This window comes from Streptomyces sp. NPDC002680, assembly GCF_042889145.1.
Taxonomy (GTDB): domain Bacteria; phylum Actinomycetota; class Actinomycetes; order Streptomycetales; family Streptomycetaceae; genus Streptomyces; species Streptomyces adonidis.
Genome location: NZ_JBIAQP010000013.1, coordinates 171,091 through 346,253, shown reverse-complemented (window position 1 = coordinate 346,253; position 175,163 = coordinate 171,091). Strand labels below are relative to the sequence as shown.

The 175,163-nt window shown below is 70.0% G+C and carries 148 protein-coding genes, 1 tRNA gene and 2 pseudogenes; 95 read left to right on the top strand and 56 right to left on the bottom strand.

Annotated elements, in window-relative coordinates:
- Positions 1-110: 110 nt before the first annotated feature.
- Together ACFYXF_RS32600 and ACFYXF_RS32595 are read right to left on the bottom strand one after the other, a co-directional pair.
- Positions 111-740: a DedA family protein gene (locus tag ACFYXF_RS32600; protein WP_389355085.1), complete on the bottom strand. Its 630-nt coding sequence runs from the start codon at positions 738-740 to the stop codon at positions 111-113.
- Entirely contained in the window at positions 737-1,513 is a 777-nt protein-coding gene (locus ACFYXF_RS32595; protein WP_389355084.1) for an MBL fold metallo-hydrolase, read from the bottom strand. The genes ACFYXF_RS32600 and ACFYXF_RS32595 overlap by 4 nt, the downstream gene beginning before the upstream one ends.
- Before the next feature lie 124 nt (positions 1,514-1,637).
- Between ACFYXF_RS32595 and ACFYXF_RS32590 the strand changes: the two genes are divergently transcribed.
- The 6 genes from ACFYXF_RS32590 to dnaK all read left to right on the top strand — a co-directional run bounded on the left by ACFYXF_RS32590 (position 1,638) and on the right by dnaK (position 9,714).
- Complete coding sequence (locus ACFYXF_RS32590) at positions 1,638-2,072, top strand: hypothetical protein (protein ID WP_235473856.1); 435 nt, start codon at positions 1,638-1,640, stop codon at positions 2,070-2,072.
- A gap of 94 nt (positions 2,073-2,166) precedes the next feature.
- Entirely contained in the window at positions 2,167-4,242 is a 2,076-nt protein-coding gene (locus ACFYXF_RS32585) for an alkaline phosphatase family protein (RefSeq protein ID WP_389355083.1), read from the top strand.
- 133 nt (positions 4,243-4,375) lie between these two features.
- Entirely contained in the window at positions 4,376-5,437 is a 1,062-nt protein-coding gene (locus ACFYXF_RS32580) for an ATP-binding protein (protein WP_389355081.1), read from the top strand.
- Complete coding sequence (locus tag ACFYXF_RS32575) at positions 5,434-7,236, top strand: hypothetical protein (RefSeq protein ID WP_389355080.1); 1,803 nt, start codon at positions 5,434-5,436, stop codon at positions 7,234-7,236. The genes ACFYXF_RS32580 and ACFYXF_RS32575 overlap by 4 nt, the downstream gene beginning before the upstream one ends.
- 77 nt (positions 7,237-7,313) lie before the next feature.
- A complete protein-coding gene (locus ACFYXF_RS32570; protein ID WP_369031282.1) occupies positions 7,314-7,742 on the top strand; it encodes an OsmC family protein in 429 nt (142 codons plus the stop codon).
- Between the two features lie 109 nt (positions 7,743-7,851).
- Entirely contained in the window at positions 7,852-9,714 is a 1,863-nt protein-coding gene (dnaK, locus tag ACFYXF_RS32565) for a molecular chaperone DnaK (protein WP_389355078.1), read from the top strand.
- A 71-nt stretch (positions 9,715-9,785) separates the two neighbouring features.
- Here dnaK and ACFYXF_RS32560 read toward each other — a convergent pair whose 3' ends face one another.
- Positions 9,786-10,601 carry an SAM-dependent methyltransferase gene (locus ACFYXF_RS32560; RefSeq protein ID WP_389355076.1) on the bottom strand — a complete coding sequence of 272 codons (816 nt, stop codon included), beginning with the start codon at positions 10,599-10,601 and terminating at the stop codon, positions 9,786-9,788.
- A gap of 95 nt (positions 10,602-10,696) precedes the next feature.
- A complete protein-coding gene (locus tag ACFYXF_RS32555; protein ID WP_389355075.1) occupies positions 10,697-11,560 on the bottom strand; it encodes a helix-turn-helix domain-containing protein in 864 nt (287 codons plus the stop codon).
- Between the two features lie 239 nt (positions 11,561-11,799).
- Between ACFYXF_RS32555 and ACFYXF_RS32550 the strand changes: the two genes are divergently transcribed.
- Positions 11,800-12,231, top strand: a complete 432-nt coding sequence (locus ACFYXF_RS32550) for a hypothetical protein (RefSeq protein WP_389355073.1) — start codon at positions 11,800-11,802, stop codon at positions 12,229-12,231.
- Between the two features lie 7 nt (positions 12,232-12,238).
- On the opposite strand, the gene ACFYXF_RS32545 is transcribed toward ACFYXF_RS32550, so the two are convergent.
- The gene (locus ACFYXF_RS32545) at positions 12,239-13,087 is read right to left on the bottom strand and encodes a helix-turn-helix domain-containing protein (protein ID WP_389355071.1); all 849 of its coding nucleotides are present in this window, start codon (positions 13,085-13,087) and stop codon (positions 12,239-12,241) included.
- 108 nt (positions 13,088-13,195) lie between these two features.
- Between ACFYXF_RS32545 and ACFYXF_RS32540 the strand changes: the two genes are divergently transcribed.
- Positions 13,196-13,501, top strand: a complete 306-nt coding sequence (locus tag ACFYXF_RS32540) for a 4a-hydroxytetrahydrobiopterin dehydratase (RefSeq protein WP_389355069.1) — start codon at positions 13,196-13,198, stop codon at positions 13,499-13,501.
- A gap of 21 nt (positions 13,502-13,522) precedes the next feature.
- Positions 13,523-14,272: a class I SAM-dependent methyltransferase gene (locus tag ACFYXF_RS32535; protein ID WP_389355067.1), complete on the top strand. Its 750-nt coding sequence runs from the start codon at positions 13,523-13,525 to the stop codon at positions 14,270-14,272.
- 33 nt (positions 14,273-14,305) lie between these two features.
- On the opposite strand, the gene ACFYXF_RS32530 is transcribed toward ACFYXF_RS32535, so the two are convergent.
- Positions 14,306-14,794, bottom strand: a complete 489-nt coding sequence (locus tag ACFYXF_RS32530; protein WP_389355065.1) for a hypothetical protein — start codon at positions 14,792-14,794, stop codon at positions 14,306-14,308.
- Between the two features lie 71 nt (positions 14,795-14,865).
- On the opposite strand from ACFYXF_RS32530, the gene ACFYXF_RS32525 reads away from it, so the two are divergent.
- Together ACFYXF_RS32525 and ACFYXF_RS32520 are read left to right on the top strand one after the other, a co-directional pair.
- Positions 14,866-15,873, top strand: coding sequence for a helix-turn-helix transcriptional regulator (locus tag ACFYXF_RS32525; RefSeq protein WP_389355063.1), 1,008 nt, complete (start codon positions 14,866-14,868; stop codon positions 15,871-15,873).
- 40 nt (positions 15,874-15,913) lie between these two features.
- Entirely contained in the window at positions 15,914-17,812 is a 1,899-nt protein-coding gene (locus ACFYXF_RS32520; protein WP_389355062.1) for a rhamnogalacturonan lyase, read from the top strand.
- Between the two features lie 42 nt (positions 17,813-17,854).
- Here the strand turns inward: ACFYXF_RS32520 and ACFYXF_RS32515 are convergent, their stop codons facing one another.
- Together ACFYXF_RS32515 and ACFYXF_RS32510 are read right to left on the bottom strand one after the other, a co-directional pair.
- Positions 17,855-20,518 (bottom strand): cellulose binding domain-containing protein, encoded by a 2,664-nt coding sequence (locus ACFYXF_RS32515; RefSeq protein ID WP_389355060.1) that lies wholly within the window; start codon positions 20,516-20,518, stop codon positions 17,855-17,857.
- A gap of 284 nt (positions 20,519-20,802) precedes the next feature.
- Positions 20,803-23,718: a glycoside hydrolase family 48 protein gene (locus tag ACFYXF_RS32510; RefSeq protein ID WP_389355058.1), complete on the bottom strand. Its 2,916-nt coding sequence runs from the start codon at positions 23,716-23,718 to the stop codon at positions 20,803-20,805.
- A 275-nt stretch (positions 23,719-23,993) separates the two neighbouring features.
- On the opposite strand from ACFYXF_RS32510, the gene ACFYXF_RS32505 reads away from it, so the two are divergent.
- Complete coding sequence (locus ACFYXF_RS32505; RefSeq protein ID WP_389355056.1) at positions 23,994-25,502, top strand: cellulase family glycosylhydrolase; 1,509 nt, start codon at positions 23,994-23,996, stop codon at positions 25,500-25,502.
- A 79-nt stretch (positions 25,503-25,581) separates the two neighbouring features.
- Complete coding sequence (locus ACFYXF_RS32500) at positions 25,582-27,288, top strand: glycoside hydrolase family 6 protein (protein WP_389355055.1); 1,707 nt, start codon at positions 25,582-25,584, stop codon at positions 27,286-27,288.
- 115 nt (positions 27,289-27,403) lie between these two features.
- Here ACFYXF_RS32500 and ACFYXF_RS32495 read toward each other — a convergent pair whose 3' ends face one another.
- A complete protein-coding gene (locus ACFYXF_RS32495) occupies positions 27,404-28,174 on the bottom strand; it encodes a phytanoyl-CoA dioxygenase family protein (protein ID WP_389355053.1) in 771 nt (256 codons plus the stop codon).
- A gap of 156 nt (positions 28,175-28,330) precedes the next feature.
- Here ACFYXF_RS32495 and ACFYXF_RS32490 point away from each other — a divergent pair, with 156 nt between their 5' ends.
- From ACFYXF_RS32490 to ACFYXF_RS32480, 3 genes are all read left to right on the top strand, one after another.
- Entirely contained in the window at positions 28,331-29,227 is an 897-nt protein-coding gene (locus ACFYXF_RS32490; RefSeq protein WP_389355052.1) for a class I SAM-dependent methyltransferase, read from the top strand.
- 101 nt (positions 29,228-29,328) lie between these two features.
- Complete coding sequence (locus ACFYXF_RS32485; RefSeq protein ID WP_389355050.1) at positions 29,329-30,030, top strand: SDR family oxidoreductase; 702 nt, start codon at positions 29,329-29,331, stop codon at positions 30,028-30,030.
- Positions 30,031-30,135: 105 nt separating this feature from the next.
- The gene (locus tag ACFYXF_RS32480) at positions 30,136-30,987 is read left to right on the top strand and encodes a VOC family protein (RefSeq protein WP_389355048.1); all 852 of its coding nucleotides are present in this window, start codon (positions 30,136-30,138) and stop codon (positions 30,985-30,987) included.
- Here the strand turns inward: ACFYXF_RS32480 and ACFYXF_RS32475 are convergent.
- A complete protein-coding gene (locus ACFYXF_RS32475; RefSeq protein WP_389355046.1) occupies positions 30,926-31,762 on the bottom strand; it encodes an aldo/keto reductase in 837 nt (278 codons plus the stop codon). The two genes, ACFYXF_RS32480 and ACFYXF_RS32475, sit on opposite strands and share 62 nt — an antisense overlap.
- Positions 31,763-32,134: 372 nt before the next feature.
- Between ACFYXF_RS32475 and ACFYXF_RS32470 the strand changes: the two genes are divergently transcribed.
- The 4 genes from ACFYXF_RS32470 to ACFYXF_RS32455 are packed head-to-tail and all read left to right on the top strand — an operon-like array spanning position 32,135 to position 36,228.
- Positions 32,135-33,019: a glycoside hydrolase family 105 protein gene (locus ACFYXF_RS32470; protein WP_389355044.1), complete on the top strand. Its 885-nt coding sequence runs from the start codon at positions 32,135-32,137 to the stop codon at positions 33,017-33,019.
- Positions 33,020-33,027: 8 nt separating this feature from the next.
- A complete protein-coding gene (locus ACFYXF_RS32465) occupies positions 33,028-33,819 on the top strand; it encodes a Tat pathway signal sequence domain protein (protein WP_389355042.1) in 792 nt (263 codons plus the stop codon).
- A gap of 11 nt (positions 33,820-33,830) precedes the next feature.
- Positions 33,831-35,783 carry a discoidin domain-containing protein gene (locus ACFYXF_RS32460; protein WP_389355040.1) on the top strand — a complete coding sequence of 651 codons (1,953 nt, stop codon included), beginning with the start codon at positions 33,831-33,833 and terminating at the stop codon, positions 35,781-35,783.
- Complete coding sequence (locus ACFYXF_RS32455) at positions 35,713-36,228, top strand: PQQ-dependent sugar dehydrogenase (protein ID WP_389355039.1); 516 nt, start codon at positions 35,713-35,715, stop codon at positions 36,226-36,228. Before ACFYXF_RS32460 ends, ACFYXF_RS32455 begins: the two co-directional genes overlap by 71 nt.
- On the opposite strand, the gene ACFYXF_RS32450 is transcribed toward ACFYXF_RS32455, so the two are convergent.
- Both ACFYXF_RS32450 and ACFYXF_RS32445 read right to left on the bottom strand, forming a co-directional pair.
- Positions 36,161-37,987 carry an AMP-dependent synthetase/ligase gene (locus ACFYXF_RS32450; protein WP_389355037.1) on the bottom strand — a complete coding sequence of 609 codons (1,827 nt, stop codon included), beginning with the start codon at positions 37,985-37,987 and terminating at the stop codon, positions 36,161-36,163. The genes ACFYXF_RS32455 and ACFYXF_RS32450 overlap by 68 nt on opposite strands.
- A gap of 334 nt (positions 37,988-38,321) precedes the next feature.
- Positions 38,322-39,185 carry a LysR substrate-binding domain-containing protein gene (locus ACFYXF_RS32445; protein WP_389355035.1) on the bottom strand — a complete coding sequence of 288 codons (864 nt, stop codon included), beginning with the start codon at positions 39,183-39,185 and terminating at the stop codon, positions 38,322-38,324.
- 170 nt (positions 39,186-39,355) lie between these two features.
- On the opposite strand from ACFYXF_RS32445, the gene ACFYXF_RS32440 reads away from it, so the two are divergent.
- On the top strand, positions 39,356-40,366 hold the full coding sequence (locus ACFYXF_RS32440; RefSeq protein ID WP_389355103.1) for a bile acid:sodium symporter family protein: 1,011 nt from the start codon (positions 39,356-39,358) through the stop codon (positions 40,364-40,366).
- Between the two features lie 78 nt (positions 40,367-40,444).
- Here ACFYXF_RS32440 and ACFYXF_RS32435 read toward each other — a convergent pair whose 3' ends face one another.
- Positions 40,445-42,346, bottom strand: a complete 1,902-nt coding sequence (locus tag ACFYXF_RS32435; RefSeq protein ID WP_389355034.1) for an exo-alpha-sialidase — start codon at positions 42,344-42,346, stop codon at positions 40,445-40,447.
- A gap of 347 nt (positions 42,347-42,693) precedes the next feature.
- On the opposite strand from ACFYXF_RS32435, the gene ACFYXF_RS32430 reads away from it, so the two are divergent.
- Positions 42,694-43,125 (top strand): MarR family winged helix-turn-helix transcriptional regulator, encoded by a 432-nt coding sequence (locus ACFYXF_RS32430; RefSeq protein WP_389355032.1) that lies wholly within the window; start codon positions 42,694-42,696, stop codon positions 43,123-43,125.
- A 107-nt stretch (positions 43,126-43,232) separates the two neighbouring features.
- On the opposite strand, the gene fdhD is transcribed toward ACFYXF_RS32430, so the two are convergent.
- Positions 43,233-44,090, bottom strand: coding sequence for a formate dehydrogenase accessory sulfurtransferase FdhD (gene fdhD / locus ACFYXF_RS32425; protein WP_389355031.1), 858 nt, complete (start codon positions 44,088-44,090; stop codon positions 43,233-43,235).
- A gap of 321 nt (positions 44,091-44,411) precedes the next feature.
- Between fdhD and ACFYXF_RS32420 the strand changes: the two genes are divergently transcribed.
- The 4 genes from ACFYXF_RS32420 to ACFYXF_RS32405 all read left to right on the top strand — a co-directional run bounded on the left by ACFYXF_RS32420 (position 44,412) and on the right by ACFYXF_RS32405 (position 47,753).
- Positions 44,412-45,746 (top strand): OFA family MFS transporter, encoded by a 1,335-nt coding sequence (locus tag ACFYXF_RS32420; RefSeq protein WP_389355029.1) that lies wholly within the window; start codon positions 44,412-44,414, stop codon positions 45,744-45,746.
- Complete coding sequence (locus ACFYXF_RS32415) at positions 45,721-45,867, top strand: hypothetical protein (protein ID WP_389355027.1); 147 nt, start codon at positions 45,721-45,723, stop codon at positions 45,865-45,867. The genes ACFYXF_RS32420 and ACFYXF_RS32415 overlap by 26 nt, the downstream gene beginning before the upstream one ends.
- Before the next feature lie 138 nt (positions 45,868-46,005).
- Positions 46,006-46,959 (top strand): beta-ketoacyl-ACP synthase III, encoded by a 954-nt coding sequence (locus tag ACFYXF_RS32410; protein ID WP_389355025.1) that lies wholly within the window; start codon positions 46,006-46,008, stop codon positions 46,957-46,959.
- Positions 46,960-47,072: 113 nt separating this feature from the next.
- Positions 47,073-47,753 carry a GntR family transcriptional regulator gene (locus tag ACFYXF_RS32405; protein WP_389355023.1) on the top strand — a complete coding sequence of 227 codons (681 nt, stop codon included), beginning with the start codon at positions 47,073-47,075 and terminating at the stop codon, positions 47,751-47,753.
- Positions 47,754-47,834: 81 nt separating this feature from the next.
- Here ACFYXF_RS32405 and ACFYXF_RS32400 read toward each other — a convergent pair whose 3' ends face one another.
- A complete protein-coding gene (locus tag ACFYXF_RS32400; RefSeq protein WP_389355021.1) occupies positions 47,835-48,263 on the bottom strand; it encodes a PaaI family thioesterase in 429 nt (142 codons plus the stop codon).
- Between the two features lie 265 nt (positions 48,264-48,528).
- On the opposite strand from ACFYXF_RS32400, the gene ACFYXF_RS32395 reads away from it, so the two are divergent.
- The 15 genes from ACFYXF_RS32395 (at position 48,529) to ACFYXF_RS32325 (ending at position 67,565) form a co-directional block, all read left to right on the top strand.
- The gene (locus ACFYXF_RS32395; RefSeq protein ID WP_389355019.1) at positions 48,529-49,710 is read left to right on the top strand and encodes an ROK family protein; all 1,182 of its coding nucleotides are present in this window, start codon (positions 48,529-48,531) and stop codon (positions 49,708-49,710) included.
- Between the two features lie 153 nt (positions 49,711-49,863).
- Positions 49,864-51,441 carry a sugar ABC transporter ATP-binding protein gene (locus ACFYXF_RS32390; RefSeq protein ID WP_389355018.1) on the top strand — a complete coding sequence of 526 codons (1,578 nt, stop codon included), beginning with the start codon at positions 49,864-49,866 and terminating at the stop codon, positions 51,439-51,441.
- Entirely contained in the window at positions 51,438-52,457 is a 1,020-nt protein-coding gene (locus tag ACFYXF_RS32385) for an ABC transporter permease (RefSeq protein WP_389355017.1), read from the top strand. Before ACFYXF_RS32390 ends, ACFYXF_RS32385 begins: the two co-directional genes overlap by 4 nt.
- Before the next feature lie 17 nt (positions 52,458-52,474).
- Positions 52,475-53,521, top strand: coding sequence for a substrate-binding domain-containing protein (locus ACFYXF_RS32380; protein WP_389355015.1), 1,047 nt, complete (start codon positions 52,475-52,477; stop codon positions 53,519-53,521).
- A gap of 149 nt (positions 53,522-53,670) precedes the next feature.
- On the top strand, positions 53,671-54,912 hold the full coding sequence (locus ACFYXF_RS32375; protein ID WP_389355013.1) for a Gfo/Idh/MocA family protein: 1,242 nt from the start codon (positions 53,671-53,673) through the stop codon (positions 54,910-54,912).
- A 15-nt stretch (positions 54,913-54,927) separates the two neighbouring features.
- The gene (locus tag ACFYXF_RS32370) at positions 54,928-55,932 is read left to right on the top strand and encodes a sugar phosphate isomerase/epimerase family protein (RefSeq protein ID WP_389355011.1); all 1,005 of its coding nucleotides are present in this window, start codon (positions 54,928-54,930) and stop codon (positions 55,930-55,932) included.
- Between the two features lie 116 nt (positions 55,933-56,048).
- Positions 56,049-58,562, top strand: coding sequence for a PQQ-dependent sugar dehydrogenase (locus tag ACFYXF_RS32365; RefSeq protein WP_389355009.1), 2,514 nt, complete (start codon positions 56,049-56,051; stop codon positions 58,560-58,562).
- 12 nt (positions 58,563-58,574) lie between these two features.
- A complete protein-coding gene (locus ACFYXF_RS32360; RefSeq protein ID WP_389355007.1) occupies positions 58,575-59,945 on the top strand; it encodes a ThuA domain-containing protein in 1,371 nt (456 codons plus the stop codon).
- Between the two features lie 97 nt (positions 59,946-60,042).
- Positions 60,043-61,275, top strand: a complete 1,233-nt coding sequence (locus tag ACFYXF_RS32355) for an inositol-3-phosphate synthase (RefSeq protein ID WP_389355101.1) — start codon at positions 60,043-60,045, stop codon at positions 61,273-61,275.
- Positions 61,272-62,399 (top strand): sugar phosphate isomerase/epimerase family protein, encoded by a 1,128-nt coding sequence (locus ACFYXF_RS32350; protein ID WP_389355005.1) that lies wholly within the window; start codon positions 61,272-61,274, stop codon positions 62,397-62,399. The genes ACFYXF_RS32355 and ACFYXF_RS32350 overlap by 4 nt, the downstream gene beginning before the upstream one ends.
- Complete coding sequence (locus ACFYXF_RS32345; RefSeq protein WP_389355003.1) at positions 62,396-63,034, top strand: EboA domain-containing protein; 639 nt, start codon at positions 62,396-62,398, stop codon at positions 63,032-63,034. Before ACFYXF_RS32350 ends, ACFYXF_RS32345 begins: the two co-directional genes overlap by 4 nt.
- Complete coding sequence (locus tag ACFYXF_RS32340; RefSeq protein WP_389355001.1) at positions 63,034-63,882, top strand: TatD family hydrolase; 849 nt, start codon at positions 63,034-63,036, stop codon at positions 63,880-63,882. Before ACFYXF_RS32345 ends, ACFYXF_RS32340 begins: the two co-directional genes overlap by 1 nt.
- A gap of 3 nt (positions 63,883-63,885) precedes the next feature.
- Positions 63,886-65,055 (top strand): metabolite traffic protein EboE, encoded by a 1,170-nt coding sequence (gene eboE, locus ACFYXF_RS32335; protein WP_389354999.1) that lies wholly within the window; start codon positions 63,886-63,888, stop codon positions 65,053-65,055.
- Positions 65,052-66,464 (top strand): alkaline phosphatase family protein, encoded by a 1,413-nt coding sequence (locus ACFYXF_RS32330; RefSeq protein WP_389354997.1) that lies wholly within the window; start codon positions 65,052-65,054, stop codon positions 66,462-66,464. The genes eboE and ACFYXF_RS32330 overlap by 4 nt, the downstream gene beginning before the upstream one ends.
- Positions 66,465-66,524: 60 nt before the next feature.
- The gene (locus ACFYXF_RS32325) at positions 66,525-67,565 is read left to right on the top strand and encodes a sugar phosphate isomerase/epimerase family protein (RefSeq protein WP_389354995.1); all 1,041 of its coding nucleotides are present in this window, start codon (positions 66,525-66,527) and stop codon (positions 67,563-67,565) included.
- Between the two features lie 80 nt (positions 67,566-67,645).
- Here the strand turns inward: ACFYXF_RS32325 and ACFYXF_RS32320 are convergent, their stop codons facing one another.
- From ACFYXF_RS32320 to frc (ACFYXF_RS32310), 3 genes are all read right to left on the bottom strand, one after another.
- Positions 67,646-69,049: an OFA family MFS transporter gene (locus ACFYXF_RS32320; RefSeq protein ID WP_389354993.1), complete on the bottom strand. Its 1,404-nt coding sequence runs from the start codon at positions 69,047-69,049 to the stop codon at positions 67,646-67,648.
- A gap of 44 nt (positions 69,050-69,093) precedes the next feature.
- Positions 69,094-70,485 (bottom strand): OFA family MFS transporter, encoded by a 1,392-nt coding sequence (locus tag ACFYXF_RS32315; protein ID WP_389354991.1) that lies wholly within the window; start codon positions 70,483-70,485, stop codon positions 69,094-69,096.
- A 194-nt stretch (positions 70,486-70,679) separates the two neighbouring features.
- Positions 70,680-71,912: a formyl-CoA transferase gene (gene frc, locus ACFYXF_RS32310; RefSeq protein WP_389355099.1), complete on the bottom strand. Its 1,233-nt coding sequence runs from the start codon at positions 71,910-71,912 to the stop codon at positions 70,680-70,682.
- A gap of 120 nt (positions 71,913-72,032) precedes the next feature.
- Between frc (ACFYXF_RS32310) and sucC the strand changes: the two genes are divergently transcribed.
- The 6 genes from sucC to ACFYXF_RS32280 all read left to right on the top strand — a co-directional run bounded on the left by sucC (position 72,033) and on the right by ACFYXF_RS32280 (position 78,456).
- Positions 72,033-73,163: an ADP-forming succinate--CoA ligase subunit beta gene (gene sucC / locus ACFYXF_RS32305; RefSeq protein ID WP_389354989.1), complete on the top strand. Its 1,131-nt coding sequence runs from the start codon at positions 72,033-72,035 to the stop codon at positions 73,161-73,163.
- Positions 73,164-73,174: 11 nt separating this feature from the next.
- Positions 73,175-74,074 (top strand): succinate--CoA ligase subunit alpha, encoded by a 900-nt coding sequence (gene sucD / locus ACFYXF_RS32300; protein WP_389354987.1) that lies wholly within the window; start codon positions 73,175-73,177, stop codon positions 74,072-74,074.
- A gap of 94 nt (positions 74,075-74,168) precedes the next feature.
- Positions 74,169-75,725 carry an aldehyde dehydrogenase family protein gene (locus ACFYXF_RS32295; protein WP_389354985.1) on the top strand — a complete coding sequence of 519 codons (1,557 nt, stop codon included), beginning with the start codon at positions 74,169-74,171 and terminating at the stop codon, positions 75,723-75,725.
- A 37-nt stretch (positions 75,726-75,762) separates the two neighbouring features.
- Entirely contained in the window at positions 75,763-76,992 is a 1,230-nt protein-coding gene (frc, locus tag ACFYXF_RS32290; protein ID WP_389354983.1) for a formyl-CoA transferase, read from the top strand.
- Between the two features lie 52 nt (positions 76,993-77,044).
- Positions 77,045-77,599, top strand: a complete 555-nt coding sequence (locus ACFYXF_RS32285) for a beta-class carbonic anhydrase (protein WP_389354981.1) — start codon at positions 77,045-77,047, stop codon at positions 77,597-77,599.
- Positions 77,600-77,652: 53 nt separating this feature from the next.
- Positions 77,653-78,456: an acyl-CoA dehydrogenase family protein gene (locus tag ACFYXF_RS32280; RefSeq protein WP_389354979.1), complete on the top strand. Its 804-nt coding sequence runs from the start codon at positions 77,653-77,655 to the stop codon at positions 78,454-78,456.
- A 48-nt stretch (positions 78,457-78,504) separates the two neighbouring features.
- Here ACFYXF_RS32280 and ACFYXF_RS32275 read toward each other — a convergent pair whose 3' ends face one another.
- Entirely contained in the window at positions 78,505-79,188 is a 684-nt protein-coding gene (locus ACFYXF_RS32275) for a GntR family transcriptional regulator (protein ID WP_389354978.1), read from the bottom strand.
- Between the two features lie 291 nt (positions 79,189-79,479).
- Between ACFYXF_RS32275 and ACFYXF_RS32270 the strand changes: the two genes are divergently transcribed.
- From ACFYXF_RS32270 to ACFYXF_RS32250, 5 genes are read left to right on the top strand one after another with little or no spacing between them, the layout of a single operon-like run.
- A complete protein-coding gene (locus ACFYXF_RS32270; protein WP_389354976.1) occupies positions 79,480-79,956 on the top strand; it encodes a formate dehydrogenase subunit gamma in 477 nt (158 codons plus the stop codon).
- Positions 79,956-81,575 carry a formate dehydrogenase beta subunit gene (locus ACFYXF_RS32265; protein ID WP_389354974.1) on the top strand — a complete coding sequence of 540 codons (1,620 nt, stop codon included), beginning with the start codon at positions 79,956-79,958 and terminating at the stop codon, positions 81,573-81,575. Before ACFYXF_RS32270 ends, ACFYXF_RS32265 begins: the two co-directional genes overlap by 1 nt.
- Positions 81,572-84,388, top strand: a complete 2,817-nt coding sequence (gene fdhF / locus ACFYXF_RS32260; RefSeq protein ID WP_389354972.1) for a formate dehydrogenase subunit alpha — start codon at positions 81,572-81,574, stop codon at positions 84,386-84,388. The genes ACFYXF_RS32265 and fdhF overlap by 4 nt, the downstream gene beginning before the upstream one ends.
- Position 84,389: 1 nt before the next feature.
- Positions 84,390-84,602, top strand: coding sequence for a formate dehydrogenase subunit delta (locus tag ACFYXF_RS32255; RefSeq protein ID WP_389354970.1), 213 nt, complete (start codon positions 84,390-84,392; stop codon positions 84,600-84,602).
- A gap of 40 nt (positions 84,603-84,642) precedes the next feature.
- Positions 84,643-85,587, top strand: a complete 945-nt coding sequence (locus ACFYXF_RS32250) for a LysR family transcriptional regulator (RefSeq protein ID WP_389354968.1) — start codon at positions 84,643-84,645, stop codon at positions 85,585-85,587.
- A 6-nt stretch (positions 85,588-85,593) separates the two neighbouring features.
- On the opposite strand, the gene ACFYXF_RS32245 is transcribed toward ACFYXF_RS32250, so the two are convergent.
- Complete coding sequence (locus ACFYXF_RS32245; RefSeq protein WP_389354966.1) at positions 85,594-87,171, bottom strand: FadD7 family fatty acid--CoA ligase; 1,578 nt, start codon at positions 87,169-87,171, stop codon at positions 85,594-85,596.
- 256 nt (positions 87,172-87,427) lie between these two features.
- Between ACFYXF_RS32245 and oxc the strand changes: the two genes are divergently transcribed.
- Both oxc and frc (ACFYXF_RS32235) read left to right on the top strand, forming a co-directional pair.
- Complete coding sequence (oxc, locus tag ACFYXF_RS32240; protein WP_389354964.1) at positions 87,428-89,188, top strand: oxalyl-CoA decarboxylase; 1,761 nt, start codon at positions 87,428-87,430, stop codon at positions 89,186-89,188.
- 29 nt (positions 89,189-89,217) lie between these two features.
- The gene (gene frc, locus ACFYXF_RS32235; protein ID WP_389354961.1) at positions 89,218-90,474 is read left to right on the top strand and encodes a formyl-CoA transferase; all 1,257 of its coding nucleotides are present in this window, start codon (positions 89,218-89,220) and stop codon (positions 90,472-90,474) included.
- Positions 90,475-90,544: 70 nt separating this feature from the next.
- On the opposite strand, the gene ACFYXF_RS32230 is transcribed toward frc (ACFYXF_RS32235), so the two are convergent.
- Positions 90,545-90,982 (bottom strand): PAS domain S-box protein, encoded by a 438-nt coding sequence (locus tag ACFYXF_RS32230; protein WP_389354960.1) that lies wholly within the window; start codon positions 90,980-90,982, stop codon positions 90,545-90,547.
- A 192-nt stretch (positions 90,983-91,174) separates the two neighbouring features.
- Positions 91,175-92,146, bottom strand: a complete 972-nt coding sequence (locus ACFYXF_RS32225) for a 2-dehydropantoate 2-reductase (protein WP_389354958.1) — start codon at positions 92,144-92,146, stop codon at positions 91,175-91,177.
- Positions 92,147-92,382: 236 nt separating this feature from the next.
- Between ACFYXF_RS32225 and ACFYXF_RS32220 the strand changes: the two genes are divergently transcribed.
- Together ACFYXF_RS32220 and ACFYXF_RS32215 are read left to right on the top strand one after the other, a co-directional pair.
- Positions 92,383-93,057: a GntR family transcriptional regulator gene (locus tag ACFYXF_RS32220; protein ID WP_389355097.1), complete on the top strand. Its 675-nt coding sequence runs from the start codon at positions 92,383-92,385 to the stop codon at positions 93,055-93,057.
- A 127-nt stretch (positions 93,058-93,184) separates the two neighbouring features.
- Positions 93,185-93,269: transfer RNA gene (locus tag ACFYXF_RS32215), tRNA-Leu, on the top strand.
- 56 nt (positions 93,270-93,325) lie between these two features.
- Here the strand turns inward: ACFYXF_RS32215 and ACFYXF_RS32210 are convergent.
- Positions 93,326-94,723, bottom strand: coding sequence for a recombinase family protein (locus ACFYXF_RS32210; protein ID WP_389354956.1), 1,398 nt, complete (start codon positions 94,721-94,723; stop codon positions 93,326-93,328).
- 334 nt (positions 94,724-95,057) lie between these two features.
- On the opposite strand from ACFYXF_RS32210, the gene ACFYXF_RS32205 reads away from it, so the two are divergent.
- Together ACFYXF_RS32205 and ACFYXF_RS32200 are read left to right on the top strand one after the other, a co-directional pair.
- The gene (locus ACFYXF_RS32205; RefSeq protein WP_389354955.1) at positions 95,058-95,459 is read left to right on the top strand and encodes a hypothetical protein; all 402 of its coding nucleotides are present in this window, start codon (positions 95,058-95,060) and stop codon (positions 95,457-95,459) included.
- Positions 95,460-95,500: 41 nt separating this feature from the next.
- Positions 95,501-98,143, top strand: a complete 2,643-nt coding sequence (locus ACFYXF_RS32200; RefSeq protein WP_389354953.1) for a DNA translocase FtsK — start codon at positions 95,501-95,503, stop codon at positions 98,141-98,143.
- 173 nt (positions 98,144-98,316) lie between these two features.
- Here the strand turns inward: ACFYXF_RS32200 and ACFYXF_RS32195 are convergent.
- The 4 genes and pseudogenes from ACFYXF_RS32195 to ACFYXF_RS32180 form a co-directional block, all read right to left on the bottom strand.
- A pseudogene (locus tag ACFYXF_RS32195) lies at positions 98,317-98,451 on the bottom strand (IS1380 family transposase); the annotation flags it as partial.
- 10 nt (positions 98,452-98,461) lie between these two features.
- Entirely contained in the window at positions 98,462-98,953 is a 492-nt protein-coding gene (locus ACFYXF_RS32190; protein WP_389354952.1) for a DUF4188 domain-containing protein, read from the bottom strand.
- Between the two features lie 14 nt (positions 98,954-98,967).
- The gene (locus ACFYXF_RS32185; RefSeq protein WP_389354950.1) at positions 98,968-99,177 is read right to left on the bottom strand and encodes a 2TM domain-containing protein; all 210 of its coding nucleotides are present in this window, start codon (positions 99,175-99,177) and stop codon (positions 98,968-98,970) included.
- Positions 99,177-99,896: an alpha/beta fold hydrolase gene (locus ACFYXF_RS32180; protein ID WP_389354948.1), complete on the bottom strand. Its 720-nt coding sequence runs from the start codon at positions 99,894-99,896 to the stop codon at positions 99,177-99,179. The genes ACFYXF_RS32185 and ACFYXF_RS32180 overlap by 1 nt, the downstream gene beginning before the upstream one ends.
- Positions 99,897-100,069: 173 nt before the next feature.
- Between ACFYXF_RS32180 and ACFYXF_RS32175 the strand changes: the two genes are divergently transcribed.
- The 7 genes from ACFYXF_RS32175 (at position 100,070) to ACFYXF_RS32145 (ending at position 113,148) form a co-directional block, all read left to right on the top strand.
- Entirely contained in the window at positions 100,070-102,667 is a 2,598-nt protein-coding gene (locus ACFYXF_RS32175) for an FAD-dependent oxidoreductase (protein WP_389354946.1), read from the top strand.
- Between the two features lie 390 nt (positions 102,668-103,057).
- The gene (locus tag ACFYXF_RS32170; protein ID WP_389354944.1) at positions 103,058-106,237 is read left to right on the top strand and encodes an ATP-binding protein; all 3,180 of its coding nucleotides are present in this window, start codon (positions 103,058-103,060) and stop codon (positions 106,235-106,237) included.
- Entirely contained in the window at positions 106,221-107,420 is a 1,200-nt protein-coding gene (locus ACFYXF_RS32165; protein ID WP_389354943.1) for a PLP-dependent aminotransferase family protein, read from the top strand. The genes ACFYXF_RS32170 and ACFYXF_RS32165 overlap by 17 nt, the downstream gene beginning before the upstream one ends.
- A 34-nt stretch (positions 107,421-107,454) precedes the next feature.
- The gene (locus ACFYXF_RS32160) at positions 107,455-108,795 is read left to right on the top strand and encodes an MFS transporter (protein WP_389354941.1); all 1,341 of its coding nucleotides are present in this window, start codon (positions 107,455-107,457) and stop codon (positions 108,793-108,795) included.
- A gap of 85 nt (positions 108,796-108,880) precedes the next feature.
- Entirely contained in the window at positions 108,881-109,666 is a 786-nt protein-coding gene (locus ACFYXF_RS32155; protein WP_389354939.1) for an alpha/beta fold hydrolase, read from the top strand.
- Positions 109,667-109,687: 21 nt separating this feature from the next.
- Positions 109,688-111,877, top strand: coding sequence for an MMPL family transporter (locus ACFYXF_RS32150; RefSeq protein ID WP_389354938.1), 2,190 nt, complete (start codon positions 109,688-109,690; stop codon positions 111,875-111,877).
- A gap of 29 nt (positions 111,878-111,906) precedes the next feature.
- On the top strand, positions 111,907-113,148 hold the full coding sequence (locus ACFYXF_RS32145; RefSeq protein WP_389354936.1) for an MFS transporter: 1,242 nt from the start codon (positions 111,907-111,909) through the stop codon (positions 113,146-113,148).
- Between the two features lie 60 nt (positions 113,149-113,208).
- Here the strand turns inward: ACFYXF_RS32145 and ACFYXF_RS32140 are convergent, their stop codons facing one another.
- Complete coding sequence (locus ACFYXF_RS32140) at positions 113,209-113,439, bottom strand: hypothetical protein (RefSeq protein WP_389354934.1); 231 nt, start codon at positions 113,437-113,439, stop codon at positions 113,209-113,211.
- Positions 113,440-113,598: 159 nt separating this feature from the next.
- On the opposite strand from ACFYXF_RS32140, the gene ACFYXF_RS32135 reads away from it, so the two are divergent.
- On the top strand, positions 113,599-113,721 hold the full coding sequence (locus ACFYXF_RS32135; RefSeq protein ID WP_389354932.1) for a hypothetical protein: 123 nt from the start codon (positions 113,599-113,601) through the stop codon (positions 113,719-113,721).
- Between the two features lie 183 nt (positions 113,722-113,904).
- Here ACFYXF_RS32135 and ACFYXF_RS32130 read toward each other — a convergent pair whose 3' ends face one another.
- The gene (locus ACFYXF_RS32130; RefSeq protein ID WP_389354930.1) at positions 113,905-114,681 is read right to left on the bottom strand and encodes a SpdA protein; all 777 of its coding nucleotides are present in this window, start codon (positions 114,679-114,681) and stop codon (positions 113,905-113,907) included.
- Positions 114,682-114,881: 200 nt separating this feature from the next.
- Complete coding sequence (locus ACFYXF_RS32125) at positions 114,882-116,102, bottom strand: metallophosphoesterase (protein WP_389354928.1); 1,221 nt, start codon at positions 116,100-116,102, stop codon at positions 114,882-114,884.
- 409 nt (positions 116,103-116,511) lie between these two features.
- On the opposite strand from ACFYXF_RS32125, the gene ACFYXF_RS32120 reads away from it, so the two are divergent.
- Together ACFYXF_RS32120 and ACFYXF_RS32115 are read left to right on the top strand one after the other, a co-directional pair.
- Positions 116,512-117,141: a hypothetical protein gene (locus ACFYXF_RS32120; RefSeq protein ID WP_389354926.1), complete on the top strand. Its 630-nt coding sequence runs from the start codon at positions 116,512-116,514 to the stop codon at positions 117,139-117,141.
- Positions 117,138-117,593 carry a DnaJ domain-containing protein gene (locus ACFYXF_RS32115; protein WP_389354924.1) on the top strand — a complete coding sequence of 152 codons (456 nt, stop codon included), beginning with the start codon at positions 117,138-117,140 and terminating at the stop codon, positions 117,591-117,593. The genes ACFYXF_RS32120 and ACFYXF_RS32115 overlap by 4 nt, the downstream gene beginning before the upstream one ends.
- Before the next feature lie 10 nt (positions 117,594-117,603).
- Here ACFYXF_RS32115 and ACFYXF_RS32110 read toward each other — a convergent pair whose 3' ends face one another.
- From ACFYXF_RS32110 to ACFYXF_RS32100, 3 genes are read right to left on the bottom strand one after another with little or no spacing between them, the layout of a single operon-like run.
- A complete protein-coding gene (locus tag ACFYXF_RS32110) occupies positions 117,604-119,655 on the bottom strand; it encodes a M48 family metalloprotease (protein WP_389354922.1) in 2,052 nt (683 codons plus the stop codon).
- A complete protein-coding gene (locus ACFYXF_RS32105) occupies positions 119,652-120,359 on the bottom strand; it encodes an RNA polymerase sigma factor (protein WP_389354920.1) in 708 nt (235 codons plus the stop codon). Before ACFYXF_RS32105 ends, ACFYXF_RS32110 begins: the two co-directional genes overlap by 4 nt.
- The gene (locus tag ACFYXF_RS32100; RefSeq protein WP_389354918.1) at positions 120,356-120,589 is read right to left on the bottom strand and encodes a hypothetical protein; all 234 of its coding nucleotides are present in this window, start codon (positions 120,587-120,589) and stop codon (positions 120,356-120,358) included. The genes ACFYXF_RS32105 and ACFYXF_RS32100 overlap by 4 nt, the downstream gene beginning before the upstream one ends.
- 187 nt (positions 120,590-120,776) lie before the next feature.
- Here ACFYXF_RS32100 and ACFYXF_RS32095 point away from each other — a divergent pair, with 187 nt between their 5' ends.
- Both ACFYXF_RS32095 and ACFYXF_RS32090 read left to right on the top strand, forming a co-directional pair.
- Positions 120,777-121,646, top strand: coding sequence for a Scr1 family TA system antitoxin-like transcriptional regulator (locus ACFYXF_RS32095; protein WP_389354916.1), 870 nt, complete (start codon positions 120,777-120,779; stop codon positions 121,644-121,646).
- Entirely contained in the window at positions 121,643-121,828 is a 186-nt protein-coding gene (locus ACFYXF_RS32090) for a DUF397 domain-containing protein (protein WP_389354914.1), read from the top strand. Before ACFYXF_RS32095 ends, ACFYXF_RS32090 begins: the two co-directional genes overlap by 4 nt.
- Before the next feature lie 32 nt (positions 121,829-121,860).
- Here ACFYXF_RS32090 and sthA read toward each other — a convergent pair whose 3' ends face one another.
- From sthA to ACFYXF_RS32075, 3 genes are all read right to left on the bottom strand, one after another.
- On the bottom strand, positions 121,861-123,264 hold the full coding sequence (sthA, locus tag ACFYXF_RS32085; protein ID WP_389354912.1) for a Si-specific NAD(P)(+) transhydrogenase: 1,404 nt from the start codon (positions 123,262-123,264) through the stop codon (positions 121,861-121,863).
- Between the two features lie 100 nt (positions 123,265-123,364).
- Positions 123,365-124,681: a YhgE/Pip domain-containing protein gene (locus tag ACFYXF_RS32080; RefSeq protein ID WP_389354911.1), complete on the bottom strand. Its 1,317-nt coding sequence runs from the start codon at positions 124,679-124,681 to the stop codon at positions 123,365-123,367.
- A 127-nt stretch (positions 124,682-124,808) separates the two neighbouring features.
- Positions 124,809-125,393 carry a TetR/AcrR family transcriptional regulator gene (locus ACFYXF_RS32075; protein ID WP_389354909.1) on the bottom strand — a complete coding sequence of 195 codons (585 nt, stop codon included), beginning with the start codon at positions 125,391-125,393 and terminating at the stop codon, positions 124,809-124,811.
- A gap of 248 nt (positions 125,394-125,641) precedes the next feature.
- On the opposite strand from ACFYXF_RS32075, the gene ACFYXF_RS32070 reads away from it, so the two are divergent.
- A complete protein-coding gene (locus tag ACFYXF_RS32070) occupies positions 125,642-127,087 on the top strand; it encodes an MFS transporter (protein WP_389354907.1) in 1,446 nt (481 codons plus the stop codon).
- 132 nt (positions 127,088-127,219) lie between these two features.
- Here the strand turns inward: ACFYXF_RS32070 and ACFYXF_RS32065 are convergent, their stop codons facing one another.
- On the bottom strand, positions 127,220-127,678 hold the full coding sequence (locus ACFYXF_RS32065) for a MarR family winged helix-turn-helix transcriptional regulator (protein WP_389354906.1): 459 nt from the start codon (positions 127,676-127,678) through the stop codon (positions 127,220-127,222).
- A 168-nt stretch (positions 127,679-127,846) separates the two neighbouring features.
- On the opposite strand from ACFYXF_RS32065, the gene ACFYXF_RS32060 reads away from it, so the two are divergent.
- Positions 127,847-128,809, top strand: a complete 963-nt coding sequence (locus ACFYXF_RS32060) for an alpha/beta hydrolase (RefSeq protein WP_389354904.1) — start codon at positions 127,847-127,849, stop codon at positions 128,807-128,809.
- Positions 128,810-128,812: 3 nt separating this feature from the next.
- Here ACFYXF_RS32060 and ACFYXF_RS32055 read toward each other — a convergent pair whose 3' ends face one another.
- From ACFYXF_RS32055 to ACFYXF_RS32040, 4 genes are all read right to left on the bottom strand, one after another.
- Positions 128,813-129,817, bottom strand: a complete 1,005-nt coding sequence (locus ACFYXF_RS32055) for an RNA polymerase sigma factor (protein WP_389354902.1) — start codon at positions 129,815-129,817, stop codon at positions 128,813-128,815.
- Positions 129,818-129,822: 5 nt separating this feature from the next.
- Positions 129,823-132,663: an excinuclease ABC subunit UvrA gene (uvrA, locus tag ACFYXF_RS32050; protein ID WP_389354900.1), complete on the bottom strand. Its 2,841-nt coding sequence runs from the start codon at positions 132,661-132,663 to the stop codon at positions 129,823-129,825.
- 84 nt (positions 132,664-132,747) lie between these two features.
- Positions 132,748-133,140, bottom strand: a complete 393-nt coding sequence (locus ACFYXF_RS32045; RefSeq protein WP_235473749.1) for an SCO5389 family protein — start codon at positions 133,138-133,140, stop codon at positions 132,748-132,750.
- Between the two features lie 60 nt (positions 133,141-133,200).
- Positions 133,201-134,151 (bottom strand): ATP-binding protein, encoded by a 951-nt coding sequence (locus ACFYXF_RS32040; RefSeq protein WP_389354898.1) that lies wholly within the window; start codon positions 134,149-134,151, stop codon positions 133,201-133,203.
- Positions 134,152-134,333: 182 nt separating this feature from the next.
- Here ACFYXF_RS32040 and ACFYXF_RS32035 point away from each other — a divergent pair, with 182 nt between their 5' ends.
- The 7 genes from ACFYXF_RS32035 (at position 134,334) to ACFYXF_RS32005 (ending at position 142,129) form a co-directional block, all read left to right on the top strand.
- The gene (locus ACFYXF_RS32035) at positions 134,334-134,870 is read left to right on the top strand and encodes a GNAT family N-acetyltransferase (protein ID WP_389354896.1); all 537 of its coding nucleotides are present in this window, start codon (positions 134,334-134,336) and stop codon (positions 134,868-134,870) included.
- 108 nt (positions 134,871-134,978) lie between these two features.
- Positions 134,979-136,484: an ABC transporter substrate-binding protein gene (locus tag ACFYXF_RS32030; RefSeq protein WP_389354894.1), complete on the top strand. Its 1,506-nt coding sequence runs from the start codon at positions 134,979-134,981 to the stop codon at positions 136,482-136,484.
- 3 nt (positions 136,485-136,487) lie between these two features.
- Positions 136,488-138,248 carry an ABC transporter permease subunit gene (locus ACFYXF_RS32025; protein ID WP_389354893.1) on the top strand — a complete coding sequence of 587 codons (1,761 nt, stop codon included), beginning with the start codon at positions 136,488-136,490 and terminating at the stop codon, positions 138,246-138,248.
- 29 nt (positions 138,249-138,277) lie between these two features.
- Positions 138,278-139,462, top strand: coding sequence for an MDR family MFS transporter (locus ACFYXF_RS32020; protein WP_389355095.1), 1,185 nt, complete (start codon positions 138,278-138,280; stop codon positions 139,460-139,462).
- 214 nt (positions 139,463-139,676) lie between these two features.
- Complete coding sequence (locus ACFYXF_RS32015) at positions 139,677-140,588, top strand: UTP--glucose-1-phosphate uridylyltransferase (protein WP_389354891.1); 912 nt, start codon at positions 139,677-139,679, stop codon at positions 140,586-140,588.
- A 211-nt stretch (positions 140,589-140,799) separates the two neighbouring features.
- Positions 140,800-141,369, top strand: a complete 570-nt coding sequence (locus ACFYXF_RS32010; protein ID WP_389354889.1) for a hypothetical protein — start codon at positions 140,800-140,802, stop codon at positions 141,367-141,369.
- 46 nt (positions 141,370-141,415) lie between these two features.
- Entirely contained in the window at positions 141,416-142,129 is a 714-nt protein-coding gene (locus tag ACFYXF_RS32005) for a YcnI family protein (protein ID WP_389354887.1), read from the top strand.
- Positions 142,130-142,256: 127 nt separating this feature from the next.
- On the opposite strand, the gene ACFYXF_RS32000 is transcribed toward ACFYXF_RS32005, so the two are convergent.
- Positions 142,257-143,051: a CDP-alcohol phosphatidyltransferase family protein gene (locus ACFYXF_RS32000; protein WP_389354885.1), complete on the bottom strand. Its 795-nt coding sequence runs from the start codon at positions 143,049-143,051 to the stop codon at positions 142,257-142,259.
- A 106-nt stretch (positions 143,052-143,157) separates the two neighbouring features.
- Here ACFYXF_RS32000 and ACFYXF_RS31995 point away from each other — a divergent pair, with 106 nt between their 5' ends.
- The 6 genes from ACFYXF_RS31995 to ACFYXF_RS31970 all read left to right on the top strand — a co-directional run bounded on the left by ACFYXF_RS31995 (position 143,158) and on the right by ACFYXF_RS31970 (position 148,847).
- Positions 143,158-144,135 (top strand): zinc-binding alcohol dehydrogenase, encoded by a 978-nt coding sequence (locus ACFYXF_RS31995; protein WP_389354883.1) that lies wholly within the window; start codon positions 143,158-143,160, stop codon positions 144,133-144,135.
- Positions 144,136-144,244: 109 nt separating this feature from the next.
- Positions 144,245-144,643 carry a 6-pyruvoyl tetrahydropterin synthase family protein gene (locus ACFYXF_RS31990; protein ID WP_389354881.1) on the top strand — a complete coding sequence of 133 codons (399 nt, stop codon included), beginning with the start codon at positions 144,245-144,247 and terminating at the stop codon, positions 144,641-144,643.
- Between the two features lie 83 nt (positions 144,644-144,726).
- Positions 144,727-145,890, top strand: coding sequence for a glycosyltransferase family 4 protein (locus ACFYXF_RS31985; RefSeq protein WP_389354880.1), 1,164 nt, complete (start codon positions 144,727-144,729; stop codon positions 145,888-145,890).
- On the top strand, positions 145,887-146,306 hold the full coding sequence (locus ACFYXF_RS31980) for a hypothetical protein (RefSeq protein ID WP_389355105.1): 420 nt from the start codon (positions 145,887-145,889) through the stop codon (positions 146,304-146,306). The genes ACFYXF_RS31985 and ACFYXF_RS31980 overlap by 4 nt, the downstream gene beginning before the upstream one ends.
- 172 nt (positions 146,307-146,478) lie before the next feature.
- The gene (locus tag ACFYXF_RS31975) at positions 146,479-147,513 is read left to right on the top strand and encodes a trans-aconitate methyltransferase (protein ID WP_389354878.1); all 1,035 of its coding nucleotides are present in this window, start codon (positions 146,479-146,481) and stop codon (positions 147,511-147,513) included.
- The gene (locus ACFYXF_RS31970) at positions 147,510-148,847 is read left to right on the top strand and encodes a lysylphosphatidylglycerol synthase transmembrane domain-containing protein (protein ID WP_389354876.1); all 1,338 of its coding nucleotides are present in this window, start codon (positions 147,510-147,512) and stop codon (positions 148,845-148,847) included. Before ACFYXF_RS31975 ends, ACFYXF_RS31970 begins: the two co-directional genes overlap by 4 nt.
- On the opposite strand, the pseudogene ACFYXF_RS31965 reads toward ACFYXF_RS31970, so the two are convergent.
- A pseudogene (locus ACFYXF_RS31965) lies at positions 148,736-149,461 on the bottom strand (creatininase family protein); the annotation flags it as partial. The gene ACFYXF_RS31970 and the pseudogene ACFYXF_RS31965 overlap by 112 nt on opposite strands.
- 38 nt (positions 149,462-149,499) lie before the next feature.
- Here ACFYXF_RS31965 and ribA point away from each other — a divergent pair.
- The 6 genes from ribA to ACFYXF_RS31935 all read left to right on the top strand — a co-directional run bounded on the left by ribA (position 149,500) and on the right by ACFYXF_RS31935 (position 155,067).
- Positions 149,500-150,156 (top strand): GTP cyclohydrolase II, encoded by a 657-nt coding sequence (gene ribA / locus ACFYXF_RS31960; RefSeq protein ID WP_235473729.1) that lies wholly within the window; start codon positions 149,500-149,502, stop codon positions 150,154-150,156.
- 105 nt (positions 150,157-150,261) lie between these two features.
- Positions 150,262-151,242, top strand: coding sequence for an ornithine cyclodeaminase family protein (locus tag ACFYXF_RS31955; protein ID WP_389354874.1), 981 nt, complete (start codon positions 150,262-150,264; stop codon positions 151,240-151,242).
- On the top strand, positions 151,239-151,508 hold the full coding sequence (locus ACFYXF_RS31950) for a hypothetical protein (RefSeq protein WP_389354873.1): 270 nt from the start codon (positions 151,239-151,241) through the stop codon (positions 151,506-151,508). The genes ACFYXF_RS31955 and ACFYXF_RS31950 overlap by 4 nt, the downstream gene beginning before the upstream one ends.
- 151 nt (positions 151,509-151,659) lie before the next feature.
- Positions 151,660-152,826, top strand: coding sequence for an NAD(P)/FAD-dependent oxidoreductase (locus ACFYXF_RS31945; protein ID WP_389354871.1), 1,167 nt, complete (start codon positions 151,660-151,662; stop codon positions 152,824-152,826).
- Complete coding sequence (locus tag ACFYXF_RS31940; protein ID WP_389354869.1) at positions 152,823-153,878, top strand: saccharopine dehydrogenase; 1,056 nt, start codon at positions 152,823-152,825, stop codon at positions 153,876-153,878. The genes ACFYXF_RS31945 and ACFYXF_RS31940 overlap by 4 nt, the downstream gene beginning before the upstream one ends.
- The gene (locus ACFYXF_RS31935; RefSeq protein ID WP_389354868.1) at positions 153,871-155,067 is read left to right on the top strand and encodes a saccharopine dehydrogenase family protein; all 1,197 of its coding nucleotides are present in this window, start codon (positions 153,871-153,873) and stop codon (positions 155,065-155,067) included. The genes ACFYXF_RS31940 and ACFYXF_RS31935 overlap by 8 nt, the downstream gene beginning before the upstream one ends.
- Positions 155,068-155,102: 35 nt before the next feature.
- Here the strand turns inward: ACFYXF_RS31935 and ACFYXF_RS31930 are convergent, their stop codons facing one another.
- From ACFYXF_RS31930 to ACFYXF_RS31920, 3 genes are read right to left on the bottom strand one after another with little or no spacing between them, the layout of a single operon-like run.
- Positions 155,103-156,326, bottom strand: coding sequence for a serine hydrolase domain-containing protein (locus tag ACFYXF_RS31930; RefSeq protein WP_389354866.1), 1,224 nt, complete (start codon positions 156,324-156,326; stop codon positions 155,103-155,105).
- Between the two features lie 54 nt (positions 156,327-156,380).
- Complete coding sequence (locus tag ACFYXF_RS31925) at positions 156,381-157,766, bottom strand: MFS transporter (protein ID WP_389354865.1); 1,386 nt, start codon at positions 157,764-157,766, stop codon at positions 156,381-156,383.
- Positions 157,763-158,350, bottom strand: a complete 588-nt coding sequence (locus tag ACFYXF_RS31920) for a TetR/AcrR family transcriptional regulator (RefSeq protein ID WP_389354863.1) — start codon at positions 158,348-158,350, stop codon at positions 157,763-157,765. Before ACFYXF_RS31920 ends, ACFYXF_RS31925 begins: the two co-directional genes overlap by 4 nt.
- Before the next feature lie 95 nt (positions 158,351-158,445).
- Here ACFYXF_RS31920 and ACFYXF_RS31915 point away from each other — a divergent pair, with 95 nt between their 5' ends.
- Both ACFYXF_RS31915 and ACFYXF_RS31910 read left to right on the top strand, forming a co-directional pair.
- Positions 158,446-158,883: a PPOX class F420-dependent oxidoreductase gene (locus tag ACFYXF_RS31915; protein ID WP_389354861.1), complete on the top strand. Its 438-nt coding sequence runs from the start codon at positions 158,446-158,448 to the stop codon at positions 158,881-158,883.
- A gap of 142 nt (positions 158,884-159,025) precedes the next feature.
- Positions 159,026-159,175, top strand: coding sequence for a hypothetical protein (locus ACFYXF_RS31910; protein WP_389354859.1), 150 nt, complete (start codon positions 159,026-159,028; stop codon positions 159,173-159,175).
- 362 nt (positions 159,176-159,537) lie between these two features.
- Here the strand turns inward: ACFYXF_RS31910 and ACFYXF_RS31905 are convergent, their stop codons facing one another.
- Together ACFYXF_RS31905 and ACFYXF_RS31900 are read right to left on the bottom strand one after the other, a co-directional pair.
- Positions 159,538-160,893 (bottom strand): MFS transporter, encoded by a 1,356-nt coding sequence (locus ACFYXF_RS31905; RefSeq protein ID WP_389354857.1) that lies wholly within the window; start codon positions 160,891-160,893, stop codon positions 159,538-159,540.
- A 209-nt stretch (positions 160,894-161,102) separates the two neighbouring features.
- Positions 161,103-161,765 carry a TetR family transcriptional regulator gene (locus tag ACFYXF_RS31900; RefSeq protein ID WP_389354856.1) on the bottom strand — a complete coding sequence of 221 codons (663 nt, stop codon included), beginning with the start codon at positions 161,763-161,765 and terminating at the stop codon, positions 161,103-161,105.
- Positions 161,766-161,885: 120 nt separating this feature from the next.
- On the opposite strand from ACFYXF_RS31900, the gene ACFYXF_RS31895 reads away from it, so the two are divergent.
- Both ACFYXF_RS31895 and ACFYXF_RS31890 read left to right on the top strand, forming a co-directional pair.
- Complete coding sequence (locus ACFYXF_RS31895) at positions 161,886-162,764, top strand: shikimate dehydrogenase (RefSeq protein WP_389354854.1); 879 nt, start codon at positions 161,886-161,888, stop codon at positions 162,762-162,764.
- Positions 162,765-162,864: 100 nt separating this feature from the next.
- Positions 162,865-164,649 carry a bifunctional sugar phosphate isomerase/epimerase/4-hydroxyphenylpyruvate dioxygenase family protein gene (locus tag ACFYXF_RS31890; RefSeq protein ID WP_389354853.1) on the top strand — a complete coding sequence of 595 codons (1,785 nt, stop codon included), beginning with the start codon at positions 162,865-162,867 and terminating at the stop codon, positions 164,647-164,649.
- Between the two features lie 21 nt (positions 164,650-164,670).
- Here ACFYXF_RS31890 and ACFYXF_RS31885 read toward each other — a convergent pair whose 3' ends face one another.
- From ACFYXF_RS31885 to tkt, 8 genes are all read right to left on the bottom strand, one after another.
- Positions 164,671-166,134, bottom strand: a complete 1,464-nt coding sequence (locus ACFYXF_RS31885) for a membrane-associated oxidoreductase (protein ID WP_389354851.1) — start codon at positions 166,132-166,134, stop codon at positions 164,671-164,673.
- Positions 166,135-166,235: 101 nt separating this feature from the next.
- Positions 166,236-166,835 carry a histidine phosphatase family protein gene (locus tag ACFYXF_RS31880; protein ID WP_389354849.1) on the bottom strand — a complete coding sequence of 200 codons (600 nt, stop codon included), beginning with the start codon at positions 166,833-166,835 and terminating at the stop codon, positions 166,236-166,238.
- A 5-nt stretch (positions 166,836-166,840) separates the two neighbouring features.
- The gene (gnd, locus tag ACFYXF_RS31875; protein ID WP_389354847.1) at positions 166,841-167,719 is read right to left on the bottom strand and encodes a phosphogluconate dehydrogenase (NAD(+)-dependent, decarboxylating); all 879 of its coding nucleotides are present in this window, start codon (positions 167,717-167,719) and stop codon (positions 166,841-166,843) included.
- Position 167,720: 1 nt separating this feature from the next.
- Positions 167,721-169,382, bottom strand: coding sequence for a glucose-6-phosphate isomerase (gene pgi / locus ACFYXF_RS31870; protein ID WP_389354846.1), 1,662 nt, complete (start codon positions 169,380-169,382; stop codon positions 167,721-167,723).
- A complete protein-coding gene (gene opcA, locus ACFYXF_RS31865; protein ID WP_389354844.1) occupies positions 169,375-170,310 on the bottom strand; it encodes a glucose-6-phosphate dehydrogenase assembly protein OpcA in 936 nt (311 codons plus the stop codon). Before opcA ends, pgi begins: the two co-directional genes overlap by 8 nt.
- Complete coding sequence (zwf, locus tag ACFYXF_RS31860) at positions 170,307-171,887, bottom strand: glucose-6-phosphate dehydrogenase (RefSeq protein ID WP_389354842.1); 1,581 nt, start codon at positions 171,885-171,887, stop codon at positions 170,307-170,309. The genes opcA and zwf overlap by 4 nt, the downstream gene beginning before the upstream one ends.
- Entirely contained in the window at positions 171,884-173,032 is a 1,149-nt protein-coding gene (tal, locus tag ACFYXF_RS31855; protein ID WP_389354840.1) for a transaldolase, read from the bottom strand. The genes zwf and tal overlap by 4 nt, the downstream gene beginning before the upstream one ends.
- 19 nt (positions 173,033-173,051) lie before the next feature.
- Positions 173,052-175,127 (bottom strand): transketolase, encoded by a 2,076-nt coding sequence (gene tkt / locus ACFYXF_RS31850; protein WP_389354838.1) that lies wholly within the window; start codon positions 175,125-175,127, stop codon positions 173,052-173,054.
- Positions 175,128-175,163 lie beyond the last annotated feature (36 nt).

Below are 175,163 nucleotides of genomic sequence, written 5' to 3'. Positions count from 1 at the left end.
GTCCGGCGTTTGAGGACGAGGCCGTTCAGGCCGACAGCGGGGGTCTGGGGGCGCAGCCCCCAGGGATGGGAACGGGTAGGGGCGGCGGGGGCGAGAAACGGGCCGTTCGCTCAGGTCGCCCCGCGGACCCCGCGTACCCGGCGCCACACGCCCGGCGCCGCGCTGATCGTCAGGGTCAGGGCGACCGCCGCCACCACGCCCTCCCAGGGCTCGTCGAACAAGGAACCACCCAGGACGCCGATCAGCTGGTACGTCGCCGCCCAGGCCAGGCAGGCCGGGACGTCGCCGTGCGCGAAGCGGCGTACCGGCCACTTCGCCATCAGGCAGGCCAGCATCACCGGGATGCGGCCCGCCGGCACCAGCCGGGACAGCACCAGGACCGTCACCCCGTGCTCGCTCAGCCTCTCCTGGGCCTGGGCAAGGCGGTCCTCCGGGGCCCTCGACTCGATCGCCGCCAACCAGCGCGAGCCGTTCTTCGAGCCCATCCCGCGCCGACCCAGCCAGTACAGCGCCACATCGCCGAGGAACGCGGCCAGCGCGGCCACCGCGAAGACCAGGGTCATGGCGAGCGGGGAGGTCTCGTGGAAGGCGACCACCGCCGCCGAACTCACCAGCGCCCCCGTCGGCACCACCGGCACCAGCGCGCCGATCAGCACCAGCAGGAACAGCGTCGGATAGCCGATCGCCTGCTGGGCCGACCCCTGCCCCGAGGTCGCCGCGGCGGCCAGGAGCACGTTCACGGCGCGACCTCCAGGCGCACGCTCTCCCCGTGCTCCAGCCGGTGCACCTCGACCGAGGGCGCCCGCTCCGCCGCGAGGCGTACGAACTCCTCACCCGGCGAATAGAACTCGTGGGGGCGTACGGCGTCCATCCCGATCGGCCAGTACGTGCCGTAGTGCACCGGCACGGCGGTGCGCGGCGCCAGTCGGGCCAGCGCCTCGGCCGCACGCTCCGCGTTCAGATGGCCCTCGCCCAGAAACGGTCCCCAGCCGCCCACCGGCAGCAGCGCCACGTCGACCGGCCCGACCTCCTCGGCCATCGACTCGAACAGGCCCGTGTCCCCGGCGAAGTACGTCCGCGCCTCGCCCTCGATCACATAGCCGAGCGCGGGAGCCCGCTGCGGTCCGAAGTTCAGCCGTCGCCCGTCGTGCCGCGCGGACACGGCCCGTACGACCAGGTCACCGACCTTGGTGTGGTCCCCGGGGGCCACCTCCGTGATCCGGAGATGCGCCAGGCGGCGCGTCAGGCCCGGCACCGCCTTCGGTGCGCCCCGGGGCACGATCAGGTGTGCGCCGGGCGCGAGGCGCGCGAGGGAGGGGACATGGAGGTGGTCGGAGTGAAGGTGGGAGACGAGCGCCGCCTGCGCGCTCCATGCGCCGGGCGGCGGCAACTCGCCCCGTCGACGGCGCAGATGGGCGAGCCGGCGCACGAACAGGGGGTCGGTAAGCAGACGTACGCCCGAGTCCTCGACCGTACAGGTGGCGTGCCCCCACCACGTGATGTCCACCGGCACCCCTTTGCCTCCTTCGCGCGACTCCCCGAAGACTACGGGCAGGAGTAGGGTCGGCGGGAAACCCGGGGCGAGTGGGGAAAACCCTGAGGTGAACGGGGAAGCCCGGAGCTTTGAGGGGGACGCCATGGGACACGCGCACGCCGCCTCCGGCCTGCCCGGCCAGCCGCCGCGGGTCACCGCGATCGCCAGCCTGACGCCGCTCGAAGAACTCGACGAGGAGCCGTTCCTCGTCGACTCCCGCAGCCAGCACGCGATGTGCGCCCGCTGGGCCGCCGAACATGGGTATGTCGTCACTCGTGAGTTGCTCGTCAACAGTCTGCGTCCCGACCACTCCGCCCTCTGGGACGGCGTCGAGCCGGGACTCGACCTCTTCGTGGCGCCCAGCCAGCGGGTCCTGGAACAGGCGCTGACCTCGGTCGACGAGTTCACCGCCGAGTGCGAGCGGCGCGGCGTGCGGGTGGAGACCGTGGGCCGTGCGGAACCGTCGTACGACGCCCAGATGAAGGCCCGGGTCCACCGCCGGCTGTCCATGCCCACCGCCGGGTACGACGGTCGCTGATCGCGCACAGGGCACGCCGGGCCGCGCCCGCCCGTTGTGACAGGGTGGGTGCAGGTCCGCCACGGGGACGGGCCGGGACGTGAGGTGTGCGGGCGTGGGTGCGGGGCGTTGGCGGCGGATCGTCAGCCAGATCGGGCGGAGCGTCGCGGTGTGGGCCGTGTCGACGCTCACGATGCTGGTGCTCGCGGGCATCCTGCCGGACTTCCAGATCCGTACCGGCGACGGCGACAGCGCCACCCGGATCGCGATCACCGCGGCCATCGGGGCCGGCGCCTTCGGTCTGCTGTCGGCGCTTGTCTGGCCGGTGCTGGTCCGGCTGCTGCTGCTCGTGCCCGCCCTCGTCCTCGGCCTGCTGGTCTTCTTCCTGAACGGCTTCCTGCTGCTCGTCGCCCTGCGGCTGACCCCGGCCGACCGCCCTGAGGCGGCCCCGGAGACCGCGGTGGTGGTCGCCGCGGTGATGTCCGCCGTGGCCTCCGCGACGGGCGCGGCCCTGGCCGTACGGGACGACGACGCCTACCGCAGACGGCTCTACCGGCTCGCCGACCGACGCGGCACCGCACGGCCGATGGAGGGTCCCACGACACCCGGCGTGGTGTTCCTCCAACTCGACGGCGTCGGCCACGACGTCCTGGTACGGGCCGTGGAGAAGGGGCTGATGCCGACCGTGGCGGGCCTGCTGGACGCCACCCACCGGCTCACTCCCTGGCGTACCGACTGGTCCAGCCAGACCGGCGCCAGCCAGCTCGGCATCCTGCACGGCACCAACCACGACATCCCCGCCTTCCGCTGGTACGAGAAGGACAAGGGCGAGGTCATGGTCTGCAACCGGCCCACCAGCGCCGCCGAACTCCAGCGCCGGGCCGTCGAACGCACCGGCGATGGCGGACTGCTCACCGTCGACGGCGCCAGCCGGGGCAACCTCTTCAGCGGCGGCGCCGACCAGCAGGCCCTCGTGCTGTCCATCGCGGTACGGCGGCGCGGCCGGGAGAACCGTTCCCGGGCGGGCTACTTCGCCTACTTCTCCGACCCCGCCAACGCCGTCCGTACCGCCCTGTCCTTCGTCGCCGAGGTCGGCCGCGAGATCGGCCAGTCGACCAGGGCCAGGATGCGGAAGAAGCGCCCGCGCGTGGCACGTGGTGGCCTCTACCCCCTCGTCCGCGCCTTCGCGACCGTCGTCGAGCGGGACGTGGTCGTCGCCGCCGTGATGGGCGACATGCTCGCCGGACGCACCGCCGTCTACGCCGATCTGGTCGCGTACGACGAGGTCGCCCACCACTCCGGACCGCACAGCCGCGACACGGAGAAAGTGCTCCAACGCCTCGACCGTTCCCTCGCGTTGATCGCGAACGTCGCCGAACACGCCCCGCGCCCCTACCGGATCGTCCTCCTCTCCGACCACGGCCAGAGCCCCGGCGAGACCTTCCGTGGACGGTACGGACTCACCCTCGGCGACCTGGTCCGGGCCGGCTGCGGGCTGCCCGTACCGCGCAAGGCGCAGCGCACCCACAGCGGCGCCGAGGCACGGGCCGCCGTACGCGCCGCGCTGCGCAGGCCCGTCGAGGAGAACGGCGGCCGGCACGTGCCCACGGGCCGCCACTCCGAGCCGCTGGTCCTCGCCTCCGGCAACCTCGGCCTGATCTCCTTCCCGGACGTGCATCACCGCATGACCAAGGAGGAGATCGACGCCCGCCATCCCGCGCTGCTCACCACCCTCGCCAACCATCCGGGCGTCGGCTTCCTCCTCGTCCGCAGCGAGGAGCACGGCGGGGTGGTGCTGGGCGCGCACGGCGCGGAGATCCCCGTGGACGCCCTCGACGACGAACACCCCGGTCCGCTGGCCGACTTCGGGCCCGGCGCGGCGAGCGCGGTCCGCCGTACGCACTCCTTCCCGCACACCGCCGACATCATGGTCAACTCCTGGTACGACCCGGCCGAGGGCGAGGTGCTCGCCTTCGAGGAACAGATCGGCTCCCACGGCGGACTCGGCGGGGCCCAGGGCAGACCCTTCCTGATGGCGCCGGTCGCCCTGTCGGTGGCGGTCGAGGACGGGGAGGAACTGGTCGGCGCCGAGCACATCCACCGCGTACTGCGCCGCTGGCTGCGCGAGTGCAACGGACCGCAGGTGCCGCTGGAGGCTCCCCGGGGTCCGGGGGACCGGCGCGCGGCTTGAGCCGTAGTGGGTGGGGCCGCCGGGGCGCCCGAATAATCGACTGCGCCCGGACGCCTCCGTACCCACACTGTTCGTACCGGACATCGCGCCCTCTGCGCACTCCGTCCTCTACGAACCCCCTGGAGTTTCCTGCATGCAGGCTGCCGTCACCGTCACTCCCGCCCGTATCCCGGAGCTGCTGCTCGGTCTCGCGACCGTGCGGCCGGTGTTCCTCTGGGGCGCTCCCGGCATCGGAAAGTCCTCCCTGGTAAGGGAGTTCGCGGAGTCGCTGGGACTGGAGTGCGTCAGCCTGCTCGGTACCCAGCTGGCGCCGGAGGACCTGATCGGCGTACCGCAGATCCGGGACGGGCGGTCCGTGTTCTGCCCGCCGGAGGCCATCGCCAGGGACGAGCCGTACTGCCTGTTCCTGGACGAGCTGAACGCGGCCACGCCCGACGTCCAGAAGGCGTTCTACTCGCTGATCCTGGACCGCCGTATCGGCAACTACGAGCTGCCGAAGGGCTCGATCGTGATCGGCGCCGGCAACCGCGCCACCGACAACGCCCTCGCCCGGCCGATCGCCTCAGCCCTCGTCAACCGCCTCGCACACGTCCACCTGGAGGCCTCGCCGAAGGACTGGCTGGTCTGGGCCGCGAACAACGACATCCACCCGTGGGTCGTGGACCACCTCACCGACCGCCCCGACCACCTCTGGTCCAAGCCGCCGAAGACCGAGGAGCCCTTCTCCACGCCCCGCTCCTGGCACATGCTCTCCGACGCCCTCCACTCCTTCGGGCCCGCGCTCGACGAGGAGACCCTGAAGGTGATCGCGCACGGCGCGCTGACCCCGGCGCACGCCACCGCGTTCTGCGGGTACGTCAAGATCGTGCGCAGCCGGTTCGGCATCGACGCGATCATCAAGGGCGACGCGCGCTGGCCGCACCGCGTCGAGGACCGCGACCTGCTCTACTACCTCGCCGAGTCGTTCCGCGGGCGGCTGGTCAAGGAACTCCCCGTCAGCAAGGGGCACATGTCGCCGAACGGCCGCGAGGCCGCGTACCGTGCCAAGTCGCTGCTCGTGCAGCTCGCCGAGATCTCGGTGGAGGTCGCGCAGAGCGTCATCGCCTCCGACGCCGACGGCAACCCCCTGCTGCCCGCCTGGTTCCTGGTCGAGGCGGCGCGGGACATGCCCCGGTTGGTGGAGGCGCGTCGTTGAGCCGGGCGCGCAAACAGGCGCAGAAGAAGAAGGACCTCGCGCGGGAGGCGTACGAGGCCGGGCTGGCCCTCGTACGCGCCAACCCGGCGCTCGGCTCGGTGCACGTCAGCACCTGCCGGAACGAGGCCTGTGTCCTCTCGCCCCGCGACGGACTGGTGTGCGTCGACTCGGACGGGGTGCTGCACGTCCACCCCACCCGGCGGGCCGAACCGGCCGAGTGGGCGTGGGCGGTCGCGCACGGTCTCATCCACCTCGGCTTCGGACACGTCCCGGCGGCCAAGGGCGACCGCGTCCAGCCCGACCGCTACGACCTCGCCGCCCGCTGCGTCGTCGTCAACCGCTTCCTGCTCGGCTTCCCGGTCGGCACCGCCCCCGAACTCCTGCCGAGCGCCTACCCGGACGGTGACGAGGAGCAACTCGCCGCCCGCTGGCGGCGCGTGGGCTCGATCCCGGCCGCGTTCGAGCGCTGCGGTACGGCGGGCAGCGAGCCCGACCAGTGGCTCGAACCGTACGACAAGTGGGCCCCGGCCGTCCCCGACTGGCAGCTCGCCTTCGCCTCCGCCCTGACCCGCACCATGGCGACGGCGATGGACGTGGCCGGCGGCCGACGCGAGTCCATGTCCGACGACGCTGCTCAACTACGGCCCTGGGAAAAGGCGTTGAGCTGGTTCGTCACCTCCTACCCGCTGCTCGGCGGGATCGCGGCCGGCATCAGGCTCGTCGCCGACCTCGAACTCGTGCACGCCCACGGCATCTCCGTCGCCGCCGTCAACGCGGAGGCGGGCGAGATCTACATCAACCCGCTGTGCCAACTGGACGACGAGGAATGGCGGTTCGTCCTCGCCCACGAGATGCTGCACGCCGCCCTGCGCCACGGCGACCGCTGCGGCACCCGCGACCCGTACCTCTTCAACGTCGCCTGCGACTACGTCATCAACGCCTGGCTGACGGAGATGGACGTCGGCACCGCGCCCCAAGGGCTGCTGTACGACGTCGAGTTGAAGGGCCTCTCGGCGGAGGAGGTGTACGACCGGATCGCGACCGACCTGCGCCGGATGCGCCGCCTGTCCACCCTGCGCGGGAAGGGCGCCTGCGATGTGCTGGGCAGCCCGCTCGGCTCACCGCGCGACTACGTCGACCTCGACGAGTTCTACCGGCGCGGTCTCGGTCAGGGGCTGAACCTGCACGAGCAGCAGGAACGCGGTTACCTGCCGGGCGGGTTGGTGGAGGAGATCCGCGCCCTCAACCATCCGCCGCTGCCCTGGGACGCCCAACTCGCCCGCTGGTTCGACGAGTTCGTGCCCCGCCCGGAGCCCGTACGGTCGTACGCCCGGCCTTCCCGACGCCAGTCCTCCACGCCCGACATCCCGCGCGCGGGGCGGTACTTCCCGCCCGAGGAGATCGCCCGCTGCACGTTCGGGGTGGTCCTCGACACCTCCGGTTCCATGGACCGGACGCTGCTCGGCAAGGCGCTGGGCGCGATCGCCTCGTACGCCGGCGCACGGGACGTACCGGCGGCGCGCGTCGTGTTCTGCGATGCCGCCGCCCACGACGCGGGCTATCTGGCGGTCAGCGAGATCGCCGGGCGGGTCCGGGTGCGCGGACGCGGCGGGACGGTGCTCCAGCCCGGCGTCGATCTGCTGCACCGGGCCGACGACTTCCCGCCGGGGGCGCCCGTACTGGTGATCACGGACGGCTGGTGCGACGTCCTGCGGGTGCGGCGCGAGCACGCCTATCTGATTCCGCAGGGCGCTCGTCTGCCGTTCACCGCACGGGGGCCGGTCTTTCGTGTGCAGTGAGCCGGAATCACGCCGGAGTGTGATCGGATGGGGGGTACGGAACCCCGGTATCGGGACCACACGCGAAAGGAAGAACCGTGGCTACCACGCGCTCTGCACACACCGTCTGGGAAGGCAACCTGCTGGAGGGCAGCGGCGTTGTCACCTTCGACTCCTCCGGAGCCATCGCCGAGCAGCCCGTGACGTGGGCGTCGCGCGCCCAGGACGCGAACGGCAAGACCAGCCCCGAGGAACTGATCGCCGCCGCCCACTCCAGCTGCTTCTCGATGGCGTTCTCGCACGCCCTCGCCGGCGCCGGAACCCCGGCCACCAAGCTGGTGACCTCGGCCGACGTCACCTTCCAGCCGGGTGAGGGCATCACCGGCATCCACCTCATCGTGGAGGGCACCGTACCGGGCCTCGCCGAGGACGCCTTCGTCGCCGCCGCCGAGGACGCCAAGGAGAACTGCCCGGTCAGCAAGGCCCTGACCGGCACGACGATCACCCTGTCGGCGAAGCTCGCCTGACGTTCGTCGGGAGTTTTTCACGCCCCTGCCGCGCCCCTCGATGTCCGAGGTGCGCGGCATCGTCGTTTCCGGGTACCTCATAGGAGGGATCCGGAGAAAGGGGACAGCTATGGCGCGTGCGGTCGGGATCGATCTCGGGACCACGAACTCTGTGGTGGCCGTGCTGGAGGGCGGTGAAGCCACCGTCGTCGCGAACGCCGAGGGAGCGAGGACCACACCGTCCGTCGTGGCCTTCGCGAAGAACGGCGAGGTGCTCGTCGGCGAGGTCGCCAAACGGCAGGCCGTGACGAACGTGGAGCGCACGGCCCGCTCCGTCAAGCGTCATATGGGCGACGGAGCTTGGCGGTTCCCGGAGCAGGGTTCCGTGGACGGCACCCGCTACCGCGCCCAGGAACTCTCCGCGCGCGTCCTGCAGAAACTGAAGCGGGACGCGGAGGCGTATCTCGGCGAGGACGTCTCGGACGCGGTGATCACCGTCCCCGCGTACTTCGACGACGCCCAGCGCCAGGCCACCAAGGAGGCCGGGGAGATCGCCGGTCTGAAGGTGCTGCGGATCATCAACGAGCCGACCGCCGCCGCCCTCGCCTACGGCCTCGACCGGGGCGAGGAGCAGACCGTCCTCGTCTTCGACCTCGGCGGTGGCACCTTCGACGTGTCGCTCCTGGAGATCGGCGACGGCGTCATCGAGGTCAAGGCGACCAACGGCGACACCCAACTCGGCGGCGACGACTGGGACCAGCGGATCGTCGACCATCTCGTCAAACGCTTCAAGGGGCAGCAGGGCATCGATCTCGGCAACGACAAGATGGCGTTGCAACGGCTGCGCGAGGGCGCCGAGAAGGCGAAGATCGAGCTGTCGAGTTCGTCCGAGACGACCGTCAATCTGCCCTACATCACCGCGTCCGCGGACGGGCCGCTGCACCTTGAGGAGAAGTTGACGAGGGCTCAGTTCCAGGAACTGACGGCTGATCTGCTCGACCGCTGCAAGACGCCCTTCGGCCAGGCCATCAAGGACGCGGGTGTGAAGCTCGCCGCGATCGACCATGTGATCCTGGTCGGCGGCTCGACCCGGATGCCCGCCGTCACCGAACTCGTCAAGGAACTCACCGGCAAGGAGCCCCACAAGGGCGTCAACCCGGACGAGGTCGTCGCGCTGGGCGCCACCCTTCAGGCGGGTGTCATCCGCGGTGATGTGAAGGACGTCCTGCTGCTCGATGTCACCCCGCTGTCCCTCGGTATCGAGACCAAGGGCGGCATCATGACCAAGCTGATCGAGCGCAACACGACCATTCCGACCCGGCGTTCGGAGATCTTCACGACGGCTGCCGACAATCAGCCCTCGGTCGGCATCCAGGTCTATCAGGGCGAGCGTGAAATCGCCGCGTACAACAAGAAGTTGGGCGTCTTCGACCTCACCGGGCTGCCGCCGGCCCCGCGTGGCGTGCCGCAGATCGAGGTCGCCTTCGACATCGACGCCAACGGGATCATGCATGTCTCGGCGAAGGATCTCGCGACCGGCCGGGAACAGAAGATGACCGTCACGGGCGGCTCGGCGCTGCCCAAGGACGACATCGACCGGATGATGCGGGAGGCGGAGCAGTATGCCGACGAGGACCGTCGGCGTCGGGAGTCGGCCGAGACGCGTAACCATGCGGAGCAACTCGTTTACCAGACCGAGAAGTTCGTTCGGGACAACGAGGAACGGGTTCCTGCGGAGGCGAAGGCGGAGGTTGGCTCGGCTGTTGCCGAGGTGAAGGGGTTGCTCTCGTCGGAGAGTGACATCAGTGCGCTTCGGGCTGGTGTCGAGAAGCTTGTAACTGTCAGTCAGCGGATGGGGCAGGCGATGTATGCGCAGGCTCCTCCTCAGGAGGAGGACGGGTCTTCTGCTGAGGAGGAGGGGGTTGTGGATGCGGAGATTGTTGATGACGAACGGGAAGCGGGCGGTGGTGACGGGAAGGGGGCGGGGGTGTAGGTGCGTTGCGGGGTGCGGGTTCGCTGTGGCTGGTTGCGCAGTTCCCCGCGCCCCTTAAAGGAACCCCCTGTTCAGAGTTTGCGGGCCACGCCCGCGTACACCGGGACGATTCCCTCTGCCTGGGCCGCTACGTCCTCCGGTTCCGGGCGCCAGCCGTAGACCGGGATGACGCCGGGGCCCAGTAGTTCCAGGCCGTCGAAGAAGCGGTGGAACTCGGTGAGGGGGCGGGGGAAGAACGGGGTGCCGCTGCGGCGGAAGTGTTCGGCTGCCTTGGCTATGGCCTCGGGGCTGAGGTCCGGGGTGACCTGGGAGAGGATCAGGTAGCTGCCGGGGGCGAGGGCGTCGACGTACGTCTTCAGCAGACCGTGTACGTCGTCGCCGTCGGGGTCGTCGCCCAGGTAGTGGGTGAGTGCCACCAGCGACAGCGCGATGGGCTGGGTGAAGTCCAGGGACTCGGCGGCCAGGCCCAGGATCTTCTCGGGGTCGCGGGCGTCGGCGTGCACGTAGTCGGTGGTGCCCTCGGGCGTGCCGTGCAGGAGGGCCTGCGCGTGCCGCAGGACGATCGGGTCGTTGTCCGCGTACACCACCTTGGACTCGGGGGCGACGCTCTGGGCCACCTGGTGCAGATTCGGCTCGGTGGGGATGCCCGTGCCGATGTCCAGGAACTGGCGGATCCCCGCCTCGGCGGCGGTCCGCGTCGCCCGCTGCATGAACCGGCGGTTGGCGCGCGCGCCGCGCAGCACCGTGCCGTCCACGGCGAGGATCCTGCGGGCCAGCTCCTCGTCCACCGGGTAGTTGTCCTTGCCGCCGAGCCACCAGTCGTAGACCCGGGCCGGGTGCGGTCTGCTGGTGTCGATACGGGAGGCTGCGCCCTCGGGTCCGGTCATGCCGTCTGTGCTCCTGAGTCCTGGGTCCTGTGTCATGGCTTGTTCGCGTGAGGGGGTGGGGTGGGGTGGGGGGACGTGGAGCAGGTGCTGTGGGGTCAGTAGCCGTCTCGGTACTCGGCGATGATCTCTTTCGTGCGCTGGGCCGATGCCGCGCCCGCCGTCATGTGGTCCAGCACCTCCAGGTGCGCGGCGACCTCGCGGCGGGAGTCCAGATAGAGCGCACCGGTCAGATACTCGGTGTAGACCATGTCGGGCAGTTCGGGCTCGGCGAAGCGGAACAGTTCGAAGGGCGCCGATGTGCCTGGATGCGGGCCGTCCCTGAACTCGGCGACCTGGATGGTGACATGGCCGCTCTCCGTCACGTCCAGGAGCCGGTCCAGCTGCTCGCGCATGACCTCGCCACGAATGCTCACGGGCCGGCGCAGTACCGTCTCGTCGACGATCACCCAGAGGTGGGGCGGGTGTTCGCGGGTCAGCAGCTTCTGCCGGGCCATCCGCAGCGACACATGCCGCTCGACCGCCTCGGGGCCCGTGTGCCCGATCGTCCCGGCCTCCATGACGGCACGCGCGTAGTCCGCGGTCTGCAACAGGCCGGGCACGAAGTGGGGTTCGTACGACCGGATGAGCCGGGCGGAGCCCTCCAGGCTCACATGCAGACTGAACCAGTCCGGCACGACATCGGCGAACCGCTGCCACCAGCCGGGCTCGTTCGCCTCCTCGGCCAGGTCGACGAAGACGGACGCCTCGTCCTCGGGTACGCCGTAGGCCGTCAACAGCGCGTGCACGTACGGGATTTTGAGGGCGACCTCGGCCATCTCCATCCGCCGTACGGTCGCCGAGGCCACCCGCAGAACCCGTGCGGCCTCTTCCCGCTTCAGCCCGGCCGCCTCGCGCAGCTCCTGGAGCCGTCTCCCGAGCACCACTTGGCCCACGGTGGGCGCAGCCCGCCGCTCACTCACGCCACGCCTCCCCTACGCGCCGAAGTACAGCGAGCAGTGTGTCACGTTCCGCTGCCGGTCTGACAGGTTCGAGCCACGGAGATCACGGAGATCAAGGAGATTACCCGGGAGGTCATCGACCCCCGGCGGTCCCGCGCGGAAGAGTGGCGGCAACGGGTTCCGGGGCGGCGCACTCCGGTCCGGAACCCGGGTGACCTCGAATCCGATCCCGACTGTGCCTCGACGGAGGGTGATCCGCCATGTCCGCATCCCAGTTCGCCGTACTCGCCGCCCGGACCGCCGAACCGACTGTCATGCTGCGCCGCTTCCTGGCGCTGGACGCGCTGGTGACCGGAGTGAACGCGCTCGCCTACCTGGTGGCGTCCGGGCCGCTCGCCCGCCTTCTCGGTGTCGGCTCGGGGCTGCTGCTCGAACTCGGCCTGGTTCTGGCCGTGTACGCCGGTGCTGTGGGATGGCTGACCTCGCGCGGACGGCCCGCCGTGTTGCCGGTGCGGGCCGTGATCGAGGTCAACCTCGCCTGGGCGGCGCTCAGTTGTGTCGCGTTGGCACTGTGGCTCTCGCCCAGTACGGCCGGGGCCGTGTGGACGGTGTCGCAGGCGGCGGTGGTGGCCGGGTTCGCGGCGCTGCAGTACGTGGCTCTGCGGGCCCTGTCGCTGAGGAGCACCTGCTGACAGTCCGTCAACTCATCATCGAGTGAAGGTATTTGACCGTCGCCGGGTCGGCCGGGAGGAGTGTCTCGATGGCGAGCTCGGCGACGGTGATGTCCATCGGGGTGTTGAAGGTGGAGATCGACGAGATGAAGGAGAGCAGCCGGCCCTCGTGCTCGATCCGCATCGGCAGCGCGAACTGGGGCACGGGGTCGGCCGTGTGGTCCGCCGGGCTCTCCTCCTGCTGCTCCGGTACCGGGTACGCGGCGACCTCGTCGTACAGCGCGCGCAGCGGAGCCGAGCGGTGCAGGGCGATCTCCCGTTCCATCTGGGCGAGCAGGTGCCCGCGCCATTCGCGGAGGTTGCGGATGCGCGGGGCCAGGCCCTCCGGGTGCAGGGTCAGGCGCATCGCGTTGACCGGCGGCGTGAGCAGGGACTCCGGGAGGCCGTCGAGGAGCATCAGGATGCCCCGGTTGGCGGCCACGACGTTGTACGTGGCGTCGACCACGAACGCCGGGTAGGGCTCGTACCCCTGGATCAGCCGCTCGACGCCGTCGCGCAGGGATTCCAGTGCCGGGTCGTCGAGCGGGGTCTCTCGGTAGCGCGGGGCGTAACCGGCGGACAGGAGAAGGGCGTTGCGTTCCCGGACCGGGACGTCCAGGTGCTTCGCGAGCCGCAGGAGCAGTTCCTCGCTCGGGCGGGAGCGGCCCGTCTCGACGAAGCTGATGTGGCGGGCCGACGAGTCGGCCCGCAGCGCCAGTTCGAGCTGACTGACGCGCCGCCGCTCCCGCCAGGCCCGCAGAAGCGGCCCGACCCCCTCGTACGGCGTGTCCGTGGGGCTGCTGGGGCCGGCGGCGCCGCCGGTGGGGACCGTGGTCATACGACGACGGTAGCCGAGAGGCCGGGCGGTACCCTCCTGACCTGGGCTGGAAGGCGTGGACTGTGGCACGCTGGGAGAGCACCCCACCATCGTGGAAGGAGCGTGGCCATGCCTGTCGAACCGCTGTCGCAGAAGGAGATCGAGGACCGGCTGGCGGAACTGCCGGGCTGGTCGCTCGACGGAGACCGGATCGCCCGCTCCTACCGCCTCGGCTCGCACTTCGCGGCGGCGGCGCTGGTCGTCCACATCGCCCAGGTCCAGGAGGAACTGGGCCACCACTCCGACCTCACCCTCGGCTACAACACCGTGTCACTCACCGTGAACACCCACAGCGCGGGCGGTGCCGTCACGGACCTCGACTTCGAGCTGGCCCGCAGAGTCGAGGACCTCGCACCGGGGCACGGGGCGAGCTGACCGGGCCATCGGATCACGATCGTGCTGGACTACAACCAGGAGGCCGAGCGGTACGACGCCCTGCGCGGCGGCGAACCCAGGGCCGCCGCAGCGGCGGACGCCGTGCTGAGCCTCGTACCCGAAGCGGCACGAAGCCTGCTCGACGTGGGATGCGGTACGGGCATCGTGACCCGGCGGCTCGCTGCGGCACGGCCCGGGATGCGGGTGGCGGGCGTCGATCTCACCGACGCGATGGCCAGGCGGGCCGCCGCCCGGCTGCCCGGTGCCGTCGTACTCGCCGACAGCCGTCAACTTCCCTTTGTGGACGGCCAGTTGGATGCCGTGACCAGTGTGTGGGTGCTGCATCTCGCCGGGCGGCCCGAGGACGTCGGGGCCATCGTCGGGGAGTGCGCGCGGGTGCTGCGGCCGGGCGGGGTGTACGTCACCACCGTCGACAAGGGCGCCGCGCACAACGTGGGCAGCGACATCGACGCCGTGCTCTCCTCGCGCCCGTGGCGCGCGGCACCCGACACGGCTGCTGTCGTCGAGGCGCATGCCGTCGGGCACGGGCTGGTGCCGGCCGGGGAGGCGCGGTTCCCGGGACGCGGGCAGGGGCGCAGCCCCCGGCGGGCCGTCGCCGACCTGCGGCGCGGCTGGTTCATGACGCTGCCGCCGGGCCACCCCCTGGCCGACGGCTTCGCCACCCGCCTGGAGGCCCTGCCCGACCAGGACCTGCCCCGCCCGGACCCGGTGTTCACGTTACGGGCGTTCCGGAAGCCGTGGCCCTCCTGAGGAGCGGCGTTCCGAGGAGGTCGGGCGGGGTGCTCATGAGCGGTCTCCGGTGGTCCCCTCGGGGAGGCTGTCGGCCAAGTAGGCGGCCAGGTCGGGGACTTGGGGCGCCAGCAAGTGCCGTACCCAGGCGTCGCGTTCGTGCAGGATCGGCGGCAGTTCCCAGACGCAGCCGATCCAGGGGAGGTCGGGTGCGACGAAGTGCGTGGGGTCCTGATCCGGGCAGCCCAGCACCGGCTGGCCCGCCGCCGCGCCCCGGAAGTGCAGGACGTTGTCCCACACCCAGCTGTACGCGTTGAGGTAGGCGCCGTCGTCGCCGCCCCGGTGCAGGACGACGAAGGTGGCGGGCGGGGTGCCGTCCGGTTCCGGGAGCAGCTTCGGCAGCATCGCGTACGCGGCCTCCTGGACCTCGGGTGCGATGCCTTCCGGGTCGGCCGTGACGTGGTAGCGCTTGATGTGCCGGCCGGCCACCTCGATGGGCGGGGGAACGGTCAGCAGTTTCTCGGTGAAGGCGGTGATGGGCATGAGGGGACGCTAGGTCCACTTCACTGTCATCCTGTGTCAGTGAAGCCGGCGAGGGTGTGGGTGAGGGTTCCGTGAGGGCCGGTCGGCTGCTGTCCGTTCTTCTGCTGCTCCAGACCCGGGGGCGGATGACCGCCGCCCAGCTCGCCGAGGAGCTGGAGGTCTCGGTGCGTACGGTCTACCGGGACATGGAGGCGCTGAGCGCGGCGGGCGTTCCGCTGTACGGCGACGCGGGCCACGCAGGTGGGTACCGGCTGCTCGACGGCTATCGCACCCGGCTGACCGGCCTGACCGCCGACGAGGCCGAGGCCCTGTTCCTGGCCGGCGCTCCGGGCCCGGCGGCCGAGCTGGGCCTCGGCCCCTTCCTCGCCGCCGCCCAGCTCAAGGTGCGTGCCGCGCTTCCGGCCGAGCTGCGGGCGCACGCCGACCGGGTCGCCGGGCGTTTCCACCTGGACGCGCCAGGCTGGTACGCGGACGCCGACGACACCCCGTATCTTCCGGCCGTCGCGGACGCGGTCTGGCGCGGGCGGGTGCTGCGGGTACGGTACCGGCGCTGGCGTGAGCCCACGGATGTGGAGCGGTGGCTCGAACCGTACGGGCTGGTGCTGAAGGCGGGGCGCTGGTACGTGGTGGCCGGGCCCGGACCGCGTACCTTCCGGGTCGACCAGATCCTTGAACTGGCGGCGTGTGACGAGGAGTTCGAGCGGCCCGAGGGGTTCGATCTGGCCGGGTACTGGACGGCGTACCAGCGGGACTTCCACGAGCGGCTCTATCGCGGCGAGGCGGTGGTGCGGCTGGCTCCCGGGGTGCGGTTGGCCGGGCATGCCGCACGTGCCGTCGAGGCCAACGGCCGTACGGATGCGGAGGGTTGGACCCTGGCGACGGTACCGATCGAGTCCGTCGAGCGTGCCCACGAGGAGTTTCTGCGCCTGGGGACAGGCGTCGAGGTGCTGGCACCGGCCGAGCTGCGGGAGCGGATCGCGCGGACGGTGACGGAACTGGCCGCCACATACGGCACTTGCGCCGGATACGGCAACTCGGCGCACCCGGGCGGCAACTCCCTTGCGGGCAGCGGCGACTGAGGGGTGGAACCCGTCCGTCCCCCCGCAGGAGGTAGGTACCGTGCAGCACCCGCAGCCGCACGCACAACCCCGTCCCCCCACCCCGATCCGCACGAGACGCCGGACTCTCCTGTCCGCCGTGACCGCCGGAGTCCTCGCAGCCGCAGGGCTGATGTCGCTCTCCGCCGCACCGGCCGAGGCCGCCACCGCCCGTCAGGTCGAGGCGCTCGACCGGGGCATCGTCAGCGTGCACACCGACAGCGGCAACCTGGTCAGCTGGCGCTGGCTCGGCACCGACCCGAACGACGTGTCCTTCAACGTCTACCGGGCCGGTACGAAGGTCAACTCGACGCCGATCACCGGCTCCACGAACTACTTCCACTCCGGCGCCCCGGCCCAGGCCGACTACACGGTCCGCGCGATCGTCGGCGGCGTCGAACAGGCCGACTCCGTCCACGCGATCCAGTTCCGCACCGGATACAAGGACGTCCCGATCACCCCGCCCGCCGGCGGCACGACCCCCGACGGGGTCGCCTACACCTACGAGGCGAACGACGCCTCGGTCGGCGACCTGGACGGTGACGGCGCCCTCGACTTCGTACTGAAGTGGCAGCCCACCAACGCCAAGGACAACTCCCAGTCCGGGTACACCGGCAACACGATCGTCGACGGCATCAAGCTCGACGGCACCCGGCTCTGGCGGATCGACCTGGGCCGCAACATCCGCTCGGGCGCGCACTACACGCAGTTCCAGGTGTACGACTACGACGGCGACCGCAAGGCCGAGGTCGCCATGAAGACGGCGGACGCGACGGTCGACGGGACGGGCGTCGTCATCGGCAACTCGTCGGCCGACTACCGGAATTCGAGCGGCTACGTCCTCTCCGGACCCGAGTACCTGACCATGTTCAACGGGCAGACCGGCAAGGCGATGGGAACGGTGGACTACGTCCCGGCGCGCGGCACGGTCTCCTCGTGGGGCGACTCCTACGGCAACCGGGTCGACCGATTCCTCGCCGGAACCGCCTACTTGGACGGCGTCCGCCCGTCCCTGATCATGGCGCGCGGCTACTACACCCGTACCGTGCTCGCGGCCTGGGACTGGCGGAACGGGGCGTTCACGCGCCGCTGGACCTTCGACTCCAGCTCATCCACCAACACCGGCAAGGGATTTGACGGTCAGGGCTCGCACAGCCTGTCCGTCGGGGACGTCGACGGTGACGGCAAGGACGAGATCGTCTACGGGGCGATGGCCGTCGACGACAACGGCAACGGCCTCTGGACGACGAAGACGGGCCACGGCGACGCCCAGCACCTCGGCGACCTGGACCCGGCGCATGCGGGCCTGGAGTACTTCAAGGTGTCCGAGTCGACCTCCCAGCCGGCCGAGCTGTACATCAACCCGGCCAACGGCACGGTCAATTGGAGCATCGCCGCCTGCTGCGACAACGGTCGCGGAGTCGCCGGGGACATCTGGGCGGGCAACGACGGGGCGGAGGTCTGGTCGGCCTCGGACTCGTCGATCCGTGACGAGGCCGGCGCGACGAAGGGCCGCGAACCCTCCTCCGTCAACTTCCTCTCCTGGTGGGACGGCGACCCGGTCCGCGAACTCCTCGACGGCACCCACATCGACAAGTACGGCACGTCTTCCGACACCCGCCTGCTGACCGGCGCGTCCGTCCACTCCAACAACAGCACGAAGGCCACCCCGGCCCTGTCCGGGGACCTCTTCGGCGACTGGCGCGAGGAGGTCGTCTGGGCGACGAGCGACAACACGGCCCTGCGCATCTACTCCACGCCGATCGAAACAACGACCAGGATCACGACCCTCCTGCACGACACGATGTACCGCACGGGCCTGGCCTGGCAGAACACGGCCTACAACCAGCCCCCACACCCCAGCTTCTTCATCGGCAACGGCATGCCTACGGCACCTAGGCCGACGGTGTACACCCCGTGATAGACGGTGGGTGCGTGTCCCGCCGGACACGCACCCACCGGTTCAGGCGACCGTGCAGCTCTGGTCGCCCAGCTTGAACGCGGTCGGTTTCCCGTTCGTCCCCGACCAGCTTCCCGTGAACCCGAAGCTCACCGACGAGCCCGGCGCCACGTTCGCGTTCCAGTTCACGTTCTTCGCCGTCACCGTCGCGCCCGACTGGGTGTACTCGGCGTTCCAGAGCTGGGAGACGGTCTGCCCGTTGGGGAAGGACCAGCCAAGTGACCAGCCCGTCCAGGCAGTTGACCCCGTGTTGCTGAGCTGTACGTCCGCCTGGAAACCGCCCGACCACTCGCTGGTCACCTTGTACGTGACCGCGCAGGCCCCTGTGGGAGTGGGGGTCGGATCCGTGCCGCCGCCTCCGCCGCCGGTCGAGTCCGACGACTCGCCGTAGACGACACCGCGCCCGTTCGTCGCCACGTACACGCGCCCGTACACCCTCGGGTCACCGGTGATCGCCGCGCCCGTCCAACCCCACTGGTGGGCATCGTCGTTGATGCGTGTCCAGGTCGCGCCCTTGTCCGTGGAGCGGAAGATGCCGCGAACGCCGGCGATCTTCGCGCTCGTGTAGAGGGTCTGGTACGTCGCTCCCGACGCCGCCTTGCCGAAGCCGATCGTGTCGGCCTGCTCGACGTTCGACAGCTTGGTGAAGGTCGTACCGCCGTCCGTGGAGTGCCACAGGCCGTACGCCCCGTCCGTCGCGCCGCCCGCCAGCCAGATGTCGCCCTTCGTGCCCGGCAGCGCCTTGAAGCGAACACTGTCGCCCGCCGGGAGGCCTGTGGCGGCCGATGCCGTGAACGTTGCTCCGCCGTCCGAACTCACGTAGAACTTGCCCGACTTGAAGCCGTAGAAGGTTCCTGGGGCCACCCGGTCCGACTCCACGATCGCGCCCGCCGGGATACCCGTCGACGCCGACCACGCATTGCCGAAGCCCGTCGCGTACTGCACGCCCGTGCCCGTCGGGCTCCACACGAACCGGCTGCCGTCCGACGCCGACGCGATCGTCCCGCCGCCCGAGACACCCGAAGGGTCCGTCCCCGCAAACCAGTTGGCGCCGTTGTCCGTCGAGAACGCGACATGCGGACCCGAGTCCAGGTTGCCGACACGGGCCACGATCCCCGGGTTCGACTCGGCGTAGTCCAGGCTCGTGGTGGTCGTGAAGTTCGGTGAAGTGAACATCATCGAGGGGACCTTGGTGAGATCCGTGTGCCGGAAGCCGCCGATGTCGCCGAGCGCGCTGAGCAGCACGGCCCCGCCTGACGGGGGAGCCGCCAGGTCGTTGACTGCCGTCTCCTCCAGGCCCTGGACCATCGGTCTGATGCTGAACTGGCTTCCGCTGTCCCAGTTCGTGAGGTTCTCCGTGCCGTAGATCGTCGCGCCCGTTCCGTACATCAGGCGGTTCGAGTTGAACGGGTCGATCTCCAGCGACTCCGTCATCCACCCCAGTTTCGGGCTCTGTTCGGGCGGCGACGGGTTCGCGCCGAAGGTCAGCCAGGGCGAGGACGAGACGTCCATCGTGAAGCGGTTCGAGCGGTTGGGGTACGAGGTGTAGTCCCAGGCCTTCGTCCAGGTGCCGCCGCTGTTCGTGGACCGGAAGAGCTGGGTGTCCGGCCACCACGAGCTGTACGCCGTCGCCATCACCGTACCCGGCCTCTGCCGGTCTATCGTCAGCCCGCTGAAGCCGTAGTAGGTGTCCGCCTCCGCGACCGGGCTGATGTTCGTCCACGTGCCGGTCGCCGTCGCGTACCGCCACAACTGGCCCTTGCCGCCGTCGTACGGGCCGCCCTTGTCGCTGTACGGCAGGTACAGGTAGCCGTTCGTGGCGTCCAGTACGCCCTTGTGGGCCAGGTAGCCGGTGGGCTGACCGGCCACACGGGACCAGGTCGCGCCCGCGTCCGTCGAGCGGTACACCGCATTGTCCTTGTCGGCGACCCCGACATAGATCGTGCGGGTCGCGCCGCCCGCCGTACCCGTCGACTCGTCGAAGGTGACCCAGACGATCCCCTGGTTGTCGCTGGCGTACCCGCTGGTGTCGGTCGGATCCTGGGCGTAGTTGCCGACGTTGGGGAAGTTCGCCACCTGCGACCAGCTCGCCCCCGAGTCCGTCGACCGCCACAGGCCCTTGCCGCTGGGCGCGCCCAGATACAGCACGCTGTTCCTGTTCGGGTCGATCGCGAGCCGCTCGCCCATGCCCCGGCCGGGCATGTTGCCGCCCAACTTGAAGGGCAGATCGGCCCGTTGCCAGCTCGCGCCCCGGTCACCCGACCGCAGCACGGCACCGTTCCCGGGATCCCAGCTGTTCGTGTACGTCCCGACAGCCGCGTACACCTTGTTCGGATCCACGGAGTCGGAGGCGAGGCTCACCACACCGGTGTGCCCCCAGCGGTCCCACCCGACCGAGTCGAGCAGCGGAGTCCAGGTCTTCGTCGACTCCTGCCAGCGATAGGCACCGCCGATGTCCGTACGGGCGTACGCCAGGTTCTTCTCGGCCCGGTTGAAGACGATCCCGGGGACGAAACCGCCCCCGTCGATCCGTGTGTTCTTCCAGGTGTACGTGTCGGCGGCGAGGGACACTTCAGCGGTGCTGGGGGCGGCGACCGCGAGCGGGCTGCCGGCCAACAGGCCTGCGGTCAGGGCCAGTACGGCCGTGAGGATACGGGTTCTTCGCATGGGGGTCCTTTCCGGGTGGGGGATTCAGGAAGCCACGGGTTGGGGGTAAGCGCTTTCCTCGCATCGCGAGAGGTGCCGGGCGGCCCCCAGTGCGGGAGGGGGCCGCCCGGCCAGGTGGCCTCGTCGTCAGGTGACGAGACCGCGTACGAGGAGCTTTCAAGCGGTTCCGCAGGCAGAATCAGCGGTGCCTGCCCCGCGCCCCAGAGGGGCGCGGGGAACTGCGCGACCAGCCACAACGGCCCCGCAGCCAAACACGGCCCAACCCGCGGAGCGCTCAGCGGGGGCTATTCGAGAAGCTCCGCGTACGAACCCATGGCGAGGGCGATGTCCGCCTGCGCCCAGAACCGGTGGTACGTGAACGAGGGCGCGGCGCCGCCCGCCAGGTACGCCTCGATCTTCGACCAGTTGGGGTCGTCCTCGTAGAAGGAGCGGATCGAGTCGAACGTCGACGACGAGTTGATCGCGTCGCCGTTCGGCATGGTGCCGGTCCAGCCCGACGGAACGTAGACACCGTCGTCGAAGCGGTTGTAGTCCGCGCGGGTCTCCGGGACGGCGATGCCCAGGGTGTCCTGGTGGTTGGCCCACATGCCGTCGAGGAGCGCCTTCGCCGTCGTCGCCGCCTCGGTGTCACCGGAGCGGTCGGCGTAGTACGTCAGCGTCTTCGCGTACGCCGCCGCCACCCCCACGTCGTTCGTGTAGTCGGCCACCGTGACGTGAAGTCCCGTGTTCGCGCCGGGAGTTGTGGCGTTCCAGGTGTCGGGGGCGCCCGACCACTGGAGCGTCGACGGTATGCGATACGTACCGTCAGGGTTGATGGTCGTCTTGGACAGCGCCCAGTCGACCCACTTGTCCAGGACGGTCTTCGCCGCCGCGTTGCCCGTCTGCTGGTAGTACTCGGCCACCCGCTCCATGGACCACGCCTGGAAGCCGAACCACTGGTTGGACGGCGGGTCGTGGTACACCGGCTGCTGGTCGTAGTACATGCCGTAGAAGGTCGGCGTACCGGCCGGGGGAGTGGCGTACCGCCCCGCCCAGCTGTTGGTGGCGCCGCCCGCGATCGCGCCCTCGTTCGACTGGAGCCAGCGGTAGAACTCGATCTGCCGGGTCAGGGAGGTCGCCCAATCCGCCTGCCCTGTCGCCGACTTGGGCTTCAGGTCGGCGTACGAGCTGAGCGCGTAGGCCGCCAGGGGGTTCTGATAGCCGCCGTGCGTGTGGCTGGAGCCGATGCGCCAGGCCCAGCCCGCCGCGCTGTCGGTGGCGCCGCCCCACGCGTAGTACCAGGACATCAGATAGTGCGAGGCGTCCTTGCCGGTACCGGCCGGGCAGGTCGTCGGGCCGACACAGTTCCCTATTTTCTTGAAGTACTTGTCGTACATCGCATACCGCAGATAGTCGCCCATCTTCGCGGCCTTGCCGACGGTCGCCGAGACGTCGGCGCCCTTGCCCTGCTGCTTGGCCCAGATGTCCGCCCAGTAGGCGGCCTGCACGGCGCGCGCGTCGGCGTCCGGGGCGTTGGTGAACTTCCACTGCTTGGCGTACGACGCGTCGCCGGTGAACAGGTCCAAGTACCCGTTCGTACCGCCGTACTTGAAGGCGTCGCAGGTCGGCTGCGGAACCGTCTCCCACACCGATTCCTGCGGCCCGCGCTGGAAGGTGTTGATGTAGGAGGGGCCGGTGTCCGCCGGACCCGCCTCGCACTTGCCGGGCGAGTTGCCGTAGCCGTAGACGTTGTCGACGTCCTGGAGCCAGTGCATACCGTAGACGTCGTCCGTGCCGTACGCGGTCTTCAGCTCGGCCGCGATCGGGTCCGTGCCGACCGAGACGCCGGTGTTGAGCGCGGCCGGGTACTGGCTCGGCAGGTCGTACTCGGGGGCGTACGTCGCCGGCTTCGACGCGTTGTAGAAGGAGTTGGTCGGCTGGTCGGCGTGGGTGGGGATCATGTACTGCTCCATGATCGACCAGGCGCCGTTGAACTTGCTCCAGTCGCCCGTCACCTTGCCGTACATGGCCTGGAGCCACAGGAGGTAGCTGTACGCCTCCGACGTGGTCTCGTGGCCGTGGTCCGGCGCCTCGACGATCAGTGTCTCCACCGAGTGGTAGGGGATGCCCTCGGGGGAGAAGTAGCCGCTCGCCGGGTTGGTGATCTTGCCGTAGAGGTTCAGGAAGCGGGCGTCGTACACCTTCGAGGCGGCCAGCTCGGTGACGGTGACCGTCGCCTTGGCGTGGCCGGTGGCCGTCGAGTCGAAGGCCGCTGTTCCGGTGCCCGTCGCGTTTGCGGTGATGGTCACCTTCTGGGCCGTGTTCCAGTTCGACGGGGTGAAGGTGAGCGAGGCTCCGCCCGTCACCGACAGGCCCGTGTTGCCGCTCGCCCGGGCCGTCGTCACGGTGACGTTGGCGCTCGGCTGCGTCGACAGCTTGACGTCGTACGTCGCCGACTGGCCCTGCTGCACGCCGAGTTGAGTCGGTACGGCGACCACGGCGGGACCCGAGGCGACCGTGATGCCGACCGGCGTGGACGGCGCCGAGGCACCCAGGCTGTCGTATGCCTTAGCCAGCAGCGAATGGGCGCCCACGGCAAGGCCGGTGGCCGAGTACGTGTACGGCGCTGTCGTGTCCGTGCCGAGCAGCGTGGTGTCGTCGTAGAACTCGACCTTGGTGATCGTCGCGTTGTCCGCAGCCGCCGCCGTGGCCGCCATAGGCACGGCGGTGCCCTGTGTGTAGACGGCGCCCGCGGCCGGGCTGGTCAGCACGGTCACCGGTGGCTGGTGGGCCCCGGCGCAGGTCGTGCCGTTGATCGCGAACGAGGTCGGCGCGGCGTTGGAGCCGCTGTACGTGAACTGCCCACCGGTGCTGACGGCCGCGCCGGCTGCGATCGTCGCGTTGTACGTCGCGTTCTGCACGGTGACCGTCTGGCCGGACTGGGACCAGGTGCCGTTCCAGCCATTGCTGAGCCTCTGGTTGCCCGCGTAGGCGTACGTCAGTGTCCAGCCGTTGATGACGTCCGTACCGCGGTTGGTGATCGTCAGATCCGCGGTGAAGCCGGACCCCCAGTCATTGGTTCTGTAATCGACGCTGCACTGAACTGCCGCCGCCTGCGCGGGAGTTGTGCCTGTTGCGAGCATGGTCAGGGGGAGGGCGAGGGCCGCCACGACAGCGGTCCAGAACCGCCGCGCGAGGCGGCGTCTGTGTCGGGGGTGCATGGTGCTGGTTCCTCCTAGCGGCTCGGAGGTGCTCATGGAGAAGTGGGGAGAGCAACAAGCCTTGAACCAGTGGGAGCGCTCCCATATTGAAGACGGGCGTGTCAAGGGTCAAGGTGTTTGAAGAGTCGAAAAGATTCGACGGCGACATCTGATGGAAACACGTCAACCCCCCTGTCCTTTACCGTCACTTGGCGCTAGCTTCATTGACACCAGTGGGAGCGGTTCCATCAGTCGACGCGTCCGTCACGACGCGCCCGATCTGCAAGGAGTCGCTCATGCGACACCCCCCGCGTTCAGGTCTTTTAGTCGTGCTCGGCGCTGCCGTCGCCCTTGTGGGCACCGCGGTCGCGCCGGTGCTCACGGCGTCGGGAGCCACCCCCGCGTGCACGGTGGAGTACTCGGTCACCAGTGAGTGGGACGCCGGCTTCCAGGGCTCCGTCAAGGTCACCAACAACCAGGCGGCGCTCAGCAGTTGGAGTCTCACCTTCGACTTCGGCGCAGGTCAGAAGGTCACTCAGGGCTGGAACGCCAAGTGGTCCCAGTCCGGTGTCACCGTCACCGCGGCCAACGAGAGCTACAACGGCTCGCTGGGCACGGGGGCGAGCGTCAGCGCGGGGTTCCTCGCCTCCCGGTCGGGGAGCAATCCCGTACCGGCGTCGTTCAAGCTCAACGGGACGACGTGCAACGTGGATTCGGCGCCCACGCCGACTCCCACCCCGACCTCCACCCCCACGCCGACTCCGTCGCCCTCCGATCCGCCGGTCCCCGAGGACGGACCGCCGGCCCTGCACGTATCAGGCAACAAGCTCGTCGACTCCGGCGGTGCCACCCGGCGGCTGCTCGGCGTCAACCGCTCCGGCGGCGAGTTCGCGTGCGTCCAGGGCAACGGCATCTGGGACGGACCCGTCGACGACGCCTCGGTGAAGGCGATCGCCGACTGGAACGTCAACACCGTACGCATTCCGCTCAACGAGGAGTGCTGGCTCGGGCTTTCCAACATCAGGCCCGAGTACGCGGGCGCCAACTACGTCGCCGCCGTCAAGGACCTGGTGGCGAAGGTGAAGGCGCACGGCATGACTCCGGTGGTCGAGCTGCACTGGACCTGGGGCCAGTACACGGGCAACTCGGCCGGCTGCTCCGACGTACACGCCAGCTGCCAGAAGCCGATGCCCGACATGCAGTACACGCCCGCCTTCTGGACCTCGGTCGCCAACACCTTCAAGGGTGACCCGACCGTCGTGTTCGACCTGTTCAACGAGCCCTACCCGGACCGCGCCACCTCCACGGCGGCCCAGGCCTGGACCTGCTGGCGGGACGGCGGCACCTGCCCCGGCATTGGGTACGAGGTCGCCGGTATGCAGGATCTGATCGACGCGATCCGGGCCACCGGCGCCAGGAACGTGATCCTCGCCGGAGGGCTCGCCTACTCGAACGACCTCAGCCAGTGGCTGACGTACAAGCCGACCGACCCGGCGGGCAATCTCGCCGCCGCCTGGCATGTCTACAACTTCAACTCCTGCTCCAGCGAAAGCTGTTGGGGCTCGACACTCGCGCCGGTCGCCGCCCAGGTCCCGCTGGTCGCGGGCGAGATCGGCGAGAACACCTGCGCGCACTCCTTCATCGACCGGGTCATGAAGTGGTTCGACGACCGTTCCCTGTCGTACCTCGGCTGGACCTGGAACACCTGGAACTGCGCCACCGGCCCGTCCCTGATCTCCGGTTACGACGGCACACCCACGGCCTTCGGCATCGGACTGCGCGACCACCTTCGCGCCATCGGCTAGTGCTTCAACTCCCCCTTATGGCAAGGCGCTTCTCACCCCACCCGGAAGACAACCGGAACACGAGAGGACACCCGCACTCATGAGCCGTACCAGAACAGCGATCCTCGCCGCCATGGCGCTGGTCGCCGGTGCCACCGGCGCCGCCGTCGCAGCCGCACCGGCCGACGTCGGCATCGCCGCGATCCCCTGCACCGTCGACTACAAGGTGCAGAGCCAGTGGAACACCGGCTTCACCGCCGCCGTGACGATCACCAACAACAGCGCGGCCAAGTCGAGTTGGGCCGTGAAGTGGTCGTACGCCGGCAACCAGCAGGTCACCAGCGGCTGGAACGCGAAGATCACCCAGAGCGGGACCGCCGTGACCGCCGTCAACGAGACCTACAACGGCACGCTGGGCACCGGGAGTTCGGTGAGCTTCGGCTTCAACGGCAGCTACAGCGGCACGAACGCGATCCCGACCTCCTTCACCCTCGACGGTGTCACCTGCAACGTCGACGACGGCGGCGGTACCGGCCCGGGTCCGGGTACGCCGTCCACCCGGGTCGACAACCCGTACGCGGGCGCCCGGGTGTACGTGAACCCGGAGTGGTCCGCGAAGGCCGCCGCCGAGACGGGCGGCAGCCGGATCTCCAGCCAGCCCACCGGCGTGTGGCTGGACCGGATCGCCGCGATCAACGGCGTCAACGGCGGGATGGGCCTGCGCGCCCATCTCGACGCGGCCCTCCAGCAGAAGGGCACCGGAGAACTCGTCGTCCAGCTGGTCATCTACAACCTGCCGGGACGCGACTGCGCCGCCCTCGCCTCCAACGGCGAACTCGGTCCGACGGAGATCGACCGCTACAAGACCGCCTACATCGACCCGATCGCGGCGATCCTCGCGGACACCAAGTACGCGGGTCTGCGCATCGTCACGACCGTCGAGATCGACTCGCTGCCCAACCTCGTCACCAACACCGGCAGTCGTCCGACGGCCACGGCCGCGTGCGATGTGATGAAGGCGAACGGCAACTACATCAAGGGCGTCGGCTACGCGCTCGGCAAGCTCGGTGACGTGCCGAACGTCTACAACTACGTCGACGCCGGCCACCACGGCTGGATCGGCTGGGACGACAACTTCGGTGCCTCCGCCGATGTGTTCAAGCAGGCGGCCACCGCGGAGGGCGCGACCGTCAACGACGTGCACGGGTTCATCACCAACACGGCGAACTACAGCGCCCTGAAGGAGAACAACTTCACCATCAACGACACCGTGGCCGGCAAGTCGGTCCGTGAGTCGAAGTGGGTGGACTGGAACCGGTACACCGACGAACTGTCCTTCGCGCAGGCGTTCCGGAACCAGTTGGTGACGGTCGGCTTCCCGTCGGGCATCGGCATGCTGATCGACACGTCGAGGAACGGGTGGGGTGGCAGTGCGCGGCCCGCCGGGCCCGGTGCGACGACGACTGTCGACACGTATGTCGACGGTGGGCGCTATGACCGGCGTATCCATGTCGGGAACTGGTGCAACCAGTCCGGCGCGGGGCTGGGTGAACGGCCTACGGCTGCGCCGGCTGCCGGGATCGACGCGTATGTCTGGATGAAGCCGCCGGGGGAGTCGGACGGGTCCAGTTCGGCGATTCCGAACGATGAGGGCAAGGGGTTCGACCGGATGTGCGACCCGACGTATACCGGTAATCCGCGGAACAACAACAACCTGTCGGGGGCGTTGGCGAACTCGCCGCTTTCGGGGCACTGGTTCTCGGCGCAGTTCCAGGAACTGATGCGGAACGCGTACCCGGCGCTTTAGCTCCGCTGGTTCGGCGGTTTGTCGTCCGCGGCCCGGTGGGGGCTGGTCGCGCAGTTCCCCGCGCCCCTGAAAGCAGGGCCCGGACAGGCAGGTAGGTGTGATCCGCCAGGGTGATTCAGTCGTTCTTCCCCAACCCCTGGCGGATCGCGAACTCGACCGCCGAGTAGTTCTCGTCCTTGCGGTTCAGGTCGTACTGCACCGTCGGGTGCAGTGGGGGTTGGGCCATGAAGCGGGGGCGGGTGCCGTGGTGGGGCTGGGCCGCGTGGATCAGGAAGGGGTGGCAGAGGTATACGTCGCCGGGGCTGCCGGTGGCGTGCGCGAGCGGGCGGTGTGCCGAGGCCGTGACCAGGTCCGGGGCCAGTTTCAGGCCCGAGACGCCTTCCTCGCCGTACGGCTCCAGGAGGGGTGGTACGTCCAGGTGGGAGCCGACCCGGATGCGTGTCGGGGCGTCCTCCTCGCCGACCTCGCTGAACAGGAACAGCATCAGCAGGGACCGGTCCCGGGAGCGGAGGTTCGTATACGGCCAGTCGGTGCCCTCGACGGCATAGCTCCCCTCGATGTGCCAGCCCGCGTCGTCCGGTTCCTCCTCGTGCGGGAAGCGCAGCGGGAAGCTGCCCAGGGAGTAGCGCGAAGCCCAGCGGCCCTCGCCGACCAGCGCGTCGAACGCCTCATGCAGCACAGGGGTGTTGGCCGCGGCGGCGAACGGGCCCTGCGCCATGTCCGACACCCAGTGCACCGGCTTCGTCCAGGTGCCGGGGTCGTCCGGGTCGCATCCCGTCTCCCGCCACAGCAGCCGTGCGCAGTGCTCGGCGACACGAGGCGGGAAGGCGCCCTCGATCTTCACGAACCCGTCTTCGAGGAAGCGCTCCACCAGATCGTCGTCCATACGGACATCGTGGGGGAGCGGGGTGGGCGCGCGCATCCGGTTTTTGCCGTGGGTGGTCGAGGAGGAGATTCTTGTTTGCCGTTACGGCAACAGAACTGGCCCGGTCGGCGAGGTCGGAGCAGGCTGGTGCCAACGACAACGGGAGGCCCGTAGACCATGGCCCATCAGCACCAGCACATTCATGAGCACGCCGATGCACACGACCGCGGCGACATCGACTTCGGCAAGATGATTCCCATGCTGGAGGGGCAGGCCCAGCTGTTCGCGCCGCTCTACGCCGACGCCCTGGCCTGGCTGTCCCAGCAGCAGCCCGAACCGGGTCTGATCGTCGACGCGGGCAGCGGCCCCGGCATCATCTCGGGCTTCTTCGCGGAGACGTTCCCCGAGGCACGCATCGTCGCGGCGGACAGCTCGCCGGCGCTCCTGGAGCGGGCCCGCGAGAACGCCGAACGGCTCGGCAACGCCGACCGCTTCAGCACCGTCGAGGCCGAACTCCCAGAGGGACTCGGCGAGTTGGAGTACCCCGCCGATCTGGTGTGGTCGAGCCGGGCCGTGCACCACGTCGGCGACCAGCGGGCCGCGCTCACCGCACTCGCGGCCGTACTCGCCCCGGGCGGCACACTCGCCGTCATGGAGGGCGGCCTTCCGGAGCGGAACCTGCCGCGCGACCTCGGCTTCGGGCGCCCCGGCCTGGAGACGCGGATGGACGCGATCGAGCAGTCCTGGTTCAGCGAGATGCGCACCACCCTGCCCGGCCACGTACGCGAGACCGAGGACTGGCCGGCCCTGCTCACCGCCGCCGGCCTGCGCCCCTCCGGCACCCGCTCCTTCCTCCTGGACCTCCCCGCCCCGCTCACGGACGAGGCCCGCGCCTATGTGATCGGCGTCTTCGACCGGCGCCGCACGATGTTCGCGGACGAGCTGGACGCCGACGACCGCGCCACCCTCGACCGCCTCCTCGACCCCGACGACAAGGCGGGCCTGCACCATCGCCCCGACATCTTCGTCCTGTCCGCGCTCACGCTGTACACGGGCACCAAGCCGGAGGACTAGGACAAGCCCTTCCCGCCCCGAACCTCCTTGACTTGGAGAGCGCTTCAAGTGATGGACTCTCCGCCGTTCGCGACTCACGCACGGCACTCACAGGGGGAACCATGTCCGAATCACCCGTCGCGCTCATCACCGGTGGCGGCAGCGGTATCGGCGCCGCAGTGGCGCGGCAGCTGCTCGGCGCCGGTCACCGGGTCGTCGTCACCGGCCGGGGCGAGGAGCGGTTGCGTGACTTCGCCGAGGAACTCGGGCGCCCGGAGGGGCTGTTGACGATCCAGGGCAACGCCGCCGAGTACGACCACGTACGCGGCGCCGTCGAGACGGCACTCAAGGAGTTCGGGCGGCTGGACACGGTCGTCGCCAACGCCGGGTTCGGCACCCACGACACCGTCGCCGAAGGTGACCCGGCCGGCTGGACCGAGATGGTGCTGACCAACGTGCTCGGGCCCGCGCTGCTCATCAGGGCCTCGATCGACGCGCTCAAGGAGACCCGGGGCCGGATCGTGCTGGTCGGCAGTGTCGCCGGGTTCATCCACGGGCCGGGCAACATCTACGGGGCGACCAAGTGGGCGGTGACCGGGCTGGCCGAGAACACCCGACGTCAGGTCACGGAGTTCGGCGTCGGTGTGACGCTGGTGGCCCCCGGGCGCGTCGAAACCCCGTTCTGGGACAGCTACGGCAGCCTCCCGCCGGGGCATCTGCTGACGGCCGACCAGCTGGCCGACTCGATCGTCTGGGCGATCCGGCAGCCGGAGGGAGTCGACGTCAACACCGTGGTCGTACGGCCGATCGGGCAGCCCGTCTGACCGCAGCCCGATCGGCCGGGAGCGGATCAACCTTCGTGCGGGGAAGGGTAATTGCCTGGGATGCTAAGAACGTCCAGGCAGTTCCTCGTGGCACGGAGGCCGCACATGCTCACGACCGACCGGGTACCGGGCGCGCCGAACTGGGTCGAGCTGCGTACGCCGGACGTGCGGGCGGCGAGCGGGTTCTACGCGGCCCTGTTCGGCTGGGAGCGGGACGCCGAGGTGTTCCGGCTCGGCGGGGTCGCGGTGGGCGGGGTGCACGAGGCCGATGCGGTGGCCGGCGGCTGGGTGCTCTCGTTCCACACCCGGGACGCGGAGGCGGCGGCCGGGGCCGTGGTGGCGGTCGGCGGTGAACAGGCGGAGGATGCCGGTGCCGATACCGGCATCCTGTACGTCACCGACCCCGTCGGCGTCCGTTTCGGCCTCCGCGAGCCCGGACCGGCCCCGGTTCTCGACCTCGTCGACGCCCCCGGCGCCCTGTGGTGGACGCAGTACTACACAACGGACGTACCGGGGGCGAAGGCCTTCTACCAGGCGGTGTTCGCGTGGGACGGCATGGATGTCGTCCTGGAACGCGGCGCCGCCTGCACCATTCTCTCGCCCACCGGCACGGGGCTGCCGGGAGCCCAGGGTGCCCTGATGACGACACCTGCCGAGGCCCTCGGGCACACACCGCCCGCGAGCTGGTTCGAGCCGGCGGCGCGTTGGCTGCCGTACTTCACGGTCCCCGACTGCGACACGACCGTCGACGCGGCGCTCGCCCGGGGCGCCACGCTCGTCTACCCGGCCGAGACCCAGCGGGCGATCGGCCGCCAGGCGACGCTCCTCGACCCGTGGGGCGCCGCGTTCGCGGTGAACGCGGGCGCCGCCCAGCCCACTGCGACTGTCCGAGAGATCAGCCGGATTCGAAGGTCGCCGGGTCCGGGCCCAGTCGCCGGTCCTCGTTCAGGGCGCTGATCGCCGCGAGATCCTCCGTGTCCAGGCTGAAGTCGAAGACCTCGATGTTCTCCTTGATCCGGGACGGCGTCACTGACTTGGGGATCACCACATTGCCCAGCTGGAGGTGCCAGCGCAGCACGATCTGGGCCGGCGTACGCCCGTGCTTCTGGGCGATGGCCACGATCGCGGGGACCTCCAGCAGGCCCTTGCCGGAGCCGAGCGGGGACCAGGCCTCCGTGGCGATGCCCTGCTCCGCGTGGTACTCGCGGGACGCGTGCTGCTGGAGATGCGGGTGCAGCTCGATCTGGTTGACGGCCGGGATGACCGACGTCTCGGCGAGGAGCCGGTCGAGGTGTTCCGGAAGGAAGTTGGAGACACCGATGGCCTTGGCGCGGCCGTCCGCGGCGAGCTTCTCGAACGCCTTGTAGGTGTCGACGAACCTGCCCTTGGCCGGCTGCGGCCAGTGGATCAGATACAGGTCGACGTACTCCAGGCCGAGCTTCTCCAGGGAGGTGTCGAAGGCGCGGAGCGTCGACTCGTACCCCTGGTCGCCGTTCCAGAGCTTGGTGGTGACGAAGAGGTCCTCGCGGGGGACACCGGACGTGGCGATGGCCTTGCCGGTGCCCTCTTCGTTGCCGTAGATCGCGGCTGTGTCGATGCTGCGGTACCCGGTCTCCAGCGCGGTGGCGACCGCTCGCTCCGCCTCGTCGTCCGGCACCTGCCAGACGCCGAAGCCCAGCTGGGGCATCTCGACGCCGTTGTTCAGGATGATCGGGGGGACCTTGCTGCTCACGAGCTCTCGATCCTTCAGTCGTCGGAGTGGTGCTCCCATCGTCAACGATCACGGGCCGTGGTGCATTCCTGTCCGGGGAATCCGTCGGAACTGACCGATGAGTCGGCGTCGGGGAGCGAGATTGGCCGGAAATCCCTCCGACGTCTTCGGTCCGGACCATTGACCCTGGAACGTCCTGCCGCGACGCTGGTTCGCGCCGACGGCTGAGTTAGTGAACTCCGTGCATGGATGTGAACGCTTGCGTCCGTCTGGGTGGCCACGACCCCCCACCCCTCGTCTTTCCGCGCCAGCCGAACCGTCGGAGCCAGGGAAGGCATCGGAAGGCATCGGAAGGCACCGGAAAACATCGGATGAAAAGGTGACCGCCTCACCATGAGACGACGTCTGCGGACGGCACTGACGACCCTCGCCCTCACCGCCGCCACCGACTGTCTGCGCACCCGCGGCGCCCGCGACGACCGCTACCGCACGGCCGCCCAGAAGATCCGCGACCGCCTGAACACCTACCCGCGCACGAGCGACGGCGGCTTCTGGCACGCGGACACCGCCGGTCGAACCAGCCAACTCTGGGCGGACGGCGTCTGCAGGGTGAACCCGGTCCTCGTCGAGTACGGCGAGGAGTTCGGCGACAGCGCGTACGCGAACGACGAGGCGGCGAAGCAGCTCTCCCTCTACGGCGGCCGTCTGCAGGTCGCGAACGAACTGCTCCGGCACGCCTACGACGAGTCGAAGAGCGTGAGTCGGGCCGATCCGGAGACCGGACTCGCCCCCGAGCACTGGTGCCGTGCGGTCGGCTGGTACTCCATGGCGATGGTCAACGTGCTCGACGCGATCCCCGCGAACCATCCGCGCCGCCCGCAACTCCTCGGCATCTTCCGCGAGTTGGCGGCGGGCCTGAAGAACTACCAGGACCCCGCGACCGGACGCTGGTTCCAGGTGATCGGCAAGGGTGGCCAGAGCGACAACTGGACCGAGACGTCCTGCTCCAGCATGTTCACCTACGCTCTCTCGCGCGGCGCCCAACAGCGGTATCTCGCCCCGCACTTCAAGGCCGTCGCCCAACGCGGCTACCAGGGCGTCCTGGCGAAGCTCTCGACCGGCGCGGACGGCCGGACCGAGCCGGCCGACATCTCCATCGGCACGAACGTCGGCGACTACGCGTACTACATCGCCCGCACCCGGGCCACCAACGACTTCCACGGCCTGGGCGCCTTCCTGATCATGAACGAACAACTGCGCCGGACAACTGAGAGGTGATGAGTGTCATGAGCACATCCAGAAGGACCCTGTTGGGTGCCGCCCTCGGCGGGGCCGCCGGAGCGGCCGTCGGTCTGCCGACCGCCACCACCGCCCACGCCGCCTCCTGGCAGCAGAAGTGGGCCCCCTCGGCGAGCGCGAACGGCCTCGGCGCCTTCGAGACCATCGAGGACGACCGCGCCGACTCCCACACCTCCGCGAGCCCGCACATCTACGCCACCGGCAACAACTGGCGCTTCAACATGCACACCGTCGACCGCGACACCTCGACCGACCGTCAGCGCCAGGAGGTCACGGGCCTGCGCAACGGGAGCGGCAGCAACTACCTGAAGTGGACCGAGGGGCAGACCTGGCGGGTCACCTACTCGATGTACATCCCCAGCTCGCTCAAGGCGACCACCACCTTCACCCACATCATGCAGATGAAGCAGCCGGGCAGCGGCACCTCGCCGCTCGTCGTGCAGTCGCTGCGCCGGGTGAACGGCGTGCAGACCATCGAACTCAAGCTGGCCATCGACGACATCCTGATCGGCCGTACGAACCTGGAGCCGCTGCACGACAAATGGACCGACGTCGACTTCCAGGTCAAGGTCGGCAACGGCTCGGCGGGCACGGTCCGCTGGATCCTCAAGTCCGGTGGCTCGACGGTGATCGACGCCTCGAAGACCGGTGTCGACACCTTCCTGGCCGACCGGCTGCGCCCGAAGTGGGGCATCTACCGCTCCCTCGGCGACACCTCCGGGTCCCTCCAGGACACCTACCTGCTGCTCACCAACCTCCGCGGCTACCAACTCGTCTGAGGAGCCGTCACATGTCACCACCCCCCACGCTCCGAATCCGTGGCGCGGCGACGATCGTCCTGCTCGTCCTCGCCGTCGTCCTGGGCCTGACCGGCCCCTCGACCGCTCTCACGGCCCCGCGACAGCCCGTTGCAACCTCCGCCGTCGACAATGCCGTTGCCGCCGGGCCACGCGAACTGGACAACCCTCGCCAGGAGTTCCTGCGCAACTCCGTCGGCGGCCTCTTCCTGCACTGGGGCCTGCGCACCGCGCCCGCCCACACCGACTGCACCGCCTGGGAGAACGACGTCACCAACGGCGGCTGGACGCCCGACTACTGGGTGCGGGAGGCGCAGAAGCTGCACACCCAGTACCTCGTCCTCGCCAGCTTCCACAGCCGCCTCGGCTACGCCCGCGCCTGGCCGTCGGACATCCCCGGATCCTGCTCCACCCAGCGGGACTTCCTCGGCGAACTGATCACCGCGGCCAAGTCCAAGGGCCTGAAGGTCATCCTCTACATGACCGACGACCCCCAGTGGCACGCCGAGGGCGGTCACGAGTGGCTCGACTCGGCCGCGTACTCCGCGTACAAGGGCACGAACGTCGACCTGACCACCCGCGAGGGCTTCGGGCAGTACAGCTACGACAACTTCTTCGAGGTCATGGACCGTTACCCCGACCTCGGCGGCTTCTGGATCGACAACGACAACACGTACTGGGAGAGCCACGACCTCTACGCACAGATCCAGCAGAGGCGCCCCGCCTACACGCTCAGCAACAACAACGAAGACACGCCGATCATGGACATGGTCAGCAACGAGCAGAAGACGGGCATGACCCCCGCCTGCGACTATCCGCAGGCTGTCTACACCGCCCAACCCCGCCTGACCGAGGCCGACTTCAAGCTGCCGTCCACCGGTGCCTGGTGGTACGACGGCTCCGACCCGGCCGTCGACAGAAGGCTCACCCTGGGCCGCCTGATCAGCAACGCGGGCTCCTCGGTGAAGGCCCTGATGGCCGAAACCGCCCAGGTCAACGGCAAGTTCCCGGCGAACCAGGCCGCCTTCAACGACTTCGCCGACTCCTACCTGGACCCCATCTGGCAGTCGCTGCACGGCACCGAGGGCGGCGGCTACATGTACGGCGGCCTCAAGCCCGGCTTCTGGAACGACGGCGCCCATGGCGTCACGACGATCAGCAAGGCCAACCCCGACCGGCAGTACGTCCACGTCCTGACCCCGCCCAGCACCGGCACCCTGCGTATCCGCGACAACGGCTACCGCGTCGCCTCGGTCACCAACCTCCGTACCGGAGCGGCCATTTCGTGGTCGCAGTCCGGCGGCGTGCTGACCCTGACCGGGCTCGGCGACTGGGATCCGTACGACACCGTCCTCAAGGTCACCACGGCCGGCCGCCAGGGCGTCCTGACCGGTGTCACGGCCACCGCGAGCGCCTCGACGAGCGGTCACGCCGGATCGGCCGCCGCCGACGGCGACCACCTCACCTACTGGGACAGCGACAAGACCCTGCCCGTCGACCTGACCTTCGACCTCGGCTCGGTGAAGCGGGTGCGGTACATCGGGCTCAACCAGCGCGAGGACTCCGTCGCCTACGCCCGTTCCGCCACCGAGCAGTCGGCGCGGATCAAGGACTACAAGGTCCATCTGAGCGACGACGGCTCGAACTGGGGGAGCGCGGTCAAGACCGGACAGCTCCCAAGTCACCGTGGAATCCAGGTCATCGACCTCACCGCGGCCAACGCCCGGTACGTCCGCCTGGAGATCGACTCCACCTGGGCCGCCGCGACCGACACCACCCGCCACCAGCGGCTGCGGATCGACGAGGCGTGGATCGGCAGGTCGTACGCGACGCCGGCGGCCCGGCGGCCTTACCACCACCGGGCCGACGACGGCGGTGTCCCGTCCTCCGTCTCCACACTGTCCACTGGATGCCCGACGGCGAGACCGCGCTGGTCACCGAATTAATCTGATCAAGCCGGGGGCCAACTACGGCCGGCCCATCCGCGAGGGCTCGTGCGGTGTCGCCGGGATGACCGACCCGAAGGCCACCTGGGGTGTCGCCGAGGCCTCGCCCAGCGGGATCGCCATCGTCCGCAACGTCGTCTACATGGCGTCGCTGCGCGGCCAGCGGTTGTGGCGCATCCCGATCGACGGCGACAGCGAGAACGTCGGCACGCCGACCGCGTACTACGTCTGGGCCTACGGCCGGCTGCGTACGGTCACCAAGGTGCCGGGCGCGGACCAGCTGTGGCTGTCCACCACCAACAGCGACAACAACGGAGGCGAACCGGACGGATCCGACAGGATCCTCCGGGTGGACATCGGCCAGGGACGGAAGGGGGTCAGGCCCGGTACAGGGCCTCGACCTCCTTCGCGTACGCGTTCTCGATCGCCTTGCGCTTCAGCTTGAGGGACGGCGTCAGCAGACCGTGTTCCTCGGTGAACGGCTGGGCCAGGATGCGGAAGGTGCGGATCGACTCGGCCTTGGAGACCAGGGTGTTCGCGGCCACCACCGCGCGCCGCACCTCCTTCTCCAGGTCCGGGTCGCGCACCAGTTCCGTCGGGGTCAGCTGGGGCTTGTCGCGCATCGTGAGCCAGTGCTCGACCGCCTCCTGGTCCAGGGTGACCAGGGCCGCGATGTACGGGCGGTCGTTGCCGACCAGGATGCACTGGGCGACGAGCGGGTGGTCCCGGACGCGTTCCTCCAGGGCCCCGGGGGAGACGCTCTTGCCGCCGGAGGTCACCAGGATCTCCTTCTTGCGGCCGGTGATCGTGAGGTAGCCGTCGTCGTCCAGGGAGCCCAGGTCGCCGGTGGCGAGCCAGCCGTCGTGCAGGGTCGCGTCCGTCGCCTTCTGGTTGTTCAGATAGCCCTGGAAGACGTTGTCGCCGCGCAGCCAGATCTCGCCGTCGTCCGCGATGTGCACGGTCATGCCCGGGATGGCCTGGCCGACCGTGCCGTACCGGGTGCGCTCGGGCGGGTTCGCGGTGGCCGCCGCCGTCGTCTCCGTGAGGCCGTAACCCTCGTAGATGTGGACGCCCGCGCCCGCGAAGAAGAGCCCGAGCCGCCGGTCCATCCCCGAACCGCCCGTCATGGCGTGCCGTACGCGCCCGCCCATCGCGGCCCGGATCTTGGAGTACACGAGCTTCTCGAAGAGCTGGTGCTGCATCCGCAGACCCGCCGACGGGCCGGGTCCGAGGTTCCAGGCCTTCTCCTCGACGGCCTCCGCGTAGCGCACCGCGCACTCGACGGCCTTCTCGAAGGGGCCGGACTTGCCCTCCCGCTCGGCCTTGCGGCGGGCCGCGTTGAAGACCTTCTCGAAGATGTACGGCACCCCGAGGAAGAAGGTGGGTCTGAAGGCGGCGAGGTCGGGCAGCAGGGCCGCCGCGTTGAGCTGCGGCTGATGGCCGAAACGCACCCCACCGCGGATCGCGGCGACCTGCACCATCCGGCCGAAGACATGCGCGAGCGGGAGAAAGAGGAGCGTCGCCGCCTCGTCGCCCTTCCTGGAGTGGAACACCGGTTCCCAGCGCTCGATGACGGTGTCCGCCTCGAACATGAAGTTGGCGTGGGTGATGACACAGCCCTTGGGGCGGCCGGTGGTGCCGGAGGTGTAGATGATCGTCGCCGTCGAATCGGGCGTGACAGCGAGCCGCTGCCGGTGCACGATCTCGTCGTCGAGGTGCGCGCCGGCTTCGTACAGCTCCTGCACGGCCCCCACGTCGAGCTGCCACAGCTGGCGCAGCTGGGGGAGCCGGTCGATGACCGTGGCGATGGTCATCGCGTGGTCCTCGTGCTCCACCATCGCCGCCGTCACCTCGGCGTCGTACAGCATCCAGAAGACCTGCTCGGCCGAGGACGTCGGATATACGGGCACCACCTGGGCGCCGATCGTCCAGAGCGCGTAGTCGAAGAGCGTCCACTCGTAGCGCGTACGGGACATGATCGCGACGCGGTCCCCGAACCGGATGCCCTGGGCGAGCAGGCCCTTGGCGAGGGCGAGGACCTCGTCGCGGAACTCGCCCGCGGTCACGTCCCGCCACTGGCCGGCCTCGTCCTTGCGGCCGAGCGCGACCCGGAGGGGGTCTTCCTGGGCATGCTCGTAGACCACGTCGGCCAGACCGCCCACGGGCGGCGCCAACGCCAACGGAGGGTTGGTGAATTCGCGCAAACCCGCTCCTAGTGACGCTCCGGCTCGGCGCGGTGAAAGCTACCCCACAGCTCTGTGGTGCGGGAGGGGGTGCCAAACCGAGCGGTGTTCAGCTTCGGCGCTGTCGCCGGGCGGAAAATACGTCTGTATGGGTAGGGGACGGACAGAATTTCTTACGTCGAAGTACGTTCCGGTTCCGCAATCTCCACCGAATCCGACCGACCCGATCACCGCCCGTACCAGGCCTCTTGGGACGCCCTTTAAGGTTTCAGAAGCACTTCGAGCGACCGCTTCGCTCTCTCGTCTCTGCGCCCCGGACGCCGTTTTTGTCACACCTGGATCGCAGGTGTCGACTTCACCGCCGGTGCAGCCGGTCCCCGCTCGTGAGGATCGCCGCCGCCAGCGCGTCCGCCGCGCTCTGGGCCGACGTACGGCGACGGCCGTGGACCAGGACGAAGTCGACCCGGCCGAGCTCCGGCAGCCCGAAGCGCTCGGGTACGCGGACCAGGCCGGGCGGGATCAGTCCGCGCGAGTGGGCCATCACCCCGAGGCCCGCCCGGGCCGCCGCGATCAGCCCGTTCAGGCTGCCGCTGGTGCAGGCGACGCGCCAGGCCCGGCCCTGCCGCTCCAGGGCCTCCATGGCGAGGGCGCGGGTGATGCCCGGCGGCGGGTACACGATCAGCGGCACCGGGCGGTCGGGGTCGAGCCGGAGCCGTTCCGCACCGATCCACACCAGCTCGTCGTGCCACACCGGCTCGCCGCGCGGATCCTCGGGGCGCCGCTTGGCCAGCACGAGATCCAGCTTCCCGGCGGCCAGCTGCTCGTGCAGGGTGCCCGACAGCTCCACCGTCAGCTCCAGATCGACCTCGGGATGGTCGTACCGGAAGCCCTCCAGGATCTCCGGCAGCCGGGTCAGTACGAAGTCCTCCGACGCCCCGAACCGCAGCCGGCCGCGCAGCCGCGTGCCCGTGAAGAACGCCGTCGCCTGCTCGTGCACGTCCAGGATGCGGCGGGCGAAGCCGAGCATCGCCTCGCCGTCCTCGGTCAGCTCCACGGAGTGCGTGTCCCGGGAGAACAACTGCCGTCCGGTCGCGTCCTCAAGCCGCCGCACATGCTGGCTGACCGTCGACTGACGCAGCCCGAGCCGCCGGGCGGCCTGCGTGAAACTGAGCGTCTGCGCCACGGTCAGAAAGGTCCGCAGATGAGAGGGGTCGTACACACCCTCCACGCTAGCGCGTTATCGCGAAACGTGATGACAGTCAGAGCGGTGTACGGGATTCCCGATCACGAACCGGAGGAGGACGATGGAAAGGGCACGACCGTCCCCGCGCCCGATGTCCCTGTACTGAGTAGTGGAGCACCGTGAAACGCCTGAAGTGGCCGAGCTGGATGCCGATCGACCCCTACATCCTGCTGTTGCTCGGGACGGTGGGCCTCGCGGCGCTCCTCCCCGCGCGCGGGACGGGCGCCGACATCGCATCCGGAGCCTCCACGGCCGCCATCGCCTTCCTCTTCTTCCTCTACGGCGCCCGCCTCTCCACCCGCGAAGCGCTGGACGGACTGAAACACTGGCGGCTGCACGCCACGGTCCTCGCCTGTACGTTCGTCGTCTTCCCGCTGCTCGGCCTGGCCGCCCGTGGACTCGAACCGGTGTTCCTGACCCACGACCTCTACACCGGCCTGCTCTTCCTCACCCTCGTCCCGTCCACGATCCAGTCGTCGATCGCCTTCACGTCGATGGCCCGGGGCAATGTGCCCGCGGCGATCTGCGCGGGCTCCTTCTCCTCCCTCGTCGGCATCGTCGTGACCCCGCTGCTCGCGGCCACCCTGCTCGGCAGCACCGGCGGCGGCTTCTCGCTCGACTCGCTCCTGGAGATCGTGCTCCAGCTGCTGGTCCCGTTCGTCGCCGGGCAGCTGCTCCGGCGGTGGATCGGTGCGTTCATCACCCGGCACAAGAAGGTGCTCGGGTTGGTCGACCGGGGCTCGATCCTCCTCGTCGTCTACACCGCGTTCAGCGAGGGCATGGTCGAGGGCATCTGGCACCAGGTCAGTCCGGCGCGGCTCGCCGGACTGCTGGTCGTCGAGGCCGTACTCCTCGCGGTGATGCTGACGCTCACCTGGTACGGCGGCAAGGCGCTCCGCTTCAACCGCGAGGACCGGATCGCCATCCAGTTCGCCGGCTCGAAGAAGTCCCTGGCGGCCGGACTCCCCATGGCAAGCGTCCTGTTCGGCCCCCAGGCCTCACTGGCCGTACTGCCCCTGATGCTCTTCCACCAGATGCAACTGATGGTCTGCGCGGTGATAGCCAAACGCCGCGCCCAGGACCCGATGGCCGCAGAGCCGGACCTGGCGGCACAGTCGCGCATACCGGCTGGGCCGCGGACCGGCGTGCCCCGATAGGGGCGCGGGGCTGTATCGATCTGCGGCTCCGCCGCGTGAGCGCGACAAGCCCCCACCGGCCCGCGGCCAACGAACCACCTACTTCACGGCGCGACTCGCAGTGACCTGATCCATGGGCAGCCAAAGCACCGTATTGCCAGTGGCCGCAGCCGGATCCACCGTCGCGGTCATGGCCGCAGCGGACAACTCCGCCGTGCCCAACGCCCGGTCCCACACCCGCACATCGTCGATCGCACCACTGAAGTGCTGCAGACTGTCCATCCGCTCCCCGACATGCACCCCGAACGCCGAGTTGCGACTGACGGACCCGGTAACGTCCGCGACACTCACCGCCGTACCGTCGACGAACAGCGTGAACTGTCCACCGCCACGACGCAGCGCGGCAAAGTGCCACTGCCCGTCGTTGTAGGTGCCCACGGAGGTCGCCGACGCGGTCCTGACCGCCGACGCGCCGTCCCGGACGGTCATCAGCCCCCGGACACGGTTGCTCGCGGGCTCGGCGCGGAGCCAGACCTGCGGCTGGGTCGAGCCGACCCCGCCCATCCACAGCAGCGGCCGGTCGCCCGTCGTGGCGGTGGTACGGAACCAGAGGGCCACCGTGAAGTCCTTTGTGCCGAGCGGCAGCCGGTCGCTGTACGGGAGGCGTACGGCGTCGTCCACGCCGTCGAACTCCAGTGCGCCGCCGCCGAACACGCCGGTGGTCTGCGCGGCGCCGCCGAGAACGGAGGCCGGGCGGGCGCCAGGGGCCAGGTCACGGGTGGTCGGGTCCGGGCCGCGGGCCGGTGTCAGCCAGTCCTCGGAGAAGCGGGCGAAGCGGATCTCGTCGCGTGCGTCGACGGTGCCGCCCTCGTACAGCAGCCCCGCCATCGTGCTGTCGATCTTCACCAGATCGGAGTAGCCCGACCAGTCCCGGGTGACGACCGTGCCCCGGTCCACGCTGTCCCAGGTGCGTCCGCCGTCGTACGAGGAGCGGATCATCATCGTCCGGCGCCGGTCGGGATCGCCCGGGCAGGCCAGCAGTACGCGGGCGCCGAAGTCGACGGTGGAGCACTGGACCTGGGGCGCGTAGAGGTCCGGGAGGGCGTGGAACGGGGTCTGGAAGCTGCTGCCGCCGTCGGCGCTGAAGGCCTGGGTGCGGTGTCCGAGATCCGTACCGTCCTGCTCACGCCCGCTGACCAGGATCACCCCGTCCGGGCGCTCGGAGAGCGTCACCTCGGAGGGTTTCTGCCGGAAGGTGCCGTCGGCCGCGATCGGCCAGGTGTCGGTCGCGCCGACCTTCCAGTGGTCGCCGCCGTCGTCGCTGATGATCAGCGCGGCGTGGTTGGCGCTGATCCGGCTGCCGTCCCACGTCTCGGTGTTGACGCCGAAGACGAGCCGGCCCGCGTACGCCCCCCGGGTGAGCTGGATGCCGTGCACGGGGCCCGTCGCGTACCAGGAGTTCCACTCGGCCGGCATGATCTCGGCGCTGAGGTCGCGCGGCGCGGACCAGGTCAGTCCGTCGTCGTCGCTGTACTGCAGATGGGGGCTGCGGTCGCAGGGCACCGGGCAGTTGCCGCCGCCCCGGCCCGTGTTCCAGGTCTCCGCGAGGAGGATGCGGCCGGTCTCCCGGTCCACGATCGGCGCCGGGTTGCCGTGGGTGTCGATCCCGCCGTCGTTCACGACCTGGAGCGGGCCCCAGGTCAGCCCGTCGTCGGTCGAACGCTTGACGACGATATCGATGTCACCGGCGTCCCCGCAGTTGTCCTTCCGCCCCTCGGAGAAGGCCAGCAGCGTGCCCTTCAGGGTCCGGACGACGGCCGGGATGCGGTAGCAGGCATACCCAGGGTCCTGGGAGGCCCGGAAGAGCACCTGCTGCTCGAACGTGGCCGTCGGTGTGGCCTGTTCGGCGCCCGCGGGGCTCGGCAGCGCGAACAGCAGAGCGGCCGTGGTGCACACGGCCGTGAGGGTGGATCTGAGACGTGCGCGAAGACTTGACGGCATGTGCGGCCCTGCCCTTCAACGTCTGGACTTCATGCGTCTGGACTTCAGAGTTCGGAACGTGAGTCGGTGATTTCAGAGGTCTGGACATCTGAACAACAGGGCATCCGGAAATCCGGACATCCCACGTCCAACTTGCGCGCACCAGACGGTAGTTGGCTGCTCAGCTGCCCCACAAGAACCGCGTGACGCGGTATCAGGACAACCTTGCTATTCGGCCGGGCAGGGCCACGCCGCCGACATCGACCACACCGCACCTCGACACCGCACCTCCGTGAGAACCGTTGGGAGTCCCAACGATAAACGTATAACCGTTGGGAGGTCCAATGATAATTGGCTAGGCTTTTCGTATGTCTGCCGAACTTCGTTCGATACGCGTCCTCCCCAGCTGGATCCTGGGGAGGGCAGCCGATCGCGGGCGGGCGCTGGTCGCCGCCGCGCTGGCCCGTGAAGGGCTGAAGATGTGGCACCACGTGGTGCTCTCCGCCGTGGCGGAGCTGGGCCCGGTCGCGCAGGCCGGACTGGTGCGCGGGGTGGGGCTCGACGCCAAGGACATGGTCGGCGTGCTCAACGACCTCCAGGACGCCGGACTGGTCGTACGCGCACCCGACCCGCACGACCGGCGCAAGAACGCGGTGACGGTCACCGCGGACGGACGGCGGCTGCTGGCCCGCTGCGAGCGGGCCGCACGCAAGGCCAACGACGAGCTGCTGGCGCCGCTCACCGTCGTGGAACGCGAACTGTTGACGTCCCTGCTCACCCGGGTCTCGGGCACCGGGTAGCGGAGGACCGGTGGTAGAGGCGGGGCCCCAGCGGCGCAGGGGGCGCTCCCCGCCGTTCGAGGCCCCGCCGCCGTGCCGCGGGGAAGCCGGTCAGCCCTGGCGGCCGGTCAGCCCTGGGAGGCCGCGGCCGTCAGGGCGATGCGGTCCTCGCCCGCGTACACGTTCATGTTGGAGCCCCTGAGGAACCCCACCAGTGTCAGCCCCGACTCGGCCGCCAGGTCGACGGCGAGCGACGAGGGCGCCGAGACGGCCGCCAGTACCGGGATCCCGGCCATGACCGCCTTCTGCGCCAGCTCGAACGAGGCCCGCCCCGAGACCAGCAGGATCGTTCGGGACAGCGGCAGCGCGCCGTTCTGCAGCGCCCGCCCGACCAGTTTGTCGACCGCGTTGTGCCGGCCGACGTCCTCACGGATGTCGAGCAGCTCGCCCTGCTCCGTGAACAGGGCCGCCGCATGCAGGCCCCCGGTCCGGTCGAACACCCGTTGGGACGCGCGGAGCCGGTCGGGGAGGCTCGCGAGCAGTTCGGGGGCCAGCCGGACCGGGGGAGCGCCGGCGCCGTCGTCGATCGGCCAGCGGGCCGTCGTACGGACGGCGTCCAGGCTCGCCTTGCCGCACAGCCCGCACGAGGAGGTCGTGTACACGTTCCGCTCCAGCGTGATGTCGGGCAGCACCACGTCCGGCGCCGTCCGCACATCGACCACGTTGTACGTGTTCGAGCCGTCCTCCGTGGCGCCCGCGCAGTACACGATGTTCTGGAGTTCGCGTCCCTCGGCGAGTACGCCCTCGCTCACCAGGAAGCCGGCGGCGAGCGCGAAGTCGTCGCCCGGTGTCCGCATGGTGATGGCGATCGGCTTGCCGTTCAGCCGGATCTCCATGGGTTCCTCGGCGACGAGGGTGTCCGGACGGGCGGAGACCGCGCCGTCCCGGATCCGGATCACCTTGCGTCGTTCCGTGACTCGTCCCATGTCCTTGATCAGCCCCGGTTCTGTACGTGCTGGTGGGTGGCCTTCACGGTCTCATTGTCCTGCACGGGCGAGGTGCGACGGCCGAGCGGCGGAACTGTCGCGCGAATATTGTCTACAGTATGGATACCGTGTCGGCAAGGGATGCGACGCGCGGCGAAGGATGAGCGTGGCTCGGAAGCGGCACTGCGCCCCATCCACGGATACCGTTCGTCCGGTCCGAACGACCGTTCGGCGCACCCCGGATACCGCTCACCGCATACGGTCGGCGAGTTCGACGGGCCGTCTTCCCAAGGGTGCGGCCGGTTCCTATCGTCCGGGATCATGAGTCCCCCCATCGCGCCACCCGGCTGGAGCCGCTGGCTCGTTCCTCCCGCCGCCCTCTCGGTCCATCTCTCCATCGGCCAGGCCTACGCCTGGAGCGTCTTCAAGCCGCCCCTGGAGTCCGCCCTCGGCCTCAGCGGCACGCAGAGCGCGCTGCCCTTCCAGCTCGGCATCGTCATGCTCGGCCTGTCCGCCGCGTTCGGCGGCACCCTCGTCGAGCGCAACGGCCCGCGCTGGGCCATGACCGTCGCCCTGGTCTGCTTCTCCTCCGGCTTCCTCATCGCCTCGCTCGGCGCCGCCACCGAGCAGTACTGGCTGATCGTCTTCGGCTACGGCTTCGTCGGCGGCATAGGCCTCGGCATCGGGTACATCTCGCCCGTCTCCACCCTGATCAAGTGGTTCCCCGACCGGCCCGGCATGGCCACCGGCATCGCCATCATGGGCTTCGGCGGCGGCGCGCTCATCGCCTCGCCCTGGTCGGCGCAGATGCTGGAGTCGTTCGGTTCCGACAGCTCCGGGATCGCGCTCGCCTTCCTGGTGCACGGACTGTCGTACGCCGTGTTCATGTCGCTCGGGGTGCTCCTCGTGAGGGTGCCGCGCACCGACAAGCCCGTCGGCGGCGGGGCGAGCGGGCCCAGTGCCCTCTCGGGCGTCCAGGTCTCCGCGCGCAGTGCCGTGCGGACCCCGCAGTTCTGGTGCCTGTGGGTCATCCTCTGCATGAACGTGACCGCGGGCATCGGCATCCTGGAGAAGGCCGCGCCGATGATCAAGGACTTCTTCGCGGACAGCTCCACACCGGTCTCGGTGTCGGCGGCGGCCGGCTTCGTCGCGCTGCTGTCGGCGGCCAACATGGCGGGCCGGATCGGCTGGTCTTCCACCTCCGACCTGATCGGCCGCAAGAACATCTACCGCGTCTACCTGGGCGTGGGCGCGCTGATGTACGCCTCGATCGCCTGGTTCGGGGACTCCTCCAAGCCGCTGTTCATCCTGTGCGCGCTGGTGATCCTCTCCTTCTACGGCGGCGGCTTCGCCACCATCCCCGCCTATCTGAAGGACCTCTTCGGGACCTACCAGGTCGGCGCGATCCACGGGCGGCTGCTCACCGCCTGGTCCACGGCAGGTGTCCTCGGCCCGCTGATCGTGAACTGGATAGCCGACCGGCAGGAGGAGGCAGGCAAGACCGGCTCCGCCCTGTACGGAATGTCGTTCTACATCATGATCGGACTGCTCGCCGTCGGCTTCGTCGCCAACGAACTCGTCCGCCCCGTCGACCCCCGCCACCACATCCCCGCACCGAAGGAGGCCGCCGATGTCCAGCGAGAGCAGTCCGTCTGAGAGCGCGGGGCCGCCCGACCGGCGGCCCCTGATCGTGTTCGCCTGGGTATGGGTGGGGGCCCCGCTCTGCTACGGGGTCTACGAACTGGTACAGAAGGCGACACAGCTGTTCACGGGGTAGGTGTTCGGTCACCGTGGGGTCTGATGGAAGCCGACAACCCTGCCGCGCGAATCCTGTGGCATCGCGTGCCGTCGTACTGGTGAGTCACTGATCAGACTGGTGGATCCCGCTACCGAAATGCAGTAAGGGGACCCACTCATGAACGGCTCGCGCATCGCCGCCGTCGGTCACTACCAGCCCGCCAAGGTGCTCACCAACGAGGATCTGGCGGGTCTGGTCGACACCAACGACGAGTGGATCAGAAGCCGGGTGGGCATCCGTACGCGCCACATCGCCGGCCCCGACGAGCCCGTCGACGAGCTCGCCGCGCACGCCGCCGCCAAGGCGCTCGCGGCGGCAGGCCTGGCCGCGAGCGACATCGACCTCGTCCTCGTCGCCACCTCCACGGCCGTCGACCGCTCGCCGAACATGGCCGCCCGGGTCGCGAACCGGATCGGCGTCCCGTCGGCGGCAACGATGGACCTCAACGTCGTGTGCGCCGGCTTCACCCACGCCCTGGCCACGGCCGACCACGCCGTACGGGCCGGAGGATCGACGCGAGCACTGGTCATCGGCGCCGACAAGATGTCCGCGGTGACGGACTGGACCGACCGCACGACCTGCGTACTCGTCGGGGACGGCGCGGGCGCGGCGGTCGTCGAGGCCTGTCCGGCACCCACCGAGGGGCTGGCCGGCATCGGGCCCGTGCTGTGGGGTTCCGTGCCCGAGATGGGGCACGCGGTACGGATCGAGGGCACCCCCTCGGTGTTCGCGCAGGAGGGGCAGAGCGTGTACCGCTGGGCCACCACCCAGCTCCCGCGCATCGCCCGCCAGGCCTGCGAGCGCGCGGGACTCGCCCCCGAGGACCTCGCCGCGGTCGTCCTCCACCAGGCCAACCTGCGCATCATCGAACCCCTGGCCGAGAAGATCGGCGCGGTGAACGCCGTCGTGGCCCGCGATGTCGTCGAGTCCGGCAACACCTCGGCCGCCAGCATCCCGCTCGCCTTCTCGAAACTGGTCGAGCGCGCGGAGATCAGCACCGGCGACCCGGTCCTCCTGTTCGGCTTCGGCGGGAATCTGTCGTACGCCGGACAGGTCGTCCGCTGTCCCTGAGTGCCCCGGTGTCCGTGCACCCTCCGGCTCCTGTGCACCGTGGACTGTAGACGAAAGACAATTCATACTGGCGTCCTGGCTGCTCTGCCCGGCGCTGACCCAGGGGGACCGCGATGTTCTCGACGACAGGACTGCCGCAGGGGGCGGTACCGAAGCTCGAACGTCCCGGTCCGCTGCGTGACCGGGTGTACGAGGCGCTGCTGGAACTGATCACGACCCGTGCCCTGCAACCCGGTCAGCATCTGGTGGAGAGCGAACTCGCCGGGCACCTCGGGGTCTCACGGCAGCCGGTGCGCGAGGCACTCCAACGGCTCAACACGGACGGGTGGGTCGATCTGCGGCCCGCCCAGGGTGCCTTCGTGCACGAGCCGACGGAGGAGGAGGCGGACCAACTCCTCACCGTCCGCACGCTGTTGGAGGCCGAGGCCGCCCGGCTCGCCGCCACGGGCGCCGGTCGTGCCGGCGTCGAGGTGCTGGAGCAGCTGTGCGCCGAGGGCGAGCGGGCGGTGGCCGAGGACGACGTGGACGGTGCGGTCGCCATGAACGCCCGCTTCCACGCGAAGGTCATGGAGCTGGCCGGGAACACGGTTCTGGCGGAGTTGGCCGCGCAGGTCGATCGGCGGGTGCGCTGGTACTACACGCCGGTGGCCCGGCAGCGCGGCCGGCAGTCGTGGATCGAGCACCGTGAGCTGATCGCGGCGATCGCGGAGGGGGACGGGCAGCGGGCGACGGAGGTCATGCGGGCCCATACTGAACACACGCGCAAGACGTATCACGAGCGTCCGCGCGACTGAGCACTCTGCCGGGCTTCTGGCATCTGGGGCATCTGCCGATCTGAGGGATCCGCGGTAGCAGCGAGTAGTGTGCCGCATGCCCTACTGGCCGCCCAGCACCGCCTGAGTCTGCGTCGTCTGGCCCACCCGCCTGCCCTCGTCGTCGTACAGATCCGTCTGTACGACGACGAAGGACCGGCCCACATGCAGCGGCTGTGCCTCGGCCCGGACCTTGCCCGAGCGGACGCCACGGAAGAAGTTGGTCTTCGACTCGACCGTCGAAGTCCCCGCGCCCGGCGGCAGGTTGAGGAACGCGCACACCGCGCCGACGGTGTCCGCGAAGGCCATCAGCGCGCCCCCGTGCAGGGTGCCGCCCACTGTGCACAGCCGCTCGGACCAGGCCAGCACGCCTGTGGTGCGCTCGGCCCCGGCCTCCTCCAGCTCGATGCCCAGCTCCCCCGCGAAGGGCAGCGCGGCGAGGATCGTGGCGGCGAGTTCGACGGGGAGGGGGGCTTCGGGCCGAGTGGTCATGGCTGTCCTCTCGCGGTGACGGGTGCGGGCTTCGCCAGTGTGGTGTCGCGGGCGGGGCGGGGTCGATGACCCGCGAGGTAATGCGCCCGGCACCGGTCTGCGACCCCGCCTTTGTCCTCTCAGAGGAAAAAGTCGAGGGCAATCTGTGCGCAACTTCTTCCCAGCCCCGGCAGCCGCTGCTACGTTCCACTCGAAAGCCCGGCGAAGTGGCCGGAAAGCATGGCCGGTTGGTGCCTGACTAGGCGGGGAGGGGCTTGTGAGACGTATGACCGCGCGACCCGCGAACGCCCATCAGGCCCGGCTGCTACGGCTGTTGCGTGACGGTGGGCCCAACTCCCGGGCCCAGCTGGGGGATCAGGTCGACCTGTCCCGGTCCAAGCTGGCGGTGGAGGTGGACCGGCTCCTGGAGACGGGCCTGGTCGTGGCCGACGGACTCGCCGCCTCGCGCGGTGGCCGCCGCTCCCACAACATCCGGCTCGCCCCCGCCCTGCGTTTCCTCGGCGTCGACATCGGCGCGACCTCGATCGACGTCGCGGTCACCAACGCCGAACTGGAAGTGCTGGGGCACGTCAACCAGCCCATGGACGTGCGCGAGGGCCCGGTCGCGGTCTTCGAGCAAGTCCTGTCCATGGCGGCCAAGTTGAGGGCCTCCGGGCTCGCGGAGGGGTTCGACGGCGCCGGTATCGGCGTCCCGGGCCCGGTCCGCTTCCCCGAGGGCGTACCGGTCGCCCCGCCGATCATGCCCGGCTGGGACGGTTTCCCCGTAAGGGAGGCGCTCAGCCAGGAACTGGGCTGCCCGGTCATGGTCGACAACGACGTGAACCTGATGGCGATGGGGGAGCAGCACGCGGGCGTCGCCCGCTCCGTGGGCGACTTCCTCTGCGTCAAGATCGGCACCGGAATCGGCTGCGGAATCGTCGTCGGCGGTGAGGTCCACCGTGGGGTGACGGGGAGTGCCGGCGACATCGGGCACATCCAGGCGGTGCCCGACGGCCGCCCGTGCGCCTGCGGCAACCGGGGCTGCCTGGAAGCCCACTTCAGCGGCGCCGCGCTCGCCCGCGACGCCAAAGAGGCGGCCCAGCAAGGACTTTCGGCGGAACTCGCGGCCCGACTGGAGGCGAGCGGCGCCCTGAGCGCCGTCGACGTCGCCGCCGCAGCTGCCGCCGGGGACGCCACCTCGCTCGACCTGATCCGCGAGGGCGGCAACCGCACCGGCCAGGTCATCGCCGGCCTGGTCAGCTTCTTCAACCCCGGCCTGGTGGTGATCGGCGGGGGGGTGACCGGCCTCGGCCACACCCTGCTCGCCGCGATCCGCACCCAGGTCTACCGCCAGTCACTGCCACTGGCGACCGGCAACCTGCCCATTGTCCTGGGGGAGTTGGGCCCCACCGCCGGAGTCATCGGCGCGGCCCGGCTCATCAGCGACCACCTGTTCTCACCCGCGTAGCCACTCCGTACCTACGGCTCATCAGTCCGTATCCACGGCTCACCAGTACAGCGCCCCGCTCTGCCCTGCTCTAAAACGCCTGCCCAGCAGGCGACTTGCCCACCTTGGGATCTGCCCTGCAACCGGCCCGCACGCCCGCCAAGGGGAACCGTCATGGCACCAGAACCACCGCTGCTCAGCATGTCCGGCATCACCAAGTCGTTCCCCGGAGTCCGGGCCCTCGACGGCGTCGACCTCGACGTCCAGGCCGGTGAAGTGCACTGTCTGCTCGGCCAGAACGGTGCCGGGAAGTCCACGCTCATCAAGGTCCTGGCCGGCGCCCACCAGCCCGACGACGGCACCATCACCTGGCGCGGCGAGCCGGTCACCCTGCGCTCGCCCATCGCCGCCATGCGCCTCGGCATCGCCACCATCTACCAGGAACTCGACCTGGTGGAGCACCTGTCGGTCGCCGAGAACGTCCACCTGGGCCATGAACCCACGGCCGCCGGATTCGTCGTACGGGGGAAGGCGGCGAAGTCGTCGACTGCCGCTCTCCTCAAGCGACTCGGCCACCCGGAGGTCGATCCCGGGCGGCTGGTCGGGGAGTTGTCGGCGGCGCAGCAGCAGATCGTGTCGATGGCGCGGGCGCTCTCCCACGACGTACGGCTGATCGTCATGGACGAGCCGTCCGCCGCGCTCGACCCGGAGGAGGTCGACAACCTCTTCCGGATCGTCGGCGACCTGACCGCCGACGGGGTCGCCGTCGTCTACATCTCGCACCGGCTGGAGGAGATCCGCCGCATCGGCGACCGCGTCACCGTCCTCAAGGACGGCCGGGCGGTGGCGGGCGGACTCCCCGCGAAGTCCACACCGACCCGCGAGGTCGTCGCCCTGATGACGGGCCGCAACGTCGAGTACGTCTTCCCGGAGCGGCCGGCGACACCGCGGGACACGGTCGGCGCACCGGTCCTCGAAGTCCAAGGGCTGGCCAGGGAGGGCGAGTTCGCGCCCGTCGACCTCACCGTGCGTCCCGGCGAGATCGTCGGTCTCGCCGGACTGGTCGGATCCGGGCGCTCCGAGATCCTGGAGACGATCTACGGCGCCCGCAAGCCGTCAGCAGGTCAAGTCCTCGTCGACGGCAAGGCGTTGCGGCCCGGCAGTGTACGGGCGGCGGTGCGCGCCGGACTCGGCCTCGCCCCCGAGGAACGCAAGGCGCAGGCCCTGCTGATGCTGGAGTCCGTCACCCGCAATGTGTCGGTCTCCTCCATGTCCCGCTTCGCACGCGGGGGTTGGATCGACCGGGGCGCCGAACTCGGCGCCGCCCGCGCCGCCACCCGCGAACTGTCGCTGCGGCCCGACAACCCCTCCGTGCCCGTCCGGACCCTCTCCGGCGGCAACCAGCAGAAGGCGGTCCTCGCCCGCTGGCTGCTGCGCGGCTGCCGGGTCCTGCTGCTCGACGAACCGACCCGGGGCGTCGACGTCGGTGCCCGCGCCGAGCTGTACGCGGTGATCCGGCGCCTCGCCGACGAGGGCCTCGCCGTCCTGCTGGTCTCCAGCGAAGTGCCCGAGGTGCTCGGCCTCGCCGACCGGGTGCTCGTACTGCGCGAGGGCCGCGTCGTGCACACGGCACCGGCCCGCGAACTCGACGAACACCGCGTACTCGACCTCGTGATGGAAGGAGCCCCTGTGGCCAGCGCAAGCTCCGTGGCCGGCAGCTCTGCGGACGGTGAAAGGGGACCGGCATCATGACGCAGCCCGTCTCCCCGCCGCGCGACACCACCGACAAGATCCCGTCGACCGGTCAACCCCCGGCCTGGCGAGGCCTGTTGGCCCGCGCCGACGTCCGTACCCTCTCCCTCCTCGGCGTGCTCGCCGCACTGATCGTCGTCGGCGGCATCACCAAGCCCGACGAGTTCCTCGACACCCGCAACCTCCAACTCGTCCTCACCCAGGGCTCGGTGATCGGTGTCGTCACCGTCGGGATGACCTTCGTCATCATGTCGGGCGGCATCGACCTCTCGGTCGGCGCGATCGTCGCCCTCGCCTCGGTCTGGGCGACCACCGTCGCCACCCAGGAGTACGGCTTCGCGGGCATCCTCTTCACCGCGGTGCTCGTCGGCGTGGGCTGCGGCCTGGTCAACGGGCTGCTCATCGCGTACGGCGGGATGGTCCCGTTCATCGCCACGCTCGCCATGCTGGCCTCGGCGCGCGGACTCGCCCTCCAGATCACGGACGGCAAGACCCAGATCGTCACGATCGACAGCGTCCTGGACCTCGGCGAGCGCGACGCGTACATCCTCGGTGTCCCGCCACTGGTGCTGGTCTTCGCGGTCGTGACGATCATCGGCTGGCTGATCCTGAACCGCACCACCTTCGGCCGCCGCACGGTCGCCGTCGGCGGCAACGCGGAGGCGGCCCGCCTGGCCGGCATCGACGTACGCCGCCAGCGCCTCTACCTCTATCTGCTCTCCGGACTGTGCTGCGGGATCGCCGCCTTCCTGCTGATCATCCTGTCCGGCTCCGGCCAGAACACCAACGGCAACCTGTACGAGCTGGACGCCATCGCCGCCGCGATCATCGGCGGCACCCTGCTCAGCGGGGGTCGCGGCACCATCGTCGGCTCCGTCCTGGGCGTCCTGATCTTCACCACGATCACCAACATCTTCGCCCTGAACAACCTGCAGAGCGACGTACAGCAGATCGCCAAGGGCGCGATCATCGTCGCCGCCGTGCTCGTCCAGCGCCGTACCGCAAGCACGACCTGAGGGAAGGGTTCACCGCCATGCCAGAGTCGACGCCTTTCACGAGCCGCAGAGGGCTGCTCTTCGGGACCGCCGCCGTCGGGGCGGGAGTCCTGCTCGCCGGTTGCACCAGCAACGAGTCCGACGACGAGCCCGCATCGAACGACCAGCCGGCCGCCGCCGACACTCCCGGCAAGGCCGTCACCATCGGCTTCGCCGGACCGCAGGCCGACCACGGCTGGCTCAACGCGATCAACGACAACGCGAAGAGCCGCGCCAAGAAGTACTCCGACGTGACCCTGGAGATCACCGAGGGCTCCAACGACACCGCCGCGCAGATCGGCCAGATCGAGACACTGATCAACAAGAAGGTCGACGTGCTGGTGATCCTGCCCGCCGACGGCAAGGCCCTCACCCAGGTCGGCCTGAAGGCGATGCGCGCCGGAATCCCGGTCGTCAACCTGGACCGGATCTTCAACACCCCGCAGGCGTACCGCTGTTGGATAGGCGGCGACAACTACGGCATGGGCCTCAACGCCGGTCACTACATCGGCGAGCAGCTCAAGGACGTGGACGACGCCAAGGTCATCGAACTCGCGGGCCTCGACAACCTGGAACTGACCCAGCAGCGCACCAAGGGCTTCGACGACGCCCTGAAGAACTACCCGAACGTCAAGAAGGTCGCCCGCCAGGCCGCCGAGTTCACGGTCGAGTCGGGCCAGGCCAAGATGGCCCAACTCCTCCAGGCCCAGCCCAAGTTCAACGCCCTGTGGAACCACGACGACGACCAGGGCGTGGGCGCGCTCCGCGCGATCGAACAGGCCGGCCGCGACGACTTCCTTATGGTCGGCGGCGCGGGCGCCCTCTCCGCCTTCCAGGCCATCAAGCAGGACAACGGCGTCCTGAAGGCGACGGTGCTCTACCCACCCACGATGGCCGCCTCGGCCATCGACCTGGCCCGAGCCCTGGGCCAGACCAAGGGGGTGAGCGGCCTCGCCGAATTCGAGATCCCGTCGTCGATCACGCTCTACTCGGCGGTCGTCGACAAGACCAACGTCGACCAGTACATGCCGACGGGCTTCAAGTAGAGGAACCGGGTCAGGGGGCTGGGGGCGACTTCCAGGGCTTGCGGTTCGGCCGCGCCCCCAAAGGGGCGCGGGGAACTGCGCGACCAGCCACAACGCACCCGCAGCCGACCTGCTGGACCAACCCCCCACCACCTGAGGAGGACATCCGCATGGCACAGCCGCAGGCAGACGCCGACAAGCCGGCACTGGGCATCGGCATGATCGGATACGCGTTCATGGGCGCAGCCCACTCCCAGGGCTGGCGCACCGTGGGCCGCGTCTTCGACCTGCCAACCCGCCCGGTGCTCGCCGCGATCTGCGGCCGTGACGCCGACGCCGTCAAAGCCGCGGCGGACCGCCACGGCTGGGCCGCGGCCGAGACCGACTGGCGCGCCCTGATCGCCCGGGACGACGTCGACGTCGTGGACATCTGCACCCCCGGCGACAGCCACGCGGAGATCGCCCTCGCCGCCCTCGCCGCAGGCAAACACGTCCTGTGCGAGAAGCCCCTCGCGAACTCGGTCGAGGAGGCCGAGGCGATGACGGCAGCGGCCGAAGAGGCCGAGGAGCGCGGCCAGTTGGCGATGGTCGGCTTCAACTACCGTCGCCTGCCCGCCACCGCGCTCGCCCGTTCCATGGTCGCCGAGGGCAGGCTCGGCAGCCTGCGGCACGTACGGGTGACGTACCTTCAGGACTGGCTGGTGGACCCGGAGTTCCCGCTCACCTGGCGGCTGCGCAAGGAGTCGGCGGGCTCGGGCGCCCTCGGCGACCTGGGCGCCCACATCGTCGACCTCGCCCAGTACCTCGCGGGCGAGGAGCTCGCCGGAGTCTCCGCCCTCACCGAAACCTTCGTACGGGAACGCCCGTTGCCCGGCGGCCCGACCAGCGGCCTCTCCGCCGCCGCGACCGCCGGCGTCGGGCAGGTCACCGTCGACGACGCGGCCGTGTTCACCGGCCGCTTCCCCTCGGGCGCCCTCGCCTCCTTCGAGGCCACCCGGTACGCGACGGGCCGCAAGAACGCCCTGCGCATCGAACTCAACGGCGAGCACGGCTCGTTGGCCTTCGACCTGGAGCGCCTGAACGAACTCGCCTACCACGACGGCACCGAACCCGGCACGCACGCGGGCTTCCGCCGCATCCTCGTCACCGAACCCGACCACCCCTACCTGGACGCCTGGTGGCCGCCGGGCCACGGCCTCGGCTACGAGCACAGCTTCGTCCACCAGGCCCGCGACCTCGTCCACGCCATCGCGACGGGCAGCCGGCCCCGGCCGTCCTTCGCGGACGGACTCCAGGTGCAACGCGTCCTCGCGGCGGTCGAGGAGAGCGCGGAGAAGAACTCCGTCTACACGCCCATCAAGGTCTCACCCACCATGGCCCCACCCACCACGGTCTCGCCCGTATCGGTCTGAGGAGGCTCGACGAGAATGCCGCGCGATTTCACTCTCTTCACCGGCCAGTGGGCCGACCTGCCCCTCGAAGAGGTCTGCCGCCTCGCCCGTGACTTCGGCTACGACGGACTCGAACTCGCCTGCTGGGGCGACCACTTCGAGGTCGACAAGGCCCTCGCGGACCCCTCCTACCTGGACGGCCGCCACCAACTCCTCGACAAGTACGGCCTCAAGTGCTGGGCGATCTCCAACCACCTGGTCGGCCAGGCCGTTTGCGACGCCATCATCGACGAACGCCACCAGGCGATCCTGCCCACGCGCATCTGGGGCGACGGCGAGGCGGAGGGCGTACGGCAGCGGGCGGCGGCCGAGATCGCCGACACCGCACGGGCCGCCGCCGCCTTCGGAGTCGACACCGTCATCGGGTTCACCGGCTCCGCGATCTGGCATCTGGTCGCGATGTTCCCGCCCGCCCCCGAGTCGATGATCGACCGCGGCTACCAGGACTTCGCCGACCGCTGGAACCCGATCCTGGACGTCTTCGACGCCCAGGGCGTGCGGTTCGCGCACGAGGTCCACCCGAGCGAGATCGCCTACGACTACTGGACAACCCAGCGCGCCCTGGAGGCGGTTGACCACCGGCCCGCGTTCGGCCTCAACTTCGACCCCTCGCACTTCGTGTGGCAGGACCTCGACCCGGTCGGCTTCCTCTGGGACTTCCGCGACCGGATCTACCACGTCGACTGCAAGGAGGCCCGCAAGCGGCTCGACGGCCGCAACGGCCGCCTCGGCTCCCACCTGCCCTGGGGCGACCCGCGCCGCGGCTGGGACTTCGTGTCGGCGGGCCACGGTGATGTCCCCTGGGAGGACGTCTTCCGGATGCTGCGTTCCATCGACTACCGGGGGCCCATCTCCGTGGAGTGGGAGGACGCCGGCATGGACCGGCTCCAGGGCGCCCCCGAGGCACTGGCGCACCTCAAGGCGTACGACTTCGAGCCGCCGTCGGCCTCGTTCGACGCGGCGTTCGGCAGCAACGACTGAGCCCTTCCTGAGTACTTCCCGAATGTTCCGGAGTACTTCCCGAATTGTTCCGGGGTGACGGCGCACCCCGGCGTATCGCACCCGCATGTACAACGAGCCCCATTCTGGAGGCATTCGTGCACGCGAAAGACGGCACCACCCGCACCGGCAGAACCGAGAGTCACAGACGACACCCCGGATTCCGCAGAGCGCTCGCCCTGTTCACGGGCGCCGTGCTCGCGGGAGCGTCACTGACACTGGCCGTCCCCCAGGCCGGCGCAGCCGTCGCCGACAAGGCGGCCCCTGTGGGAGCGGCCGCGGCCGAGGACTTCCAGCAGGTCACCCTCGCCAAGGGCGAACCGGAGGTCGGCGAGCCCATGTCGCTCGCCGTCCTCCCCGACCGCTCGGTCCTGCACACCTCGCGCGACGGCGAACTCCGTATCACCGACGCCGCCGGAAACACCCGGCTCGCAGGCAAGCTCGACGTCTACTCCCACGACGAGGAGGGCCTCCAAGGCATCGGCGTCGACCCGGAGTTCAGCACCAACCGCTTCATCTACCTGTACTACGCACCCCCGTTGAACACCCCGGCGGGCGACGCCCCCGAGACGGGCACCGCGGCCGACTTCGCGCCCTTCGACGGCGTCAACCGGCTCTCCCGGTTCGTCCTCAACGCCGACGGCACCCTGAACAACGCCAGCGAGACGAAGGTCCTCGACGTCCCGGCCTCACGCGGCCTGTGCTGCCATGTCGGCGGCGACATCGACTTCGACGCGGCGGGCAACCTGTATCTGTCGACGGGCGACGACACCAACCCCTTCCAGTCCGACGGGTTCACGCCCATCGACGAGCGCGCGGGCCGCAACCCGGCCTTCGACGCCCAGCGTTCGTCCGGCAACACCAACGACCTGCGCGGCAAGATCCTGCGCATCAAGGTCAACTCGGACGGCTCGTACGCCGTCCCGGCCGGCAACCTCTTCGCGCCCGGCACGGACAAGACGCGCCCCGAGATCTACGCGATGGGCTTCCGCAACCCCTTCCGCTTCAGCGTCGACAAGGCGACCGGCATCATCTACATCGGCGAGTACGGCCCCGACGCGGGCGCGGCCGACCCGAACCGAGGCCCCGCGGGCCAGGTCGAGTTCGCCCGCGTCACCGGCCCCGGCAACTTCGGCTGGCCGTACTGCACCGGCGCCAACGACGCCTACGTGGACTACGACTTCGCGACCGGCACCTCGGGCGCCAAGTTCGACTGCGCCGCCCCGAAGAACACCTCGCCCAACAACACCGGCCTCACCGACCTTCCCCCGGCGCAGGCCGCCTGGATCCCGTACAACGGCCCGTCCGTACCGGAGTTCGGCGACGGCTCCGAGTCCCCGATGGGCGGCCCGGTCTACCACTACGACGCCTCGCTCGACTCCCCGGTCAAGTTCCCGGAGGCCTACGACGGCGACTTCTTCGCCGGTGAGTTCGGCCGCCGCTGGATCAAGCGGATCAGCAGCGACGCCGACGGGACCGTCCAGTCCATCAACGACATTCCGTGGACCGGCACCCAGGTGATGGACATGGCCTTCGGTCCGGACGGCGCGCTGTACGTCCTCGACTACGGCATCTCGTGGTTCGGCGGCGACGAGCACTCCGCCCTGTACCGCATCGAGAACGCCACCGACGGCCACTCCCCGGTCGCGCAGGCCGCCGCCGACGTCACCTCCGGGCAGGCCCCGCTGAAGGTGAAGTTCTCCTCCGCCGGCTCCACCGACCAGGACGGCGACGCCCTCACGTACAGCTGGGACTTCGGCGACGGCGGTACGTCGACCTCGGCGAACCCCTCCCACAAGTACAAGAAGAACGGCACGTACACGGCGACGGTGACCGCCAAGGACACCACCGGCCGTACGGGCGGCGCGAGCGTCCAGGTCGTCGTCGGCAACACCGCGCCCAAGGTGGTCCTCCAACTCCCGCAGGACGGGCAGCTGTTCGCGTTCGGTGACGCGATCCCGTTCAAGGTGAAGGTCACCGACCGGGAGGACGGCCGGAGCATCGACTGCACCAAGGTCCAGGTCACCTTCATCCTCGGTCACGACAGCCACGGCCACCCGCAGACCTCGGCGAACGGCTGCTCCGGCACCATCCAGACCAGCGCCGACGGCGGCCACGACCCCAACGCCAACATCTTCGGGGTCTTCGACGCCCAGTACACCGACCTCGGAGGCGGCGGCCAGGCACCCCTGACCACCCACGACCAGAACGTCGTCCAGCCCACCCACCGCCAGGCCGAGCACTTCAACAACTCCTCGGGTACGGCGGTGAGTTCACGCGAGTCGGCCAACGGCGCCAAGACCGTCGGCGACATCGACAACGGCGACTGGATCGCCTTCACGCCGTACGTCCTGAGCAACGCCAAGTCGCTCACGGCACGCGTCGCCTCGGCGGGCGCGGGCGGCAAGCTGGAGATCCGCGCGGGTTCACCGACCGGCAAGGTGCTGGGCCGCACGACCGTACCGGCGACCGGCGGCTGGGACACCTACCAGGACGTCACCGCCACCCTGTCCCACGCCCCGCAGGGCACGACCACCTTCTACCTGGTCTTCAAGGGGGCGGCGAGCGGCGACCTGTACGAGGTGGACGACTTCCACTTCACCACTGGCTGAGGGGAGTGCGCCATGCGACCAACAGGCCGAATATCAACCGCTGTTGTGGGCACGGCACTGCTCCTCGGATGCGTGTCGACCCCGGCCGCCTCCACGTCCGCACCATCACGGCACGCCGACCGGGTGCTCGTCTTCTCCAAGACGGCCGCCTTCCGGCACGACTCCATCCCTGACGGCATCGCAGCGCTCAAGGAACTCGGCGCGAGTGCCGGCTTCCGGGTCGACGCGACGGAGGACGCGACCGCGTTCAACCCGGCGAACCTCCGCCGGTACGCGGCCGTCGTCTTCCTCTCGACGACCGGCGATGTCCTGACGGACCGTCAACAACGGTCCTTCGAAAGCTACATCCACCACGGCGGCGGCTATGTGGGCATCCACGCGGCGGCCGACACGGAGTACGACTGGCAGTTCTACGGTGGCCTCGTCGGCGCCTACTTCCAGGGGCACCCGGCGATCCAGCCGGCCCGAATGGAGGTCGAGGACCGCGCCCACCCGGCCACCTCGGCCCTGGGCGCGGACTGGAACCGTACCGACGAGTGGTACAACTACCGCTCCAATCCCCGCAGTTCGGTGCATGTCCTGGCCTCGCTCGACGAGTCCTCGTACACCGGCGGCACGATGAGCGGCGACCATCCGATCGCCTGGTGCCAGAACTACGCGGGCGGACGCTCCTTCTACACCGGCGTCGGCCACCTCCCGTCCGCGTACGCCGAACCCGCCCTCCGGCAGCACCTGTTGGGCGGACTGCGCTGGGCCACCGGCAAGGCCCAGGCGGACTGCCGCCCGGAGAACGGCTACCAGCCGCTCTTCGACGGCACCTCCCAGGCGGGATGGAGACAGGCGGGCCCGGGCACCTTCACCCTCTCCGACGACGGCACACTCACATCGTCGGGCGGCATGGGGATGCTCTGGTACGCCGACCGGAGCTTCGGCGCCTACTCGCTGAAGCTCGACTGGAAGGCCCACGGGGACGACAACTCCGGGGTGTTCGTGGGCTTCCCGCCCTCCGACGACCCCTGGTCGGCCGTTTCCCAGGGCTACGAGATCCAGATCGACGCCACCGACGCCCCCGACCGCACCACCGGGGCCGTGTACGGGTTCAAGTCCGCCGACGTGAGGAAGCGCGACCGTGCGCTGAACCCGCCGGGGGAGTGGAACACGTACGAGATCCGCGTGGAGGGCGAACGCCTCCGTGTCTGGCTCAACGGCGTGAAGATCAACGATTTCACCAACACCGATCCGGCCCGCAGCCTGCGGGACGGCCACATCGGCATCCAGAACCACGGAGCCGACGACCAGGTGTCCTTCCGTGACATCCGGATCAAGGAACTGCCCGTGATGCCCGTGAACACGCCGGCGACCCCGGCTTCCACGGACCACTGAGCGGCGGCGGGCGGGGGACGCCGGACTCCCGCCCGCCGTCTTCCACCCGGCCCGCCGCCGGGGCGCGTGAACGACAAGGAGGTCGCTGCCCATGTCCATGTCCACGTCGACGTCCCAACCTCGAACTCGTGTGGGGGTATGGCTGATCGGGGCCCGAGGCTCCGTCGCCACCACCGTCGTCGCGGGCTGCGCCGCCGTGACAGCAGGCCTGCACCGCCCCACGGGCATGGTCACCGAGACACCCCCGTTCACCGACTGCGGCCTCCCATCTCTGTCCGCCCTCGTCTTCGGCGGCCACGACACGGTGGACTGCCCACTCCCGAAACGCGCGGAGGCGCTGACGGCGGCAGGCGTCCTGCCGTACGGCCTCACCTCGGCCATCGCCGCCGAACTGGCCGCGGCGGACCGGGAGATCAGGCCCGGCGCCCCCACGCCGGGCGACCTGGACCGAACCCCTGACGACCTGGTGGCGGCCTTCGCCGCAGACATCCAGGACTTCGTACGACGCCACAACCTGACCCGCGCGGTGGTGGTGAACGTGGCCTCCACGGAGCCCACCCCGACCGGCACCGCACTCCCGCCCAGCTCGCTCTACGCGGCGGCGGCCCTGCGCGCGGGCTGCCCGTACGTCAACTTCACCCCGTCGACAGGCCTGCACCACCCGGAGCTGGCGAACGCGGCTGCGACCAGCGGCCTCCCCTACGCAGGCCGCGACGGCAAAACAGGCCAGACCCTGCTCAGGTCGGTCCTCGGCCCGATGTTCACGCAACGTGCCCTGGAGGTCCGCGCCTGGTCGGGCACCAACCTCCTCGGCGGCGGCGACGGGGCATCCCTCGCCGACCCCTCCGCGGCGGCGGCCAAGAACGCCGGCAAGGAACGCGTCCTCACCGACACCCTCGGCACGACACCGGAGGGCACGGTCCACATAGACGACGTCCCGTCCCTCGGCGACTGGAAAACCGCGTGGGACCACATAGCCTTCGACGGCTTCCTCGGCACCCGCATGATCCTCCAGACCACCTGGCAGGGCTGCGACTCGGCCCTGGCGGCCCCACTCGTCCTCGACTTGGCCCGCCTCACTGCCCGCGCCCACGAAACGGGCCTCTCCGGCCCCCTGAGCGAACTCGGCTTCTACTTCAAGGACCCGCTGGGCGACGGCCCGTCGGGGCTGGGGGAGCAGTACGCGGAGCTGGTGGGGTTCGCGGGGCGGTTGGGCGGTGGGGGAGGTGGGGCGGCGGTGCCGCCGGAGCTGGCGGGGCCGGCGGGGTCTGCTGAACCGGCCGAGCTGTCGGCATCAGCCGCGGCCGCCGGGGACGGGGAACGCCGGTGAACACGCGACCCGGCGGGACCCCCCGAGGCGGCGCCCAGGCCCGGGGCGCCCGGGCACGTGCCCGGGCCTACGCACCGTACGAGGCCTCCGACACCACCCCCCTCCGCTTCGGCTACGGAACCAACGGCCTCGCCGATCTCCGCCTCGACGACGCCCTCGGCCTCCTCGCCGACCTCGGCTACGACGGCGTCGGGCTGACCCTCGACCACATGCACCTCGACCCACTCGCCCCCGACCTCCCCGCCCGCACCCGCCGACTCGCCCGCCGCCTGAACACCCTCGGCCTGGGCGTCACCGTGGAGACCGGCGCCCGCTATGTACTCGACCCACGCCGCAAACACGGCCCCTCCCTCCTCGACCCCGACCCGGACGACCGCCGGCGACGCGTCGACCTCCTGCTCCGGGCCGTACGAGTCGCCGCGGACCTCGGCGCCCACGCCGTGCACTGCTTCAGTGGCATCACCCCCGCAGGCACGGACCAGGACACCGCCTGGCAGCGACTGACCGACGCCCTCGCCCCCGTCCTGGACGCGGCCACCGCAGCAGGCATCCCGCTCGCCGTCGAACCCGAACCCGGCCAACTCCTCGCCACCATCGCCGACTTCCACCACCTCCGCCACGCACTCGACGACCCCGAGGCCCTCGGCCTCACCCTCGACATCGGCCACTGCCAGTGCCTCGAACCACTCCCTCCCGCCGACTGCGTCCGCGCCGCCGCCCCCTGGCTGCGCCACGTCCAGATCGAGGACATGCGCCGCGGAGTCCACGAACACCTGCCCTTCGGTGACGGAGAGATCGACTTCCCGCCCGTACTGGCCGCACTGTCCGCCACCGGCTACCAGGGCCTGACCGTCGTGGAACTCCCCCGCCACTCCCACGCGGGCCCCCACTACGCCGAACACTCCCTCCGCTTCCTCCGCCGAACGGCGCTGAGCGCCCCGCCCCTGTCCGCCTCCTCCGCAGCCTCTGCTGAAGCCGCAGCGCCGACCACCACTGCGCCCCGGCCCGCTCAAGCCCGGCAGGCGGCCCGTCCACAGGCCGCCGTACTCCCACCAGCCGGTGCCGCCGCCCCTTTCGCCACTCCGGCCAAGCCCGCCGTCACCGCCGAAGGGAGCACCCCATGACCCAGCCCCACACCGGCCCTGGCACCTCCCTCGACGACCTCCACACCCACCTCACCGCCCACCTCCCCGAACCCGCCCGCGCCTGGCTCGCCCGTGCCCTGGACGAGGCAGCCGCCCGCTCCGGCACCCAAGGCCCCGTTTCCGCCTGGGAGTTGCGCCTCGCCGAAGCCGGTCGCCGCTGCGGCACCGACCACGTGGACGCCGTACGTGTCCTGATCCTGCACGCCGCCCAAGCAGGACCGGACGCCCTCACCCGCGTCTACCGGCAGGGCACCGCCGCCGAACGCCGAGCCGTCCTGCACGCCCTGCCCCACCTGGTCCCCGGCCCCGACGCCCTCCCTCTCGTCGAGGACGCCCTGCGCACCAACGACACCCGCCTGGTCGCCGCAGCCGTCGGCCCGTACGCCGCCCGGCACCTCGACACCCACAACTGGCGCCACGCCGTACTGAAGTGCCTGTTCACCGGCGTACCCGTCGACACCGTGGCCGACCTCCACCACCGGGCCCGTGCCGACACCGAACTCGCCCGCATGCTCGACGACTACGCCGCCGAACGCACCGCCGCCGGCCGCCCCGTCCCCGAGGACCTGCACCGAGTCCTGGCCCTGACGGCGGCCGAAGCCAAGGAGTCCTGATGCGCATCTTCGACCCCCACATCCACATGACGTCACGGACCACCGACGACTACCAGGCCATGCACACCGCAGGTGTCCGCGCCGTCGTCGAACCCTCCTTCTGGCTCGGCCAGCCCCGCACCTCGCCCGCCTCCTTCCTCGACTACTTCGACTCCCTCCTCGGCTGGGAACCCTTCCGCGCCGCCCAGTACGGCATCGCCCACCACTGCACGATCGCCCTCAACCCCAAGGAGGCGAACGACCCGCGCTGCGCCCCCGTCCTCGACGAATTGCCCCGCTATCTCGTCAAGGACCGCGTCGTCGCCGTCGGCGAGATCGGCTACGACTCGATGACCCCCGCCGAGGACACCGCCCTCACCGCCCAGCTCCAGCTCGCCGCCGACCACGAGCTGCCCGCGCTCGTCCACACCCCGCACCGCGACAAGCTCGCCGGTCTGCGCCGCACCCTCGACGCCGTACGGGAGTCCGCCCTGCCCCCGGAGCACGTCCTGCTCGACCATCTCAACGAGACCACCGTCAAGGAGGCCAAGGACGCCGGCTGCTGGCTCGGCTTCTCGGTCTATCCGGAGACCAAGATGGACGAGGAACGGATGGTCGCGATCCTCCGCGCCTACGGGCCCGAGCAGGTGCTGGTCAACTCCGCGGCCGACTGGGGCAGAAGCGACCCCCTCAAGACCCGCAAGGTCGGCGACCTGATGCTGGCGGAGGGCTTCACCGAGGACGACGTCGACCTCGTCCTGTGGCGCAACCCGGTCGCCTTCTACGGGCTCAGCGGCCGGCTGGACCTCGACGTCGACACGACCGACGCCACCCACGAGGGCAACTCCATCCTGCGCGGCGGGGAGTGACCGATGCGCTTCCGCCACCCCGACGGCTCCACCGTCCACCTCGCCTACTGCACCAACGTCCACCCCGCCGAAGCCCTCGACGGCGTCCTCACCCAGCTCCGCGACCACTGCGAACCCGTACGCCGCCGCCTCGGCCGCGACCGCCTCGGCATCGGACTCTGGCTTGCCAAGGACGCCGCCCACGCCCTGGTCACCGACCCCTCCACCCTGCGCGGCCTGCGCACCGAACTCGACCGGCGCGGCCTCGAAGTCGTCACCCTCAACGGCTTCCCGTACGAGGGCTTCGGCGCCGAGGAGGTCAAGTACCGTGTCTACAAGCCGGACTGGGCCGACCCCGAGCGGCTCGCCCACACCACCGACCTGGCCCGGGTCCTCGCCGGTCTCCTCCCCGACGACGTCACCGAGGGCAGCGTCTCCACCCTGCCGCTCGCCTGGCGCACCGCATACGACGGCGAGCGCGCGGCCACGGCCATGACCGCCCTGGGCACCCTCGCGGAACGCCTCGACGCCCTCGCCGAACTCACCGGCCGCTCCATCCGCGTCGGACTGGAACCGGAACCCGGCTGCACCGTCGAGACCACCGCCGACGCAATCGCCCCGCTCACCGCGATCGGCCACGACCGCATCGGCATCTGCGTCGACACCTGCCACCTCGCCACCTCCTTCGAGGATCCGCACACCGCCCTGGACGCGCTCACCGAAGCTCGCGTCCCCGTCGTCAAGTCCCAGCTCTCAGCCGCCCTGCACGCCGAACACCCCCATCTCCCCGAAGTCCGCGAGGCCCTCGCCGCCTTCGACGAACCCCGCTTCCTGCACCAGACCCGCACGGCCACCGCCGCCGGACTGCGCGGCACGGACGACCTGGGCGAGGCCCTCAAGGGCGACACCCTGCCCGACGCCTCCCCGTGGCGCGCCCACTTCCACGTCCCGCTCCACGCGGCCCCCGCCGCACCCCTCACCTCCACGCTCCCCGTCCTCAAGTCCGCCCTGACCCGGCTCGTCGGCGGCCCACACCCCCTCACCCGCCATCTGGAGGTCGAGACCTACACCTGGCAGGCCCTCCCGCCCGAACTACGGCCCCGCGCCCGCGCCCAGCTCGCCGACGGCATAGCCGCCGAACTCACCCTCGCCCGCGACCTGCTGACCGACCTGGGCCTGAAGGAGCTGCCATGAGCCCCGGCCCCGCCGGCGAAGACCCTGCCCGCACCGACCCCATCCCCCTCCTCGTCCTGGACGTCGTAGGCCTCACCCCCCGTCTCCTCGACCACATGCCCCGGCTCAAAGCCCTCGGCCAGTCCGGCTCCCGCGCCCCGCTGGGCACCGTCCTGCCCGCCGTCACCTGCGCCGCCCAGTCCACCTTCCTCACCGGCACCCACCCCTCCGAACACGGCATCGTCGGCAACGGCTGGTACTTCCGCGACCTCGGCGACGTACTCCTGTGGCGGCAGCACAACGGACTCGTCGCTGGCGACAAACTGTGGGACGCCGCCCGCCGCGCGCACCCCGGCTACACAGTCGCCAACATCTGCTGGTGGTACGCCATGGGCGCCGACACCGACATCACCGTCACCCCCCGTCCGATCTACTACTCCGACGGCCGCAAGGAACCCGACTGCTACACCCGGCCCCCGGCCCTGCACGACGAACTCACCGCCGAATTCGGCACGTTCCCCCTGTTCCACTTCTGGGGCCCCGGCGCCGACCTCACCTCCAGCCGCTGGATCATCGACGCGACCCGGCACATCCTGCGCACCCGCCGGCCCGACCTGGCCCTGTGCTACCTCCCCCATCTCGACTACGACCTGCAGCGCTACGGCCCCGACGACCCACGCTCCCTGAAGGCCGCCGCCGACCTCGACGCGGCCATGGCCCCGCTCCTGGACGACGCCCGGGCCGAAGGCCGGACCGTCGTCGCGCTCTCCGAGTACGGCATCACCCGCGTCGACCGGCCCGTCGACATCAACCGGGCCCTGCGACGCGCGGGACTGCTCGAAGTGCACACCCAGGACGGCATGGAGTACCTCGACCCGATGGCGTCACGCGCCTTCGCCGTCGCCGACCACCAGATCGCCCACGTCTACGTGCGGCGACCGGAGGATCTGGAGACCGTGAAGGAAGCGCTCGCCGATCTGCCCGGGATCGAGCAACTCCTCGACGACGAGGGCAAGAAGACCCACCATCTCGACCATCCACGCGCCGGCGAACTCGTCGCAGTGGCGGAGCCGGACGCCTGGTTCACGTACTACTACTGGCTCGACGACGCACACGCGCCCGACTTCGCACAGCTCGTCGAGATCCACCGCAAACCCGGATACGACCCGGTCGAACTCTTCATGGATCCGCGCGACCCCTACGTCAAGGTCAAGGCGGCGACCGCGCTGGCCCGCAAGAAACTCGGCCTGCGTTACCGCATGGCGGTCGTGCCCCTGGATCCCTCGCCTATTCGCGGCAGCCACGGCCGCCTTCCGGCGAGCGACGACGACGGTCCGCTCCTCATCTGCTCCACCCCCCGTGCCGTCGACGGCCGTATCGCGGCCACCGACGTGAAGTCACTCCTGCTCCAACTGGCCGGTCTCTCCTGACTGGTCACAAGTGAAGCACTCACCACTGACAACGCCCTCCGATCCCGAGGAGTTCCAGCAATGAGCCGCATCCAGCACACCGACCCCGAACTCGCCCACCGCCTCAGCAGACGGAACATGCTCGGCGTGGCCGCCGGGGCCACCGCAGCCGCGCTGCTCGGCGCTGCCGCAGCCCCCGCCGGCGCCGCCACCCAGACCGCGTCCGGCGGCGCGGGCCGGGGCCGTCCCGTCCTGCCGCCCGGCCGGCTCGGCATCCAGCTCTACAGCCTGCGCGACAAGGTCTCCACGCTCGGCTTCGCACCCGTCTTCGCCGAACTGAAGAAGTACGGCTACGACGAGGTCGAGTTCGCCGGATACACCCAGGGCTCGGCGGGGCCCATCACCCTCGCCCAGCTCAAGCGACTGGCCAGGAACAACGGCCTGAACCCGATCGGCAGCCACGTCGGCTACTACTCCAGCGACCCGAACGCCTACACCTTCGCCCAGAACCTGAACAAGGTCCTCGACGACGCCCAGGCCCTCGGCCTCAAGCACATAGGCACCGCCTCAGGTCCGTTCCGCTACGGCTCCACCGTCGACGCCTGGAAGCGGGCGGCGGAGGAGTTCAACACGTACGGCGCCGCGGCCAGGGCGCGCGGCATGAAGTTCTACCAGCACAACCACTCCGAGGAGTTCTCCTTCGCCACCGACAACCCCAAGGTCCGGCTGTACGACGTACTCCTTGCCGAGACCGACCCCAAGCTCGTGTACCTGGAGATGGACATCTTCTGGGCCTACTCCGGCCAGTTCCGGTTCTCCAAGCGTCCCGACGGCACACCCGCGCCGTTCGAGCCGCTGAACTACGTACTCAGGCAGCCCCACCGCTACCCGCTCTTCCATGTGAAGGACGGCGTCAGCGACCCGGGCAACCAGTACGGCTACCGCATGACCGACGTCGGCGACGGCGACATCGACTACCAGCGGTTCATCTCCGCCGTGACCCGGCTGCGCGGTGAGCGGCTGGCCCACCACTGGCAGGCCGAGCACGACAACCCGACCGAGTCCTTCACCTTCGCGCGCCGCTCCAGCGAGCACCTGCACTCGCTGCGCGAGAAGTGCTGACGGACGACACCGTGTGCACATGAGGAGGCCCTCCCGGGGTCGGCGGATTCCGGGAGGGCCTCCTCACGCGCGCGTGCCGTTCATCCCGCGGGCTGCGGCTCCGCGGTCCTGATGGCCGTGGTGTGCCCCGGCTGCCGCAGCAGCAGGGCGATCCCGGCCGCCACCATGGAGACGGCGCCGGCCAGGGCGTACGCCCCGTTGTACCCCCAGGCGGCGACCACCATGGAGCCGAGGCCGCCCCCGAACAGACCGCTGACCAGCTTTCCGCTGTACACCAGCCCGTAGTTGGAGGCGTTGTAGTTCTCCCCGAAGTAGTCCGGGGTGAGTGCCGCGAACAGCGGGTAGAACGCGCCGCCGCCGAAGCCGGAGAGGAAGGCGAAGAACAGGAACAGTGCCTCGCTCCTGACGTCGCCCGCCCAGATCACGCCGAACTGGGCGAGGCCCAGGACGACGATGACGAACACCAGGGTGGGTTTTCGGCCCCACTTGTCGGACAGCCAGCCCACGACACCGCGCCCGATGCCGTTGATGACCGCCATGACACCCATGGACGAGGCGGCCACCAATGGGCCGAAGCCCACCTCCTTGGCGAAGTCGACCTGGAAGGAGATCCCGAAGATCGACACGCCGGCGGTCAGCACGATGGAGACCCACATCAGGGGGAGCATGCCGGTCCTGATGGCCTCCTTGGGTGTGTACTGCCGCACCGCGGGAGGGTTCTTGGCGAGGCTGGTCGCGTTCTTCGCGTCGCCCGCGTACGTCAGTGGATCGATGTCCGCGGGCCACCAGTTCTTCGGGGGATCCTTGAAGAAGAAGGCGGACGCGAGGACGACGATCATGATGTAGCAGCCGATCAGGTCCAGGACCCGGTGGTAGTTCGCGGTGTCGAAGCCGTAGTTGAAGATGAAGATGAACGGCAGCGATCCGTACGCGAACCCACCGTTGACGAACCCGGTCCTGGCTCCCCGGCGCTCGGGGAACCACTTGCCGACCATGTTGATGCAGGTCGCGTAGACCAGTCCGGCGCCGATGCCCCCGACGACGCTGAAGCCCAGGATCGCCAGCCAGACGTTGCTCAGGTGCGACAGGGCGAGAAAGCCGATGGCGCACAGCCCCGAGCCGATGTACATGGCTCTACGGGCCGTGAGGACGCCCTTCTCCCGCAGCCAGCCCGCGGGGAAGGCGATGCCGGCCTGGAAGAAGACCCAGACGCTGAGGATCCAGAAGGTGTTGCTCTGCGTCCAGCCGTGCGCGTGGGACAGGGTGTCCTCCGCCGAGCCGTACGCGTATTCGAAGACACTGATGGCCATCATGGCGATCCACGGCAGGTACACCATGAGCTTGCGGGAGTGACCGAGGATGTCCCGGTCCGTCTCGCCGACGCGGTAGACGCGGCCTCGGGAGTCGGTGACTTCTCGGTAGGGACGGTGTGCGGCTTGTGAGTCGGACGACGAAGTGTTCGTCGCGAGGGGATCTGCCGTCATCTCAGGGTGAATCCTTTGCGTCAGGTCAGTTCCTTGCCGGTGGGTCAGGCCATTTCCTCGCCGAGCGGTTGGGGGTTGGGGGAGACCCGGCGGGCGGCCGTCGGCTTGCCCGGCGCCTTCAGGAACACGGCCAGTACCGCGGAGGCCAGACCGATGCAGCCGGCCAGGACGAACGCGCCCTCGTAGTCCCAGTTGTCGACGACGACCGCGCCCACTCCGGAGCCGACGAGGCCGGAGATGAGCTTCGAGCTGTAGACCATCCCGTAGTTGGAGGCGTTGTTGTTCTCACCGAAGTAGTCCGCGGTCATGGCCGCGAACAGCGGGAAGATCGCCCCGCCGCCGAAGCCGGAGACCATGGAGCAGAACAGGAAGAACGGCATGCTGCCCATCTGGCCGGAGACCAGCACACCGAACTGGGCCGTGCCCAGCACCAGACACACGATGATCAGCGTGTTGCGTCGCCCGTAGCGGTCGGATATCCAGCCGATCACACCGCGACCGGTGCCGTTGACGATGGCCTTCAGGGACATCGCCGTGGCCACGATCCCGCCCGCGAAGCCCATGTCCTTGCCGAACGGCACCTGGAAGGCGATACCGAAGATGTTGATGCCCGCCGTGCAGAGCAGGCAGAACCACATCATCCACAGGACGGGCTGCCGAGAGGCTTCCCTTGGGGTGTACTGCTTGACCGCCGGCGGGTTCTTCTCCAGCGCCCGGCGGATCTTCGGGTCGTCGGTGGCCTTGAGCGGGTCGACGTGCGAGGGCCACCAGTTCTTCGGCGGGTCCTTGAAGAACCAGCCGGCCGACGCCACGACCAGGCACAGTCCGACGCCTACGCAGGCGAGCACGGTCTGGTAGTTGCTGATGTCCATGTACGAGGTGAACAGGAACACGAAGGGCACCGAGCCGTAGGCGAACCCGCCGTTGACGAAGCCCGTCTTGCCGCCCTTGCGTTCCGGATACCACTTGCCGACCATGTTCACGCAGGTCGCGTAGACCAGACCGGCACCGATACCGCTGCACATGCCGAAGCCGAAGTAGGCCACGAGCACGTTCGGCGCGTACGCCAGTGAGATGTAGCCAAGCATGGTGCCGACCGCGCCGATCATCATCGCCGTACGAGCCGGCAGCCTGCCGCTCTCCCGCAACTGACCGGCGGGGAAGGCCACGGCCGCCTGGAAGAACACCCAGACGCCCATCAGCCAGAAGATGTGTCCGCTGTCCCACAGATGGGCCTCGTGGAGGGTGTCCTCCGCGGACGTGAACGCGTACTCGGCGGAGCTGATGCCCATCATGCCGATCCACGGCAGGATGACCATCCACTTGCGCCCACGGCCCATGATGTCGACATCGGATTCCCCGATGCGGTACTTGCGGCCGTTGGGATCCGTCACCTCCCGGTACGGGACGGACGTCGAGTAGTCGATTGTTGTCATCTCGGTCAAGACTCCTTGCGTCGAAAGATCTGGCCAGCGCCCCCTGTCCAAATGCCTTTCGTGCGCGCATGGGTCCCGGGGCTGCCGACGCGCACCGTCGGCCGCTCCCTGTGCTCGGTTACGTCATGAACCGCCCCCCAACAGCCGGACGGCTCCGCACCTTCACCTTCGCGGTGCGCTCCAGGGCCCCCATGTCAGATCACCCCGCTGGACCTGAGCAGGCGCAATTCCTCGTCGCCCAGGCCGAGTTCGTGGATGAGGATTTCTTCGGTGTGCTCGCCGAGGAGGGGCGGGGCGGTGATGTGGGTGGGGGAGTCGGAGAGTTTGAGGGGATTGCCGACGGTGGTGAACTCACCGCGCCCGGGATGCCCGACCGTGACGATCATGTCGTTCGCGGCGAGCGAGGCATCCTCGATGATCTCCTTGGTGGACAGGATCGGCCCGCACGGAATGCTGTATGCGTTCAGCCGCTCCAGGACCTCCCACTTGGGCAGGGTCGAGGTCCACTCCTCGATCAGCTGGAACATCTTCGCCAGCTTCGGCAGGCGGGCCTCGGGGGTGGCCCACTCGGGGTCGTCGGCGAGTTCCGGACGGCCGATCAACTCGGCGAGGGGTTTCCAGCCCGGCGGCTGCACGATCACGTACACGTAATCGTTCGGACCACCCGGCGCGCAGCGCACAGCCCAGCCGGGCTGCCCGCCCCCCGAAGCGTTCCCGGAACGCGGCACCTCGTCGCCGAAGTCCTCGTTCGGATACTCCGCCAACGGCCCGCCAGCGAGGCGCTGCTGGTCGCGCAGTTTGACCCGGCACAGGTTGAGGACCGCGTGCTGCATCGCCACATTCACCCGCTGCCCCCGCCCGGTGCTCTCGCGCTGGAACAGAGCAGCCAGAATCCCCGCCACGGCGTGGATGCCGGTCCCGGAGTCCCCGATCTGCGCCCCGGTCGCCATCGGCGGACCGTCCGGGAAGCCGGTGGTGGCCATGGAGCCGCCCATCGCCTGCGCGACCACCTCATACGCCTTGAAGCCCGTGTACGGGCCCTCCCCGAACCCTTTGATCGACGCGTACACGATCCTGGGGTTGATCTCCCGGATCCGCTCCCACGTGAAGCCCATCCGGTCCACCGCACCCGGACCGAAGTTCTCCACCATCACATCCGACCTGCGGATCAACTCCGTCAAAATCTCTTTGCCCCGCCCCGTCTTCACGTTCAACGTCACACTGCGCTTGTTGCAGTTCAGCATCGTGAAATACAACGAGTCCACATCCGGCACATCCCGCAACTGACGTCGCGTGACATCCCCGCCCGGAGCCTCCACCTTCACCACATCCGCACCCAGCCACCCCAGCAACTGCGTCGCCGACGGACCCGACTGCACATGCGTCAAATCCAACACACGCACACCCTCAAGAGCCTTCATTGCCATCAGGGTCACCTCGCTTGGCACATTGCATACAGTCGACGAATACTGTATGAAGATTGTTATCCCGCATCCGATGGGTGATGTCCAGGGGGCGTGCAGCACTTTTAAGACGGGAGCCGAATCATGGACCTGTACGAGCATCAAGCCCGCGGACTCTTCGAAGAACACGGCATCCTCGTACCGAGGGCGGAGGTCGCCGACTCGCCTGACGAAGCAAGGGAGTTGGCCGCTCGGCTCGGTGGTCGCGTCGTCGTCAAGGCTCAGGTCAGGACCGGGGGCCGGGGCAAGGCGGGCGGTGTGCGGCTCGCCGACGATCCGGCCGCCGCGGAACTGACGGCACGTCAGATCCTCGGCATGGACATCAAGGGCCACACGGTCGGCAAGGTCATGCTGGCCCAACCCGTGGACATCGAGAGCGAGTTCTACGTCTCGTACGTCCTCGACCGGGCGGCGGGCCGCTTCCTCGCGATCGCCTCCGCCGAGGGCGGCACGGAGATCGAGGAGGTCGCCACTGCTCGGCCCGAGGCGGTGGTCCGTACGCACATCGACTCGGCCGAGGGCGTGACCTTCGCGAAGGCGCAGGAGATCGTCGAGGCCGCCGGGCTGCCATCGCAGGCCGCCGATGTCCTCGTACGGCTGTGGCAGGTGCTCGTGCGTGAGGACGCCGTCCTTGTCGAGGTCAACCCGCTCGTCCGGACCCGACAGGGGCAGCTTCTCGCCCTCGACGGCAAGGTCACTCTTGACGACAACGCCCGCTTCCGGCAGGCGCGTTGGGGCGCGGAGGAGGTGGAGCACGAGGGCAGGCTGGAGGCGACGGCCGCCGCCAAGGGCCTCAACTACGTGAAGCTCGACGGCGAGGTCGGCATCATCGGCAACGGCGCCGGCCTGGTCATGTCGACCCTCGACGTGGTCGCCGGCTGCGGCGCCCGCCCCGCCAACTTCCTCGACATCGGCGGCGGGGCCTCCGCCCGCATCATGGCCGACGGGCTGTCCGTCATCCTCTCCGACCCGGACGTGAGGTCGGTGTTCGTCAACGTCTTCGGCGGGATCACCGCGTGCGACGCGGTCGCCGAAGGGATCGTACGAGCCCTGGACGCCGTCCAGTTGACCAAGCCGCTCGTCGTACGCCTCGACGGAAACAACGCGGCGCGCGGCCGGGCCGTTCTCGACGAGTACGCCCACCCGCTGGTCCAGCAGGCCACCACCATGGACGGCGCCGCCCGCCGAGCCGCCCAACTCGCCAACGCGGCCTGAGGAGACGGAACATGGCGATCTACCTCACCCAGGAGAGCAGGGTCCTCGTCCAGGGCATGACCGGCGGCGAGGGCATGAAGCACACCCGACGCATGCTCGCGGCCGGTACGAACGTCGTGGGCGGAGTCAACCCGCGAAAGGCGGGCCGTAGCGTCGACTTCGACGACCGGGCCGTGCCCGTCTTCGGGTCGGTTGCCGACGGTATACAGGCGACCGGAGCCGACGTCACCGTCGTCTTCGTTCCGCCCGCCTTCGCCAAGGCGGCCGTCGTCGAAGCGGCCGACGCCGGCATCGGACTCGCCGTCGTCATCACCGAGGGCATCCCCGTCCACGACACCGTCGCCTTCACCACGTACGCGAAGGAGAAGGGCACCCGGATCGTCGGTCCCAACTGCCCGGGGCTGATCACGCCCGGCCAGTCGAACGCGGGCATCATCCCGGCCGACATCACGAAGCCGGGCCGTATCGGCCTGGTGTCCAAGTCCGGCACGCTCACCTACCAACTCATGTACGAGCTGCGGGACATCGGCTTCTCCACCTGTGTCGGAATCGGCGGCGACCCCGTCGTCGGCACCACCCACATCGACTGCCTGGCCGCCTTCCAGGACGACCCCGACACCGAACTCGTCGTCCTCATAGGGGAGATCGGCGGCGACGCGGAGGAACGCGCCGCCGCGTACATCAAGAAGCACGTCACCAAGCCCGTCGTCGGCTACATCGCCGGCTTCACCGCGCCCGAGGGCCGAACCATGGGACACGCGGGCGCCATCGTGTCCGGTTCGGCGGGCACGGCACAGGCGAAGAAGGCAGCGCTGGAGGCGGTCGGCGTCCAGGTGGGAACCACCCCGACCGAGACGGCCCGCCTCGCGCTCGCCCTGCTGGAAGCCGACCACGACGCCACCCATGGCTGACAGGCGCTGACCGCCGGACCCACGGCGCCACCGCGCCCCCCAGACCTCATCGCATCCCCCGCCCCCGACTGTGCACCGAGAGCGGAGACACCGAATGGCAACCACCCTCAACTCCACCCACCTCGTGGTGAAGTCCGGCACCTCCTGGACCGACGCCTGGCAGCGCTGCCTCGCCGTCGCCCCCGAGGCGTTCCGCGACGACCGCGTCCTCAACCTCTGGAACTCCGCCTGGCAGGCCGACGGCCGGGCCCTGCCCGCCACCAGCCCCGTCGACGGCGGCCCCATCGCCGGCCCGCCGCGCCTGGACCGGGATATCGCCCACCAGGCCGTACGCGCCTCCCTCGACCAGCACCGCGCCTGGCGGCACATCCCGCTCGACGAGCGCCGCGCCCGCGTCGCGGCCACCCTCGACGCCCTCGCCCAGCACCGCGAACTCCTCGCGCTGCTGCTCGTCTGGGAGATCGGCAAGCCGTGGCGGCTCGCGCAGGCGGACGTCGACCGGGCCATCGACGGTGTGCGCTGGTACGTCGACGGCATCGAACCGATGGTCGCCGGCCGGGGCCCGCTGGACGGCCCGGTGTCCAACATCGCGAGCTGGAACTACCCGATGAGCGTGCTCGTTCACGCATTGCTGGTACAGGCACTGGCAGGCAACGCGGTCATCGCCAAGACCCCGACCGACGGCGGTGTCGCCTGTCTGACCCTGGCCTGCGCGCTCGCCGCCCGCGAGGGGATTCCCGTCACCCTGGTCAGCGGCAGCGGGGGAGAGCTGTCGGAGGCGCTGGTGCGGGCGCCCGAGATCGGCTGTGTCTCCTTCGTCGGCGGTCGCGACACCGGCGCCGCGGTGGCCACGGCCGTCGCAGACCTCGGCAAGCGTCATGTACTCGAACAGGAAGGTCTCAACACCTGGGGCATCTGGAACTACTCGGACTGGGACGCCCTCAAGGTCGTCGTCCCCAAGCTCTTCGACTACGGCAAACAGCGCTGCACGGCGTACCCGCGCTTCGTCGTCCAACGGCAGCTGTTCGACGAGTTCCTGGCCGCCTACCTCCCGGCGGTGCGCACCCTGCGCGTCGGCCACCCCCTCGCCGTCGCGAACGCCGACGACCCCTACCCGGCACTGGACTTCGGGCCCGTGATCAACGCGGCCAAGGCGAAGGAACTGCACGACCAGATCGCCGAGGCCATCGACCGCGGCGCCGTGCCCGTACACCGGGGCAGCCTGGCGGACACCCGCTTCCTGCCAGGCCAGGACACATCGGCGTACGTCCAACCGGTCACCCTCCTGAACCCGCCGCCGTCCTCGCCGCTGCACCACGCGGAGCCGTTCGGGCCGGTCGACACCATCGTCCTCGTCGACACCGAGGCGGAGCTGCTGGCCGCGATGAACGCCTCGAACGGCGCACTGGTGGCCACGCTCTCCACGGACGACCGGGCGACCTTCGACCGGCTCGCCCCGCAGATCCGCGCCTTCAAGGTCGGCCACGGCAAACCGCGTTCGCGAGGCGACCGCGACGAGCTGTTCGGCGGCTTCGGCGCGTCCTGGCGCGGTGCGTTCGTCGGCGGTGAGCTGCTGGTGCGCGCGGTGACCCAGGGCCCGGCGGGGGAGCGGCTGCCCGGGAACTTCCCCGAGTACCAGCTCATGCCGTGACCCCGACAACTGTCGACACACAAGCGAGGTGGCGATCATGACGAAGGCTCTTGAGGGTGTGCGTGTGTTGGATTTGACGCATGTGCAGTCGGGTCCGTCGGCGACGCAGTTGCTGGGGTGGCTGGGTGCGGATGTGGTGAAGGTGGAGGCTCCGGGCGGGGATGTCACGCGACAGCAGTTGCGGGATGTGCCGGATGTGGACTCGTTGTATTTCACGATGCTCAACTGCAACAAGCGCAGTGTGACGTTGAACGTGAAGACGGGGCGGGGCAGGGAGATCCTGACGGAGCTGATCCGCAGGTCGGATGTGATGGTGGAGAACTTCGGTCCGGGTGCGGTGGACCGGATGGGCTTCACGTGGGACCGGATCCGGGAGATCAACCCCAGGATCGTGTACGCGTCGATCAAAGGGTTCGGGGAGGGCCCGTACACGGGCTTCAAGGCGTATGAGGTGGTCGCGCAGGCGATGGGCGGCTCCATGGCCACCACCGGCTTCCCGGACGGTCCGCCGATGGCGACCGGGGCGCAGATCGGGGACTCCGGGACCGGCATCCACGCCGTGGCGGGCATCCTGGCCGCCCTGTTCCAGCGGGAGTCGACGGGGCGGGGGCAGCGGGTGAATGTCGCGATGCAGCACGCGGTGCTGAACCTGTGCCGGGTCAAACTGCGCGACCAGCAACGCCTCGCCCGCGGGCCGTTGGCGGAGTATCCGAACGAGGACTTCGGCGACGAGGTGCCGCGTTCGGGCAACGCGTCCGGGGGCGGTCAGCCCGGCTGGGCCGTCAGGTGCGCGCCCGGCGGGCCCAACGACTACGTGTACGTGATCGTGCAGCCGCCGGGCTGGAAGCCCCTCGCCGAGTTGATCGGCCGTCCGGAACTCGCCGAGGATCCGGAGTGGGCGACCCCGGAAGTCCGGTTGCCGAAGTTGGCGAAGATGTTCCAGCTGATCGAGGAGTGGACGTCGACCCTCCCCAAGTGGGAGGTGTTGGAGCGGCTGAACGCATACAGCATTCCGTGCGGGCCGATCCTGTCCACCAAGGAGATCATCGAAGACGCTTCACTCGCCGCGAACGACATGATCGTCACGGTCGGGCATCCCGGGCGGGGTGAGTTCACCACCGTCGGCAATCCCCTCAAACTCTCCGACTCCCCCACCCACATCACCGCCCCGCCCCTCCTCGGCGAGCACACCGAAGAAATCCTCATCCACGAACTCGGCCTGGAAGAAGCCGAGTTGCCGATGCTCAAGGCACAGGGCGTGATCTGACCGACGGCGGCCGACGCCGCCTCCGCTCCGTCCCGAGTGAGGTAGTCCAGCCATGTCCACACACGCACCCCGTTTCGCCACCGAGACGGTCACAGACCGGCTCGTGGAGTCCAACCGCGCCTACGCCGCCGGATTCACCGACCCGGGGATGGATGCCCGCCCGGTTCTCCGGGTGGCCGTCGTGGCCTGTATGGACGCCCGTATCGACCTCCACGCCGCTCTCGGCCTGGAGTTGGGCGACTGCCACACCATCCGGAACGCGGGCGGCGTCGTCACCGACGACACGATTCGCTCCCTGACGATCAGTCAGCGGGCGCTCGGTACCCGCAGTGTCGTACTCATCCACCACACCGGCTGCGGTCTCCAGACCCTGACCGAGGACTTCCGGCACGAACTGGAACTGGAGGTAGGACAGCGGCCGGCCTGGGCGGTGGAGGCCTTCCGGGACGTCGACCAGGACGTACGCCAGTCGATGCAGCGCGTGCGCACCAGCCCGTTCCTGCCGCACACGGACGACGTCCGGGGCTTCGTCTTCGACGTGGCGACCGGACTGCTGCGGGAGACAGCCCCACGACCTGATGCCGTGCGCAATCACTCCGAAGTCTGAAGAAGTCAGAGGTCAGAAGTCAGAAGTCGGAAGAAGTCCGAAGGGGGCACCCCGTGTCGTACCGCACCGCTCTCGCAGAAGTCCTGGCCCGTGCCGTAGCGCCCTGCGCCGAACTGGCGGGCGCGGAGGGCCGGTTCCCCCGTGGTGCCGTGACGGCCTTCGGGGCCACCGGACTCCTGGGGCTCACCGTCTCCACCGAGTTCGGCGGCGCCGGACTCGGCTTTCCGGAAGCCGCCGAGGTGGTGGCCCGGACCGCTCGGGTCTGCCCGGCGACGGCGGCCGTACTCCGGTCCCACTACACGGCGGTCGCCGTCATCGAGTCGTACGGCAGTCCCTGGGTGCGCGGCGAGATCGCCGCCGGACGTCATCTCAGCAGCCTCGCCCTCGTCGAGGACGTCACCGGTTGCGGGCAGGAGACGGAGGCACAGTTGCTCATGCCGCGCGGTACGGCCGTTCGCTCCGGTGGGGTGGTCGCCCTGCGTGGGCGTAAGCACGGGGTTGTCGCGGCGGGGGAGGCCGACAGTTACGTCTGGTCCTCCCGGCCCCTCGGCACGCCCGACGGCCTGAGCCTCTGGGGGGTTCCGGCGCACGCCCCGGACCTGTTCGTGCCGGCCAGGCCCGGCGCGACGGGGCCGCCCGGCAGTTCGACGTCCACGGTGTTCGCCGACCCGGTGCTGGTGCCGGCCGAGGCGAGGCTCGGTGCGGACGGCGGCGGGCTCGACATCGTGCTGGGTACGGTCCTGCCGTGGCTGCGCGAACTGGGGGCCGCCGTCGTTGCCGACGGGCGGGCGCACCACCACACGCCCACCCGAGTCCGACCCGCCGATTCCCTCGCGCCGTCCTCAAGCTGGGCATGAACTCCGGCCCGGGGACGGCCCGTTCACGTGCTCCTCCGGATGTCGGTCCTAGCCGGCCCCGGCGGCGATCTGCTTGCGATAGAACTCGGCCGTCCGCTCGGTGTGCTTGCGCATGATCTCGCCCGCGCGGTCCGCGTCGCCCTTGGCGATGGCCTTGATGAGCTGCGTGTGCTCGTTCCAGGCCTCCTTGCCGCGGGGCTTGGCGATGGGCGTGTAGTACCAGCGCACCTTCTGGCCCACCTGCGCCAGCATCTCGGCCAGTACGTCGTTCGCGGCCACGGACGTGACGTACGCGTGCAGGGCCGCGTTGGCCGCGACCAGGCGCTCGACGTCACCGGCGGCGAGGGCCTCGACGCCCTCGTTCTGGAGCTCGCAGAGCTGCTCGACGTCCTCGGGCTTCGCGTTGCGGGCGGCGAGTTGGGCCGAGTACGTCTCCAGCACCGAGCGGACGCCGAGGAGCTGGGCGGCCTCCTCCTCGGTGGGGGAGTGGACGAAGGCGCCCTGGGCGGGCCGCAGGTCGACCCAACCGGCGGTCTGGAGCCGCTGCAGGGCCTCGCGGACCGGCTGTCGGCTGACCCCGAGGTGCTCGGCGAGTTCGGCCTCGACCAGGTGCTGGCCCGGCTTGAGGGAGCCGCTGACGATCAGTTCGGTCAGGGCGTCATACACGGCCTGGCGCAGTGGTGCCGGGCGGGTGACGCGCCGGGACGCTGCGGCCGTGAGTGCCTCGCGCATGGTTGTCCCGTTCCGCCGCCGGGCCGACGGCTTTGCCAAGAGTGGTCGTCGCAAGAGGTGATCGTCGAGAGAGTTGCCGACGACGGTTTCAGCATACAGGTTTTGGTATGCAACATGGCGTGGGCTGTCCACCGGAGGGCTCGTGTCACGGGTTCTTTCGACTGTCGTCTGTATACAGAAGCCTGTATGGGGTATTGTCTCAGTCTCCTGCAACCCTCGCCGGGGACCACCGGGAACCACCGGGAACCGCCGGGGACCGCCGGGGACCGCGTTTCGGAAGGCGGAGCGATCATGACGACCAGCGGGAGCGATGTGACGGTCGAGAGCGTGGTCCGGAGGGTGGTGGCCGACCACCGGGGCATGCGCGGCGCGCTGCTGCCCGTACTGCACGCGGTCCAGGCCGAGTTGGGCCATGTGCCGCAAGAGGCGATTCCGGTGCTCGCCGACGAACTCAACCTCTCCCGGGCGGACGTCCACGGAGTGGTGACCTTCTACCACGACTTCCGCCGCGAGCCCGCAGGCCGCACAACGGTACGCATCTGCCGAGCCGAGGCCTGCCAGGCCCTGGGCGCCGACCGCCTCGTGAACTACGCGCGCGAGACCGGACTGACCCTGGGGGAGACCTCGGCGGACGGTTCGGTCACCGTCGAGCAGGTCTTCTGCCTGGGCAACTGCGCGCTCGGACCGTCGGTCGAGGCGAACGGACGGCTGTACGGACGAGTGGGCCCGGCCCGACTCGGCTCCCTCCTCAACGGGACGGTCTCCTGATGAACAACCCATCCCACTCCTCTGGCCCTTCCCACTCCACGGCGACGGTCTACGTCCCCCGCGACTCGGCGGCCAGGTCCGTCGGCGCGGACGAGGTCGCCGCGGCCCTCCAACGCGCCGCCACGCGTGGGGACTTCGCCATTGACGTCGTACGCAATGGATCGCGTGGCATGCTCTGGCTGGAGCCGATGGTCGAGGTCGTGACCCCGCAGGGCCGCGTCGGCTACGGCCCGGTGACCCCCGAGGACATGGACGCACTCCTGGCCGCGGGCATGCTGGACGGCGCGGACCACCCACTGCGCCTCGGCCTCGTGGACGAACTGCCCTGGCTGGCCCGCCAGACGCGTGTCACCTTCGCCAGGGTCGGCGTGACCGACCCCCTGTCCCCACACGACTACGTCGAACACGGCGGCCTCGCGGGACTGCGTGCCGCCCTGGAGATGGCGCCCGCCGACGTGGTCGCCGAGGTCACCGAGTCCGGACTGCGCGGTCGCGGCGGCGCCGGATTCCCCGCCGGCATCAAATGGAAGACGGTGCTGGACTGCGCCGACGAGCTGAAGTTCGTCTGCTGCAACGCCGACGAGGGCGACAGCGGGACCTTCGCCGACCGCATGGTCATGGAGGGCGACCCGTTCCTGCTGATCGAGGGCATGACCATCGCCGCGCACGCGGTCGGCGCGAGCGAGGGGTACGTCTACATCCGCTCCGAATACCCGGACGCGATCGCCACGATGCGCGAGGCCATCGAACTCGCCCGCGAGCACGGCTGGTTGGGCAAGGGCATCCTCGGCTCCGCACTCGACTTCGACCTGCATGTCCGGGTCGGGGCCGGCGCGTACATCTGCGGCGAGGAGACCTCCATGCTGGAAAGCCTGGAGGGCAAACGGGGGATGGTCCGTGCGAAGCCGCCGATCCCGGCGATCGAGGGCCTGTTCGGCAGACCGACCGTGGTCAACAACGTCCTCACCCTGACCACCGTCCCCGTCGTTCTCGCCGACGGCGCGAAGGCCTACCAGGACCTCGGCGTCGGCCGCTCGCGTGGCACCCAGGTCTTCCAGCTCGGCGGCAACATCGCGCGCGGCGGCATCGTGGAGACCGCCTTCGGCATCACCCTGCGCGAACTGATCGAGGACTACGGCGGCGGGACGCACACCGGGCGTCCGATCCGCACCGTGCAGGTCGGCGGACCACTCGGGGCGTATCTGCCCGAGTCGCTGTTCGAACTGCCCATGGACTACGAGGCGTTCGCCGAGGCCGGTGCGATGCTCGGGCACGGCGGGATCGTCGTCTTCGACGACAGCGTCGACATGGCCGCGCAGGCGCGCTTCGCGATGGAGTTCTGCGCCGAGGAGTCCTGCGGCAAGTGCACACCGTGCAGGGTCGGTTCGGTGCGCGGCGTCGAGGTGATCGACAAGATCGTCGCCGGTACGCACCCGGACGAGAACCTCGCCCTGCTCGAAGACCTCTGCGACCTGATGACCGACGGCTCGCTGTGCGCGATGGGCGGGCTGACCCCGATGCCCGTCCGCAGCGCGCTCACCCACTTCCCCGACGACTTCCTCGGCGGTCGTCGACTCCTGGAGATCCACCCCGTACGAGCGACGGAGGGCACGGCATGAGCCTGCTCAAGGAACCCGACTTCGGCACCCCCGAACGGCCCGGCCCGGCAACGGTGTCGGTGGAGATCGACGGTCTGCCGGTCACCGTCCCGGAGGGCACCTCCGTGATGCGCGCGGCAGCCCAAGCAGGCCTGGACATACCCAAGTTGTGCGCCACCGACAGCCTGGAGGCCTTCGGCTCCTGCCGGTTGTGCGTGGTCGAGATCGACGGCCGGCGCGGCACCCCGGCCTCCTGCACCACACCGTGCGCCGACGGGATGAAGGTCAGCACCCAGACGCCGAAGGTGGAGAAGCTCCGCCAGGGTGTCATGGAGCTGTACATCTCCGACCATCCCCTGGACTGCCTCACCTGCCCGGCCAACGGCGACTGCGAACTCCAGGACATGGCAGGCGTGGTGGGGCTCAGGCAGGTCCGGTACGGCTACGAGGGCGCCAACCATCTCGAAGCCGAGAAGGACACCTCCAACCCCTACTTCGACTTCGACCCGTCCAAGTGCATCGCCTGCTCCCGCTGTGTCCGGGCCTGCGGCGAGGTGCAGGGCACCTTCGCGCTCACCATCGAGGGGCGCGGCTTCGACTCCAAGGTCTCGGCGGGGGCGGGGGAGTCCTTCATGGACTCCGAGTGCGTCTCCTGCGGCGCCTGTGTCCAGGCCTGCCCGACGTCCACGCTCCAGGAGCGCTCGGTCGTCGAACTCGGCATGCCCACAAGGTCAGTTGTGACCACCTGCGCCTACTGCGGCGTCGGCTGCTCCTTCAAGGCCGAGCTGCGCGGCGACGAACTCGTCCGCATGGTGCCCCACAAGGACGGCGGGGCGAACGAGGGTCACTCCTGTGTGAAGGGCCGCTTCGCCTTCGGTTACGCCACCCACCCCGACCGTGTCCTCAAGCCCATGGTGCGGGAGCGGATCACCGACCCCTGGCGCGAGGTCGAGTGGGACGAGGCGATCGGCACCGTCGCCCGGCGCATGCGCGAACTCCAGGACCGGTACGGAACCAGCTCGGTCGGCGCCATCACCTCCTCGCGCTGCACCAACGAAGAGGTGTACGTCGTACAGAAGATGGTGCGCGCGGCCTTCGGCAACAACAACGTCGACACCTGCGCCCGCGTCTGCCACTCCCCGACGGGATACGGACTCAAGCAGACCTTCGGCGAGTCGGCGGGCACCCAGGACTTCCGTTCCGTGGCCGAGGCCGACGTCATCATGGTGATCGGCGCCAACCCCACTGACGGACACCCGGTGTTCGCGTCCCGGATGAAGCGACGGCTGCGCGAGGGCGCCAAGTTGATCGTCGTCGACCCGCGCCGCATCGACCTCGTACGCTCACCGCACGTCGAGGCCGAGCACCACCTCCAGCTCAGGCCGAGCACGAATGTCGCCGTCGTGAACGCCATGGCGCACGTGGTGGTCGTCGAGAGCCTGGTCGACCGGGCCTTCGTGGACGCGAGGTGCGAAGGGTTCGACGAGTGGGCGGAGTTCGTCGCCCGTCCGGAGAACAGCCCGGAGGCGGTCGAGGAGATCACCGGCGTACCGGCCGCCGAACTGCGGGCAGCGGCAAGGCTGTTCGCGACCGCCCCCAACGGAGCCATCTACTACGGCCTCGGTGTCACCGAGCACAGCCAGGGCTCGACCATGGTCATGGGAATGGCCAACCTCGCGATGGCATGCGGCAACATCGGCCGGGACGGTGTCGGCGTGAACCCGCTGCGCGGCCAGAACAACGTCCAGGGCTCCTGCGACATGGGCTCGTTCCCGCACGAACTCCCCGGCTACCGCCACGTCTCGGACGACGCGGTACGTACCGTCTTCGAGAACCTCTGGGGCGGAACTCTCCTCGCGGAGCCGGGACTTCGTATCCCCAACATGTTCGACGCGGCGATCGACGGTACCTTCCGGGGCCTGTTCGTCCACGGCGAGGACATCGCCCAGTCGGACCCCAACCTCAAGCACGTCACCGCCGCCCTCGAAGCGATGGAACTGGTCGTCGTACAGGACCTGTTCCTCAACGAGACGGCCAAGTTCGCGCACGTCTTCCTGCCCGGCGCGTCGTTCCTGGAGAAGGACGGCACGTTCACCAACGCCGAACGCCGGATCAACCGGGTCCGCGCGGTGATGAAGCCGAAGACGGGCAAGCACGAGTGGCAGATCGTCAGCGAGATCGCCACCGCGATGGGTTACCCGATGGCGTACGACCATCCGCGCGCGATCATGGATGAAATCGCCTCCGTCACACCGACGTTCACCGGTGTCTCCTTCGACCTCCTCGACAAGCTCGGCAGCGTCCAGTGGCCGTGCAACGAGGAGGCGCCGGAAGGCACGCCCATCATGCACGTGGACGAATTCGTGCGCGGCAAGGGCAAGTTCGTGGTCACCTCGTACGTACCGACGAACGAGCGGAGTACGCGCCGCTTCCCGTTGGTCCTCACCACCGGGCGGATCCTCAGCCAGTACAACGTCGGCGCGCAGACCCGCCGTACCGGCAATGTCGCCTGGCACCCCGAGGACATTCTCGAACTGCACCCGCACGACGCCGAGGACCGAGGCATCAAGGACGGCGACATGGTCACCCTTGCCAGCCGCGTCGGGCGGACGACGCTGCGCGCGGAGATCTCCGACCGGATGCCCACCGGAGTCGTGTACACCACCTTCCACCACCCGGTGACCGGCGCCAACGTGGTGACCACCGAGAACTCCGACTGGGCGACCAACTGCCCGGAGTACAAGGTGACCGCGGTCCAGGTCGGTCTCGCGCGTCCGGAGCGGCACAGCGACACCGAAGTCACCGACAACGGCCTTGTCACGGTGGTGGACTGAGATGACAGCGACCGTGCCGTCGGAGCGCAGGATGGCGAACGACATCGCCAGAAACCTCGGACACCTGCCGGGGAAGCGGGCCGCCGAGGAGATCGCGGGGCACATCGGCAGGTTCTGGGATCCACGCATGCGGACGCGGTTGTACGAGTTCGTCGATGCCGGGGCCGACGGGCTGGACCCCTTGGTGGTGGCCGCCGTGAAGCTCCTGCGCTGACCCGTAGGCTGGGGCGGCCCCGGACGGAGAGGAGTCGTTCATGCTGTTCCGGCAGCTGGAGTACTTCGTGGCGGTGGCGAGGGAACGGCACTTCGCCCGCGCGGCGGAGTCCTGCTACGTGTCCCAGCCGGCGCTCTCGGCGGCGATCGCCAAGCTGGAGCGGGAGTTGAACGTCACGCTCATCAACCGCGGGCACAACTACCAGGGCCTCACCCCGGAAGGCGAGCGGCTCGTCGTGTGGGCCAAGCGCATCCTCGCCGAACAGGACGCGTTCAAGGCCGAGGTGGCCGCCGTACAGTCCGGCATCACGGGCACGCTGCGACTCGGGACGGACCCCACGGCCTCCACGACCCTCGCGCTGCCCGTCGCCGCTTTCTGCGCGGCGCACCCGCTGGCCAAGGTGCAGGTCCGTTCCCGGCTGTCGACGAAGGAACTGCACCGCCAGCTACGGGACTTCGAGCTGGACGTGGCGATCGCCCACTTCGACCCGGGCGACCAGGAGGGCCTTCAGGTCGTCCCCCTCTACCAGGAGCGGTACATGCTGCTGGTGTCCGACGACCAACTCGTCGCCCAGTCCGCCACCGTGACCTGGGCGGACGCCGCCCAGCTGCCGCTCGCGCTGCTGACGCCCGACATGCGGATCCGGCAGATTGTAGACACCGTGTTCGCGGAGAAGGGGTTCGTGGTGACCCCGCAGGTCGAGACGGACTCCATCGCCTCCCTCTACGCCCATGTGGGCGGCGGCGGTTGGGCGAGCATCGTGCCGCACACCTGGCTGCGCGCCATGCCGGTCGTCGGCCGGACGAGGGCTCTGCCCCTGGTCGACCCGGAGGCCGGCGCCCAGGTCTCGGTGGCGATCCACGCGGCCACGCCGGGCTCGGTCGCCGCCCGCGCGTTCGTCAACGCCGCGACGGGACTGTCCCTGGATGACTTCTTCGCCCGCCCGCTGCCCCTGCCGACGCCCACCGAGCACCGAGTGCGCTGAGCCCCCTCACCCGGGCGCGTACCGGGCCTGTACCGCCTTCCGGTCCAGTCCCCCCTTGGCGGTGTACGGCAGGGCCGCGACCAGCTCGATCCGGTCCGGCACCTCGAACACGGCCAGCCGGTCACGGCAGTACCGCAGAATCTCGGCGGGCCCCACGCCCTCACCCTCGCGCACCACGACAACGGCGCCGACCCGCTGCCCGTACACCGGATCCGGTACGGCGAACACGGCCGCCTCGGCGACCCCCGGGCAACCGGCGAGGACGTCCTCGACATGCTCGGGTGCGATCTTCTCCCCGCCACGGTTGATGAGGTTCTTGATCCGCCCGGTCAGCGACAGATATCCGTCCTCGTCCAGCGTGCCCAGATCACCGGTGCGCAGCCACCCGTCGACAAAGGTGTACGCGGTCCCGTCACGGTCGGCGAGATAGCCACGGGCGACGGTCGGACCGTGCACCCACACCTCGCCCTCCACGCCCACCGGACACGCCCGCCCGTTCCGGTCGACGACCCGCACCTCGACCCCGGTCGGCCGTCCTACCGACCCCTGCTTCAACTCGCCCCGCTCGGGCAGCGGTTCGCTGGTCGCCTGGTGCGAGGACTCGGTCATCCCGTATGCGGAGAGCAGCGGTGCGCCGAACGTGCGCTCCAGCGCGCGCTGCGTCGCCGTGTTGAGGGGCGCGCTGCAACTCCGTACGAACTTCAGGGGAGGTGCCTGCGGCCCCGGGTACTCGCGCTCCGAACGGTCGAGCAGGATCTCGTGGATGGCCGGCACCGCGGTGAACCAAGTGGCGTTCACCGCGCGCATGTCGTCCCAGAACGTGCCCGCCGAGAACCGCCCCCGCTCGGGCAGCAGTACGCAGCCCCCGCTGGCCAGGGACGCCAGCAGCGCCGCGAACAGGCCGTGGCCGTGGAAGAAGGGCATCACCGCGACCGTCGCGTCACCGGGACCCAACTCGTAGGTGGCGCACACGCCTTGGACGGACGCGGCCACGTTGGCATGGGTGAGCGGGACCATCTTCGCCCGGTCGGTGGTCCCCGCGGTGAACAGGACGAGGGCGTCCTGGTCCGACAACTCGCTTGCCGTGACACGGACTTCGGGGGCGGCGCTGGTGTCGAGCGTGACCCCCGCCGTGCCTGCCCGGGAGACCTCCACCCGCAGCGGCCACACCGGGACCGGCAGCGCGGCCCAGTTCACCGGCGGCCCGACGAGCACAGCGCGCGCTCCCAACGCCACCAACCGGGCGGAGAGTTGGGAGCTGGGCAGCGCCGGATCCAGCGGAGCGACCACCACTCCCGCCCGCGCCGCACCGAGCAGCGCGACGACGAACTCGGCGGTGTTGGCACAGATCAGCCCCACCGCGTCACCACGCCCCAGCCCCGTACGGCCGAGCCGGGCCGCCACGTCGTCGGCCAGTGAGGCGAGCCCCCGGTACGACAGCTGCACTCGCTCCCCGGAGACCACGAGAGCCCGGGCGTACGGGCGTTCACGCACCTGCCGGTCGAGGAGATCGGCGAGGCCCGTGACCGCCGGGGGCCGGTACCGGTCGGCGTCGCGCACGGATGCCGCGGCCGGAACGGCCATGACCCCACCCCCTCGCGCCAGTTCTGACGGAACAGTCCTCTGCGAGCGTGGGGTGACCTGCGGTCGGCGTCCAATACGCGCTGGTGAACGGCCGATAGCAGCTGTCTATCAAGGGAGTTGGCGGCCCCTCCACCAGCGGTCGATAGACGCCGTTTATCGGCTGGTCGCCGATGGGTCTTGGACGCGGCCCGGCGTGCTGCGGATGGTGAGAGAAGTAGCCGCTCCGGCAGGACCTGCCCAAGGAGGACCTCGGACCATGACCGCCCCCTCGCCACTGGAGACCGCGGCAGCAGCCGACGTTCCGGCCGACGTCCCGACCGAACTCACCGACGGGTACCACCTGGTCGTCGACGCGCTCAAGATGAACGACGTCGACACCATCTACGGAGTGGTCGGCATCCCGATCACCGACCTGGCCCGTCTCGCCCAGGCCCAGGGCATCCGCTACATCGGCTTCCGGCACGAGAGCAACGCCGGACACGCGGCGGCGGCGGCCGGCTACCTCACCAAGAAGCCCGGCGTGGCGCTGACCGTGTCGGCCCCCGGCTTCCTCAACGGCCTGGTCGCGCTGGCGAACGCGACCACCAACTGCTTCCCGATGGTGCAGATCTCCGGTTCCAGCGAGCGCCACCTCGTCGACCTCAAGCAGGGCGACTACGAGGAGATGGACCAACTCGCCGCCGCGCAGCCCTTCGTGAAGGCCGCCTACCGGGTGAGCCGCGTGGAGGACATCGGCCGGGGCATCGCCCGTGCGCTGCGCACCGCGATCTCCGGGCGCCCCGGCGGCGTCTACCTCGACATCCCCGCCGCCGTCCTCGGCTCCATCCTGCCCGCCGAGGAGGGCGCGAGGACGCTGAGCCGCCTCGTCGACCCGGCGCCCCGCCAACTCCCGGCCCCGGAAGCCGTGGACCGCGCGATCGAGTTGCTGGCCTCCGCCGAGCGCCCGTTGGTGGTGCTCGGCAAGGGCGCCGCGTACGCCCAAGCCGACGCGAAGGTACGGGAGTTCATCGAGTCGACGGGCATTCCGTACGTACCGATGTCCATGGCCAAGGGCCTGCTGCCCGACGACCACCCGCAGTCGGCGGCCACCGCCCGCTCGTTGGCGTTGAAGAAGGCCGACGTCGTGATGCTGATCGGCGCCCGCCTCAACTGGCTGCTGGGGCACGGTCAGACGGGGTGGAACCCCGATGCCAAGTTCGTCCAGATCGACATCGACCCCAAGGAGATGGACAGCAACCAGCCCATCGCCGCCCCCCTCGTCGGTGACATCGAGTCGGTCCTCGACGCCCTCGCCGAACGCACCAAGCCCGGCCAGATCGCGGCCCCTTCGGCCTGGCGCGAGGAGTTGGGGGCGCGCTCGGCGCAGAACGTCGCCAAGATGGCCGAGCGGCTGGAGGCCGACCCGCACCCCATGCAGTTCATGGGTGCCCTGAAGGCCGTACGCGATGTCGTGCGCGCGCGCCCGGAGACGTACATCGTCAACGAGGGCGCCAACGCCCTGGACATCGCGCGCAACGTCATCGACATGCACGTACCGCGCCACCGCCTCGACAGCGGCACCTGGGGCGTCATGGGCATCGGTATGGGGTATGCGATCGCCGCCGCCGTCGAGAGCGGGGCGCCGGTCGTCGCCGTCGAGGGCGACAGCGCCTTCGGGTTCAGCGGGATCGAGATCGAGACGATCTGCCGCTACAACCTGCCCGTCGTCACCGTGATCATGAACAACGGCGGGGTCTACCGGGGCGACGACACCAACCCGTACGACGACGCCCCCTCACCCACGACCCTCATGTCGGCGGCCCGCCACGACCTCCTCATCGAGGCGTTCGGCGGCAAGGGCTACCGCGCGACCACACCCGCCGAGGTCACCGCCGCCCTCACCGACGCCCTCGCCTCCGGCGGTCCGGCGCTCATCGACTGCGTGATCGACCCCTCGGCCGGCACCGAGAGCGGCCACATCTCGCACCTCAACCCCAAGGGCATCACCGTCGGCAACATCACGCCGGCCAAGAAGTGACCACGCAACTTCACGAAAAGGAAGCTGACATGAGTGAAAAGCCGCTCGCCGGAATCAAGGTGATCGACTTCACCGGGGTCCAGGCCGGCCCCGCCTGCACACAGTTGCTCGCCTGGTTCGGTGCCGACGTCCTGAAGGTGGAGCGCCCCAACGGCGGCGACGTCACCCGGAAGCAGCTGCGGGACATCGAGGACCTCGACGCGTTGTACTTCACGATGCTCAACAGCAACAAGCGTTCCCTCGCCATCAACACCAAGACCCCTGAAGGCCTTGAGGTGTTGGAGAAGCTCATCACCGACGCCGACGTCCTGGTGGAGAACTTCGCCCCGGGCGCCCTGGACCGCATGGGCCTGACCTGGGAGCGCATCCAGGAACTCAACCCGCGGCTGATCTTCGGCTCGGTCAAGGGCTTCAACGACGACTCCTCCTGGAACGACCTCAAGGTCTACGAGAACGTCGCCCAGTGCGCGGGCGGCGCCGCCTCCACCACCGGCTTCTGGGACGGCCCGCCGACCATCTCCGGCGGCGCCCTCGGCGACACCAACACCGGGATGCACCTGGCGATCGGCATCCTGACGGCGATCATCGACCGCAGCAAGACGGGCAAGGGGCAGAAGGTCTCCGTCTCCATGCAGGACGCCGTGCTCAACCTCTGCCGTGTCAAGCTGCGTGACCAGCAGCGACTGGAGCGGGTCGGCTACCTGGAGGAGTACCCGCAGTACCCCAACGGCGAGTTCACCGACGTCGTACCGCGTGGCGGCAACGCGGGCGGCGGCGGCCAGCCCGGCTGGGTGCTCAAGTGCAAGGGCTGGGAGACCGACCCGAACGCGTACATCTACTTCACCGTCCAGGAGCAGAACTGGAAGCGCACCGCCGAGGTGATCGGCCGCCCCGAGTGGGCCGAGGACCCGGCGTACGCCACCGCGCGCGCCCGTCAGTCGCACATCTTCGAGATCTTCGAGGAGATCGAGAAGTGGCTCGCGGACAAGACCAAGTACGAGGCGGTGGACATCCTGCGTGAGTGGGAGGTGCCCTGCGCCCCGGTCATGAGCATGAAGGAGCTGGCCTACGACGAGGACCTGCGCAAGAGCGGCACGGTCGTCGAGGTCGAGCAGAAGGGCCGCGGCACCTATCTGACCGTCGGCAGCCCGGTGAAGTTCTCCTCCTTCAAGCCGGACATCGCCGGCGCCCCGCTGCTGGGCGAGCACAGCTCCGAGGTGCTGGTCGAGCTGGGCTACGACGAGGAGACGATCGGCCGGCTGAAGGAGAGCGGGGTCATCGTCTGAGGCCTGGACGATGATGCGGAAGCGGCCGTGGCCCGAAAGCCACGGCCGCTTCCGCGTGTCCGGCGGCGCCTCAGACCGTTGCCTTGCTCTCGGCCTCGGCCCGCCGCCGCATCAGCTCCCGCTCCCGCTCGCGCCGCGCGGTGACGTCCCGGATGACCGCCCCGACGTACGTACTGCCGTCGGGGCCAGGCAGCAGTGCCACGCTGAACTCGATGGACAGCTTGCGGCCGTCCGCCGCCAGCGCGGGCACGTTGAGCAGATCCGCGTCGCCGTACTTGGTCGTCCCCCGCGCCATGGCTTCCTCGAACCCGTCCCAGTGACGCTTCCGGTGCCGCTCGGGGATGATGACGTCCAGACTGCGGCCGTCCACGTCGTCCGCCGAGAACCCGAAGATGCGCTCCGCGCCCCGGTTCCAGAAGCGGATCAGCCCTTCGCCGTCGATGATCACTATGCCGTCGGGCGCCTGGGTGGCCATTCCCAGCACCACCTCGGGATGCAGATCTTCCATGTCGCCTCCGTGCAGGGGCAGTTGGATACCGAACGCATGCTGGACGACAGTATACAGATGGATGGTATACAGAATCCATACCGCCCAGGAGGAGCAGCGACCCCGAACAGAGGCGGGACCCCCGCGGCGCAGGGGGCGCTCCCCGCCGCCAGGGGCCCCGCCGTCGTGGGCCGTGGCTCGACTACTCCGGCATCATGCGGCGGTCCCGAGTGCGAGGAGATCGCTGATGGCGTGGACGGTCCGCAGGGTGGGGACGTCGACGCCGGTGATGTCGGCGAGTTCGATGACGGCGGTCAGGAGGACGTCGAGTTCGAGGGGTTTCCCGCGTTCGAGGTCCTGGAGGGTGGAGGTGCGGTGGTCGCCCACGCGCTCGGCGCCGGCGAGGCGGCGCTCGATGGAGATGCCGACACGGCAGTTGAGGGCCTCGGCGACGGCCAGGGTCTCTTCCATCATGGTCTGGATGACCTGACGGGTGCCGCCGTGGTGGCACATCTGGCGCATCGTGGCGCGCGCGAGGGCGCTGATCGGGTTGAAGGAGATGTTGCCGAGCAGCTTGAGCCAGATGTCGTTGCGCAGAGCCGGCTCGACGGGGCACTTGAGTCCACCGGCCCGCATGGCCTCGCTGAAGGCCTCGCAGCGCGGGGAGAGGGAACGGTCCGGTTCGCCGATCGAGAACCGGGTGCCCTCCAAGTGCCTGACGACGCCCGGCCCTTCCAGCTCGGTCGCCGCATACACGACACAGCCGATGGCCCGCTCCGGCGCGAGTACGGCACTGACGGCGCCGCCGGGGTCCACGCTCTCGACGCGCTGACCGTCGTACGGACCGCCGTGACGGTGGAAGTACCACCAGGGGATTCCGTTCTGGGCGGCGATGACAGCGGTGGACCCGTGGAGAAGCGGCTCGATGAGCGGCCCGCACGCCGCGTACGAGTTGGCCTTGAGTCCGAGGAAGACATAGTCGACGGGGCCGATGTCGGCGGGGTTGTCGGTGGCGTGGGCGTGCGCGGTGAAGTCACCGCGGGGGCTGAGAACCCGTACGCCGTGTTGCCTCATGGCCGCGAGGTGCGGTCCACGGGCGACGAGGTGGACGTCGGCGCCTGCTTGGTGCAGGGCGGCGCCGACATAGGCGCCGATGGCTCCGGCGCCGAGGATGGCGACTTTCACTGGGTGGCGCTCCGTTCGGTCGAGGGTGTACCGCGGAACTGTCGAAAACTGTCGACGAAATATTGTCTACAGGATGGAAGTGACGGCAGCAAGGGTCTGGGACGGCGCCCGGACGGCCACCCGGGGCCGCGTGAGCTGGGTTTCCGGTCGTTTGTGCGCCGTAGACTGTAGGCGAAAGCCAATTCATACTGGGCTCTCACATGTGGCGACGACGCTGCGGAGGAGGGGCCGTCATGCTGTCGACGACAGGACTGCCGCAGGGTGCGGTACCGAAGCTCGAACGCCCCGGTCCGCTGCGCGACCGCGTCTACGAGGCGCTGCTCGAACTGATCACGACCCGCGCCCTGCAACCCGGTCAGCACCTCGTCGAGAGCGAACTCGCCGGACACCTCGGGGTCTCCCGCCAGCCCGTCCGCGAGGCGCTCCAACGGCTCAGCACCGAGGGCTGGGTCGACCTTCGGCCCGCCCAGGGCGCCTTCGTGCACGAGCCGACGGAGGCAGAGGCGGACCAACTCCTCACCGTCCGCACCCTGTTGGAGGCCGAGGCCGCCCGCCTCGCCGCGGCCAACGCGGGTGCCGCGGCCATCACCGTGCTGGAGGACATGTGCGCGGAGGGCGAGCGCGCGGTCGCCGCCGACGACGTGGACGGCGCGGTGGCGATGAACGCCCGGCTCCACGCGAAGGTGATGGAACTCGCGGGCAATACGGTCCTCGCCGAGCTGGCCGCGCAGGTCGACCGGCGGGTGCGCTGGTACTACACGCCGGTGGCCCGGCAGCGCGGCCGGCAGTCGTGGATCGAGCACCGTGAGCTGATCGCGGCGATCGCGGACGGCGACGGGCAGCGGGCCACGGAGGTCATGCGGACCCACACGGAACACACCCGGAAGATGTACCACCAGCGGGAGCGCTAGCAGGGTGGGCGCACGGTCACCGTCCCGTTGCCCGTGGTGAGAGATATGCAGGTGAAAGCCACTCTGAAAGCTTGGTATTGTTGTTCGTGTCGCTGCGGGGAGCACTCCCGACGGCGGCAGACACCTAGTCCGGGTGGCGGAATGGCAGACGCGCTAGCTTGAGGTGCTAGTGCCCTTTATCGGGCGTGGGGGTTCAAGTCCCCCCTCGGACACACTATTGCCCCACGAGTCCCGTTTCGCGGGCAGGGGAAACTGGCACCCGCTTCGGCTACCGGCCGGGCGCGGGTGTTTCGTCGTTTCGGCAGGCTTCTGACTTCCTCCTTTCTGCGGTTCGGTGGGCTGGTGGTGTGGTGGCGTGGTCATTGGTGAGGCGGATGGCCAGTGCGGGCAGGTGGGGCAGGACGTGGTCCTCGCGGACGTAGGCGCTGGGCGTCCGGTGGGGGATGGGCGGGGTGGCGCTGGAGTGGCCGTGCCGGCAGCGGTAGGCGGGGCGGTGGGCCCAGTGGGATTCCATCCGGCGCCTGCAGACGCCGCAGCGCAGTAGCCCTGCGAGGAGGTACGCCCGTTTTGGCGCCGTCTCCCGGTTGGCCCGGGTGTGCTGGGCGGCGATGAAGTCGGCTTCGCTGACCAGCGCCGGATGCGCCGGCTGGGTGGAGATGATCCAGTCGGTGGGGGTGTTCCAGCGCATGATGTCGCGGTGGCCGAGGCCGGTGTTTTCGGGGTCGATGAGGACATGGTCGGTGCGCTGGCGGTTCCAGACCTGGCGGCCGGTGTAGCGGGGGTTGGCGAGAATGGCCCGCACCGTGGTGGGGATCCACCGGCCGTTGGACGGGTGCGGGTTGCGGTCGGGGTCGGCGGCGGACGGGCAGGGGATGCCCGCATCGTTGAGCGCGCGGGTGATCCGGGCGACGCTGTGCCGGGCCAGGCGCTGCGCGAAGATCCAGGACACGATGGGCCCGCACAGGGGGTCGATGTCCAGGCGCTGGATGCGTACGCCGCGGCGGGCGAAGGTGCGGTTGGGGTGCGGGCCGGCGTCGACGAGGCGGTAGCCGTAGGGTGGCCGGCCGCCGAGGTAGCGGCCCTGGTCGCGGGTCTGGACGGTCATTGCGCTGAGCACCCGGATTCGGGCCCGGGCGATCTCGCGTTTGGACAGGATGCCGAGGAGGATCATCAGCTCTTCCTGTCCGGCGATCTGCGGGTCGACGGCGCCGCCGAGTTCCGGTATCCACACTTCGATGCCGTAGTGCTCGAAGAGCGGGGCCATGGTGGCGAACTGGTTGCCGTAGAAGGCGCGTTCGCTGGAACCGATGATGACCGCGTCGAAGTCCCGGTCCGGATCGGTCATCGCGGTGAGGAGTGCGGCTGCCTGCGGTCGGCGTGCCCAGGGCACCGTGCGGCTGCTGCCGACATCGAAGAACTCGGTCACGATCCGTCCGTGCCCGGACGCCAGTGCCTGGGCGCCCAGTAGCTGCCAGGCCTGTGAGGTGGTCGGGTCCTGATGATCCTCGGTGGAGACACGTCCGTAGAACGCGAACCGCAGACCACCGGTGTCCGGACAGTCGGCGGGCGCAGGGTGCAGGGCGGAATCGTGAGCCCACCAGGTCAGAAGCCCTTCGCCCGCGGTCGAGTCCGGTGTCCGTCGGGCTACAGCACCGTGCGCTGCCATGTTCGACGCCTCCTACCGGTCGCCGAGCCACCCCGCACCGGGGAGATGCCCGCAGGGACGTCACCGTGAGCGAAGACGGAAGACGTTTGACCAGAAAGAGTGAAGATCGAGATGCCTTGCGGTCGAGGAACGGTCGCCGTTAGTGACTGGTGGAGCGGTTCGTCCAGACACCCCAACACGACGCTGACCTGGATCCATACGAGGACAGCTTCACCGTCGGACACGGGATGTGGTCATCGTGTCAGCAGTCAACGTCACTGAACCCATGGGGCGTTGACGGTATGCTGATTCGCTCAGGAAGCATTCCGGGGGTGTTGTGACCGACGCAGACTTGATGACCGTCACGCTTGAGGGAGCACCTGACAGCGACTTGGTGGAACTCGACGAGCTCACGGTTCAGTTGCGAGCAGATCTGCTTCAACTTGACGTTGATCGTGTGGAATCCGTGCGTACCGAGGACACTCCCGCAGGTTCCAAGCCCGGCGACGCGATCGCGCTCGGGGTCCTCGCCATCACGCTGTCGCCCATGGCCTTACGGGGCGTGTTGAGGTTACTGGAAACGTGGATGACCAACCGTCCTCTGCGTAAGGTGCGGGTGGTGTTCGGCGACGACAGCATTGAACTTGAACATGCGTCGCCGGAAGACCAACGGAGACTTGTCGACGCTTTCATCGAGACCCATGGGCCCGTCTCAAGCGTGGAGCCGGAGGGTGAAGCAGGACCGTCCGGTGCCTGAGGCGGCAATCTCCGTCGAGGAGAGACACACGGCTGGCGGCTGTGCCTGGTAGCCGCAGCGCCCTGCTCATTGCGACAGGCGAGTACGAGAATCCGGCGCTGAGAAAGCTTCGTTCACCCGCGCGCGATGCCGCGGGGCTGGCGGATGTACTGCAGGACCCGGACGTTGGCGCATTCGACGTCACTCGGGTGATCGATCGGCCCCAGCATGAAGTGAACCGAAAGCTGGAGACCTTTTTCCAGGACCGAAGCCGCGACGATCTGCTGCTGCTTCACTTTTCGTGCCATGGAATCAAAGACGACAGTGGCAGGCTCTACTTCGCTGCCACAGACACGGACAAAAGGCTTCTGGCGTCCACCGCGATATCTGCGGCTTTCGTGCACGACCAGATGCAAGGCTGTCGAGCGAAGTCGATTGTCGTGCTCCTCGACTGCTGTTACAGCGGCGCCTTTCTGCCGGGTGCCAAGGGCGACACAGCGGTGCACGTGAGGGAAGAACTGGCAGGACATGGCCGGGTCATTCTCACGGCGACGAACCGCACCGAGTATGCGTGGGAAGGCGATCACCTCACCGAGATGGTGCCCGAACCCTCACGGTTCACCGGGACGATCATCGAGGGCCTTCGGACCGGAGAGGCAGACCGGGACCAGGACGGAATCGTCGGCGTCCATGAGCTTTACGACTACGTCTACGAGCGGATCCGTGCCGCCGGCGTGAAGCAGAGACCGCAGATGTCGGCGCAGGTCGAACATCGGGTGGATATCGCCAGAGCCGCCAAGCGCAGGCCCAATCACGTCAGTACCGTCCAGGAGACGGGCACGCCGCAACTGCCGGCCGGTGATGAGCTGGCCTTCGATGTCTCGTCACCGCTTGGAGTACGGCAGCCCGGTGTGAGGCGGGAAGCAGCCACTGTGGATGTCGTCGCGGTCCCAGACCGCGCCGTGCTGCGCGGCACACCCTCCCCAACCCTCGTTGCCGGTCCGGCAGAAGCGGTGAACGGAATCCGCGACCTGCCGCCGCACGCCGAGCACGCCTGGCCCTCTGGCAACCCCACGTACTCGCTGCCCTCGCTGTCTCTCCTCGCGCATGGGGCCCCCGGCAAGCGCCGCAGCGCGGCCAACGAGGCGGCAGTTGCCGCGCTCATGAACGTCTTCATCGAGTTCCAGGTCGACGCCACCGTCACCGGCTTCACGCGAGGACCGACGGTAACCCGGTACGAGGTCGAGCTCGGCCGCGCGGTGCAGGTCCAGCGGATCACCGCGCTGACGAAGAACATCGCGTACGCGCTCGCCAGCCCCGACGTACGGGTTACCTTCCCGATTCCTGGCGAGTCGGCGGTCGGAATCGAGGTTCCGAACATCGACCGGGAACTGGTCAGTCTTGGCGACGCACTCCGTCTGGCCGTGGCCGCCGGGGACGATCACCCCATGCTGGTTGCGCTCGGCAAGGAGGTCGAAGGTGGCTACGTGATGGCCGACCTCGCAAAGATGCCACACATGCTCGGCGCCGGTGCCATGGGTACGGGCAAGACGTCATTCATCGACTGCCTGATCACATCGATCATGATGCGGGCGACGCCGACGGACGTCCGCATGATGCTCGTCGATCCCAAGCGCGTGGAGTTGATGGCGTACGAGGACATCCCGCACCTGATCACGCCGATCATCACCGACCCGTACCGGGCCGTCGAGGCACTCCAGCGGATCGTACGAGAGATGGATCTTCGCTACGACGACTTGGCGGCATACGGCTACCGGCATATCGACGTCTTCAACGAGGCTGCGCGCGAGGGAATCATCACCGCGCCCGAGGGTGCTGAGCGGGGTCTCTCATCGCATCCGTACTTGCTGGTGATCGTCAATGAACTAGCCGACCTGATGATTGTCGCGCCGCGCGACGTCGAGGACTCCATCGTGCACATCGCGCGGCGTGGACACACTGTCGGCATCCATCTGGTGCTTGCCACGGAGCAGCCCTCGGCCGATGTGGTCACCGGTCCGATCAGGGCGAGCGTGCCCTCGCGGCTGGCGTTCGCCACCAGGTCCCTCACCGACTCGCGGGTCGTCCTTGACAGGCCCGGTGCGGAGAAGCTCATCGGCAAGGGTGACGGGCTGTTCCTGCCGACGGGCGCGAACAGTCCGATCCGTATCCAGGGTGCCTGCGTGACCCAGGAGGAAATCGCTGCCGTCGTTGCCCACGGCAGCACGCAGGTGACTGCCGCGCGAGTTGCGGCGTCCAGGCGTCCGACAGGGCACAAGGGTGAGACAGGTCTTATCGACCGGACGTCCGCACCGGACAACCAGCTGGCAGGCCCGCCCGCCTACCAGCCGGGGTTTCAGGTGTTCAAGGGGTTCCTCGCGACCGTGACGCTCTATGGAGACCGGGCCGAGATCAAGCGCAAGCTCATGGGGAGGACCGGGGGTGCCAAGGACTCTGTCGTCCCCCTACGGGAGGTCGTCGGGGTTCGGTTCAAGGAGCCCACCCTGCTCGTGAACGGGTACGTACAGCTTGCCACCGCGCAGGACCAGGGTCGGCTGCGTGCCGTGAGCACTGACATCGAGAAGACCATGGCTGGCAACTCTCGTAGTGTTGTTTTCACGTGGAACCAGCGGGAGATATTTGCCGCTTACCTGGCAGCGGCCACTGCCGGAGTTCGAGCGCAGGGTGGCAATCCCTTCGCGTGAGACGAGCCGCAGGACGGCAGCCGCGGCCGTGCGGCGCCTATGAGTGCAGAGTGCTGGACTGACTCGGCTCATGCCAAGGTGCTCGCCTCGAACCAGGGCCGATTCTGGTTCGATGTGTTTCCGATGACCTCGCATGTGGAGTGCGTCGCGATCCTGGAGCCCGCTGAGAAGGGCCGCTGACCGGCCTCGATCTTGATCCTCAACTGGGCGCCGGGGCGCGGCCGTTCCTTGCGGACGACCGGCCGCATGCCCTGGGGCCGGCCGTCGAGGACGTCACAGGTCAGTTCGGCGACCCCGACGCCGTGGCGGAACGGACGCCTACCTCTCCGCCGCCCTCAGTCGCTGGGCCGCCGTGTCGCCGCGGCGGCCGACCGGTACGACGCCGGTCGCGGCGGCGAGGCCGTACGGCGGCATGTCGTCGTACACCGACTCGTAGGAGCCCGCCGGGACGATGAACGTCTCGTGCCAGATACCCACGTTGCCCTTTCCCTCGCGTGCCCGGCGGTTGAACGCCGTCCACGCGGGCCGGTGTTCCTTGTCCTTCTCGTGGGCATAGGCGAGGAGCCGCTCCTTGTCCGTCCAGTACTGGATGACGTAGAAGTCCCGGAGACTGCCGTACAGCACCTTGTAGCCGAGCAGCCCGCTGTCCTTCTCCTGGGACAGTTCACGCAGCATGCGTGGCATCGACCTGAACGCCGGAAACCAACTGGAGAACGCTCGCAGCCGGTTGATCCGCAAACCGATGTGGAAGACGACGACACCGCCCTCGGCGGCTGCGGTATTGCGCCCCGGAACCACTTTCTCGGACATGAATCTCCTCTGTTTCACGGCCGGACGAGCGATCGGGATTTCACGCGAACCACCCAGAAGTGGCTCACCAGCCCGAGACACCAGCCCAGAATCGACCACAGAGGCCAGAAGAAGAGGTCCGGAGTGAAGATCGCCCACACCACCACCTGAGCGATATTGGCGATGACGTACCAGAAAAGGTGGATCCGTAGCCCCCACCTCATGGCCTTTTCGCTTTTGTGCATTACCCCTCCTGTACATCCTGTGCGGCTGTCTCGATGAGGCCCACCGTCGCGCCCGGCCGGGAGACGAACACCATGTGCGAGGCGCCCTCGACCACCTGGGTCGTCGCGCCGGAGCGCTGGGCCATGAACTCCTGCGTCGCCGGCGGGATGATCCGGTCGGCGCCGCTGATCAGGTTGTAGCTCGGGATGGTGTGCCAGGCCTGCGGACCGGCGGCGGGCTCGCCCAAGGCGGCGCCGGTGGCCGGGCGTTGCGTGATCGAGTAGAGGGCGGCCTCCTCTGCCGACACGTCGGCCGCGAAGTGGGGATGGAAGACCTTCGGGTCGATGTAGAGGTCGACCTGTCCGTCGGACAGCGGCACCGGCTTCAGGGACTCGCCCACGGTGCTGCCCGGGAACTTCCCGACCAGCGCCTCCGCGCTCTCGCCGGTCTCCGGGACGAACGCCGCCAGGTAGACCAGTGCCTTCACGTTCGCGTTTCCCTGGGCGGCGGTGGAGATCACCGCGCCTCCGTACGAGTGCCCGACCAGCACGATCGGTCCCTCGATGCTCTCCAGCAGCGACCTGACGTTGGCCGCGTCAAAGGCGAGCCCCCGCAGGGGATTCGGCGCGGCGATCACTGAATAGCCGTCGGCGACAAGCCGTTTGGTGACGGTGTTGAAGCCGCTGCTGTCGGCAAAGGCTCCGTGTACGAGCACGATCGTCGGTTTCCCGTTCAGCATGGACCAGCCTCTCCTCGGGCGTGCGGATCGACGCAAAGCTATGGCGTCGCACTGGACGGGCAATGAATGAGGCCGGGACCTGGGTCCGGGTGGTTTTCACTGGTCATTCAGTCGACGTCAAGTCGGTCCGGCCAATCTGAGCGCCTCGGAGGACAGCTGACTGGGGGGTGCCGATGGTGTCGGACGAGGAAGCCGATGTCGTGGTGATCGGATCGGGAATGGGCGGACTCGCGGCGGCGCGCGCGATCGCGCAGTTCGGCGGAAAGCGGGTTCTCGTCCTCGAACAGCACTACACGCTCGGCGGGATGACGCACGAGTTCTCCCGCGCCGGGCGATACCGGTTCGGCACCGGGCTGCACTACATGAGCGCGGACGCCGGCCCGTTCCTCGGGTTCATGACGGACGGGCGGGCGCAGCTCTGGCCGCTGCCGGACGAGTACGACGCGCTGCACTTCCCGGGGTTCGACTTCGCCGTACCCGCCACGAAGGAACGGTTCCGGGCGCGTCTGAAGGAACGGTTCCCCGACGAGGCCGACGCGATCGACGGCTTCTTCCGGACCACGCGCCGGGCCATGGCCGGACTGACCGCGCGCAATGTCTTCGCGTCGTTCCCCGCCGGTGTACGGAAGGCGGGCACGCCCGTCGTCGAGCGGCTCTTCCCTTCGGCGTACCGGTCGTTGCGGGATCAGGTCGCCCGGAGCTTCCGCGATCCGGAGCTGCGGGCCGTACTGGCCGCGCGGTGGGGGCTCTACGGCACTCCGCCGGCGTCGAGCGCGTTCGGCTATCACGCGGCGGTTCCGCTGACCTTCTTCATGGAGGGCACCGCGCATCCCGTGGGCGGTCCGCACGAGCTCAACCGGGTCGTGCTGGAGATCCTCGCGCGGTACGGCGTGGTGCTGCGCCCCCGGCAGAAGGTGCACGAGGTCGTCGTCGAGGCGGGCCGGGTGGCCGGTGTCGACGTCGAGGACACCGCAACCGGACGCCGGTACCGCGTGCGGACGGACACCGTCGTCTCGGCGGCCGGGGTGCGCAACACGTACGCCCTGATCGGGAGGAGCCACGAACTGGCGGAGCTGCCCGCGGAACGGTCGGCGGTCATGCTGTTCCTCGGGCTGGACCGGTCGCCTGCCGAGTTCGGGCTGCGCGGCGAGAACCACTGGTTCATGCCGGATCTCGACGAGCACGACAGCGTTCGTCGCCCGCTCGGGGAAGGCACGCTGTACGTCTCGTTCGCGTCGCTCAACAACCCCGCCGCCCGCTTCCATACCGTGGAGCTGCTGGAGATCGTCGACCCCAAGGTGGTCGACCAGTGGCGCGGGACCCCCGAGCACGAACGGCCGGACAGCTACCGGAAGTTCAAGGACGAGCTGACCGAACGGCTGATCGCCCGCCTGGAGGAACGCTGGCCCGGCTTCCGGGAGACGATCGCCTTCGCGGAACTGGCGACGCCGCTGTCCTTCGAGACCTACCAGCACAGCGTGCTGGGCTCCTTCTACGGGCTCGCGGCGACTCCCCAGCGGCTGCGCTCCGCGCGGGCGGGATGCCGTACGCCCGTCAAGGGGCTGTTCGTCGCCGGGCAGGACGCCTGGGGCTCCGGTGTGGTCGGGGCGCTGGCGGGCGGGCTGATGGCGGCGAACGCCGTCCTCAAGCCCCGGCAGCTCGGGACGATGTGGCGGGCCATCCGTTCCGGCGGGGTGACCCGGGACCCGGCCCCGCCCGGGGAAGGTCCCTGGGAGGGCTATCTGCGCGTGGCCGGTGTCGAGGCGCTGACCCCGACGGTCCGGAGGATCCGCCTGGAACCCCTGGCCGGGGGCACGATGCCGTTCTCGTTCGCCGCCGGGCAGTACCTGAAGGTCGAACTGCCCGTCGCCGTCGAGCCGATCGAACGCTCGTACTCGATATGCAGCGGCCCCGGGGAGAACGGCTTCGTGGAGATCGCGGTCAAGCACGAGCCGGACGGGCTCGGTTCGGGTTTCCTGCACGAGGAGTTGGAGGTCGGGCTCGCGCTGCGGGTGAGCGGTCCGCACGGCGAGTTCACCTGGCGGCCGGGCACCGGGGAGAAGGGCACCGGCGAGGACGGCACGCTCCTGCTCATCGCCGGGGGCGTCGGCATCACCCCGCTGATGAGCGTGCTGTACGCGGCGGCCGACGCCGGTCACCCGGGGCGGATCGTGCTGCTGGCGAGCCACCGGACCCGGGACGAGGTGCTGTTCGGGCCGGAGATCGAAGCGTTGCGGGCCCGGCTGCCGGGGCTGACGGTGTCGGTCTTCACGACGGACCGGCAGGGACGGATCGGCCTCGACGAGCTGCGGCCCCATGCCGGTCCGGCGACCCGGGTGCACCTGTGCGGACCGGCGTCGATGATGAGCGACCTGATCGGCCGCCTGACGGAACTGGGGGTGCCGCGCGAGGCCGTCCGCACCGAGGCGTTCGTGTCGGGCCGGAGCAGGGAGACCCGCCGGGAGAAGGCCCACGCCATCGCCGTCGCCGCGGCGGCGGCCGGTGTCACCGAGTTCGTGATCGGCACGGCCGACGGCACCCCGGCGTTCGTCTGCGGCCCCGGGCAGTCCGTCCTCGACGCCGCCAACGCCGTCGGCGTCCCGTTTCCCCAGTCGTGCGGCGAAGGCGCCTGCGGCACCTGCCGGGTGCGGGTGCTCTCCGGCGCCTACGAGACCGATGACCGGGGGATGTTCTCCGCCGACGAACTGGCGGCGGGCTGGCGGCTGGCCTGCCAGACACTGCCCACCGAGGATCTGGTGATCACCCTGTAGGACGGGCCGGCCGCAACCAAAAAGGCGGGCGAGGCCGACGTGGCGCTCGACCGGGCGGGCCCGTTCATCGAAACGTACGCCGAGAACCTGCCGTTTCTGCGGCGGGCACGGGTGTCGCGGGCACGCGGTGAACCGGTCGCCTCCCTCCGCGCCGTTTCCGAGGGGAAGCACGCACCGTCGGTGGCACATCGAGAACCCGGCCCGCGCTCATCCGCCATGACTTCGGAGAGCGGTTCGTCCCGAGGGCGCCGGGCGGGACGGGTTCACGTCCTGCTGAATTGGCGTCGCCCAGCGGCCGCCTCGGCGCATGGACCCAGGCTGCGAAGCAACCGTAAAATGAATATGCCGCAGCCGATCGTGGTCGGGCCGTGAGTGGGGGTAGGGGTGGGCATGGCTTCATCCGGCGGACATCTGCGTCTGCAGATTCTCGGTCCGTTGCGGATCTGGCGGGACGGCGTCGAACTGGACCCCGGGCCTCGGCAGCAGTCGTATCTGCTCGCGGTGCTGCTCGCCCGCGCGGGCAAGCCGATCAGTACGAGCGAGTTGGTCGACCTGATCTGGGCCGAGGACGTCCCGGCGTCGGCGGTGAACATTCTCCAGAAGTACGTCGGCGCGTTACGTCGGCTGCTGGAGCCGCTGCTGCCCGTCCGCGAAGCCGGATCGTTTCTCCACCGTCGCGGCAATTCCTACCTTTTCACCGCCGCCCCTGCCACGCTGGACCTCGTCGCCTTCCGGGAACTCGTCGCCGCCGCCGGGGCCGCGCTGACTCGGCACGATCACGAGGCGGCCCTCGATCACTACGTCGGAGCGCTCGGGCTCTGGCACGGCTCGGCGGGCGACGGCAGCGCCGACGGGACGATCGCCACGACGGTCTTCGCCGCACTCGACAACGAGTTCTACGACGCGTGCACGACGGCAGGGGAGCTTGCCGTGTCGATGGGGCAACCGGAGCGGGTGCTCGCGGCTCTGCGACTGGCCGCGTCGATGGCACCGTTCAACGAACCCGTGCTGGCCGGTCTCGTCGGCGCTCTCGGCGCCGCCGGACGCCAGGCGGAGGCGCTGGCGGTGTTCCGGCAGGTCCGCGACCGGCTCGCCGACGAACTCGGCATCGACCCGGGTCCGGCACTGGAGGACGCACATCGGCGGATACTCACCCAGCTCCCGGCGCCGCCGCTGGTGTGGGAGGCGGACGAGGAAGCCGGGCGGACCACGGCGACCACCTTGTTCGGCCGGACCGAGGAACTCGCCACGCTGCGGCGCGTCGTGGAGCGCGCACTCGCCGGTGACACCGCGATCGGCGTCGTCGAGGGCGAACCGGGCGCGGGCAAGACCCGGCTGCTGGAGGAGGCCGCCGCCGTGGCGGGCCGGCTGGGCGCGCTCACCGTCTGGGGCTCCTGTCTGGAGGGCGACGGGACACCGGCGATGTGGCCGTGGGAGCAGGCACTGAGCCAGGTCGTCCACAGCCTGCCCGCTCCGGCGAGCGAACAGTGGCTCACCGGCGGGCTGGGCAGCCTCCTCGCGGCGCGGGACGACGCGACCCGGGAACTTCCCGACGGCAACGCCCAGTTCCGGCTGTTCGAACAGGTCGTCGCCCTGGTCGGACAGGCCTCGGCGCGGCGGCCGACACTCCTGATACTCGACGACCTCCAGTGGGCCGACGTCACCTCCCTGCAGTTGTTGCAGCACCTGGCGGGACGGCTGCCCCAGGGCGCCGCGATCATCGGCGCGTTACGTGACCGCGCACCCGTACTCGGCCCGGACCTCTCCCGGGTGCTGGCCGCCGCCAGCCGGCTGCCCGGTCACCGGAGGTTCCGGCTCGGTCCGCTCGGTCCGGCCGACGTGGCCGAACTCGTCCGCCACGAGGCCGGCCAGGATCCCGGCGACGCCGTCGCCCGCGCCATCCACGCCCGTACCTCCGGCAATCCGTTCTTCGTCCGTGAACTGTCCCGGCTCCTCAGCGGGAACGGCGCGATCGGCGACGGCGACACGACCGCCCCGGCCGGGGTCCCGTCCACCGTCCATGACGTCGTCCGCGACCGGATGGCCGGGCTCGACGACCGCGCCCGCGACCTGCTGCGGGTGGCCGCGCTCATCGGCCGCGACGTCGATCTCAGACTGCTGTCCCGCGCCACCGGTGTGGACGTCGCGGACTGCCTCCACCGCCTGGAACCGCTGCATACGCTCGGGCTGCTCGAACCCGGGCCGCATGACCCGTCCTCGCTCCGCTTCGCGCACGACCTGGTGCGCGAGTCGGTCTCCGAGACCGCGTCCAAAGTGCGGGTCACGCAGCTGCATCTGCGTGTCGCGGACGCGCTCGAACAGATCCACGCCGACGACGAGGACGTCGCCGAACGCCTCGCGTACCACCTGTGGGCCGCCGGCCCCCTCGCCGAGCCCGTGCGCGTCGCGGAGGCGCTGATCCGCGCCGGGCGCCGCGCGGCGGCCAAACTCGCCTTCGAGTCCGCCGACCGGCAGCTGCGCTCCGCGGTACAGGTCACCCGGGCCTCCGGACTCATGGAACTGGAGTTCGCCGCCCTCACGCTGCTCGCCATCGTCGTCAGGCGACACTCGGGGTACGACGCCTCGACCTTCGATCTGCTGGAGCGGGCCGAGTACCTGGCCAGCACCCTCGGCCGGGAGGCGGAGGCCGCCGACTTCCTCTTCATCCGCATGATGGGCGCCTACACCTCCGTCGAAGAGGGCCGCGGGGAGCTGGCCCGCCGACTGCACGAGCTGGGCCAGGTGTCCTCCGATCCGGCCGTCCGACGCTACGGCCGGCACGCCTGGGGCCTGCATCAGTGGGACATCGGCAACATCGGCGAGGCGTACCGGTCCCTCACCAAGGAGGATGCCGCCGCTGTCGGCGGCACCCTCGCCCCGGACGAGGAGACACCGCTCCGGCGGGACGGCGGCATTCCCGGGGAAGGGCCCGGCTGGCGGGCGGTCATGACTGCACTGCACGGTGATGTCGACACGGCGCTGGCCTTCGTCGACACCTGGGACACCCCGACGGACCCGTACGCGGCCTCGGTCTGGGTCTATTACACGATCATGATCACGTCCATGGCCGGGGACGCCGACACGGCACGGCGAGCGGGCGAGCGGTGGGCCGCCGTCGGCTTCGTGCGGCTCAGCGCCAACATCGACCTCTACATACGCCAGTTCTGGTGCTGGGCACGTGCCCTCACCGGCGAGGATCCGGCCGGCGCCGCGACCGAGGCCGAGGAACTCCTGACCGCCCACCTGCTCGACCCGCCGCAATGGGGCATCGCCTACCACTACGCGCTGATCGCCGAGATGTGGCTGGCAGCCGGATCGCCCGATCGGGCCGGAGCCGCTCTCGACCGAGCGGACCAGGCGATATGGGACTTCGGGCAGCGGTACGCCGAAGGGCTCCTGCTGCTGCTGAGGGCGCGCCTGCTGCAGGCCCGCGGCGCACCGCACCCCGCTGTCCGGGCCGCCGCCGAACGGGCCCGCACGCACTCCACCGCACGCGAGGCGCACCTGTTCGCACGGCGGGCCGAACAACTCTCCCAGGACCTGGAGGCGACGCATGACCGCAGCTCCTGACGAGGAGCAGAGCGGGCTGACGGCCCTGGCCCGTGGGCTCTCGGCGCCGAAGGGCTTCGTCGACGCCAGCTTTGCCGCACCCGCCCCCGGAACGATTCGCCTGCTGGGCGGCATCCCCGCGCCCGAGGCTCTGCCGGTCGAGGCGATCGGCAAGGCATCGGCCCAGCTGTGGCAGGCCCCCGACGCCGCGACGGCGAGCCTGCAGTACGCGCCGGCGCGCGGATCCGCCGCGCTGTGCGACTGGATCGCGCAACGGGAGGGCGTCGACCCGAGCCGGATCGTGGTCACGAACGGCGGCATGCACGGCCTCTCCCTGGCGGTGCTCACCGTGGTCGAGCGCGGTGCCACCGTCGCGGTGGACGATCCGGTGTTCCCGGGATTCCTCTGGGCCCTGGAGGTGTCGACGACACGGATCCTGCCGGTACCGGTCGTGGCCGACGGCTTCGATGTCGAACACCTCGCCCGGCGGCTCGCCACCGGCGCCCGGATCGCCGCCGCCTACACCGTGCCCGACTTCCACAACCCCGCCCAGGTCAGTCTCTCGGCGCCGAAACGGCAGGCACTGATCGAACTCGCCGAGCGGTACGGCTTCTACGTGATCGTCGACAATCCGTACCGCGAACTGCGCTTCGGCGGCCGGGACCAGGGCGTCGCCACGTTCAACCGGTCGGACCGGGCGATCCACGTCAACTCCTTCACCAAGACCCTCGGCCCCGGCTGGCGCGTGGGCTGGCTGGTGCTGCCGGACCACCTCGTGGACCCGGTGACCCGGCTGCGCAACCGCCTCGACGTCCACACGTCCTCGGTGACCCAGGCGATCATCGAACGGCTGCTCATTGACGACGCCGAGTGGTTCGACCGGATCGTGCGCGACGCCACCGCGCTCTACCGGGAACGCGCGGGCGTGCTGATCGACGCCCTGAAGGAACACCTCCCGGGCGCCCTCGACGTCGTACCCCCCGAAGGCGGGTTGTTCCTCTGGCCGCGGCTCACCGACGACTCCGTGGACCCCGCGGCGCTGTTCCGGCGGGCGGCTGCCCACGGCGTGGTCTACCAGCCGGGCGAGTACTTCGCGGCGGACCCCCGGCAGCGCTCCTCGGCCCGGCACCTGCGGCTGTCCTACAGCGACCGCACCCCGGAGGAACTGCGGGAGGCCGTACGCCGGTTGGCCCTGGCTTTCTGAAGACACCCCTACCGCGGATCTCCTGGAGGCGTTCATGACCGACGTTCGGCTTCCCCTGCGCGCACTCGTCCCGTTCGCCGCCGGTTCGGTCGGCATGGGCATCTGGGTCACCGTGCCGGGCATCTTCCTGCTGTACTTCCTGACCGACGTCCTGGCCGTGCCACCGTCCGTGGCCGGTATCGCGCTCCTGCTGCCGAATGTCGCCGACATCGTGACGCACCCGTCGGTGGGCCGGCTCTCCGATGCCGACCTGGCTCGCACCGGCCACCGCCGGAGACCGATGCTGGTCGGCTGTGTCGTGGTGCTCGCCTTTGTGGCCCTGTTCGCCGTGCCGTCGGATCTGCACGGGACGACCGCCGCGATCTGGGTCTCCGTGGCGTTGGTCGTCGGCAACCTGCTCTACTCGCTCTACCAGGTCTCCTACCTCGCCACACCGGCCGACCTGGGTATCGGCTACCACGAGCGGACCCGCCTCATGGGCTACCGCAGCGTCGTGATCATCGTGAGCGTCCTGCTCGCCGGAGTGGCCGCGCCGCTGGTCGCCGGGGACGATCCGGGCGTCGGCGACTACACGAGGATGGCCCTGCTGCTCGGCGCGGTCATGCTCGCGGCGATGCTGGTCGGCATCACCGGCGTCGCCCGCCTCAACCGGGCCGCGCCCGGCACCCCGGCCGAGCCGGGCCACCGGGGCGGCCTCCTTGTGGCGTTGCGCGACCGGCAGTTCCGTGCCCTGACCGCGTCCTATCTGACCGTCGCGATCACGATGAACCTGGTACTGGCCGGCATGCCGTACTTCGCCGAGTACGAGCTGGGCCGCTCCTCCCTCACAAGCGTGCTCATCGCGGCGTTCATGGCGCCGGCGGTCCTGACCACGCCCCTGTGGGTCCTGGTGGCCCGGCGTCTCGGCAAGCAGCGCAGCCTGCTCGTCGCCCAGGCCGCGTTCGTGGCCGCGTCATTGGTGCTGGCCCTGGGCGCCGGGGCCGGCCTGCCCCTGCTGCTCGCGGCCGTGGCGGTGCTGGGCGTCTCGTTCGCCGCGATGCAACTCATGCCGCTGTCGATGGTGCCCGACGTCATCGCCGCCGTCGGGCCGAACGGCACCGCCAGTGCGGGCAGTTACACCGGCGTGTGGACCGCCGCCGAGGCCACCGGCGGCGCGTTGGGGCCGTACGTGTACTCGGCCTGCCTGGCCTTGGGCGGGTTCGTGGCCAGTAGCGCGGGCGAGCACACCACGCAGTCCTCCGGCGCGCTGGCGGCCGTCCGCTACGGCTTCACCCTGGTGCCGGCCGTGCTCATGACGATCGCCGTCGTGCTGCAACGCCGGTACACCCTGGACGAGCACGCCCACAGGGAACTGACAGTGAAGCAGCCCCTGTAGGCGCCCGGATCTCTGTTCAGTGCCCGTCAAGTAACCGGCTCTACGTTCGTCAGCGAGAACACCGGATACCGAAGGGCATACATCGATGACGACAACTCGCCGGGTGCTGTTGGCCGGATCCGCCGCCGCCGTGGTGGGCGCCGCGCTCGACGCGCCCGCCGCGCAGGCACACACCACGAGCAAGCCCACCGTGGTCCTCGTACACGGCGCGTTCGCCGACGCGTCGGGCTGGAACGGGGTCGCCTCCCGGCTCATCCGCGACGGCTATCCGGTCGTCGCACCGCCCAACCCGCTGCGCGGCGTGGCCTCCGACTCCGCCTATCTGGCCGGCATCCTCGCGACCCTCAGCGGCCCGCTCGTCCTCGTCGCGCACTCCTACGGCGGCATCGTCGTCACGAACGCCGCGACCGGCAACCCGAACGTGAAGGCGCTGGTCTACGTGGCCGCGTTCGTACCCGATCAGGGGGAGACGCTGCTGGGCCTGCAGACGAAGTACCCGGGCAGCAGACTCAGCGAGGCGGCGCTGGACTTCCGTCCCTACGGTGAGGGCCTCGTCGACGGCTACATCAAGAAGGAGTTCTTCCACGACGTGTTCGCCGGGGACCTGCCGAAGTCGACCACCGAGCTGATGTGGGCGGGCCAGCGGCCGGCGGACGTGCGCACCCTCGGGGAGCCGTCCGGCGCCCCGGCCTGGAAGACCGTTCCGTCCTGGTACCTCGTGGGCCGCGACGACCAGGTGCTGCCCCCGGCGGCGCAGCGGTTCATGGCGCGCCGGGCCGGCGCACACACCTTCGAGGCCGACACCTCGCATGTCGCGATGATCGCGCGGCCCGCGGCGACGGCCGCCCTCATCAAGCGCGCCGCGCGCTGACACCAGGAGGGGGTGGCGGCGATGTCGATGTTCGAGAGGCTGGGGCGGACGACGGTCCGCCGACGGTGGTGGGTGATCGGCCTGGCCGCGGCCTTCCTGGTGTTCGGGGGCATCTGGGGCACGCGGGTCTTCGGCTCGCTGACCACCGGAGGGTTCGACGACCCGGCCGGCCAGAGCTCGCGCGCGGACGCACGTGCCGAGGCGACGCTGGGCCGGACCGGCAACGACGTTGTGGTCCTGTACACCAGCCCCGGCGCGACAGTCGACGACCCGGAGTTCCGGCGAGCCGTCACGGAGACGCTCCGAGCGCTTCCCCACGAGGTGGTGACCCGGACCGTCACCTACTGGAACACCGGCAGCCCGGCCCTGGTCAGCCAGGACCGGCACGCCACCTACGCGGTGCTGACCCTGGCCGGCGACGACGAGGAGCGGCGCGGCGCAGAGCTGGACGGGATCGAGGACGAACTGGCCGCGCCCGGCCTGCGGACCCGGGTCGGCGGCGTCACCACGGTCGACCGCGACATCCGCGAGCGGGTCGCGGCGGACATCGCCTTCGCCGAGACGATCTCCGTACCGGTGCTGCTCGTGCTCCTGGTCGTCGTCTTCGGCAGCGTGGCCGCGGCGAGCCTGCCGCTCGCCCTCGGCGCGCTGGCCATCCTCGGAGCGTTCACCGCGCTGCGCGGGATGACCTACCTGACCGACGTCTCGGTCTTCTCGATCAACGTGGTGACGATTCTCGGGCTGGGCCTGGCGATCGACTACGGCCTGTTCATGGTCGGGCGGTTCCGGGAGGAGATCGCCCGCGGGCTCGGTGTCGAGGACGCCGTCGCGCGCACGATGGCCACCGCCGGTCGTACGGTCGCGGTCTCCGGCGTCACCGTCGCCGTCTCGCTGGCCGGACTGCTGATCTTCCCGATGACCTTCCTCCGCTCGATGGGTCTCGGCGGTCTGTCGGCGGTCCTGGTGGCGATGGTGGCGGCACTGACCGTGCTGCCCGCCCTGCTCGCCGTCCTCGGCCCCCGGGTCGAGGCACTCTCGGTACGACGGCTGCTGCGCCGTCCGCCGCCGGCTCTCCCGCGGGACGAGGTCGCGCACGGGTTCTGGTACCGCCTCGCGCACAGCATCATGCGCCGCCCGGTCGTCTACGCGACCGGGGTGCTCACGGTCCTGCTGCTGGCCGCCGCGCCGTTCCTGCGCGTCGAGTTCGGCGGCATCGACCCGAGGGTGCTGCCGACGGGCACCGAGAGCCGTGTGGTCTCGGAAACCGTCGACCGGGACTTCGTCCAGAACGGTCAGGTGCCGATCGAGGCGATCGTGACCTCGTCGGACCGGGCCGCTCTGGAGCGCTACGTCGACGCCGTCCAGGCTGTCGACGGGGTGTCCGGAGCCGAGGTCACGGGTCGGTCCGGCGACGTCGCGAGGGTCACGGTCAGGTACCGGGGCGACCCCATGTCGCCCGAGTCGCGGGATCTCGTGAGCCGGATCCGGGCCGTACCGGCACCACCGGGAGGTGAGGCGCTGGTGGGTGGGCAGACCGCGCAACTGGCCGACCAACTCCACGCCGTGGGGCGCCTGTTGCCCTGGATGGCGCTGATCATCGGCGGCGCCGGCTTCGTCCTGCTGTTCCTCGCCTTCGGCTCCGTCGTGCTGCCGGTCAAGGCGATCGTGATGAACATCCTGTCGCTCGGCGCGTCGTTCGGCGCACTGGTCCTGATCTTCCAGGACGGCCATCTGTCGGGTCTGTTGAACTTCACCTCCACCGGGACGCTGGAGGCGACCCAGCCGATCCTGGTACTCGCGGTCGTGTTCGGGCTGTCGATGGACTACGAGGTCTTCCTGATGTCCCGGATCCGAGAGGAGTACGACCGGACCGGCGACAACACCGCGGCGGTCGCGGTCGGGCTGCAGCGCAGCGGCCGGATCATCACCAGCGCCGCGCTGCTCATCCTGGTCGTGATCGGCCTGTTCTCCGTCTCCGGAATCACGTTCATCAAGCTGATCGGGGTGGCGATGCTCATCGCCGTCCTGGTGGACGCGACGATCGTCCGGGCGTTGCTGGTACCGGCCACGATGCGTCTGCTCGCAGACGCGAACTGGTGGGCGCCGGGGCCCCTGCGGCGCTTCTACGCCCGCCACGGCCTCCGGGAGGGCGACGACCCGCCCCCCACACCTGATCTCCGTCCCGCACCGGCCCGCACGCCGTCCGACTGACCCTCCTGCCAAGGACGAGAGACGAGACGATGCATCAACACGCCTACGACGGCCAGTGCACCGCCGAGGAACAGCGGCACACCTCCGCGAAGTCGCCCATCAGGCATCCGAAACTCACGTTGTTCGCACTGGCGTTGGGTACCTTCGCGATCGGCGCCGGCGAGTTCGGCAGCAACGGCATCATCCAGCTGTTCGCGTCCGATCTCGACGTGTCCGTTCCGGTCGCGACCTACGCGATCACCGCGTACGCCCTCGGGGTGATGATCGGCTCTCCGGCGATCACCCTGCTCGCCGCCCGGGTCAACCGGCGCACTCTGCTGCTCGGCCTGATCGGACTGTTCCTGGTCGGCAACGGACTCTCCGCCCTGGCGCCGGACATCGTGCTGTTCGTCGTCTTCCGGTTCGTCGCGGGCAGCGTGCAGGGCGCGTTCTTCGGCGCCGGGGCCGTCGTCGCCGCGTACGTGTACGGGCCGGGCAAGGGCGGCAAGGCGTTCGCCACCGTCATGGGAGGACTCACCCTCGCCACCATCGCCGGGTCGCCGCTCGGCACCTTCATCGGCCAGCACGCCGGCTGGCGCGTCATGTACGGGACCGTGGTCGCCGTCGGTCTGCTCGCCGGAGCCGCCCTGCTGGCCTGGCTGCCGCGCACCGACGACCTGCGCGGCGGCTCCCTCACGGGCGAGCTGGGCGCTCTCCGGCGGCGGGACGTCTGGCTGATGGTCGCCGTCGCGGCGCTCGGCATCTCCAGCATCTTCGCCGTCTACACGTTCATCGGCCCGTTCGTCACCGACGCGGCGCAGCGGGACGCCTCGCTCATCCCGATCGCGCTCGCCGTCTTCGGCCTCGGCATGGCGGTCGGCAACCACGTCGGCGGACGGGTCGCCGACCGGTACGAGAACCGGGGCCTGATCCTGGGCTACGGCGGTGCGCTGGCGTTCCTGGTGGTGATCGGCGTGGCAGGCGCCGACCTGGTGGTTCTGCTGCCCTGCCTGTTCGGCGTCGGCGCGACCATGATGTTCGCCATCCCCACCATCCAGGTCCGGTTGACCGGTTTCGCACCGGACGCCCCGACCCTGATGGGAACGCTCAACCTGGCCGCCCTCAACCTGGCCAACTGTCTCGGCGCGATCGGCGGCGCGGTCGCCCTCGACGCCGGCTGGGGGACCCTGTCCACCGTGTGGGCCGGCTTCGTCCTCACCACCGCGGGTCTGCTCCTGTACGTCACGACCGTCGCCCGGGTGAAGTCGGCGCCTGTTCCGGTTCGCGTCTGAACGGCTCGACTCGACGAGCACCCCGGCAAGAGACCCTTCTGGTCCGGTGCGGCGGAGGAATCACGTGAACGACGGTGCGGTACAGCGCGGGCCGGTCCTGGACGACGCGCGGTCCCGCCGGTTCGCCGAGTACGGCGCGACGCCCAGAGCTGTTGCCGAGGTGTGTTGCTGGACCGTGCCGGTCTCGGCGACCAGTCCGCCAAAGAGCGCCCGCATCGAGAACCATCCGGGCTTTCCGTACGGAGTCAGCGGCGAGAGCCTGACCCGTCTGGTGATGGTCCAGACGCTCACGTTCGGTGTACGGATCCACTCGCCCTGCGCGGTGGCAGGCCTGGACCTCTCCGTGGAGCGACGGCCTGCTGTCCTGCTGACGGCACATTCCGTGCATCGGTCAACACACTCGCGGCCAAGCACCGCGATGCGGGGGAGGCTCGTGCTCTGGTCGAGTGGATGCCCGCGGCGCACCGGGCGAAGGCGGTCGGCCTGCTGGTCGCCGGTCAGCGCCTGGCACAGGAGTGGGTCAGCTACCGGTACCTGACCCGCAACACGGCTTTGCACGCCGACCTCGTTTGATCGGGTCAGAGTTCGTCATAGGGCCGAGGGCGGAGTTTCTCGCCCAGGCGGCAGACCACTCCGTGCCCGCAGATCAAAGTCGCGGACGGTGGGGCCGGGGATCCGGAGCCTGCTCAGGATGATCGGCGCGTCGCAGTCCAGGAGCGGAATCCCGAGGCAGTCTCCGTGCCTACCGAGGGAATGTCAGCCTTGCCGGATCGCGTGGTTTCGGTCGGTATCGCCGCGGAGGATGGTCACGAGCATTCTGGATCGTGCTGAGCCCACGCTGAGGCGCTTGCGGAGTGTCTCGGCGGAGATTGGGCGGTGGTGTTCGGTCCAATGCAGAGCATCTTCTTGGCGGGCACGCTCCAGAAGGTCGTCCCGTTCGGTACGTGGTGCATGGTGTCGCGTGTAGTGCCCGATGCTGTCTGGCGAGATGCGAGCCTCTGAGCCGGTCCCGTCCATCGTCTGCGGTGTGATTGCTGGGCCGTTGGTCGTGGCTGCCGATGGGTCCGGCAAGTTCTGTTCCTTGTCAGTGGTGTTGGCGATGGCTTGGAGCAGGCCGGGGCCGACCTCGGCCCAGCCGATGAGCAGAAGAGGACCGACCGCGTCGAAGGCGGCCTTTCCGGTGTGCCCGGTCAGCAGGGGCTCGGTGATGTTCAGGGCGAGTGTGATCAGGCTGGAGAGGACGAGGAGTCGTCGTGTCGGGCGGAGCAGTTCGGAGCGTGCGCCGTGGAGGGCCAGGTACCAGGTGCCCAGCAGTAGGCCGATGACAGACAGGTCCACTGCTGGCGCGACCAGCGGTGCGACCCACGGTGTGACGCCCAAGTGCCGCGCCAGGGCCCAGACGTTGCCGAAGCCGAAGAGGAAGATCAGGCTGACGACGGCCGTCATGATGATGGAGACGGCGCGGAGCGTGAATCCGGGTTCGGAGGATGTGGCCGGGGGAGTGCCCACCCGCTGCGGTTCAGGCGCGGCCATCTAGCCCACCGCGAACTGCGTCTGCTGGGTGAGAGCGTGTGTCCAAAGCCCGTGTCGGTCCTCGGACACACTCTTTACGTACACGGATGGCGCTGGCCGGGTTTCGGTCAGCGCCATCCGTGTTTCGTGGTCGGATCGGACTGTGTCCGCTCGATTGCGGTGAGTGTGTGCTCGACGCGGATGTGTCGGCCCGCCCAGTGCTACGGCGAAAGGGGCCGCTGCGGGGAGCGGAGCACGAGCAGGGTGATCTCGCTCGGGGCGAAGACACGGAACGGTGGGCCCCAGAAGCCGGTGCCGCGGCTGGTGTAGAGGAGGGTGCGGGTGCCGTAGCGGCTGAGGCCGGCGAGGGCGGGCTGGTCGAGGCGGACCAGGTGGTGGAAGGGCCAGATCTGGCCGCCGTGGGTGTGGCCGGAGAGCTGGAGGTCGATGCCCTCGGCTGCCGCCCGGTCGATGAACTTGGGCTGGTGGGCGAGGAGCAGAACGGGCAGGTCGGGGTCGGCGCCGTTCAGGGCTCCGGCGAGGTGGGCGCGGTGGCCCGGCAGGCCGGAGGACTCGGCGGTGACGTCGTCCACGCCGGCGACCACGAGGGTGTCGCCGCCGCGTTCGAGCAGCACATGGCGGTTGCGCAGTGGCTCCCAGCCCAGCTCGCCCATCAGGTCGACCCAGCCCTGGGCCTCGCTGTAGTACTCGTGGTTGCCGGTGACGTAGACCCGGGCCCGGGTGGCTCGCACCGTACCGAGCGGGACGGCCTGGGCGCGGCGGCGTTCGGCGGTGCCGTCCGCGATGTCGCCGGTGTGGCAGACCAGGTCGGCTTCCAGTGTGTTCACCGTCTCGCACACCCGCTCCGACCAGCGGGCGCGATCGAGGGGGCCGTAGTGGGTGTCGGTGATGAGGGCGACGCGGAGGCCGTCCAACCCGGCACCCAGCCGCGGGAGTTGTACGTCGAGGCGGCGCACGCGTGGCACGCGGCGGGCTTCGGCGTACCCCCAGGCGAGCAGTACGGCGGTCGTGCCGAGGACGGTCCAGGTGACGATTCGGGCGCGGTCCTGGCTCTCGCCGACGCCGGCCACGGTCAGGGCGAGCCGCAGGAGGATGCCGAGCAGTACGGACCAGGTGAACAGGACCCAGGTGGCGCCCAGCAGGGTGTCACCGACGATCGCCGCCCGGTCCTGCTGGCGTCGGCCGTGGCCGCGCGCCATCGCGAGCGGCATCACGACGAGGCCGAGGACGAACAGGGCGGTGGCGACCAGTGCGACGGGCAGCGGCCAGTGCTGGCCGGTGTACAGAAGCACCCAGCAGGGCACGGCCCACAGCAGGACGGGGGCGATCAGGGGGATGTAGCGCATCAGGCGGTGCAGCCGGCTCGGTCGCGGAGCCCGCACCTCGCTGTCGGCGGGGTGGGTGTTGCTGGTGTCGGTCACGCTTCCCCTCTCGGACCCGGGTGCCGTCTCGCGCACTGTATCCGGTCGTCCTCGGGCGGGCTGGGCCACTGGATATGGCGGGTGGGGGTTCACAGCGTCAACGAGTCGTAGGTGATGGCGAGTTGAGGCGTGGGACGTGTCGACGTCGAGGAGGCACGAGCCGGTCTCGATGCCGAAGTACGGTCCGGGGTCGACAGGCAGGAGGCGGAAGAGGCGGGCCGTCCGGCGGCACTCTTCCCTGCCGGAGGCGGCGCGGCCACAATGGACCGGCCGGTGTGGCGGAACCGAGCCCTGGGGGTCCCGTATGGCGTCGCAACCCGTGCCTCGGCCGAAGGGCGGGGAGGTCGGTGCGGTGGATCGGTCCGGGGCGCTTCCTGTTCCCGGACGCGCCGCGAGGGTGGACGCTCCCTTGCACGACGCCGCGACGCTCGGGTTCGTCGACCGGCCCGGCCGCGAGTACTGGTGGCGTCAGCTGAGCGTGGCGGCCCGTGACCGGATGGTCGCCAGGGTCGGTCCGATCGTCGAGTGGTGGGCGTACTGCCACCGTACGGACCACGAGCGTCCGTACGCGGTGGTGTTCGGCGAGCGCGGACTCGCCGTGGCCACACCGACCGTCAACGACCGGGGCGGATCCGCGCAGTTGCTCACGGTCGTGCCGTTCGTACCGTCGTCGTTGCGGCACGCGGTGGTCGTTCAGAAGCCGACCCGGGCCCGCTCCGCCCGTCCCGCGCTGTCGGGCGGCGCCGCCCCGCCGGAGTACGGCGAGGAACTGCCGCTGTCGGCGCCCCTGCGCGGATTTCTCGGCAATCTGCCCGCGGAGGCACAGGCACGGTTGCAGTCGCCGTTCGTCAACGGCGACGAGTTCGGCCGGGGGGACTTCTTCTACTCCGGGGACGACAACGAGCTGGACGTCTGGTGCTACCTGGCCGGACGCCGGTGGGTGACCTTCGTGTCCGGACACGGCTCGGCCCTGTCCGGTCCCGCACACCGCGCGTCGTGGCGGCTGATCTGCCGGCAGGCCGAGGTCGCGGTGCGATGACCTCGGCGGACGAACCGGACTTCTACGCGCTGCTCGGCGTCCCGGCCGATGCCACCAGGGCCGAGATCGTGCGCGCGTTCCGCCGCAGGGCACGGACCCACCATCCTGACGTCGGCGGCGACACGGACGCCTTCCAGGACCTGCACCGGGCCTACGAGACGCTGTCCGACCCGGTGCGTCGCAGGGCGTACGACCGCCGCCGCGAGGCGCCGCCGCGCGATGCGCCCCGGACCTCCGCCGAGCCGCCGCCGACAGCGGCCGACACCTTCACGTGGGCCTCCGGTGCCGGCCCGCGCACGGGTGCGGGGGCGGGGGCGGGCCACTTCGGTGACCAGGGGGTGTACGACGGTTCCTTCCCGGCGCACGATCCGGGCCGCTCGTGGCGGCGGGCCGACCGGTTCGCCTGGTGGCGGCCCGTCGACGAACCGCCGCCGAAGCGACGCCGTCGCTGACGCGCTTCGGTCACCGGCAGTCCACCGACACGATCCCAGAGCCCCGTTTCGGTACCAACAGCTTCTGGCCCACGTCGAGGTCGGTTCTCTTTCCCATCTCGTTGAGGTCCTGGAGGTCCTCGACGGTGGTGCCGTACTCGCAGGCGATGCCGGACAGCGTGTCACCGGGTACGACGTCATGGACGCCGAAGAGGAGGCGGGGCGTCGGGAGCGGGGGGTCGAGGTCGGTGATGAACGGGGTGGGCAGCCGTCTGCCGGAGCCCGATGTCGGCAGGGCAAGGGGGTAGCTGGGCGTGGATGTGGCCCACGGGTACGTCTCCGTCGGCTCCTCGGTCCGGTAGGACTGCGGGTAGGGCTGGTAGGGGTCCGAATTGACCAGGGCGATCCCCCACACCACCCCGGCGACGATCAGCGCACCCACGGTCACCTTGGCGACCGTGCGTTGCCGCGCGAGTTCCTGGACGACCAGGTTCGACCCGCTCCGAGTACTCCGCCGAGCCGATGTCCGTCCGGCCGGTGCGGTCACGGTACGCAGGGCCAGTACGACCGGTGCCTCGATTTCCAGGCCGAGGCGCGCGAGTTCGTCACGCAGGGCCGGTACCGCCGTACGGTCGCGTGCGGCGGCAGCGACGAGATCGGCCAGGCGCCCGCGCGGGTCCCGGGGGCAGTCCAGGACGTATCCCTGGGTCCAACTGAGCACCCAGCGCGCCCGGCCCGCACCGGCCAGCGCCTGTCCGGTCAGCGCGTACAGGGCCTCGGCGAGCTGCTCCTCGGGATGGGGCGCGTCGGTGAGACGGCGTACCAGCTCCGTCTGCTCGCCGCGTTCCAGCAGGCCGAGAACGGTGGCGAGCGTGGGGCGCGCGCTCACGTGGGTGTCGCGTGCCGCGTCGAGCAGGAGGCTCGCGAGTTCGATGGCGAACGCCTCGGCGGCCAGGTCGGCCCACGAAACCAAGGGCAGTGCCGTCGTCGAGCGCGCGGCCTCACCGAGCATCTTGCGCTGCACCTTGGGCAGCGGTGACGGGTCGGCGACCAGTGGCCCCTCGTCGTCGACGACGGTCGTGGGGCTCGTGGCGGGCTGCGCCTCGATCAGGGCCAGCCGCCTGGCCAGCGGTGGATGGGAGTCCAGCGGGGAACGGCCCGCCTCGACCGGGTGCGCGCGCAGCTCGGCCTTCCGCTTCCGCACCAGCGGGTCGCCCACCATGGCGGCGAACGCCTCGAACACGTCCTCGGGTACGAACCCGAGCCGCTGTACGGGCCGCAGGAACCGGCTCTCGAACCCGGCCCAGGTGACGGCGAGCGCATGGACGGCGCGCAGCGCCTGGGCGGTCACCTCCGGTCCGACCACGGTGGCCGCCTCCGCGTCCGCCTCCAGCTCCTGGCGTCGGCGCACCGCCAGTGACAGGCGCAGATACATCCAGGCATAGGCGCCGATCACCGCGTGGAACAGCCAGGCGTATCCGACCCGGCCCTGGTCCGAATGCGCGGTCATCCGCAGCCGGAACAGGGTGGAGCGCAGCGACGCGGCCCCCCTGTAGGCGATCGCGCCGAACCGGGTGTGCCGGCCCGCGTAGTGGCCGAGTTCATGGCAGAGCACGGCCCGCAGCTCCATGGGCTTCAGCCACAGGAGCAGCGGAGCGCCCAGGTACATGGTCCGCTGACCGACCGCGAAGCCGAGCAGCCGCGCGTCCTCCGACACCGACGCGTTGGCCTCCGCCGTCAGGTAGATCCGGCTGGGCGGCCGGGTGCGCAACTGTCCGGCCAGATCCTCGACGAGCCGCCAGAGGCCGGGTGCGTCGGCGCGGCGCAGGAAGACCGCGTCGGGCGGGGGCTCCTCCGTACGGCTCACCGCGGCTATCCCGTACAGCAGGGCGGAGGCCGCCGGGATGCCGCCGGCCACGGCGAGCGACCAGTTGCCGGCCTGTGACGGGAGTTCGACCATCCCCCACAGCATGAGGCCGACGAGTGCCGCGTCGGCCGCGAGGAGGGTGAACGCCACGACGTAGAACCCGGCGAGCAGCCCCACGGCGAACAGCCCGCGTAACCACCCCAGGACAGCGGTCACCGTTTCTCCCCCCGTCTGCGGGCCATTGCCGCCCGCGCCCGGCCGAGCCTCTCCGGGTCCGCTTCCACGGCCGCCCGCAGCCATGCCTCCGCGTTGCGCAGGGCCATGACGACGGGGTCGCGGCCGAGGCTGATCCTGCTCACGTCCAGTCGGCCCGGACGGGCCGGTTCGGGGCCGGACATGAACGGGTCGCGCCTGTTCGTGTCGTCCGCGGCCATGTCCAGCGCCTCCTTGAGCGTCCGGCGTGCCTTGGACACGTTCGCGGCGACGCCGCCGCGCGTCATCCGCAGCGTCTTGGCGATCTCGCTCTGGGACCAGCCGTGCAGACAGAACAGCACCATGGTGACCCGCTGCCGTGGCGGCAGGGCGGCCAGCAGTCCCAGCACCTCGCGGGCCTCCGCACTCTGTTCGGGGCTCGCCCGCACCGGCACCGGCACATCCGGCAGCCGTTCCTGGCCGGTTCTGCGCCTGCGCTGTGTCTTCCACAGACGTTGGACCGAGACGCGGTACACCCACGCCTCGGGCAGGTCGTACTCGGCGATGCGGTCCCAGGCCCGGTAGGCCTCCAGGAACGCCTCCTGGGTGACGTCCTCGGCGTCCTCGCGGCTTCCGCAGAGCATGATCACCTGCGCCAGGACACGTCCGTACGCGCCCGCGAAGAAGGTCTCGAAGTCCCTTGGCCGTACGGCCTGTTCCGCGCTCACCGGTGGTCCGCCCCGGCAGGCTCGACAGCCGTCGCCGAACGCGCGCTCAGCGAGTCGCCGTCGGCGCGCGTGACCTCGACCGTGCCGCCCGGCCCGGCCGCCCGCACGACCGTGGCCAGCGCGTTCGCCCAGGCACGCTCCCGCGCCGGCCGTGTCCACAGCGCCGCCAGTCCGTACACCAGCCGTGCGCAGGTCAGCACTACGACCACCACCACAGGTTCGACAACCATTTCAGGGTCCCTCCACAGGATCACAGCAGTGACACCCTGATACAGCCGTCAACGCCCAACTGGTTTACCCGGCACCGGAATTCCCGGTCTCCGTACGCTGCGTCAGCGTACGGGGACATTCTGTAGACGGTACGCGGATCTTTCCGTCACTCTGGGTGAGTTGACACGCACCTGGAGGTGGCCGCGCATGACGGACGGTACGGAGAACATGGACGCCGATGAGCCGACGGCTGGTGAGGTGGAGCGGGAGCCCGGCCCCTCCGACAGTCTGCGGACGTTCGGGGCCGTCGTCCAGGCCCTGCGGGAGCACGCCGGGTACAGCAGGGTCGAGTTCGGGGAGAAGGTCCGGTTCTCCAAGTACACCGTGGAGTCGGTGGAGTTGGGGCGCCGGATGGCGGACGAGTCCTTCGTGGAACTGGCGGAGGCCGCGACGGGAAACACGGGGGCGCTGCGCAAGTCGGCGAAGTTCCTGACACGCGGGGGTGCCGGGCTGGCGGCCTGGTTCCGACGCTGGGCCCGGCTGGAGAAGATGGCAGTGAGCCTGTGCACGTACGAGTGTCGGCTCGTGCCGGGGCTTCTGCAGTCGGAGGGGTACGCGCGTGCCGTGTTCGAGGGCACCATTCCGGTGGTCACGGACGACCAGTTGGAGACGCTGCTGGCCGTGCGGCTGGAGCGGCAGACGATGCTGTACGAGCGGCCGACCGTCCCGTTCAGCTTCATCGTCGAGGAGCATGTATTCCGGCGAAGGTTCGGGGACACGGAGCAGATGCGGACCATGCTCGACCATGTTCTGGAGCACAGCGCGCCGCGCAATGTGACGCTTCAAGTCGTGCCGCTGGATGGGGGGTTGCACGCGTGTCTCGATGGTCCCGTGCAGCTTCTGGAGACTCCGGAGCGTCGGCGGCTCGCGTACTCGGAAGGCCAGCAGAACGGCCGTCTTATCGCTGACGCGAAAGAGGTGAGCCTCCTCTACCAGCGCTATGACAGACTGCGCTCGCAGGCCCTGAATCCCAAAGACTCGCGGGGCCTGTTGGAGCGAATCCGAGGAGAACTATGAGCACGACGGAACTCGCCTGGTTCAAGTCCAGCTACAGCGGTAGCCAGGGCGACAGCTGCATAGAGGTCGCCGCCGCCGAACAGGCCATCTGCGTACGGGACTCCAAGGACCTGACGCGCCCTCACTTCGCGATAGGCCGCGAAGGCTGGACCTCGTTCGTCCGCTACGCCGCGCACGGCTGAGCCTTCGGCCAGGCCCAGCCGTACGGCGTGACTCAGTCCCGCAACCTGTCGATCTGGCGCAGCTTGTTCGTCGCGTCCAGGGCGGCCACCTTGTAGGACTCCGCGAGCGTCGGGTAGTTGAAGACCGCGTTGACCAGGTAGTCGACCGTGCCTTCGCAACCCATCACGGACTGGCCGATATGGATCAGTTCCGTCGCTCCCGTGCCGAAGCAGTGGACGCCGAGGAGTTTGCGGGTCTCCGGGCAGACCAGGAGCTTGAGCATGCCGTGGGAGTCGCCGATGATCTGGCCCCGGGCCAGTTCGCGGTAGCGGGAGATGCCCACCTCGAACGGGATGCTGTCCTCGGTGAGTTGGTCCTCGGTGCGGCCGATGAAGCTGATCTCGGGGATGGTGTAGATGCCGATGGGCTGGAGGTTGTGCATCTGGTCCACCGGCTCGCCGCACGCGTGGTACGCCGCCGCCCGGCCCTGTTCCATCGAGGTCGCGGCGAGGGCCGGGAAGCCGATGACGTCGCCGACGGCGTAGATGTGCGGGACCTCGGTGCGGTAGTGCTCGTCGACCGTGATCCGGCCGCGTCGGTCGGCTGACAACCCGGCCTTGTCGAGGGCGAGTTCGTCGGTGAGGCCCTGGCGGCCCGCCGAGTACATCACGGCGTCCGCGGGGATCTTCTTGCCGCTCTCCAGGATGGTGAGGGTGCCCCGGGGATGCCGTTCCACCGCCGCGACCGTCTCCCCGAACCGGAAGGTGACGGCCAGGTCCCGCAGGTGGTACTTGAGCGACTCGATCACCTCGATGTCGCACATGTCGAGCATCCCGGCCCGCTTCTCGACCACCGTGATCTTGCTGCCGAGCGCGGCGAACATCGAGGCGTACTCCATCCCGATCACCCCCGCGCCCACGATGACCATGGAACGCGGCACCCGTTCCAGGTTCAGCACGTTGTCCGAGTCCAGGACCGTCTGCTGGTCGAACTCGACGCTGTCCGGGCGGGCCGGCCGGGTCCCGGTGGCGATGACGATGTGCTCGGCGCTCAACAGCCGCTCGTTGCCGGTCACTTCACGCAGTGCGACCGTGTGGTCGTCGACGAAGCGGCCGGTGCCGGCGAACAGGGAGACATGGTTGCGGGACAGCTGGCTGCGGATGACATCGACCTCGCGGTCGACCACGTGCTCGGTGCGCGCGGTCAGGTCGGAGACGGTGATGTCCTCCTTGAGGCGGTAGCTCTGGCCGTACAGATCGCGCTGGGTGAGGCCGGTGAGGTAGAGAACCGCCTCGCGCAGGGTCTTGGAGGGGATGGTGCCGGTGTGGATGGAGACCCCACCGACCATGTCGGGGCGGTCGATGACGGCGACCCGGCGGCCGAGCTTGGCCGCCGCGATGGCGGCCTTCTGGCCGCCCGGACCGGATCCTATGACAAGCATGTCGAAGTCGGGCACCCTCGTGAGTGTGTCAGTCCGAGGCCGACGTTCGAAAGGGTGAACGGGCAACGATTGGCGCCCACTCCGGCCCGGGAGGGCCCAAGAAGCCCCGTAGGACTCAAGAAGGCTGCGGAGTGAGGCGTTCGAGGCCCTTGCGGTCGTAGTAGCGGGTCATCGTGAAGCCGAAGAGCAGCGCGAGCGCGGTGCCGATCGCGATCATGATCCAGGCGCGGGTCAGTCCGGCGTCCCCGCGGGCGTCGAAGTAGAGGATCGCGCGCACCCCGTCGCCGAGTTGCCGCATGGGTTCGAAGGCGGACAGGAAGCGGTAGAAGCCCGGGACCGCCTGGAGCGGGACCGTGGCCCCGGACGAGGGCAGGCCGAGGACGATGAACACGAACATCGACACGAGCTGCCCGATCCCGCCGAAGGCCGCGTTGATGGCCTGGACGCCGAGACCGACCGCGAGGGTGGCGCAGTACGAGTACAGCCACAGCAGGGGCAGGTGGTCGGCGTCCATGTCGAGGATGCCGACGGTGGCGAGCATGACCAGGGAGACGCTGAGGAGGGTGATCCCGGCGGTCATGCCCATCTTGAGCAGCAGGGTCTGGGTGCGGTCGATGGGCACGGTGGGCCGGCGCGTGTGCCAGGGGCCGATCTCGTTGTCGGCGTAACCGAGGGAGGTGTCCACCGCGTTGCTGATGACGTTGCCGCCCATGAATCCGGCCAGCACGAGCAGCAGCGTGAAGTAGAAGGTGGTCAGGCCGAGGCCGCTGTTGGTGCCGATGGGATGCCCGACCTGGGTGGTGACCGCGACCGGGTCGGCCAGCAGTAGCTTCGCCGTCGCATCGGCCCCTGTCGCGCTCGCCGTGAGCTGCTTGCCGATGTTCTGCGAGGCCTGATGGGCGGCTGCCGTGCTGATCTGACTGGCGAGGGAGGAACCGAGGCTGCCCTTGCCGGGATTGGTGAGCACGGTCAGCGTCGGACGTGCGGTGGCGCTCGTGCCGGTCAGCGCGGCGACGGAGGCGGTGAAGCCGTCCGGCACGACCAGCGCTCCGTAGAGCTTGCCCGAGTCCAGCTCGTCCTGGGCCTTGGCGAGGCTCAGTTCGCGCCACTCGGCCTTGTCGCCGCCGGAGGTGTCGGTGGTGACGGCCTGGACGATCTGCGCACCCAGGTTCTCCCGCTGACCGGTCAGCGGCTCGCCCCGGTCCGCGTTGACGATGCCGATGGGCAGATCGTGCAGATCGCGGTTGGGGCTCACGATGCCGCCCATGTAGAGCAGCGACAGCAGCAGCGCGAGCAGCCCGGTCAGGACGGTGGGCAGCAGCCACAGCTTGGGCCGGCCCAGCAGCGCGCCGGCACGCGCCTGGACACGGACGGCGGCGGGGGAGGGGGTTTCGGAGGATGTCTCGGAGGACTGACTGTCGTCGGCTGGCATGGCTCTCCGGTGGCTCTGGGGCGGCCCGGGACCGGAGGTGGTCGCCGCCCGCCCGGCCAGGATCAGGCGTACGGCGGCACGGCCGCGCGAGCGACTCGCCGAACCGGTGACGACAACGAACGTACAACTACCGCGCCATGTGCACCCGGACCCCGTCGAGCGCCACCGCCAGGACGCGGTCGCGCTGGGTCTCGTCGAGGAAGTTCGTCGAGGTGATGCCGGCGAGCATACGCACCAGGTCGTCGAAGGTCATGTCCTTGCGCGCCTCCCCGGCCACCTGCGCCCGCTCGAACAGCGGGCCGCCCGCCTGGTACATCGAGTCCCGGCAGGCCAGGAAGATCTCCGACTCGTGGTTCAGGGCCTCACGGACGGCCCGTTTGGTCACGGTGTACCCCACGAAACGGCGCAGCCACGCCGTGAGCGCCTCCCACGGCGGCTGGTCGGCGACCTCCAGCGCGAACCGGCACAGGGCGTCCACCTCGTCGGCGTACACGCTCTCGAAGAGATGGCGGCGGGTGGGGAAGTTCCGGTACAGGGTGCCGATGCCGACGCCCGCGCGCCGGGCGATGTCCTCCAGGGACGCCTCGGAGCCGTGCTCCGCGAAGGCCTCGCGCGCGGCGGCCAGCAGGGCGTCGTAGTTGCGCGCCGCGTCCTTGCGGTGCGGGCGCTGCGCCGCGGCGAAACCACTGACGGGGTACGGCTGTGCCGTCACGGATGCCTCCCTGGCCGGGCGCCGGTCCGGCGCGCTCGAAACGGATGTGAGCCTCCGGTATTGAAGCGGAGGTGGGCCTCCGATAGAGTGGAGGCGTACCTCCACTTTAGCAGTCGGGGGTGCGTTCCCCCTGTGACGCGTACGGCCGTGCGCATCGCAGGCATGCGCGAACGCCGCCCTCCTTCATTTCCCCTCCGCCACCTCTGTTCGGAGATGTCTCTCCCATGCCCCGCAAGTCCACTGGCTCCATGCGCGCCACACGCTCCACCCGCCTCACCTTCGCGGTCCTCGCGACCGGTGCGGGCGTGTTCTCCATGCTCCAGTCGCTGATCGCGCCGGCCCTGCCGACCGTCCAGCACGCCCTGGACACCTCGCAGTCCACCGCGACCTGGGTGATGACGGCCTTCCTGCTGTCCGCCTCGGTCTTCACCCCGATCCTCGGCCGCGTCGGCGACCTGATCGGCAAGAAACGCACCCTTGTCGCCGTCCTCGTGGTCGTGACGCTCAGCTGTCTGCTCGCCGCGCTCGCGCCGAACATCGGCGTACTGATCTTCGCCCGGGTCGTCCAGGGCGCGGGCGGCGCGCTGTTCCCGCTGTCGTTCGGGATCATCCGGGACGAGTTCCCGCCGGGTGAGGTGAGCGGCAGCATCAGCAACCTGTCCGCCGTACTCGCGGCCGGCGGCGGGGTCGGCATGGTGGCCGCCGGGCCGATCGTGACCGCGCTCGACTACCGCTGGCTGTTCTGGCTGCCCGTGGGTGTCGTAGCCGTCACCACGCTCCTCGCCGTCCGCTATGTCCCCGAGTCGCCCAACAGGGCGGTGGGACGCGTCAGTTGGCTCGGTGCCGTACTGCTGTCGGCGTGGCTGGTCGCCCTGCTGCTGCCGCTCAGCCAGGCGACCCGATGGGGCTGGGGCTCGGGCCGGACGATCGGCCTGTTCGTGGCCGCCGTACTCCTCTTCGCCCTCTGGCTGCTGACCGAGGCGCGCTCCAGCACCCCCCTCATCGACCTGAAGGTCATGCGCCTGCCCGCCGTGTGGACCACGAACACCGCCGCGCTGCTCTTCGGCGCGGGCATGTACTCGATCTGGTCCTTCCTCCCCGGCTTCGTCCAGACGCCCGCCTCCGCCGGGTACGGATTCGGCGCGAGCGTCACCTCCGCCGGACTGCTCATGCTGCCGATGCTGATCGCGATGTTCCTGTCGGGCGTGCTGGGCGGCCGGCTGACCCCGGTGTTCGGCGCCAAGAAGCTGCTCACCGCCGGTGCCGCGCTCGGCGCCGTCGCCTGCGGATTCCTCACCCTCTGGCACGACGAGCAGTGGCAAGTCGCCTTCGTGGCAGGCGTGTTCGGCCTCGGGATCGGACTGGCCTTTGCCTCGATGGCCAACCTGATCGTCGGCAGCGTCCCGCCCGAGCAGACCGGCGCGGCGACCGGCATGAACGCCAACGTCCGCACCATCGGCGGCTCGATCGGCGCAGCCCTGACCAGCGTCCTGGTCACGAGCACCCTCCAGCCCTCGGGCCTCCCGTACGAATCCGGCTACACCCACGGCTTCGCCCTACTGGCCCTCCTCTGCCTGGCAGCCGCCCTGGCAGCCCTCCTGGTACCGACCACCCGTACAGAACAGCCCCTGGGTGCAGCACGAACCGCCGCCGACCCGTCACCCGCGCAGCCCGAGACCGCCACCCGCACCTGACCAAGGTTCAGCCGGGGGAGCCGGCCCGTGCCCCGGTTTTTAGGGGCGCGGGGAACTGCGCGACAAGCCCCCACCGGCCCGCGGTGAACGAACTACATGTCCCGCGGATCCTCCTGAGACGGAGCGCCGCCGTCAGCCACCGCTCACGTTGGCCGTCAGCAGGCGCAGCAACTGCTTGGCGAGCGCGTCCTGTTCGGGCGTCAGGCCCATCGCGTCGCCGATGGCGAGAGGCACCGTGCCCGCCCGGTCGCGCATCGCGGCACCCGCCTCGGTGAGGCGGAGGGCGACCGAGCGCTCGTCCTCCGCCCGCCGCTCCCGCCGCAGCAGGCCATTGCCCTCCAGTCGCTTCAGCAGCGGGGAGAGAGTGCTCGACTCCAGCTGGAGGGCGTGGCCGAGGTCCCGTACGGAGATCGAGTCCTGCTCCCACAGCACCAGCATCACCAGGTACTGCGGATAGGTCAGACCCAGCTCGTCCAGGAGTGGCCGGTAGCGGGCGGTGACCGCCCGGGAGGCCGCGTAGAGGGCGAAGCAGAGCTGGTCGTCGAGGAGCAGGGAGCCCTCCTGCGGCGGTGCACTTCGGGGTGCGCTCACGGTGCGACTCCTGTGTTCGTGCGGTGTCCCCTCGATCGTATCGGACACCAATTAGTCGTCAGCTAATAAGTCGTGAGCCAATTAGTTGTGTACGACTTAATCGAGCGCTACTCTTCAGATGTGCCCGCCGCTCCCGGCGAAAACCGCACCCGATCCGAGGAGATCGCCATGACGACCGACACCCGCCCCGTTCTCGAACCCGCCGCAGCCGCCTTCGCCGAGGCGACCGCGAACCCGCCGTACCTCTTCGACCTCGGCCCGGCAGAGGGCCGTAAGACCGTCGACGAGGTGCAGTCGGGCGAGATCACCAAGCCCGCCGTCGACGAGGAGTGGGTCACCGTCCCCGGCGGTCCCACCGGAGAGGTCCGGGCGCGGATCGTCCGCCCGGCCGGGGTCCAGGGCGTACTGCCGGTGATCGTCTACATCCACGGCGCCGGCTGGGTCTTCGGCAACGCCCACACCCATGACCGTCTGGTGCGCGAACTGGCCGTCGGGGCACGGGCCGCGGTCGTCTTCCCGGAGTACGACCTCTCGCCCGAGGCCCGCTACCCGGTCGCGATCGAGCAGAACTACGCCGTCGCCCGCTGGATCGTCTCCGACGGCGCCGACCACCACCTGGACGCCATCCGGATCGCGGTGGCCGGTGACTCCGTCGGCGGCAACATGGCCGCCGCCCTGACCCTGATGGCCAAGGAGCGGGGCGATGTGCCGCTCGTCCAGCAGGTCCTCTTCTACCCGGTGACCGATGCCTCCTTCGACACCGGCTCCTACCGCCAGTTCGCCGAGGGCTACTTCCTGCGCCGGGACGCCATGGAATGGTTCTGGGACCAGTACACGACCGACGCGTCCGAGCGCGCCCAGATCACCGCGTCGCCGCTGCGCGCCACCACCGACCAACTCACCGGTCTGCCCCCGGCGTTGGTCATCACCGCCGAGGCCGACGTCCTGCGCGACGAGGGCGAGGCGTACGCGAACAAGCTGCGCGAGGCGGGCGTACCCGTCACCGCCGTCCGCTACCAGGGGATCATCCACGACTTCGTGATGCTCAACGCCCTGCGCGGGACGCATGCCGCCGAGGCCGCCATCGGGCAGGCGATCGGCACCCTGCGTACGGCACTCGGCACCGTCTGAGGCTCACATGGCGTCGAGGTAGTCCCGCAGGATCTGGGAGCGGGACGGGTGGCGCAGCTTGGACATCGTCTTCGACTCGATCTGCCGGATCCGCTCGCGCGTCACGCCGTACACCTGGCCGATCTCCTCCAGGGTTCTCGTCCGGCCGCCGGACAGGCCGTAGCGCAGGGAGATGATCCCGGCCTCCCGTGGCGTCATGTCCGCGAGGATGGACCGGATGGTCTCCTGGAGCAGCAGGAAGGTGACCATGTCCATGGGCGTGACGCTGTCGCGGTCCTCGATCAGGTCGCCGAACTCGCCGTCGCCGTCCTCGCTGAGGGCGGTGTGCAGCGAGACGGGTTCCCTGGTGTAGGAGGCCAGTTCGGGGAGCCGCTCCACGTCGACGCCCGCCTTCTCCGCCAGCTCCTCCGGCGTGGGTTCCTTGCCGAGGTCCTGGATCAGCTCGCGGCGGGTGCGGGCCACCCGGTTGATGACCTCGACCAGATGGACGGGGATCCGGATGGTCCGGCCCTGGTCGGCCAGCGCGCGGGAGATCGCCTGCCGGATCCACCAGGTCGCGTACGTCGAGAACTTGAAGCCCTTGGCGTAGTCGAACTTCTCGACCGCCCGGATCAGGCCTGTGTTGCCCTCCTGGATCAGGTCCAGGAACAGCAGCCCCCGGCCCGTGTAGCGCTTGGCGACGGACACGACCAGCCGGAGGTTCGCCTCGATGAGGTGGGACTTGGCGCGCTCCCCGTCCGCGGCGACGATCTCCAGCTCCCGTCGGAGCACGGCGTCCTCGGGCGGCTCCTCCAGCAGTTTGTGCTCCGCGTACAGCCCGGCCTCGATGCGCTTCGCGAGGTCGACCTCCTGTTCGGCGCTGAGGAGCCGGACCCGGGAGATGAGCCGGAGATAGTCCCGCACCTGGTCGACCGAACCTCCCGCGTTGCCGAGCCGGGGGAGGGGAGCATCGCTCTCGTCCTCGGTGGCCGGGTCGAACACTTCGGTCACCTCGGTGTCGGTCGCCATCGTGCTCACTTCCTCTCCAGGAGTGCACGCAGGAACGTCCCTGTATGAGAACGAGCCTCGGCCGCCACGTGTTCCGGAGTGCCCTGGGCAATCACCCGGCCGCCGCCGGTCCCTCCCTCCGGCCCCATGTCGATCACCCAGTCCGCCGTCTTCACCACATCGAGGTTGTGCTCGATGACCACGACCGTGTTCCCCGCGTCGACGAGTCGATGCAGTACGGCCAGCAGGCGCCGCACGTCGTCGACGTGCAGCCCGGTCGTCGGCTCGTCCAGTACGTACAGTGTGCGCCCCCGCGTACGCCGCTGGAGTTCGGCGGCGAGCTTGACGCGCTGCGCCTCGCCGCCGGAGAGGGTGGTGGCCGCCTGGCCGAGCCGGACATAACCGAGGCCGACGTCGTGCAGGACGCCCAGATGCCGGGAGATGATCCCGTGCCCGTCGAAGAAGGCCAGAGCCTCCTCGACGGTCAGGGCGAGGACGTCGGCGATCGACTTCCCCTTGTAGTGCACCTCCAGGGTCTCGCGGTTGTACTGGGCGCCCTGACACACCTCGCACGGCACATACACGTCCGGCAGAAAACTCATCTCGACCCTGATCGTGCCGTCGCCGAAACAGTGCTCGCAGCGCCCGCCCTTGACGTTGAACGAGAACCGGCCCGGCAGATAGCCGCGCACCTTCGCCTCCGGGGTCTGCGCGAACAGCTTGCGGAGGTGATCGAACAGGCCCGTGTACGTCGCCGGATTGGAGCGCGGGCTGCGGCCGATGGGGGACTGGTCGACCTGGACGACCTTGTCGATCTCCTCGATCCCGGTGATCGTCCGATGGCGTCCCGGCACCTGGTGGGCCCGGTACAGGCGTTTGGCGAGGGCCGCGTGGAGGATGTCGTTGACCAGCGTCGACTTGCCCGATCCGGAGACGCCGGTGACCGCGACGAACTGCCCGAGCGGGAACGACACCGTGATGTTTCGGAGGTTGTGCTCGGACGCGTCGTGGACGGTGAGTTCACGGCCCTCGGTACGCGGTCTGCGCGTCGCCGGGAGCGGAATCCGGCGGCGGCCGGAGAGATACGCGCCGGTGAGGGAGGTGGGGTGGGCCAGCAGCTCCTCCGTACTGCCCGAATGGACCACGTGTCCGCCGAGTTCACCGGCGCCCGGACCGATGTCCACGACCCAGTCGGCGATCCGCACGGTGTCCTCGTCGTGCTCCACGACGATCACCGTGTTGCCCCGGTCGCGCAGCCGCAGCAGCGTCTCGATCAGCCGCCGGTTGTCGCGCTGGTGCAACCCGATGCTGGGCTCGTCCAGCACATACAGCACCCCGACCAGTCCGGCACCGATCTGCGTCGCGAGCCGGATGCGCTGTGCCTCCCCGCCCGACAGACTCGCGGCGGGCCGGTTCAGGGACAGGTAGTGGAGCCCGACATCGAGAAGGAAGCGGAGCCGTTCGGTGATCTCCGCCAGTACGGTTTCGGCGACCCGGAGTTCCCAGCCTTTGAGTTTCAACTCACCTATGAACAGGGCCAGTTCATCGATCGGCAGCGCGGTCAGCTCGGCGATGTTCCGGCCGCCCACGGTGACGGCCAGCACGCTCGGCCGCAGCCGTGCCCCCGCACAGGCCGGACACGGCACCTCGCGCATATAGCCCGCGAACCGCCCCTCACCGTCGGCCTCGGCGTGGCGACGCCGGATGTGCGGCAACACCCCCTCGAACCGGGTGAGATGCGAACGCTCGCGCCCGAACCGGTTCCGGTAGGAGAGGTGCAGCTGCCCCGGGGACCCGTGCAGCACGGACTTCCGTACGGCGGCGGGCAGTTGGCGCCAGGGTGTGGCGGTGCTGAAGCCGAGTTCGGCGGCCAGCGCTTCGAGGAGGCGGGCGAAGTAGTCGGCGCCGCTGGTGTTGGTCCAGGGCGCGATCGCACCCTCGGCGAGCGACAACTCCGCGTCCGTTACGACGAGTTCGGGGTCCACCTCGGTACGGGCGCCGAGGCCCGCGCACTCGGGGCAGGCTCCCCAGGGCGCGTTGAAGGAGAACAGGCGCGGCTCCAGTGACTCCAGGTCGATGTCGTGGGCCCGGGGGCACGCCATCCGCTCCGAGAACCTCGACTCCCGCTCGGGAGCGGTGACTTCGAGGTCCACGAAGTCGGCCCAGACGACACCGCCCGCGAGACCGAGGGCCGTCTCGACGGACTCCGTCAGCCGCTGTCGTACCCCCGGTTTCAGCGTCAGCCGGTCCACGACGACCTCTACGGAGTGCTTGACTCGCTTGTCCAGCACGGGTGTTCCGCCCGACAGGGGCAGGGTGACGCCGTCCACCCGGACCCGGCTGAAGCCGTCCGACATCAACTGGCGGAAGACCTCGGCGTGTTCACCCTTGCGGTCCCGGACGACCGGGGCCAGCAGCTGGACGCGCGCACCCTCGTGCCGCTCCAGCAGCCGGTCCACGATCCGCTGCGGGGTCTGCCGGCTGACCGGCTCGGCGCACACCGGGCAGTGCGGGCGGCCGACACGGGCGTACAGCAGCCGCAGATGGTCGTAGACCTCGGTGATCGTGCCGACGGTGGAACGGGGGTTGCGGCCGGTCGTCTTCTGGTCGATCGCGATGGCCGGCGACAGGCCCTCGACGACATCGACATCGGGTTTGTCGAGCTGCCCCAGGAACTGCCGCGCGTACGCCGACAGCGACTCCACATAACGCCGCTGCCCCTCGGCGAAAATGGTGTCGAACGCGAGACTCGACTTCCCGGAACCGGACACCCCGGTGAATACGATCAGCGCGTCCCGGGGCAGCTCCACGGAGACGTCCCGGAGGTTGTGCTGACGGGCGCCCTTGATGACGATGCGGTCTTTCACCCCTTCGACCGTAGAGGGCAGGGGGCCGTAGGGCTGCCGAATCGTTATCAACTTTTTTGGGGCCGGGAGATCGGGATCGCCCCGTCAGCAGTCGCGGAACTCCGGTGACTGGTTGAGGACCTGCGAGCGCAGCGAGGTGAAGCGGGCGTAGGTCTCGCCGTTCTGCGCGCCGGGGTGGAAGGCCGCGACCCGGTGGCAGTTCTGGAAGGCGAGCGCGATGCCGAAGTGCCGCTCCAGGCTGCCCCGGATCGCGTCGCTGGCCAGCGCCCGCAGCAGTTGGCCGCGCTCCTGCTCGGAGGGCGGCGGGGTCTGGTTGTCGGCGAACTCGGCGGTGCCGCCCTGGAGTTCGGACGCGAGGTCCGCGATGAGGTCGTAGGCGTAGGGGAGGGAGGTGCGGACGGTTTCGACGAAGTCGTCCTCGCGGATGTCACCCTGCTCGGCTTCGGCGAGGAGCTGGGGCGAGACGTCGAGCGACATGAAAGGGGTGTCCTGTTCTTTCGATCTCATGAAGTGGTGCAGTGGGGCAGTGGGGTGTGGTCAGGTGAAGGCGGCGGGCCCGTGCACGAACTCCGGGTCCACCTGATCCGCCAGGTCGAGGCCCGTCGCCTTGTCCGCCCACGCCTGGGCGTTGCGCAGATGGAACTCGACGGCGTGCCGCTGGAAGGTGGTCCAGTCCTTGGGGCGGGCGTCGAGCGCGTCCTTGAGCTGGTTCAGCGCGTGCCGGTTGTGCGGTTCCAACTCGCCCTGGTCGCGGCCCTGTTCGGCGGCGCGCACCCAGGAGGACTGGACGAAGTGGGTGAGCAGGTCGTCGCCGGTCTCCTCCTTGAGGAAGAGCAGGTCGTCCTCGCCGGTGACCTTGTTGCCGATCACCGCGAGCGGAATCCCGAACTCGCGGGCGTGGTCGCGGTACTGGCGGTAGACGGAGACACCCTTGCGGGTCGGTTCGGCGACCAGGAACGTCATGTCGAACCGGGTGAACAGCCCCGAGGCGAAGGCGTCCGCGCCGGCGGTCATGTCGACGACGACGTACTCACCGGGACCGTCGACGAGATGGTTGAGGTACAGCTCCACCGCGCCCAGCTTGGAGTGGTAGCAGGCGACGCCCAGGTCGCTCTCCTCGAAGGCGCCGGTCGCCATCAGCGGTACGCCGCCCACCCGTTCGACGTGCCGCTGGTGGATCTCGTCGTCGCCGAGCGGGCGCAGCAGCCGTGAGCCACGGCCGGCCGGGGTCGTCTTGACCATGGCCTCGCGCGACTCGACGCGCGGGTTGGTGCCGCGCAGGAAGTCCTTGATGTCACCGAGGTGGGCGCTGAGCGGCGGCGCGGCGAACGCCTCGCCCCCGACCGGGTCGAGCGCTTCGGCGAGGTGCTGGTTGATGTCGCCGTCGATGGCGACCACGGGCGCGCCGGAGCGTGCGAGATGGCGGGAGAACAGTGCGGACAGCGTGGTCTTGCCGCTGCCGCCCTTGCCGACGAACGCGACGCGCATTACCGGGCAGCTCCTCGACCGGCGGCGGCCTCTTTGCCAGCCGTTTTGAAAATGAATGTCATGTGGCAAGTATTTATGCGGCGCCTGGGGTCCTGTCAAATCGCCTCGCCCTCAACTGGGGTGCAGCGGTGTCGAGTTGGGCGGCCATTTGTTCGACGTTCCTAAATGCATATCATGTGCAAGTGCATCCTTACGGCATCAGGACGGCGACCCCCGGTGACCTCGACGGCGCGCGGGCCGTCATGCTCGACACCGTCTACCGCGACTTCGGGACGGGGTACGTGCCCCGCTGGCACGGCGACATAGTCGACCCCGCGTCCGCATATCTCGCGCCCGCCCGCCACACCCTCCTGGTCGCGGTCGACGAGCGCGACGCGAACGTCGTGGCCACCGCCGCCCTCGACTCGCGCGGCCCCCTGCATCCGCCGAACCCGCGCCATGTCGCCGAGCGCTATCCCTCGGGCGCCACCGCGCAACTGCGCCGGGTGTACGTGCGTCCCGAGCACCGCAGGCGCGGTCTGGCCCGGCGGCTGGTGGCCGAACTGCTGGCCTTCGCGGCGGCCGACGGTGGGTATCGCGCGGTGTATCTGCACACGGACCCGGCGGTGACCGGCGCCGAGGGCTTCTGGCGGTCACTGGGCAAGGTCGTGCACGACGAGCGCGAGGACGTGGGTGGCGGGCAGAGCGTCGTCCACTTCGAGGTTCCGCTGGAGCTGTGATCGCAGGCGGCCGCTCGGGCTGGCTACTGGAAATGATAATCATATAGGGTCCAGTTTCCGTGCGGCCTCCGTCCGTGCCGCACCGCCCCCTTCACAGAACTGAGGATCATGCGCACCCCCCGCCGTCGCCGACTGCTCGTCGGACTGCTGTTCGCCCCGCTGCTCACCGGTTGCTTCGCCTCCAGCGGCAGCGACGACGGCGACTCGTCGTCCGACGCCGGGTCCGGCCCCCGGCTGAAGGTCGCGCTCGCCTTCCCGCCCGCCGAGAACCTCTCGCCGTACGGTGCCGACGCCACCCTGCTCAGCCGCCTGGGCGTCACCGAGGGCCTGACCGCCCTGGACGCCAACGGCTCCGCCGCCCCCGCGCTCGCCGAGTCCTGGACCCGCCAGGACGACCGCACCTGGCAGTTCACCCTGCGCGAGGCCACCTTCCAGGACGGCACCGCCGTCACCGCGGCCACCGTCGCCGCCGCCCTCACCCACGCCACCCAGGCCGAGCCCGAGCCGGCCGCCCTCACCGGCGTCACCCTCACCGCGAAGGCCGCGGCCGACGGACGCATATCCGTCACCACCGCCGAGCCCGACCCCGTGCTCCCGCTGCGCCTCTCCAGCCCCGGTCTCGCCGTCCTCGCGCCCAAGGCGTACGCGAAGAAGGGCACCGTCGACCCCGTGGGCACGGCCACCGGCCCCTTCGAGCTGACGAAGACCACCGGCTCCACCGCCGCCACCCTCGACCGCTTCGACGACTACTGGGGCGGACGCGCCCAGGCCGCCGGCATCGACGCCCGGTTCATCGCCGACGGCACCGCCCGCGCCAACGCCCTGCGCACCGGCCAGGTCGACATCGCCGAATCGATCCCCGTCGCCCAGGCCGCCTCCCTCGACAAGGCGACCCGCCGCGAGACCGCCACGGCCCGCACCACCTCCCTGCACCTCAACACCAAGTCGGGCGTGTTCAAGGACGCCGAGATGCGCGCCGCCGCCCGCGCCGCCGTGGACACCTCCGCCATCGCCGACGGTGTCTACGAAGGCCACGCCGACGCCGGCCAGGGCATCTACGGCCCGGCGCTCACCTGGGCCGAGGGCAAGCGCGTCCAGCCCACCGGGCGCGCGAAGGCGGCGGCGCCCGACGGCACGGCCGTCACCCTCGCCACGTACGACAACCGGCCCGAACTCCCGGAAGCCGCCCAGGTGTTGAAGCAGCAGCTGGAGAAGGCCGGGTTCAAGGTGACGCTGGAGGTACGGGAGTACTCGCGCCTCGAAAGCGACGCGCTGGCCGGGAAGTTCGACGCCGTCGTCGCCGCCCGCAACACCATGCTCGACTCCGGTGACCCCGTCTCCGTGCTCGCCAGCGACTACACCTCCGACGGCGGCTACAACCTCTCCCTCCTCTCCGACAAGAAGGTCGACCGGGCCGTCGCCGAGGCCGAGGGCATCGAGGACACCGCCAAGCGGCAGGACGCGGCCCTGGCGGCGGAGGCCCTGATCCTCGGCGCCGACGCCGTCGTCCCGCTCGTCCACCAGCGGATCATCACCGGCGTCGACGCCGGCGTACAGGGCGTGCTCCTCGATCCGTACGAGCGCACGCTGGTCGGTACCGGAACCCGGCGCTGACCCGTGCGGGGTCGTGTGGGCACGCTCCTGTGGCGTGCCCTGCTCGCCGCGCTGCTCGTGTGCGGGATCGGCCTGCTGCCCTGGCTGACCCGCACCGACCCGGCGCTCACCGTGCTCAAGGCCCGGTCGGCGGAGCGCGAGGCCACCCCGGCCGTGCTGGCCGACATCCGGGAGCAACTCGGCCTGGACGCCGGTCCGTTGCGGCTGCTCGGGGAGTGGCTCGGCGGGCTGCCGCGCGGGGACGCCGGGCGGTCCTGGATCTCCGGGAGCGAGGTCATGCCCGGAGTGCTGGAGGCCCTCGGCGCCTCGCTGCTGCTGATGGCCGTGGCGCTGACCATCGCCGTTCTCGTCGCCGCGCTGGTGTGCGCCCCGACGCTGTGGAGCGCCGGGCGGCGGGGCACCGGCGGCAGCGGTTCGGCGATGGTCGCCGCACTGCCCGAGTTCCTCACCGCGTCCGTGCTGGCCACCGTCGTCGGCGTCCAGCTCGGCTGGCTGCCCGCCCTCGGCTGGTACGGCTTCCAGTGGACGATCCTGCCCGGGCTCGCCATAGGCCTGCCCGCCGGGGCGCTGCTCGGCCGGCTCCTCGACGATCTGCTGCCCGGTGCCTTCGCCGAACCCTGGGCACTGGCCGCCGCCGCACGCGGCATCCCGGCTAGGCGGATCGCGAGCCAGGCGGTACGCCGCTGCCTGCCCGGACTGTTGCCTAACGCAGGCCTGTTCGTCGTCGGGCTGACCGGCGGCTCGGTCGCCGTCGAGCAGATCTTCGACATCCCCGGCCTCGGCCGCACCGCCCTCCAGGCCGCCATCGCCCAGGACCTGCCGGTCCTCCAGGCGAGCACCCTCGCCCTGGTCCTGCTGGCAGCGCTGGCAGCGGGCGGAACCCGGCTGACAGCCCGACTGCTGATCGGCCCTGCCCTGCGTGACGGCGGCCTCTCCTCCCTGCACCGCCCCCGCCCGCCCGCCCGCCGCACCCCACCCCTCCTGTTCGCCGGAGTGCTGCTCGGCGTCGTCGCCCTGGGCCTGCCACGCGACCCCCTGGCTCTGGACACCCGGGCCCGGCTCCAACCCCCGTCCTGGACACACCCGTTCGGCACGGACGCGCTCGGCCGCGACGTCCTCGCCCGCGTCGGACACGGCGCCCTCGACACGCTCCTGCTCGCCTCCGCGATCAGCGCCGCAGCGTTGCTGATCGGCCTGGTGCTGGGGCTGGTTCCCCGCGTGTCCGGACCGCTCGTCGACACGGTCAACGCGATACCGCCCGTACTCGCCGCGCTGCTCGTCACGGCGGTAGTGGGCAGCGGCGGGGCCACCCCCGCGCTCGCAGTGACCGCCGTCGCCTGGGCCCCGCTGGCCGCGCACACCGCCGCACTGCTGCGCCAGGAACGGGCCACGCTGCATGTCACGGCGACCCGGGGTCTGGGCGCCGACCGCTGGTACGTCCTGCGCCACGAACTCCTGCCCGCCGCACTGCCCCCGGTCACCCGGCACGCCCTACTGCGCCTGCCCGCAGTCGCGTTGGCCCTCGCCGCCCTCGGCTTCCTCGGCCTCGGCGCCCAACCACCGTCCCCGGAATGGGGATTGCTCCTCGCCGAGAACCAGCCGTACGCGGAACGCGCCCCCTGGGCGGTCCTCTCCCCGGCGGCCGTACTCGCTCTGCTCGGCGCGTTGGCAGTGACGGCTGCGGGACTCAGGGTTCGGCGGCCGCGGAGGGCGGTGCGGGCGGATCAACCGCGTCCGGAATCACGAGAGTTGGTCTTCCAGTGACCATCGCCGACGGCAAGGCGACCAGCCAGATGCGGCTGTCGCCGCTGCTCCGGCTGCTGATCCTCACCCAACTCGCCTTCAACGTCGGGTTCTTCGCCGTTCTGCCCTTTCTCTCCGAGCACCTCGGGCAGGCGATCGGCATGGCCGGCTGGCTCGTCGGGTTCGTGCTCGGGCTGCGTACCTTCAGTCAGCAGGGGCTGTTCGTGGTCGGCGGTGCGCTCGCCGACCGGTACGGCATCCGGCCCGTGGTGCTCGCGGGCTGCGCCCTGCGCATCGCCGGCTTCGCCTGGCTCGGCTACGCCGACTCGACCGCGACCGTCATCGGCGCCGTCCTCCTCATCGGCTTCGCCGCCGCGCTCTTCTCGCCCGCCGTCGAGTCCGAGGTCGCCCGGCAGGCCGTGGTCTGGGAGGAGCGGGGCAACGGCTCACGCACCCGCGTCCTCGCCCTGTTCACCGTCGCCGGACAGGCGGGCGCCTTCGTCGGGCCGCTGCTCGGCGGACTGCTGCTGTCCGTCGACTTCCGTGTCGTGTGTCTCGCGGGCGCCGGAATCTTCGTACTCGTCCTCGCCGGGCACGCCTGGCTGCTCCCGCAGCACATACCCGGCAGGGAGCGCATACGCGCGAAAGGGGGCGTGCGCACACTGCTGCGCAACCGTCGGTTTCTCGCACTCTGCTCCGCGTACGGCGCCTATCTCCTCGCCTACAACCAGCTGTACCTCGCACTCCCCGCCGAGGTCGAGCGCGCGACCGGCTCGCAGACCGCCCTGGCCTGGCTGTTCGCCCTCTCCTCCCTGCTCGTCGTGACCGCCCAACTGCCGGTCACCCGCTGGGTCGGCGACCGTCTCGCCCTGCGCCGCTCGATGATCGTCGGCATGCTGCTGATCTCCGCCGGATTCGCCGTCGTGGCGCTGGCCAGGCCCGCGGCCTGGACCGGAACCGTCGGACTGCTGCCCGCCGCCGGGTTCGTCGTCCTGCTCACCCTCGGCCAGATGCTGGTCGCGCCGGTCGCCCGCGCCTGGGTCCCCGACCTCGCCGAAGAGGGTCGGCTCGGGCTCTACACCGGCGCCCTGTCGTCGGTTTCCGGCCTGATCGTGCTGGTCGGCAGCTCGCTGACCGGCACCCTCCTCGACACCGGACTGCCCGCCGCCGTCCCTTGGCTGGTGCTGGCCGCCGTACCCCTCGCGGCCATCGCCGTACTGCCGCGACGGGCCTGACCGGTGGCCGGGGGAGCACCTGCAGGGTCTGGGGAGTGCGGCGGTGGGGCATGCCGATTGGTAGCGTCACACCACCCGCGCCGACACGCGCGGGTGAGGGGCGCCGAGCACCGCCGAGCAGGACCATGAACAACCGAGCACGACCAAGTACCAGCAACAAGTACTACCGACCTACCGACCGATGAAACGTACGCGTTTTCGTACAGGGGGGCCCATGGCCACGATTCGCAGGGCAGTCATTCCCGCAGCCGGACTGGGGTCCCGGCTGCTGCCGCTCACCAAGGCGACACCGAAGGAGATGCTGCCCGTCGGTGACAAGCCCGTCATCGAGCACACCGTCCGGGAGCTCGTGGCCTCCGGCATCACCGACATCACCATCGTCGTGTCCGGCGACAAGGGGCTGATCCAGGACCACTTCCGGCCCAACCCCGGCCTCGTCGACCAGCTGCGCGCCGACGGCAAGTCGGCGTACGCGGACGCCGTGGAGGAGGTCGGCGAACTCTCCCGGCTCGGCCACATCACCTACCTCTACCAGCAGGGCCCCTACGGCAACGGCACCCCCGTCCTCAACGCCTCGCGCAACATCGGCGACGAGCCGCTGCTCGTGCTCTGGCCCGACGACGTGTTCGTCGCCGAGGTCCCGCGCGCCCAGCAGCTGATCAAGGCGTACGAGGCCACCAACTCCCCGGTCCTCGCGCTGATGCCGATGGACCCGGGCGACTCGCAGCGCTACGGCGTCCCCGTCGTCAAGGAGGACCTCGACGACGGGCTGCTGCGCATCACCGGCCTGGTCGAGAAGCCCCGCCCGCAGGACGCGCCCTCGTCGTACGCGGCCATCGGCGGCTACGTCATCACGCCCGGCATCATCGACGAACTGCGCGAACAGACCAAGCGCTGGTACGACCACCGCACCGGTGAGGTCTATCTCACCGACGCGATCAACGCCTACGCCGCCAGCCGCGCCGTCTACGGCCAGGTGATCCACGGCCGCTGGTACGACACCGGCAACCCCCTCGCCTACCTGACCGCCCAGTTCGCGGCAGCGCTCAACGACCCGGAGTACGGCCCGCATCTGCGCCGCCTGGCGAAGGAACTGGAGGATCAGGAGACCGCAGGAGCAGAATGACTCCGCGGTCCTGGCTGGGGGTGGTGACCGTCGGAGTCGGGTGGCTCCGCGGTCCCGTTCTGGGGGCTCTGCCCCCAGGCCCCCGTATCGCGCTGAACGCGCTCGTCCTCAAACGCCGGACGGGCTGAAATGTCCCGGTCGGCGCTCATGGACCGGGAGGGGCGACCCGTCGCATGGTGCCGGAATCCGGCCGTGGGAGGATCCCGGCACGATGAGCGACGCGTCCCCGGCGGTACGGAGTCTGCGCGCCGTGGTGTTCGCCGCGGTGGGTGTCCTGCTGGCCGCCGCCGCGCACGGCCTCGCGACCGGCCGGCCACCGGGCCTGACGGCCGACGGCCTCGGGTTCGCGGGCGTGTTCGCCGCCGGGTGGCTGCTCGGCGGACGGGAGCGGTCGCTGCCGGGGATCGGTGCCCTGACGCTGGCCACCCAGGCGGGGCTGCACCTCGCGTTCGGGGCGGTGCGCGGCCGGACCATGGCGCCCATGCATCACCCCGGGATGTCGATGGCCCACGCGCACTCCCACGTCATGAGCGCCCACGTCCTCGCCGCCCTGGCCGCCTCCTGGTGCCTGCGGCGGGGCGAGGCCGCGCTGTGGTCGCTGCTGAGCTGGGCCGTCGCCTTCGTGCCGGGTCTCGCCGCCTGGTGGCGGGACGCGCCCGCCGTGGTGCCCCGCCCGGTCCCGGTGCGCATGTCGGCGGCGGTCGCCCGGCCGCGTCGGCTTCTCCTCCGATACGCGGTGAGTGGTCGAGGGCCGCCCGCAGGGCTGTCGTACACGCCCTGAAAGTCCTCGACAGCAGTCACCAGTACGGAAATACGGAGTTCCGCTCATGTTCCCCACACGCATCACCCTGCGCCGCGCCGGCGTCGTCGCCGGTCTCACCGCCGCCGGTGTCCTCGCGGCGGCCGGTTCCGCCTTCGCGCACGTCACCGTGCACCCCGAGAGCTACGCCAAGGGCGCCACGGACGGCGTCCTGACCTTCCGGGTCCCCAACGAGGAGGACACGGCGAGCACCACGAAGGTCCAGGTCTTCCTGCCCACCGACCACCCCGTCCTCGGCGTGCTGGTCACGCCGGAGCAGGGCTGGACCGCGAAGGTCACGACCACCAAGCTCAAGACGCCGATCAAGACGGACGACGGGACGATCACCGACGCCGTCTCCGAGATCACCTGGTCCGGCGGCAAGATCGGGGAGGGGGAGTACGAGGACTTCGACGTCGCGTTCGGTCAACTCCCCGATGACGCGGATCAGCTGGCCTTCAAGACCCTCCAGACCTACTCCGACGGCAAGGTCGTTCGCTGGATCGAGACGCCTGAGGCGGGGCAGGAGGAGCCGGAGAATCCGGCGCCCACGCTGAAACTGACAGCCGCGACTTCACCGGCGGTGGCTTCCGTCAAGAGCGAGGCCGGTCAGGCCTCGGCCTCGGCCAGTGACTCGACCGCTCGTGGGTTGGGGATCGCCGGGTTGGTTGTGGGGGTGCTGGGGCTTGGTGCGGCGGCGTTCGCGTTGATCAGGACCCGAGGTTCACGTTCGTCGAGTTAAGGGATGGGTAGTTCTTCGGCCGCGGGGCGGTGGGGGCTGGTCGCGCCCCGCGGCGGAGCCGCTGATCAATACAGCCCCGCGCCCCTGTCGGGGCGCTGCGCGCACCCTCCTTCACCAGGCCCGTACCTCAGCGGGACACGGACTCGGCCGGAACCAGTGCGCGCAGCTGCTGCTCCACGTCGGCGAACGACGCGGTCGGCACCGTACGCGGGTGGGACGTCCGGTACAGCCACAGGATGTCCCGGCCGAACGACCAGACCAGCGTGCCCAGGGCCAGCGCGACGACCGCCTGCGTGGCCGCGAGGGGCAGGTAGCCGGAGGCGCCGACCAGCAGCAGGATGCCCTGGAGGGCGGCCACGGTCTTGCGGGCGGTGCTCGGGGGGAGCGGGGCGTTCAGCCAGGGCAGGACGCGGGCCGCCGCCACGAAGGCGTAGCGCATACCGCCGATCAGCAGGACCCAGGGGCCCAGCGACATCGACACGTACACGCTCAGCACCAGGATCAGGAACGCGTCGACCTCCATGTCGAAGCGCGCGCCCAGCGTCGAGCAGGTGCCGGTGCGGCGGGCGACCTTGCCGTCCACGCCGTCGAGGATCAGGGCCACGGCCGTCAGACCGACGAACAGCGTGACCGGCGGTGAGCTCTCGAAGGAGTCCGCGACCAGCGCGGTCACCCCGCCGACCAGGGTCGCCCGGCCGAGGGTCACACGGTTGGCGGGGCCGAAGGACTTCGACCCGGACCGGTGCAGCGCGCGGGACAGAACGGCCCAGGTGGCGAACGCGAACGTCAGCCCGGTCAGCCAGCCCGCCGGGCCCAGACCGATGGCGGAGCCCAGCAGGGCCAGCAACAGGATCTGAATGCCCGCTCCCAGAGCGGTCTCCTGCTGTGCCGGCCTTACGTCGTACGTGTAGTTCAGGGCCACCGCTCGTCCTCCGCCGTATGTACAGAGTGGATCATGCCGCGTACTGTGCGCGGACTGTGCACATCTCGGTACGTGAACAACTTCCCAAGCGTTCAGGAGGACTCCGATGAAGCGCGCCGCACGTGCGTTCTGGATCGGTTCGCCGGACCACGGAGAGATCCGTGACGTCGAGCCGGCGGCGCCCGGCGAGGGCGAGGTGCTCGTACGCACCCTGTTCTCCGGCGTGAGCCGTGGCACGGAGACGCTCGTCTTCCGGGGCGGGGTCCCGGTCAGCCAGTACGCGGCCATGCGGGCGCCGTTCCAGGAGGGCGACTTCCCCGGGCCGGTGAAATACGGCTACCTCAACGTCGGTGTCGTGGAGGAGGGCCCGGACGCGCTCGTCGGCCGTACCGTCTTCTGTCTCTATCCGCATCAGACGCGGTACGTCGTCCCGGTCGGCGCGGTGACAGTGGTGCCGGACTCGGTGCCCGCCGAACGGGCGGTGCTCGCCGGGACCGTGGAGACCGCGGTGAACGCCCTCTGGGACGCGGCGCCGCTCGCCGGTGACCGGATCGCCGTGGTCGGCGGCGGGATGATCGGCTGTTCCGTGGCCGCCCTGATCGCCCGCTTCCCGGGCGTGCGCGTGCAGTTGGTGGACGCCGATCCCGGGCGGGCGAAGACCGCCGAGGCGCTCGGCGTCGACTTCGCGCTGCCGCAGGACGCCTTGGGGGAGTGCGACCTGGTCGTCCACGCGAGCGCCACGGAGGCGGGGCTCGCGCGCTCGCTCGAACTCCTCGGCGCCGAGGGCACGGTGATCGAGCTGAGCTGGTACGGCGACCGGCGCGTCAGCCTGCCGCTCGGCGAGGCCTTCCACTCCCGGCGGCTCACCGTGCGCAGCAGCCAGGTGGGGACCGTGTCACCGTCCGCGCGGCCCGGCCGTACGTACGCCGACCGGCTCGCCCTCGCCCTCGACCTGCTGGCGGACCCGGCGCTCGACGCCCTGATCACCGGGGAGAGCGACTTCGAGGAACTCCCGGACGTGCTGCCGAAGCTGGCCTCCGGGGAGATCCCGGCCCTCTGCCACCGCGTCCGCTATTCCGATTGAACAAGCCGTTGAACCCGTTGAACAGGCTGCCCTGAGCAGCCGTACTACACGGCATGCTCCGGCAGCGATCAGCACGGGGCAAGACGCGCCGCACCTGGAGGGTCGTCCGTTGTTCAGCATCACCGTCCGCGATCACATTATGATCGCCCACAGCTTCAGCGGCGAGGTCTTCGGGCCCGCGCAGCGCCTGCACGGCGCGACGTTCCTCGTCGACGCCACGTTCCGCCGCGAACAGCTGGACGAGGACAACATCGTCGTCGACATCGGCCTGGCCACCCAGGAACTCGGTGCCGTGGTGAGCGAGTTGAACTACCGCAATCTGGACAACGAGCCCGACTTCGCCGGTATCAACACCTCCACCGAGTTCCTGGCCAAGGTCATCGCCGACCGGCTCGCCGCCCGCATCGAGAAGGGTGCGCTGGGCGAGGGCGCGCGGGGCCTGGCAGGCCTGGCCGTCACCCTGCACGAATCCCACGTCGCCTGGGCGAGCTACGAGCGTGCCCTGTGACCGACACGACCCTCGACCGCGCGGTTTCCCTTTCCCCGGCGGCTGTTCCGGCCGCCCCGGCTCAGGTACAGGTACAGGCTCACGTGCAGAAGACGCTCAACTACGTGCCGGTGCAGAACGCGGCCCTCAAGAACGCGGCGATCATCCCGATGTCCCTGCGCTCCGTGCACTTCGTGATGCCGGGCGGCGTCGACGACCCGGCCACGCCGAGCGGGGGCAACGCCTACGACCGGCGGATCAGCCTCGACCTGCCCGGCTTCGGCTGGCAGGTGCACAAGCACGCCGTCGCCGGTGAGTGGCCCCGGCCCGGCGCCGACGCCCGCGCGGAACTGGCGCGGACGCTGCGCGAGCTGCCGGACGGCACGGTCGTCCTGCTCGACGGTCTGGTGGCCTGCGGGGTCCCCGAGATCATCGTCCCGGAGGTCGAACGGCTGCGCCTCGCGGTGCTGGTGCACCTTCCGCTGGGCGACGAGACGGGCCTCGACCCGGCGGTCGCGGCCGAGCTGGACGCCCTGGAGCGGACCGTCCTGCGGGCGGTGCCCTCGGTGATCGCGACCAGCGACTGGGCGGTCCGACGCCTCGTCTCCCACCACGGACTCGCCCCGGACCGCGTGCACATGGCGGCGCCCGGCGCGGACATCGCCCCCCTCGCCTCCGGCACGGACGGCGTCTCCCGCCTCCTGTGCGTGGCTGCGGTGACCCCGCGCAAGGGCCAGCACCGCCTGGTGGAGGCACTGGCCGCGGTGACCGACCTGCCGTGGAGCTGCGTCTGCGTAGGCGGCCTCGAACAGGACCCGGAATACGTGTCCGACCTGCGCGCCCTGATCGCGAGGCACGGCCTGGAGGACCGCCTGCACCTGGCCGGCCCCCAGGCGGGCGCCCAGCTCGACGCCTCCTACGCGGCAGCCGACCTGATGGTCCTCACCTCCTACGCGGAGACGTACGGCATGGCGGTCACGGAAGCCCTCGCCCGCGGCATCCCGGTCCTCGCGACGGACGTCGGCGGCCTCCCCGAGGCGGTCGGCCGTGCCCCCGACGGAGGCGTCCCCGGCATCCTCGTACCGCCGGAGAACCCGGCGGCCCTGGCTGCGGAACTGCGCGGCTGGTTCGGCGAGGCGGACGTCCGCCGCCGTCTGAAGGCAGCGGCGAGGGGCCGCCGCGCGGCCCTGGACGGCTGGGCGGCGACGGCACGAAGCCTGGCCGGAGTACTGGGCCGGATCCCCTGGGAACCTCGGAGGGCGGCATGAAGAGGGCGATGACCATGCCGGCGGCCGGACGCTCGGGGCTGGTGGTGCTCGTGGCCACCGACGCCGAAGCCGCGGCCGTTCAGGGACGCAGGGAAGTGGCACTGCTGCAACGGGCGATTCTCCCGGGATGCGAGGAGGCCGACGTGAGCAACGCGACGACGACGACTTCGGCCGGGCCGGAGGCGCTCAGGGCCGACGACATCGAGCCGGTCGCCGCCCGGGCACGCCGGGTCGCCGCCCTGCGCAGTGCCGTCGGGGTGCTGGGCCGGATTCCCTCGGGAACCTCGCGGGGGTCGGCGGCATCCGTGGCAACTGACGTCGAGCTGGTCGCCGTCCGGGCACGCCGGGTGGCCGCGCTTCGGAGTCTCGTGGGGACGCCGGAGCGGACTCCCGGACGAGTGAGGAGCGCGGCATGAGGAAGGCGACGACGGTGGTGGTTTCGGCCGGGTCGGAGGTGGGGCGGGCGGGTTCGGTGGCGTCCGTGGACGCCGATGTGGAGCTGGTTGCCGCTCGGGGACGCCGGGTGGCCGTGCTGCGGAGTCTCATGAGGACGCCGGAGCGGACTCCCCCAGAAGCAAGGAGCGCGGCATGAAGAAGGCGACGACGATCACGACTTCGGCGGCGTCCGAGATCCAGCGACGGGGACCGGTGACTCCGGTGGACACGAATGCCAAGCCCGCCGCCGGGATTCCGGCGCAGCCCACGCACCGGGACGTCAAGGCCGGGGCCGGGCCGGTCAATCCGGGGGAGCGGGGCACGATCCGGCTGCGCGAGGCCGGGCCCGACGACCCGCCTCGGTACGCGCCCGACTGGCTGGAGCTGCGCGAGGGCGCCGACGCCGCCGCGCGCGCCGTCGAACTGCTCGACCCGCTTCGGATTCGGCTGGCCAACCTGCCCGGCAAGGCGGGCGGCCTCGTCGTCCACGACCTGGGCTGCGGCACCGGCTCCATGGGCCGCTGGCTCGCGCCCCGGCTCGACGGCGCCCAGCACTGGGTCCTGCACGACCGCGACCCCTACCTGCTGCACTTCGCCGCCGTGGCCTCCCCGCGCGCCGCCGCCGACGGCAGCCGCGTGACGGTCGAGACCCGGCGCGGCGATGTCGCCCGGCTGACCTCCGACGCCCTGGTCGGCGCCTCGCTGGTCACCGCCTCCGCCCTGCTGGACGTCCTCACCCGCGAGGAGGTCGACGCCCTAGCGACGGCCTGCGCGGGCGTCGGCTGCCCGGCTCTGCTGACCCTGTCCGTGGCCGGCCGCGTCGAGTTCGGCACCCCCGACCCCCTGGACGGGGACATCGCCGACGCGTTCAACGCCCACCAGCGACGGGCGGGACTGCTCGGCCCCGACGCGGTCACGGCGGCCTGCGAGGCCTTCGACCAGCGCGGCGCCACCGTCCACGTCCACCCGAGCGCCTGGCGCCTCGGCCCCGTAGAGGCCCCGCTCACCGCGGAGTGGCTGCGCGGCTGGGTCGCGGCAGCGGTGGAGGAACGCCCGGCCCTGAAGCCGAAGGCCGACAAATACCTCGCCGCCCGCCTGGAGGCGTGCGCGGCGGGGGAGTTGCGGGTGGAGGTCCACCACAGCGACCTCTTGGCACTGGCGAGGCCGAAGGGCGGGACGACGTCATGAGCGTTCAGACGGTCGACGCGCCCGAGGTTGTCATCGGCGGGCGCGCGCCAGCGCCCTGCCAGGGGCGCGGGGAACTGCGCGACCAGCCCCCACCGGCCCGCGTCCGACGAACTACCAATCCGGCGGTACGTTCGTCCTCCGGCCGCGCCGGAGTTATCGGCTTCGTTGGGGACAGGGTCACCCCCCAGGCGACACCCCCGAGCCGACTCCGCCGAGCCGCCCGAGCCCTGAGGCCCCACCTGGGAACCCTCGCCGGAGCAACGATCCTCGGCGTACTCCTCTGGCGCCTCGGCACCGGCGTCTTCCTCGACGGCCTGCGCCGCATCGACGTACCGACCCTGTTCATCGCCCTCGGCATCGGCCTGCTCACCACGGTGTTCAGCGCCTGGCGCTGGGTCCTGGTCGCCCGCAGTCTCCGTATCAGGCTGCCCCTCGGCACCGCGACCGCCGACTACTACCGCTCGCTGTTCCTGAACGCGGCCCTCCCCGGCGGCGTCCTCGGCGACGTGCACCGCGCGGTACGGCACGGACAGAGCGCCGGTGACGTCGGACGCGGAGTCCACGCGGTCGTCCTCGAACGGGCCGCCGGACAGATCGCGCTGCTCTCCGTCGGCGCGGGCGTTCTGCTGACCCAGCCGTCGCCGGTGATGGCCGAGGCCCGCAGGGTCGCCCTGATGGCCGCCTTCGCCGCCGTCGGCGCCCTCGCGGTCGTCGTCGCGGTCCGGATGAACCGGGCCCCGAGCGTCGCGGCCCGCAAGGCCCGCGCCGTGCACGCCGTACTCGCCGAAGCCCGTGGCGCCCTGCTCTCCCGCGAGAACCTGCCGGGCGTGGCGCTCTCCTCGGTGATCGTCCTCTCCGGCCACCTCGGCATGTTCGTGGTCGCGGCCCGGGTCGCCGGTTCCTCGGCCTCCGTCGCCGAGCTGCTGCCGCTGGCCGTACTGGCGCTGCTGGCGATGGGACTGCCGCTGAACGTCGGCGGCTGGGGCCCCCGCGAGGGCGTCACCGCCTGGGCGTTCGGCGCGGCGGGGCTGGGCGCGAGCATGGGGCTAAGTGTCGCCGTCGTGTACGGAGTACTGAGCTTTGTGGCCGCCCTGCCCGGCGCGGTCGTCCTGGTCGTCCGCTACTTCTGGTCGCCCACGGAGCGTTCGGAGTCCACGGAGTCCACGAAGCCCGCGGACTCCGCGAAGCCCTCGGTGCTCACCGAATCGACGTCCCCGGACTCGGTGAGCATCGAGAAATACGCCCCGAAGGAGTCGGCGAAGCTCGCCAGCAACGCCTTCCCCTTTTCGGCGGAACCCAGTGAAGGACGGCCGATGACACCGGAATCGGTGTAACCGGCCATGCCGAGGGTGAGGAGATGCCGGCGGTCGTCGGCGACGAAATCAGAGGTCTCATAACCGGGACGGAGCAATTCGGGATGAGCGTGCAGAAGGATGGAGGTCTCGATTTCCCCCGCGTGCATGTCGGTGAGCAGCGAGGTCACCACTCCGGCCCGCTCGCGCGCCGTCTCCCAGTCCTCCGCGGCCGGGAACAGCGCCATCCGCTCACCGCGCGCGGAGGATTCCTGAACGACGTTGCCCAGTACGTAGTTTCCGCCGTGTCCGTTGACGACCACCAGGGCGTCCACGCCCGAGCGGCGCAGCGAATCGGCGATGTCCCGTACTACCGCGTGAAGGGTCACGGAGGAGATGCTGACGGTTCCCGGCCAGGCGGCGTGCTCGTGCGAGCAGGCGATCGTCACCGGCGGAAGGAGGTGCACCGGGTACGCGGCTGCGATCTCCCGGGCAATGGCACACGCGACCAGGGTGTCCGTCGTCAACGGGAGGAAGGGACCGTGCTGTTCGAAGCTCCCGACCGGAAGAACGGCGACCTGCGTTGAGACGCCGGCGGCTCGCGTCCGTACGTCTTCCGTAGTGTCCACCGGCAACCGTATTCCCGAATCATCCATGTTCTCACGGCCTTTCGTCTCTGCTTAGGAACCAGATCATGACAGAAAAAATTGGCGTACTCGGCAAAGCCTCCCAGCCGTCGGGAGTCGAACGCGTCGTTAATGCGCCGTTGCCCACCGTGTACGGCGATTTCCAGGCGGTCGGTTACATGGACCACGATCGCGGTGACGAGCAAGTGGCGCTGGTCTACGGCGAGATCACCGAGGACGACGTACTCACCCGGCTGCATTCCGAGTGCCTGACCGGCGACGCGTTCGGCTCCCAGCACTGCGAATGCGGCGACCAGCTCGACTCCGCGCTGCGCGCGATAGTCGCCGAGGGACGGGGCATTCTCGTGTACCTCAGAGGGCATGAGGGCCGGGGTATCGGCCTGCTCGCCAAGCTCCGCGCGATGCAGCTCCAGTCGGAGGGCCTGGACACCGTCGAGGCGAACCTCGCGCAGGGCCTGCCGGTCGACTCCCGCGACTACGGGGTCGCGGCGGAGATCCTCCACGACCTCGGCGTCCGCTCGGTCCGCCTGATGTCGAACAACCCGCGCAAGCGCGAGGCGTTGCTCCGCCACGGCATCAAGATCGCCGAGGACGTGCCGCTGCTGATCCCGCCGTGCGAGAACAACATCACCTACCTGCGGACCAAGCGCGAGCGTCTCGACCACGTCCTGCCGCACCTGGACGCGGTGGCGCACTGGTCCTGATCCTGACCTGACGGGGGACCCGGCCGGGAGTCCGATCTGGGGGCGTGCGTCACTCGGACGCGCGCGGGGGGTGCCAGAAGCCCCGATTCCGGAAAGGAAGAGGGAATGACCGACGACGTCCTCTTCCTCTCCCGGGACCAGGTGACGGCCCTCCTCGACCCCGACACGGCGATCGCCTCGCAGCGCGCGGCGTTCGGCGCGCTGGGCGCGGGCGGTACCCGTACGCCTGATCTGCCCGGGAAGATCATGCATCCCAGCCGCTTCGACGACAGTGTGGTCTTCGCGTACGTCTCCCGGCTGTCCAAGGACACCGGCGCGGTGGCGAAGTTCGGCAGCGTCAACCCAGGCAACGCGGCGGCCGGCCTGCCGACCGTGCACGCCGTCATCACCGCCCTCGACCCGGTGACGGGCGAACTCGCCGCCGTCATGGACGGCACGGCCGTCACGACCCTGCGTACGGCCGCCGCCAGTGCCGTGGCCTTCGACGCGCTGTCCACCGCCGACAGCGCCGAACTGGCCCTCATCGGCTCGGGCACCCAGGCCCTCGCCCACGCACGGGCGGTCGCCCGGGTACGGCACCTGAAGTCCGTACGGGTGTGGAGCCCGACCCCGGAGCGCCGCGAGCGAGCGGCGGAACGACTCGCGGCGGAACTCGGCATCGCCGCCGAGGCGACCGCGACCCCGGAGGAGACGGTGACCGGGGCCTCTCTGGTCGCGACCTGCACGCTCAGCAAGACCCCCGTCGTGCACGGCGCCTGGCTCGCGCCCGGCTGCACGGTGGTCAGCGTGGGCTCGTTCGAACCGACCCGCAGCGAGGTCGACGCCGAGGTCCTACGGAGGTCAGCGGCCGTGGTCGTCGACGACCCGGAGACCGCGACGAAGCACGCCGGCCCGGTGATCGACGCCCTACGGGACCACCTGCTGCCCCGCGAGGCCCTGATCGGCCTCGGCGACATCCTCACGGGCGCCCGGACCGCCCGTACCGGCCCCGACGACATCGTCTTCTACAACAGCGTGGGACTCGGCGTGCAGGACGCGGCGGCGGCCTGGGCTGTCGTGCGCGCGGCACGGGGAGAGAACCGATGAGCGCCCTGCGGCGGGCGGGCGAGGCTGCGGTCGACGCGGGCGCGCACCCTGCCCGTACCGGCCTGGACGACAGTGGGTCCGGTGTGAAGGGCGTGGGGAGAGGGTCGATGACCATTACGTGGGCGGACGTGGTCGTGAGCGGCGGTGGGGCGGCGGGCGCGGGTGTGCGGTCCGCCCGTACCTGCCGGGGCGACATCGGGCTCGGTGTACGGGACGTGGCGGCGGCTTGGGGCGTTGTCCATGGGGCGTGGGGAGTGGGTCGATGACTATGACGCGGGTGGGCGTGGTCGTGAGCGGCGGTGGGGCGGCGGGCGCGGGTGTGCGGTCCGTCCGTACCTGCCCGGGCGACATCGGGCTCGGTGTACAGGATGTGGCGGCCGCCTGGCCGGTTGTCCATGCGACACGGGGAGTGGGCCGATGACCACGACACGGGCCGACGTGGTCGTCATCGGCGGTGGCGTGATGGGCGCGAGCATCGCCTATCACCTGGCCCGGGCAGGCGTACGGGACGTCGTCCTCGTCGAGCGGGACGAACTGGCGTCCGGGTCGACCTCACGGGCGGCCGGTGGGGTGCGGGCGCAGTTCTCCGACGAGCTGAACATCCAGCTCGGGGCGCGGAGTCTGGAGGCGTTCGGGCGGTTCGGGGAGGAGATCGGGCACGACATCGGACTGCACCGGGTCGGCTATCTCTTCCTCCTCTCCACACCCGAGGACGTTGCCTCCTTCGAGGCGGGGGTCGAACTCCAGAACGGCCTCGGCGTGCCCAGCCGCATGCTCACCCCGGCCGAGGCCCGCCGGCTCTCGCCGCTCATCACCACCGACGGCCTGCTGGCGGCGGCCTATTCGCCCGACGACGGCCACTGCACCCCGGAAGCGGTGGTCCACGGCTACGCCGCCGCGGCCCGCCACCACGGCGCGACCGTCCTGCGCCACACCGAGGTCACCGGTATCGAGCGCGACGGTGACGGTGAGGGCGGTGGTGACACCATCACGGCCGTCGTCACGGACAAGGGGCGGATCGCCACCGACACAGTCATCTGCGCGGCCGGTGCCTGGTCCCGGGCCGTGGGCGCGATGGCGGGCGTGGACCTGCCCGTGGACCCCCTGCGCCGCCAGATCGCGGTCACCGAACCGGTCCCCGGACTGCCACCGACGCTCCCCATGACCATCGACTTCAGCAGCAGCCTCTACTTCCACACCGAGGGCCCCGGCCTGCTCCTCGGCATGTCCGACCCCGACGAGACGACCGGCTTCGCCACCGAGACCCACGACCGCTGGATCCCCCGCCTGTACGAGGCGATGGAACACCGGGCGCCCGCCCTGCTCGACCTGCGCCGCACCGGCGGCTGGGCGGGCCTGTACGAGATCACCCCGGACCACAACGCCCTGATCGGCGAGGCGAGTTCGGTCTCCCGCTTCCTCTACGCGACCGGCTTCTCCGGCCACGGTTTCCTCCAGGGCCCGGCGGTCGGCGAGGTGATCCGCGACCTCTACCTCGGACGCGTACCCTTCGTCGACATCAGCCCCTTGAACGCCGGCCGTTTCGCGGCCGATGCCCTGCGCCCGGAGGTCAACCTCGTATGACCCAGCTCCACTTGTGGCTGCGCCACGAGACCCGCACGACCGAACGCCGTACCGCTGTCGTCCCGTTCGACGCCCGGCGGCTCGTCGAGGCGGGAGTACGCCTGACCGTGGAGGAGTCCCCGCAGCGGATCTTCCCGATCGAGGAGTACGAGGCGGTCGGCTGCGGTGTCGCCGACGCCGGGTCCTGGGTCTCCGCACCCTCGGACGCGGTGATCGTCGGCCTCAAGGAACTCCCCGACGAGCCGGGCGAGTTGCGCCACCGGCACATCTTCTTCGGGCACGCCTACAAGGGCCAGCCGGGCGCGGCCGAGCTGCTGCGTCGCTTCGTCGCCGGGGGCGGGGCCCTGCTGGACCTGGAGTACCTGGCGGACGACCAGGGCAGGCGGCTGGCGGCCTTCGGCTACTGGGCCGGATATCTCGGCGCCGCACTCGCCGTGCTCCAGCACCGGGGGAAGCTGACAACGCCCTTGTTGCCGACCACCAAGGAGGCCCTGGAGGCCGAACTCCGGTCACCCGGCACCCGGTTGAGCGCGCTGGTGATCGGCGCCCTGGGCCGCAGCGGCCGGGGTGCGCGGGTCGCGCTCGACGAGGCCGGCGTCGATCCCACCTGCTGGGACCTGGCCGAGACCCGGAACCTGGACCGACCGGCCCTGCTGGCCCATGAGTTGCTGGTCAACACCGTGCTCACCACCCGCCCGGTCCCGCCCTTTCTGACCGACGACGACCTGGACACCTCCGGCCGCCGCCTCCGCACCCTCTCGGACGTCACCGTCGACGTCGGCTCACCCATGAACCTCCTCCCGGTCTACGACACGGCAACCACCTGGGACACCCCGGTGCGCCGCCTCCGGGACGAGCCCCCGCTCGACCTGATCGCCATCGACAACCTGCCGTCCCTGCTGCCCCGCGAGGCGAGCACGGACTTCTCGGCAGCCCTGGTGCCCCAGCTCCTCGACTTCGAGGTGGGCGGGGCGTGGGGGCGCTGTCTGGAACGGTTCCATCAGGTGTGCCGTGAACTCGGCATCGTCAAGGAGGAGTTGGACCATGAGTGAGCAGTCGCCGCCGAATGCGGGCACTTTGGTCCCCGCCGGCGGCACCGTCCACTGGATCGGCGCGGGCCTGTCCACGGGCGGCGGCCTTGCCGCACTGTGCGAGACGGCCGGGCGGGTCCGCGTGTGGCACCGCACCGAGGACCGCGCCGCCGAGGCCCTCGCCCACCTGGGCCTCACCGGCCGCGCCGAACCCCGCGCCTACACCCTCCCCGCGCTCACGGCCGAACTCGCCCCCGGAGACGTGGTCGTCTCCATGCTCCCGGCGCCCGAACACGCCCCGCTGCTGGCGGTCTGCGTACAGGGCGGGGCGCACTTCGCGTGCTCAAGTTACGTATCGGAGGCGGTACTTGAGCAAGTACCGGCAGCCGAGGCGGCGGGTCTGGTCGTCCTCACCGAGTGCGGGCTCGACCCGGGCATCGACCACCTCTTCGCCCACAGCCTGGTCACCCGCGCCGAGCACGCGATCGGCACCGGCACACCGGCCTCGTACCGCCTCACCTCGTACTGCGGAGGCATCCCCGCGGTGCCCAACGACTTCAGGTACCGGTTCAGCTGGGCGCCCGCCGGAGTCCTCAACGCCCTTCGCTCGCCCGCCCGTTACATCGAGGACGGCGCCGAGACGGTCGCGGACCGGCCCTGGGAGGTCACGCGTCCGCACGCGATCGACGGGGAGACCTTCGAGGTGTACCCGAACCGGGACAGCCTGCCCTTCGTCGGCCAGTACGAACTGCCGACGGCGTGGAAGGCGGAGACCTTCGTCCGGGGCACTCTGCGTCTGGACGGCTGGCTGAGCGCCTGGGACTCCGTCTTCGAGGAGTTGAAGGGCGGCGACGACGAGCGGATCGGCGCCCTGGCAAGGGAGTTGGCGGCGCGCTACCCGACGACCGACGCCGACCGCGACCGCGTGGTCCTGGCGGTCTCCCTCGATGTGGACGGGGAGGGGCAGAGCGAGAACGGTTCGGGGCGGCGGACCTGGTCCGGCCGCTATCTCCTCGACCTGGAGGGCGACGCGGTCGAGAGCGCGATGGCCCGCTGTGTCTCGCGCACACTGGCCCTGGGCGTCCGGCACATCCTCGACGGTTCGCTGCCGCCGGGCCTGAGCCGCGCCGCCGAGACGGCACGGCGTTCGGAAGAATGGCTGAGCGAACTCGGCGGGGAGGGACTGGAGTTCAGGCTCACCGTCGGCTGACGGTGGCGCGCTCCCCGCCAACTGTCGAGCGGCGGCTAATCGGTTACGGCCTCGTGCACAAGCCGTCGGAGATCCTGCCAGTACGACTGGCTCGTCCTGTGTCGCACCTGGGTCATGAACTGCACGGTCAGATCACGGCTCGGGTCGACCCAGAACGTCGTCGTCGCCACCCCGCTCCAGCCATAAGTGCCGAGGCCGGTCGGGGCCGGCGTGCGGTCCGGGTCGATCACCACCGAGACCCCGAGGCCGAAACCGAGGCCCGCGTTGCCGGGTTCGTCGTGCGGACGGGCGCCGAAGGTACGCAGATCGGCGCCGTCCGGAAGGTGGTTGGAGGTCATCAGGGCCACCGTCTCGGGCAACAGGAGGCGGACGCCGTCGAGTTCGCCGCCCCGGCGGAGCATCTCCATGAACCGGTGGTAGTCGTGGGCCGTGACGACCATGCCGCCGCTGCCGGACAGGAACCGGGGCCGGGACTTCAGCGGCAGACCGAGGGTCGGCTCGATACCGCCGTCCTCGGTCTCCCCGTACAACTCGGCCAGCCGGTCCGCCTGTTCGCCCGTCACACAGAAACCGGCGTCCGTCATACCGAGCGGACGGAAGACACGGTCGGCGACGAACTCGTCGAGCGGCTGCCCGGACGCCACCTCGATGACCCGGCCGAGGACGTTCGTGGCGACCGAGTAGTTCCACTGGGTGCCCGGCTCGAACTGCAGCGGCAGACCCGCGTACACCGAACAGGTCTCGGCCAGGGTCGAGCCCGGCACCACCGACGACTCCAGGTTGGCCTCGCGGTAGAGGGCGTCGACGGGGTGCGAGTGGTAGAACGCGAAGGTCAGGCCCGCCGTGTGGGTCAACAGGTGGCGGATCAGGAGGGGTTGGGCGGGCCGGGTTGTGAGGTCGTCCCCGGAGCCGCTCGCGTACACCTGCGGGTCGGCGAACTCCGGCAGGAAGCGGGACACGGGGTCCGTGAGCCCGAGCCGGCCCTCCTCCACCAGGATCAGCGCGGCCACCGAGGTGACCGGCTTGCTCATGGAGTAGATCCGCCACATCGTGTCGGCCTCGACCGGTAGGTCGGCCGCGATGTCGCGCCGGCCGTGCGTGGTGAGGTGCGCGACGCGACCGGCGCGGGCCACGGACACGAGGAAGCCGGGCAGCCGCCCTTCGTCGACATAGTGGGCGAAGTGCTGGTCGAGGCGGTCGAGCGCCTTCACATCCAGTCCGACCTCGCTCGGATCGACCTCTTGTCGCAGCTGTGCCATCGTTCCCCTCCGGTCGCTTGAAGTGCCGTCCTGTCATACCCCGACAGGACCACCTCAGGCCTCAGAACCCCCATGGTGACGCAGAGAGCGGGTGGCCGTCGCCCTCTGGTCACCCAGTTCCGGCAGTTTCCGGGCGCCCAGTACACCTACGACCGCTATACCCGCGAGCACGGGCAACGCCGTCCGCAGCCCGTCGGTGACGGCGGCGAGCGTGGCCGCCGTGGCCACTCCGAGGACCGGTCCGACGTTCATCGCGGTCTGCTGCAACCCGCCCGCCACCCCCGCCGACTCGGCCGCCGCATGCCGTACGACGACGGCTGTCGCAGTCACCATCACGGTGCCGAAACCCGCTCCGAGCAGCAGGAATCCACCGCCGACCGCCCCCGTCCCGGCCGCCCGGAACAGCACGAGCACCCCGAGCGCGAGCAGCGCCAGGGCGGCCACGGTCGTACGCCGGGCCCCGTACCGACGCAGCAGTACGGCGGCCACCGGCGCCCCCAGCACCATCGCCACGCCACCCGGCAGCGCGGCCAGACTGGTCCGCAACGGGTCCATGCCCAGCTCGTCCTGGAGCACATAACTGGCCACGAAGAGTGTGCCGAACATCGCAGCCGACGCGGCCACGAGAATCGCCAGCGCGGCACCCACGGCCGCCGATGCGAGCACATCGGGCGGCAACAGCGGGTCGGTGGTACGCCGCTCATGGCGTACGAGGAGCAGGCCCGCGCCGGCCGCCGTGAGCAGCCCGAGGACGGCTGAGGCACTCCAGCCGTGCTCCGGCACCCCGACGAGCGTGTGCACGAGGCAGGCGAGGGCCAGGGCGAGCAGCGCGGCACCGGGGAGGTCGAGCCGCGCGCGGCCGGCCTCGGGAGCGGCCTGAGGCGAGCCCGGAGCACGTACGACCAGCGCCAGGACGCCCAGCAGCAGCGCCGGCACGACGTTCAGGAAGAACACCGACCGCCAGCCCAGATGGGTCACCAGCACCCCGCCCACCAGCGGACCGGCCGCGGCGGCCACCCCGATCGCACTGGTCCGCAACGCGATCGGCATCCCCAGCCGGTCGGGCGGGAACGCGGCGCGCAGCATCCCGAGCGTGGCGGGTTGCAGCAGCGCGCCGAACACGCCCTGGACGACCCGCAGTCCGATCACCCAGCCCACGCCGGACGCGCCCCCGATACCCGCCGACACCGCCCCGAAGCCCAACACCCCGATGGCGAACAGCCGTTGATGCCCGTACCGGTCCCCGAGCCGCCCGGCGAACACGAGCAGACTCGCGACCGCGATGAGATACCCGGTGCTCGTCCACTGGACGTCGGCGAAGGAGGCGTGCAGATCCTGTTGCAGGGTGGGCTGAGCGATGGTCAGCACGGTGCCGTCGAGAGCGACGACCACCGCCCCGATCACACTGCTCGCGAGAGCGACCCGCCGATGCGCGCTCATCGTTCCTCCGGCCCGAGGTGCGCGTCGAGGGCGGTACGCAGCAGGGGCGCGAAGTCGTCGGCCCCGGTGGTGAGTTGGAGGCTGCCCCAGGCCCAGAGCTGGGCGATGCCGTAGAGGTTCGCGAGCAACGCGCCCGCGACGAGCCGGGCGTCGGCGTCGGGCCGGACCTGCCCGACGCGATCCACCAGCAGGGCGAAGACGGGCAGACTGGCCTCGCGCAGTCCCAACGCGTTGCTCTCCAGCAGATCGTGACGGAACATCAGCTCGTGCATGCCCCGGTTGGCGAGCGCGAAGTCGAGGTACACGCGCCCGAGCAGGGCGATCTGCTCCCGGGGCCCCGCCGTACCGCCGGTCCCGTGCCCACTCTCCTCGATCGCCCGTTCGCCCCTGGCCGCCAGCTCGACGAAGCCACGGCGGGCGATGGCCGACAGCAGCTCCAGATGGGTCGGGAAGTAGCGGCGAGGCGCGCCGTGGGAGACACCGGCGCGGCGGGCGATCTCCCGGAGGGTGAGCGCGTGGATGCCTTCCGTGGTCACCAGGTCGACGCCGACGTCGATGAGGCGGGTGCGTAGGGAGTCACTCATAGACACTGTCTACCAGCGTCCGGTAGACAGTGTCTACCGCGCTCAAGTGGGCGCAGCTCGGAATGGAGTCGCATGGGCGCACCGTTGATGGAGACATGACTCAGGACGACACGCAGGACGCGCTCCTCAAGCTGCTCTCCGAGTACGACGGCGGAGTGCTGACGACCCTCAAGGCGGACGGCCGCCCCCAGCTCTCGAACGTCAACCACACCTACGACCCCGACGAACGCACCGTCCGGATCTCCCTCACCGACACCCGCGCCAAGACCCGCAACCTGCGCCGGGACCCGCGCGTCTCGTACCACGTGACCAGCGGCGACCGCTGGGCGTACACCGTGGTCGAGGGCACGGCCGACCTGACGCCGGTGGCGCAGGACCCGCGCGACGAGACGGTCGAGGAGCTGATCCGCCTCTACCGGGCCGTGCGCGGCGAGCATCCCGACTGGGACGACTATCGCGCGGCGATGGTCCGGGACGGGCGGCTCGTGCTGCGGATCAGGGTGGAGAGGGCGTACGGGATTCCGCCTCGCTGAGCGAACGACGGTGGCTGACCCTCCGTCAGCGTGCACGTTCGTCCGCAGGAGACCTGGTCCGGCCGTATCGCGGGGCGAGAGGTCGTCGCGCCCACGCCCCCCCGGACAGCTGACCGAGGTCGCCCACCTCGTCCACGACCGGGTGCGGAACGATCCCCAACTCGCCCACGTCTGGACCTTGTTCGCCGAGGGTGGCACGCTCACTGGCACCTTCGCGTGCCGGGCCGGACTACTGCTGGCCCTGCTGCACGGCCCAGAAGGCATCGGCACCCTCGCCACCCACTGGGGCTGACGGCAACAGTCCCGCTTCCCCGATACGGCCCGCACCCACGGCAGTACCGGCACCCCCGTCCCCGCCAGTAACTCCTCGACACCCGACCGGAAAACCGACGAGTCCGTGCAGGTCGCGAGCAACTGCACCCTGAAGTCGTCGTCGAAGAGCGGCAAGGTCAACGGCGGAACCGCGCGCACCGGCCGCCCCTGAAATCGGCCGGTACGCGCGGAGGCACTGTTCTTTTGTGCTCGTTTTGGCCGATGTTGTTGCGTGAAACGTCAACTGTCAACCATGCGACAGGTATCAAGCGGGGCACTCCGGATGGAAATGACCAAGTCCCCGAACAGCCCAGGGCTGTTCGGGGACTTGGGGGGAGAGAGTCAGGCGGAGACCGTCGCGCGCTCCGCGACGTTCTCGGTGCCACGCTCACCGAGCCGTTCCGTCGGCACCCGGTGCGTCTCGCGTGCCGTGATCGCGGCCAGCACCGGCGGGACGCACAACGCCGCCGTGAACAGGGCGACGGAGAACCAGTCGTCCCCGTCCGGACCGGCGATCTCGGCGGCGAAGGTGACCGCGAAACCGGCGACGGCGAAGCCGATCTGCGTGCCGATCGCCATGCCCGACAGGCGGACCCGGGTCGAGAACATCTCGCCGTAGAAGGAGGGCCAGATGCCGTTCGCGGCGCTGTAGACCACGCCGAAGGTGATGATGCCGAGGACCAGGATCAACGGGTAGGAGCCGGTGGAGATCGCCCACAGGTAGACGAACATCATGACCCCGCTGCCCGCGGCGCCGGCCAGGAACACCGGGCGGCGGCCGATGCGGTCGGACAGCGTGGCCCACAGCGGGATCGCGGCCAGCGCGACCAGGTTGGCGAGCGCGGCCACCCACAGCATGGACGAGCGGTCCATGCCCACCGCGTCGCTGGTCGCGTATGCCAGCGCCCAGACCGTGAAGATCGTCGAGACGGAGGCGACCAGCGCACCCGCGATCACCCGGAGCACGTCCGCCCAGTGTTCGCGCAGCAGGATCAGCAGCGGCAGCTTCACGACACCCTCGGAGGCGGCCTGCTGGGCGAAGGCCGGGGTCTCCTCCAGCTTGCGGCGGATGACGTAGCCGACGACGGCGACCGCGATGCTCAGCCAGAACGGCACCCGCCAGCCCCAGGCCAGCAGCTGGTCCTCGGGCATGGCCGCGACCGGGATGAAGACCAGCGTGGCGAGGAGCTGACCGCCCTGGGTCCCGCTCAGCGTGAAGCTGGTGAAGAAGCCGCGCCGGCCCGGTGGCGCGTGTTCGAGGGTCATGGAGTTCGCGCTGGCCTGCTCACCGGCCGCCGAGATTCCCTGGAGGACACGGCAGAGCACGAGCAGGACCGGGGCGAGGGTGCCGACCTGGTCGCGGGTGGGGAGGCAGCCGATGAGGAACGTCGAGACGCCCATCAGGATCAGCGTGAAGACCATGATCTTCTTGCGGCCGAGCCGGTCGCCGAAGTGGCCGAGGAAGAGCGCACCGACCGGCCGGGCGGCGTACGCGACACCGAAGGTGCCGAGCGAGAGCAGCGTCGCGGTGGCCGGGTCCGAGTCGTCGAAGAAGATCTTCGGGAAGATCAGGGCAGCCGCACTGCCGTAGATGAAGAAGTCGTAGTACTCCAGGGCGCTGCCGATCCAGGCGGCCGTGGCGGCTTTCCTTGGCTGGCCGCCCGGTGGGGCGTCGAGGGGTGCTGCGGGGACGGACACGGCGTGCTCCTTCGAGGGAACTCCAACGTAGGCGGAGTGAGCGGAGGGGAGAAGTGCCGGATCCCGGGGGGTGATGGGACGGCCGTGCCGGGAGCTGCCGCTGCCCGGCTAATTAACCCACTGGATAGTTAGTAGCGGTTGGCTACGGATGTTGCGCTCACGTTTCCCGGGTGTCAAGAGGTCGTGCCGAAGGATCTTTCCGCCGGTCCTCAGGCCGTGCGGTCCGCCGTCAGGTAGGCGATGACCATGTCGCCGAGCATCGCCCGGTAGTGCTCCCGCTGGTCCGGGGCCGTGAGATCGCGGCCGAACAGCGCACCGAAGGTGTGCCGGTTGGCCACCCGGAAGAAGCAGAAGGAGCTGATCATGGCGTGCAGGTCCACGGCGTCCACATCGGCCGTGAACAGGCCCGACTTGTGGCCCGACTCCAGGATCCGGTGGATCACCTCCAGCGCGGGCGAGCCGATCCGCCCGAGCTGCTCCGAGCCGGCGATGTGCTGGGCCTCGTGGATGTTCTCGATGCTCACCAGGCGGATGAAGTCGGGGTGCGCCTCATGGTGGTCGAAGGTCAGCTCCGCCAGGCGCCGGATGGCCGCGACCGGGTCGAGGTGCTCGACGTCGAGGTCCTGCTCGGCCTGCCGGATCACCGAGTACGCGTGCTCCAGGACGGCCGTGAACAGCTGCTCCTTGCCGCCGAAGTAGTAGTAGATCATCCGCTTGGTGGTGCGGGTGAGGGCGGCGATCTCGTCCACCCGGGCCCCCGCCAGACCGGCCCGGGCGAACTCCTTGGTGGCCACGTCGAGAATCTCGGCCTTGGTGCGGGCGGCGTCGCGGATGCGCCCGCCGTTGTGTGCCGGTTCTTCGACGCTGGTCATCGGGTTCCTTCGGGCGAGGGGCCAGTGCCGTGAATTCTAGAAGCACGCCGGGGGCTTCCCTGTGGCCCTGTGCTGCTGATATAGCTAACGTACTAGTTCGTACATTAGTGGAGGTCGGTCGTGGCCAAGGACTCGTTTCTCGTCGGGCTCATCGGCTCCGGCATCGGTCCGTCCCTGAGCCCCGCGCTGCACGAGCGGGAGGCCGACCGGCAGGGGCTGCGCTATCTGTACCGGCTGATCGACATCGGCACGCTGGGCGTTCCGGCGCAGGCGGTCGGCGATCTCGTACGGGCCGCAAGTGACCTCGGGTTCGACGGACTGAACATCACGCACCCGTGCAAGCAGCTCGTCATCGAGCACTTGGACGGCCTCGACGCGCAGGCCGAGGCGCTGGGTGCCGTCAACACCGTGGTCTTCGAGGACGGCCGCGCGGTCGGCCACAACACGGACGTGACCGGTTTCGCCGCGTCCTTCGCGCGTGGGTTGCCCGATGCTCCGCTGGAGCGGGTTGTGCAGCTCGGTGCGGGTGGGGCGGGTGCGGCCGTCGCGCATGCCACGCTCACGCTCGGCGCGGGGGAGGTCACCGTGGTCGACGCTCTGCCCGACCGGGCGGCTGATCTTGCGGCTTCCCTGAATCGGCACTTCGGTGTCGGCCGGGCGACCGCCGCGACACCTGATCGGTTGCCGGCGCTGATCAGTCGGGCCGATGGCATCGTGCACGCGACCCCCACCGGGATGGCCGCCCATCCTGGGCTGCCCTTCCCGGCCGAGCTGCTGCATCCCGGGCTTTGGGTGGCCGAGGTGGTCTATCGGCCGTTGGAGACGGAGCTGTTGCGTACGGCGCGGGCGGTTGGCTGCGCCGCGTTGGATGGGGGTGGGATGGCTGTGTTTCAGGCTGCGGATGCGTTCCGTCTCTTTACTGGGCGTGAGCCTGATTGCGGGCGGATGTTGGCTGATATCGCGGAGTTGGCTGGGGCTGCGGAGAGCTCGGTGGGTTAGGTGGTGTGGCGACTGCGGGTTGGTTGTGGCTGGTCGCGCAGTTCCCCGCGCCCCTGTCGGGGCGCCAAATGTCGGCGGCGTTTTGAAGGAGCCGGTTCCCATGCGTACATCCATCGCCACCGTGTCGCTCAGTGGCTCTCTGACCGAGAAGCTCGCCGCTGCCTCCCGGGCCGGGTTCGGTGGGGTTGAGATCTTTGAGAACGATCTGCTTGCCAGTCCCCTCACTCCCGAGGAGATCCGCGCCCGTTGCGCGGACCTTGGGCTCACGATCGACCTCTATCAGCCGATGCGGGACATCGAGGCCGTGCCCGAGGACGAGTTCGCGCGCAATCTGCGTCGTGCCCGGCACAAGTTCGAGTTGATGCGACGGCTCGGTACCGACACCGTGCTCGTCTGTTCCAGCGTCTCGCCGCTCGCCCTCGACGACGACGCCCTCGCCGCCGCCCAGCTGAGCCGACTGGCCGACCTGGCCCAGGAGTTCGGCGTTCGCGTCGCCTACGAGGCGCTCGCGTGGGGACGGCACGTCAGTACGTACGACCACGCCTGGAGCATCGTCGAAGCGGCAGGTCACCCCGCGCTCGGCACCTGTCTCGACAGCTTCCACATCCTCTCCCGTGGGTCCGACCCCAAGGGCATCGAGGACATCCCCGGCGAGAAGATCTTCTTCCTGCAACTGGCCGACGCGCCCCTGCTCGCCATGGACGTGCTGCAGTGGAGCCGGCACTACCGCTGCTTCCCGGGGCAGGGCGGGTTCGACATCGCGGGCCTCCTCCAGCACGTCATCAGGGCCGCATACGACGGTCCGCTCTCCCTCGAAGTCTTCAACGACGTCTTCCGGCAGGCCGAGGCCGGACCGACCGCCGTGGACGCCCGGCGCTCCCTCCTCGTCCTCCAGGAGAGCATCGGCCTCGCCCCGCTGCCCGAGCCCGTCGTCCCCACCGGTATCGCCTTCGTCGAACTCGTCACCCCGGACGCGGAACCCGTCTCGGCCGTCCTCGGCGCGCTCGGTCTCACCCGTACGGCGCGGCATCGCAGCAAGCCCGTCGACCTCTGGGAGCGCGGCGAGGCCCGCATCCTCGTCAACACCGGACCGTCCGCCCGACGCGACGGCACGGGACTCGCCGCCGTCGGCCTGGAGTCACCGGACCCGGCAGGCGCCGCCCGCAGGGCAGAGGCTCTCCTCGCCCCCGTTCTGCCCCGCCGCCGCGCCCCCGAGGACGCCCCGCTCGACGCGGTGGCCGCCCCCGACGGCACGGAACTCTTCTTCTGTGCCACGGACCGGCCCGAACTCCCCAACTGGCGCACCGACTTCGAGGTCCTGGAGACTGCCGAGACCGGCGTCGCGCGCATCGACCATCTCGCCCTCACCCAGCCCTGGCACCACTTCGACGAGGCCGCCCTCTTCCACAGCAGCGTCCTCGGCCTGAACGGGCAGGAGAGCGTCGACGTCGCCGATCCGTACGGTCTCTTCCGCAGCCGGGCCGTCACCAACTCCGGTGGCAGCGTACGGATCGCGCTCGCCGTCGGCCCCGCGCCCACCGAGGCCGAGACCCGCGCCCAGCACATCGCGCTGGCCACCGACGACGTGGTCGCCGCCGCCCGGCGCTTCCGAGCGGCCGGTGGCCGACTGCTCCCGATGCCCGCGAACTACTACGACGACCTCGCGGCCCGATACGAGTTCACCGAGGGCGAGTTGGCGACCTACCGCGAACTCGGCATCCTCTACGACCGTGACGCTCAGGGCGAGTTCAGGCACTGCTACACCCAGACCGTGGGCCGGGTCTTCTTCGAGCTGGTCCAGCGCGACGGCGGCTACCAGGGCTACGGTGCCCAGAACGCACCCGTGCGCCTCGCCGCCCAGCACGCACAACGCCCGCTCCGCTAAAGGGAGTTGCTCCGGCACGCCCTACTGTCGAGTCACGCTCCTGCTCACGCCGGCGATGACGGTCGTCGCCAGGATCCAGCCGGTCAGGATCAGGACGTACGACAGATACTGGTACCCGCCCTCGGGTGCGAAGGCCCCCTCCTGGCCGAAGGAGATCACCGGGAGGAGCAGGTCCAGGGTGAAGAAGACCGGGTTGAACTCCGGGGCCTCGGACGCCTTGAGCGGGCGCGGATGGTGTGCGGCGTACGCGATCGAGCCGACCGCCAGCAGTGACAGCAGCCAGACGGCGGCGCGCAGCGGACGGAAGCCGTAGCCGACCGTCAGGTCCTGGAGGTGGCCCCACACCCGGCCGAGCCAGGGCAGGGTCGCCCGGTGCCGGCGCAGCTTGGCGAGCTGGACGCGGCGGGCCGCCCCCTCGTCGCCGACATGCCGGTAGGAGGCGGCCAACTGCTCGTAGGCATGGGGGACATAGCCGTCGCCCTCGCGTTCCAGCAGGGGCAGCCGGTGGTCGGCGGGCTCGTGCGGGGTGAGCGACGTGTAGGTGAGGTTGTTGAAGAGCACCTCGCCCGGTACGACCTCCGGCTCGAAGCCCAGCACGTCGATCCGGGAGCGGCGAAGATGGAGGATGCCGTCGAGCGGCTCGCTGCGGAAGAGCCACAACTCGCCGATGACACAGCTGCTGGCCCGCAGGGCGATACCGTCGGGGTTCGACAGCCGCGACCGCATGAGGTCGAGCCGACCCGGGATACGGGCCCCGCGCAGATCGACCCCGCCCTCGGCGCGCAGGCCTCGCGCCCGGACATCGGCCCGCACCTCAAGTGACTGCGCGCGCAGGGCGTGGCCGCCGGGATTGCTCAGCTCGGCGCCCTCCAGATTGACCGACCCGCCCACGGTGGCACCGTCGAGGAGCACCTCGCCCCGCACCCGCAGCCCCGGCGCCGCGAAGCCGTCGCCGAACACGCACTGATGGAGCTGGAGCACCGGCACGGACGGGTCGGACGTGGTGACCTCGGCGCCGTCCATGAAGAGCGCGCCCGCTATCTCCGCACCGGCCAGCCGCACCGGCCCCCGCACCCGGCAGTCCGTCATCCGCAGCGGACCGTCGATGCGCGTACTGGCGAGATTGACGGCCGGGAGCACCGAGCCGCGCAGATTCAGCTGGCGCAGCCGGGTTCCGTAGAAGTCGGGCGACTCGTCGAAGTGGCAGTACCGGAGGTGCAGCGGGTGGTCCACGACCGCGTACATCAGGTTCAGCTGCCCGGTGATGCGGGCGCCCGACAGCCTGAGCCTGGGGATCTCGCCCTCCACGTGCGGGTTGTTCAGCAACAAGAACCGCAGCACCGAGGCGCGTACGCTCCGCTCGGGTCCCCAGTCGGCGCCGTCGGCCGCGTTGTCGCCGCCCGCCTCACGGAAGTCCACGGGCTCACCCGTGCGGAAGGCCTGCCACACCCGTACTTCGGCCGCCGTCAGTTCGCTGATCTCCACCGGGGCGACTTTGACGTGCTCCCGGCACACATGTCAATCGGGCCCGGGGACAACACCCCGGGCCCGATCGTCACTTCAGTCCACCGACCCGAACGGTCGGCTCAACTTGCCGCGCTCTGGCGGGAGTTCCACTCCGCGACCACCGGACGATCGTGCTCCGTGGAGAGCCTGCTGACCGTGGCCGTGGCGAGCTGGAACAGCCGTCCGTCGGAGGCCGGCAGCCCGAGGTAACGGGCCGTCAGCACGCGCAGGAAGTGCCCGTGGGCCACCAGGACCACGTCACCCTCTTCGAGCGCGTCCTTGAGGTGGGTCAGGACGCGGTCCGCGCGCCGGCCCACCTCGTCGGGCGACTCGCCCGGATGCCCGTCCGGGCCCGGTGCGACGCCATCCGTGAACAGGTACCAGTCGGGCCGGGTGCGATGGATCTCGGCGGTCGTCACACCCTCGTACCCGCCGTAGTCCCACTCGTGCATGTCCGGGTCGGTCAACGCCCCGGTCAGGCCCGCGAGTTCGGCGGTGCGGACCGCGCGGACGAGGGGGCTGGTCAGGACGCGTGCGAAGGTCCGTCCGGCGAGGAGCGGAGCGAGGGACTTGGCCTGTTCCTCGCCGTGCGGGGTGAGGGGCAGGTCGGTCCAGCTGGTGTGCCGGCCCGACGCGCTCCACTCCGTCTCGCCGTGGCGGACCAGGAGAAGGTCACCCACGGTTCCTACTCCTTGGACTCGACGGCGTGACCGCCGAACTGGTTGCGCAGCGCCGCGATCATCTTCATCTGCGGGGAGTCGTCCTGCCGGGACGCGAACCGGGCGAAGAGGGAGGCCGTGATCGCGGGCAGCGGAACGGAGTTGTCGACGGCGGCCTCGACCGTCCACCGGCCCTCGCCGGAGTCCTGCGCGAAACCGCGCAGCCGCTCCAAGTGCTCGTCCTCGTCAAGGGCGTTGACCGCGAGGTCGAGCAGCCAGGAGCGGATGACGGTGCCGTCCTGCCAGGACCGGAAGACCTCGCGCACATCGGTGACGGAGTCGACCTTCTCCAGGAGCTCCCAGCCCTCGGCGTAGGCCTGCATCATGGCGTACTCGATGCCGTTGTGGACCATCTTCGAGAAGTGCCCGGCGCCCACCTTGCCCGCGTGGACATAGCCGTACGGGCCCTCCGGCTTGAGCGCCTCGAAGATCGGGTGGAGCCGCTCGACGTGCGCCTTGTCGCCGCCGACCATCAGGGCATAGCCGTTCTGGAGGCCCCAGACGCCGCCGGAGACACCGGCGTCGACGAAGCCGATGCCCTTGGTCGCCAGTTCCTCGGCGTGCTTCTCGTCGTCCGTCCAGCGGGAGTTGCCGCCGTCCACGACGACGTCACCGGACTCCAGCAGACCGCCGAGTTCGTCGACGACGGACTGGGTGGCGGCACCGGCCGGGACCATCACCCAGACCACGCGCGGCGCTTCGAGCTTCTCGACCAGCTCGGCGAGGCTCGCCACGTCGGAGACCTCGGGGTTGCGGTCGTAGCCGATGACGGTGTGGCCGGCACGGCGGATGCGCTCGCGCATGTTGCCGCCCATCTTGCCGAGACCGATCAGACCAAGCTGCATGTCAGTTCACTTCCTGAGCGTGCCGAAGATTGCGGTAGGTGGCCACGAGGGCGGTGGTGGACGGGTCGAGGCCGGGGACGTCGGCACCGGTGGTGAGCGCGGGTTCGATCCGCTTGGCGAGGACCTTGCCCAGCTCGACGCCCCACTGGTCGAAGGAGTCGATGTTCCAGACGGCTCCCTGGACGAACACCTTGTGCTCGTAGAGGGCGATCAACTGGCCGAGTACGGACGGGGTCAGCTCGCGCGCCAACACGGTCGTCGTCGGGTGGTTGCCCTGGAACGTCTTGTGGGCGACCAGTTCCTCCGGGACTCCTTCCGCGCGCACCTCTTCCGGTGTCTTGCCGAAGGCCAGCGCCTGTGTCTGGGCGAAGAAGTTGGCCATCAACAGGTCGTGCTGGGCCCGGAGTTCGTCGCTCAGCTCGGCGACCGGCTCGGCGAAGCCGATGAAGTCCGCCGGGATCAGCTTCGTGCCCTGGTGGATCAACTGGTAGTAGGCGTGCTGCCCGTTGGTGCCCGGCGTCCCCCACACCACCGGCCCGGTCTCCCACTCCACCGGCAGCCCGTCACGGTCGACCGACTTGCCGTTGGACTCCATGTCCAGCTGCTGCAAGTAGGCCGTGAACTTGGAGAGGTAGTGCGAGTAGGGCAGCACCGCATGCGACTGGGCGCCGAGGAAGTTCCCGTACCAGATCCCCAACAGGCCCAGCAGCAAAGGCGCGTTGGCCTCCGCAGGGGCGGTGCGGAAGTGCTCGTCGACCAACGCGAAGCCGTCCAGCATCTCCCGGAACCGGTCCGGGCCGATCGCGATCATCAGCGACAGGCCGATCGCCGAGTCGTACGAGTAGCGTCCGCCGACCCAGTCCCAGAACTCGAACATGTTCGCCGTGTCGATCCCGAAGTCGCCGACCTTGTCGGCGTTCGTCGACAGGGCCACGAAGTGCTTCGCGACCGCCTTCTCGTCGCCGCCGAGGCCCGCGAGGAGCCAGGAGCGGGCCGAGGTGGCGTTGGTGATCGTCTCGATGGTGGTGAACGTCTTGGACGCGATGATGAAGAGCGTCTCGGCCGGGTCCAGGTCCCGCACGGCCTCGTGGAGGTCGGCGCCGTCGACGTTCGACACGAACCGGAACGTCAACTCCCGTGCCGTGAACGCCCGCAGAGCCTCGTACGCCATCGCCGGACCGAGGTCCGAGCCGCCGATGCCGATGTTGACGACGTTCTTGATGCGCTTGCCGGTGTGCCCGGTCCACTCGCCCGAGCGGACCCGGTCGGCGAAGGCCGCCATCTTGTCCAGGACCGCGTGCACGGCCGGCACGACGTTCTCCCCGTCGACCTCGATCACCGCGTCGCGCGGTGCCCGCAGCGCGGTGTGCAGGACCGCACGGTCCTCGGTGATGTTGATCCGCTCGCCCCGGAACATGGCGTCCCGCAGCCCGAACACATCGGTGGCGGCGGCGAGTTCCTGGAGGAGGGCGAGGGTCTCGTCGGTGACCAGGTGCTTGGAGTAGTCGATGTGCAGATCGCCGACCCGCACGACGTACCGCTCCGCGCGCCCGGGATCGGCGGCGAACAGCTCACGCAGCCGCGGTTGGTTGAGCGCACCGGCCTGATGGTCTTCCAGCGCGGTCCACTCGGGGCGCCGACTGAGCCTGGGGGAGTCAGACATTTTTGGCGGCCTCCTTGGTGCCGTTGGCCCGCAGAGCGACGGCGTACATCTCGTCGGCGTCGAGGCGGCGCAGCTCCTCGGCGATCAGTTCGGAGGTGGGGCGCACCTTCAGCGCGAGGGTGCGGGAGGGCTGCCCCGGCAGGGTGAGCGTGGCGAGCGGGCCCTCGGGGCGGTCGATGACGATCTCGCCCTTGTCGGTGCCGAGGCGGACGGCCGTGACGACCGGGCCGGGGGTGACGACCCGGTCCACCTTGACCTTCAGGCGGGCGCCGAGCCAGCGGGCCAGCAGTTCGGCGCTCGGGTTCTCGGCCTCGCTCTCGACGGCCGCCGAGATGATCTTCGTACGTGCCTGGTCGAGGGCGGCGGCGAGCATCGAGCGCCACGGGGTGAGCCGTGTCCACGCCAGGTCGGTGTCGCCGGGCGCGTACGACCGCACCCGGGCCTCCAGCGCGATCAGCGGCTTCTCGACCGCGTACATGTCGGTGATCCGGCGCTGGGCCAGGGCGCCCAGCGGGTCCTTGGCGGGCACCTCGGGGGCGTCCACCGGCCACCAGACGACGACCGGCGCGTCCGGCAGCAGCAGCGGCAGGACGACCGAGTCGGCGTGGTCGGACACCTCGCCGTACGTCCGCAGGATGACCGTCTCGCCGGTGCCGGCGTCCGCGCCCACCCGTACCTCGGCGTCGAGGTGGGAGTTGGTGCGGTCGCGCGGGCTGCGGGCGTGCCGCTTGATGACGACCAGGGTGCGCGAGGGGTGCTCGTGCGAGGCCTCCTCGGCCGCCTTGATCGAGTCGTAGGCGTTCTCCTCGTCCGTGACGATCACCATCGTCAGGACCATGCCCACGGCAGGGGTGCCGATGGCTCGTCGCCCCTTCACCAGTGCCTTGTTGATCTTGCTTGCCGTGGTGTCGGTGAGGTCGATTTTCATGGCCTGCGCCAGCTCCGTCCGTCTCGTGCGAGCATCTCGTCGGCTTCCTCCGGGCCCCAGCTGCCCGAGGCGTACTGCGCGGGCCTGCCGTGCGTGCCCCAGTACTCCTCGATCGGGTCGAGGATCTTCCAGGACTCTTCCACTTCCTGGTGACGGGGGAACAAATTGGCGTCGCCGAGCAGGACGTCCAGGATGAGCCGTTCGTACGCCTCCGGGCTGGACTCCGTGAAGGACTCGCCGTAGGCGAAGTCCATCGTGACGTCCCGGATCTCCATCGAGGTACCCGGGACCTTGGAACCGAAGCGCACGGTCATGCCCTCGTCGGGCTGGACGCGGATCACGATCGCGTTGGCGCCGAGCTCCTCGGTGGCCGTCGAGTCGAACGGGGAGTGCGGGGCGCGCTGGAAGACGACCGCGATCTCCGTGACCCGGCGACCGAGCCGCTTGCCGGTCCTCAAGTAGAACGGGACGCCCGCCCAGCGGCGGTTGTCGACCTCCAGCTTGACGGCCGCGTAGGTGTCGGTGCTGGACTTCGGGTTGATGCCGTCCTCTTCGAGATAGCCGAGCACCTGCTCGCCGCCCTGCCAGCCGCCCGCGTACTGCCCGCGTACGGTGTGCTCGCCCAGGTGTTCGGGCAGCTTCACCGACTTCAGAACCTTGAGCTTCTCGGTGAGCAGCGAGTCGACGTCGAAGGCGAGCGGCTCCTCCATGGCGGTGAGGGCCATGAGCTGGAGCAGGTGGTTCTGGATGACGTCACGGGCGGACCCGATGCCGTCGTAGTACCCGGCCCGGCCGCCGATGCCGATGTCCTCGGCCATCGTGATCTGTACGTGGTCGACGTACGACCGGTTCCAGATGGGCTCGTACATCTGGTTGGCGAAGCGGAGCGCCAGGATGTTCTGGACGGTCTCCTTGCCGAGATAGTGGTCGATCCGGAAGACCTGCTCCGGGTCGAACACGTCGTGCAGCACTTTGTTCAGCGCGCGGGCGCTCTTCAGGTTGTGCCCGAACGGCTTTTCGATCACCGCACGCCGCCAGGAACCCTCCGGCGCCTTCGCCAGCCCGTGCTTCTTCAGCTGCTGGACGACCTTGGGGAAGAACTTCGGCGGTACGGAGAGATAGAACGCGTAGTTGCCGCTCGTACCCCGGGACGCGTCCAGCTCCTCGACCGCCGAGCGCAGCTGCTTGAACGCCTGGTCGTCGTCGAAGTCGCCGGGGATGAACCGCATGCCCTCGGCGAGCTGCTGCCAGACCTCCTCGCGGAACTCCGTACGGGAGTGCTCGCGCACCGAGTCGTGGACGATCTGTGCGAAGTCCTCGTCCTCCCAGTCCCGGCGGGCGAACCCGACGAGCGAGAAGCCCGGCGGCAGCAGACCCCGGTTGGCGAGGTCGTACACGGCCGGCATCAGCTTCTTGCGGGACAGGTCACCGGTCACCCCGAAGATGACCAGCCCGGACGGCCCGGCGATCTTGGGGAGCCGGCGGTCGCCGCGGTCGCGCAGCGGGTTCTCCCAGTCGGCGGCAGCCTCGACAACTGCTTCGATGTCGGCGGCCGGCAGGGTCGGTGCCTCGGTCATTCCCCGTCAACTCCCTTGCTGTTCAGCGACTTCGTCACGGCGTCGAGCAGGTCGTTCCAGGCGATCGCGAACTTCGCGACGCCCTCGTCCTCCAACTGCTTCACGACCTCGTCGTACGAGATCCCGAGCCCCTCGACGGCCGCGAGATCGGCACGGGCCTGGGCGTACCCGCCGCTCACCGCGTCGCCGTGGATGTCGCCGTGGTCGGCGGTGGCATTGAGGGTGGCCTCCGGCATGGTGTTGACGGTGCCGGGCGCGACCAGTTCGTCGACGTACAGGGTGTCCTTGTACGCGGGGTCCTTGACGCCGGTCGAGGCCCACAGAGGGCGCTGCTTGTTGGCGTGGGCGCCGCCGAGGGCGGTCCAGCGGTCGCCCCCGAAGACATCCTCGTACGCCTCGTACGCGAGCCGCGCGTTGGCCAGCGCCGCCTTGCCCTTGAGGGCGAGGGACTCGTCCGTGCCCAGGACCGTCAGGCGCTTGTCGATCTCGGAGTCGACACGGGAGACGAAGAAGGAGGCGACGGAGTGGATGTTCGCCAGGTCGAGGCCCTTGGCCTGCGCCTTCTCCAGGCCGGCCAGGTAGGCGGCCATGACCTCGTTGTAGCGCTCCAGGGAGAAGATCAGCGTGACGTTGACGCTGATCCCGAGGCCGATGACCTCGGTGATCGCCGGGAGACCGGCCTTCGTCGCCGGGATCTTGATCATCACGTTGGGCCGGTCGACCAGCCAGGCCAGCTGCTTGGCCTCGGCGATCGTCGCCGCCGTCTCATGGGCGAGCCGCGGGTCGACCTCGATCGAGACACGGCCGTCCCGGCCGGCCGTGGCGTCGTACACCGGGCGCAGGATGTCGGCGGCGGCGCGGACATCGGCGGTCGTCATCATCCGTACGGCCTCGTCGACCGTGACCTTGCGCGCGGCCAGGTCGGCGAGCTGCTCCTCGTAGCCCTCGCCGGAGCCGATGGCGGTCTGGAAGATCGACGGGTTGGTGGTCACGCCGACCACGTGGTGGGTGTCGATGAGGTCGGCGAGGTTGCCGGACGTGATGCGCTTGCGGGACAGGTCGTCGAGCCAGATCGAGACGCCCTCGTCGGAGAGGCGCTTGAGTGTTCCCGCGGTGGTGGTCGTTTCGGTGGTCACTATGATCATCTTCCTTCTGGCGATCGGATCAACCGCGGGCGGCGGCAAGAGATTCCCGCGCGGCCTGGGCCACGTTCTCGGGGGTGAAGCCGTACTCGGCGAACAGGGTCTTGGCGTCGGCGGAGGCGCCGAAGTGTTCGAGGGAGACGATGCGTCCGTTGTCACCGACGTACCGGTACCAGGTGAGACCGATTCCGGCCTCGACCGCCACGCGTGCCTTCACGGACGGCGGCAGGACACTCTCCCGGTACTCGCGCGGCTGCTCCTCGAACCACTCCACGGACGGCATCGACACCACACGCGTACCCACACCCTCGGCTTCCAGCGCCTCGCGTGCCCCGACGGCGAGTTGGACCTCGGAGCCGGTGGCGATCAGAACGACGTCCGGAGTGCCGGTGGAGGCCTCGCGAAGGACATAACCGCCCTTCGCGGCGTCCTCGTTCCTGGCGTACGTCGGTACACCCTGACGGGTGAGGGCGAGGCCGTGCGGGGCCGGATTGGTGGCGTGCCGCTTGAGGATCTCGGCCCAGGCGACGGACGTCTCGTTGGCGTCGGCCGGGCGCACGATGTTCAGACCCGGGATCGCGCGCAGGGAGGCCAGGTGCTCGACCGGCTGATGGGTCGGACCGTCCTCGCCGAGGCCGATGGAGTCGTGCGTCCAGACGTAGGTCACGGGCAGCTGCATCAGCGCCGACAGCCGTACGGCATTGCGCATGTAATCGGAGAAGACCAGGAAGGTGCCGCCGTAGATACGGGTGTTGCCGTGCAGCGCGATGCCGTTCATCTCCGCGGCCATCGAGTGCTCACGGATACCGAAGTGGACGGTACGGCCGTACGGGTCCGCCTCCGGCAGCGGATTGCCCGCCGGGAGGAAGGACGACGTCTTGTCGATCGTCGTGTTGTTCGAGCCGGCCAGGTCGGCCGAGCCGCCCCACAGCTCGGGCAGGACCGGGCCCAGCGCCTGGAGCACCTTGCCGGACGCCGCGCGGGTCGCGACGGACGTGCCCTCCTCGAACACCGGCAGCGCGTCCTCCCAGCCCCCGGGCAGCTGACCTGCGACGACCCGGTCGAACAGCTGCGCACGCTCGGGGTTGGCGCCGCGCCACTCGGCGAGCCGCTTGTCCCAGGCCGCGTGCGCCTCGGCGCCCCGGTCGAGGGCCTGGCGGGCGTGGGCGAGGACTTCGTCGGCGACCTCGAAGGAGCGTGACGGGTCGAAGCCCAGAACCTGCTTCGTGGCCGCGATCTCCTCGGCGCCGAGGGCCGAGCCGTGGGAGGCCTCGGTGTTCTGGGCGTTCGGGGCGGGCCAGGCGATGATCGTGCGCATCGCGATGATCGAGGGGCGCGCGGTCTCGGCCTGCGCCTCCTTGAGCGCCGTGTACAGCGCGCTCACGTCGATGTCGCCGCCGAGTTCCGGCTCGATCCGCTGCACGTGCCAGCCGTACGCCTCGTACCGCTTGAGCACGTCCTCGGAGAACGCCGTCGCCGTGTCGCCCTCGATGGAGATGTGGTTGTCGTCGTAGACGAAGACCAGGTTGCCGAGCTTCTGATGGCCCGCCAGCGAGGAGGCCTCGGCGGAGATGCCCTCCTCCAGGTCGCCGTCCGAGACGATCGCCCAGACGGTGTGGTCGAAGGGCGACTCACCCTCCGGCGCCTCGGGGTCGAACAGACCGCGCTCGTAACGAGCCGCCATCGCCATGCCGACCGCGTTGGCCACACCCTGACCCAGCGGCCCGGTGGTGGTCTCGACGCCGGCCGTGTGACCGTACTCGGGATGACCCGGCGTCTTCGAGCCGTGCGTCCGGAACGCCTTCAGGTCGTCCAGCTCCAGCTCGTACCCGGACAGGAACAGCTGGGTGTAGAGGGTCAGCGAGGTGTGCCCGGGGGAGAGGACGAAGCGGTCGCGGCCCGTCCACTCGGGATCCGCGGGATCGTGACGCATCACCTTCTGAAAGATCGTGTACGCGGCGGGGGCGAGGCTCATCGCCGTGCCGGGGTGCCCGTTGCCGACCTTCTGTACCGCATCAGCTGCGAGTACACGGGCTGTGTCGACGGCACGTCGGTCGAGATCGGTCCACTGGAGGCTGTCGGATGTCTGCGTACTCATCTTCAAGAAATCCTCGATAGGGGCGAACGAACTGCT

Excerpts from the sequence above, each read along its gene's own strand:
- ACFYXF_RS32540 (WP_389355069.1), top strand. The coding sequence starts at position 13,196 with ATGCCTGTCGAACCGCTGTCGCAGAAGGAGATCGAGGACCGGCTGGCG.
- ACFYXF_RS32180 (WP_389354948.1), bottom strand. The coding sequence starts at position 99,896 with ATGCTGAACGGGAAACCGACGATCGTGCTCGTACACGGAGCCTTTGCC.
- ACFYXF_RS32470 (WP_389355044.1), top strand. The coding sequence starts at position 32,135 with ATGAGACGACGTCTGCGGACGGCACTGACGACCCTCGCCCTCACCGCC.
- ACFYXF_RS32480 (WP_389355048.1), top strand. The coding sequence starts at position 30,136 with ATGCTCACGACCGACCGGGTACCGGGCGCGCCGAACTGGGTCGAGCTG.
- dnaK (WP_389355078.1), top strand. The coding sequence starts at position 7,852 with ATGGCGCGTGCGGTCGGGATCGATCTCGGGACCACGAACTCTGTGGTG.
- ACFYXF_RS32170 (WP_389354944.1), top strand. The coding sequence starts at position 103,058 with ATGGCTTCATCCGGCGGACATCTGCGTCTGCAGATTCTCGGTCCGTTG.
- ACFYXF_RS32560 (WP_389355076.1), bottom strand. The coding sequence starts at position 10,601 with ATGACCGGACCCGAGGGCGCAGCCTCCCGTATCGACACCAGCAGACCG.
- ACFYXF_RS32460 (WP_389355040.1), top strand. The coding sequence starts at position 33,831 with ATGTCACCACCCCCCACGCTCCGAATCCGTGGCGCGGCGACGATCGTC.
- ACFYXF_RS32315 (WP_389354991.1), bottom strand. The coding sequence starts at position 70,485 with ATGACAACAATCGACTACTCGACGTCCGTCCCGTACCGGGAGGTGACG.
- ACFYXF_RS32580 (WP_389355081.1), top strand. The coding sequence starts at position 4,376 with ATGCAGGCTGCCGTCACCGTCACTCCCGCCCGTATCCCGGAGCTGCTG.
- ACFYXF_RS31915 (WP_389354861.1), top strand. The coding sequence starts at position 158,446 with ATGACTCAGGACGACACGCAGGACGCGCTCCTCAAGCTGCTCTCCGAG.
- ACFYXF_RS32100 (WP_389354918.1), bottom strand. The coding sequence starts at position 120,589 with ATGGTTGTCGAACCTGTGGTGGTGGTCGTAGTGCTGACCTGCGCACGG.
- sucD (WP_389354987.1), top strand. The coding sequence starts at position 73,175 with ATGGCGATCTACCTCACCCAGGAGAGCAGGGTCCTCGTCCAGGGCATG.
- ACFYXF_RS32010 (WP_389354889.1), top strand. The coding sequence starts at position 140,800 with ATGAGCGACGCGTCCCCGGCGGTACGGAGTCTGCGCGCCGTGGTGTTC.
- ACFYXF_RS32390 (WP_389355018.1), top strand. The coding sequence starts at position 49,864 with ATGGCACCAGAACCACCGCTGCTCAGCATGTCCGGCATCACCAAGTCG.
- ACFYXF_RS32500 (WP_389355055.1), top strand. The coding sequence starts at position 25,582 with ATGAGCCGTACCAGAACAGCGATCCTCGCCGCCATGGCGCTGGTCGCC.
- ACFYXF_RS32265 (WP_389354974.1), top strand. The coding sequence starts at position 79,956 with ATGAACAACCCATCCCACTCCTCTGGCCCTTCCCACTCCACGGCGACG.
- ACFYXF_RS32155 (WP_389354939.1), top strand. The coding sequence starts at position 108,881 with ATGACGACAACTCGCCGGGTGCTGTTGGCCGGATCCGCCGCCGCCGTG.
- ACFYXF_RS32175 (WP_389354946.1), top strand. The coding sequence starts at position 100,070 with ATGGTGTCGGACGAGGAAGCCGATGTCGTGGTGATCGGATCGGGAATG.
- tkt (WP_389354838.1), bottom strand. The coding sequence starts at position 175,127 with ATGAGTACGCAGACATCCGACAGCCTCCAGTGGACCGATCTCGACCGA.
- ACFYXF_RS32345 (WP_389355003.1), top strand. The coding sequence starts at position 62,396 with ATGACCCAGCCCCACACCGGCCCTGGCACCTCCCTCGACGACCTCCAC.
- ACFYXF_RS32040 (WP_389354898.1), bottom strand. The coding sequence starts at position 134,151 with ATGCGCGTCGCGTTCGTCGGCAAGGGCGGCAGCGGCAAGACCACGCTG.
- ACFYXF_RS32005 (WP_389354887.1), top strand. The coding sequence starts at position 141,416 with ATGTTCCCCACACGCATCACCCTGCGCCGCGCCGGCGTCGTCGCCGGT.
- ACFYXF_RS32550 (WP_389355073.1), top strand. The coding sequence starts at position 11,800 with ATGTCCGCATCCCAGTTCGCCGTACTCGCCGCCCGGACCGCCGAACCG.
- ACFYXF_RS32465 (WP_389355042.1), top strand. The coding sequence starts at position 33,028 with ATGAGCACATCCAGAAGGACCCTGTTGGGTGCCGCCCTCGGCGGGGCC.
- ACFYXF_RS32530 (WP_389355065.1), bottom strand. The coding sequence starts at position 14,794 with ATGCCCATCACCGCCTTCACCGAGAAACTGCTGACCGTTCCCCCGCCC.
- ACFYXF_RS32015 (WP_389354891.1), top strand. The coding sequence starts at position 139,677 with ATGGCCACGATTCGCAGGGCAGTCATTCCCGCAGCCGGACTGGGGTCC.
- ACFYXF_RS31975 (WP_389354878.1), top strand. The coding sequence starts at position 146,479 with ATGAAGAAGGCGACGACGATCACGACTTCGGCGGCGTCCGAGATCCAG.
- ACFYXF_RS31935 (WP_389354868.1), top strand. The coding sequence starts at position 153,871 with ATGAGTGAGCAGTCGCCGCCGAATGCGGGCACTTTGGTCCCCGCCGGC.
- oxc (WP_389354964.1), top strand. The coding sequence starts at position 87,428 with ATGACCGCCCCCTCGCCACTGGAGACCGCGGCAGCAGCCGACGTTCCG.
- ACFYXF_RS32370 (WP_389355011.1), top strand. The coding sequence starts at position 54,928 with ATGCCGCGCGATTTCACTCTCTTCACCGGCCAGTGGGCCGACCTGCCC.
- ACFYXF_RS32355 (WP_389355101.1), top strand. The coding sequence starts at position 60,043 with ATGTCCACGTCGACGTCCCAACCTCGAACTCGTGTGGGGGTATGGCTG.
- ACFYXF_RS32135 (WP_389354932.1), top strand. The coding sequence starts at position 113,599 with ATGCCCGCGGCGCACCGGGCGAAGGCGGTCGGCCTGCTGGTCGCCGGT.
- ACFYXF_RS31945 (WP_389354871.1), top strand. The coding sequence starts at position 151,660 with ATGACCACGACACGGGCCGACGTGGTCGTCATCGGCGGTGGCGTGATG.
- ACFYXF_RS32360 (WP_389355007.1), top strand. The coding sequence starts at position 58,575 with ATGCGACCAACAGGCCGAATATCAACCGCTGTTGTGGGCACGGCACTG.
- ACFYXF_RS32420 (WP_389355029.1), top strand. The coding sequence starts at position 44,412 with ATGAGTCCCCCCATCGCGCCACCCGGCTGGAGCCGCTGGCTCGTTCCT.
- ACFYXF_RS32515 (WP_389355060.1), bottom strand. The coding sequence starts at position 20,518 with ATGCGAAGAACCCGTATCCTCACGGCCGTACTGGCCCTGACCGCAGGC.
- frc (WP_389354983.1), top strand. The coding sequence starts at position 75,763 with ATGACGAAGGCTCTTGAGGGTGTGCGTGTGTTGGATTTGACGCATGTG.
- fdhF (WP_389354972.1), top strand. The coding sequence starts at position 81,572 with ATGAGCCTGCTCAAGGAACCCGACTTCGGCACCCCCGAACGGCCCGGC.
- ACFYXF_RS32435 (WP_389355034.1), bottom strand. The coding sequence starts at position 42,346 with ATGCCGTCAAGTCTTCGCGCACGTCTCAGATCCACCCTCACGGCCGTG.
- pgi (WP_389354846.1), bottom strand. The coding sequence starts at position 169,382 with ATGTCTGACTCCCCCAGGCTCAGTCGGCGCCCCGAGTGGACCGCGCTG.
- ACFYXF_RS32545 (WP_389355071.1), bottom strand. The coding sequence starts at position 13,087 with ATGACCACGGTCCCCACCGGCGGCGCCGCCGGCCCCAGCAGCCCCACG.
- ACFYXF_RS32255 (WP_389354970.1), top strand. The coding sequence starts at position 84,390 with ATGACAGCGACCGTGCCGTCGGAGCGCAGGATGGCGAACGACATCGCC.
- ACFYXF_RS31970 (WP_389354876.1), top strand. The coding sequence starts at position 147,510 with ATGAGCGTTCAGACGGTCGACGCGCCCGAGGTTGTCATCGGCGGGCGC.
- ACFYXF_RS32405 (WP_389355023.1), top strand. The coding sequence starts at position 47,073 with ATGTTCTCGACGACAGGACTGCCGCAGGGGGCGGTACCGAAGCTCGAA.
- ACFYXF_RS31890 (WP_389354853.1), top strand. The coding sequence starts at position 162,865 with ATGCGTACATCCATCGCCACCGTGTCGCTCAGTGGCTCTCTGACCGAG.
- ACFYXF_RS32160 (WP_389354941.1), top strand. The coding sequence starts at position 107,455 with ATGACCGACGTTCGGCTTCCCCTGCGCGCACTCGTCCCGTTCGCCGCC.
- ACFYXF_RS31930 (WP_389354866.1), bottom strand. The coding sequence starts at position 156,326 with ATGGCACAGCTGCGACAAGAGGTCGATCCGAGCGAGGTCGGACTGGAT.
- ACFYXF_RS32055 (WP_389354902.1), bottom strand. The coding sequence starts at position 129,817 with ATGGCGACCGACACCGAGGTGACCGAAGTGTTCGACCCGGCCACCGAG.
- ACFYXF_RS32145 (WP_389354936.1), top strand. The coding sequence starts at position 111,907 with ATGCATCAACACGCCTACGACGGCCAGTGCACCGCCGAGGAACAGCGG.
- ACFYXF_RS31980 (WP_389355105.1), top strand. The coding sequence starts at position 145,887 with ATGAAGAGGGCGATGACCATGCCGGCGGCCGGACGCTCGGGGCTGGTG.
- ACFYXF_RS32030 (WP_389354894.1), top strand. The coding sequence starts at position 134,979 with ATGCGCACCCCCCGCCGTCGCCGACTGCTCGTCGGACTGCTGTTCGCC.
- ACFYXF_RS32495 (WP_389355053.1), bottom strand. The coding sequence starts at position 28,174 with ATGGACGACGATCTGGTGGAGCGCTTCCTCGAAGACGGGTTCGTGAAG.
- ACFYXF_RS32275 (WP_389354978.1), bottom strand. The coding sequence starts at position 79,188 with ATGCGCGAGGCACTCACGGCCGCAGCGTCCCGGCGCGTCACCCGCCCG.
- ACFYXF_RS32505 (WP_389355056.1), top strand. The coding sequence starts at position 23,994 with ATGCGACACCCCCCGCGTTCAGGTCTTTTAGTCGTGCTCGGCGCTGCC.
- ACFYXF_RS32210 (WP_389354956.1), bottom strand. The coding sequence starts at position 94,723 with ATGGCAGCGCACGGTGCTGTAGCCCGACGGACACCGGACTCGACCGCG.
- ACFYXF_RS32330 (WP_389354997.1), top strand. The coding sequence starts at position 65,052 with ATGAGCCCCGGCCCCGCCGGCGAAGACCCTGCCCGCACCGACCCCATC.
- ACFYXF_RS32385 (WP_389355017.1), top strand. The coding sequence starts at position 51,438 with ATGACGCAGCCCGTCTCCCCGCCGCGCGACACCACCGACAAGATCCCG.
- ACFYXF_RS32485 (WP_389355050.1), top strand. The coding sequence starts at position 29,329 with ATGTCCGAATCACCCGTCGCGCTCATCACCGGTGGCGGCAGCGGTATC.
- ACFYXF_RS31995 (WP_389354883.1), top strand. The coding sequence starts at position 143,158 with ATGAAGCGCGCCGCACGTGCGTTCTGGATCGGTTCGCCGGACCACGGA.
- ACFYXF_RS32185 (WP_389354950.1), bottom strand. The coding sequence starts at position 99,177 with ATGCACAAAAGCGAAAAGGCCATGAGGTGGGGGCTACGGATCCACCTT.
- ACFYXF_RS32270 (WP_389354976.1), top strand. The coding sequence starts at position 79,480 with ATGACGACCAGCGGGAGCGATGTGACGGTCGAGAGCGTGGTCCGGAGG.
- ACFYXF_RS32230 (WP_389354960.1), bottom strand. The coding sequence starts at position 90,982 with ATGGAAGATCTGCATCCCGAGGTGGTGCTGGGAATGGCCACCCAGGCG.
- ACFYXF_RS31940 (WP_389354869.1), top strand. The coding sequence starts at position 152,823 with ATGACCCAGCTCCACTTGTGGCTGCGCCACGAGACCCGCACGACCGAA.
- ACFYXF_RS32415 (WP_389355027.1), top strand. The coding sequence starts at position 45,721 with ATGTCCAGCGAGAGCAGTCCGTCTGAGAGCGCGGGGCCGCCCGACCGG.
- frc (WP_389354961.1), top strand. The coding sequence starts at position 89,218 with ATGAGTGAAAAGCCGCTCGCCGGAATCAAGGTGATCGACTTCACCGGG.
- ACFYXF_RS32250 (WP_389354968.1), top strand. The coding sequence starts at position 84,643 with ATGCTGTTCCGGCAGCTGGAGTACTTCGTGGCGGTGGCGAGGGAACGG.
- fdhD (WP_389355031.1), bottom strand. The coding sequence starts at position 44,090 with ATGGGACGAGTCACGGAACGACGCAAGGTGATCCGGATCCGGGACGGC.
- ACFYXF_RS32190 (WP_389354952.1), bottom strand. The coding sequence starts at position 98,953 with ATGTCCGAGAAAGTGGTTCCGGGGCGCAATACCGCAGCCGCCGAGGGC.
- ACFYXF_RS31955 (WP_389354874.1), top strand. The coding sequence starts at position 150,262 with ATGACCGACGACGTCCTCTTCCTCTCCCGGGACCAGGTGACGGCCCTC.
- ACFYXF_RS32070 (WP_389354907.1), top strand. The coding sequence starts at position 125,642 with ATGCGCGCCACACGCTCCACCCGCCTCACCTTCGCGGTCCTCGCGACC.
- opcA (WP_389354844.1), bottom strand. The coding sequence starts at position 170,310 with ATGAAAATCGACCTCACCGACACCACGGCAAGCAAGATCAACAAGGCA.
- ACFYXF_RS32205 (WP_389354955.1), top strand. The coding sequence starts at position 95,058 with ATGACCGTCACGCTTGAGGGAGCACCTGACAGCGACTTGGTGGAACTC.
- ACFYXF_RS32375 (WP_389355013.1), top strand. The coding sequence starts at position 53,671 with ATGGCACAGCCGCAGGCAGACGCCGACAAGCCGGCACTGGGCATCGGC.
- ACFYXF_RS32490 (WP_389355052.1), top strand. The coding sequence starts at position 28,331 with ATGGCCCATCAGCACCAGCACATTCATGAGCACGCCGATGCACACGAC.
- ACFYXF_RS32020 (WP_389355095.1), top strand. The coding sequence starts at position 138,278 with ATGCGGCTGTCGCCGCTGCTCCGGCTGCTGATCCTCACCCAACTCGCC.
- sucC (WP_389354989.1), top strand. The coding sequence starts at position 72,033 with ATGGACCTGTACGAGCATCAAGCCCGCGGACTCTTCGAAGAACACGGC.
- tal (WP_389354840.1), bottom strand. The coding sequence starts at position 173,032 with ATGATCATAGTGACCACCGAAACGACCACCACCGCGGGAACACTCAAG.
- ACFYXF_RS32295 (WP_389354985.1), top strand. The coding sequence starts at position 74,169 with ATGGCAACCACCCTCAACTCCACCCACCTCGTGGTGAAGTCCGGCACC.
- ACFYXF_RS32440 (WP_389355103.1), top strand. The coding sequence starts at position 39,356 with ATGCCGATCGACCCCTACATCCTGCTGTTGCTCGGGACGGTGGGCCTC.
- ACFYXF_RS32400 (WP_389355021.1), bottom strand. The coding sequence starts at position 48,263 with ATGACCACTCGGCCCGAAGCCCCCCTCCCCGTCGAACTCGCCGCCACG.
- ACFYXF_RS31920 (WP_389354863.1), bottom strand. The coding sequence starts at position 158,350 with ATGAGTGACTCCCTACGCACCCGCCTCATCGACGTCGGCGTCGACCTG.
- frc (WP_389355099.1), bottom strand. The coding sequence starts at position 71,912 with ATGGCAATGAAGGCTCTTGAGGGTGTGCGTGTGTTGGATTTGACGCAT.
- ACFYXF_RS32090 (WP_389354914.1), top strand. The coding sequence starts at position 121,643 with ATGAGCACGACGGAACTCGCCTGGTTCAAGTCCAGCTACAGCGGTAGC.
- ACFYXF_RS32115 (WP_389354924.1), top strand. The coding sequence starts at position 117,138 with ATGACCTCGGCGGACGAACCGGACTTCTACGCGCTGCTCGGCGTCCCG.
- ACFYXF_RS32045 (WP_235473749.1), bottom strand. The coding sequence starts at position 133,140 with ATGTCGCTCGACGTCTCGCCCCAGCTCCTCGCCGAAGCCGAGCAGGGT.
- ACFYXF_RS32430 (WP_389355032.1), top strand. The coding sequence starts at position 42,694 with ATGTCTGCCGAACTTCGTTCGATACGCGTCCTCCCCAGCTGGATCCTG.
- ACFYXF_RS32130 (WP_389354930.1), bottom strand. The coding sequence starts at position 114,681 with ATGGCCGCGCCTGAACCGCAGCGGGTGGGCACTCCCCCGGCCACATCC.
- ACFYXF_RS32320 (WP_389354993.1), bottom strand. The coding sequence starts at position 69,049 with ATGACGGCAGATCCCCTCGCGACGAACACTTCGTCGTCCGACTCACAA.
- ACFYXF_RS32245 (WP_389354966.1), bottom strand. The coding sequence starts at position 87,171 with ATGGCCGTTCCGGCCGCGGCATCCGTGCGCGACGCCGACCGGTACCGG.
- ACFYXF_RS32410 (WP_389355025.1), top strand. The coding sequence starts at position 46,006 with ATGAACGGCTCGCGCATCGCCGCCGTCGGTCACTACCAGCCCGCCAAG.
- eboE (WP_389354999.1), top strand. The coding sequence starts at position 63,886 with ATGCGCTTCCGCCACCCCGACGGCTCCACCGTCCACCTCGCCTACTGC.
- ACFYXF_RS32380 (WP_389355015.1), top strand. The coding sequence starts at position 52,475 with ATGCCAGAGTCGACGCCTTTCACGAGCCGCAGAGGGCTGCTCTTCGGG.
- ACFYXF_RS32395 (WP_389355019.1), top strand. The coding sequence starts at position 48,529 with ATGACCGCGCGACCCGCGAACGCCCATCAGGCCCGGCTGCTACGGCTG.
- ACFYXF_RS32340 (WP_389355001.1), top strand. The coding sequence starts at position 63,034 with ATGCGCATCTTCGACCCCCACATCCACATGACGTCACGGACCACCGAC.
- ACFYXF_RS32060 (WP_389354904.1), top strand. The coding sequence starts at position 127,847 with ATGACGACCGACACCCGCCCCGTTCTCGAACCCGCCGCAGCCGCCTTC.
- ACFYXF_RS32325 (WP_389354995.1), top strand. The coding sequence starts at position 66,525 with ATGAGCCGCATCCAGCACACCGACCCCGAACTCGCCCACCGCCTCAGC.
- ACFYXF_RS32150 (WP_389354938.1), top strand. The coding sequence starts at position 109,688 with ATGTCGATGTTCGAGAGGCTGGGGCGGACGACGGTCCGCCGACGGTGG.
- ribA (WP_235473729.1), top strand. The coding sequence starts at position 149,500 with ATGACAGAAAAAATTGGCGTACTCGGCAAAGCCTCCCAGCCGTCGGGA.
- ACFYXF_RS32590 (WP_235473856.1), top strand. The coding sequence starts at position 1,638 with ATGGGACACGCGCACGCCGCCTCCGGCCTGCCCGGCCAGCCGCCGCGG.
- ACFYXF_RS32095 (WP_389354916.1), top strand. The coding sequence starts at position 120,777 with ATGACGGACGGTACGGAGAACATGGACGCCGATGAGCCGACGGCTGGT.
- ACFYXF_RS32165 (WP_389354943.1), top strand. The coding sequence starts at position 106,221 with ATGACCGCAGCTCCTGACGAGGAGCAGAGCGGGCTGACGGCCCTGGCC.
- zwf (WP_389354842.1), bottom strand. The coding sequence starts at position 171,887 with ATGACCGAGGCACCGACCCTGCCGGCCGCCGACATCGAAGCAGTTGTC.
- ACFYXF_RS31950 (WP_389354873.1), top strand. The coding sequence starts at position 151,239 with ATGAGCGCCCTGCGGCGGGCGGGCGAGGCTGCGGTCGACGCGGGCGCG.
- ACFYXF_RS32080 (WP_389354911.1), bottom strand. The coding sequence starts at position 124,681 with ATGCCAGCCGACGACAGTCAGTCCTCCGAGACATCCTCCGAAACCCCC.
- gnd (WP_389354847.1), bottom strand. The coding sequence starts at position 167,719 with ATGCAGCTTGGTCTGATCGGTCTCGGCAAGATGGGCGGCAACATGCGC.
- ACFYXF_RS32510 (WP_389355058.1), bottom strand. The coding sequence starts at position 23,718 with ATGCACCCCCGACACAGACGCCGCCTCGCGCGGCGGTTCTGGACCGCT.
- ACFYXF_RS31925 (WP_389354865.1), bottom strand. The coding sequence starts at position 157,766 with ATGAGCGCGCATCGGCGGGTCGCTCTCGCGAGCAGTGTGATCGGGGCG.
- ACFYXF_RS31900 (WP_389354856.1), bottom strand. The coding sequence starts at position 161,765 with ATGACCAGCGTCGAAGAACCGGCACACAACGGCGGGCGCATCCGCGAC.
- ACFYXF_RS32285 (WP_389354981.1), top strand. The coding sequence starts at position 77,045 with ATGTCCACACACGCACCCCGTTTCGCCACCGAGACGGTCACAGACCGG.